Annotated in this window: 138 protein-coding genes and 7 pseudogenes; 80 read left to right on the plus strand and 65 right to left on the minus strand. The window is 47.2% G+C overall.

All coding sequences use genetic code 11. The annotated features are described in order from the left end of the window. The 22 genes and pseudogenes from T491_RS17865 to T491_RS0106080 all read left to right on the plus strand — a co-directional run. Nucleotides 1-202, plus strand: a pseudogene (locus tag T491_RS17865) (IS66 family transposase); the annotation flags it as partial. A gap of 104 nt (nucleotides 203-306) precedes the next feature. Then, a complete protein-coding gene (locus tag T491_RS15795) occupies nucleotides 307-1,317 on the plus strand; it encodes a toll/interleukin-1 receptor domain-containing protein (protein WP_081773262.1) in 1,011 nt (336 codons plus the stop codon). 142 nt (nucleotides 1,318-1,459) lie between these two features. Next, a pseudogene (locus T491_RS17350) lies at nucleotides 1,460-1,883 on the plus strand (UDP-GlcNAc--UDP-phosphate GlcNAc-1-phosphate transferase); the annotation flags it as partial. 120 nt (nucleotides 1,884-2,003) lie between these two features. Then, nucleotides 2,004-2,420 (plus strand): WbuC family cupin fold metalloprotein, encoded by a 417-nt coding sequence (locus tag T491_RS15805; protein WP_036915452.1) that lies wholly within the window; start codon nucleotides 2,004-2,006, stop codon nucleotides 2,418-2,420. Nucleotides 2,421-2,591: 171 nt separating this feature from the next. Beyond that, nucleotides 2,592-2,963, plus strand: a complete 372-nt coding sequence (locus T491_RS0105990) for a four helix bundle protein (protein WP_028903082.1) — start codon at nucleotides 2,592-2,594, stop codon at nucleotides 2,961-2,963. Nucleotides 2,964-3,254: 291 nt separating this feature from the next. Continuing rightward, on the plus strand, nucleotides 3,255-4,001 hold the full coding sequence (locus T491_RS0105995; RefSeq protein ID WP_197018807.1) for a transposase: 747 nt from the start codon (nucleotides 3,255-3,257) through the stop codon (nucleotides 3,999-4,001). 259 nt (nucleotides 4,002-4,260) lie between these two features. After that, a complete protein-coding gene (locus T491_RS0106000; RefSeq protein ID WP_028903084.1) occupies nucleotides 4,261-5,235 on the plus strand; it encodes a hypothetical protein in 975 nt (324 codons plus the stop codon). Beyond that, nucleotides 5,198-5,467: a helicase associated domain-containing protein gene (locus tag T491_RS18245; protein ID WP_369699745.1), complete on the plus strand. Its 270-nt coding sequence runs from the start codon at nucleotides 5,198-5,200 to the stop codon at nucleotides 5,465-5,467. The genes T491_RS0106000 and T491_RS18245 overlap by 38 nt, the downstream gene beginning before the upstream one ends. 213 nt (nucleotides 5,468-5,680) lie before the next feature. Next, the gene (locus T491_RS0106010; protein WP_028903086.1) at nucleotides 5,681-7,975 is read left to right on the plus strand and encodes a sensor histidine kinase; all 2,295 of its coding nucleotides are present in this window, start codon (nucleotides 5,681-5,683) and stop codon (nucleotides 7,973-7,975) included. Nucleotide 7,976: 1 nt separating this feature from the next. Then, entirely contained in the window at nucleotides 7,977-8,609 is a 633-nt protein-coding gene (locus tag T491_RS0106015; protein WP_028903087.1) for a hypothetical protein, read from the plus strand. Nucleotides 8,610-8,616: 7 nt separating this feature from the next. Then, nucleotides 8,617-9,192 carry an HNH endonuclease signature motif containing protein gene (locus T491_RS15810; protein WP_036915454.1) on the plus strand — a complete coding sequence of 192 codons (576 nt, stop codon included), beginning with the start codon at nucleotides 8,617-8,619 and terminating at the stop codon, nucleotides 9,190-9,192. A 102-nt stretch (nucleotides 9,193-9,294) separates the two neighbouring features. Beyond that, entirely contained in the window at nucleotides 9,295-11,055 is a 1,761-nt protein-coding gene (locus T491_RS0106025; RefSeq protein ID WP_231480189.1) for a class I SAM-dependent DNA methyltransferase, read from the plus strand. 444 nt (nucleotides 11,056-11,499) lie between these two features. Next, nucleotides 11,500-12,111 carry a superoxide dismutase gene (locus T491_RS0106030; RefSeq protein WP_304412741.1) on the plus strand — a complete coding sequence of 204 codons (612 nt, stop codon included), beginning with the start codon at nucleotides 11,500-11,502 and terminating at the stop codon, nucleotides 12,109-12,111. A 222-nt stretch (nucleotides 12,112-12,333) separates the two neighbouring features. Beyond that, nucleotides 12,334-13,971 (plus strand): DUF2207 domain-containing protein, encoded by a 1,638-nt coding sequence (locus tag T491_RS0106035; protein WP_028903090.1) that lies wholly within the window; start codon nucleotides 12,334-12,336, stop codon nucleotides 13,969-13,971. Nucleotides 13,972-14,022: 51 nt separating this feature from the next. After that, complete coding sequence (gene miaA, locus T491_RS0106040) at nucleotides 14,023-14,958, plus strand: tRNA (adenosine(37)-N6)-dimethylallyltransferase MiaA (RefSeq protein WP_051522998.1); 936 nt, start codon at nucleotides 14,023-14,025, stop codon at nucleotides 14,956-14,958. A gap of 23 nt (nucleotides 14,959-14,981) precedes the next feature. Continuing rightward, nucleotides 14,982-15,920 carry a diacylglycerol kinase family protein gene (locus tag T491_RS0106045; RefSeq protein ID WP_028903092.1) on the plus strand — a complete coding sequence of 313 codons (939 nt, stop codon included), beginning with the start codon at nucleotides 14,982-14,984 and terminating at the stop codon, nucleotides 15,918-15,920. A 152-nt stretch (nucleotides 15,921-16,072) separates the two neighbouring features. Next, nucleotides 16,073-18,022, plus strand: a complete 1,950-nt coding sequence (locus T491_RS0106050) for a glycogen debranching enzyme N-terminal domain-containing protein (protein WP_028903093.1) — start codon at nucleotides 16,073-16,075, stop codon at nucleotides 18,020-18,022. 12 nt (nucleotides 18,023-18,034) lie between these two features. Then, a complete protein-coding gene (locus T491_RS0106055; protein ID WP_028903094.1) occupies nucleotides 18,035-19,306 on the plus strand; it encodes a glycosyltransferase family 4 protein in 1,272 nt (423 codons plus the stop codon). A 35-nt stretch (nucleotides 19,307-19,341) separates the two neighbouring features. Next, nucleotides 19,342-20,751: a glycoside hydrolase family 57 protein gene (locus T491_RS0106060; RefSeq protein WP_028903095.1), complete on the plus strand. Its 1,410-nt coding sequence runs from the start codon at nucleotides 19,342-19,344 to the stop codon at nucleotides 20,749-20,751. 96 nt (nucleotides 20,752-20,847) lie between these two features. Continuing rightward, entirely contained in the window at nucleotides 20,848-21,954 is a 1,107-nt protein-coding gene (locus tag T491_RS0106070; RefSeq protein WP_197018808.1) for a cache domain-containing protein, read from the plus strand. Continuing rightward, nucleotides 21,911-22,663 (plus strand): exodeoxyribonuclease III, encoded by a 753-nt coding sequence (locus tag T491_RS0106075; protein ID WP_028903098.1) that lies wholly within the window; start codon nucleotides 21,911-21,913, stop codon nucleotides 22,661-22,663. Before T491_RS0106070 ends, T491_RS0106075 begins: the two co-directional genes overlap by 44 nt. A gap of 152 nt (nucleotides 22,664-22,815) precedes the next feature. Beyond that, nucleotides 22,816-24,513, plus strand: coding sequence for a SulP family inorganic anion transporter (locus T491_RS0106080; protein WP_028903099.1), 1,698 nt, complete (start codon nucleotides 22,816-22,818; stop codon nucleotides 24,511-24,513). A 16-nt stretch (nucleotides 24,514-24,529) separates the two neighbouring features. Here the strand turns inward: T491_RS0106080 and T491_RS0106085 are convergent, their stop codons facing one another. Genes T491_RS0106085 through T491_RS0106095 form a run of 3 tightly spaced genes read right to left on the minus strand, consistent with a single transcriptional unit; the run spans nucleotide 24,530 to nucleotide 26,606 of the window. Beyond that, complete coding sequence (locus T491_RS0106085) at nucleotides 24,530-25,177, minus strand: MBL fold metallo-hydrolase (RefSeq protein WP_028903100.1); 648 nt, start codon at nucleotides 25,175-25,177, stop codon at nucleotides 24,530-24,532. Further along, nucleotides 25,174-25,800: a 16S rRNA (guanine(527)-N(7))-methyltransferase RsmG gene (gene rsmG, locus T491_RS0106090; RefSeq protein ID WP_028903101.1), complete on the minus strand. Its 627-nt coding sequence runs from the start codon at nucleotides 25,798-25,800 to the stop codon at nucleotides 25,174-25,176. The genes T491_RS0106085 and rsmG overlap by 4 nt, the downstream gene beginning before the upstream one ends. Then, complete coding sequence (locus T491_RS0106095; RefSeq protein ID WP_081773265.1) at nucleotides 25,797-26,606, minus strand: RsiV family protein; 810 nt, start codon at nucleotides 26,604-26,606, stop codon at nucleotides 25,797-25,799. The genes rsmG and T491_RS0106095 overlap by 4 nt, the downstream gene beginning before the upstream one ends. A gap of 106 nt (nucleotides 26,607-26,712) precedes the next feature. Between T491_RS0106095 and T491_RS0106100 the strand changes: the two genes are divergently transcribed. Together T491_RS0106100 and T491_RS15815 are read left to right on the plus strand one after the other, a co-directional pair. Then, entirely contained in the window at nucleotides 26,713-27,888 is a 1,176-nt protein-coding gene (locus T491_RS0106100) for an MFS transporter (protein WP_028903103.1), read from the plus strand. Between the two features lie 4 nt (nucleotides 27,889-27,892). Beyond that, nucleotides 27,893-28,675 (plus strand): ion transporter, encoded by a 783-nt coding sequence (locus T491_RS15815; protein WP_036915457.1) that lies wholly within the window; start codon nucleotides 27,893-27,895, stop codon nucleotides 28,673-28,675. Here the strand turns inward: T491_RS15815 and T491_RS0106110 are convergent. The 10 genes from T491_RS0106110 to T491_RS0106155 all read right to left on the minus strand — a co-directional run bounded on the left by T491_RS0106110 (nucleotide 28,658) and on the right by T491_RS0106155 (nucleotide 45,901). Further along, nucleotides 28,658-31,291, minus strand: a complete 2,634-nt coding sequence (locus T491_RS0106110) for a PD-(D/E)XK nuclease family protein (protein WP_028903104.1) — start codon at nucleotides 31,289-31,291, stop codon at nucleotides 28,658-28,660. The genes T491_RS15815 and T491_RS0106110 overlap by 18 nt on opposite strands. Then, complete coding sequence (locus T491_RS0106115) at nucleotides 31,288-34,509, minus strand: exodeoxyribonuclease V subunit beta (RefSeq protein ID WP_028903105.1); 3,222 nt, start codon at nucleotides 34,507-34,509, stop codon at nucleotides 31,288-31,290. Before T491_RS0106115 ends, T491_RS0106110 begins: the two co-directional genes overlap by 4 nt. Beyond that, nucleotides 34,503-36,536, minus strand: coding sequence for a DUF5686 family protein (locus tag T491_RS0106120; RefSeq protein ID WP_036915460.1), 2,034 nt, complete (start codon nucleotides 36,534-36,536; stop codon nucleotides 34,503-34,505). Before T491_RS0106120 ends, T491_RS0106115 begins: the two co-directional genes overlap by 7 nt. 15 nt (nucleotides 36,537-36,551) lie before the next feature. Continuing rightward, complete coding sequence (gene uvrA, locus T491_RS0106125) at nucleotides 36,552-39,347, minus strand: excinuclease ABC subunit UvrA (protein WP_028903107.1); 2,796 nt, start codon at nucleotides 39,345-39,347, stop codon at nucleotides 36,552-36,554. Nucleotides 39,348-39,353: 6 nt separating this feature from the next. After that, nucleotides 39,354-40,793 (minus strand): tagaturonate reductase, encoded by a 1,440-nt coding sequence (locus tag T491_RS0106130; RefSeq protein ID WP_028903108.1) that lies wholly within the window; start codon nucleotides 40,791-40,793, stop codon nucleotides 39,354-39,356. Nucleotides 40,794-40,905: 112 nt separating this feature from the next. Continuing rightward, nucleotides 40,906-41,499, minus strand: coding sequence for a response regulator transcription factor (locus tag T491_RS0106135; protein ID WP_369699746.1), 594 nt, complete (start codon nucleotides 41,497-41,499; stop codon nucleotides 40,906-40,908). After that, on the minus strand, nucleotides 41,496-42,653 hold the full coding sequence (locus tag T491_RS0106140; RefSeq protein ID WP_028903110.1) for a sodium ion-translocating decarboxylase subunit beta: 1,158 nt from the start codon (nucleotides 42,651-42,653) through the stop codon (nucleotides 41,496-41,498). Before T491_RS0106140 ends, T491_RS0106135 begins: the two co-directional genes overlap by 4 nt. Before the next feature lie 31 nt (nucleotides 42,654-42,684). After that, complete coding sequence (locus T491_RS0106145; protein ID WP_028903111.1) at nucleotides 42,685-43,137, minus strand: biotin/lipoyl-containing protein; 453 nt, start codon at nucleotides 43,135-43,137, stop codon at nucleotides 42,685-42,687. A gap of 5 nt (nucleotides 43,138-43,142) precedes the next feature. Then, nucleotides 43,143-44,168 carry an OadG family protein gene (locus T491_RS0106150; RefSeq protein ID WP_028903112.1) on the minus strand — a complete coding sequence of 342 codons (1,026 nt, stop codon included), beginning with the start codon at nucleotides 44,166-44,168 and terminating at the stop codon, nucleotides 43,143-43,145. Nucleotides 44,169-44,209: 41 nt separating this feature from the next. Beyond that, entirely contained in the window at nucleotides 44,210-45,901 is a 1,692-nt protein-coding gene (locus T491_RS0106155) for a putative transporter (protein ID WP_028903113.1), read from the minus strand. A gap of 226 nt (nucleotides 45,902-46,127) precedes the next feature. Here T491_RS0106155 and mutA point away from each other — a divergent pair, with 226 nt between their 5' ends. The 3 genes from mutA to T491_RS0106170 are packed head-to-tail and all read left to right on the plus strand — an operon-like array spanning nucleotide 46,128 to nucleotide 51,222. Continuing rightward, nucleotides 46,128-47,990 carry a methylmalonyl-CoA mutase small subunit gene (mutA, locus tag T491_RS0106160; RefSeq protein WP_028903114.1) on the plus strand — a complete coding sequence of 621 codons (1,863 nt, stop codon included), beginning with the start codon at nucleotides 46,128-46,130 and terminating at the stop codon, nucleotides 47,988-47,990. A gap of 19 nt (nucleotides 47,991-48,009) precedes the next feature. Continuing rightward, nucleotides 48,010-50,175, plus strand: a complete 2,166-nt coding sequence (gene scpA, locus T491_RS0106165) for a methylmalonyl-CoA mutase (protein ID WP_028903115.1) — start codon at nucleotides 48,010-48,012, stop codon at nucleotides 50,173-50,175. Beyond that, complete coding sequence (locus T491_RS0106170) at nucleotides 50,176-51,222, plus strand: NAD(P)/FAD-dependent oxidoreductase (RefSeq protein ID WP_081773266.1); 1,047 nt, start codon at nucleotides 50,176-50,178, stop codon at nucleotides 51,220-51,222. 62 nt (nucleotides 51,223-51,284) lie between these two features. On the opposite strand, the gene T491_RS0106175 is transcribed toward T491_RS0106170, so the two are convergent. The 9 genes from T491_RS0106175 to T491_RS0106215 form a co-directional block, all read right to left on the minus strand. After that, nucleotides 51,285-51,518, minus strand: coding sequence for a hypothetical protein (locus tag T491_RS0106175; protein ID WP_155950052.1), 234 nt, complete (start codon nucleotides 51,516-51,518; stop codon nucleotides 51,285-51,287). Between the two features lie 213 nt (nucleotides 51,519-51,731). Further along, nucleotides 51,732-52,532 (minus strand): polysaccharide biosynthesis/export family protein, encoded by an 801-nt coding sequence (locus T491_RS0106180; RefSeq protein WP_028903118.1) that lies wholly within the window; start codon nucleotides 52,530-52,532, stop codon nucleotides 51,732-51,734. 33 nt (nucleotides 52,533-52,565) lie between these two features. Continuing rightward, nucleotides 52,566-52,970 carry a BT0820 family HAD-type phosphatase gene (locus tag T491_RS0106185; RefSeq protein ID WP_028903119.1) on the minus strand — a complete coding sequence of 135 codons (405 nt, stop codon included), beginning with the start codon at nucleotides 52,968-52,970 and terminating at the stop codon, nucleotides 52,566-52,568. Beyond that, nucleotides 52,967-55,522: a polysaccharide biosynthesis tyrosine autokinase gene (locus tag T491_RS0106190; RefSeq protein ID WP_028903120.1), complete on the minus strand. Its 2,556-nt coding sequence runs from the start codon at nucleotides 55,520-55,522 to the stop codon at nucleotides 52,967-52,969. Before T491_RS0106190 ends, T491_RS0106185 begins: the two co-directional genes overlap by 4 nt. 234 nt (nucleotides 55,523-55,756) lie before the next feature. Next, nucleotides 55,757-58,060 carry a BT4734/BF3469 family protein gene (locus T491_RS16965; protein WP_051523000.1) on the minus strand — a complete coding sequence of 768 codons (2,304 nt, stop codon included), beginning with the start codon at nucleotides 58,058-58,060 and terminating at the stop codon, nucleotides 55,757-55,759. A 165-nt stretch (nucleotides 58,061-58,225) separates the two neighbouring features. Further along, nucleotides 58,226-58,915 carry a hypothetical protein gene (locus T491_RS0106200; protein WP_155950053.1) on the minus strand — a complete coding sequence of 230 codons (690 nt, stop codon included), beginning with the start codon at nucleotides 58,913-58,915 and terminating at the stop codon, nucleotides 58,226-58,228. 38 nt (nucleotides 58,916-58,953) lie between these two features. Next, nucleotides 58,954-59,610 (minus strand): hypothetical protein, encoded by a 657-nt coding sequence (locus tag T491_RS0106205; RefSeq protein WP_028903122.1) that lies wholly within the window; start codon nucleotides 59,608-59,610, stop codon nucleotides 58,954-58,956. 704 nt (nucleotides 59,611-60,314) lie between these two features. Then, the gene (locus T491_RS0106210) at nucleotides 60,315-60,656 is read right to left on the minus strand and encodes a HigA family addiction module antitoxin (RefSeq protein WP_028903123.1); all 342 of its coding nucleotides are present in this window, start codon (nucleotides 60,654-60,656) and stop codon (nucleotides 60,315-60,317) included. 7 nt (nucleotides 60,657-60,663) lie between these two features. Further along, nucleotides 60,664-60,981 (minus strand): type II toxin-antitoxin system RelE/ParE family toxin, encoded by a 318-nt coding sequence (locus tag T491_RS0106215; protein ID WP_028903124.1) that lies wholly within the window; start codon nucleotides 60,979-60,981, stop codon nucleotides 60,664-60,666. 311 nt (nucleotides 60,982-61,292) lie between these two features. Between T491_RS0106215 and T491_RS0106220 the strand changes: the two genes are divergently transcribed. Then, nucleotides 61,293-62,426: an SH3 domain-containing protein gene (locus tag T491_RS0106220; protein WP_028903125.1), complete on the plus strand. Its 1,134-nt coding sequence runs from the start codon at nucleotides 61,293-61,295 to the stop codon at nucleotides 62,424-62,426. A gap of 49 nt (nucleotides 62,427-62,475) precedes the next feature. Continuing rightward, on the plus strand, nucleotides 62,476-64,527 hold the full coding sequence (locus tag T491_RS0106225) for a hypothetical protein (RefSeq protein WP_028903126.1): 2,052 nt from the start codon (nucleotides 62,476-62,478) through the stop codon (nucleotides 64,525-64,527). 125 nt (nucleotides 64,528-64,652) lie between these two features. On the opposite strand, the gene T491_RS0106230 is transcribed toward T491_RS0106225, so the two are convergent. Further along, a complete protein-coding gene (locus T491_RS0106230) occupies nucleotides 64,653-65,423 on the minus strand; it encodes a hypothetical protein (protein WP_028903127.1) in 771 nt (256 codons plus the stop codon). A 164-nt stretch (nucleotides 65,424-65,587) separates the two neighbouring features. Here T491_RS0106230 and T491_RS18200 point away from each other — a divergent pair, with 164 nt between their 5' ends. Then, complete coding sequence (locus T491_RS18200) at nucleotides 65,588-66,634, plus strand: NAD(P)/FAD-dependent oxidoreductase (protein WP_028903128.1); 1,047 nt, start codon at nucleotides 65,588-65,590, stop codon at nucleotides 66,632-66,634. A gap of 92 nt (nucleotides 66,635-66,726) precedes the next feature. Here the strand turns inward: T491_RS18200 and pgk are convergent, their stop codons facing one another. Together pgk and radA are read right to left on the minus strand one after the other, a co-directional pair. Beyond that, a complete protein-coding gene (pgk, locus tag T491_RS0106240) occupies nucleotides 66,727-67,998 on the minus strand; it encodes a phosphoglycerate kinase (protein WP_028903129.1) in 1,272 nt (423 codons plus the stop codon). Nucleotides 67,999-68,147: 149 nt separating this feature from the next. Then, entirely contained in the window at nucleotides 68,148-69,530 is a 1,383-nt protein-coding gene (gene radA, locus T491_RS0106245) for a DNA repair protein RadA (protein ID WP_028903130.1), read from the minus strand. A 75-nt stretch (nucleotides 69,531-69,605) separates the two neighbouring features. On the opposite strand from radA, the gene T491_RS0106250 reads away from it, so the two are divergent. Continuing rightward, nucleotides 69,606-70,523, plus strand: a complete 918-nt coding sequence (locus tag T491_RS0106250) for an ABC transporter substrate-binding protein (RefSeq protein ID WP_036915464.1) — start codon at nucleotides 69,606-69,608, stop codon at nucleotides 70,521-70,523. A gap of 78 nt (nucleotides 70,524-70,601) precedes the next feature. Further along, complete coding sequence (locus T491_RS0106255) at nucleotides 70,602-72,713, plus strand: tetratricopeptide repeat protein (protein WP_197018809.1); 2,112 nt, start codon at nucleotides 70,602-70,604, stop codon at nucleotides 72,711-72,713. Here T491_RS0106255 and T491_RS16970 read toward each other — a convergent pair. From T491_RS16970 to T491_RS0106285, 6 genes are all read right to left on the minus strand, one after another. Continuing rightward, nucleotides 72,667-73,812 (minus strand): acyltransferase family protein, encoded by a 1,146-nt coding sequence (locus T491_RS16970; protein WP_051523001.1) that lies wholly within the window; start codon nucleotides 73,810-73,812, stop codon nucleotides 72,667-72,669. The two genes, T491_RS0106255 and T491_RS16970, sit on opposite strands and share 47 nt — an antisense overlap. 8 nt (nucleotides 73,813-73,820) lie before the next feature. Next, on the minus strand, nucleotides 73,821-75,056 hold the full coding sequence (locus tag T491_RS0106265) for a phosphatidylserine/phosphatidylglycerophosphate/cardiolipin synthase family protein (protein WP_028903133.1): 1,236 nt from the start codon (nucleotides 75,054-75,056) through the stop codon (nucleotides 73,821-73,823). Further along, a complete protein-coding gene (locus T491_RS0106270; RefSeq protein ID WP_081773267.1) occupies nucleotides 75,053-78,835 on the minus strand; it encodes a two-component regulator propeller domain-containing protein in 3,783 nt (1,260 codons plus the stop codon). Before T491_RS0106270 ends, T491_RS0106265 begins: the two co-directional genes overlap by 4 nt. Beyond that, nucleotides 78,832-79,782, minus strand: a complete 951-nt coding sequence (locus T491_RS0106275; RefSeq protein ID WP_028903135.1) for an SIS domain-containing protein — start codon at nucleotides 79,780-79,782, stop codon at nucleotides 78,832-78,834. The genes T491_RS0106270 and T491_RS0106275 overlap by 4 nt, the downstream gene beginning before the upstream one ends. A 4-nt stretch (nucleotides 79,783-79,786) precedes the next feature. Then, the gene (gene kdsA, locus T491_RS0106280) at nucleotides 79,787-80,548 is read right to left on the minus strand and encodes a 3-deoxy-8-phosphooctulonate synthase (protein ID WP_255327031.1); all 762 of its coding nucleotides are present in this window, start codon (nucleotides 80,546-80,548) and stop codon (nucleotides 79,787-79,789) included. 74 nt (nucleotides 80,549-80,622) lie between these two features. Then, the gene (locus T491_RS0106285) at nucleotides 80,623-82,956 is read right to left on the minus strand and encodes a mechanosensitive ion channel domain-containing protein (RefSeq protein ID WP_081773268.1); all 2,334 of its coding nucleotides are present in this window, start codon (nucleotides 82,954-82,956) and stop codon (nucleotides 80,623-80,625) included. Between the two features lie 117 nt (nucleotides 82,957-83,073). Between T491_RS0106285 and T491_RS0106290 the strand changes: the two genes are divergently transcribed. Next, nucleotides 83,074-83,916 (plus strand): hypothetical protein, encoded by an 843-nt coding sequence (locus tag T491_RS0106290; protein WP_028903138.1) that lies wholly within the window; start codon nucleotides 83,074-83,076, stop codon nucleotides 83,914-83,916. On the opposite strand, the gene T491_RS0106295 is transcribed toward T491_RS0106290, so the two are convergent. Next, nucleotides 83,913-84,887 carry a hypothetical protein gene (locus T491_RS0106295; RefSeq protein WP_028903139.1) on the minus strand — a complete coding sequence of 325 codons (975 nt, stop codon included), beginning with the start codon at nucleotides 84,885-84,887 and terminating at the stop codon, nucleotides 83,913-83,915. The genes T491_RS0106290 and T491_RS0106295 overlap by 4 nt on opposite strands. Before the next feature lie 357 nt (nucleotides 84,888-85,244). Here T491_RS0106295 and T491_RS18250 point away from each other — a divergent pair, with 357 nt between their 5' ends. The 21 genes from T491_RS18250 to T491_RS0106400 all read left to right on the plus strand — a co-directional run bounded on the left by T491_RS18250 (nucleotide 85,245) and on the right by T491_RS0106400 (nucleotide 111,430). Then, nucleotides 85,245-87,524 (plus strand): glycosyl hydrolase, encoded by a 2,280-nt coding sequence (locus T491_RS18250; RefSeq protein ID WP_197018810.1) that lies wholly within the window; start codon nucleotides 85,245-85,247, stop codon nucleotides 87,522-87,524. Nucleotides 87,525-87,574: 50 nt separating this feature from the next. After that, nucleotides 87,575-88,744, plus strand: a complete 1,170-nt coding sequence (locus tag T491_RS0106305; protein ID WP_028903140.1) for a glycoside hydrolase family 130 protein — start codon at nucleotides 87,575-87,577, stop codon at nucleotides 88,742-88,744. 6 nt (nucleotides 88,745-88,750) lie between these two features. After that, complete coding sequence (locus T491_RS0106310; RefSeq protein WP_028903141.1) at nucleotides 88,751-90,094, plus strand: MFS transporter; 1,344 nt, start codon at nucleotides 88,751-88,753, stop codon at nucleotides 90,092-90,094. Further along, the gene (locus T491_RS0106315) at nucleotides 90,091-91,368 is read left to right on the plus strand and encodes an AGE family epimerase/isomerase (protein WP_028903142.1); all 1,278 of its coding nucleotides are present in this window, start codon (nucleotides 90,091-90,093) and stop codon (nucleotides 91,366-91,368) included. The genes T491_RS0106310 and T491_RS0106315 overlap by 4 nt, the downstream gene beginning before the upstream one ends. Nucleotides 91,369-91,426: 58 nt before the next feature. Next, nucleotides 91,427-92,941, plus strand: a complete 1,515-nt coding sequence (locus T491_RS0106320) for an alkaline phosphatase family protein (RefSeq protein ID WP_028903143.1) — start codon at nucleotides 91,427-91,429, stop codon at nucleotides 92,939-92,941. A 54-nt stretch (nucleotides 92,942-92,995) separates the two neighbouring features. After that, complete coding sequence (locus tag T491_RS0106325) at nucleotides 92,996-93,346, plus strand: NADH-quinone oxidoreductase subunit A (protein WP_028903144.1); 351 nt, start codon at nucleotides 92,996-92,998, stop codon at nucleotides 93,344-93,346. Beyond that, on the plus strand, nucleotides 93,337-94,050 hold the full coding sequence (locus T491_RS0106330; protein ID WP_028903145.1) for an NADH-quinone oxidoreductase subunit B: 714 nt from the start codon (nucleotides 93,337-93,339) through the stop codon (nucleotides 94,048-94,050). The genes T491_RS0106325 and T491_RS0106330 overlap by 10 nt, the downstream gene beginning before the upstream one ends. Then, complete coding sequence (locus T491_RS0106335; protein WP_028903146.1) at nucleotides 94,047-95,660, plus strand: NADH-quinone oxidoreductase subunit C; 1,614 nt, start codon at nucleotides 94,047-94,049, stop codon at nucleotides 95,658-95,660. The genes T491_RS0106330 and T491_RS0106335 overlap by 4 nt, the downstream gene beginning before the upstream one ends. Before the next feature lie 39 nt (nucleotides 95,661-95,699). Continuing rightward, nucleotides 95,700-96,788, plus strand: coding sequence for an NADH-quinone oxidoreductase subunit NuoH (gene nuoH, locus T491_RS0106340; protein ID WP_028903147.1), 1,089 nt, complete (start codon nucleotides 95,700-95,702; stop codon nucleotides 96,786-96,788). Nucleotides 96,789-96,797: 9 nt separating this feature from the next. Next, entirely contained in the window at nucleotides 96,798-97,343 is a 546-nt protein-coding gene (locus T491_RS0106345; RefSeq protein WP_028903148.1) for a 4Fe-4S dicluster domain-containing protein, read from the plus strand. 6 nt (nucleotides 97,344-97,349) lie between these two features. Further along, the gene (locus T491_RS0106350; protein WP_028903149.1) at nucleotides 97,350-97,865 is read left to right on the plus strand and encodes an NADH-quinone oxidoreductase subunit J; all 516 of its coding nucleotides are present in this window, start codon (nucleotides 97,350-97,352) and stop codon (nucleotides 97,863-97,865) included. After that, on the plus strand, nucleotides 97,862-98,170 hold the full coding sequence (gene nuoK / locus T491_RS0106355; protein ID WP_028903150.1) for an NADH-quinone oxidoreductase subunit NuoK: 309 nt from the start codon (nucleotides 97,862-97,864) through the stop codon (nucleotides 98,168-98,170). The genes T491_RS0106350 and nuoK overlap by 4 nt, the downstream gene beginning before the upstream one ends. Before the next feature lie 37 nt (nucleotides 98,171-98,207). Continuing rightward, nucleotides 98,208-100,196, plus strand: a complete 1,989-nt coding sequence (gene nuoL, locus T491_RS0106360) for an NADH-quinone oxidoreductase subunit L (RefSeq protein ID WP_197018811.1) — start codon at nucleotides 98,208-98,210, stop codon at nucleotides 100,194-100,196. A 4-nt stretch (nucleotides 100,197-100,200) separates the two neighbouring features. Continuing rightward, nucleotides 100,201-101,721, plus strand: a complete 1,521-nt coding sequence (locus tag T491_RS0106365) for a NuoM family protein (protein ID WP_028903152.1) — start codon at nucleotides 100,201-100,203, stop codon at nucleotides 101,719-101,721. A gap of 20 nt (nucleotides 101,722-101,741) precedes the next feature. Continuing rightward, nucleotides 101,742-103,181 carry an NADH-quinone oxidoreductase subunit N gene (locus T491_RS0106370; protein ID WP_028903153.1) on the plus strand — a complete coding sequence of 480 codons (1,440 nt, stop codon included), beginning with the start codon at nucleotides 101,742-101,744 and terminating at the stop codon, nucleotides 103,179-103,181. 262 nt (nucleotides 103,182-103,443) lie between these two features. After that, nucleotides 103,444-103,986: an outer membrane beta-barrel protein gene (locus tag T491_RS0106375; RefSeq protein WP_028903154.1), complete on the plus strand. Its 543-nt coding sequence runs from the start codon at nucleotides 103,444-103,446 to the stop codon at nucleotides 103,984-103,986. A gap of 150 nt (nucleotides 103,987-104,136) precedes the next feature. Beyond that, entirely contained in the window at nucleotides 104,137-105,594 is a 1,458-nt protein-coding gene (locus tag T491_RS0106380; RefSeq protein WP_028903155.1) for a methyl-accepting chemotaxis protein, read from the plus strand. Further along, nucleotides 105,591-107,522, plus strand: coding sequence for an ATP-binding protein (locus T491_RS0106385; RefSeq protein WP_081773269.1), 1,932 nt, complete (start codon nucleotides 105,591-105,593; stop codon nucleotides 107,520-107,522). The genes T491_RS0106380 and T491_RS0106385 overlap by 4 nt, the downstream gene beginning before the upstream one ends. A gap of 81 nt (nucleotides 107,523-107,603) precedes the next feature. Beyond that, nucleotides 107,604-108,971 (plus strand): PTS galactitol transporter subunit IIC, encoded by a 1,368-nt coding sequence (locus T491_RS0106390; RefSeq protein WP_028903157.1) that lies wholly within the window; start codon nucleotides 107,604-107,606, stop codon nucleotides 108,969-108,971. 12 nt (nucleotides 108,972-108,983) lie between these two features. Continuing rightward, entirely contained in the window at nucleotides 108,984-109,970 is a 987-nt protein-coding gene (gene kduI / locus T491_RS0106395; RefSeq protein WP_028903158.1) for a 5-dehydro-4-deoxy-D-glucuronate isomerase, read from the plus strand. 2 nt (nucleotides 109,971-109,972) lie between these two features. Continuing rightward, nucleotides 109,973-111,430 carry an MFS transporter gene (locus T491_RS0106400; protein WP_028903159.1) on the plus strand — a complete coding sequence of 486 codons (1,458 nt, stop codon included), beginning with the start codon at nucleotides 109,973-109,975 and terminating at the stop codon, nucleotides 111,428-111,430. A gap of 61 nt (nucleotides 111,431-111,491) precedes the next feature. Here T491_RS0106400 and T491_RS0106405 read toward each other — a convergent pair whose 3' ends face one another. After that, the gene (locus tag T491_RS0106405) at nucleotides 111,492-112,256 is read right to left on the minus strand and encodes a nitroreductase family protein (protein WP_028903160.1); all 765 of its coding nucleotides are present in this window, start codon (nucleotides 112,254-112,256) and stop codon (nucleotides 111,492-111,494) included. A 304-nt stretch (nucleotides 112,257-112,560) separates the two neighbouring features. Here T491_RS0106405 and T491_RS0106410 point away from each other — a divergent pair. From T491_RS0106410 to dnaA, 5 genes and pseudogenes are all read left to right on the plus strand, one after another. Then, nucleotides 112,561-113,004: pseudogene (locus T491_RS0106410) on the plus strand (ribonucleoside-triphosphate reductase); the annotation flags it as partial. A 47-nt stretch (nucleotides 113,005-113,051) separates the two neighbouring features. Further along, complete coding sequence (folB, locus tag T491_RS0106415) at nucleotides 113,052-113,423, plus strand: dihydroneopterin aldolase (RefSeq protein WP_028903162.1); 372 nt, start codon at nucleotides 113,052-113,054, stop codon at nucleotides 113,421-113,423. A 20-nt stretch (nucleotides 113,424-113,443) separates the two neighbouring features. Then, a complete protein-coding gene (locus tag T491_RS0106420) occupies nucleotides 113,444-114,673 on the plus strand; it encodes an N-acetylmuramoyl-L-alanine amidase (RefSeq protein WP_028903163.1) in 1,230 nt (409 codons plus the stop codon). A 15-nt stretch (nucleotides 114,674-114,688) separates the two neighbouring features. Then, the gene (locus T491_RS0106425) at nucleotides 114,689-115,591 is read left to right on the plus strand and encodes an MlaD family protein (protein ID WP_028903164.1); all 903 of its coding nucleotides are present in this window, start codon (nucleotides 114,689-114,691) and stop codon (nucleotides 115,589-115,591) included. Nucleotides 115,592-115,912: 321 nt separating this feature from the next. Then, entirely contained in the window at nucleotides 115,913-117,334 is a 1,422-nt protein-coding gene (gene dnaA, locus T491_RS0106430; RefSeq protein ID WP_028903165.1) for a chromosomal replication initiator protein DnaA, read from the plus strand. Between the two features lie 97 nt (nucleotides 117,335-117,431). Here the strand turns inward: dnaA and T491_RS0106435 are convergent, their stop codons facing one another. After that, the gene (locus T491_RS0106435) at nucleotides 117,432-119,486 is read right to left on the minus strand and encodes a TonB-dependent receptor (RefSeq protein WP_028903166.1); all 2,055 of its coding nucleotides are present in this window, start codon (nucleotides 119,484-119,486) and stop codon (nucleotides 117,432-117,434) included. A gap of 188 nt (nucleotides 119,487-119,674) precedes the next feature. Here T491_RS0106435 and T491_RS0106440 point away from each other — a divergent pair, with 188 nt between their 5' ends. Next, nucleotides 119,675-121,003, plus strand: coding sequence for an inositol-3-phosphate synthase (locus tag T491_RS0106440; RefSeq protein ID WP_028903167.1), 1,329 nt, complete (start codon nucleotides 119,675-119,677; stop codon nucleotides 121,001-121,003). Nucleotides 121,004-121,108: 105 nt separating this feature from the next. On the opposite strand, the gene T491_RS17640 is transcribed toward T491_RS0106440, so the two are convergent. Then, nucleotides 121,109-121,210, minus strand: coding sequence for a smalltalk protein (locus tag T491_RS17640; protein WP_155950054.1), 102 nt, complete (start codon nucleotides 121,208-121,210; stop codon nucleotides 121,109-121,111). Between the two features lie 59 nt (nucleotides 121,211-121,269). Beyond that, complete coding sequence (locus tag T491_RS0106450; protein WP_028903168.1) at nucleotides 121,270-121,815, minus strand: HU family DNA-binding protein; 546 nt, start codon at nucleotides 121,813-121,815, stop codon at nucleotides 121,270-121,272. 466 nt (nucleotides 121,816-122,281) lie between these two features. On the opposite strand from T491_RS0106450, the pseudogene eno reads away from it, so the two are divergent. After that, nucleotides 122,282-123,124, plus strand: a pseudogene (eno, locus tag T491_RS15840) (phosphopyruvate hydratase); the annotation flags it as partial. A gap of 100 nt (nucleotides 123,125-123,224) precedes the next feature. On the opposite strand, the pseudogene T491_RS18045 reads toward eno, so the two are convergent. The 3 genes and pseudogenes from T491_RS18045 to T491_RS0106465 form a co-directional block, all read right to left on the minus strand. Continuing rightward, a pseudogene (locus T491_RS18045) lies at nucleotides 123,225-123,371 on the minus strand (death-on-curing protein); the annotation flags it as partial. Nucleotides 123,372-123,438: 67 nt separating this feature from the next. Continuing rightward, nucleotides 123,439-124,875, minus strand: a complete 1,437-nt coding sequence (locus tag T491_RS0106460; protein WP_028903169.1) for a DKNYY domain-containing protein — start codon at nucleotides 124,873-124,875, stop codon at nucleotides 123,439-123,441. Between the two features lie 4 nt (nucleotides 124,876-124,879). Further along, complete coding sequence (locus T491_RS0106465) at nucleotides 124,880-125,740, minus strand: hypothetical protein (RefSeq protein ID WP_028903170.1); 861 nt, start codon at nucleotides 125,738-125,740, stop codon at nucleotides 124,880-124,882. Between the two features lie 301 nt (nucleotides 125,741-126,041). Between T491_RS0106465 and T491_RS0106470 the strand changes: the two genes are divergently transcribed. The 13 genes from T491_RS0106470 (at nucleotide 126,042) to T491_RS0106535 (ending at nucleotide 137,532) form a co-directional block, all read left to right on the plus strand. Continuing rightward, complete coding sequence (locus T491_RS0106470) at nucleotides 126,042-126,518, plus strand: GNAT family N-acetyltransferase (RefSeq protein ID WP_036915474.1); 477 nt, start codon at nucleotides 126,042-126,044, stop codon at nucleotides 126,516-126,518. An 85-nt stretch (nucleotides 126,519-126,603) separates the two neighbouring features. Next, complete coding sequence (locus tag T491_RS0106475) at nucleotides 126,604-127,275, plus strand: lipocalin-like domain-containing protein (RefSeq protein ID WP_197018812.1); 672 nt, start codon at nucleotides 126,604-126,606, stop codon at nucleotides 127,273-127,275. 264 nt (nucleotides 127,276-127,539) lie between these two features. Then, on the plus strand, nucleotides 127,540-127,698 hold the full coding sequence (locus T491_RS0106480) for a hypothetical protein (protein WP_155950055.1): 159 nt from the start codon (nucleotides 127,540-127,542) through the stop codon (nucleotides 127,696-127,698). Nucleotides 127,699-128,089: 391 nt separating this feature from the next. Next, nucleotides 128,090-128,686, plus strand: a complete 597-nt coding sequence (locus tag T491_RS15845; RefSeq protein ID WP_231480190.1) for a leucine-rich repeat domain-containing protein — start codon at nucleotides 128,090-128,092, stop codon at nucleotides 128,684-128,686. Between the two features lie 352 nt (nucleotides 128,687-129,038). Then, complete coding sequence (locus T491_RS0106490) at nucleotides 129,039-130,007, plus strand: helix-turn-helix domain-containing protein (RefSeq protein ID WP_028903174.1); 969 nt, start codon at nucleotides 129,039-129,041, stop codon at nucleotides 130,005-130,007. A gap of 194 nt (nucleotides 130,008-130,201) precedes the next feature. Further along, nucleotides 130,202-131,362 carry a site-specific integrase gene (locus tag T491_RS0106495; protein ID WP_028903175.1) on the plus strand — a complete coding sequence of 387 codons (1,161 nt, stop codon included), beginning with the start codon at nucleotides 130,202-130,204 and terminating at the stop codon, nucleotides 131,360-131,362. A gap of 108 nt (nucleotides 131,363-131,470) precedes the next feature. After that, nucleotides 131,471-132,244 carry a hypothetical protein gene (locus T491_RS0106500; protein ID WP_028903176.1) on the plus strand — a complete coding sequence of 258 codons (774 nt, stop codon included), beginning with the start codon at nucleotides 131,471-131,473 and terminating at the stop codon, nucleotides 132,242-132,244. 308 nt (nucleotides 132,245-132,552) lie between these two features. Beyond that, nucleotides 132,553-132,930, plus strand: coding sequence for an excisionase family DNA-binding protein (locus T491_RS0106505; RefSeq protein ID WP_028903177.1), 378 nt, complete (start codon nucleotides 132,553-132,555; stop codon nucleotides 132,928-132,930). 326 nt (nucleotides 132,931-133,256) lie between these two features. After that, the gene (locus T491_RS0106515) at nucleotides 133,257-133,904 is read left to right on the plus strand and encodes a ParA family protein (RefSeq protein WP_036915477.1); all 648 of its coding nucleotides are present in this window, start codon (nucleotides 133,257-133,259) and stop codon (nucleotides 133,902-133,904) included. A gap of 6 nt (nucleotides 133,905-133,910) precedes the next feature. Further along, complete coding sequence (locus tag T491_RS15850) at nucleotides 133,911-134,237, plus strand: hypothetical protein (protein ID WP_051523004.1); 327 nt, start codon at nucleotides 133,911-133,913, stop codon at nucleotides 134,235-134,237. 219 nt (nucleotides 134,238-134,456) lie between these two features. After that, nucleotides 134,457-135,182, plus strand: a complete 726-nt coding sequence (locus tag T491_RS0106525; RefSeq protein WP_155950056.1) for a hypothetical protein — start codon at nucleotides 134,457-134,459, stop codon at nucleotides 135,180-135,182. A gap of 3 nt (nucleotides 135,183-135,185) precedes the next feature. Further along, a complete protein-coding gene (locus T491_RS0106530) occupies nucleotides 135,186-136,718 on the plus strand; it encodes a relaxase/mobilization nuclease domain-containing protein (protein WP_028903181.1) in 1,533 nt (510 codons plus the stop codon). Nucleotides 136,719-136,731: 13 nt separating this feature from the next. Further along, complete coding sequence (locus tag T491_RS0106535; protein WP_028903182.1) at nucleotides 136,732-137,532, plus strand: hypothetical protein; 801 nt, start codon at nucleotides 136,732-136,734, stop codon at nucleotides 137,530-137,532. Nucleotides 137,533-137,602: 70 nt separating this feature from the next. Here T491_RS0106535 and T491_RS0106540 read toward each other — a convergent pair whose 3' ends face one another. The 26 genes and pseudogenes from T491_RS0106540 to T491_RS0106670 all read right to left on the minus strand — a co-directional run bounded on the left by T491_RS0106540 (nucleotide 137,603) and on the right by T491_RS0106670 (nucleotide 165,066). Continuing rightward, nucleotides 137,603-139,039 carry an ATP-binding protein gene (locus T491_RS0106540; RefSeq protein ID WP_051523005.1) on the minus strand — a complete coding sequence of 479 codons (1,437 nt, stop codon included), beginning with the start codon at nucleotides 139,037-139,039 and terminating at the stop codon, nucleotides 137,603-137,605. A gap of 736 nt (nucleotides 139,040-139,775) precedes the next feature. Continuing rightward, nucleotides 139,776-140,060, minus strand: a pseudogene (locus T491_RS18050) (protein CapI); the annotation flags it as partial. Nucleotides 140,061-140,285: 225 nt separating this feature from the next. Beyond that, nucleotides 140,286-141,095, minus strand: coding sequence for a polysaccharide biosynthesis/export family protein (locus T491_RS0106550; protein WP_051523006.1), 810 nt, complete (start codon nucleotides 141,093-141,095; stop codon nucleotides 140,286-140,288). Between the two features lie 14 nt (nucleotides 141,096-141,109). Beyond that, nucleotides 141,110-141,556 (minus strand): BT0820 family HAD-type phosphatase, encoded by a 447-nt coding sequence (locus tag T491_RS0106555; protein WP_028903186.1) that lies wholly within the window; start codon nucleotides 141,554-141,556, stop codon nucleotides 141,110-141,112. Next, nucleotides 141,553-144,090: an exopolysaccharide transport family protein gene (locus T491_RS0106560; RefSeq protein WP_197018813.1), complete on the minus strand. Its 2,538-nt coding sequence runs from the start codon at nucleotides 144,088-144,090 to the stop codon at nucleotides 141,553-141,555. The genes T491_RS0106555 and T491_RS0106560 overlap by 4 nt, the downstream gene beginning before the upstream one ends. Before the next feature lie 27 nt (nucleotides 144,091-144,117). Then, nucleotides 144,118-144,591: a glycosyltransferase gene (locus tag T491_RS0106565; protein ID WP_028903188.1), complete on the minus strand. Its 474-nt coding sequence runs from the start codon at nucleotides 144,589-144,591 to the stop codon at nucleotides 144,118-144,120. 25 nt (nucleotides 144,592-144,616) lie between these two features. Beyond that, complete coding sequence (locus tag T491_RS0106570) at nucleotides 144,617-144,943, minus strand: oligosaccharide biosynthesis protein Alg14 (protein WP_231480191.1); 327 nt, start codon at nucleotides 144,941-144,943, stop codon at nucleotides 144,617-144,619. A gap of 135 nt (nucleotides 144,944-145,078) precedes the next feature. Next, nucleotides 145,079-145,795, minus strand: a complete 717-nt coding sequence (locus T491_RS17875; protein ID WP_197018814.1) for a glycosyl hydrolase — start codon at nucleotides 145,793-145,795, stop codon at nucleotides 145,079-145,081. Nucleotides 145,796-146,214: 419 nt separating this feature from the next. Continuing rightward, nucleotides 146,215-147,123 (minus strand): ATP-grasp fold amidoligase family protein, encoded by a 909-nt coding sequence (locus T491_RS0106580; RefSeq protein ID WP_051523007.1) that lies wholly within the window; start codon nucleotides 147,121-147,123, stop codon nucleotides 146,215-146,217. Next, the gene (locus T491_RS0106585) at nucleotides 147,120-148,151 is read right to left on the minus strand and encodes a glycosyltransferase (RefSeq protein WP_028903192.1); all 1,032 of its coding nucleotides are present in this window, start codon (nucleotides 148,149-148,151) and stop codon (nucleotides 147,120-147,122) included. The genes T491_RS0106580 and T491_RS0106585 overlap by 4 nt, the downstream gene beginning before the upstream one ends. Continuing rightward, nucleotides 148,151-149,335, minus strand: coding sequence for a polysaccharide pyruvyl transferase family protein (locus T491_RS0106590; RefSeq protein WP_028903193.1), 1,185 nt, complete (start codon nucleotides 149,333-149,335; stop codon nucleotides 148,151-148,153). Before T491_RS0106590 ends, T491_RS0106585 begins: the two co-directional genes overlap by 1 nt. Then, entirely contained in the window at nucleotides 149,332-150,585 is a 1,254-nt protein-coding gene (locus T491_RS0106595; RefSeq protein ID WP_028903194.1) for a Coenzyme F420 hydrogenase/dehydrogenase, beta subunit C-terminal domain, read from the minus strand. The genes T491_RS0106590 and T491_RS0106595 overlap by 4 nt, the downstream gene beginning before the upstream one ends. Further along, entirely contained in the window at nucleotides 150,582-151,595 is a 1,014-nt protein-coding gene (locus tag T491_RS0106600) for a glycosyltransferase family 2 protein (RefSeq protein WP_028903195.1), read from the minus strand. Before T491_RS0106600 ends, T491_RS0106595 begins: the two co-directional genes overlap by 4 nt. Further along, complete coding sequence (locus tag T491_RS15860; protein WP_051523008.1) at nucleotides 151,582-152,655, minus strand: hypothetical protein; 1,074 nt, start codon at nucleotides 152,653-152,655, stop codon at nucleotides 151,582-151,584. The genes T491_RS0106600 and T491_RS15860 overlap by 14 nt, the downstream gene beginning before the upstream one ends. Next, nucleotides 152,652-153,593, minus strand: a complete 942-nt coding sequence (locus T491_RS15865) for a glycosyltransferase family 2 protein (RefSeq protein WP_081773272.1) — start codon at nucleotides 153,591-153,593, stop codon at nucleotides 152,652-152,654. The genes T491_RS15860 and T491_RS15865 overlap by 4 nt, the downstream gene beginning before the upstream one ends. A gap of 1 nt (nucleotide 153,594) precedes the next feature. Continuing rightward, nucleotides 153,595-154,668 (minus strand): acyltransferase family protein, encoded by a 1,074-nt coding sequence (locus T491_RS16980; RefSeq protein ID WP_197018815.1) that lies wholly within the window; start codon nucleotides 154,666-154,668, stop codon nucleotides 153,595-153,597. A gap of 17 nt (nucleotides 154,669-154,685) precedes the next feature. Further along, nucleotides 154,686-156,080: an O-antigen ligase gene (locus T491_RS0106620; RefSeq protein WP_081773274.1), complete on the minus strand. Its 1,395-nt coding sequence runs from the start codon at nucleotides 156,078-156,080 to the stop codon at nucleotides 154,686-154,688. Nucleotides 156,081-156,115: 35 nt separating this feature from the next. Beyond that, nucleotides 156,116-156,622, minus strand: coding sequence for a DapH/DapD/GlmU-related protein (locus T491_RS0106625; protein WP_231480192.1), 507 nt, complete (start codon nucleotides 156,620-156,622; stop codon nucleotides 156,116-156,118). A gap of 213 nt (nucleotides 156,623-156,835) precedes the next feature. Next, nucleotides 156,836-157,840 carry a glycosyltransferase gene (locus tag T491_RS0106630; RefSeq protein WP_155950058.1) on the minus strand — a complete coding sequence of 335 codons (1,005 nt, stop codon included), beginning with the start codon at nucleotides 157,838-157,840 and terminating at the stop codon, nucleotides 156,836-156,838. Between the two features lie 4 nt (nucleotides 157,841-157,844). After that, nucleotides 157,845-159,281: a lipopolysaccharide biosynthesis protein gene (locus T491_RS0106635; RefSeq protein ID WP_028903199.1), complete on the minus strand. Its 1,437-nt coding sequence runs from the start codon at nucleotides 159,279-159,281 to the stop codon at nucleotides 157,845-157,847. Beyond that, entirely contained in the window at nucleotides 159,282-160,382 is a 1,101-nt protein-coding gene (locus T491_RS0106640) for a DegT/DnrJ/EryC1/StrS aminotransferase family protein (protein WP_197018816.1), read from the minus strand. A gap of 32 nt (nucleotides 160,383-160,414) precedes the next feature. After that, complete coding sequence (locus T491_RS0106645) at nucleotides 160,415-161,134, minus strand: WbqC family protein (RefSeq protein WP_028903201.1); 720 nt, start codon at nucleotides 161,132-161,134, stop codon at nucleotides 160,415-160,417. Between the two features lie 11 nt (nucleotides 161,135-161,145). After that, nucleotides 161,146-162,381, minus strand: a complete 1,236-nt coding sequence (locus T491_RS0106650; RefSeq protein WP_028903202.1) for an acetyl-CoA carboxylase biotin carboxylase subunit family protein — start codon at nucleotides 162,379-162,381, stop codon at nucleotides 161,146-161,148. A 16-nt stretch (nucleotides 162,382-162,397) separates the two neighbouring features. Continuing rightward, a complete protein-coding gene (locus T491_RS0106655; protein ID WP_036915482.1) occupies nucleotides 162,398-163,762 on the minus strand; it encodes an exopolysaccharide biosynthesis polyprenyl glycosylphosphotransferase in 1,365 nt (454 codons plus the stop codon). Next, complete coding sequence (locus tag T491_RS0106660; RefSeq protein WP_028903204.1) at nucleotides 163,759-164,460, minus strand: UpxY family transcription antiterminator; 702 nt, start codon at nucleotides 164,458-164,460, stop codon at nucleotides 163,759-163,761. The genes T491_RS0106655 and T491_RS0106660 overlap by 4 nt, the downstream gene beginning before the upstream one ends. 291 nt (nucleotides 164,461-164,751) lie before the next feature. Then, nucleotides 164,752-165,066, minus strand: coding sequence for an ATP-binding protein (locus tag T491_RS0106670; protein ID WP_028903206.1), 315 nt, complete (start codon nucleotides 165,064-165,066; stop codon nucleotides 164,752-164,754). 328 nt (nucleotides 165,067-165,394) lie between these two features. On the opposite strand from T491_RS0106670, the pseudogene T491_RS0106680 reads away from it, so the two are divergent. The 6 genes and pseudogenes from T491_RS0106680 to T491_RS0106705 all read left to right on the plus strand — a co-directional run. Then, nucleotides 165,395-166,360: pseudogene (locus tag T491_RS0106680) on the plus strand (leucine-rich repeat domain-containing protein); the annotation flags it as partial. Between the two features lie 353 nt (nucleotides 166,361-166,713). Further along, complete coding sequence (locus T491_RS0106685) at nucleotides 166,714-167,616, plus strand: YafY family protein (RefSeq protein ID WP_028903209.1); 903 nt, start codon at nucleotides 166,714-166,716, stop codon at nucleotides 167,614-167,616. Between the two features lie 145 nt (nucleotides 167,617-167,761). Then, nucleotides 167,762-168,061, plus strand: coding sequence for a hypothetical protein (locus T491_RS0106690; RefSeq protein WP_028903210.1), 300 nt, complete (start codon nucleotides 167,762-167,764; stop codon nucleotides 168,059-168,061). A 10-nt stretch (nucleotides 168,062-168,071) separates the two neighbouring features. Then, on the plus strand, nucleotides 168,072-168,464 hold the full coding sequence (locus tag T491_RS0106695; RefSeq protein WP_028903211.1) for a hypothetical protein: 393 nt from the start codon (nucleotides 168,072-168,074) through the stop codon (nucleotides 168,462-168,464). A gap of 145 nt (nucleotides 168,465-168,609) precedes the next feature. Then, nucleotides 168,610-168,894 (plus strand): hypothetical protein, encoded by a 285-nt coding sequence (locus T491_RS0106700; protein WP_028903212.1) that lies wholly within the window; start codon nucleotides 168,610-168,612, stop codon nucleotides 168,892-168,894. Nucleotides 168,895-168,985: 91 nt separating this feature from the next. Next, nucleotides 168,986-169,204 (plus strand): Bro-N domain-containing protein (locus T491_RS0106705; protein WP_028903213.1); only part of this gene is annotated, 219 nt, incomplete at its 3' end.

Genomic DNA, 169,204 nt, shown 5'->3' on the forward strand with positions numbered 1-169,204 from the left:
GACTGTAGAGCGCAAAAACTCGCTGACTTTTGGTAGCCATGCTGGTGCTAAAGTGTCAGTCATCTACCACACGTTTATCGAGACGTGTAAGATGTGTGGCGTATCAACGCTGGAGTATTTTAAGGAATTCTTCAAGGCAATCATGCAAGGAAGAACAGATTATGAGAACATGTTACCGATGAACATCGGTATTAAAAAATAATAAAGTTTAATACGATTTAGACGCTTCAGGTAGCGATAGCTGCCCTAAAAGGCTGTTTTTAAGCTTGGACGTCAAAATTGACAGTTTACATTTATTAGAATAATATGGGCTATTTTTCTTCCTATATACCTACAGTACGTACATTGTTTGAGGACTTTGATGCAGAGTTGTCAAAGTACCTCGTAGATGCAAACATAGATGAAGTCTGGCTGAGCCATGATAATTGGAATGGTGGGATTGACACGTACAATATCGTATTGACAGTTCCGACAGACCTGTTTAAGTCGCTGAGAAGAAAGAACGTCATAGAACAGGCAGAAGCAGAGTTAGACAAATGCTATGCGGATGCCATGCGAGGCGAAGGTGAATCTCTGCAAATTGCAAGTGTGGTAATCAGACCAACAACTGCAGATGTTTCGCAACTTGGCAATAACTATAACGATAGGATGTGGAAGCCTGGTTACTTCCGTCTTTTTATCAGCCATTTGTCTGAATGCAAGGAATCTGCTTCAAACCTGAAAGAGTGTTTGCAGAATTTCGGAATAGATGGTTTTGTGGCACATGAGGATATAACACCATCCAAAGAATGGGAACAGGAAATAGAGGCTGCACTATTTTCGCTTGATGCGTTATGTGCAATTGTTGTTCCTGGCTTTGAGAAGAGTAATTGGTGTGATCAAGAAGTTGGTATTGCATTAGGAAGAAAAAAGATGGTGTTCTCTATCAAGAAAGGCAAAGATCCATATGGCTTTTTTGGTAAATACCAAGCTTTGCCTAGCCAAAGAAATGCTAATGATATGGCTCAGGAACTGACAAAGGCGATTTGTGTAAACGAGTTTACGAGAGGCGAATACTTTACCAAACTGGTGAACTTGGTTCTGAATGCTTCGTCTGATACTATTGCTCTAAAGTTCATACAAGTATTGTTTGAGGCAGAACATTTGGATAAACAATATGTAAGTTTGTTGCATGATAATTTCGCAAACAACCAGACTATAATGAAGGAGAATGTGTTGGAGGCGGTTAATCCTTTGTTCCAGAAATATGGGGTAAGCGCATTGCAGTTAGTGATTCCGTCCAATAATCAGGACGATAATATAGATTTACCGTTTTAACAGCGATGGCGAATCTATATCGGATTGACGCCAATTTTAAGGATGTAATGTGTCTGCAAGGTTCTTCCTTACGTCCCGCTGGTGGCAAGCGAGCAGAACTCGAGCGGCATCCGTATGAGTAGAATTCAAGAAATAGTTGATTATGATTTGGACATATATAATAATTGTAGTGCTGCTATTGGCGGCTGAACTTATTTATTTCCGCATTGCGGATAAGTGTAATATTATTGATAAGCCGAATAAAAGGAGTTCGCACTCGACAATCTCTCAGTTGAGAGTTTAGGGTTGAATGTTGATAGTCAGTTGATGAGTTATGTGTTGATGGGGTTGATAATAGTAGCTGCACTCATCGTATATGTTGGTGGTATGAATATCATCAACTTTATGGATGGTATCAACGGCATCACGGCGGGCTATGCTCTGGCGATATCATCGGCGTGCTCGTGTTCTGTATCTTTAACTTCCGCCCGAAAGGGAAAGCGAAGTGCTTTGCAGGGGATGTGGGGAGCATAGGAATAGCTTTTATCATGCTTTTCGCTCTTGGAAAGCTGATAGTGCAGACGGAAGTTGAAACAGTATGGAGGTTTTCGGTTACCGTAAGCTAATTGCTTACCAAAAGGGTAAAGAGGTTGTAACTGATTCAACTGACTTTAAACAATAAACTATCCACTATACACTTTACAAAAATGACGATTAACCAAGAATTACTGGAAAGGCTGTTTGAAGAGGCGAAGGGGAATCCTCGGCTGAGGACAAACCTGGACCTGAGGACATCGGCAGAGGATGGCTCGCAGCGTATGCTGAATGCGATGCTGCCAGGAACGGAAGTGGCTATCCACAGGCATCCGATGAGTAATGAGAACGTGATCCTCATTAAGGGTAGACTGGATGAGGTGCTGTATGAGGAGGTGACTCTGGCGGATGGCAAGGTGACGCTGAAGGAGGCGGAGCGCATCCATCTGTGCCCAGAGGATGGCGCCTACGGCTGCCAGGTGCCGAAAGGTGTGTGGCATACGGTGGAGGTGCTGGAGCCATCGGTGATATACGAAGGGAAGGATAAGAAATACGGGGAAGATGGGAGCGAGGTGTTCGAACCAAGGTGAAATGGAATTCTATCAGTTAATAGATAAAAGATAATAGATAAAAGATAATAGTTGATTTTTCTAGTTAACAGATAAGAGATAATGGTCGATTTTTCTAGTTAATAGATAATAGATAAAAGATAATAGTCGATTTTTTAGTTAATAGATAATAGATAAAAGATAATAGTTGTTATGGCGCGGGAAAGTATCGTAGGGGAGAAAAGCTTGGCATTTGCAAAGAGAATTGCAAAATGCTATCGATACCTGAATGATAAGAAGAAAGAGGCGGTAATGTCGAAACAGATCCTGCGATGTGGAACTAGTATCGGAGCAAATGTGCGAGAAGGACTGTATGCTCAAAGCCGTAAGGACTTTATCAGCAAACTGAATATTGCACTGAAAGAGGCTGGTGAGACGGACTATTGGCTGGATGTGATACATTCTGCTGGCTACTTTACCGATGATGAGTACAACTCGCTGAAGGTTGATAACGATGAACTGCTGAAACTGCTGACGGCGATAATAAAGAAAACCAAAGAGAACGGAGAGAGAGATAATAGATGATAATTTAGTTAAGAGATGATAGATGATAATTTAGTTAAGAGATAATAGATGATAGATAATAGTTGGAGGTGAAGAGGTGTGTGCGAGGAGCCCATGCCTCTTTGTGGTTATGATAAGAACACGGGATAGGAGAGAGGGGACAAGCAGAGTGATGACATAGGAAGAAAAATGAAAGACGTGGGAACGGGGGGACTGGTACCTGTTTCACGGATAATAGGAGTCAGCAATAATCAATAGTTGAGAATGCCAAGGCGAGCGAGACAAACATCAGGCACTGGTATATATCATGTGATGATGCGTGGTATAAATCACCAGAATATTTTTGAAGAGCAGGAGGACTATTATCAGTTTCTCAAAACATTGGATTTGATGGGTCAGTCGTACGAGCCTGATGGTACTCCATCGGGGAGAAACTATACTCTGTATGCTTATTGTCTGATGTCAAATCATATCCATCTTCTCATTCGTGAACGCGAGGACACCATTGGGATGGCAATAAAAAGAATAGCGTCTTCATATGCTTACTATTATAATCACAAGTATTCTAGAGATGGTCATCTGTTCCGCGAGCGGTTTAAGAGTGAGCCAGTGAACGATATGGCGTATTTCGTTACGCTTTTGAGATATATACATCAAAATCCTGTAAAGGCAGGGATGGTAGAGGCTGTTAAGGATTATGAATTCTGCAGTTGGAGTGAATATATGGACAAAAGCGGAACACTGTTCCCACTATGTGATACTTGTACTATCTTGAATAGAATACCATACAAAGAGCTGAATGAACTTGTGAATGCCCCCCTTTCTGATGATGTAGCTTGCCTTGACGTAGAAGATGTTTCGAAAGGACGTCCTTCAGATGATCAGGTGATGTCGCTGATAAAAGAAAAGACAGGTGCGACGAATAGCAGTGCTTTTCAGCAATTACCTGCAGAAATTAAAAAATCTGTATTGATTGAGTTGAAGAATAGCCGTGCTTCACTGCGCCAACTAGAAAGATTGACTGGAATCGGAAAAAGTATGATATATCGATTAAAATGAAACAGGAACCTGTCCCGGTGGTTCTTGAAATCATTGTATCGTTTGTTGCTGCAATATAAAGATAAAGACCTTCGAGACCTTGATTTGCAGGTCATTCATGCCGGGCACTCTTTGCTTGTTATATCCGAACTTCTGAGCACAACAGAGTTAAATAATGAGAATATTGGATACTGGCTTAATAATAGTAACCTGACTAGGTTAAATTATTTGGAGTTTTAGTATTTAGGCTATAATAATCTTGCCAATTATATTTTGTGTGATGAAAGCACTATATTCCAGAAAAGAATTAAGAAACAACCCTTTCGATGGCGGAGAACTACAAGTACCTTTGCAGAGATATTTGCATAAATTCCTAAATGAAAGGAGTAAAATTGGCAGGATGAAGCACCATGAGAGAGATTTTCTCTTTGAAGCGATGCTTTGCATATATGATACAGGAGGAGGAAAAGCATTTGATTTGTTTTATATTCCAGAAGCAGAAGAATTTCTCTTCTACTGGATTATTTTAATGCATGCAAATATTACGATGGTATTTGAAGGTAAAATTCCAGTGGAAAATGGGCGATTCCTTACTAAAAGTGAGATTAAAAGGAATAAAAATTTCTTTTTTAGATATTTACAAGTGTGGAGGAGCCAGATAGCTTCAGGTGAAGGAATATATCTTTCAATCATAAAACCAGAAATAAAAAGAAAGCTCCAAGATTGGAAGAACTATGCGATCCTTAAGAAAATATCTCCTTATGCATTAAAGAAAAAGGAAATCTATATCTATGCATGTTTCTTTGATATTTATTACAATGTGAAACTGTATTTTGATGAGTTGCCGCATCCATATATAGTGCAAAAAATAAGTGGTTTTGATGTTGTGTTTAATGTTTACTCTTATATCCACATTTATAGTCGCCATTATATTCCAAACATGAATTATGATATTGGATTGTCAACTAACCCGGAATTGCCAGGTGTTGATGTCGAAGAACTGCCACGTTCCATATTGGCATTAATAGAAAAGAAGAGTAAACAGATACCTTTAACACAAGAAACAGAGTATTGTTTGTTTAACTATAACGGCGATAAGTTCATATTATGGTTGAAATATAAACTTCTCAATGAAACAAAAGGTTATGGTTTTGAAGTGAGATCTTTTTATAAATGTATAGCAGAGTGTGATTTGGCAAAATTTGATAATTGTGAAAATGACGCAGGACGAACGGTGGTTGGTGAGATACAATGAAGTGAAGGAGTTCATTGAACGTGAGCACCGGAATCCTTCCAAATATAGACTAGAAGAACATGATCACTTAAATTGGCTTAAGGCTAATCGTAAAGCGATGAATGCAGGGAAGATGAAGCCGGAGAGGGTGGAGAAGTTGACAATTGTCGACTTTCGTCACGACTCGACAATGATTAAGCGAGCTTATCATTGTGCTCGCTGCTCCGAAAGTTTAGAAAACTTCTGGAAATGACGGAACAGTATAGACGGAAGAACCAATATGAATAAAGGGCTGATTTCAGGAATGAGGTCAGCCCTGTTTCGTAAAGAGCAGGAAAAATGGTAGGTGGAAAGGGTATATTTGGGATGAATTGGGCGAAGTCGTGCTAAAAAAGAATAATAATTTTGAAGAAACGCAATTAAATTGACTGGAAATGGTTATTTTTGCAAATTAAAAAAATGTAGTATGAAGATACCATTTTCTGTTTCGGCGCGTACAGCGATGCTTATAGGATCTGAGAATTTCTCAAATCCAGAGGGCGCTATAGTGGAACTGGTGAAAAATGCATACGATGCAGATTCTCATTATTGCTATATATTATTCGGCGAAGATGAGCAGAATAATCGTACCCTTTATATTTTGGATTGGGGTACTGGGATGGACGATCAAATTATCGAAGCTTGTTGGATGCGAATAGGAACAGACGATAAGCTTTATAACGCTAAGACAGAAAGTGGTAGGGTAAAGTCTGGCGCAAAGGGTATAGGTCGATTTGCCTTAAATAGATTGGGGAACAAGGCCGAAATGCTGACTTTTACAAAAGACGGCCATGGATATGATTGGAAAGTAAACTGGTCTGATTTCGACAGAGCTGGGACAAGTGTCTCAGAAATCACAGCTGATATTGATAGTATTTCATTAGCAGTTGGCCGTCAATTCCTTTCAAATATTGAAAATAAGTTTGGAATTACTTTGCCGAAATTTGAGTCAGGAACATTGCTTAGCGTAACAGAGTTGAATGACGAGTGGGATGACGAACAATTGGCACACCTCTATTCCTCACTACAAGACCTTGTCCCGCCTTTTAACATCCCCGTATTTGATATTTACCAATATGTGCAAGGATATGAAGGGTTCGGTCGCATTGAACTTGCTGAATATGATGATTATGACTATTATGTTTCTGCAGTATATGATGGGGAGGATAACCTGAAAGTGAAGGTGCAGAGGAATGAACTTGACGTAGAACGTTTGCGAAATGACTATGTAGGTTTGTTCCAAAGGGAAGACATGAGAGAATTCCCATATCGTCTGTCAGAATTTGAGGCCGGCGGTTATGAACTTTCTCTTTCCATGTCAAAACTGAAGGTTGATAATCCTGTAAGATTGGCTAACCACTTAGCCGAACTTGGCGCATTTCGTTTCAATTTCTTCTTTGTAAAGAGCACAAAGTCAGATGGAAAGGGAGAAGGTGACGAAGTGAAGTATCCATACCGTTTGTTTTCACCATATAGTAGAAGGGAGTGGCTGAAGCGTAACGTCGGTGTCAAAATATATAGAGACAAGTTCCGTGTAAGACCGTATGGAGAAAACGGTGATGACTGGTTGCATTTGGGTGATCGTTATTCAGCGAACCCAATAGGTGCCGGACAGCGCAAAGGTAATTATCATATCAGACAGAACCAAATAGTTGGTGCTGTCGAAATATCACGATTGAACAATATCTACTTGCAAGACAAATCTGGCCGAGAAGGACTTCAAGAAAATGTTGTAGTGGAACTGTTCAAGGATGTACTTCTTGGAATAATTAGCTTGATGGAGAAAGACCGCAACACGGTGATGTATAACCTGTCGCAGTTGTATGATACTCTCCATCCGAAAGGTACAGCAAAAGCTGCAGCCGAAGAGGCCATCAAAAAAGGGAAGATAGATGAGGAGTCATACAACAAGATTCGTACTGGTTATCTTGTTCTGAAACAGGAAGTAGAAGACAAAGAAAGTGAAATACGATTGCTTAGAAATCTTGCTAGTACGGGATTGGTGATAACGTCGTTTGCCCATGAACTGAAGAATATTGCTATTCTTTCAGACTCCCGCTCTGAGGATTTGCGTTGCGCTGTGGAAAATATAATGAGTGAAGAGGATGTCTCGAAATTGGGCTTAAGTGAATATGATAATCCATATAGTCTGATTAGAGACCTACGCGATCAAGACCAGAATATAAGAAGCTGGTTGAATTTCTCCATAAATTCGATAAATAGAGACAAGAGAACACGTAAGGTTTTTGGTATGGATGAGTATTTTGAACACTTCCAGTCTACTTGGCATGCCGTTTTAGATGAATTGAACATAGATTTGGAAATCTCGGGTTTTACACCTGAGATGAAGGTGAGGGCATTCGTAATAGATCTTGACACCATCTTTAATAATCTTCTTTCGAATTCGATTTACGCTATTAAAGAGAGCAAAAAAACCGAGAATCGATTGATTAGCATTAAGGGCGGAGTTGAGGATGGAGATATCATCGTTTTGTTCGAAGATTCCGGAATAGGACTTGCTGAAGAATATAAAGGACACCCCAATGACATATTCAACGCTTTTGAGTCGTCGAAATATGATCAAGACGGTAATAAAATAGGAACAGGTCTTGGCTTGTACATTACAAAAGCAACATTGTCAGAATATAAAGGCAGTGCCATTTCTGTGATGATGCCCCGTACAGTAGGCTTTGGTCTGTGCATAAAATTAAAAATGTATTAATATGATAAGATTAGGCTATTTAGACGAGAATAAGGGTAATAGAAATACCTTTAATCGCATCTTCAAAAAGGATTTTGAAGTCGTTATGCTTGACGACTTTGCAAAGGTTTTTACCTTGGATCTTCTTTTGGAAGAAATTGACAGACAAGGCATACAGGCTTTGGCTGTTGATTATAAGCTTGCAGAAAAAGGTGATGTTAAGTATGATGGAAATCAGGTGCTCGAAGTTATCAACGAACGCAAACGATATTTCCCTGTTTTTATGATGACATCATATGTTGATGCTGCTATCCAAAAAGTCAATAATGCTTTTCTTGTGAATGACAAGGACGGTTTGAACGACCCTAAGACGGTGGAGTTGTTGAAAAACCAAATCAAAGGTTCTGTTGAGTCGTATCATAGGATCGTACGCGATTTGGAGCAAAGAACAAAAGAGCTTGAATCAAAACAGGATACGGTAGAGGGACTGTCAGAAGATGAGGAAAAAGAGTTACTTAATTTGCATGTGGAGTTGAGTAAAATTGACCCCGCGGCAAATCCCTTGTCGCCTGACAAGATGCAGACGGAGGCTGTGAAAGACCTGCGTAGCATTGTGTCACTGTCAGAAGAGATTCTAAAATCTTTGAATAAATAGGAGTGGTATGAAGTTGAGAGAAATAATACCAAGCCGAACTGGTGCGGTTGCGCATCAAAATGATTATCATGCCTATCGTGATCAGCTAAAGACTGATTTCAATTGTCGGTGTGGTTATTGTGATGATAGGGATGTTCCTCGTGCTTATAGTTTTGAGATTGACCACTTTGTTCCTCAGACTGTAGATGGCACAAAGTTGACAGAGTATTCTAATTTGGTCTATGCATGCAAATCGTGTAATAATGCCAAAAGCAACAAATGGCCCACGGGGGATAAAACAAGACCCAATGATGGGAAAGTGGGATGGATAGATCCTTGCTCTCAGGATTATGATGCTCAATTTGAAAGAGGGGGAGATGGTAAGATTCATCCGGTGACTGAGTTAGGAAACTGGATGTATGAAAACCTGAAACTATGGAAAAAACAGCATGAAATTTTATGGAACTGCGAGCGATTGGAGTCAAACATAGAAAAACTGGAGGCTTCATTTGACAGGAGTCCTATTCCAGAAGATAAAAAGGATGCACTGATTGCTTTGTATAGGAAATACCGAAACATTATTAATTCGTTTTATAGAGTTTGATATATGCCGTCGGTAACGCTGTATTATATTATGCGCAATGTTCCTGCAGATGAACGAACAGTCAATAGGCTGTTCGTATCTGCTTATATAGATAGCAACAGGATGACGCTTCCAAAGTCAGCATTCCTTTCTCAGTACTGTATTAAAAAGGGAGATGCTGATTATAAGGTGTTTCAGAAAGTGCGTGAACATATCAAAGATGAATATGGCTCGAGGATACCATTGGAAATCCTAGTGAAGTTGTTTGAGTTCGTTATATCGCCAGCAGACAGAATTGTAACAGGTGCGGTATATACACCGAAGAATGTTCGTAGGGCTATATTGCAGAAGGTATTAGGTGATAAAATTGAAGAAGAGCTCAGGAATATAAGAATTGCGGATATATCATGTGGATGTGGTGGCTTCTTGATGGATGCTGCACTATGGATTCATGAGAAAACCGGAAAAACGTATGCTGATATTTATAAGGATAATATATGGGGCATAGATATCCAGAACTATTCTGTTGAGAGAACACAGATTCTACTGAGTTTATTGGCCCTCTCTGCTGGTGAGGATGATTTTTTTGATTACAATCTTTTGTGTAGAGATACACTGGATTTTGCATGCGAAGACTGGGATGCTAGATATTCAGGCTTTGATGTTGTGGTAGGTAACCCACCGTATGTATGTTCTAGAAACTTATCAGAAGAGTCTCATTCAAAGTTAAGTTCTTATGAAGTTTGCTCTTCTGGGCATCCTGACCTCTATATACCATTCTTCCAGATTGCTATCGAAATGTTGAATGATGCTGGGCGTCTGGGATATATAACTATGAATACTTTCTTGAGGTCTGTTAATGGCAGAGCGGTGAGGAACTATTTCTCTCGGAACAGGTATTCGATAAGTATAGTGGATTTCCGCGGATATCAGGTGTTTGATTCGAAGAACACTTATACGTGTTTGTTCTATTTAGACAAACATCATACTGCGGAGAATATTCATTATGCGATAAATGAAGAGGGTAATTTAACTGATGATGTTCACTACACTGCGGTGCCATTTGCAGCGTTGGATGATGAGAAAGGGTGGACGTTGAATAACTTTGATGAAACAATGGCTATTGAAGCGGTTGGTATACAAATCAAGGATTATTGTCCCTCCCGACATGGTATTGCAACATTGAGTAATGATACATATATATTTAAGCCCGTTGCTGAAAACGAAAGGTTCTATACTCTTGAGAGTGATGGGGTGAGATATTCTATTGAACGAGGAATCTGCCGAGATATAGTTAACCCAAACAAACTTAACTCAATAGATGATTTAAACTCTCTGTATGAAAAGGTGATTTATCCTTATCATGTTGAGGATGGACGCGCAGTTATTTATACTCCTGGTGAGATGAGAAATCTTTTTCCTAGGGCATACGCTTATTTACGGGCGAAGAAACCGATTTTATTGAAACGAGATAAAGGTGACACCTGCGATTACCCACAATGGTATGCTTATGGTAGAACTCAATCGTTGGTAATGCCTAGTTTTAAGCTGTTCTTCCCTAAGTTTGCGAACAAGTCCTTGCAGTGTGCAATTTGTGATGATGCTGATTTGTTGTTGTACAACGGACTTGCTTTTATTAATACAGAGGAGAGAAAGTTGTTGGTACTCAAAGCTATCATTGAAAGTGAATTATTTTGGAATTATATACAAGCAAATGGCAAGCCTTATTCTTCTGGCTATTATTCATTGAGTGGCGTGGATATAAAACACTTTGGAATACCCGAGTTTACGTTAGAGGAAGAGGATGAACTTTTGGGCATGAATGATAAGGCCGATATTGAAAGATGGTTGAGGAGAAAGTATGGACTAGCAGGAAAAGGATAATTATTAGAAAAAACTATGGAATGGTAGCTTTCTTGATAAGGAAATCTGCGAGGACTGGACGACAACGAGTTAGAGGGTGAATCAAGGAATTGACCGCCCTTTTGCTCGTTTTTGATGAAAAAGCGGAAGGAATGTGTGATGAATCAATGGAAGTAGGAGAAAAATACGGGAAAGATGGATGAGGGTGTAGCACCCTCATTTCCGCATTTCTTTCTGAAACCACTCTTCTTCAGGGAACCAGCCCCAGAAGCACTTTCCATCACCACCAAGATCCCATTGGCATGTAATCTCGTATTGGCGCCTAGGAAGTTTCTCAAAATGTTGGTTGTGCATCAACACATGCTCTCGTCGGCGGAGATAGACTCTTTTGGATATGAAAAATGGTTAAAAAGGTTGTAACGTTACAACCATTTGGAAAGTTTTCGTATATTTGCCCAGGAAAAGATGTTTAATCTAAAAACAGGAAATGATATGGGAATGTTCGAATTGATGGCGCTACCGTATGCATTAGATGCATTGGAGCCGGTGATAAGTAAGCAGACGCTGGAGTTTCATCATGGGAAGCATCTGGCAGGGTATGTGAATAACCTCAACGGGCTGCTTCCTGGGAGTGGGTTCGAGGAGGCTTCATTAGAGGAGATTGTATGCAAGGCCTCTGATGGCATGCTGAATAATGCCGGGCAGATATTGAACCACAATCTGTACTTTGGACAATTTGGTGCGCCTAAGGCCGACAATGCGCCTACGGGAAAGTTGGGAGAGGCCATTGTGCGCGATTTCGGGGCGTTCGAGGCGTTCAAGGAGGCGTTCCAGAAAGGAGGGGCAACGCTCTTTGGCTCAGGCTGGGTGTGGCTGTCGGCCGATAAGGATGGCAAGCTGGTGATTACGCAAGAGACGAATGCGGCCAATCCCATTCAGAAGGGTTTGAAGCCGCTGTTGACCTTCGATGTGTGGGAGCATGCGTACTATCTGGACTATCAGAATCGTCGTCCCGACCATTTGGCTGCACTCTGGCAGATAGTGGATTGGGAGGTGATTGAAAAGCGTTACGAATAGCCGTGAAGGACTATCCCGATAGGATGACGCCAGAGCAGGCGCATGCGTTTCGCGATGTCGTAATTACCAGAAAAAGATAACCGCTAACTAAGTAGAAGTACTTGGCTGGCGGTTTTTGGTATGGATTCCGCGGATAAACGGGGCGTTTTTGCACTTTTTTCGAAAAAAAAGCATCGCTTCCGCGTTGTCCGTGCCGATTTTTTACTAACTTTGCACACTGGAATGAAGCCTAAACTGATAATTTTGGTATTACTGCTCACGGCCATTGACTTGTTGGCCCGTCCGCAGTTGCACGACCTGGATATTCGGGTGGTGCTCTATAAGAATGGTGATGCCCTGATTACAGAAACCCGTAAGATGACCATCGACAGCGAGGGTACGGAGTGCTATATCGGGCTGAAGAATATGGGGCAGAGCGTGATCAAGGACCTGACAGTGACTGACGAGACGGGGACCCCATTTGTGAACACGGACTGGGACGTGAACCAGAGTCGCAACTGGAAACAGTATAAGTGCGGCATCGTGCCCACCAAGCATGGCTTTGAGCTGTGCTGGGGACTGGGCGAAGAGGGCGAACGCACGTACACCACCACTTATATCATGACGGGACTGGTGCGCGGCTATCCGGATGCCTGTGCCTTGCGACACGTGTTTCTCGACACGACGGTATCGCCTAAACCGGAGCATGCCCGTGTGGCGATTACTACTGCCGACAGCACGATGGTGATCCGTGAGGACTCGTGTGGCATCTGGGGCTTCAGGTTCGAGGGCGAGCTGTGGTTTGAGAATGGCTTTATACTGGCTGAGACCACTAAGCCCATGAACAGCGAGGCGGGCCTGTTTCTGATGGCACAATTCCCCAAAAGCATGTTTGAGCCTACTATCTGGGAGGAGGAGACCTTTGAGCAGAAGAAAGGCGAGGCTTTTGAGGGCAGCGACTATGTGGACAGCGACGACGAGGATATGAGCCCCTTTGAGTGGTTCCTGTTTATACTGCTTTACGGCGGCGCAGCCCTGTTGGTTGTGGGCGGTTTGGTGTGGCGCATATACCGTGTGTGGCATGCCAAACATGTGCTTAACAAGAACCTGCTGTGGTATCGCGACGTGCCGCTGGACGGCAATCTGCAGGAGGCTAACAAGATACTGAACGCCTATAAGTACTTCAATGCGGATTACAACAACCTGATGTCGGCCTGTATCCTGAAACTTATCAGCATGGGTATCATCACCATCGAAACACATCCTAACAGGAAAGGGAAGATGGAACCGAACTTTGTGATGCACGACTATGAGGCTATAGACAAGCAACCTGTGCTGATGCGTCAGCTGTACAAGATGTTCAAGGATGCGGCTGGCAGCGATAGGGTGCTGGAGCCATGGGAGCTGAAACAGTATATGAAGAGCAGGACACACCAGAGCGCTATCGACCAGTTTGTCACCACCCTGCACGCCAAGAAGGATCTGTCGAAGTATCCTCCCACGGATAAGGGCGTGAACGAGGTGTTCGGTCTGCGTAAGTTCCTGAAGGAGTTTACGCTGCTGGATGAGCGCGAACTGAAGGAGGTGACACTGTGGAAGGACTATATGATCTATGCCACGCTATTCGGTATCGCCGATAAGGTGATCAAAGAGATGAGGGAGGTGAACCCGGCCTACTTTGATATGGACCGTGTGGCTGCTCAGATGGCCGACGATATGACGCTGCCCATCATCTACTCGACGCTGCAACGCAGCACCTCGAGTGCGGTGGCTGCCAAGGCGGCGCGCGAGCATCGTGCCAGCGGCGGTGGCGGACACTCGTCGTGGGGTGGCGGCGGAGGCGGATTCTCGGGCTTCGGCGGCGGAGGCGGCGTGAGATAACGCTGTGCCTGCAGACAAAATGATTAGAGATTGATTAGAGATATAGAACTGATGAAACGAATGATCACGATATTAGGACCAACGGCCTCGGGCAAGACGCCTGTGGCGGCCCACCTGGCGGCTGCCATCGGGGGCGAGGTGATATCGGCCGACTCGCGCCAGGTGTATCGTAGGATGGATATCGGAACGGGTAAGGACCTGGCCGATTTTACATTGAACATGGACCATGGAACATGGCATATTCCCTACCACCTGATAGATATCTGCGAGCCGGGTACGAAATACAACCTGTTTCAATACCAACAGGACTTCTATGATGCCTACCAGGACATACAGAGTAGGGGAGCAGTGCCCATTCTGTGTGGTGGTACGGGCCTGTATATCGAGGCGGTGCTGAAGGGCTATAAACTGTCGCCCGTGCCGCAGAACCAGGCGCTGCGCGACAGCTTAGAGGGCAAGACCCTGCCTGAGCTCACGCAGATGCTGGAGGAACTGAAGGCCAGGACAGGCTCGAACATGCACAACAAGACAGATGTGGACTCGTGCCAGCGTGCCATACGCGCCATTGAGATCGAGACGTATAACCTGGAGAACCCCGTGCCGCGCAGGGAACTGCCGCCAGTGGATTCGCTCATCATCGGCATCGATATCGACCGCGAACTGAGGCGCGAGAAAATTACCCGCCGACTGAAGGCACGATTAGACGAGGGAATGGTGGACGAGGTGCGACATCTGCTCGACGAAGGCATTGCGCCTGAAGACCTGATTTACTATGGATTGGAGTATAAATTCCTGACAGAATATATTACAGGGCAGCTCTCGTTCGACGAGATGTACAGCAGGCTGGAAATTGCCATCCACCAGTTTGCCAAACGGCAGATGACGTGGTTCCGTGGCATGGAGCGACGTGGATTTACCATCCACTGGATTGATGCCACCCTCCCCATGGAGGCAAAGATAGATGAAATCCTAAAGTTCAAAGTTTAAAGTTCAAAGTTCAATAAATAACTATGGCAGTAGAAACAACAAGATGGGGCATATTGTATTGCCCAAAGACCGGCTTACTCTTCAACTCGCGCAAGCGTTGGGAGAGAATCCAGAAGGCGCTCGACGAGCGTCATGTGCTCTACGACTTTGTGCAGAGCGAAACGGTTGAAAGTGTGGAACGACTGGTGAAGATGATGATTCAGAACGGCTACAAGACCATTGTCATTGTGGGCGGCGACTCGGCACTCAACGATGCGGTGAACTGCCTGATGATGGAGGAGAAGGCTGTGCGCGACGAGATAGCCATCGGCGTGATACCCAACGGTCTGCTTAACGACTTCGCCAAGTTCTGGGATTTCGATGATGACAAGATAGAGCAGACCATCGACTGGTTGATGCAGCGCCGCGTGCGCAAGATCGACCTGGGCTGCATACGCTATACCAACAAGCTGGGTGCCAAGTGCCATCGCTATTTCCTGAATTGTATTAATATCGGACTGACTGCCGACATTATGAATCTGCGCCGTCAGACCCGTCGGTTGTTCGGCTCGCACACCCTCTCTTTCCTGGTGTCGGTGTTCGTCATGCTGTTCCACCGCATGGAGTACAAGATGAAGCTGAAGATAAACAGCGACGTGATTGAACGCAAGGTGATGACCGTGTGCATAGGCTCGGGGCCTGGCTATGGCCAAACGCCTAATGCTGTGCCATATAACGGCATGCTCGACGTGAGTGTGGTGTACCATCCCGAGGTGGTGCAACTCATCGAGGGACTGTGGCTGCTGGTGACAGGCCGCTTCCTGAACCACCGCAGCGTGCATCCCTATCGTACCAAGGAGGTGGAGGTGACTTATGCCAAGAAAGCCATCGTGGGCATCGACGGGCGTATGATGAAAACACCAGTGGGATCCTACCGGATTACCGTGGAACAAGAAGTTGTAAATTTCTTGATACCAAATTAAGAGATTGGGTGCGCAAACAGTGTGCGCCCTTTTTCTTTAAGTATCAATAATTGTTAAATGTGGTTTTGATTCCTTTGTTCTATGCATAAAAATGCCTACCTTTGGAAAATCAAACTTGAATATTCACTAATAAATACCTTTAGACAGGAACTATGAGCTATCTACGTTTAGAAAAAGCTGTGATGACTAACCTGCAGGAAAGTCTGGTCCGTGAGTTCCTCCGAACCAACCGTTCGGGCGCCTACAGCAGCTCTACACTGGTAGACTGTAACACGCGCAAATACCATGGACTGCTGGTGGTGCCTGTGCCTGAGCTCGACGATGAGAACCACGTGCTCTTATCATCGCTCGACTGCACGGTGATCCAGCATGGCGCTGAGTTCAACCTCGGCCTGCACAAGTATCAAGGCAACAATTTCAGTCCAAACGGACACAAGTACATCCGTGAGTTCGATGCCACCAAGGTGCCTACTACTACTTATCGTGTCGGCGGCGTGATCCTGAAGAAGGAGGTGATCTTCCAGCACTACGAGGATCGTATCCTGATACGCTACACGCTGGTTGATGCCCACTCGGCCACCACCCTGCGTTTCCGACCCTTCCTGGCGTTCCGCAGCGTGCGACAGTTTACCCATGAGAACGCCACCGCCAGTCGAGAGTACAGCACCGTTGATAACGGTATCAAAACCTGTATGTATGCCGGCTACCCCGATCTGTACATGCAGTTCTCAAAGAAAAATGAATTCGTTTTCCAGCCCGACTGGTATCGTGGCGTAGAGTATCCTAAGGAGCAGGAGCGTGGCTACGCTTCGAACGAGGACCTCTACGTGCCTGGCTATTTCGACATGCCTATCAAGAAGGGCGAGAGCATCATCTTCTCGGGATCGACTTCGGCCATCAAGCCATCGGCCATGAAGAAACTGTTCGACGACGAGGTGAACGACCGTGTGCCACGCGATAATTTCTACCATTGCTTAGTGACTGCCGCACACCAGTTCCACCGCAAGGAGAAAAACCACGACCGCTATCTGCTGGCTGGCTATCCTTGGTTCAAGTGCCGTGCCCGCGATACATTCATCGCCCTGCCGGGACTGACCCTCGCTATCGGCGAGACCGACTATTTCGAGAAGGTGATGAAAACCGCTGAGCGCGACCTGCGCGCCTTTATGGATGAGAAGCCTCTCAGTGGCAAGATCTACGAGATGGAACAGCCCGATGTGCCCCTGTGGGCCGTATGGGCCATGCAGCAATACGCCAAGGAGGTGGGCCGTGACAAGTGCTTTGAGATGTACGGCAAGCTGCTGCACAAGATTATCAAGTACATTCTGGATGGCAAGCATCCCAACCTGCGCCTGGATGACAATGGCTTGCTCTACTCGAACGGAAAGGATAAGGCTGTGACCTGGATGAACTCTACTGCCAACGGCAGGCCCGTGGTGCCTCGCTCCGGCTATATCGTAGAGTTTAATGCCCTGTGGTACAACGCCCTGAAGTTCTGCGCACTGATGGCCAGCGAGAAGGGCGATACGGCAGGTGCCGAGAAGATTGAGGCGCTGGCTGCCAAGGTGAAGGAATCGTTTATTGAGACTTTCGTCAACGAGTACGGCTATCTGCTCGACTACGTGGATGGCACGATGATGGACTGGAGTGTTCGCCCCAACATGATATTCGCTGTGGCGCTCGACTACTCGCCACTGAACCAGCAGCAGATGAAAAGCGTGGTTGATATCTGTACGCGCGAGCTGCTCACACCGAAGGGACTCCGCTCGCTGTCGCCTAAGAGCGGCGGCTATAACCCCATCTATGTGGGGCCGCAGACGCAGCGCGACTATGCCTACCACCAGGGCACTGCATGGCCTTGGCTGGGCGGATTCTACCTGGAGGCCTGTCTGAGGCTATACAAGCGTTCGCGCCTGAGTTTCGTGGAGCGACAGATGGTGGGCTATGAGGACGAGATGGACTATCATGCCATCGGCACCATCTCTGAGCTGTTCGACGGTAACCCGCCATTCCATGGACGTGGCGCCATGTCGTTTGCCATGAACGTGGCCGAGATTCTCCGCACGCTCAAGTTGATGGAAAAATATTCATATCAAAAGTAAGGAGGAAACGCTATGAAAGTATTAATGTTTGGATGGGAGTATCCTCCTCATGTATTCGGTGGATTGGCCACCGCTAACTATGGTATTTCGGAGGGCCTGAAGGCTCAGGGCGATATCGAGACGGTGCTGTGCCTGCCTCACCCCTTCGGCGATGAGAGCCAGCACGCCTGCCGTATCGTTGCCATGAACGCTGTGCCCATTGCCTATCGCGACGTCAGCTGGGACTATGTGAAGCAGCGCGTGGGCCATATTATGGACCCCGACTACTATTTCAAGTTGCGCGACCATATCTACGCCGACTTTAATTATATGAATGTGAATGATCTGGGTGCTATGGAGTTTGCTGGAGGTTATCCTGGCAACCTGCACGAGGAGATCAATAACTACTCGATCATTGCCGGACAGGTGGCACGTGCCGAGGAGTTCGATATCATTCACGCACACGACTGGCTTACCTTCCCTGCTGGTATACATGCCAAGCAGGTGAGTGGCAAACCTCTCTGTATCCATGTACATGCTACCGACTTCGACCGCTCGCGTGGTAAGGTGAATCCTACTGTGTACAGCATCGAGAAGAACGGTATGGACTGGGCCGACTGCATTATGTGTGTATCCGAGCTGACCCGTCAGACGGTTATCAACCAGTATCATCAGGACCCACGCAAGTGCTTCACCGTTCACAATGCTGTGTACCCCTTGCCTCAGGAGTATCAGGATATTCCACGTGCCGACCATACGGGCAAGGAGAAGGTGGTTACCTTCTTAGGACGTATCACCATGCAGAAGGGACCCGAGTACTTTGTTGAGGCCGCTAACATGGTGCTGCACCGTACGCGCAACGTGCGTTTCTGTATGGCTGGCTCGGGTGATATGATGGACGCTATGATCCAGCTGGCTGCCGAGCGTGGTATTGCCGATAGATTCCACTTCCCTGGCTTTATGCGCGGCAAGCAGGTGTACGAGTGCCTGAAGAACTCTGATGTGTATGTCATGCCTTCTGTCAGTGAACCCTTTGGCATCTCGCCGCTCGAGGCCATGCAGTGCGGCACGCCTTCGATTATCTCGAAACAGTCGGGGTGCGCTGAGATATTGGATAACTGTATCAAGGTTGACTACTGGGACATCCACGCACTGGCTGATGCCATCTACTCTATCTGCCACAATGAGTCGCTCTTCAACTACCTCAAGGACGAGGGTAAGAAGGAGGTTGACCAGATTACGTGGGAGAAGGTGGGGGCATGGATCCGTACACTCTATCTCCGTACCCTCGGCTGGGAACAGTAAAAGGTAAAAAAGTAAAAAGGTAAAAAAGTAAAGTTATGAAAACAATTTGTTTATATTTCGAGATACATCAGATCATTCATCTGAAACGTTACCGTTTCTTCGATATCGGCACTGATCATTATTATTACGATGACTACGAGAACGAGCGTAGCATCTGCGATATCGCCGAGCGCTCATATATGCCCGCGCTCAATGCCCTGCACGACATGATCAAGGAGCACGGCAAGTTCTTCAAGGTGGCATTCAGTCTCTCTGGAACAGGTATCGAGCAGTTGGAGATGCATGCTCCACAGGTGCTCGAGAAGCTGCAGGCCATGAACGAGACTGGTTGCGTGGAGTTCCTGGCTGAGCCTTACAGCCACGGCCTGTCGTCGTTGGCCAACCCTGATTCGTTTGCTGTCGATGTGAAGAAGCAATGTGCTAAGATTGAGGAGCTGTTTGGCAAGAAGCCAACCGTGCTGCGTAACTCTTCGCTCATCTATAGCGACGATATCGGTGCCCAGGTGGCTTCGATGGGCTTCAAGGGTATGCTCACCGAGGGGGCCAAACACGTGCTCGGCTGGAAGAGTCCGCACTATGTATATCACTGCAATCTGGCACCAAACCTGAAGCTGTTGCTGCGCGACATCGAACTCTCTGACGATATCTCGCTGCGCTTCAACAACTCGGAGTGGGATGGCTATCCACTCTTTGCCGATGCCTATATCGACCGCATTGCACGTCTGCCTGAAGAGGAGCAGATCATCAATATCTTCATGGAACTCTCGGCTCTGGGTATCGCCCAGCCACTGTCGAGCAATATCCTCGACTTCCTGAAGGCGCTGCCTGCACAGGCTCAGGCCAAGGGTATCATCTTCTCTACACCTACGGAGATATGCAAGGCCTGCAAGAGCGTGAGTCAGCTCGATGTGCCTGACACACTCTCATGGGTGGACGAGGAGCGCGACGTGAGCTGCTGGCTGGGTAACGCCATGCAGCGCGAGGCTTTCAATAAGCTCTACAGCGTGGCCGATCGTCTGCGTATCGCCAACGATCCCCGCATCAATCAGGACTGGGATTATCTGCAGGCCTCGAACAACTTCCGCTTCATGACCACCAAGCCCTCTAACGTAGGACTGGACCGTGGTATCTACAGCGGACCGTTTGATGCCTTCACCAACTATATGAACATCCTGGGCGACTTCATCAACAGAGTAAACGCTCTCTATCCACTCGACATCGATAACGATGAGCTCGAAGGTCTGCTGACTACCATCAAGAATCAGGGCGACGAGATTGAGATGAAGGATAAGGAGATTACCCGATTGAAGGCTAAGATTGAGAAGCTGGAGGGGGGCGAGAAGCCTGCCAAGAAGGCTGCTGCCAAAGCTGCTGCCAAGGCTGAGAAGCCTGCTGCCAAGAAGGCGCCTGCCAAGGCTAAGGCTGCCAAGGCTGAAAAGAAGTAGACAGCGCAGATCTTTATGATCTGTACATCTATAAAGTGCTGGTGCTGCAGGGGGCAGTGCCAGCACTTCGAGAAAAAAAACTAAAGAATGGGCAATATGAAGAAAGAACCGAAATCATTAGCAAGGAAGATTGCCGTCAGACTCTTGGTATGGGGGCTGGTCTTGATGGCTGGGGTGTCGTATCTGATATTCACGAATACATCGCAGAAAATGTCGGCGCTATATTGCGAGACCTATCACCACAAGATGCTGATAAACTATGAATACACGCGACGGGTGCTGTCGGATGTGTATGTGCAGGTTACAAACAATGTGTACTATATAGAACAGACCCTCGACAAGCCCGATGGGCAGGTGGACGTGATGGCACGTATTGTGAGGCAGGGAAACCGTGTGCATAGCTGCGGCATGAACTTTATCAAGGACTACTACCGCAAAAAGGGACATAAGTACTGCCCGTTTGCCTGGCGCAACCCAGAGAACCCAGAGGAGATACTGACTGACGAGAAGGGCGACAAGGACTTTGACTACCTGAACGAACGCTGGTTCAAGAGCGTGATCGAGGGTGATACGGCTGAATGGAGCGAACCCTTCTACGATGGCTACGACAACAAAACTCCACTGGCTGCCTATATGGTGCCCATACACGAGAAGAGTGGCAGACCAGTGGCTGTGCTGGGAGCCGACATATCGCTCGACTGGCTGACAGACAAACTGGCTGAGACTGACAGTTCCTATAATGCCCATAGCGCCTTTTTCAACCAGTGGCTCGACCTGGAGTCGCAGAGTTTCATCATCAACTACGACGGCACGTTTATCACCCATCCTGATGAGCGGCATCTGATGAGAGGCATATTCTACGACTATGTGAAAGGCCATACACCACAGGAGCGTGCCCTGTTGCTGGAAGAAATGAAAGGAGGTCGACTGAGCAGTCTGGAGAGCGACAAACGCTACCTGTTCAAGGGCGAGGACTGCTACCTGTTCTACACACCACTGAAATATACCAACTGGATGATGGTGACGGTGGTGCCATGCGGACTGATTGACATGCAGGTGCTGGCTTACGAACTGAAGATTGTGGCAATGCTGCTGGCGGCTATCCTGCTACTGGTTATAGTGGCGTATGTATATATAAGAATAGAATTAAAGAAGAAATATGAAACTGATAAGCTGGAATGTGAACGGCCTGAGGGCGTGTGAAGGTAAGGGATTCAGTGAGGTGTTCAAAACACTCGACGCAGACTTCTTCTGTCTGCAGGAAACAAAGATGCAGGCAGGGCAGCTGGACCTGGCTTTCGAAGGTTATGAGAGCTACTGGAACTATGCCGACAAGAAAGGCTACAGCGGTACCGCCATCTTTACCAAGCACCATCCGCTGAGTGTGACCTATGGCATCGGCATCGATGAGCACGACCATGAGGGGCGCGTCATCACGCTCGAGATGAACGACTTCTATCTGGTGACCTGCTATACACCCAACTCGCAGGACGGACTGAAACGACTGGACTACCGTATGACATGGGAGGACGACTTCCGTGCCTATCTGAAGGGGCTCGATGCCAAGAAACCCGTCATCCTGTGTGGCGACCTGAACGTGGCCCACGAGGAGATTGACCTGAAGAATCCCAAGACCAACCGCATGAATGCCGGCTTTACTGATCAGGAGCGCGCGCAGTTCTCAAAACTGCTGGGCGAAGGGTTTACTGACAGTTTCCGCTATAAGTATCCTGAACAGGTGACTTATTCGTGGTGGAGCTACCGCTTCCAGGCGCGACAGAAGAACGCTGGCTGGCGTATCGACTATTTTGTGATCAGCGACCGTCTGCGTGAGCGCATGGACGATGCCCGGATACATACCGAAATACTGGGCAGCGATCACTGCCCAGTAGAGTTGACATTGTTTCTTTAGTAACACCATAAACAGGACTTGATATGTGGCAACAAAAATAAGGTTTTTCAGAATACAACCATGCAAAAGTTGCTGAAGATTTATATTTTTTATACCTTTGCAGCCGTTTTTTCATGATAACAAGTTTATTAATAGAGATTAATAGAAGGATGATGACAACATTTGCATTCAAGCCGAAACTTTTGTCGACACTTCGGCACTACAACAAACAACAGTTTACCACCGACCTGCTGGCCGGTATCATCGTAGGTATCGTGGCACTGCCATTGGCCATCGCATTCGGTATCGCATCAGGTGTAACCCCTGAGAAGGGTATCATCACCGCTATCGTAGCCGGACTGATCATCTCGCTGCTGGGTGGATCGAAGGTACAGATAGGTGGACCTACAGGAGCGTTTATCATTATTATCTATGGTATTATCCAGCAGTATGGTTTCGAGGGACTGACCATTGCCACACTGATGGCAGGTGTGTTCCTGATTATGTTTGGAGTGCTGCATCTGGGCACCATCATCAAGTATATCCCATATCCTATTGTAGTAGGTTTTACCAGTGGTATCGCACTCACCATCTTTACCACACAGATCAAGGATCTGTTTGGTCTGACGATGGAGAGCGTGCCCAGCGACTTCATTGAGAAATGGGGGGCCTATATTGGCGACTTCGGCACAATCGACCTGTGGAGTACGGCTGTGGGTATTGGCTCTGTAGCAGTGATTGCTGGCTGGCCAATGATTGCCAAGTACAACAGTGTGCTGAAGAAACTGCCTGGATCGCTGATTGCCATCATCGTGATGACTATAGCTGCACTGCTGCTGAAGCAGTATGCTGGCGTGACGAGTATTGAAACCATTGGCGACAGATTCTCGATTTCGAACCAGTTGCCTGATGCAGAGATGCCCGCCTTGTCGTGGGACGTGATTAAGGGCCTGGTGTCGCCAGCCATTACCATCGCCATCTTGGGTGCTATAGAATCTTTGCTTTCAGCCACAGTAGCCGATGGTGTGATTGGCGATCGCCACGACTCTAATACAGAATTGATTGCACAGGGTGTGGCCAATCTGGCCAGTCCTATATTTGGCGGTATCCCCGCTACAGGTGCTATCGCGCGTACCATGACCAATATCAACAATGGTGGTCGTACACCTGTGGCTGGTATTGTGCATGCTGCCGTGCTGCTGCTCATATTCCTCTTCCTCATGCCGCTCGCCAAGTACATCCCTATGGCTTGTCTGGCTGGTGTGCTGGTTATCGTAAGCTACAATATGAGTGGATGGCGCTCGTTTGCCTCAATCATGAAGAACCCCAAGAGCGATGTGATTGTGCTCTGTGTGACCTTCCTCTTGACGGTCATCTTCGACCTCACCATCGCTATCGAGGTGGGACTGATCTGCGCTTGCTTGCTGTTCATGCGTCGTATGGCTGAGACTACCGATGTGAAGGTAATCAGCGACGAGATTGACCCAGAAGAGGAAGAGAGCGACTTCCAGATGGGTAATCTGGAGCACCTGACCATCCCTGAGGGCGTAGAGGTGTATGAGATCAACGGTCCTTACTTCTTCGGTGCTGGTAACAAGTTCGAAGACCTGATGAGTACCATGGGGCACCAGCGTCCTAAGGTGCGTATCATCCGTATGCGTAAGGTGCCTTTCGTGGATTCTACAGGTATCCACAACCTGACCAACCTCTGTGCCATGAGCCAGAACGAGGGTATCCAGGTTGTCCTGTCGGGTGTGAACCCAACAGTACAGGCTGTACTCCATAAGGCAGGATTGGATAAGATGTTAGGCGAGGAAAATATTTGCTCGCACATCAATATCGCATTAGAAAGAGCAAAAGAGTTGGTTTAAACACCAACTCTTTTTTTTATGCGTTCATATAAGGATTATACTGTTTCTCGTCGCCGATATTGGATTGCGGCCCATGACCAGTATAGACTCTGGTATCGGCAGGCAGGGCAGCAAGAACAGACTGCAGACTGTGCATGATATCGGCATAGCTGCCACGTTCGAAATCGGTGCGGCCTATGCTCATGCGGAACAATGTATCGCCTGTAAACACACTTTTTTCCTCGGCACAATAGAAACTCACGCCGCCTGGGGTGTGGCCTGGGGTGCGTAGCACCTGTAACTGGTGGGTACCGAAACAGATGACCTCATCCTGTCTGAAGTAACGGGCTGGCGCTGGATAGCTACGCTTGAGACGGATACCTGCCATCGCTTCGAACTGACCTGGAATATCGCTGATGAGCCATTCGTCATCGGCTGAAATCTCTGGCTGAAGACCATACTGCTGATAGATGGTGTCGATGCCGAAGTTATGGTCGAAGTGACCATGGGTACACAACAGATGGACAGGTTTGAGCCCCTCGTTGTTGATATAGTTGACCAGGGCCTGGCGCTCTTCCTCATAGTAGGCGCCACAATCAATGACAACACACTCGTGTGTATCGTCGCTCACCACATAGGTGTTTTCCTGAAGGAGATTGAAACAGAACGACTTGACGGTGATCATAGTGGCAGATAGATAATGTATTTCTCCTTAAACCACTCCTCACTGAAGAACTGTGAGATGTCCGTAGTCTCTACGATGCGCTGGAAAGGTTTCAATTCTGCTTCCAGATGACCGCCCTTCAGACAGATGACACCATTGGGCAGTGCGTTCTGTTGGGTTTTAGAGACGTTCTTACGCATGAGCTTGACCAGATCGGATAGGGGCATCACAGCACGTGAGACAATGAAATCGTACTTGTCCTTCTCGTCCTCACCACGTAGATGGGTTGGGGCGCAGTTTTTCAGGCCGATGGCATTGCATACCTCCTGTGCCACACGAATCTTCTTGCCTGTGCCGTCGATAAGTTTGAACTGGCACTCAGGGAAGAGTATGGATAAGGGTACACCAGGGAAGCCGCCGCCTGTTCCAAAATCGAGGATGCGCGTGCCTGGACGGAAGTTTACAATCTTGGCAATAGCCAATGAGTGGAGCACGTGGTGCTCGTAGAAGTGGTCGATATCCTTGCGCGAGATCACGTTGATCTTGCTGTTCCAATCGCGATAGAGTTCGCCTAAGGCGGCAAACTGTTTCAGCTGTTCGTCACTCAGATGGGGGAAGTATCTGTAGATAATCTCTGCGTTCATTGTAGTGTCTTGATAAATGATGTCTTGATGAATTTCTGCATCTGGGCATAGGTGAGTACCAACTCGATGGTGCCCAGCTCGAGTGAGGCAATCTCTGAGGGATTGAAGATGAAGGTGATGGTATTGTCGCTCACAATCATATTCTCGGGCACGTACATGTCGACAGTGGTCAGATAGCCTTTCTCCTTCAGCTGGCTCAGGTCGTTGACCTCTGCTTTCTGCATAAGGGCTTCAAGTAGCAGGCGTGGCAACTGGGTCTCGTAGCCTGCCACGAAGATATCCTTTGGAAGAATCTCTTCGCCAGTGGCTGAGTAGAAGTTGAAAGGCACAAGTTGGTGAATGCTGTTGGCATGCCCCTCGCTGTAGTCGATGGTAGCCAGATAGGCTAATGTGCGGCGTGAGGTTTGTTCGGCTGTGGCATTGATGATGTAGTGGAACTCATACCACGAGCGTTTAGTGGTATCGGCGCGATCCTCGTTATAGAGTGGCAGCATGTGCTGCTTGTATGACAGGGTATAGGCATCAGTATACTGATTCATAGCAGCCTGCATGCTGATGCCGTCCTGATTAAACAGACGGTACACGATGGTGCTATTAATCTTTTCGCCTACCTTACCACTCTCCTTGGTTGCGCAATCCATCTTCAGACTCACACTGCACAGCGGTGAGAGTTCCTCGTTAGAGAGTTTGACGCTCTTTTCCGCCTCCAGGCGTTCGAATGTGAGCTTGCCGTCGTTCTCGTTGCTACAACTACAGAGAACCATCAGTAAAAGCAGAAAAAACGTCCATTTTATTCGATAAGACATGTTGTTTTACTTATTTTTTGCGCAAAAATACACTAAAAATACGAAAATAACAAATTTCTCGCAGAAAATTACTAATTTTGCACCCGAAATAGTTTCAAATCGTAAAATGAATTCTCAGAACACGCCCGTACACATCAGGTTGTGGCATAAGGATTTCTGGCTGATGGCAATTGCCAACTTCCTATTGGCTATGACCATCTATATGCTGGTGCCTACCATGCCGCAATGGCTGCTGGAAGAACAGCAGTTCTCGCCACAGGATGCTGGCATCGCCATGGGAGCATTCGGCGTAGGACTTTTCGCACTTGGCGCATTCATATCGTATATGGTTCAGCACTATCGTAGAAATCAGGTGTGCATCATTGCGGTAATGGTCGAAGCTCTTTTAATAGCTACCTTGTATTATCTTGATGGGCTGCATATGCATGTAACTTCGCCTGTAGTCATCTTTGTGCAGCGATTTGCCTGGGGGGCAGTCTTCGGATTGGCACAGATGGTGCTGACAAGTACACTCATCATTGATACCTGTGAGTCGTTCCAACGCACGGAGGCTAACCACTCGGCAGCCTGGTTCTCGCGTTTCGCCTTGTCGATGGGACCAATGGCAGGACTGCTGTTCTGGCGCATTGGTGGTTTCCACCTCGTAGTGACAGCCGCCATGGTGTGCGCTGTGGCTGTGATGGTGTTGGTATTGTTGGTGAACTTCCCTTTCCGTGCGCCTCAAGATGATATCCCAACGATGAGTTTAGACCGTTTCTTCCTGCCTCACGGATTCCCCCTGTTTGTCAATCTGCAGTTGGTGACTCTGGCCATAGGCCTGATCTTTTCTGTAGTGCTTTCAGAGCATTTCTACTCTACAATGATGATGGGTTTTGTGCTCGCAATCCTATCGCAGCGCTTCGTTTTCAAGGATGCAGAGTTGAAGAGTGAGGTGGTGACTGGCTTGATTCTGATAGGTGCTGCGCTGCTCATGATGATTACGCGCGACCTGCCTATTGTGATGGTGGCAGCTCCTCTGTTCATAGGCATGGGTATCGGACTGATAGGTTCAAGATTCTTGTTGTTTTTTATCAAGTTGAGTCGACACTGTCAGCGAGGCACTTCGCAGAGTACCTTCCTGCTTGGGTGGGAGAGTGGTATAGCATGGGGCGTGGGTATTGGCATAGCCTTGTTTCATGGCGATACCATCACAGCACTGATAGTAGCGTTGGTATTGGTAGTGCTGGCACTGGGCATGTACCATTTTACACATAGCTGGTTTACTAACAACAAAAACAGATAATACTATGGAGACAAATTGGAGAAAAATTGTGTACGATATCGTGAAGACACCCAGGCTGAGTACACAGGCACGGATCTATAGCTTTGTGATGCTGATGGCTATCGTGATTGGTGTGTTTCCACTCATGTTCAGACACTATAACAAGTGGTTCTGGTGGATGGATCTGATCTCCAGTCTCCTCTTTATCATCGATTATGTCCTGAGATGGGCTACTGCAGACTTTGAGTCGAAATACAAGGATTGGCGTGCGTATGTGGTGTATCCGTTTACGCCTATGGCTATTATTGACCTGTTGTCAATCCTGCCTGTCTTCAATATGATATCACCTACGTTCAAGGTTGTGCGTGTGTCGAGACTGCTGAAACTGTTGCGTATCTTTAAGGTGGTGCGTTACTTCGAACCGCTGATGCTTATTGTAGCCGTGGTGCGCAAACAGGGGAAAATATTGTGGACAGTAGCTTCGTTGGCTCTGTTCTATATTTTCATTACGGCTCTCATTATGTTTAATGCTGAGGATATCATTAATCCCATGACAGGGCAACCATTGTTTAGAAATTTCTTCGACGCCTTCTATTGGGCAGCATGTACGCTGACTACCGTGGGCTATGGCGACCTGTATCCTATCTCGAATACAGGACGTGTTATCAGTATCCTTTCGTCGATTGTGGGTATTGCCATCATCGCGCTGCCTTCTGGTATCATTACCGCTGGCTATATGGATGAGCTGAAACTGCGTAAGGAGCTGAAAGAACGTGAAGAGAATGCACCCTTAGCCTCGGCAGAGTGAGGCATAAGGGCATGACTCGCAACGATGACGATCATCGGTAGGACAGAAGGATATCTGTGGATTGAACATCTCGTCCAACTGACGCTTGAACAACGCGATGAATGCATCTGCATACGTCGCTATATCTGTGACCGTTTCTTTTCCGAGTTTTAAAGTGGGATCATAGTCCTCACTACCTGCATGCTGGATGAACAATAGGCAGGGTGACACTGGCTGCGCCGTATTAGAGCGTATGATATGAGCATATAAGAAGGCCTGTAAGAAGTAGTCGCTATGATCCTTGATGGCTTCCTGAGAGAAGATGGCCTCTACGTCAGGCATGGCCTTCAGGTGGCGCGCACCTGTCTTGTAGTCGATAACACGGATACGTTCCTCACCCGTCTCAGGATCGGTAATGCTGTCTAAACGGTCAATAATACCGCCTATCTTCCAACCTCCAATATGGATGTCGACCCACTTTTCGAGACCCAGTATGCGGAAGGGGGTCAAACGACGATCGGCCTCCACCAGCTGGCGCAGGTACTTGATGATTACCTCACGATTGATGAGTTGCAGACCATCGAGTGGAGGCAATGGACGCGAGGGATCGTTGATTTTGAAGAACTCCTGCTTGATAGCCTCGTCGACAGTGCGCTCAATGGTGACAGCCTCTTTTAGCAGATCATCGAGCATCATCGAGGTTATTGTGGTCGATGTCATGTTCTGGTACAGTAGCTGGGCGGCCTTATGGAAGATGTTACCAAACAGGCGATTGTCTATCAGATCGTCCTCTGTGGTATCAGGTTCAATCAGTTCACATACATAGTGGTAAAAGAAGCGTAGCTGACAACGCAGATAGGTGTTGATGGCCGTAGGACTGATACCGCCACGCTTAGGCTCGAAGCGTTTCTGCATCTGCAACATGACCTCTGGTGTCTTCTCAATAACCTTGGGGGCGTGAAGCTGAGGTGTCTGACCTGCCTTTAACGATTGATACGAAATAGGAATCTTGTTCTCAACCATCAGCTGCAGCATAAAGCGCGACATCTCGGCTGTTTTACCATCGCTGGTGGCATTGTTATACAGGATAGTAACATCTTTTGCACGTTGTAAAAGACGATGGAAATAATGCTCGTAGATAGATACCTTGTAATCGATAGTGGTCAAGCCGTAGGCTTTACGCAAGGCGTAGGGGATAAACGATGTGTCGTTAACGCCACGTGGCATGTTACCCTCGTTGCACGAAAGCAGAAGCACATGGTCGAAGTCGAGGTTTCGCGTTTCGAGCACACCCATCACCTGGATACCTTCGGCAGGTTCGCCATGGAAGGGGATAGAGGTGGTTGATATCAGCTGTACAATCAGGCGTTGTAGCGTAATTACATCAACCTGAAGATCGCCACTATCCACCAGTCCACTTAATCTATTAAGCAAGGTGTACATACGGAAGAGGCTCTCTGTATCGAGTGGGGAGTCGATGATAGGACTCTTGGAGGTTGCGATGGTTTGTGTGAGACTGATGAGCCAATGCAGTAAGGGCTGGATATCGGTATAGCGCTGACTGGCAAAATCGTTGGGCATCAGTGTGGCGTAAGGATGACGCTTGATGCTCTCAACCCATCTACGCGCAAAGGTCTGCTTGCGCAACGAATAACCATGCACCTGCATATTGATGAGCGTATTAATGAGCGAGGCTATCGACGTCTGTCCAAGTGGATAACCTGTGGTGATATTGATTTTGTCAACATTCTCAGGCAGACAATGGATAACCGTTTGCAGCAAGCCCTCGTTGCAAAGCACAATGGCTGTTTTGCGACCATCGTTTATGCGATCGGCGTCCAACCATTCGCTGATGTAGCGTGCCTGGATATTCTCGGTAGGAGCCGAAATCAGGTTGATATGGCATGGTGGTACCTCAGCTGTATCCTGATAGAAAATGGCCTTACCCTGCTTCTCTAATCGGCTGAAGAGTGTTTGCTCTACTTGCTGCAACAGGTTGAAACCAATAAACACATAGGTGTCGTATTCAAATTCCAACGTCTCGTCCGTTGCCACCTGGCGATAGAGGGCACCCTCGTAGGCCAGTTGCTGTTCGGCCAGTTTTTGGTTGAATTGGTGATAGATATCGCCAATATGGCTCCACAGGTGCAAGAATCGCTCCTTGAGCTCTGAGTTGTGCTCTTCTGAAAAATTACTGAAAAAGCGCTTAATCATCTCACGCTGTTCTGGGGTGAGATACGAGGTGTCGTCGAGTTCGTGGATATCGCGCAGGTTGGCCAATACCTTATCGGCAGGCGCCATATTCTTATCAAGATCGTCGAAGTCGGAAAGCAACAGCTGTCCCCAACCATAGAAATGGTCGAGCGTCTCGTCGATACCTGTACAGGCTGTGAACACACGGTGCAGTTCGCATACCAGCAGGATAGGGTCGGCTACCTGCAGTTTAGAGTGCGAGCGGAACAAATCGCTGATGGTAATATAAGCAGGGCTCCACAGGGGCTTCTGCGCCAAGCGTGCCAAGTGCTCGTTAAGGAACAACGATGCACGCTTGTTAGGGAACACCACAGCTACTCGTGATAGATTGGTGCCATATCTGGAAAGCAGGTCTTCTGCTACATGTTCAAGGAAACTTTTCATACTTCTTCAATCTTATTACTGTAAACATACCACAGGTAGCCTTTGATGTTCTGATGCCCCATCGACTGCAAAAGGTCCATATAACGGCGCACCTGGGCATGATAATCAGGGTTAGGGTGGCCGAACTTAAAGTCGACCACAATCCACTCGTTGCCATCAGTCATCACACGGTCGGGGCGATGCTCCTTAACCTCGCCATCTTCAACAGAGAGAATGGTACACTCGTTAAAGAGCGTCCAGCGGGACGAGAACCACGAGGCTACACGTGGGTCGGCCAGACGTTTACGCAGCATGGTGGTAATCTTATTGGCTGTCATCTCCTCGTCGTACAGAATACCCTCGAACTGCAAACGCTGCAGAGCTTCTGGAATATCCTTCTCAGTCTGGATAGTGGAGAATATTTCGTGCAATACGCTACCAGCTTGGATGTAACGATGCTGCTGATCCAGCTCGTCGCCCTCGATAAAGTCGCGACTGCGATTACTCTGACGGAAGTTCACCTTACTTTCGAAGTTACGGATGGCCACATGCACAGCCTCTGATTTCTGTAGGAAGGGGTTCTGGCTGGGAGCTGTTTCTTCCTGCGCTGTCGGACCAATAGAGAACGAGCCCATAGAGAATACAATCGTAGCGTCATTGTTCTCCATACCCTCCAACTGGGCATCAGGCATATCGCCAGCCACTAAAGGCAGACAGAGCTCAATCAAAGCCGAACGTGAGGTCTTAGCACCACGTTTGCCAATTACAAACAGACTCTTGGCAGCACGGGTAAAGGCCACATACAGCAGGTTCAGGTTATCAACCATGTTCTGCAGGTGTTCGTGCAGGTAGTCGCCTTCGTAGATGGTGCCTATCATTGCCTTCTGACTATAGTCGATAGGTACGATGGGCAGGTCGTTGAAAGGTGCCTCGTCAGGCTGGCACCAGATGATGTTATCAGTTGTTTTTTCCAAGGGCCAGTCGCAGAAGGGGATAATCACATGATCGAACTCCAATCCTTTTGATTTGTGGATGGAGATCAGACGGATACCGTTGGTTTCATCGCTTTGGATAGTCTTCTTGCAAAGCGACTCTTCCCACTCTGTCAGGAATGCCTGGATATCTGTAGTATTCTCGTTAACGTAGTTGGCCAACTGGTCGTAGAAGGCACACAGGTAGGCGCCCTGACCCTCTAAGCGATGTAACTCGAAGATAGCATATATCTTCTCGGCCAACTCGTAGAGTGGTAAGGTAGATAGCTCATCAAAGTGGGCTATATACGCCTCGGGCAGGTAGGCATCAAGGTCGGCACCTGCTATCATGAACTCGTTATCGCTCAGTTCCTTCCCCTGAACGGTGCAGAGCCAGGTTTTTACAATGGCTGCCTTAGTAAGTTGGTCATCGGGCGTTAGCAAGAGTTGCAGAGCCTGAATCATCAGACATACAGCGCCCGATGCATCTAAACGGAACGCTTCATCGCTCACAATGCTTACTTCAGGCAGATGCTCCAGAAAATACCGGGCAATGATGGGGATATGGAAGTTATAGCGCACCAGGATGGCGATATCCTTCTGACTAACGCCTTGGTCGATGAGCTGACTCACGTTGTCAGTCATGTGAGCCAGCACTTCTTCCTGATACTCTTCGTTAGGAAGCAGTTCGATGGTAATCCTGCCTTCTTGTGGCTTGCTCTCAGGAACTTGCTGCGTTACGTCGGCATAGGCCTTCTTTAGCTGGTCGCGCTCGTCGCAGTTCAACTCCTCGAGTGCTGCATACTCTAAGTTGGCAGCATGGGTAAAGAACTGGTTGTTGAACTCGATGACGTTACGTGTAGAGCGGTAGTTGGTTGAGAGCGATTTTATATCCATGAGCATGGCGTTGAACTGGTGCTCGATACCATTCAGTAAGCGCCAGTCGCCTGAGCGCCATCGATAGATACTCTGTTTTACATCGCCCACAATCAGGTTGCTCCCATCTTCATGACTCATGGTCTCTGAAAGCAGCACCTTGAAGTTCTGCCACTGGATGGTAGAGGTGTCCTGAAACTCATCGATCATCACGTGCTTGAGTTGGGTGCCTATTTTCTCGAAGATGAAAGGTGAGTCGCTGCCATCAATGAGCGAGTGGAGCAACTGCTGGGTATCGCTCAGCAGAAAGCGGTTATCAGTCTCGTTAAGTTCGCGTACCTTTTTCTCAATACTGCTTAGAAGGCGTAGCTGGTTAAGATGGCGTAAGGTGAGGTTGGCTGACTGATAGACTTTCCATTGCTGTTCGCGCGCATCTACTGCATATCTGAGTATTTCACCCAGTGTGCTTTCGGCTAACTGGATAATAATATCCCGCTTGGGATGTGTCTTGGCACACCATTTCTCTGGATTCTCAAGGTGGTTGGCTACGGTAGTGTTGACGATGCTGGGATCGAAATCGCCTCGCCTCAGTTTGTTGAAGAAACTGGCAATGCCGCGTTGTTTGTTCGACAGATCGTCGGGGGTAAGCCCTTCACCTTCGAGCGTGTCGAAAAATGATTCTCCAATCTCCTTCATGTGCTCCTCGGTCGAGTGGCGTAACTCGCGCAGGCAGTTGGTATAGTTCTCAAAGAATCCTTCCTCGCCCATCTTCTGTTCGAGGGTGAGACTCACCTCTTTATAATAGTCCTTAAAGATGTTCTGACCAAACTTTTTAATCTGTGCTATCACGTTCCACGATTTATCATCAGAGATGTTCTCCATGATGTACTTCAGAATCCATTGCAGCATCACATCTGTTGTGGTCAGATCTTCTATCAGCTGATCGACAGCCAACTCTTCTACCTGATAATCGTTCAATCCAATACGTAGGTTGGTGGTCAGGTCGAGTTCGCGAGCCATGTTACGCAGCACGCTTTGGAAGAATGTGTCGATGGTCTCCACACGGAAATAGTTATAGTTGTGAGTCAGATTGTTGAGTGCCAACCCGGCTCGCTCGCTGATAACCTCTGGCTTAAGACCTGTTTTCGCTTGGATATTCTGCAGATAGTTGTCTGACTCAGGCAACTGTTTCCAAATGCCATACAGCTGACTGAGAATACGCATTTTCATCTCTTCTGTAGCCTTGTTGGTGAAGGTCACTGCGAGAATGTTGCGATAGCTCTGCGGATTCTCTACCAGCAGACGGATATACTCTGTAGCGAGCGTGAAAGTCTTACCGCTTCCAGCACTGGCCTTATATACAGTGAGTGATTTCTGTGTTTCGTTTACCATCTTCTGAAAAGTTCAAATTCCACCTCTATGCCAATGCGGTCGAAGTGGGTGTTATGGAAACTGGCAAAGGCACCAACAGAGATATACCTATTGGTAAAACCATAGCCTAATTCGTAATAGGGACGCGAATCCTGAAGCAATACTCCACTCAGGTAAAAGCGCTCTTTCTCAATATATTTTCCCAAGTAGGGAATCCATGTGGCCACCAGCATGGGCGATTCGTACGACACGTTGCCACGCAGATAGTAATCTGACTGGTTGTACACACGACTACGTAGCAGTTGGAAGTTACCACTCCAGTCGTCGTCCCATCCTTCTGGCAGGTTTTCATCGCGGAAGTTCGCATAATCCACAAACAGGTTGTCTTTCTTATTGGTATAGAAACCTGCACCAGCACGCATGTTGAGCAATCGCAAACCAGGAATCTTTTTCTTCCATTGGGCATCAAACTCCCAGCGTTCATATTCTAAATCCGACTTGTTAACACCCTTAACACCTCGTTCGTAGTCGGCCGACAGAACAGGGCCATGATTCAGCCAAGGCGAGAATTTCAGACCGATGCTCGGGGCAAAGCTGCGATATTCTGTTGGCATGTTGTAACACTTCATCAACTCTTTGTTAACAGCTGAACGGCGATGGTATATGAAACCTGTTTCGATATCCAACCAGTCGAACAACATGATATTGTTGATGATGCTGAAATGCTGGTCCTTAAACTTGTCAATATCCGTATTATCGAAGTTGATGGTGTCCTGATGGGCTGCGTTAATCACATCCATCACCGTAGATGTACTGATGCGGTTACCATTACCAAACACGACCTCGGTATATCCGTTACGTTTTGGGTTATACGTCATACGGAGTGGGGCCGTAAAGTAGAATTGATGGTCCTTGAAGGTGTAACCAAACGTGGGGTTGAGCGTTAGATAACGATGGGCCGAAAAGTTGTATTGCGAACGGAAGCGCATCTTATAACGCACACCACGGGCATGACTGTAACTTACGTACATTGGGTTGATGATGGGCGACATGCTGAAGTTGGCTTCCTCCGATTCTGCCTTGATAGGAGTAACCAGGTTCTCACCAATGGTATCCCAGAAAATCTTCTTCCAAAGTCGCTGTTTCTTGGGGAGCGTGTCTTGTACCATCGAGTCATGACGGTTTTTCTGGTCGTAGGCTTCATAGATCAGCCTGTCTGTTTCTGTAAGCGGTATGGGACGAACCTCGTCCATCAAATCTCTGCTGTCCTGTTTCCCGGCAGAATCGGGTAGCGACTTTTCGCAGTTATAGTTGGCATCGAACAGGGCAGAAATCCTGTTCCCCATGAATCGGAAAGTGGCTACTGTAGTACATTTGGCTGGCATGATGGAGCGCCCGCCTTCTTCGCCTTGTGTAATCTCTGTGCGGAAGGTAAGCATATCATACTCGCCATTCAGTAGCGTGCGGATAATGCGTCCTGTATTGGTGTCAACAATGGCATAACCATTCAGCAACTGCGTGTTGTAAATCTTCGGACGGAACTCCAGACGGGTGGTGCCGTCGTGTTGCTGCTTCTGGGTAAAACGGTAATACCTGCGATTGCATTTATTGAAGGGTGAGAGCATGTGCCCATTGTACAGGTCGATATCGTAGATGTTGGGCGTCATGTAGTCGAGCAGGGTAGGTAGTGCCTTGCGGTTACGACGGATGGTGCCTGACAGCAACTGGTTGGAGATGTTGTAATCGTGCGCATTCTTGAATAATACCTTGCTGTACGACTCACGGATATAATCCCTCTCGTCCTTAGCCATCACATACATAGAGGGGATGAGCCACAATACGGCATTGCGTTTGTCCACATGGTAGCGGAACTTGGCGTACACCTGATCCTCAAGACTGTCGATGGCTTCAGTGTTGGCCTGCTGGTAATTATAGATACGATTCAAGATATTCAGCGAATCACGTTTGTTGCTCGCTGAAACACTCATGACCATACTCGTAAGTATGGCGGCCAGTAGTGTTTTGGTGAATAGTTGATCGTATCTCAAAGTTGTTATTCTTTTTTATTCCAGTTTCTCTTTCAGGTATTTTCCTGTCAGACTCTCTTTGCATGCCACCACTTGTTCGGGCGTTCCGGCTATCACTAAGTTACCACCCTTATCGCCACCATCTGGTCCTAAGTCTATCACGTGGTCGGCACATTTAATGACCTCCATGTTGTGCTCAATTATCAGGATGGTGTGTCCGCGGGCTATCAGGGCGTCGAAAGCTTTCAACAAGCGCTGTATATCGTGGAAATGCAGACCTGTGGTTGGCTCGTCGAAGATAAAGAGCGTGGGCTCCTGTTTCTCCTGTCCGATGAAGTAGGCCAGTTTTACACGCTGGTTCTCACCACCTGAGAGTGACGATGAGTTCTGTCCCAGTTTGATGTATCCTAAGCCAACGTCTTCAAGCGTCTTCAGACGTTTAACGATAGTAGTTTCGCCATGCTCTTGGAAGAAGGATATGGCTTCTGATATGGTCATATTCAGAACATCATCGACGTTCTTGCCGTGATAGTTCACATCAAGAATCTCTTTCTTGAAGCGGTGACCATGACATGCTTCGCACTCCAGTACCAGATCGGCCATGAATTGCATCTCGACGGTAATGGTGCCAGCGCCCTTACACTCCTCGCAGCGCCCGCCATCAGCATTGAACGAGAAGTACTGTGAGGTGAATCCCATCTGTTTGGAGAGTGGTTGCGCAGAATAGAGCTCACGGATGGCATCGTAGGCCTTGACATATGTAGCTGGGTTAGAACGGCTGCTCTTACCAATTGGGTTCTGGTCAACAAACTCGATGTGCTTAATAGCATCAACGTCACCTTGCAACCCCATGAATTCACCAGGTGCATCACATGCATCACCGAGACGACGTCGCAAAGCTGGGTAGAGGATGCCTTTTATCAGACTTGATTTTCCTGAACCAGATACGCCCGTCACTACTGTCATCACATTTAGTGGAATCTTGACATCGATACCCTTCAGGTTGTTCAATCGAGCGCCCTTGATAGCAATGAATCTGTTCCATGGACGTCGAGACGTTGGTACAGGTATCTCTTCCTCGTGTAGCAGATATTTGACAGTATAGCTCTTGGGCCATTTTTTTAAAGAGGCTTTGTTTACCTCTTTTGCATCACCATCAAATACAACCTCTCCTCCCAGACGTCCTGCATCAGGACCAATATCTATCAGGTGGTCGGCAGCGCGCATAATATCTTCATCGTGCTCAACTACTACCACCGTATTACCTAACGATTGCAGTTCCTTCAGCACGTGAATCAAGCGGTCGGTATCCCTGGAGTGCAAGCCAATACTGGGCTCGTCGAGGATATATAACGAGCCAACCAGCGAACTACCCAGCGATGTACAGAGGTTGATACGCTGACTCTCACCACCTGAGAGCGAGTTCGACAAACGGTTGAGGGTAAGATACCCCAGACCCACATCGAGCAGGAACTGCAGACGACTCCTGATTTCTATTAGCAGACGCTTACCAATTTCGGCATCGTGCTGGTCGAGTTCCAAGCGCTCAAACCACTCCTTTACCTTTACCACAGGCATTTGTACCAGGTCGGTAATGCTGCGTCCGCCAATCTTCACGTAGTCGGCTTCGGGCTTTAAGCGTGTGCCATGACACTTTGGACAAGTGGTCTTGCCACGATAGCGTGCCAGCATCACACGGTATTGTATTTTGTACTGATTCTCCTGAACCATCTCGAAGAAGGCATCGATACATGGACGCTCCTTCTTGCCTTTATCTGAGGGCAGTCCGTGCCAGAGCCAGTCCTTCTGTTTCTGAGTCAGGTTCATGTATGGCTCAAAGATGGGAAAATCGTCCTTGGCCGCATGGCGACAGAACCAGTCGAGCCACTCTTTCATTTTCTCGCCATGCCAACAAACCACACAACCATCGTAAACAGATAGGGTGGTGTTGGGGATGACTAATTTCTCGTCGATGCCAACAATACGTCCAAAGCCCTGACACTCAGGACAGGCACCTGCTGGTGAATTGAACGAGAACATTTGGTCGGTAGGCTCTTCAAAGGTCATACCATCAGCCTCGAACTTCATTGAGAAATCGTAGAAGATGGTTGGTGGGAATAGCAAGCGTAACTCACCATGGCCTTCGTAGAAAGCAGTCTCGGCAGAGTCGACCAAACGGGCAATCACATCCTTGGTGTCGTCTACGCTCATGCGATCGATGACCAGATAGATATTCTCATCGTCGAACTTGCCTGCTGCCAGATAATCATCTATGCGCTGGAAATCATTGTTGACGTAGATGCGGGCATAACCTTCTAACTGGTAGGTCTTGAGTTGTTGCTCCATAGAGCGCCCCTCGTGCAGATGGATGGGGGCCATCACTACGAATCGAGTACCTTTCGAGAACTCCAGCATTTTTTGTACAACATCCTCGGTAGAGTGTTTCTTCACCTCGCAGCCACTGATGGGCGAATAGGTGTGACCTATGCGGGCAAACAGCAGGCGTAGATATTCGTAAATCTCTGTGCTGGTGCCCACAGTGCTTCGTGGATTCCTTGATATCACTTTCTGCTCGATGGCAATGGCAGGCGGTATGCCGCGAATGAAATCACACTCAGGTTTGTTCATTCTTCCAAGGAACTGTCGGGCATAGCTCGACAAACTCTCTACATAACGGCGTTGGCCCTCGGCATACAATGTGTCGAAGGCCAAAGATGATTTGCCGGAGCCACTGACTCCGGCAATCACAACAAATTGGTTTCGGGGAATCTTAACATCAATATTCTTAAGGTTATTGACGCGTGCCCCTTTTATCTCTATTGAATCACTCATTCATTATTAAAGAATACTCTTGACGGCCTCGAGCATGCCTACGCTCTTAATGAGGTCGAGATCCTGCTTCACCATAGCGTTCAGACCTGGAATCTTGTTCAGATCCTCCTGCCAGATGAACTCGGCGCCCAGCACACCATCGGTAACCTTCTGTGTGTCGCCTGTTGCCCAGAGCTCCTTCAGCAGGTCCATAATCTTCTGGTCGTCGTTTGGTACAATCTCAACACCATCCTCGCGCTTACCACCCTTATAGTAGGTGATGATAGCAGCCAGACCGAATACCAATCCCTTAGGCAGCTCGCCCTTGCGCTCCAGGAATGTCTTTACGCCGGGCAGGTCGCGAGCCTGGAACTTGGGGAATGAGTTCAGCATGATGCTGGTTACCTGGTGGTCAACATATGGATTGTCGAAACGCTCCAATACGTCGCCAGCAAACTTCTCGAGCTCGTCCATAGGCAGGTCGAGTGTCTGCATCAGCTCTTCAAACTGAACTTTATGGATATATTTGCCAATCACCTCGTGGTTGCAGGCATCGCGTACGATGTTAACACCACTCAGGAAAGCAACAGGGCTCAATACGGTGTGAGGACCATTTAACAGGGTTACCTTACGCTTGTGGTATGGTTCTTCTGATGGAACGAAAAGAACATGCAGGCCAGCCTTGTCTGCTGGGAACTCCTTCTCTACTTCCTTTGGAGCTTCGATGACCCACAGGTGGAAGTTCTCTGCCTGTACAACCAGATTGTCGCGATATGAAATCTTTTCTTGGATCTCGGCAATCTCCTTACGTGGGAATCCTGGTACGATACGGTCAACGAGGGTAGCATATACGCCGCAAGCCTCCTCGAACCATTTCTTGAAGTCATCGCCAAGGTTCCACAGTTCGATATATTTGTAAATACAATCTTTCAAAACGTGACCGTTCAGGAAAATCAACTCGCATGGGAAGATAATCAGTCCCTTGGTCTTATCGCCATTGAAAGTCTGATAACGGCGATACAACAACTGAACCAGTTTTCCAGGATAGCTGCTTGCTGGTGCATCCTCGAGCTTACATGAAGGATCGAATGCGATACCTGCCTCTGTAGTGTTAGAGATGACGAAACGAATCTCGGGCTGATCGGCCAGTGCCATGAAAGCGGCATTCTGGGTGTATGGGTTCAAGGCACGACTAATCACATCAATACGCTCCAGAGTGTTGACGGGCTTTCCGTTCTCACGTCCCTGCAGGTTTACATGGTATAGACAGTCCTGAGCGTTCAACCAGTCTACCATGCCTTTCTCGATAGGCTGTACGACTACTACTGAACCATTGAAGTCGGTCTTCTGGTCCATATTCCAGATAATCCAATCTACAAATGCACGGAGGAAGTTACCTTCGCCAAACTGAATAACCTTTTCAGGCATAACGCTCTTGGGAGCAAACTGTTTGTTTAGTGGTTTCATTTCTAAATATTGTTTTAATTGTTATTATTTGCGAGTGCAAAGATAGACGAATTTTGTTAAACTTCCAAATTATTACTCACTAAATCCTTAAAAAACCACGAAAACCTTTGCGCTAGATTTTGTTGATATCTACATACCCATGCATCACGGCATAGATGGTCAGAGCTGATACGCTTTTCAGCCCTAACTTATCCATGATATTTCTTCGATGGGTAATAACAGTTGCCAGTCCGATATTCAGTTTGTCCGCAATTTCTTTGTTGATATATCCTTGTACAATCAACGACATCACTTCTATCTCACGATCCGAAAGAATCTTCTGACTCAAGATAGCTGGCATAGGTGGCAGATTCTCTCCCTTTCCATGGGCATGTTGTTCCAGCATCAGAAGCGAGCGAACCAACTCTGATTCTGGTACGTTGATACATAGGCAATGGAAATCAGACAGTTGTGACATAGTATCGAGCGAAAGGGTCAGCACGATGGTCTTGCGTTTACGTTCATCAAAGAACTGTTTGTTCTCCAATACAACAGGCATAGCTGTAAAATAGTGGAAATAACTATCGGGCTCGTTAGCCTCTAACTCAGAAATTGATCCGAAAGTGTCAACTGTCATGATAGGCATGACATTCTGCAGAATAGCCTTCAACCCCAATGCCGAGAGGGTATTGGGGTCGATGATTGCTATCTTGGGTCTATTCATCATGATAAGAATCCTAATAATGCGCCTGCTGCTACAGCCGATCCGATGACACCAGCTACGTTTGGTCCCATAGCGTGCATCAGCAGGAAGTTATGACGGTCATATTCCAGACCGAGATTGTTTGATATACGTGCTGCCATTGGTACGGCACTAACGCCCGCATTACCAATGAGCGGGTTGAGCTTCTTACCCTCAGGCAGGAAGAGATTCATCAGCTTGACGAAGCATACACCTGATGCGGTGGCAATCATAAATGCCATGGCACCTAAGGCAAAAATCTTGATGGTGTTGAAGGTGAGGAACTCGCTGGCCTGTGTAGAACAACCAACGGTTAAGCCTAACAGCATTACAACGATGTCGTTGAGTGCAGCACCAGCAGTCTTTGCCAGACGGGTGGTCTTGCCGCTTTCCTTCAACAGGTTACCAAAGAAGAGCATACCCAGCAGGGGCAGGCCCGATGGTACAATAAAGGTAGTGAGCAGCAGGCCGATGATGGGGAACAGAATGCGCTCTGTCTGCGATACCTCGCGACCAGGTTTCATCTTGATGACGCGCTCCTTCTTAGTGGTGAGCAGACGCATGATGAACGGTTGAATCACAGGTACCAGTGCCATGTAGCTATAGGCACAAACAGCAATAGCTCCCATTAGGTTGGGCGACAGCTTTGAACTGAGGAAAATAGCTGTAGGACCATCGGCACCACCGATAATGGCTATACCTGCAGCCTGTGAAGGTTCGAATCCCATAGCCAATGCAACCATATAGGCTCCAAAAATGCCAAACTGGGCAGAAGCACCAATGAGCATCAGCTTTGGATTGGCCAGCAGAGCCGTAAAGTCGGTCATAGCTCCAATACCCAAAAAGATGAGTGGTGGATACCAGCCTTGTCGCACACCTTGGTAGAAAATGTTCAGTACGGAGTTGTCCTCGTAGAGGCCTATTTCCAAGCCAGCATCTGCGCGGAAGGGGATGTTCCCCAGAATGATGCCCAGTCCGATGGGGACGAGTAGCAGTGGCTCAAAGTCTTTTTTGATGGCAAGCCAGATAAAGAAGGCTCCAACGGCAATCATGATCAGGTTCCCGACCGTTGCATTGGCAAATGCTGTATAGGTCAGGAACTCATGAAAGTTCTGTATGATAAACTGTCCTAAATCCATAACTATTCATTATTCGCTAATCACTTTTTTATTATCCAATAGTCATAAGGACAGAGCCTTCCATCACGCTCTCACCAGATTTGACGGTGATAGCGGTAACGGTACCTGCAAATTCGCTCTCGATGTTGTTCTGCATCTTCATTGCTTCGAGCACAAGAACCACATCGCCTTGCTTCACAGTATCGCCTACGTTTACCTTCAGGTCGATAATGGTTCCTGGCAGTGGTGCCTTAATGGCCGAACCTGTACCAGCTGCCATAGGTTTGGCGGCTGCAGGAGCTGCGGCTGGTGCTACAGCTGGACGGGCTACCGTCTTGGGAGCTTCCACGTGCACCTTTTTTAGTGTACTTGTGGGGTTGATGGGCTGCTTCAACTCTACGTCGAAACGCACACCGTTCACTACCACTTTGGCTACGTTGCCTTCTACTTCTTCTATCTCAACGTCGTAATCAACGCCTTGTACTTTATACTGATATTTATTCATATTGTTCAATGGATTTCTGGGGTTGTTGGGATTTTAGGTGCATTATGCTTGGTTGGAATTACCGGTCTTGAGAAGTGGGTCATCTGACTACCTTCGTCCGACCATCCTGTATCGCGGGTCTTGATAGTGATGATGCCGCTTTCTACATCGTGCACGTCTTCTTGATATTGTTTGAGTGCCATTGAGATGACAGCGATATAGACCTCCTTATCGATACCCTTTGTTTTCAGACCGTCCTGAAGAATGTTACCTGTGGCGTGAGCCAGGTCGTGGGTAACCTCAACGGTCTTGGTGATTGGTTTGATAGGTTGGGTATGAGCCACTTTCTTGGCCATCTCGAGGTTGCGCATGATAAGGCCGAATACCCAGAAGAAAATGAATAATACAGCCAGACAGAAAAAAACGATACCCATGGCCAGAAGGGTTATTCCAAAACCATGCGGATCCTCGCGCTTTAGTTTGGCATCTTTTGTTTCATCCGTTTTGATGAAATTTTCGATACCAGGGGTTACATTCTCGGCTGATTTGACTACCCATGTACTGGTGGTCTGACGAGCGTAACTCTGGTCAGCGGCCAAAGCGGGGATGCTAACCGAATCGATAAGTTCTGTGGCATTGCCATTGAAAAATCCCAGCCAGAGAGGCTCTGACATTGGAACGTTGAGAGATAGATGCAACTTACTCTGTGCAGGGTTTGAGTTGCAAAAGAAGATCAGATGCTGGCGCCCGCCGATTTGCGTACGTGTATCACCACTTGGGATGACGCTCATACGTTTGATACGTTCAGGGACGCTCATTTTGGGATCGAGTACGGAACGATCAGTAGTAAAATACATGCCACGCACGTTGTAGGTGGTGAACGAGGTGTTCTCCAACTCAATCCATGCGTGGCACTGTCCGTAATCATCCTGAATGCTGGCGGTATTGTTGGTCAGCACCTCGTTGATGCGAATGTTCTTGGCTCCTTGTGCCATCATCGCTGTGGTGCCAGCCAGCAATAGTCCGCTGAGCAGGATTTTGGTTCTTTTCATTTTGTTGGTAATTATTATATAAGTTTCAATTGTCTACTCCGTTAGCCACAGAAGAACAATACCACGATCTGCGCAGTAAAGATTCTGAGGAACATCGCCAGCGGATAAACCGTTGAGTATCCCAATGCAGGAGCTTCCTTTGAGCAGATGCTGTTGGCATAAGCCAGTGCGGGGGGATCGGTATAGGTACCAGCTATCATACCTGCCAGGGTGAAGTAGTTAAATCCAAACTTCCAGCGTGCGATAGGTCCTACGATGAGGATAGGAATGATGGTGATGAGGAAACCTGTGAGAACATAGAGCAGACCATCGCCCTGAACTACTGTCTCGAAGAATCCTGCGCCAGCTTTGATACCTACTGATGCCAAGAAGAGTACCAAGCCAATCTCACGTAACATCATGTTGGCAGATGTAGTGGTATAGGTTACCAGATGTATCTTATAGCCGTAACGGCCAATCAGGATAGCGATGATGAGCGGTCCACCAGCCAGACCAAGCTTAACAGGTACAGGCATGCCTGGGATGGCCAATGGGAACATACCGAAGATCAGTCCAATGAAAATACCTACGAAGATGGTGGCGATGTTTGGTGCGTCCAAACGACGGATAGAGTTACCCATCTTGCCTGCCACGTTGTCGACAGCATCCTCAGGACCAACAACCATGATACGGTCGCCTACCTGCAATGGCAGTGTGGGAGAGGCGAAGATGTCCATACCGTGACGGGTTACACGAGTGACGTTTACACCATAAACGCTTGAGAAGTGGAGTGATGCCAATGTCTTACCATTTACCTTGGGGTTGGTAATCACGATACGCTTTGATACCATAGGCTGGTCCTGCTGCTCAAAGTCGATGTCAAGCTTAGGACCGATAAAGGCGGTGATAGCCTCCTGGTCAGCCTCGGCACAAACAATCAGCATCTGGTCGCCCAGGTGGAAGATGGTGTCGCGGTTAGGGATGAACAGTTCTCCCTCATGTACCAGTCGAGATACCACAAAATCGCGGTTCAAGAAGTCATGAACCTGTAAGATGGTCTTGCCTTCCAGATATTTGTTGGTCACCTCGAGGTGCATCTTATAAGGCTTCTTATTGGCGTTGGTCTCGTCGAGCGCTTCCAACTGCTTCTCCTCTTGGTCCAGCTTTACCTTGCATATATATCTTACCAGAATAACAGCGCCGATGATGCCGAGAACACCCAAAGGGTAGGCACAGGCATAGGCTGATGCTATCTGTGGTGCATTGCTCCCGAATACGGTAGAGAGAGCTTCGTTGGCGGCACCAAGTCCAGGTGTGTTAGTCACGGCACCATAGAGCGTACCAACCATCATAGGCAGATTGGTCACGTTGTTGGTGTCGAAGAAGATGTAGTAACAAGCGAACATCACGAGGATATTCAGCAGGATGGCTGTGGCAGCCATGGCATTGAGCTTGATTCCCTGTGTACCAAAACTCTCAAAGAAACCAGGACCTACCTGCAATCCGATCATGAACACGAAGAGAATCAGTCCGAAGTCCTGTACGAATGTTAGAATGGGGGTTGGAGCAGTGAATCCGATGTGTCCGGCCAGAATGCCAGCAAACAATACAAAGGTTACTCCGAGTGAGACACCAAAAAACTTAATTTTTCCTAAATAGACACCAATCGCTATCACAATAGCGTAGAGTAACGCGATATGCGCTACTGAGTCTGTCGTTGTAAAAAGGTCACTTAACCACTGAAATGATTCCATAAATAAATCTTAATAATACCTATTCTATAAAAAGTCTCAAATTTCGACTGCAAAGGTACTTAAAAAATGCTCATCTTTAGCATTTTTGTGCATCTATTTTTGGATAAATAGTGATTTTTTATTTCTTTCACACTTCAAAATGCTGTTTTGCATAAAAAAGTTGTAACTTTGTCAGCTGATAATAGCAACTTAAAACAACTTATATAATAATAAACGTATCAAATCTATGGCAAACAAAGAAAAACTCTTTACCGAGTTCACAGCGCCGACCAAACAGGAATGGCTCGACAAGATTGAGGTCGACCTGAAAGGTGCCGACTTCCAGAAGCGCTTGGTATGGAGAACAAACGAAGGTTTTAACGTACAGCCCTTCTATCGTCGCGAAGACTTGGCGAATCTGAAGACACCAGACGCTTTGCCTGGTGAGTTCCCTTATGTTCGTGGTAACAAGAAGGACTCCAACGAGTGGTATGTCCGTCAGAATATCGAGGCCAGCGACCCCAAGGCTGCTAATGCAAAGGCACTCGATATCCTGAACAAGGGTATCGACTCTTTGGGTTTCAAGATTCCTGGCAATATGGTGTCGATGGATACTGTTGAGACACTGCTCGATGGTATCTATTGCGAGTGCATCGAGGTAAACTTCTCTACCTGTCAGCGTCATTCGCTTGAACTGGCAGAGATTCTGAAGGCCTATTGGCAGAAGAAGGGCTACGACAAGGATAAGATTGTGGGCTCTATAGAATGGGATCCCATGAAGAAGATGGTTCTCAAGGGTAAGGATGTTTCGCCTGTTCTGGCATTCGGACCTAAATTAGCCGAGTCGCTCAAGGAGTATCCGAACTTCCGTGGTATCGTGGTTCATAGTGATGCCCTCAATAATGCTGGCGCCTACATCGTTCAGGAGTTGGGCTATGCGTTGGCTTGGGGTAATGAGTATCTGCAGCAGCTTACTGATGCAGGTGTTGATACTGATACAGCTGCAAAGAGCATCAAGTTCAATATGGGTGTAAGCGAGAACTATTTCATGGAGATTGCCAAGTTCCGTGCAGCCCGTTTGCTGTGGGCTCAGATTGTGAAGCAGTACGAGCCCAAGTGCGACTGCGCTTGCAAGATGATTATCAACGCTACCACCTCTACTTATAATCAGACGCTGTTCGACAGCTATGTCAACCTGTTGCGTTCGCAGACCGAGGCTATGAGTGCTGCCTTAGGTAGTGTTCACTCGATGGTGGTAACGCCATTCGATGCACCTTACGAGGAGGCAACCGATTTCTCTGAGCGTATTGCTCGCAACCAGCAGTTGCTGATTAAGGAGGAGAGCCACTTCGATCGTATTGTCGACCCATCAGCAGGCTCATATTATATTGAGCATCTGACAGATGCTTTGGCTACAGAGGCTTGGAAGATATTCCTGAAAGTAGAAGAGGAGGGAGGCTTCCTCGCAGCTATCAAGGCAGGAACTATTCAGGACGATATCAATGCTACCAATGTGAAGCGTCATGGCGATGCTGCCAAGCGTAAGGAGTTCCTGCTGGGTACTAACCAGTTCCCTAACTTCACAGAGAAGAGTGAGGGCAAACGTGCCTATAAGCATAACTGTGGTTGTGGTGGTGTGCACCATCATGGTGAGGAGAGCGTGCCTTTTAAGGCTATCGATAGTACTCGTCTGGCTGCCGATTTCGAAGACCTCCGCATCCATACAGAGGAGAAGAAAGTTCCTACTGCATTCATGCTGACCATTGGTAATCTGGCCATGCGTCAGGCTCGTGCACAGTTCTCGTGCAACTTCCTGGCTTGCGCAGGTTATAAGGTGATTGATAACCTGGGCTTCAAGACCGTTGAAGAGGGTGTTGATGCTGCTTTGGAGGCTAAGGCCGATATCGTGGTTATCTGCTCGAGCGACGATGAGTATGCCGAGTACGCTATCCCTGCCTTTAAGTACCTCGATGGTCGCGCCATGTTCGTGGTTGCTGGTGCGCCTGCTTGCATGGAAGACCTGAAGGCCGCTGGCATCGAGAACTTTGTTCACGTGAAGTGCAACGTGCTTGAGACTTTGAAAGAATATAATCAGAAACTTGGTATTTAAAGAATAGGAGACTTGAATTATGCGTAAACAGTTTAAAGATATTGATATCTATGCAGGCATCAAGGCTCAGGATGGTGCCAAGTGGATTAAAGATAATGGTATTGAGGCCAACTGGAAAACCCCAGAGCACATCGAGGTTCGTCCAGTTTATACAAAGGAAGACCTTGAAGGTATGGAACACCTCGACTTTACAGCTGGTATCCCTCCCTATCTGCGTGGTCCGTATTCGATGATGTATCCCTTCAAGCCTTGGACTATCCGTCAGTATGCCGGATTCTCTACTGCTGAGGAGTCGAATGCCTTCTATCGCCGTAATCTGGCTTCGGGTCAGAAAGGTCTTTCTGTAGCCTTCGATTTGCCTACACACCGTGGTTACGACCCCGATAACGCTCGTGTAGTGGGCGATGTGGGTAAGGCTGGCGTATCTATCTGTAACGAGGAGAACATGAAGGTGCTCTTCAGTGGTATCCCCTTGAACAAGATGTCCGTTTCAATGACCATGAATGGTGCAGTGCTGCCTATCCTGGCATTCTACATCGTAGCCGGTCTGGAGCAGGGCGCTCAGTTAGAGGAGATGGCTGGTACCATCCAGAACGATATCCTGAAGGAGTTCATGGTGCGTAACACCTATATCTATCCCCCTGCATTCTCAATGAAGATTATCGCTGATATCTTCGAGTATACCTCGCAGAAGATGCCTAAGTTCAACTCTATTTCTATCTCGGGTTATCACATGCAGGAGGCTGGAGCTACAGCTGATATCGAGCTGGCTTACACCTTGGCCGATGGTATGGACTACTTGCGTACGGGTGTGAATGCCGGTATCGATGTGGATGCTTTTGCACCTCGACTCTCGTTCTTCTGGGCTATCGGTATGAACCATTTCATGGAGATTGCCAAGATGCGTGCAGGCCGTCTGTTGTGGGCTAAGATTGTGAAGAGCTTCGGCGCCAAGAATCCTAAGTCGCTGGCGCTGCGTACCCACTCGCAGACCTCTGGTTGGTCGCTCACCGAGCAGGATCCATTCAATAACGTAGGTCGTACCTGTATCGAGGCAATGGCTGCTGTGCTGGGTCACACCCAGTCGCTGCATACCAATGCGCTTGATGAGGCTATCGCTCTGCCTACCGACTTCTCGGCTCGTATCGCTCGTAACACCCAGATCTATATTCAGAACGAAACTAAGGTGTGCAAGCAGATTGACCCATGGGCTGGTTCTTACTATGTTGAGACCCTGACCAATGAGCTGGTTCACAAGGCTTGGGAGCATATTCAGGAGATTGAGAAGCTGGGCGGTATGGCTAAGGCCATCGAGACCGGTCTGCCTAAGATGCGTATCGAGGAGGCTGCAGCCCGTACTCAGGCTCGTATCGATAGTGGTGTACAGACCATCGTTGGTACCAACAAGTACCGTTTGGAGCACGAGGATCCTATCGATATCCTTGAGGTGGATAACACCGCTGTACGCAAGCAGCAGGAGGAGAGCTTGGCTCAGGTTCGCTCTACGCGCGATGAGGCCGCTTGTCAGGCTGCACTCAAGGCTATCACTGAGTGTGTACGCGACTTCAAGGAAGGTCGCAAGAGCGAGAACAACCTGCTCGATCTGGCTGTAAAGGCTGCTCAGCTGCGTTGTACTCTGGGTGAGATTTCGGATGCCTGCGAAGAGATCGTAGGTCGTTATAAGGCTGTAATCAGAACAATTTCAGGCGTGTATAGTTCAGAATCAAAGAACGATAAGGACTTCGAGGAGGCCAAGCGCCTTACCGATGAGTTCGCTGAGAAGGAAGGTCGCCGTCCACGTATCTTCGTTGCCAAGATGGGTCAGGATGGTCACGACCGTGGTGCAAAGGTAGTGGCAACAGGTTATGCCGACTGTGGCTTCGACGTGGATATGGGACCGCTGTTCCAGACACCAGAAGAGGCTGCGCGTCAGGCTGTTGAGAACGATGTGCATATTGTAGGTGCTTCGTCGCTCGCTGCTGGTCATAAGACGCTGATTCCACAGCTCATTGAGGAACTGAAGAAGCTGGGTCGCGAGGATATCATGGTTACCGCTGGTGGTGTGATTCCTGCTCAGGACTACGACTTCCTCTACAAGGCTGGCGTGGCTTGTATCTTTGGTCCTGGCACCCCGATTCCTTATTCGGCTATCCAGATGATGAAGATCCTACTTGATAAAGAATAAATGAAGAAAGTTGAAGTATTGATTATTGGAGCCGGCCCGGCCGGCTCCGTTTGTGCGAATTTACTCTTGAAGGCTGGTGTTGACTGTCTGCTCATCGACCATTGTACTTTCCCACGTGATAAGATCTGTGGAGGTGGTCTGACATCCAAGACGTGGCATCTTCTTGAGCGTCTCATTCCTGGGGTTCCTTACGAGTATAACCCCGTGTCACACATCCGGCTCAATGTCGACAACCAAGCCCGTTGCGAGTTTGACATTGACGAGCCCATCCGTATCGTACAGCGTAAGTATTTCGATCATGCGTTGCTTAAGCACTATCAGGATCATGGTGGTGAGTTCATTCAGGGCGCACCTGACAAGATAGAAGAGCGCGATGGCCAGATTTTTGTTACGTTGAAGGATGGAATGCAGATAGCATGTCACTATCTGGTAGGTGCCGACGGCACGAATAGTTTTGTGCGCCGTTATTTGAAGCCTGATACTGACCGTGGTATTCTTGCGATGGAGCAATATGTAGAGAAGAGTGGTGATAACAGCATCGACGTTACGCTCTCGCAAAGCTACTGCATTGGCGGCTATTTCTATCGTTTCCCTAATAAGGAATACGATATTGTAGGGTTCGGCGATGCAGCTACAACGCCAGCCAAGTTCCGTAAGGTGATGAACGATAATGGTGTTCCTGAAGGTAAGGCTCGTGGTGCTTTTATCTACCTGTCGAATGACTATCCACTTCACGATCATATTATCTTGATAGGTGATGCGGGTGGATTTGCCAATCGCTCTACTTGTGAAGGACTCTATGACGCCATGAGAACGGCTGAGAATGCTGCTAAAGCTATCACGCAGAATATTCCCTTCCGTCAGGTGAATGCAGGTATCTTCCGCAAGATGCGTAAGGAGATGTGGGTTACTAAGGTGTTCTTCAGTGGCTTTGGTTTTGCTATAGTGAAATGGCTGTGCCATCATCCAGGTGCCGTCAAGTGGATTTTTGATACTAAGATGAGGCGTGAAACATGGCTCAAGAAAAAGGATGATTCTGCACGATAAGGCACAAAAAGTAAACCCCGCTGTTTAGCGGGGTTTTTCTTTGCATCTCTTACATGAATGAGTCAGTCGCATTCGTCAATCTTATACGCTTTGTTATCCTCCTTCAAGTAGATCTGCAGATCGCTGAAGTAACCAGTTTTCTGGATTTCTGCCAGTTCCATCTGCGCGTCTTCTTCCTGCAGATATTCTTTGGCGCTGGCCAGAAGGCTTGTAAACTCGAGTTTCTTCTTGTCTGTGTCCAGAACAGATATCCACTCATCCTTCGAACGGTCTCCGATAACAAATCCTTTACTCATAGCTGTTACATTTATATATTCGATTCGTAGTTTGTCGTATGGTCTTCCTTGCTTCTCTCTCTTGTTATCAGTTGCAAAGATACGCACTTTCCGCCAACAATGTATCGTCACCCCTCGAAAATCTTATGTAAACGTTTGAGTAAACGGGCTAAAAAAGAAGGTGCTAAGCATGAATTTGCCTGCACCTTCGATATGAGATAATGAAAAATGGTCTTATTTCAGGATGTTGTACAGCAGCGAGGTCAGTGAGATCAGAATGCTGGTTGCGCTGAACCAGAGGGTGGTCATGCTACCTACACTCGAGTTCTGTGCCTTCACCTTGTTAGGCTCTACATATACTACATCGTTCTGCTGCAGATAGTAGTAGGGCGAGTTAACGATGTTGGCGTCGTTCAGGTTCAGGGTGTGCATTTCCTTTTTGCCGTCGGCATTCTTACGAATCAGCTTCACCTTGTCGCGCACACCATAGATGGTGAGGTCGCCTGCCTGAGCCAGAGCCTCGAGGATGGTGATCTCCTCGCGCGATACCATGAATGTACCAGGGCGAGCCACTTCGCCAAGTACTGAGATAGAGTAGCTCGACATCTGTACGGTAACCACTGGGTTTTCGTTTTCTGAGAGATATGGACGAATCTTGTCTTCAATCATCCTTTCGCACTGGCGCTTGGTCAGTCCTACCACCTTCAGGGCTCCGATTATGGGGAATTTGATGTAACCCTCATTGTCTACGAGATAGGGCATTACGGTACCACCACCACCAGAATTAAGGTTACGTCCCTGGGTATAGGCGTTCTGCATGATCAGGTTGAATGCACTCGATACTTCTGGATCGGTGGTGTTGACGGTGATGGTCAACTGATCCTTAGGCATAATCTTGGCATCGTAAAGACGTCGCGACTGACTGAAGTCAATGCTGTCGCTATTCTTGAAATAGGCCACATTCTTAGTGCTGCCACACGATGACATGATAGTGGCAACTGCCAAAACAACAAAAAGATAATAAAACTTCTTCATATCTCTATTTTTTTTATTTTTACTTTGTATGGTTTAAAACTGCCACCAGTGCTTTTTGGGCTTGCGGAGGCGTTCTTCTTTGGGGTTGGGGCCCGTCTTGTGGGTAATCATCTGATAGATGTCGCCCCAGTCGGGCAGCCCGCCAATGTTACGGTCGTCAATAAACAGGTCGGCTTTCAGCTTTCGTGAGAACACGGGGTTGTTGTCGAAGGTCTCCTCTGGATAGTCGCGATTCACGGCATAGAATTCTACGCCTCGCTCGCGGCACCAGGCTAACGCATCGTCCAGCAGTTTACCCTCGCGGCAAGTCCACAGAATCAGCTGGTGACGCTCCTTGATAAGCATTTTCAGCGTATCGGTAGCAAAATCACGCTCATCGCCAATCTCAGGATACTTGTTTTCAACGATGGTGCCGTCAAAGTCTACTGCTATTGTCATTTCTTGATGCTATCGTCGTCCTTATTACCATAGCGTGAGTCGGCATAGTTTCCATAAGCGCCATAGCGTCCGTAGCCACCGTAACCGTATTTGCCATAGCTGCCATAGCCGTAGCGGCCATATTTACCATACTTACCGTAGGTGCCATAGCCGTAGTAGTAGCCGTACTTCTTCTTCGACATATCTACACCGTTCAGTACTACGCATGGATTAGGCAGCTTCTGCTCGTGAGCCAGGCTGTTCACGATACCGACATCGGTCTTAGCTGTATAGTCGGCACGGGTTACGTAGCAGCATACGTTAGCAAACTTAGCCACCTGGAGTGTATCAGTTACCAAGCCCACAGGTGCTGTATCGAGGATGACATAGTCGTACTTCTCTTTCAGGATGTCGAGTGTATCTTTCAGGTTCTCGCGAGCCAGCAACTCGGTTGGGTTGGGGGGGATAGGACCAGCCAACAGCAGGTCGAGGTTGTCGTTAACGCCCGATTTCACTACCTGATCGTTAATCTTATCCAGTGTTACCTTATCGGCAGCCAACAACTTCGAAACACCAACTTTGCGCTCACTCTGGATATCGAACAGCTTACCCAGGGCAGGTTTACGGATATCAAGTCCGCAAAGGATTACCTTCTTGCCCAGCAATGCGAACGATACAGCCAGGTTGGCTGCGAGGAAGGTCTTACCTTCACCACTGGTCGATGATGTGAAGAGAATGGTGTTCTCGTGCTCTTTGAGCATGAACTGGATATTTGTACGCAGCGAACGGAATACCTCGTCCATCTGAGTGTTCTTGTTTTCGTGAACCACAATACCAGCGGCGGTCTTGGCGCTTTCGCTGGCCACAGGCACATCGGCAATGATAGGCAGCTTGGTGAGCTTCTCCAGGTCGTCGTGACCTTCCAGTTTGTATTTGAACATCTGGATAACGAACAGGATACCGAGTGGTAATGCCAGACCCAGGATGAATGCTGCCATCATGATGATAGACTTCTTAGGCTTAACCTGTCCTAGCGACTGAGGATCGTCAATCAGCTTACCCTTATCGGCTGTGGCAGCCAGTGAGATGCTGTTCTCCTCACGCTTCTGGAGCAGCATCAGATACAGACCAGAGCGAACCTCCTGCTGACGTCCGATTTCTGTGAGTACGCGCTCCTGCTCAGGTGTGCTTCCCAAGCGGCCCTGATACTTGGCATACTCGTTCTGAATGCCTCGGCGCTGGATATCGGCAGTACGGCGTGCCTGAAGCAGCGCTGTACGGATAGACCCCTGCAACTCGTCGAGTGTAGAGGTGAGTATGATTACCTGTGGAGCCTGATCGCTGGCCACCTTCAGCAGGCGGTTACGTTCCTGAACGGTCTTGTTGTAGCTCGAGATGAGTGATGTTGAAGCACCATCGGTCATACCTACGTTCGATGGGATAATCTTATACTGATTGGATGGATTGTCCACAAATTCGCGCAGATAGTCGAGCAGCTGGATCTGCGAGTTAGCCTCGGCCAGCTTGGTGCTGTACTGGGTTGACATCTGGAGCGACTGCGAAGCATCCATCTGCAGGTTGGTAACAGTATTCTGCTTCTTATACTTCTCGAGTGATCCCTCGGTGTGTCCGAGTTCTTCGTTGATTTTCTTGATACGGTCGTTGATGAATTCCTCAGTCTTCAGCGCTACTTCGTTCTTATCGGCATTAGCCTGACGGTTGTAGCTTACAACCAGTGCGCGGAGGAAGTCGAGACCTCTGCGTACATTGGCGTCGTTGAAGGTGAGCTGGGCGATAGAAGTCTGCTTCGAGGTAGCAGCTACTGAGAGGTTGCCCAGATAGCCTGCTGCCACCTGCATAGGAGGCATGATCACTACTCTATAGTCGGGTATTTTACCATCGGCAGGGGCAGTGTATTTAGGATTCTTCTTGAACGACAGGGTACCATAGTCAGTGCGATAGGTAGCAGGGAGTTGCTTGGGCTCGAAGGTGAAGTTTGATACTACCACACCGTTTTTCAGCAGGGCTCCCTCAATTTTGATGCCCTCGTCGTTTGAAGATATGCGCATATCGATGCTGCGGCTCTCTTCGAGCAGTACTTTATCCATGTTGTCGAGGCTTGTCTCATCGATATCCACGATGCCAGGCTGGGTGCCATATACAATCTGCTCTTTGACCAGACCCTTACTGTAATAATTGGCATAGAGTTTGAGGTCTTTCACGGCATCACGCACCAAGATGCGCGACTGCAGGATCTCCATCTCGTTCTCAAAACCCGACGAGTTGGACATAAAACCAAAATCCTGCATGTTGGCCAGCAGGTCGCCACCACGTCGGCTCTGTTGTTTGTCGTCCTTGATCAGCATCTTTGCTGATACGGAATAGACGGGGCTTGTGTACTTAAGATAGACATAAGCGCCGACAAGGAACACAACGAGTGATACTGCAAACCACTTCCAGTTAAGGATGAAAAGTGTATAGAGATTCTGGAAATTGAACCATGATTCTCCCTCTACTTCGTTAGTTGATAAATCTTCGATTTCAGCTAAACTTAATTTCTTTTCTTCTGACATATTTGTTAATAATAATAATTCTTATAGTCACACCTTTCCTCGTCGAAATTCGCGAGTCCGATGTTTATTCGGTACAAAATTAGTGTTTTTTTTTTAATCGGATGCATTTTTTTACGGAAAAATGAAAAATAAGTGTGTTTTTTGGTTTTATGTCATGAGATTGCGGTGGTGTACTGCCTTTGCAGCAATCCCAGCACCCCTGATAAACTGGGATACTGGGATTTGGGATACTGCTCAGGCTACCGGCTTGGGATAGACTTCGAAGTAGTGGGCGGTTTTGTGGTAGATGCCCGTCAGAGGGTCCTGTTCGATGAACTTGCGAGTCTCGCCTGTCCACAGCATCTTCCTGGGGTTGGTGTTCTCGCTGCCTAAGCGTTCCAACAGCCGCTGTGCATCGTCGAATGTGAACTCGTCGGGCAGATACTGCAGACGGTTGCCAGGGCCGCGATGCGAACTAACCTTCTCGCCTGCCATCTGCTTGCGGATGCTGTCGCCATAGTAGGTCATCTTCACCCACATGTCGTACTTGAACGACCACATGGCAAACTCCTCGATTTCCTTGCTCCACTTGCCTTCGGCTATGTAGAGCACCATGGCGCGCAACCAGGCGAGCACTACAGCACGGTGGCTGGTGTCGAAGTAGGCCTCGTCGCCCGAGAGGCGATAAGTGTCGATGGACTCCTGATGGATGCGCTGAATCAGGTCCTGCGCCTTTTTCAGGTCGTAGTTGCCCTGAGCTGCCACCAAGCGGTCGATATACACCTTGAGTCTGGCCATGAATCGGGCGTCGTAGAATCCGTGCTTGGGGATGGCTTCGTCATCGATAGGCATGATGGTAGCAAACGACATGCGGTTGAATGAACCATCGGCGAGGAAGGGAGCATAGAAATCCTGCGCACGAACGATGGTGCTCGATGAGTTGAAGTTGTAGTGCAAGCGGAATCGTGCTGTCACCGATTTCTCGCCTACGCGCTCCTGTCCGTACCAGGCGTTATCGAAGGCGCACTGGATGATGTTTCGCAGGCGTCGCTTCTGCTTGGATGCATCCAGCTGGTCGAAAAGCTCGATTTCATCGAGTTGTGAGTAGATGAAGTGGCCATCGGCATCCTTGCCCTTCTGCGCCAAGGCGGCAGGGGTGATATCCGTCAGCAGGGTCTGCACTATCAGGTCGTCAGGGCGATCGGGTGCCTGCTGGTTGGTGCCCTTCTTGGCGCATTCGTCCTTGTAGTCCTGTTCGCGTTGGCGATTGATTTCATCGCGCTCCAGGATGTCCCTCATGATGCAGTCGCACACACGGCTCACGCACGACTTACCTGAGGCTGTCTTGGCCATCGTGTGGTGCATGAATGTGGCCTCGTGGTAGGTGTTGTCGGCATAGAGGAAGTGTACATCGTAGAGATGGGAGCCGAGTGCAGGGAATGCGCTGAGGGCGATGGCTGGGTGCAGATGCTCGGGCTCCTTGCTGCACAGCAGCTTGATGAGCTTAGGCATCTTTTCGGGCATTGCGGGGGGCAGGCATCCCAGCTGTTGACTCGTCAGCTTCTTAGGTGCGCTCTGCTCTTGCTGGGCCTGCTTGAAGAGGGTGCGCAGGCTCATGGGCATGGGGGCGTTAACCTTGGTGTACTTGTCGTAGAAGTCGGCCACCAGTCGCTGGCAGTCTGCCTCCTTCGAGTAGTTGGGCATGCGGGTGGCCAGTACATCCATCATGGCCTGCTGACTCATTAAGCGGCTAATGCCAACGGTTAGTATGGCTACAAGCGATATGTGCCAGTTGTGCACGCCTACCACGTCGATGTCGTCGGGCTTCAAGCCTGCCTCTTTCATTGCCAGGTCGAAGATGCGCAGGTTGCGCTGGTGTTCGGGCGAATCCTGTAGGATAGCAGGCGAGGGGAGTAGCACTGTGGCGGTTGCTGTGGGCATTGCCTCGTTTGGGGTCTGTGCTCCCGTTTTCACAGCTTCGGCTTTCACCTCTCGCTCCTTCAGCAGCTCCTCCTCATCTAAATATAATATGTACGCGCGAGGTACGAGATACGAGCAGCGGGCATAGTCCTTCACCGAGCCGTCGTAGTTCTCGTCGCCCAACTGCTCCGACATCCACTTCTGTGCCTGTGCCAGCGTCATGCCGGCAGGCATCTCGAATATCAGTCGCAGCCCTTCGGTCGAGGGTGTCACATGGGCCATCACAATGCCCAGTTCGCTTATCCGGTCCTCTATCATTGTGTGATAGTAACCACGGGGATTCTCAATGTGGTCGATGTCGTACATCGAGAGTCCAGAGGGAATGGCTTCGGCATTCTTGCGTTCACCGTTCTTAAAGATGGCGTGAGGAGTCAGCACAGGCAGGTGCTTCTTCATCGCCGTCTTGTAGTCGTCAAACTCGGTGCGGGTAGCCTGGCCAGCCTTTACTGCCTCCAGCTTGCGGGCAATCTGTCCGCACACGTTCATTACCTCTGCTGAATCAATGGCTGAGTTCAGCAGTTCAACTGAGCAAGGCACTACCTTGCTGAAGTTGTTCTTTCCAAATCCTAATCTGCTCATACGCTCAAAAAAATTAATGTTTCTGAGCACAAAGTTACAAAATAAATATATGGGAGAAAAGTTTTTTCCGCCCTATTCAGAGGCCTTTCTGGGCCAGCCGAATAAGGAGCTGAAAAGTAGCCGAATGAGCCGAATGGATTTAGAATTCCTGCCGAATGAAAATGATTATCTGTTGCTTAAAAGTGCTGCAAAAGCCCTATAAAAATCCCTCACCAAGGCCTGCATGTGCTGGATGGTTTTCCATGTGTTTTTGTATTGTCGGGTCCATTCGCTATGTGCCCAAACCTGCATAGGGGGTAGTTTGCCATCGGCCACAGCCCATAGCTTGTATTCGTAGGATAGCATGTCGCAGTAAGGTTTCAGTCGGCGGTTGCCAGGCAGGTCGTTGCGCACATTCTTCAGCAATCCAGGGAACAGTGCGTCGATATCCGTAAACATATCCACGAATCCGCCTGTCTTTTCGTGTTCCTTCTTGTAGTATCGCCAGGCAGCGTAGATGCAGAACCACTCCTTCTTGCCGTTAGTGTTAATCTTGGCTATGCACTCGCGCAGCACCTCCTTGAATTCTGCAGCGTCGGCATCGGTCACTTGGTGGAAGAACTTGAACTCAGGTGTTTCTGGTGTTTCTATAATAGTAAGCGGCAGCTTCTTCTGTTGCTGCAAGTCGTTATCGGGCTGTGGGTTCATTAATTTGAAATGCTCTCTAACTTCCCATTCGGCTTGCTTTGCTGCATCGAGCGCATGATGCTCTATCCCCCAATCCTTTATACACATCATGATTGGGAGTGCATCTCTAAACGTGGGCAACTGCTTACAGTAACCCACCAGATATTGCAAGTCTATCTGGCTATTCATCGTTATCCTTCGCGCGCGCTCGTACCTATAATTATGTACTAGAGATGAGGATTGTTGTTTAGCTCATCTATCAGATACTTAACCTCGGGCTGTCTATTTTGGAAGGTGATATCGAATTTGCGATCCTTAAACGCTTGGTAATACTCACTACGCATCTCGCGGATATAATTTAGCAATGCCTTATCGCTCTCCATTTCTCTGGCATCGAAACAAAACGATAGCGCACTGCTCTCGGCCCACCAGCCACTTTCTGCCTTTCCCATCGATATTGGAACTACGATGTGATCTTCATCTTCGTCGGTATCAAGTCCGTCGGCATCTTTCTTCTTAGGCCAATCGATGGTAAGCCCAAGATGGTGCAAACGCCAAATGATAAATTCTGGGCGCTCATTGAATATCTTATGGTTGAACATGCTCAGATTACTGTGGATGATTGAATGCAGCTCGTGCATTGACAGTGGCGAGGTCAATATCTCGCAGTCTTCGAGTTCTAATTTCTCATACACCACGCCGGCATAGTTGTTTTCGCCATAATCCACCACAGGGTGACTTATGGTTTTGATGGTTTCCTCGCCCGTTTTGCGGTCTACTACGGTGTGTATCTCAATCAGCGTAGCCACGTGGCGCGCCAATACACCTTTCATATTAAGTACTGGATACGGTTGATCCAGTTTCATCAGATGAGTTTGTATCATTTTTTAGTTTCTTATTTTCTGGGTGCAAAGATAGTGCAAATCGAACGAAAAACCAAATTTATTTGAGTTTTTCTGAGATGCAGCCTATCTTCGAGCGAAGCTCAGAGATAGTGCAAAATTTCGATTTAGCCAACAAGATGAGAATTTATTTTTATTCCTGCGCGTGAGAAATTTGTCTTCGCGTCGAGCTCGGGGTGAGATGTCGTCTGTCCCAGTATCCCAGTGTCCCAGTTTTTTTTCAGCCACCTAACCCCTTATAAACCTTTTATAAATGTTAATATATGTATATTTATATAAAGATATGTGTATTTCTAAGAGGCAAGGTGCGTTTGGAAAACTGGGATACTGGGATATGTGACGATTTTTATGCGTAAACACTCGAATAGATAGTACGTCACTTTCAGGTGGATTACCGTAATCTTTCAGGTGAGGAAAAATATTCTTTCCCACGAGGAACTTACGGCTCTCTTTTCTTTACAAAATCGCCCATTTTTACCACATCCTGCCATCATCGCCCAATTTCTCACCACCCCAAAATCGCCCCAAAATCGTAGCCAAATCAGTTCAAAACTTACCAAACTCATCCATAAAAGCACAGATTTTACCAAATCTAACCAAATCTGAAGACATTGATTTTAACATCCGTTTACAATCACCTCATCCCAAATCCCAGTATCCCAGTTATTTAGGGGCAGGGGTGCAAGCTAGAATATTGCTGCTATCTTACGAATTTTCTCTAGACGCGACATGAACGATTTGTCCTGCTTCATCTTCTGCATGTTGTATTCCGCCTGCAGACCAAGCCAGATGTTGGCATCAGTACCAAGAGCAGCTTCTAATAATAGGGCATACTCAGTAGTAACAGGACGCTTGCCATTAAGAATCTCGTTAAACACAGTATATGATACACCCATCTGCTGGGCTAAATCTTTCTGAGTAAGGCCTCGCGCCACAATCTCATCCTTAATCATCTCACCAGGATGAATCAACATCGATGAAGCCATGTTGTTAGCAATCTTTTCTGCTGAAAAACTATTCTTAGCCATGCCTTATTTATTTATAGTGATTTGACAATTCCATTATATTACATATCGTTACTACGGGCTCATCGTCAGTTTCCTCCAGTGTGAATTCTATTCGATACTGATCGTTTGCCTTGATTGAGAAACGCCCCTCTTTATCGCCATGCAAGGCTTCGAAATGAAGAGACTTAAAGGGAAACAAATCCTCTTTCCGCTTAGCCTGTATCAGATATTTTATTCCCTTCTGATATCCTCTTACTATCTGTGGCTGAAACCGGAGTTTTTTAACCCCAGTCTCACCCATAGTATAGAGCTTCTCCAGATATTCCTCGTTGAATGTTACTACCATTACGGTTACTATTTTGGGTGCAAAGATAATACAAATATTTGAAATTCGCAAAAAGTCGAATTGGTTTTTTTGTTTTTAATCACATTTTTCTTTTAAAACATTTGGTGGTTACGTAAAATATGCTTATTTTTGTAGCCAAACTCCAAGCGATAGGAGAGTCATATTGACGGGAAGTGTTTTCTGATGCATTGTCTAAAAAATTAAACTAGACTAGTAAAGAATAGTTGCCCCACTTTTTTAGTCTTTATGTATAACCAATAACTTTAAAATCGTCTTGTGATAGGGCAATAGCGAGACACAAAAACTATTAAATGAAGAGGTTTATTCTATTGGCGATTCTATTCGTGATGGCTAGTCTTTTGGCTTTTGCTCTATCTTATTCATTTGACTATAAAGCAAAAGTAGTGAATGTTTCTTCTTCTTTAAATATACGTGAAAGAGGAAACACAAAATCTGCAGTTGTGGGGAAATTGCAGAATGGAGATGTTGTAAGTTGCAGTCAACCAGTTGATGAGATTAAAAGCAGGAATACATGGGTGATGATTCAGTATGGCTCGGTTACGGGATATGTAAAAGCATCATACCTTGAAAAATATATTGATTCTCCAGTGTCTGAATCTTATGTTGCCCAAACGGAATCTAATGGATTCTTAAAAAAATCACATTATTATATTTTGCTTGGTTTTTCTATACTCATATTTATATTGTCTGCTCAGAATGACCATAGTATACAGGTGGTGTTGACAATGTTAGCAAGTTTGATAATAATTGCTGTATTAGTGCTGACTTATGAACCGGGACGAGAATTGCAAGTATTTGATGATGGAGGTGCCTATTGGGGCAGAAGGTTAATAAATATGATTATTGTAGGAGTAACTATGTGCGCCTTGGTTATTGGATATTTATCAACTTGTTATGGGCTGGCTGATATGTCAACCGATTCGTATGAAGATTACAATCGTGTGAGTGTTAGCTTTTTCCTATGGCTTAGTCCTCTTGCCTTTGTGTGCCTTTACTTTCCAATTGCTCTGATTGTTGTGTTACCGCTTGCACTGTGGAAATTTGGGCTGAACTGCAAACTGATGTGGCCAAAAGTACATATACCAATCATCATTCTTATTTTAGGTGTGCTAACATGTTTGTTGTTGGTGAAATTGTTCGTATCCATATTGACTCAGCTTATTATTGGTATCGTATTCGGATTCCTTATCATGGGATTCTTGAAGGGCTCTGCAAGTTCCTTGTCCTCACGTTCATATTCAGGCGATTCTAATGATTCTTGTGAAAGTGTTGATCGGGATGAACAATGGGATAAGGAAATCGTAGATGAGCACGGATATGTAAGAAAACTTAAGGATGAGGGATTTGGTCGCATGAAGGATGATGAAGGTAATTATTGGAGAACCAAAGGAACATTTACATCTGAAGTAGAACGAGAGGAATAAAGATATAGATAAAGAAATAATATATGCAAACTTAAACTGTTTATTTGTTATGGAAACAAACATTCAACTATTGTCAGAATGGAAAAGTAGTACTCGAAAGATTTTCTGGAGTACAATTCTTCTATTCTTTGCTGGTATTATTAGCACAATTTATGACTATGTTTCGTATGCTGTTACTATATTCTCAATGGTATCAGGTATGGCATCAAGTGCACTTGGATCATTAGGAGGTGGTTCTCCAATCAATATGACGGATCTCGTGGCCTGGGGACTATCATCAAAAGGCCTTGTTATTATTGGCTACATCTTGTATATTTGGGGACTAACTTCATTTGCTTCTATACAGCGATTGGAAGAAACTTCGACGCAAGTTCGTAAAATTAGAACTGCAGGTATCATTTTGGCTATAGTTGTCCTGATTGACATGGTGTTTGGAGTATTAGGATCAATACCTGTTTTAGGTTGGTTCTTCCGTTTATTTGTCTTTATAATGACATTGTATTGCTATTATAAGATGAAAAACGCTGCGGGAAAGCTGATGGTTGCTGAAGATTTTAATGATAGGGCCAAACGCGGTTCGAGAAACCTGCGCTTTGCAGCTGTTTGCGAGATTAGGTTAATGTGGTTGCCATTGTGGGCTGCTATATTTTTCATAGTAATTAGCCTTGTTCCAATGATGATGGCATCAAATCCATCAGTGAGTGGGGCAATGAAACTAATAGGCTTATATGCCATAGTCACACTTATCATATTTGGTGTCTTTTATGTATGCTTTATGTTCTGTGCTTTCTGGTGGCCAATCATGGGATGGTATAGAGTAATGACGGGAGGCCCTGCGGATCCTGATGAGCATCAGCAAGAAACACAACAAGAACCTATAGCAGAAGAATCTGTTGCAGATGAGCCTATATCAGAACCTTTCCAAGAACCAAAGGCAGAGAATACCCCTGAGGTTGAAGTACCTGTCGTTGAGCAGCAGCAAACAGCAAATCAAGCTAAAGATACTATTGTTAAAACAGCAGACATAGCTCCTGTTCCAAAAGCGAATAGTAATTCATTGAAATATATCATAGGTGGGGTTGTCTGTGCTGTTTTAGTAGTTGCGGGCGGTTGGTTTGTCTATGACAAACACTTTGGATCTGTTTTAGATAAACTGGATTTTTCTACTCCTCAAACAAGTATTCGCGTAAGTGTCTCTGAAGCCTATTTATATACAGAACCTGACGAGAACTCCCCTGTTGCTAAAACAAAAGATGGAGATGACTGGATAGTAAAAGAAGGATATATATACTCAGTCATAGAGGACTGTGGAGAATGGTATAAAATAGTCCCTGGCTATGTCGAGTACAAAGAATTCTATATTAAGAAAGCTGATTGTAGCGAATCTTCAAGTACTCCTATCCAAGACACGAATGCCAATTATTTAACAATTGATAATTCCATTATAGGTAGTTCTTATATCGTGCATCGTTCTGTGGAAAAAGAGTTGGTGTTAGAACATGTTATTTCACCAGATGGTGAAGAAAAACTTTATTTGGGAACAGTTTATAATGGTTTCTATGTTTATAATTATTCTGCTAATATTGACAAAGACTATTGGTCTGAATACAGAAAGACAATTACGACAGACAATGGTAGTGTAAGTATGATAGATTTTAATCAAATTCCCGAAAAACATCTTACAGATCCATTTGAAGAGAAGATCAGAAAACATGAGAGATGTTTTTTTGTACTAGAAGATGGCCACCTTGAAATATTTCGATACCGTAAAATTAATATTAATACGATTAATTCTTTCAATAATGCTGACCATCCATTTCTGGACGGAAATATTGCTGGGAAATACGATTTCGTAATGTTCTTGGATGTCTTTGGAGATAGGGTTGAAGGACGATATAGAGTGTTACAAAATCGGGATGGTTTTGTAAGCCTTTCTGGCTCAATTTCAATGGGTAGAGTTGAGGTTTACGAATACACCAAAGACGGTTTGCAGACAGGCTACTATTTCTCTGGAACTTTGACTGACAAAGGTTTCTCTGGCAAATATTTGTCTACAGAGAGTAAAAAATTAAAAATGTCATTTACCTCCAAGGTGGAATAGCTATTAGAATTAATCTTAGGTCTGAGAAAGTCAATAATAAAAACTAAAAGGTGTCGAGTATTAATCGCTCGGCACCTTTTTTATCATCCCAAATCCCAGTATCCCAGTTTGCTACGGGTGGGGCATTACCATGCAGGAGTGGGCTCGTCGGGTGCGAGGGCCGCTCCAAGGACTACCAGACCGGCTGCTGCGGTAAAGCCCAGGGCTTCGCGAAGAACGGCGCCATCTGACTTGCCACTGCGGAAGGCGAAACAGGGATGGGGGAAAAGGCGTGGGTTAACCAACTTGCCATGCTTATCTACCCACATGTTCGAATCTACCTTGATTGATTCTACATAGTCGGATACCTTTACTCTGGGTTCGGCATCGCCATCATAGGTAAAGCGGTATTCGATGTCGGCTGCCAGCGCCAATGGAGTGGTGCGGCGTGTGTAGCGGCGCTTGTCGCCCTTGTGGAACTTCTTGTTGGTGTCGAGAAACCTTCCCTTACTGGTGTTGCCCCAGCTCTTTGGCGCGCCCACATAGATCATCTGTGGGTTGAGCAATAGCGGCAGTTGCTCCCAGGCATAGATAGTGTTGACGCCATGAGGCGCTATCGACACCCAATGCTCTTCGGCTTCGAAGGGCGGAATGCGAGGGTCGTTGAGCGATGTGGATGCGCCGTTTACCCAAACAAACGAGCGACGGCGGTCGATATACATCACCCGGTCGGTAAGGTTTTCAACCTCAAGCAGGGCTGTGCCATCGATGGTGAGTACTATCTGCAGGCGGATATCCTGGTTGCGATACATCTGACTGCCTTCGCTGCCCATCGTGCAGTAGACGCCTACCTGACTGGCTGAGGCGCTGAGCACCCCAAACAATACTAATATGGATGTGAGTGTACGTTTGAACATTGTGATTTGAATTTTGTTGGTGCAAAGGTATCAATAGTATGACACATAAAAAAGGGGATTCGCCTATCGGTTGATAGGAATTTCCCTATTGTGTTCGAAAAACGAAGAATCTTTACTGCAAAAAAGTTTGGTTATTTCGAGTATTATTTCTACCTTTGCACGCAATGGATAAAATGAGAACATATGATGTGCTGATAGTTGGTGCAGGACCAGCGGGATCAGTGTGTGCGAGCCTGTTGAAACGGGCTGGCTTGGAGTGCTTGTTGATTGACCATGCCTCGTTCCCTCGCGACAAAATCTGTGGTGGTGGACTGACACCTAAGGCGTGGCAAACGCTTGGGCGCCTGTTTCCTGACTTCAAGTATGAGTATATGCCGATTACTAACTTCGGGCTGATTATCGACGGTGAGCATTGCGGCTATCTCAGATTGGACGACATGCAGCGCATGATACGTATCGTTCGCCGAAAGGACTTTGACCACCTGCTCCTGCAGCAGTATCTTGCAGCTGGTGGCGCTTTCGAGCAGGGCGCATTTGCCGATTTCAGCGAGGATGCCGCACGGAAGGATTATCCCGTAGTGGTTACGCTGCGCTCGGGCGAGCAGATTGCCTGCCGCTATCTGGTGGGTGCCGATGGCGCTACCAGTCAGGTGCGTAAGCGCATTGCTCCGCACAGCTCCAACGGATTCTTGTTCTATGAACAGTATCACGATCGAGCTGCCGATGTGGAGCCTATGATTACGCTCAGCCTCTCAAACAGCTACAGTCACGGCTATTTCTATGTGTTCCCCAACAAGACCCACGATGTGATAGGCTTCGGCGATGCACATACCAGCAAGGACAGCTTTAAGCGTGTGCTGAAGGAGCTGGACTATCCGTATCTCACTGACAGACCTCTGCGTGGTGCTTTCATCCCCCGTGCCTCGGTAGTATCGCCTTCGCCTCGTGTGATCCTGATCGGCGATGCAGGCGGATTCACCAACCGTGTGTCGTACGAAGGACTGTATTATGCGATAGCTACAGCCGAAAATGCCAGTCGCGCTATCATCGAGGGCAGGGACTTCCTCGAAGTAAACAGGAAAATCTTCCGCAAGAAACGCAAGGAGGATATTCTCGACAAGATTGTTTACAGCAGGTTCGGTCTGTCGGTCATCAAGCGGATTGCGCACTTCCCCAGGTTCTTCGCCGCCTGCTATAACTTCTACGTATAGGAAATCACATTCCCGACAGTATATAAAAAGCGAAATCTCCTATCAAGCGATAGGAGATTTCTTTTGCAAAAACAATTAACGAGGGCTCGTTATTACTCGCCCTTGATAGCAGCTACGCCTGGGAGAACCTTACCCTCAATGGCCTCGAGCAGAGCGCCACCACCAGTTGAGATGTAAGATACCTGATCGGCCAGACCGAACTTGTTAACACATGCTACAGAGTCACCACCACCAATCAGTGAGAAAGCACCGTTCTTGGTAGCCTCAGCGATAGCGTCGCCGATGGCACGTGAACCAGCGGTGAAAGCGTCGCACTCGAATACACCGGCAGGACCGTTCCACAGGATGGTCTTAGCACCCTTGATAGCCTCGGCGAATGCCTTCTGGCTCTCTGGACCAGCGTCAACACCCTCGAAACCAGCAGGTACGTTGTTGGCAGGGCAGGTGATGATCTCTGCACCTTCCTTAACGCTCATAGTACCGAAGTCGAGACCGTTAGTAGCTGTGCAGTCAGAACCCAGAACGAGCTCTACGCCGTTCTTCTTAGCCAGCTCCTCAACACCCAGGGCTACATCCAGCTTGTCGAGCTCAACGATAGAATCGCCGATCTCACCGTTGTGAGCCTTAGCGAAGGTATAGGTCATACCACCGCAGAGGATGAGCTTATCAACCTTACCCAGCAGGTTCTCGATGATACCGATCTTAGAAGATACCTTTGAACCACCCATGATGGCAACGAAAGGACGCTTGATGTTGCTCAGTACATTGTCAACAGCCTGAACCTCCTTCTCCATCAGCAGACCCAGCATCTTGTTGTCAGCGTCGAAGTAATCAGCGATAACAGCAGTAGAAGCGTGCTTACGGTGAGCTGTACCGAAGGCATCCATTACGTAGCAGTCAGCGTAGCTGGCCAGAGTCTTGGCAAACTCCTTCTGGCTGGCCTTCATAGCCTTCTTGGCCTCGTCGTACTCAGGAGTACCCTTCTCTACACCTACGGGCTTACCCTCTTCCTCAGGATAGTAACGCAGGTTCTCGAGCAGCAGAGCCTCACCCATCTTCAGAGCCTTAGCAGCATCAGCAGCCTTAGCGCAGTCGGCAGCGAAAGCAACGGGAACACCCAGTGCCTTCTCAACAGCCTCGCGAATCTGACCCAGAGACAGCTTGGGGTTTACCTTACCTTTGGGCTTACCCATGTGGCTCATGATGATAGTAGCACCACCATCATTCAGAATCTTCTTCAGGGTAGGCAGGGCACCGCGGATACGGGTGTCGTCTGTGATCTTACCATTCTCATCGAGGGGTACGTTGAAGTCTACACGTACGATTGCCTTCTTACCGGCAAAGTTGAATTCGTTGATAGTCATAATTCTATAATATTAAAAATGTAATAAACTTCATTTTAAAATGCGACTGCAAAGATACTAAAATTCATTGAACATTGACCATTGGACATTGAATATTTAAATCTTTTTTGCGTATAATTATTGATAATGTAAGGCTGAGTTTACAATTATCAGCCAAACAAAGCACGCAGGGCCTCTTCGACCTTTCTGACGGGGTGCAAACGGATTGAATATTTATTCTTATCGAAGCCCTGAAGGTTGTATTTGGGGATGATCATATCGGTAAATCCTAACTTCTCAGCCTCGGCAATACGCTGCTCGATGCGGTTGATGGGGCGCACCTCGCCACTCAGTCCTACCTCGCCAGCCATACACCACCCCGACTCGATAGGTGTGTCCACATTCGATGAGAGTACGGCGGCAATCACACTCAGGTCCATTGCCAAATCAGTTACACGCAGCCCGCCAGCGATATTCACAAACACATCCTTCTGTGCCAGCTTAAAACCCACGCGCTTTTCGAGTACAGCCAGCAGCATGTTCAGTCGGCGTTGGTCAAAGCCTGTAGCTGAGCGCTGAGGGGTGCCATAGGCGGCTGTTGAAACAAGCGCCTGAGTCTCGACTAAGAACGGCCGGATACCCTCGATGGCCGACGTGATGGCAATGCCCGAAAGGCCGTCGCGATCCTGCGTCAACAAGAGTTCTGAAGGGTTGGACACCTGTCGCAAACCGTTCTGTAGCATCTCGTAGATACCTAATTCGGCCGTAGAGCCAAAGCGGTTCTTGATGCTGCGCAGTATGCGGTACATATAATGCTGGTCGCCCTCGAACTGGATGACCGTATCCACGATATGCTCCAGGATTTTAGGACCGGCCAAGGTACCCTCTTTGGTGATATGACCAATCAGGATAACAGGCACACCGCTGGTCTTGGCAAAACGGAGTAGGGCAGAGGCGCACTCGCGCACCTGGGCGATAGAGCCTGCACTCGACTCCACATCCTCGGTAGAGATGGTTTGTATCGAGTCGATCACGATCATTTCGGGCTGTACCTCCTTGATATGATCAAAGATGGTTTCGAGCGAATTCTCAGTCAGGAGCATGAAATTCTCATTTTCGCCACCTAATCGTTCTGCGCGCATCTTCAATTGGTGGGCACTCTCCTCACCACTCACGTAGAGAATCTTCTTTTCAGGCATGTTCAGCATCGTCTGTAGCGAGAGGGTGGATTTGCCGATACCAGGCTCGCCACCCAGCAACACGATACTGCCAGGAACCAGTCCGCCGCCAAGCACACGGTTCAGCTCGGCATCGTGCATATCGATACGGGGGTCGTCCTTCGAACTGATATCGCGCAGGCGCAACACCTTGTTATGTCGCAAACTATGACCAGCAGTAGCTGCAGCCGTAGTGGCTGCCTGCTGTTTGGTGTCGGCAGCTATCTTGATCTCCTTGAAAGTATTCCACTGTCCGCAAGCGGGACATTTGCCAATCCACTTCGGCGATTCCTGGCCGCAGTTGGAACATACGTATGCTGTTTTGTCTTTTGCCATAATGGCAGCAAAGTTACAAATAATAATTAAAATAAGATGTTATTTTTCAAAAAATAACTATCTTTGCAGGCGATTATGAAGAAATTATTGTTAGGAATCATAGCTCTTCTGGTGTTCGTAGGCTGCGGACAATCGTACGAAGAGACCAAGCGCCTGACTCGTCAGCAGCGTTTGAAACTGTGGCGTGAGGATTCGGCTGCATTCAAGGTGGCCGTGATGCCCACATTGGATTGCCTGCCTGTATTCGTGGCCAAAGAGCGCCAGATGTTTGATACGGCCGTAGATATCCGCCTGAAGCGATTCAATGCCCAGATAGATATTGACACAGCCCTGATCCGAGGCCGTGCCGAGGCTGCTATCACCGATCTGGTAAGAGCCGAGAAGATGATGAAAGAAGGTACACCCCTGCGTTATATTGCTGCCACCAATGCCTACTGGCTCATGATCAGCCAGCGCCAGCTCCGTATCACCAACTTCAAGCATCTCGATGATAAGATGCTGGCTATGACACGTTACTCGGTTACCGACCTGCTGGGCGATATGGCTGTGGATAGTGCCAAACTGGCTTCAGAACGCGTGTTCCGTATCCAGATTAACGATGTGAACATACGCCTGAAAATGCTGGAGAACAACGAGATGGACGCCATGCTGCTGACAGAACCTCAGGCTTCGCAGGCCTTGCTGAAGAAGCACTATGTGATGCTCGATACGCGCAAGCTGGACATGCAGATGGGGGCACTCGTGTGCCGTACCAAGAATATGGACGATAAGGCACGCCAGCATCAGATGGAGGTGTTTATGAAGGGCTACAAGCAGGCTTGCGACTCAATCAACCACTTTGGCGTGGCCCACTACAAGCAGATACTCAAAAAATACTATAAACTGAACGATCAAGCCATCCAAGCGCTGCCCGATTCGCTGAAATTCACCTATCAGGCAACAAGACAAAAAGACATAGACTGCGCTAAGCGTTGGCTTGATAAAAAGAAGTAGCATATGTTTCAAGACGGCACACTAGACAATGTTTATGATCATCTTGCAGAGAAAAACCTGCAGGGTGCTGTCAACCAAATGGAAGAATATTTGGCTCTGCATCCGCATCAGATAAACTCCGACCGTTTGTATGCCATCAAAGCCGACTATCAGATGATGATCGACTACTGGCGAAAAGGCTTTAAGGACCCACAGCTGCCACAGCTATACCAAAAGCTGCTGCATCGCATGTATGTGCTTTATGCCAATATAATAACCAATGCACGCGTACTGAATTCACCCATACTGTCATCGCTCATGATGAAAGCACGACTGAGTACTCGCGACTGGTCGATTCAGGTCATACGTGAGCAGCTCGAGTCGTTTGTATCTGATGTCGCCATGCTTGGGTTGGAACCGCAGCATACCGTTCAGGAGCACAGAAAGCAGGTTTACCTGCAGCATAACCAGTTGATATGTGAATTCTTCGCCCATATCATGACTGCCGACCTGTGGACAGACGGACAAGGCGAGGCCATGAAGCAGTTGCTCCTATCGCCCACTATCGACTCTGCCGACCAGCAACTCATTATCAGTGCTATGATGCTGGCTACTATGAGCTGTTTCGATATCGTGAAATACCGTACAATGGTGCAGGTATATCTGAACGCAACAGATGAGTATGTGCGCCAGCGCGCATTGGTGGGATGGGTGTTCTCCATCGATCTTGAATTGGCGAATAAACTCTATCCTGAGGCTAACCAACTGGTTAAGCAGGTACTCACATCGGCCAACAATGTGAAAGAGCTGGTAGAATTGCAAAAGCAGTTATTCTACTGCAAGAGTGCTGAGGAAGACCGCGACACTATCCAGAATGAGATTATGCCCGACCTGCTGAAGGGGCAGAACATTCAGAATATGCGGGCCGAATTCATGGAGCAGGATGAGGATAGCGTACTCAACGACATCCTGAACCCTGATGCCGAAGAAGAGAAACTGGAGAAGATGGAGGCTGGATTCCACAGGATGATTGATATGCAGAAGCAGGGAAGCGACATCTATTTCGGCGGATTCTCGCAGATGAAGCGATTCTCTTTCTTCAACGAAATAGCCAACTGGTTCGTACCGTATTATATTGACCATCCAGGCATCGCAAAGGCGAAGGATAAATTCGCCGATGTTGAGTTCCTGAAGGTGATTCTGGAGCGTGGCCCTTTCTGTAATAGCGATAAATACTCGTTTATGCTGGCCTTTGATAGTGTACTCAACCAGATACCTGAACATATGCGTGGCATGCTCGACAAAGGTGAGGCTGCTATCGTGCAGAAACTGGATGCGGCTGAAATGAATACTCCTACCTATATCCGTCGCATCTATCTGCAGGACTTGTACCGATTCTTCCGTCTGCATCCTGCTCGTGGCGAATTCGATGATATCTTTGCCGACGATGCATGCTACAGTTGCTTGTTCCTGAAGCAGCCTGTATACAAAGATACTGCTATCTGCGATTATTATAAAGATGTGGCTACCTTCCTCGCTAAGCGCAATCGTTACGACGAAGCTGCATTCTTGTTGAAGGGGCTGAAAGATGAGAATAAACGCGACTATGACTATTATATGCTGATGGCTTGTTTGGATGAACGACCAGAGGAAAACTATCAGCGGGCATTAACGCTGAAGCCCAAGGATGAGCGGGCCTTGATGGGGTTGGCCAGGACATTGTTTAAGAATTACAAGTTTGAGAAGGCTCTCGATGCTTATAATCAGCTGTTGGAGTTGAGTCCTGATAAACTGTCGTACCTGATTCACAAAGCCGTATGTCTCACCAATCTGCATCTTTATGCTGAGGCAGAGCAGATACTGTTCAAACTTAATTATGAGGATCCTGACAACCTGAATGTGGCTCGTGTGCTGGCATGGGCGCTCACGGGTAACGGAAAATACGAACCAGCCGGACGATTGTTCGAACAGCTGGTGGATGGAGAGCAACCATCGGCTAACGACTTCGTTAACTATGGCTTCTATCTGTGGCTGACGGGTAAGTTAGACGAGGCTGCCAGCTGTTTCCGCTCCAGCGTGGACTATGCCGAGGATATTGAAGATGAACAGGATTACTTTCACCAGATTATCTTCAACGAGCATTCTTTGCTACATGCGAAAGGTATTACTGACGAGGAGATGCAGATGATGGTCGACATGATTTGCGCTTGAGCTTCCACTGCTCTATCAGCCAGGTGACAAGTAATGGGATACCTACACCAGCAATGGTGTAAGGTATCCAGAACAAATCTTCTTTCGAGTGTTCGTGAATCACCATGTGGCAGCCTATCTGTTGTATGTCCAGACCATAGTACCATATCTTAATCAGACTCACCACCTTATACGAAATAATGTGGAAAATGAAGATGTTGAGCGTGTGGTCGCCAGTATAAATCAGGAACCGCTTCAGCCAGTTCTCCTTCTTGTCGAGCAAGGTGCTGATGTTGTATGTCATCAGGAATCCTAACAGGGCTGGGATGGGTAGCGAGAGGAAATGGGTATAGTCTGAACGCCAGTTCATATTGGCTTCGAGATAATGCGAGAATAGATAGACGGTGATGCCAAACAGTACGGTTGTCCATACGATGGCATAGTATCTCTTCATGAGTGCTTGATAGCTATCCGCATATTGGCGGAAGATGAATCCACAGCCAAAGAAGAAACAACCCATCATATCGCGATAGCCGCCCTGAACCAAGGTGATAACCCTGATTCCCTCGTAGGTTTTCCAGCCGCAGAGCAACAGCAGAATTACACAGATCATGTAAGGGATATATTGCTTCCAACGGGATGACTTGATGGTGCTATCCAGCACCTTATATATAATAAGGTATAGGATACTGGCAACGAACAATCCACGGAAGAACCAGAAAGCGCCGCATAGGAAGGCATCGTAGCCGCCCATTGCCGTGAAGATATTCCAGAAGTTCTGCTGCATCTGATGCCAGCTGTAGGGATGGGTCACGCCGCCCATCTCGTTGCCGTAGGTCTCGTTCAGAATGCCAATCTTGAACATCAGGTTGTGAATCAGCAGGAAGAACACACTCCACTTGACAAATGGCAGATAGAGCCCCTTCACACGTTTCTTCAGGAATGTTGCCTCGTTGTGAAGATACTTCAACGAGAAAAAGTAGCCGGCTGTGATGAAGAACAACGGCATGTGGAACTCGAAGATAAACGACTGGAGTGCTCCTGGAGCCTCTGCATGACCTATCACCATCAGGATAATGGCGATACCTTTACAGATGGATATCACGGTGTTTCTGTTCATCGGCAATCTTACATAAATGGGGTAAACAACTGGGCAAACCAACCACGGAACTTCTGCCAGCCTGTGCGGAATTTGTTCCACTCTTCCGGGGTTAGCAGCACGCTCTTATGAGTGTCGCGAATAAACATATCCTGCAGTTCCTGAGTCACCCGTTTGTTGATAATCAGTGCATTCACCTCGTAATCATATCGCAGACTGCGAGCATCAAGATTGGTACTGCCAACGGTACAGAAACGTCCATCAACCATCATGATTTTAGAGTGATGGAAGCCTGACTGGTAGAGCCAGATGTTGGCACCTTTCTTCATCAGTTTGTGAACATTATAGTACACGGCATCGGGTGTCAGAGGAATATCGCTCTTGGCCGATACCAGTATATCTACTTTGACACCACGCTTGATGGCACGATGAATAGCTTTCTTGACTGAAGGGGTGAGGGTGAAGTAGGGGTTGATAATCTGGATGGAATCCTGCGCATCGTCCAAGGCATTGATATAGAACTGGCGCATGATCTTGTTGGTCTTGTTGGGTTCGCGATTGGCGATTCCCACTAGCATGTTGCCGTGCTCCTTGCCTTGAAAGTATTTGGCATCCTGCAGTTGCTCCTTGGTCACTTTCTGCCAGATACGGGCAAAGATTTCCTGCAGCTCGTTGACCACAGGACCCTCTATGCGACAATGCATATCGCGCCATTCGCCCACCTGATCTGTACCCACAATGTAGTAGTCGGCCACGTTCATACCACCCGTGTAGGCTATATGCCCGTCTATCACCACAATCTTGCGGTGGTCGCGAGGCCAGATGTGATTGACCCAGGGAAAACGTACAGGGTCGTACTCGTGGATATCTATACTGTCTGCACGCAGACTCTTGAGGTGGTGCTTCTTTAGTGGCTGATTGTTGGAGTCGTTGCCAAAACCATCAAACAGGGCTCTTACCTCAACACCCTCCTTGCGCTTTTCGCGTAAAATGTCAAATAACAACGAGGCTATCGAGTCGTTGCGGAAGTTGAAGTACTCCAGATGCACACTGCTCTTGGCGTTGCGGATATCCTCAAAAAGCAGGTTGAATTTGTCCTTACCCGACATAATGAGCTTGACATCATTATGCTGGTAGAAGGTTACTCCCACCTCTTTCATCTGACTCACTATCAGCGAGTCACTCGTCTGAGCTTGTCCTATTAGAGAAATCAGCAGGAATAGTATGGTAACTATTCCTGTCTGACAATGCTTTCTTATGATCATTTACGATGTTTCAGTCTATATTCGAGTGGCGTCATGCCGAATTTTTCCTTGAAGATGTTGATGAAGTTCTCGGCAGTCATGAATCCAATGTTGGATGCCAACTCACTCATATTAATATTCGTACGTTTCAACAGAATACAAGCGTGTTTCAGTCGCATGTCTCTCACGAGTTCAGCTGGGGTCTTGTTGGTCAGACTGCGTACACGATGGAAGAATGGTACACGTCCCATACCCATCGCGTTAGCCATCTCTTCCAGACTAATCTGTCCGCGACTCATATTCTGCAGTACATATTGCTCTATATTTTTCAGCAGCTGGCGGTCCATAGCATCAACCATCGAGAAATCGGCACCACCGCCTTCGTCCTCGTCGTCGGCACCCTTGATGCCTTCTGGCAGATTGCTGGTTACCGCCTGGTTGCGTGGATTCTTCACAACAGCAGTGTCGACCTTGTTCATAGGGTCATCGGCACTAACCTCAGCCAAAGCGGTTGGGCTTATCTCGCCTGCATCCATGGTCTCTGTTGCTGTGGTCATACTACTGCTCTGACCTTCGAGCTTACGTGTCTCTGCACCTTCAATCAGGTTGTTGTCCATCTGTACGGCACCCAGACCCAAAACCTTGTTGAATCGCATGGTAGCTTCCTGCATATTGAAAGGCTTAGCCAGATAGTCGTCTGCACTCAGAGTGATATTCTTTGAACGCATATCTTGTGGCGTCAGCACGGTATCTGTCATCAGGATAAACTTCATGTTCTGAGTCACGTAGTTGGTCTTCAACTGGTTACACAGATCACTACCTGTCATGCCGTACATGTCCTGCTTACAAACTACCAGGTCGCATTTCATCTGCTCTAAGTCTTCGGCAGCTTTCTCAATATCGTTATAAACGTGGAAATTATAGACAAACTTCAGTCGGGCTGCGGCAAACTCCAGGAACTGTTCGTTATCATCAATCATGATGACTGTAAACTTGGTAGTAGGTGAGTCCATTGCAGCACGCGAACGTGTGGTTTCTGATGTCAGAACCTCACTGGCAATCTCTGGCAGTTCAATCTCTCCCTTGCTGTTGATGGTCAGGCGATCCTGAACATTATTCTTTGCTCTCTCTTCTGGATGTTCCAGATTCATTTGCATATCGGCTACGCGAGTGATAATCTGCAGCATCTGTGAGTGGAGGGCATTCAATTGCTCTTTCTCTTCGAGCGACTTTTCTTTTTCAGAGAGGTTGCCTATGATAGATGTCATGCGAGCCATAGGTTGGCGCAAGTCGTCGCTGGCAGCTTTGATCTCCTCGCGTTGCAAGTGCAACTCTCTGATGACGGCCTCTTTTCTGTGCTTGATGGCTTTCAGTTGATTCAAACCGATACGCCAGAAATAGATAATCACTACCAATACGATGATGTAGGCAGTTATCATCCACCAAGATAGCAGGAAATGGCGTTCTACATTAATCTCCAATACGCGCTCCTGATTACTAACTGCACCTTCAGCATTGATGGCCTTGACGTGCAGGATGTAATTGCCGGCTTTCAGATTGTTGAATGTTACACCATGAGTCAAAGCATCGCCATTACGCCAATCCTCGTCGCGACCTTCCATCCAGTACATGAACTGCAGACGCTCACTCTGATTGTAGTTACCTGCGGCAAATTTAATGGTGAAGGTGTTCTGACTATGACTGAGCTCGATACGGCTGGTCTCGTTTAGAGCCTGCGATAGAATCACTTTGCCGTGATACTCATGGCCGGTTATCACTTCTTCTTCACCAATAAACATCTGTGTCAACATGACGCGAGGAAGTTCTTCTTTCTCGGCGCCATCTCTGTGCAGTACCCAGTTTACACCATACAGACCACCCAGTAGAACCTCGCCGTCCTGCTTGGTTAGGATTGAGCCTGTATTAAATTCGTTGCTCTGCAAGCCGTCGGCAGTGCTGTAGTTATACAGTCCATAGTTGTTACTGCTTTCTTCGTGATTACGCTGGATCACAATTCGACTTACCCCTCGGCTGGTAGTTACCCATATACAGTGGTTCTTGTCTTCGGCTATACCACAGATGTTATTATTACAGAGCCCTTGTTTTTCTGTCAGATAGTCCAGCTCGTCGGTCTCCAGATTCAAAATGTTCAGACCTTCGCGTGTTCCTACCCAGATAAGTCCGCGAGAGTCCTGGAAAATCTGTGTGATATAGTTGTTCGTGAAACTCTTAACATTGGTACTATTACCTGTATATACCTTCTTTTCTGTTGTCGATAGGTTCAAGATAATCAGACCTTCGCTGGTACCAATCAACAGGTTGTTGGCATTGGCATCTTTCTTGTAGAACAAGCATGTAATGCTATTGGTGCTCAGCTTTCCGTTCTCGCGTGTGTATGACGAGAATGAATTCATTCTTGGGTTGTAAACCTGAAGTCCGCCGTTGGTGGCTATCCATAGGTTACCGATTTTGTCTGTAGTCAGTGCGTTAATGTGGTCGTCAATAATGGTGCGAACACTATCTCTCGCTACAGAATAGATGGTTGATACACCATCCTTGATGCGGGTCAGTCCATTGCGCTTAGAGCCAATCCATATACTACCATCAGGTGTGTTGCCCATGCATGATACCTTCAGGCTGGCCAGCTGACCGCTAAACCCAATCACACCTTTGTCGCTCGTACCATACCAAATGGATCCGTCGGAATGCTGAGCCATAGCTGTCACATCGCCCAAAAGATTAGACCCGAATCGGTAGATATATTTGCCGGTATAGGCCACGCCCGATTTCTCGGTTCCAACCCAAAGAAGACCAGTGTCGTCCATATAGACGCTCTGTATGCTGACATTATCAGAAATCAGCTGTTTCTCATTGATGTTTCGTGGCTGGACTGACTGTATTTCGTGAGTGTTTGGATCCATTCTGAGCAGTCCTAACTGGTCGCTACCAATCCAGATGCTACCATTATTTCCTGCCATACCGTTAATGTTACGATCAACGCCCAAACCTGTAACGCCCAGTCTTTCGCTGATGGTGTAGTCCCATGTGCCTTTTTTCTTGTCCCACATAACCAGAGTGCCCTGTCCGTATAGCCAGACGTTACCATTACTATCGGCATAGGCACGCAAAGATTTGGTTTTGTGGTTCTTCAGTGTTGCAGGACCCTCTGCTACCCAAATGGTATTTTGTTGGTGCATCACGTCGCTGCAGGCTATCTTTCCATCGTCGTAGACTATCAGGGCGCCATCGTTGCATTCGCTGATTGAGCAGACTACGCCTTGTGGAACGCCTTTGGAGTCGTCTGTATATCCGAATTCGTATAATAGTTGTTGCTGCTGATTATAGCATACTACTCCCTTATTTGGGATGGCTCCCCACAGATTCTTATGCTTGTCGACATATACCACTGATGGAATAGTTTCTATACCCATACGTGCGAAAGCTTGTTTCATGTCGCGCTCAAAGCTCTCCGTTTGTGGATGATAGATACAATAACCTTGGGCCGTTTCTATCAGCAGATTGCCATCAAGTGTCTCTTGAATGGAGTTGATATAGCTATCGCTCAACGAACTACCGTTCTGCGAGTCACTCTGGAAGTTGCGGAAAGTGTAGCCGTCGAATCGGTACAATCCTGCGGGCGTACCAAACCACATATAGCCACGCGAGTCTTTTAGTATGCAGTTTACCTGGCTGGATGTCAGGCCGTCTCGTGCTTCCAGCGTCTTAAACAGATAGTCGGCCACCACTCCTAATGGAATAAGTAGCAACAAAACGATCAGTATTTTCTTTATAGCTCTCATATCATACAAGAATAATGGTCAACTACGCCCAACAGATGATCCTCACCGTCGGTTACCAGTACTGAATGTACTTTAAATTTATTCATGATTCGTTGAATCTCTGTAATTTTCGTCTCAGGTTTTACCATCTTAGGTGTACGTGTCATAATATCACTGACAGTACGGTCAAAGAATTCTGCCTGCCATTTCTCCATGGCACGGCGGATATCACCATCGGTAATAAGCCCTGTAATCTTATCGTCAACCATGGCTATACCCAGCCCCAACTTACCCTTGCTGACCAGAATGATGGCTTCGCCAAGATGCATTTCCGGTGGGAGTATAGGCATATCTTCTGTACGCATAACATCCTGAGCGGTGGTCAGCAGTCGTTTACCTAATTCGCCCCCCGGATGGAACTGGGCAAAATCGCGTGGCTGGAAGTTGCGTTTCTCCATCAGTGCAATGGCCAGAGCATCACCTACAGTAAGTTGGGCGGTGGTGCTGCTGGTTGGAGCCAAATTCAGGGGACATGCCTCTTTCTCTACTTGCACATTGAGGTGGTAGGTTGAGTATTTTGCCAATAGTGATTTGGGGTTGCCGCTCATCCCGATGATGGGAATTTGCATGTGCAATACCATGGGGATGAAGCGCAGCAGTTCATCGGTTTGTCCTGAGTTTGATATAGCCAATACAACGTCGTCCTGCGTCATGACTCCCAAGTCGCCATGAAATACGTCAAGCGGATTGGTAAAGAACGAAGGAGTGCCAGTACTTGATAGGGTGGCTGCAATCTTGGCACCAATGTGGCCGCTTTTGCCCACTCCAGTAACAATTACCTTTCCTTTGCAGTGCAGTATTAAATCTACTGCCTTGTCAAAGTTCTCGTCAAGTTGCGGAATCAGTCCTAATACTGCTTCTGCCTCGTCCTTAATACATTGTATAGCTATTTCTCTTGTAGTTTTCATTATATTATGCTAATAGTTTCTTCACAAGCTCCTCCAGCTTATCGAGTTCCAACATGTTTGCTGCGTCACTCAATCCGTGATCTGGGTCGGGATGCACTTCAAAGAAGTAGCCTGTAGCGCCGAATGCTTTGGCTGCCAAAGCCATCTGTGGGACAAATCGGCGGTCGCCCCCCGTTTTACCATTGCTGCCACCAGGGCGCTGCACACTGTGGGTACAATCCATAATAACGGTTGGCACAATCTCCAACATATCAGGGATGTTGCGGAAATCAACAACCAAATTGTTGTACCCCATCATGTTGCCACGTTCTGTCAGCCATACTTCCTTGGCGCCGGCATCTTTAGCTTTCTGAACAGGATAAATCATATCCTTGCCCGAGAGAAATTGGGCCTTCTTGATGTTTACAATGCGCCCTGTTTTTGCGGCGGCTATTATCAGATCTGTCTGTCTGCACAAGAATGCTGGTATCTGGATGATGTCGCACACCTCACCGACAGGCTCAGCCTGACAACTCTCGTGTATGTCTGTCAGTATGCGAAGACCATATTTTGATTTTATATCAGACAGCATCTGTAGTCCGCGGTCAATGCCTGGTCCACGGAACGAGGTGATGGAAGTACGGTTGGCCTTGTCGAATGAAGCTTTGAAGATGATATTAATTCCCAGTTGCTTGTTAATCTCAACCAACTTCTTGGCCACTGTGTCGAGAAGTTCTGCCGACTCAATGACGCATGGCCCTGCTATGATGTTTGTCATGTTGCTCATATTAATGCTGCAAAAATACGTATTTTATTCAAATCCGCCAAATTATTTGCTTAAATTCTTTATTTTTTCAATGTTTATTGATTCACTATGTGAATATCCCTCTGTGGGAATGGAATGTTGATATTGTTCTGGTTCAACGTATCGTAGATACATTTCAGAACCTCGCTGATGACATACGAACGCTTAGGTGCTTCAGCCCAAACAAACATCTTGAAGTTAATACTGGAATCGGCCATCTCTGCTACTACGCACTTTGCACGTTTCTCTTGGTCAATAAACTCATTATGCATGTCGTTGACAGCGTCTTCTACCATGGTGGTAACTTCTTTGAGATTTGAACCGTATGCAACGCCAAAGGGAACCACAGCCAAAACATAGCCGTGGTTGCGCGTTAGGTTCTTGTAGTTCTTTGCAAAGAGCTGAGCGTTCTGAAATGTGATAACTTCACCTTGCATGGATTCAATTACCGTTGATGTGTAGCTAATAGAAACAACCTTACCCATGGTGCCGTCAACATCAATCCAATCGCCAACTTTTATACGCCCAGCCATGAGTGAGGCGCCGTAATAGATATTCTCAATGATGTCCTTTGAGGCAAAACCGATACCGGTTGACAGACCTCCTGAGATAGCCAGAAGCCAAGCTAAGCTGATGTTGAGTAGTGACAATGAAAACATGAGCCACATACCCCAAACCAGAACCTGAATCACGTTGCGCCCCATAACCTCGCGGCTGGCTGCAGTTGATGGATCGCTTATTTCATAGTGTATTCTGAGGAAAGCTAATATTGTCTTGGATATATAGCGGAATAAGAACCACATAGTAATGACCATAGTAAGTTTTGCCATGGAAAGTTTCAGGTTCTCCAGATCTATTACGTTGTATACGAATATCTTCATACACATATCGGTCAGATTGAACACCTTGGCTGCCCAATATATACTCAGCAGGACAGAATGTACCCCCATGACGGGTATGATGACTTTTTCTACAAGATAATATGCCCATGTCTTGGTGATGGGCTTCTGAGTCAGGCGCTTCCGCTTGGCATAGATTTCCAGATATCGGCTGATACAGTTGATGGTTAGGATGCAAGTTAACTGCATGATCCACCAGATTATGAGTTGTACGGCAAATAATGTGTAACCAATAAGCGAGCAGATTACTGATGTGACGAAAACAATCAGTGAAACGTAGGTGTAGAAAATATCACTACGGGGAATGTTCTGATTATGACGACGAATCACACCCCACTGCCAGAAGGCACTCAGAAATAAGATTGGTGGTAATGCTAAATTGACTAATTCGTTTGGTATCAGAATGATACGACAACCGATAACGATGAATCCTACGGCTATTAATGGGGCATAGATGCGGAAGGCACTCTTAATCTGTTCTCCTTTTACGCGGAGTAGTAGTGATATGAGAATGACACCTAGCAGCCATGCGTATTCAACTAGCAGATTGGACGCCATAATCAGGAAGTTCTGACTTGTGGTGCTGATGACTAATCCTTGAATAATTGCAAAAGTAACGGTTGTCGTGGCCAGGATGATACACGTTCGTTTCTTTAGGAATTCTTCAGTTTTTAATCTGTTGGGGAGGATAAACTTGAAGAAAAGGAGATTGAGTATAATGGCTACGACTACATAAAATATAATTCCAAGGAACATGCCGAAAATCCATTGTGGACTCCATTGTGAATTAACATTGGATTGGAAGCTGTATTTCTTCTGCAGGTTGTCCGATAGTTGTTGCCAGCGACGGCTCATATTTTTCAGTAGAGTGGGGTAACTGTCTCCACCATTGATAAAAATGCTTTGTTGGATGTCATTATAGCGTTTCTGTGCGTAGTCGTTCAATTCGCTTAAACGATTCTCTGCTTTGGTGTAAAGGTATATGTTGCGGCGTAGTGTACTTGCGTTTTCTTCCAGCTTTCCACGAATGCTCTGAGCCAACAGTAAGCATGAGTCGCGGTTTTGTGCACCATATTTCGTCATGATGCGTTCAGGGATGCCTTGCAAGTGGTTTATCAAACTGTCATATCTAACGATTTCGTTTTCTGTTTTTGATAGAAAACTAGTAAATGGTAGCTGTTGACGATGAAAGTCGCGATACTGCTGCGTGGCTTCATGGCAGGCGTAGGTCAGGTCAAACACGTTGTCTTGTTGCTGTGAATAAAGCATTAATGCATTTTGGTCGGCTCGCTTCATAGTTGACATCAGTTGCAGGATCAGGCGCTTAGTTCGGTCTTTGCGTGCAGACGATCTACGATCCAACTCGTTATTGTACTGCTTTAACTCTGTGCGTAATATGCCCAGCGTTTGTTCCAAATCCTTTTCTTTAAGTACAGCTCCAGCCTCTATGATGCTTAGGGCGAAAATGCATAATAACAGTAATCGTTTCATATTCAATGCAATGTTCGTTTTACATTTTGCAAAATTACATTTTTTTTCTCGTTTTTCTGCATTTTCTCCTTTTTTTTTGCTACTTTTGCGCCAAAATCACTTAAAATTGCGTGTGTTATGATACTTATTGCTGATAGTGGTAGCACTAAAACCGATTGGATATGTCTTAATCCAGATAATATATCCACCCCGATAGAAGCTCATACGATAGGGCTTAATCCTTTTCATGTGGCAGATGACCATATTCGAAATGTTCTTAATAATGATCTGATGCCTCAATTGGGTGATGTGTCTGTTGATGCTGTGTATTTTTATGGTAGTGGGGTTCGTCCTGAGGTTGAAGGCCGTGTGGAAAATCTGTTGCGTGAATCCTTTGTTGACTCCCAGGTGGTAGAGGCTCATAGTGACCTGTTGGGTGCGGCACGTGCCTTGTGTGGTCGTAGTGAGGGGATCGCTTGTATTCTCGGAACGGGGGCTAACTCGTGCGTGTATAATGGTAAAGAAATTGTTCATAATACGCCTGCTTTGGGGTATATCCTAGGTGATGAAGGTAGTGGTGCAGTATTGGGTAAGCATCTTTTACACGATATCTATACAGGTGTACTCGACTACCAAATACGTGTGTTGTTTGAACGTGAAATGGGATTTGGCTTGTCCGAAATTATCAATAGGGTCTATCGAGAGCCTCAGGCTAATCGTTTTTTGGCGTCATTATCTGAATTTATTTATCGGCACATGGATTATGAGGCCATCCGTCAGTTAGTGTACAATGCATTTAATGATTTTGTTAATTATCATCTTTCACGTTATGCGCGTCGTGACCTGACCGTTTCTTTCGTGGGTAGTATTGCTTGGTATTATCAAGAACAACTCAACCTGATACTCCAGATGCAGGGGTATCAGGTTGGCGTTATATTGAAGAGTCCCTTAGATGGACTTGTAAATTATCATCAGATCTAGTTGATGCCTAAACGCTCTACTTCAAAATCTGCTGCAGAGAACCATTGTGACTTGCAGGCTTTACCACTGAATTTTTGGTCAGTAGTTACACCATAAATAAGTGTGTCGTGTTCCTTGATTTCGACGGTGACAACAACTTTGCTCCAGCCGAATCCGTTACCCATGTTGACGTCTCTTTCTGCTGAGCCCTCAGGGGCGTTTTCCCAGATTTCACCTTCGGTATTGCCGTAATGGGGAATCTCAACAAACTTCAGGACGCTATTACTGGTTGTTTTGGCGAAAATATAACAACCGGGACCTTCGGCACGTGCGCTGCAGATGATGCGATATGTGCCGGCTTCAACTGGTTGACTCTTCTCTGCTTGATACAATTGCTGTCCGTTGGGGTTCCATGCATCCAAGTATGCAACGTCCTGGTCGCCAGTGTAATATTCTCCTTTGCGAACGTAATTGTCAAAACAATTCTCGTGTTTAGTCAGCGACCATCCGTTCTTGCTAAGGTAACTTTTGCTTAGCTCATCCATTTGAATACCCATATAGGAGTTGCGGTCTTCCTGTTTAGCCTCTAATGCATGTTTACTTTCTTTTAATACCGTTTTTGTGGTGGGTATCAATACGCATAGCGATATGCCGAAAACAGCGCCAGTGACAATAAGTTCAATTTTGCCCATGGCTTTGACTCTATTACAAGTGGTGCGGAATAGTACGTGCATCAGTGCGTAAGTAGCGGCCAGTAAAGTAGTTATAAGTGTTACAACGTAGGTGGTCAGTATGCCTGGATTGTTGGTTTCCAACCCGTCTAGCCCGAATCTCTTAAGGGGAAAGGGAAGCTCCATGGTTTCTGGCGCCATTCTGGATCCAATAATCTCCCATGCCAGCATAATCATTGGTATGGCTGCAAATACACCAAATGCTATTGCAATGCCAGCTAAAACTTTTGTACAAATGTAAATAAGATCTTTTTTTCCCATATTTAAAATATAATATGGGGACAAAATTACATATTTATTGTGAATATGTGCCTATGAATTTGGTTGAATTCCCTTGAAATTACATTTTTTTAACAATGTTCGACTTTTTGTTTTTTGTAATATGCCAATTTTGTTGTGTTGTCTTGGTTGGTTTACTTTCTCTATCATTAGTTGTTTATTATTTCTAACTAATATGTGTATTTTACAACTTTTTTTTGGATAAGTGAATTACTTTGTCGGGAAAATGGTGGAAAAGTGTAATGATTGAGCAAAAAAAAGTATAGCAGTTTGAGAAAGTTGTAGTAACTTTGCAGCGGTAAACTTAAAATTGAATAAAACGACAATCGGTAATTAAAAATGAAAAGGCTACTTGCTTTCTTTTTCTGTGTTGGGGCGGTACTGATGCTGCAGGCGCAGATTCGTGGAAATAGTGTGGTGGTGACCGTGGTGCCCGACCATACTGACTGGCGATACAATACAGACGAAAAAGTGCATTTTACTATAGAAGTGCGCCAGGAGGGAACATTACTTAAAAACGTTGCTATAGATTATGCGATGGGGCCTGAGATGTATCAGAACATCCGCAAAAGCGTGACCCTGAAGGACGGAACCCTGAAGCTGCAAGGCACGATGACGAAACCAGGATTCTATCGTTTGGATGTAACGGCCCATGTGAACGGACAGGATTACCATGGGGCCTGTGGGGCTGCCTTTAATCCTGAAAAACTGCAACCATCGACCGTGATGCCCGAGGATTTTGAGCAGTACTGGCAAAAATCGATCACAGAAGCCCGAAAAACCGACCTGAACCCCACCAAGCGTTTGTTGCTTGAGCGTTGTACCAAGGATGTGAACGTGTACGAAGTAAGCTTTAACAACGAGCGCTGGGGCTCACGTACCTATGGAATTTTATGCGTGCCCGTGCGCGAGGGCAAATATCCCGCTTTGTTGCGTGTGCCAGGCGCTGGCGTGCGTCCCTATGGTGGCGATGTATATTCGGCCTCTCAGGGTGTCATCACGCTTGAGATTGGTATCCACGGCATCCCCGTGACGATGGAGCAGGGTGTGTACGACAATCTGGGCAATGGCGCGTTGCAGGGTTACTGGGAGTTCAATATGGACAACCGCGACAAGCATTACTATCACCATGTGATCATGGGCTGTATCCGTGCGATGGACTATATCGAGCAGTATACCCCCTGGAACGGTGAGAAGGCTGGTGTGACAGGATCGAGTCAGGGTGGATTCCTGACCCTGGTGAGTGCCGGGCTGGATAAACGCATGACCTGCTATGCCCCTGTGCATGCGGCTCTTTGCGATCATACCAACTCGCTGAAAGGGACTGCCTGCGGATGGCCTCATTACTTCTACTGGAACAAAGGCAAGGGGCAGGAGAAGCAAATTGAAACATCGCGCTATTATGATGGCGTGAACTTTGCGCGACTGATTGATGGCAAGCAGAAGGGCTGGTTCTCGTTCGGCTATGACGACGATGTGGTGCCGCCAACAAGTGCGTGGGCTACCTATAATATCGTAAAGGGACCTAAGGAAATCAAACCTTATCAGGCTACCTGGCACTTCTGGCATCAGGAGCAGTGGGACACCTGGGAGGCTTGGTTGCTGAAGGAATTGAAATCGACCACCGCCACCGAGCTGGCCGACAGACTGCAGACCTTGCAGCAGAAAGGCTATATGGCAGGACACCAGGATGACCCGTTCTACGGTATTGGTTGGGCTTACGAGGATGGTAAGAGCGATGTGAAACTAACCGTGGGTGATTACCCGGCTGTGATGGGCTTTGAGTTGGGTGGCATAGAGATGGGTGACGAGAAGAATCTGGATAGTGTACCCTTTACCCGCATACACGATGAGTTGCTGGCCCATGTGAAGCGTGGGGGTGTGGTGACCATCAGTTGGCACCCTCGTAACCCGCTGACAGGTGGCACGGCCTGGGATGTGACCAGTAATAAGGTTGTGAAAAGTATTCTGCCAGGAGGTGTGATGGCAGACAAGTTCAAGTTGTGGATGATGCGTGTGGCCGACTTTATCGAGAGTCTGAAGGATGAAGCAGGACAGCCTGTGCCTATCATCTTCCGCCCCTGGCACGAGAATAATGGCTCGTGGTTCTGGTGGGGCCAGAAACTATGTACCGACAGCGAGTTCAAGGCGTTGTGGAACCTGCTGCAGGATTATATGAACGCGCGTGGGTTCAGTAACCTGTTGTGGAGCTACTCGCCTAACTTGGATGGTGGTTGGACATTGGAGCGTTTTATGCAGCGCTACCCTGGCAACGATCGTGTGACGCTGATAGGTGAGGACGCCTATCAGTGGGGCACTGAGCAGGATTTTATCAAAGCCGTCAACAACGACCTGACCTTCCTGGCTAAGTTTGCAAAAGATAATGGCAAACTTTTGGCCATGACCGAGTGTGGCTTTAAGAATATTCCTGATGCTACATGGTTCGGTAGGGTGCTGAAGCCCCAGATGGATAAGTATCCTATCTGCTATTTCCTGCTATGGCGCAACTACGAAAATGAGTGGTTCGGTCCTGTGCCCAACACGCCTTGTGGCGATGATTATCGCAAAGCATTTAAGAATGCCAAGAACGTGATGTTCTTAGGAGAATGTGATAATTAAAAATGTAAGAATGCAAAAATGCTAAATGATAAAAATTGAAAAATTAAGATATGATCGAATTTGAACAGAAGGTGGCAGCTCTGAGAAAACATCATGAGGAGCTACTGGCCCAGAAAAACGAGCCCCTGGAGTGGGGAAATGGAATTTACGAGAAGTACAAAAATCCTGTGTTAACAGCTGAGCATGTGCCCTTGGAGTGGAAGTACGACTTCAGTGAGCAGGACAACCCGTACCTGATGCAACGTATTATGTGTAATGCCACGCTGAACGCTGGTGCCATTAAGTGGCAGGGTAAGTACTGCTTGGTGGCGCGTGTTGAGGGTGCTGACCGCAAGAGTTACTTTGCTGTGGCAGAGAGTCCCAATGGTATTGATAACTTCCGTTTCTGGGAGGAACCCATCACCATGCCAGATGATGTGGTGCCTGCCACCAATATTTACGATATGCGTCTGACCCAGCATGAGGATGGTTGGATATATGGCGTGTTTTGTGCTGAGCGTCATGACGACTCGCAGCCAGGTGAGCTGAGTGCTGCTACAGCTACTGCAGGTATCGCCCGTACCAAGGATCTGAAAACCTGGTACCGCCTGCCCGATCTGAATACCAAGAGTCAGCAGCGTAACGTGGTGCTGCATCCCGAGTTTGTAAACGGGAAATACGCCTTCTATACTCGTCCGCAGGATGGTTTTATCGACACTGGTAGCGGTGGTGGGATTGGCTGGGCGCTGGTGGATGACATCGCCCACGCTGAAATTAAGGACGAGACGATTATCTACGAGCGCAAATACCACACGATTACCGAGGTGAAGAATGGTGAGGGACCACACCCTATTAAGACGCCTAAGGGCTGGCTACACTTGGCGCATGGTGTGCGTGCCACGGCTGACGGACTGCGCTACGTGCTGTATATGTATATGACGGCTTTGGACGATCCCACGAAAGTGATTGCACGTCCGGGTGGCTACTTCCTGGTGCCTGAGGGTAACGAGTATTATGGTGATGTGATGAATGTTGCTTTTTCCAACGGCTGGATTGCTGATGAGGATGGAAAGGTGTTTATCTACTATGCCTCGGCCGATACCCGCATGCACGTGGCTACATCGACAATCGATAAGCTCATAGATTACTGTATGAACACCCCAGAGGATGGTTACTACACTGCCGCTAGTGTGGAGACTATCAAGAAACTGATTGCAAAGAACAAAAAATGTAAATTGTAAATTATCATGGCTAGTTTAAAAGAAAAAATAGGTTACGCTTTAGGCGATGCGGCGGCTGGTGGTATTACATGGAAAATTATGTCGATTGCCTTCCCGCTGTTTTTTACAAATGTGTTTGGACTGACATTTGCTGATGCGGCAACGCTGATGCTGATTGCACGTATGTTTGATGTGGTGACCGACCCGCTGATGGGTTCGCTCGCTGACCGTACACAGAGCAAATGGGGTACTTATCGTCCCTGGCTGATATTCGGGGCCATCCCCTTCGGACTTGTGTTTGCTCTGCTGTTGTATACACCCGACTTCGGATTGACAGGTAAGCGCATCTGGGCTTATAGTCTGTATCTGCTGATGATGGCCCTGTACACCGCTGTGAACGTGCCTTACGGCTCGCTGCTGGGTGTGATGACCGATGACGACAACGAGAAGAACCAGTTCTCGAGTTTCCGTATGGTAGGTGCCTATGCGATGGGCTTTATCACCCTCCTGTCGTTCCCTTACCTGCAGCGACTGGTGGGTGGTACCGAGCAGCACCAGTATGCAGTACTGGGTGCCTTCTTTGGTGTGATAGCTGCTGCCGGCACCTTGGCTTGCGGCTTCCTGACCAAGGAGCGCCTGAAGCCCGTACGTGCCGAGAAATTCGAGTTCAAGCAGTTTGGCGATCTGTTTAAGAACAAGCCCTGGATTATCCTGACACTTATCGGTATTTGTACGAACTTTTTTAATGGTTTCCGCTACGCTGTGGCTGGTTATCTGTTGGAATACTGTCTGCATGGCGATGTGACGGTGAGCGGACTGATTATCAACTACACCGTGTTTATGACCTTTGGTGAGCTGACTTGTATGATTTTCGGTGGTGTATCACCTAAGTTCACTGAGATTATCGGTTCGAAGCGTAAGGCCTTTATGGCAGCTGCCCTGATTTGTGTAGTTTTTTCGGTGGCTTTCTTCTTCGTGCCCATGGACCCCAGCTATATCTGGGTGATGGTGGCCCTGGTGGTGCTTACCTCGATCGGTATCGGCTTGTATTCGCCCCTGCTGTGGAGTATGTATGCCGATGTGGCTGATTATGCAACCGAAAAGAACGGTACCTCGAGCACCGGATTGATCTTCTCATCGGGTACCATGGCCCAGAAGTTCGGTACCGCCATCTCTGGTTCGCTGGTAGCCCTCTTCTTGGGTCTGGCTGGTGCCAGCATGATTACCGACGACATGGGTAACACCATGGTGGACCCTGCCTCGATTACCGACTCGGTGCTCTCGATGGTATGGAGTCTGTTCTCTCTGTTCCCAGCTATTATTGCCGGCCTGATTATTGTACTGACCTGGATTTATCCGATTAAGAAATGATGGGACAAGTAGATATGCTGAAGCGAGAGATGCAGGATGTGGTGGAGAATAACATCCTGCGTTTCTGGCTCGACCAGATGATGGACTATGAGCATGGTGGCTTTTACGGCAGGATGGACGGCAATGGCGAGTTGCATAAGGATGCCGAGAAAGGTGCCATCCTGAATGCCCGCATATTGTGGGCCTTCTCGGCTGCTTTCCGTGTGCTGAAACATTCGGAGTATCTGGAGGCCGCCACCCGCGCCAAGGACTATATCATTGAGCATTTCATTGATCAGGAGTATGGTGGCGTGTACTGGAGCGTGGATTGCGAGGGAAACCCGCTTGACACCAAGAAGCAGTTCTATGCCATCGGCTTTATGATTTACGGACTCTCGGAATATGCCCGTGCTACGGGCGACAGAGAGGCGCTGGACTATGCGTTTGACCTGTACGACTGTATAGAGGAGCACGCCTTTGACAGTGAGCATAACGGCTATATTGAGGCCTGCACGCGCGAGTGGGGCGAGATAGCTGATATGCGTCTGTCGGATCTGGATGCCAACTACCCCAAATCGCAGAACACCCACTTGCACATTATCGAACCATACACAAATCTTCTCAGATGCTTAAAAGAAGTGCAAGCCCAGGAAAGCTGTGATTATGTGCCTGCTCTAGGTGCTGTGCTGCCTGTTGGTATCAGTGTGCCTCAACAGACCATTAGCGAGGTGAAAGGTTCGCTCAGAAATCTGGTAGATATTTTTACAGATAAGATTCTGAATAAGGAGACCAACCACCTGGACCTGTTCTTCGGGATGGACTGGACGCGAGGGGCCGGACACCTGGAGAGCTATGGGCACGATATCGAGTGCTCGTGGCTGTTGCATGAGGCCGCTCTGGTACTGGGTGATGCCAACGTACTGGCCAAGGTAGAGCCTATTGTACAGTCAGTTGCAGAGGCTTCGGCCAAGGGCTTGCGTCCTGATGGTGCACTGATACATGAGGCCAATCTGGATACAGGGCACGTGGATGACGACCTGCACTGGTGGGTACAGGCCGAGAACGTGGTGGGCTGGTATAATATCTGGCAGCATTTCGGTGATGAAGAGGCTTTTAATCGTGCTGAAAAATGCTGGCATTATATCAAGAAACAGCTGATAGACTTTGAACATGGCGAGTGGTACTGGAGCAGGCATGCTAACGGACTGTTGAACACCACCGACGATAAAGCGGGTTTCTGGAAGTGCCCGTATCACAACACGCGCATGTGTTTGGAAATCATCGAGCGCTCGTAAAAAAATCCGCCAGAGAATTTGGAACTTTGGCGGATTTTTCGTACCTTTGCAACCAATTATGAGAAGATTGATACTATTCGTTGCAATAGCGTTGTGCTATATCGTTGATAGTCAAGCACAAACGCAGTTTAACGAGCGTCCTAAGCTCGTGATAGGAATCGTAGTCGATCAGATGCGTTGGGATTATCTAGGCAGATATTACAATCAGTATCAGGAGGACGGACTGAAGCGCCTCATAAACCAAGGATACTCGTGTAATAACTGCCTTATTAATTATCTGCCCACCGTAACTGCCATCGGACATACCAGCGCTTATACAGGTACAACTCCCGCTTTTCATGGTATTTGCGGTAACGCCTTTTACAAGAATGGCGTGAAAATTAGCAGTTGCGAGGATCACGACGTGACGACCGTGGGCAGCAACAAGAAAGATGCTTCGTCGCCCGTAAACCTGTTGGCCACCACCATTGGCGACCAGCTGCGATTGCATACCGACTTTAAGTCGAAGGTGATTGGCGTGAGCTACAAGGACCGTGCAGCCATTCTGCCAGCCGGACGTAGTGCCAGTGCTGCCTACTGGATTGATACCAAAGCCGGTCAGTTTGTCAGTAGTACCTGGTATATGCAGGAACTGCCACAGTGGGCCAAGGATTACAACGCCCAGCTGAAAAAAAACAAGGAGCTGCAGAAGGTGGGTAAGAACGTAGGACTGTATCCATTGTGTGGTCATATCACTGCTGATATGGCCATTGCTGCTTTAAAAGGCGAACAGCTTGGTAAGGGTGAAGAGACGGATATGCTGTGTATCAGCTTCTCGCAGACAGATGTCATCGGTCATGAGTATAGCACCCGTGGTGAACATACCGACGAGGCCTATCTGGAACTGGATAAGGACATTGCCAAACTGCTGAAGGCTTTCGACGAGCAGGTGGGTGAGGATAACTACCTGGTGTTTCTGACTGCCGACCATGGTGCTGCGCATAACCATCAGTTTATGCAGGACCATAAGCTGAATGGAGGTCCCTTTAAGTGGGACGAGGAATATGTGGTGAATGCGGCTAACCGACTGGGTGTCAGATTCGGTCTGACCAAGAATGTGATTAAGGACTGTCTGGATTACCGCCTGGTACTGGACAAGGACGCAATACGTGAGCAGGGTGTTGATGAACAGAAGCTTCGCGATGGTATCGTAGAGGAGCTGCTGAATACCCCACATGTGGCTTTTGCCTGCGACTTTAAGAAGGCAGCCACAGCACCTATCCCCGCCTTTCTGAAGGAGCGCGTGCTGAAGGGCTATCACCACGACCGTTCGGGTGATATCATCTTCATGCTGGAGCCCGGCTGGTACGGCTTTAACAGCAAATACTCGTCGCCCATCGGTACCACCCATGGCGAGTGGAACCCCTACGATGCCCACATCCCCCTGCTGTTCTACGGCTGGAAGGTGAAGCACGGCGAAACCAGCCGAGAGGTACACATTACCGACATTGCGCCCACCGTTTGTCACAAGCTGCACATACAGCAGCCAAACGCCTGTGTGGGTGAGCCAATCACAGAGGTGATGGGTGAGTAACTACTTGATAATGGAATAATTAAAACATTAATAAATAATTATAGTTAGCTTTTTATGAACTTTACTTTGTTAATTACCGTCTTGGTGACGGCTATTACATTGGTGGTAGCGGCTTACGTGATGGCCAAGCTGTTGGGACCAAGGTCCTACGCAAAGGTCAAAGGTGAGCCGTATGAGAGCGGTATTCCTACCCGCGGCAGCTCATGGTTGCCTGTTTCGGTAGGTTTCTATCTCTTTGCCATCTTGTTCCTCATGTTCGATGTGGAAACGGTGTTTCTGTATCCATGGGCTGTGGTAGTGAAGGAGTTCGGTTCGATGGCATTGCTTAGCATCGGCTTCTTCTTAGTAGTTCTGGTATTAGGCTTGGCTTATGCCTGGCGGAAAGGAGACTTGGAATGGAAGTAAGAAAGCCCCACATCAAGAGCATTCCTTACGAGGAGTGGAACGACAACGAGTCGTTGGAGAAGATTATCGACGAGCTGCATGAGGGTGGTGTGAACGTGGTTACAGGTTCGTTGGACCAGTTGATTAACTGGGGACGTAGTAACTCACTGTGGTCGCTCACCTTTGCTACATCGTGCTGTGGTATTGAGTTTATGGCTTGTGGTTGCTCACGTTACGACTTTGCCCGATTTGGTTTCGAGGTAACACGTAACACACCACGACAGGCTGACCTGATTATGTGTGCAGGTACCATCACCCACAAGATGGCCCCAGCCCTGAAACGCTTGTACGACCAGATGGCTGAGCCAAAGTATGTGATTGCTGTTGGTGGATGCGCCATCAGCGGTGGACCTTTCAAGTCGAGCTACCATGTGGTTAAGGGTATCGAGGAGATTGTGCCCGTGGATGTGTTTATCCCTGGCTGCCCCCCACGTCCCGAGGCCATTATGTATGGTATGATGCAGCTGCAGCGTAAGGTGAAGGTAGAGAAATTCTTTGGAGGTGCTAACCACAAGCAGACCGCTGAGGAGCGCGAACTGGGCGTATCGAACGAGGAGTTGACATTCCGTAACAACCTGGGCGATCATCGCCGCGAGCCAATCGTGGTAACTGCTGTACCCGAGGATTTTGTTAAGGAGTTAAAGAAAGAGGAGGACAAGGCATGAAATTAGAATTTTTGAGTTTTGATTTTGACAAGTTCGCCTCAGAGATGCTGAACTTGAAGAGCAAGAAAGGTTTCGACTATCTTGTGACTATCGTAGGCGAGGATTTCGGTGCTGAAGAGGGGCTGGGTTGTGTGTACATTTTGGAGAACACCAACACCCATGAGCGTTGCTCAGTTAAGCAGCTTGCTAGAACTAAGGTTTGTGGTGATGGCATGTCATCGAATGGCACAGGCGAGACTGATGGTCAACTGATTCCATACATACCTACTGTATCAAATATCTGGAAGGTAGCTGAGTTGCTGGAGCGCGAGGTTTACGATTTCTTTGGCATCGTATTCCTGGGACATAAGGATATGCGTCGCTTGTTCCTGCGTACCGACTTTAAGGGTCACCCCTTCCGTAAGGACTGGGAGTTTAACGATAAGTACACCCTTGAGGACGATGTAGAGCCTAACTACGGACTGGAGTACTATCTGGATAAGGATGGTAACCTGCAGTGCAAGCAGAATAAGTTGTTTGAGGCTGACGACTATGTGATTAACATCGGTCCTCAGCACCCTGCTACCCATGGTGTGCTGCGTTTGCAGACTGTGTTGGACGGTGAGACCGTAAAACGTATCTATCCTCACTTTGGTTATATCCATCGTGGTATCGAGAAGATGTGGGAGGGTATGACCTATCCTCAGACACTGGCGCTGACCGACCGACTGAACTACCTGGGTGCCATGCAGCATCGTCATGCACTGGTAGGTGTGATTGAAGAGGCCATGGAGGTTGAGCTGACCGACCGTATCAAGTATATCCGTACCATTATGGATGAGTTGCAGCGTTTGGACAGTCACCTGCTGTACACTTCGTGTGTGGCTCAGGACTTGGGTGCACTCACTGCCTTCCTGTACGGTATGCGCGATCGTGAGCATGTACTGAACTGTATGGAGGAGACCACCGGTGGACGTCTGATTCAGAACTATTATAGAATAGGTGGACTGCAGGACGATATCGATCCTAATTTTGTATCAAACGTAAAGGCACTGGTGAAGTATCTGCGACCCATGATCAAAGAGTATATGGATGTGTTTGGTGATAACGTGATTACCCACAACCGACTGGAGAAGTGCGGACCAATGAGTCTGGAGGACTGTATCTCGTATGCAGTAACCGGTCCTGCTGGACGTGCTTCGGGTTGGAAGAGCGATGTGCGTAAGAATCACCCATACGATATGTACGACAAGGTAGAGTGGGAGCAGTGCACACTGACTGGTTGCGACTCTATGGACCGCTACCTGGTTCACATCAACGAGATGTACCAGAGCTTGAACATTATCGAGCAGCTCATCGACAATATTCCTGAGGGCGACTTCTACGTGAAGCAGAAGCCTATCATCAAAGTGCCCGAGGGCCAGTGGTACTACTCGGTTGAGGGTGTAGCTGGTGAGTTTGGTGTTTATCTCGACTCTCGTGGCGACAAGAGTCCATACCGCATGAAGATGCGCCCAATGGGACTTTCGCTGGTAGGTGCTTTCGACCCCATGCTGCGTGGTCAGAAGATTGCCGACCTGATTGCCACCTGTGCTGCCATTGACGTTGTAATTCCTGATATCGACCGATAGTCGAAATGTAATAATGTAAAAATGTAAAAAGTAAAGATTATGTTTGACTTTTCTATATTTACAACATGGTTCGACGCTCTCCTGCGCGATACACTCGGCTTGGGAGATTTCTGGTCGATATTGATTGAATGCGTGCTGGTTGGCGCAGGTATCCTGGCTGGATATGCGCTGATTGCCATGCTGATGATTATGATGGAGCGCTGGGTATGCGCTTATTTCCAGTGCCGACTGGGACCTACCCGTGTAGGTTTCCATGGTACCCTGCAGATTTTTGCCGATGTACTGAAGATGCTCGTGAAGGAGATCTTCTTCGTGGATCGTGCCGATAAGCTGCTGTATGCTGTAGCTCCACTGCTGGTAATCATTGCTTCGGTAGGTACATTCAGCTTCCTGCCTTGGAACAATGGTGCCCATGTGCTTGACTTTAATGTAGGAATCTTCCTGGTAACAGCCATCTCATCGATTGGTGTGGTAGGTATCTTCCTGGCTGGTTGGGGTTCGAACAACAAGTACTCGGTGGTTTCGGCCATGCGTGCTGCTGTTCAGATGATCTCGTATGAGATGTCGCTCTGCCTCTGCCTGATTACTGCTGTGATCCTGACAGGTACCATGCAGATGAGTGGTATCGTGGAGGCTCAGACAGGTGCCTTTAAGTGGTTAATTTTCCAGGGGCATATCCCTGCTATCATCGCCTTTGTGGTGTTCCTGATTGCAGGTAATGCCGAGGCTAACCGTGGCCCGTTTGATATGGCTGAGGCTGAGAGTGAGTTGACTGCCGGTCACCACACTGAGTACTCGGGTATGGGCTTTGGTTTCTTCTACCTGGCTGAGTTCCTGAACCTGTTTATCATCGCAGGACTGGCTTCGGCTGTATTCCTGGGTGGTTGGGCGCCTATCAACATTGGTGTGGATGCCTTTGATACAGTGATGAACTATATCCCTGGTATCGTATGGTTCTTTGGCAAGACCCTGCTGGTGGTATGGTTGCTGATGTGGGTGAAGTGGACTTTCCCACGTCTGCGTATCGACCAGATCCTGAAGCTGGAGTGGAAGTACTTGATGCCTCTGGGACTTATCAACCTGGTAATTATGACTGTTGTTGTGGCCCTGGGCCTATATATTAAATAAGGTATAGCAATGGAAGATAACAAAACATATTTCGGAGAAATCGGACACGGCCTGAAGACTTTGGCTACAGGTATGAAGATTACTTGGAAGGAGTATTTCAAGGATTTCTTCACCAATAAGTCGACAGAGCAGTATCCCGAAAACCGCAAGACTACACTGCACGTATCAAAGCGTCACCGTGGTCGCTTGACCTTTAAGCGCAACGAGGATGGCAGCTACAAGTGTACTGCTTGCACATTGTGCGAAAAGGCCTGTCCTAACGGAACCATCAAGATTACTGCCCACATGGCCGAGGATCCTGAGACAGGTAAGAAAAAGAAGGTGCTGGATGATTACGCGTACGACCTGGGCGACTGTATGTTCTGCCAGTTGTGTACCAATGCCTGCAACTTCGACGCCATCGAGTTTACAAACGACTTTGAGAACGCTGTGTTCGACCGTTCTCGTCTGGTACTGCACCTGAACGAGGAGGTTTACGCTGGTGGCTCGCTGCCCAATCTGATTGAGGGTGGTGCCGAATGGCTGGTCGGTAAGTTTAACACTAAAACCAAGTAACGCATTATGGGTAATACAGTTATGTTTATCATTCTCGCGGTATTCATCATTGCTTCGGCACTGATGTGTGTGACCACGACGAAGATTATGCGAGCCGCAACATTCATGTTGTTTGTGCTCTTTGGTGTAGCAGGCATCTATTTCCTGCTGGATTACACCTTCCTTGGAGCCGCTCAGATTAGCGTATATGCCGGTGGCGTTACGATGATCTATGTGTTTGCCATCCAGTTGGTAAGCAAGCGTACCCTTCAGGGTTTGGAGGAGCGAGTTAAGAGTAGCAAGATGATTACTGGCGCCCTGGCTGCTTTGGCCGGACTGGTGGTAGTAGGCCTGATTCTGCTTAAGACTGGTTTCTATACACAGGAGATTGCCGGCGTAGAGGTACCTATGAAGAAAATCGGTACTGCTCTCGTTGGTTCGGGTAAATATCAGTATGTACTGCCTTTCGAGTTCATCTCAGTATTCCTGCTGGCATGTATCATCGGTGGCTTGGTTGTAGCAAGAAAGGAGGATAAAGCATGATTCCAGTAGAATGTTATTTCGCACTGAGTGCCCTGTTGTTCTTTATCGGTGTATATGGTTTCACCACGCGTCGCAACCTGATTGCCATGCTCATCTCGGTTGAGCTGGTACTCAACGCCGTTGATATCAACTTTGCCGCCATCAACCGTTTGCTTTATCCAAACGGTATGGAGGGCATGTTCATGACACTCTTCGTGATTGGTGTAGCTGCTGCCGAGAGTGCAGTTGCCATCGCCATTATCATCAACGTGTATCGCAAGTTCAAGAGCGACAGCGTTGAGGCTATCAAGAATATGAAACGATAAGTAGTAATTGAAAATTGATAATTGAAAATTGATAATTATGTTTAGTTACACAATATTTATCATGCTTCTGCCGCTGCTGTCGTTCATTGTTCTTGGACTGGCTGGCATGAAGATGCAACATAAGGTGGCCGGACTGATCGGTACCTGCTCATTGGGAATGGTTACGATACTCTCTTATATCACCGCTTTCCAGTACTTCTTCGGACTGGACCGTGTGAATGGTGTTTATCAGACCTTTGTTCCGTATAACTTCACCTGGTTGCCTCTGGGTAACCTGCATTTTGACCTCGGTATCCTGTTGGATCCTATCAGTGTGATGATGCTGATTGTGATCTCGACTGTATCACTGATGGTTCATATCTACTCATTTGGCTATATGCATGGCGAGAAGGGATTCCAGCGTTACTACGCATTCCTCTCACTGTTTACGATGTCGATGCTGGGTCTGGTACTGGCCACCAACATCTTCCAGATGTACATGTTCTGGGAGTTGGTAGGTGTCAGCTCATACCTGCTCATCGGCTTCTATTATCCTTTGAAGCCCGCTATCGCTGCCTCAAAGAAGGCATTCATCGTGACCCGCTTTGCCGATATGTTCTTCCTGGTAGGTATCCTGACATTCGGTTACTTTGTTGATTCGTTCAGCTTTAACTTTGCTGGCGACATCGTGATGGGCCAGGGTACCACACCTTTCATCGAGGGTAACCTGGCTAAGGCTGTGGCTGCCGGTGGTTTCATCATTCCTACTGCACTGGTACTGATGTTTATCGGTGGTGCCGGTAAGAGTGCTATGTTCCCACTGCACATCTGGCTGCCCGATGCCATGGAGGGCCCTACACCTGTATCGGCTCTGATTCACGCTGCTACCATGGTTGTAGCTGGTGTGTTCCAGATCGCACGTATGTTCCCCTTGTGGATTGAGTACGCCCCACAGGCTATGAGCATTGTGGTTTGGGTGGGTGTGATCACCGCTTTCTATGCAGCTGCTGTGGCTTGTGCTCAGAGCGATATCAAGCGTGTGCTGGCCTTCTCGACCATCTCGCAGATTGCCTTCATGATGGTGGCTCTGGGTGTATCACTGCCCGGACATCATGGTGCTATCCTCGACAACCACGCTCAGCTGGGTTATATGGCTGGTATGTTCCACCTGTTTACCCATGCCATGTTCAAGGCTTGCTTGTTCCTGGGTGCCGGATGTATCATCCACGCTGTGCACAGCAACGAGATGGCTTTGATGGGTGGCTTGCGCAAGTATATGCCTATCACACATATCACCTTCCTGATTTCATGTCTGGCTATCGCTGGTATCCCCTTCTTCTCGGGCTTCAGCTCAAAGGATGAGATTATCACTGCCTGCATGGAGTACAGTCCGGTGGTAGGTTGGATTATGACAGGCATCGCTGCCATGACAGCCTTCTACATGTTCCGTTTGTACTACGGTATCTTCTGGGGTACTGAGAATAAGGAGGCTCACGAGCACCATACACCACACGAGGCTCCGCTCACCATGACCATCCCTTTGATTGTGTTGACAGTGATCACCGTTGGTGTGGGTGTTTACACTACTATTGCAGGTTTTGCTGAGTGGGGCGGTTCGTTCGGTAGCTTCGTAAGTGCTGCTGGTACCGATTACACCATCCACTTCAACATGCAGATTGCTGCTACCTCTACTGTGATTGCGATCCTGAGCATCTGTCTGGCCACCTATATCTATAAAGGTGAGCAGCAGCCTATTGCCGACCGTCTGTATGCAACCTTCCCCAAGCTGCATCGTGCAGCCTACAAGCGTTTCTATCAAGACGAGATCTGGCAGTATGTTACACATCGCATCATCTTCCGTCTGGTATCTACACCTATTGCCTGGTTCGACCGTCACGTAGTGGATGGTACCTTTAACTTCCTGGCATGGGGTGCTAACGAGGCTGGTGAGAGTATCCGTAGCTGGCAGAGTGGCGATGTTCGTCAGTACGCCGTATGGTTTATCACGGGTTCTGTGGCCCTGACATTAATCCTTTTATGCATCTAAAGATATGAGTATATTAAGTATTTTCGTAATAATTCCAGCCCTGATGCTGGTGGGCCTCTGGCTGGCCAAGAACGTTAATCAGGTGCGTGGTGTGATGGTAACGGGAGCTTCGTGTTTGTTGGCCCTCTCTGTTTGGTTAACCATCTACTTTATTCAGGAGCGTGCAGCAGGTAACACAGCCGAGATGCTGCTTACCTATAGCACGCCTTGGTTCAAGCCTTTGCATATCGCTTACAGCGTTGGTGTCGACGGTATCTCTGTGGTTATGCTGTTGCTTTCAAGCATCATCGTGTTTACCGGTACCTTTGCCTCATGGCAGCTGAAGCCACTGACTAAGGAGTACTTCCTGTGGTTCACCTTGCTATCTACAGGTGTGTATGGCTTCTTTATCTCTACCGACCTGTTTACTATGTTTATGTTCTACGAGGTGGCTCTGATTCCTATGTACCTGCTGATTGGTGTATGGGGTTCTGGTCGCAAGGAGTACTCGGCTATGAAGCTTACCCTGATGCTGATGGGAGGCTCGGCCCTGTTGATCCTTGGCTTGCTGGGTATCTACTACTTCAACGGTATCTACAGCGGTAACTACACCTTCGAGTTGACTACGATTGCAGCCAACCACTGCATTCCTGGTCATATCCAGAACATCTTCTTCCCCTTCATCTTCATCGGATTCGGTGTATTGGGTGCGCTGTTCCCATTCCACACATGGAGTCCCGATGGTCACGCTTCAGCCCCTACAGCCGTATCAATGCTGCACGCTGGTGTACTGATGAAGTTGGGAGGTTACGGCTGCTTCCGTGTAGCCATGTATCTGTTGCCTGAGGCTGCTCAGGATCTCTCGTGGATCTTCCTCATCCTCACCACTATCTCGGTGGTTTATGGTGCACTCTCTGCCTGTGTACAGACCGACCTGAAGTATATCAATGCTTACTCATCGGTTTCGCACTGCGGACTGGTACTGTTTGCCCTGCTCATGATGAGTCAGACTGCTGTGACTGGTGCTGTGCTGCAGATGCTCTCACACGGTCTGATGACAGCCTTGTTCTTCGCCCTCATCGGTATGATCTACGGTCGTACACATACCCGTGACATCCGCGAGCTGGCAGGTCTGATGAAGATTATGCCTTTCCTGGCTGTTGGCTATGTCATCGCCGGTCTGGCTAACCTCGGTTTGCCTGGTTTCTCTGGCTTCATTGCCGAGATGACCATCTTCGTAGGTTCGTTTGGTGCTCACCCACTCAGTGGCGACCCCAACACCTCGTTCCGCATGGTGGCTACCATCATCGCTTGTATGTCGATTGTTGTAACAGCTGTTTACATCCTGCGTGTGGTTGGTAAGATTCTGTATGGCGAGGTAGAGAACAAGCACTTCCTCGAGCTCACCGATGCTACATGGGATGAGCGCGTTGCTGTTATCTGCCTGATTTTCTGTGTGGCCGGTCTGGGTTCGTTCCCATTCTGGGTAAGCGATATGATTTCGCCTGCAGCAGGTACAATCTTGGAGTCAATTGGTGTAATGTAAAGTAAGGAGGTAGAAAAGATATGAATTATTCTGATTTCTTACAGATGACGCCAGAGGTATTTCTGGTTATAACGTTGATCATCGCGTTCTTTGCTGACTTCTGTCTGTTTAAGAGCGAGTCGAAAACAAATATCCTTGGTTCTGCTTTGGCAGGTCCACTGGTTATCGTGCTGGGTACATGTGTCTTAGCTGCTTCAAACCATCCAGAGCCCATCAGTGCTTTTGGTGGACTGTATGTAGTCACACCAGCCATCAATGTGATGAAGGCGATCCTTACCTTCGGTACATTGGTCGTAGTTATTATGGCCCAGAAGTGGGTTGAGAGCCAGAAGCGCCTTGCTGGCGAGTTCTACATGCTTATCATCAGCACCCTGCTGGGTATGTTCATGATGATGTCGTCAGGCTCGTTCCTGCTGTTCTTCTTAGGCTTGGAGATGGCTTCAGTGCCCCTTGCCTGTATGGTGGCTTTCGATCGTCATCGCAAGGAGAGTGCCGAGGGAGCTGCCAAGTACATCCTGGTAGCTACCTTCTCAAGCGGTGTGATGCTGTTTGGTATCTCATTCATCTACGCTGCTACAGGCACCTTGTACTTCGACGATGTTTGTGCTACAGTGTCTAACTCGCCCCTGTGCATCATGGGTCTGGTATTCTTCTTCAGTGGTCTGGGCTTCAAGATTTCGTTGGTGCCTTTCCACTTCTGGACTGCCGACACCTATCAGGGTGCGCCTACACCAGTTACCGGTTACCTGAGCGTTATCTCTAAGGGTGCTGCTGCTATCACACTGTGCACCATCCTGATGAAGGCATTTGCTCCTATGGTTGAGTACTGGGACTACATGCTGTATATCGTCATCGTGCTCTCAATCACCGTGGCTAATCTGTTTGCCATCCGTCAGAACGAGTTGAAGCGCTTCATGGCCTTCAGCTCAATCTCTCAGGCCGGTTATATCATGCTGGCAGTAGTTGGCAATGGTCAGCTGGGTGTGGCCGCACTGACTTACTATGTGCTGGTTTACATCGTAGCTAACATGGCTGTATTCACCGTGATTAACGTGGTTGAGCAGAATAATGGTGGCCGTACCGATATGGCTGCCTACAACGGGTTCTATCAGACTAATCCCAAGCTGAGCTTCCTGATGACGCTGGCTCTGTTCTCGTTGGCTGGTATTCCTCCATTCGCAGGTATGTTTTCTAAGTTCTTCGTGTTTATGGCTGGTGTGCAGAATGGCGAGCCTATGGCCTACGGCGTAGTGTTCATTGCCCTCGTTAACACCGTAGTATCACTTTACTACTATCTGCTCATTGTGAAGGCCATGTACATCACTAAGACCGACAATCCTCTGCCTGCATTCCAGAGCGATGGGGCCACTAAGCTGGCTCTTGGCATCTGCACAGCAGGTATTGCCCTGTTCGGCGTAGCAAGCTGCGTTTACGAGTGGATTGCTGCCGCTGGTATCTAATCTTGAGTTTTTACTAAAATTCATAGAATTCCAGTAACTCGCAAGAGTTGCTGGAATTTGCTTTTTTTGAAAAAGTTACAACGAATGTCCGATTTTTGACGATTTAATGACTTTAATCAAGGATTTGGTTAAAAACTGTAAATTTCGAAAACTTATTAAATGCCTTTGGGTTTTTCTGCTTATCTTTGCACCGCATTTAGGATAATGGCAGGCGGTCTGTTAAGGACCAAATGTCGATGTTTAACAAAAAAAGAATTGAATTATGAAAAAGATTTTAATGACTATCGCAGCTGCTTTCGTTGCAACTGCCATGAGTGCTCAGGTTTATGTAGGTGGTAGCTTTGGTATCAACGCTTGGAATAGCCAGAAGAATGCTGGTGACAAGAGTGAGACTACTTTCAAGATTTTGCCTGAAATCGGTTACAACATCAACGATGCTTGGGCTGTAGGTACTGTTATCGGTTACGAGAGTGATAAGTGGGCTGGTGTAGAAGGTGTGAGTGAGAATGCTTTCACTATCGCTCCTTATGCTCGTTACACTTTCGCTAAGTGTGGTAAGGTTAATTTCTTTGTTGACGGTGGCTTTGGTTTCACGTCTGCTTCTAAGGCTGATTGGACAGCGTTCAATGTAGGTTTGAAGCCAGGTCTGGCAGTTGCACTTTCAGAGAAGGTTAGCTTTGTATCTCACTTCGGCTTCTTGGGTTATAATGTGCTCAATCCAGAAGGCGAGAAGAACAACACCAGCAAGTTTGGTTTAGACCTCGATGGTAACAACCTCACCTTTGGTCTCTATTTCAACCTTTAAATAAAGACAAAGAAAGTACTTTGTTAAATAAAAATGAAGGAGCCTGCGCTTGAGTCGCAGGCTCCCTTTTTTGCGTGTCAGCAAAAAAAAGTGTAAAATATTTGGTCATTCGTAATTTTTTTGTATATTTGCAGCAGAATGATGTAACGAATGAAACCTAAGAAAGTACTATATATATTACTCAGTTCGTTCTCTGCTAAACTTAGTATGTGGTTGGGAATGTTTGTTGCCATGTTGTTCTTGGCAACCTTCTCGCTGATGTTCTATTATGCGCGGGAGGCTGTGAGAGAGGAGTCGTTAGGAAAGGCTGAGGATGTACTTGATAAGTTTGAGATAACCATTGGAAACACACTCCACGAGAAGGAAGTCATCGCCAAACAGGCACACTGGACTATAGAACAATGTCTTGATGATCCACGCGAGGTGGAGCATCACGTACTTCATGTTTTGGATAATATGCCTGATATTATTGGTGTAGCTGCAGCATTCGAACCTGGCACTTATCCTGATCAGCAAGGCGATTTTATGATATATTATCACAGAAATCGTGGCAAAATCGTGAAGAGCAATCAGTTTGCTGGTGAATCATATATGCACCAGCCTTGGTATGATGAAACCAAACAAAAGGATAGCGACTATTGGTCGGACCCTAAGGAAGACTATCGTACGGATGGCGAGCCGATTATCAGCTACGCTATTCCATTGAAGATGAAGGGGAAGACAGTAGGTGTGTTTGCCATCGATATATCACTCTATTGGTTGACAAGGGCGGTAGATTCGAAACGTCCTAGTTCAACGATGTACGGTTCGATGGTGACGAAGAATGGTGCATTTATCATTCACCCAGATACCACGTTGCTGAAACCTCGTGCTATGTTTAGGATGATGGATATGTTTCCTGAAAACCAATACAGCTATCTGGTCTATAAAATGCTGGGTGGCGAGAGAGGTCATGCACTGATTGATTTTAGGGGTAATACAAGTTTTGTGGTGTATAAGCCCTATGGAGATACGGAGTGGGCAATTAATATTGTATGCCCGGAAGAGGAGATTATGGGGCATTACAACCATTTGATTTCGCTGATGGGAGTCATTGTGTTCGTAGCAATTCTAACGATTGTAGCCTTCTGTTTCTTCTTTATCCACCGTCAACTAAACCCGTTGCGTGTGCTTGAAAGATCGGCCAAACGTATGAAACGCGGTCATTATAATTCCATTGTTGCACAGAGTTGGCGAAAGGACGAGGTGGGAAGCCTGACTAACAGTTTTGCTGCGATGCAACTTTCAATTAAGAAGCATTTGTCTCAGATAGATCAGCAGAAAGAGCAATTGAACCAGCAGAATAAAGCCTTGAATGAGGCTAATGATCATATTATGGAGGCAGAACGAATAAAGATAGCCTTCTTACAGAATATGACCGACCAGATGAACGAGCCGGTGATGGAGATCTCTAAGATTGTGAATACTCTGGCCGCGCATCATCAGGAGATGGAGCATGAGCAGATTGTCGAGATGTCAAACCAGATGGATGCCACCTCGCGTATCATCACCAATCTGCTTGAAAGAGTGCTCGAAGTGTCAACGCAAAAACAGGAGGAAAAGTCATGAATACACTTATCAGGCGTATAAATCGGGACCTCTCGTTGAAGTTGAGTTTGGGCATCATGTTGTTCTTAATCGTGGTGTTTTTCCTCTCTCTGGGTGTACTTTTCATGCGCTCCCGTCAGCTGGTGAGACAGGAGGCGATAGCTCGTGCCGAATTGGAGCTTGACAATATGACACAACGTGTTGACGGACTGATGAATGAGGTAGAAGCCTCTACCTATGCGGCTCAGTGGCATCTGTTGGAATTCATTCAGCCCGATTCGCTTTTGAGCTACGTACGCCGTATTGTAACGATGAATCCCAATTTCGATGGATGTTCTATTGCCACCGTTCCTGATTATTTCCCTCAAAAAGGTCGCTATTTCTCTGTTTATGCCTATCATAAGGGCGATACGGTGGTAGCTAAGGTAGAGGATCCTTACGACTATTTTGACAAGTCGTGGTATAAAACTCCTGCCACATTAGGCAAAGACTGTTGGGTAGAGGCCTATTCTGAATACATTGATGGAACGGTATCACAATCGTATTCCGATATGATTGTTTCGTATTGCGTACCTTTGTATACCAATCAGAAAATGGTGGGTGTGATTTCTACCGACCTGTCGATGCCTTGGTTGTCGAGTGTGATATCTGAGTTCAAGCCTTATGCTCATTCGTATAGCATCATGCTGGGTGCAGATGGGCAGTACTTTATTCATCCCGACTCAACCAAGGTGTTGCGTCATTCTATTTTCTCTGATGCCGATGTGAATACGCAACAGGATATCATCGCTTTAGGCCATGAGATGATAGCTGGCAAGAAAGGTATCCTCAATGTGAAGATCGATGGTCAGCGTTGTGTGGTACTGTACCAACCTCTGAAACGAGCTGCTTGGAGCATTGCTTTAGTTGTATACGAAAGTGATATTCTTGCAGGCTATACCAAGCTGATTTATATCTTGATTCCGTTATTGGTGTTCGGGCTTTTAGTGATTTTGGCTTTCTGTCTGAACGTAATGACTCACATGGTGAGACCGCTGAGGCAGTTGACCGAGCAACTGAGCTATATCACCCATGGCCATTATAATGAGCCAATAGATTTCAGTCATCGTAGGGATGTAATCGGGCGTTTGCAGAATAATTTTGCCGAGATGCAACTTGCGTTGTATTATCATATAACGAACCTGCAACGTGTGAATGAGGAAACCGAAGAGATGAACCGTGAACTGAAAGAGGCCAGCAATCTTGCTCGTGAGGCTGATGAAAGGAAAAACGAGTTCTTGTTGGATATTGCTCACCAGATTCGTACACCGTTGAATATCATCAATGGTTTTACACAAGTGCTGCGCGACGATTACGAGTCGATACCACCAGAGGAAATTCAGGATATCATTGAGACGATGCAGAATAATGCGATTAGCATCAGCCGAATGACCAATATGCTGATGGTGGCGGCCAATTCAGAAAAGGGTGTGAAAATCAAGACCAACGAACGTGTGAATATCCATGATATGGTAGAGGAAATCGCTCAGATTTATGCCTCGCACCCTCCGCACACCGTTGATTTGATTACTGATGTCAGAGTACTTGATACTTTTACCGTTAAGACCAATCGGGATTTCCTGATGAAGGCCATCAATGAGCTGCTTTTCAACGCCAAGAAGTTCACGACCGAGGGCTATGTAAAGTTGGAGGTGATTGTGAGCGGCATTAAGTTGGCGTTTGTCATTGAAGATACAGGTCCTGGCATCAGCGAGTCAGATCGTGAAAAGATTTTCCTGAGTTTTTCTAAGCTCGACGTTTTCGGTGAGGGGTTAGGACTTGGCTTGCCAGTATGCCGGCGGATGGTCCGGATGTTGGGAGGTGATCTGAAACTTGACAGTGAATACGTTAAAGGCTCACGATTCTTCATTGTGATACCTAATGACGAGGGTGGAGGAGCTTTACGTTAACGTTTGAGTAAAAAAAACGCAAACATTGTAGATTGGTTCGGCAAAAATGTGTATCTTTGCACCAAAATTTACTAAAAACAAATGGAGCAAGTATTCAGTTACATTATCAGCCTGGGCGCATCGGTAATGATGCCTATTCTTTTTACCATTATTGGTCTTTGTATTGGGCTGAAGTTCGGGAAGTCTTTAAAATCAGGACTTTATGTTGGTGTTGGTTTCGTAGGTCTGGGCATTGTGACCGCCCTGCTGACCAATAATTTTGGTGATCCCTTGTCAGAAATTTCAAGGTTGTATCATCTTCAGTTAGGCGTGTTCGACATGGGATGGCCAGCTGCCGCAGCTGTGGCTTACAATACAGCTGTGGGGGCACTGATTATCCCCATCTGTCTGGGTGTGAACTTCCTCATGCTCATCACCAAAACCACCCGCACCGTTAATATCGACCTGTGGAACTACTGGCATTTTGCCTTTATCGGTGCCGTTGCCTATTTCGTGATGGATCAGAGTCTGGCATGGGGCTATTTCGCCGCTATCGTCTGCTACATCAACACACTGGTAATGGCCGACCTTACAGCGCCTAAGTTCCAGGGCTATTACGAGGGTATGGAAGGTATTTCTATCCCACAGCCTTTTGTGCAGAGTTTCACCCCGTTTGCCATGCTCATCAATAAGGGCTTGGATATGATTCCTGGTTTCTCGAAGCTGGATATCGATGCCGAGGGCTTGAAGAAGAAGTTTGGTGTGCTGGGCGAGCCTCTGGTATTGGGTGTTATCGTAGGTGCGCTGATTGGTGCGCTGGCTCAGTTGGATATTAAGAAGATCCTGTTCCTGGGTGTTACCATGGGTGCTGTGATGGAGCTTATCCCACGTATCACCAAGCTGTTTATCGATGGCTTGATGCCTATCTCTGAGAAGACTCAGGAGGTGGTGAAGAAGAAGTTCAATGGTAAGAAAGTATATATTGGTATGTCGCCTGCTTTGGTGATAGGCCATCCCACTACGCTGGTAGTATCGCTGCTGTTGATACCTGTAACCTTGGGCTTGGCTGTTATCCTGCCAGGTAACGAGTTCCTGCCATTGGCCTCGTTGGCTGGTATGTTTTATGTGTTTGTGATGGTGCTGCCTTACACCAAGGGTAATGTGGTTAAGACGTTTATCGTAGGTTTGGTGGCTTTGGCCATCGGCCTGTGGTTTGTAACCGATATGGCACCGGCTTTCACTCAGGCCGCCCACACCGTGTTTGAGCAGACTGGCGATAGCGCCGCCAAGATTCCTGAGGGCTTCGAGGCAGGTGCGCTCGACTTTGCCTCAAGCCTGTTTGGCTGGACCATCTACAAGTGCGTCAATAATCTGCAGTGGATTGGTATGGGTGTGCTTACCCTCTTTACTGCAGCCATGATGTGGTTCAATCGTCAACGCATTGTGAAGGATGAGAAAAGTAATCAATAATAACATAAAACAATGAAGAAAACAATTTTTACACTGATGCTTATGGGAAATCTTGCAACGGCCTTCGGCCAGCAGAACATGACGTTCCAGACAGCTTGTCACCCTGCCGATGTTAAACACTATGACACGCAGACTCTGCGCGACCGTTTTGTGATGGAGAAGGTGATGGCGCCCAATGAGATTAACCTCACTTATTCGTACTACGATCGCTTTATCTTTGGTGGCGCTATGCCTGTAACCAAGGATTTGAAGTTGGAGACTCATCCTCAGTTGCGTGCCGACTATTTTATGCGTAATCGTGAGTTGGGCATCATCAATACTGGTGGCGATGGCGTTGTTATCGTCGATGGTCAGGAGTATCCACTTGGCTATAGCGAGGCACTCTATGTGGGTCGTGGCTGGCTTGGTAAGGATAAGAAAGGTAATGATATTGATACCAATAAGGAGGTGATTTTCCGTTCGAAAGATCCTAAGAATCCCGCCAAGTTCTATCTGAACAGTGCCACTGCTCATCAGCACTATAAGACCCAGTGGGTTACACTGGATGGCCGTAAGAATGGCAAGGTCAAGAGCCTGAAGGCAGTGATTGTAGGTACCAAGGAGAAACCTCTGGGCACCAAGGCCGAGAGCAACCAGCGTACTATCAACCAGCTGATAGTAAATACCGCCCTTGAAGAGGGCCCCTGCCAGTTGCAGATGGGACTGACCCAGTTGCAGGAGGGTAGTGTGTGGAACACCATGCCACCTCATACCCATGGTCGTCGTATCGAGGCTTACTACTATTTCAATCTGCCAGAGGGGCAGCAGGTAAGCCATGTGATGGGCGAGCCTCAGGAAACCCGTGTGGTATGGCTCAAGAACGAGCAGGCCATCATGAGTCCGGAGTGGAGCATCCACTGTGCTTCTGCCACCTATTACTATACCTTTATCTGGGGTATGGCAGGCGAGAACTTGAACTATAACGATAAGGACAATATTGAAGTTAAAGACCTGAGATAATTATGACACCAGTACAGACTACAAAAATGTCCAACTTCCGTTGGGTTATCTGTGCGCTGCTGTTCCTGGCAACCACAGTGAACTATATGGACCGTCAGGTTCTCTCGTTAACTTGGAAGGATTTTATTGCAGTAGATTTCCATTGGACCGATGCCGACTATGGTAAGATTACGGGTTTGTTCTCGTTGTTCTATGCCATTGCCAATCTGTTCTCAGGTAAGTTCATCGACTGGATGGGCACCAAGAAGGGCTATCTGATAGCCATCTTCGTGTGGAGTACAGGTGCAGTTATGCACGCTGGTTGCGGATGGGTAGCTATGAATATCGAGGGCTATGACAGCATTGAGGCCCTGCGTGCCGTTCAGGCTGGTAGTGATGCTGCGGTAGCTATAGCCACCATCTCTGTCTGGTTATTCCTCTCTTGCCGTATGATCCTGGCTGTGGGCGAGGCTGGTAACTTCCCTGCTGCCATCAAGGCCACTGCCGAGTACTTCCCCAAGAAGGACCGTGCATTCTCTACCTCTATCTTTAACAGTGGTGCATCGGTAGGTGCCTTGGCTGCTCCTGCCACTATTCCCCTCTTGGCACGTGCCTGGGGATGGGAGATGGCTTTCATCATCATTGGTGTACTGGGTTATGTATGGATGGGCTTGTGGATGTGGCTGTACGAGAAGCCACGCAGCAACAAGTTCGTTAACCAGGCCGAGCTGAACTACATTGAGCAGGATAACGACCTGTCGGAGGTTCAGAATCGTGAGACTGTAAAGGAAGATAAAGCCATTCCATTCCTCAAGTGCTTTACTTATCGCCAAACATGGGCATTCCTTGTTGGTAAGCTCATGACCGATGGTGTTTGGTGGTTCTTCCTGTTCTGGGCGCCTGCTTACTTCAGCGACCAGTACGGCTATACCTCTGATTCGGCTATGGGTATTGCGCTCATCTTTACGCTCTACCTCATTGTAACCGTTCTCTCTATCGGTGGTGGTTATCTGCCTACCTATTTTGTTGACAAGAAGGGCATGAACCCCTATCTGGGTCGTATGCGCGCCATGCTGATATTTGCTTGTTTCCCAGTATTAGGCTTGTTGGCTCAGCCTCTTGGTGCTTATAGCGCTTGGTGGCCAGCTATCCTGATCGGTCTGCTGGGTGCAGGTCATCAGGCTTGGAGTGCCAACCTGTTCTCAACCATCGGCGACATGTTCCCCAAGAGTACCATCGGTACCATCGTTGGTCTGGGTACCATGACTGGTGGTTTCGGTTCGATGGCCATCAACATGGGTTCGGGTGAGTTCTTTACCTGGGCAGCCAATCAGGGTACCGCCTTCCAGTTCTTCGGTTTCGAAGGTAAGCCTGCTGCCTACATGGTTGTATTCTGTATCTGTGCTGTAGCCTACCTGATAGGTTGGTGCATCATGAAGGCACTGGTACCAAAGTACAAGCCCATTACGCTCGAAGACTAATAAGCATGTCATCATAAAAAGAAATGAGGGCGCCTCGGTGTGAGGGCCCTCGTTTTTTTATTTAGAACAGCTCGAAGCGTCGGGCATAGGGGAAGAACCCTTGGCGGATGAGGGCCTCGAAGAGTGTCTGCGACATCGCCTCGTTGTCTTTGCGGGTGTAGCGGATATCGGTGAAAATCTGGGCGAGTGTTTCCTTGTTGTTGATACGTACAAAGTTCTGGTTCTCTTCCAGGTTCTCCTTATAATTATAATAGGTGTCGATATCAGCAGCCAGATAATCCTGATACGTTTCCTGATGCACAAAACTCTCCAGCGGCAGACGGTCGGATAGTGCGGGCTCTTCGGCTGGCCATCCCACGGTGAGGGTAGCCACAGGCATCACCAGCTTTGGTAACTTCAGCACGTCGATAATCTGCTGAGGCTGATAAACGGTGGTGCCGAGATAGCAGTAGCCCAAGCCTTCCTCGTCCATCAGGTTGCAGAGCGTCTGCGTATAGAGCAGGGCATCGGTGGCGGCATTGATATACGAGAGGAAGTTGTCGTAGCCGGGTTCTGCGTTGCGGCATTTTGCCCAGAAGCTGGTACGGTTGAAATCAGCGCAGATGGTCAGCACCACAGGCGCCTCTTTCACCATGGGTTGGTTGAAATGGGCGGGTGCGAGCCTGGCTTTCATGTCGGCAGAGCGCGTTACAATGACACTGTAGAGCTGCAGATTTCCCATGGTCTGGGTGCGTGCAGCCTCGTTCATCAGCCGGTTCAGCAATTCCTCGCTCACGTCCTGCGAGGTGTATTTTCTAATGGTGCGTCGTGTCAATAAATTCTTCATATCTCTTAATTTTGCTTATAAAAATCTGATATTTAGTAAGTTTTGGATGCAAAAATACAAATATTTCCTCATTTATTATTAACTTTGCACACAAAAATATAAAGATATGGAAGAAAACTTGCGTAGTGAACTCATTCATCGTATAGCTCGCGAATTGACATCTGTGGGCAGGCGATCCGATAGCACGCTTAGCGAAGAGCGTGTCAATGCTATTTTGGATCAGTGCCTTCAGAAGATAGCTCCTGATGATGCGGAGTTGTTGGTCAACCTCTCTATGCAGGCTATCGATGTGTTCACGCACGAACGTCGTCCCGATGTGACCGAAGTTCGCCCACAGGAGCTCGAATGTGATGTAGTACGATTCCAGAATAACCGTGAAAAGTGGGTGGCTCTGGTAGGTTTGCTTGATGGCTATCCTTATGAGATATTCACGGGCTTGGCCGATGACGAAGAAGGTATTGTGCTCCCCAAGAATGTGGTGAAGGGAAAGATTATCAAACAGCTCAATCCCGACGGAACCAAGCGCTACGACTTCCAATTCGAGAATAAGCGTGGCTACAAGACCACCGTGGAGGGGCTCTCTGAGAAGTTCAACCCCGAGTATTGGAACTATGCCAAGCTCATCTCGGGCGTGTTGCGCTATCGTATGCCTATTGAGCACGTCATCAAGCTGGTGGCATCGTTGTCATTGAAGGACGAGAGTATCAATACCTGGAAGACGGGTGTTGAGCGTGCCTTGAAGAAGTATGCTCCCGGCAATCATGACGATTTGGAACAAGACGTTGTTGATGAGGCATGAGACTGGCATCGGCATATATCTATCTGAATCAGGCGCGTTTCTATGCCTTCCATGGGGTGCTGCCTCAGGAGAATCGGGTAGGCGGCGAGTTCTTTGTCGACCTTCGTGTGGGCTATCCCATTGCTGAGGCTATGGAGAGTGACGAGGTGGCTGATACCCTGAACTATGCCGAGTTGTATGCCTTGGTGGAAACAGAGATGGCTAAGCCGTCGCGCCTGTTGGAGCATGTGGCAGGCCGTATAGCAGATGCTATCCAGCAGCGTTTCCCGCAGGTATCGTCTATCGATTTGAAAAAAAAAAAGAAAAACCCGCCGATGGGTGCCGATTGCGAAGGCGCAGGCGTGGAAATACACTATCTGAGTGAATAGTGAAGAATTAGAATTGAATAGTGAAGAGGATTAAATATATATTTGGAATATTGATGCTGTGTGGGGCTTTGGTGGCTCATGCAGGAAATACTAATCAGTTTACGCTCGTGGTCGATGCCGGACATGGTGGCCACGATACTGGTGCTGTGGGTGCTATCTCCAAGGAGAAGAATCTCACCCTGAAGTTTGCTTTGGCTTTTGGTCGCTTGGTCGAGCAGAACTGCCCTGACGTCAAGGTGGTCTATACCCGTAAGACTGATAAGTTTGTTGAGTTGTACCGCCGTGCCGATATTGCCAATCAGAACAAGGCCGACTTGTTTATCTCGATTCATATCAACGCCTTGCCCAAGGGTAGGGTGGCACGCGGATTCCAGACCTACACTCTGGGAACCAGCAAGCGTACTGGCAAGCAGACGGGTGTGCTGCAGAATCTGGAAGTGGCCAAGCGCGAAAACTCGGTGATCTTCATGGAGAAGGACTACAAGCAGACCTACCATGGCTATGACCCCAATTCGCCCGAGAGTGATATCATGTTCGAGTTCATTCAGGACAAGAATATGGAGAACAGCGTTGAGCTGGCGAAATATATGCAGAAGTATGTGTGCCAGGCCACAGGCCGCCAGGATATGGGTGCCCAGCAGGATAATCTGGCCGTACTGCGCCTCTCGTCGATGCCTGGAGCGCTGTTGGAGTTAGGCTTTATTTCGACCCGCGACGAAGAGGACTTCATGAACTCTGCCAGCGCCGAGAGTCTGTATGCCCGTGGCATGTTCAATGCCTTCCTGAATTACCGTAAGCGTCATGGCGGCAATATCACCATACCTTATATGAAGATGGACGACCCAGTGCCCGAAGCTCCTGTGGCTGAGGCTAAGGTCGAACCGATAGAGGTCAAGACGGTGGCAGAGCCCGCCCCCGAGGTGGTGGCTCCCCAGCCCGTGCCGGCTCAGACACAGCCTGCCGTGAGCGCCGCTCCAACCGATGCACCGATATTCAAGGTGCAGATTCTGTCGAGCTCATCGCGACTCAAGGCCACTGATGCCCGTTTCAAGGGCCTGGAGCATGTCGATTTCTATCAGGATGGCGGTGTGTATAAGTACACCGTAGGTGCATCTGCCAATTACAACGAGATTTATCGTTTGCGTAAGGAGGTGGCCACCAAGATTCCTGAGGCTTTCATTGTGGCCTTCAAGGGAGGTCAGCGTGTAGATGTGAATGCTGCCATTCGTGAGTTTAAATCAAAGAAATAATAAAGAGATAAGAATATGAAGAAGTTTTCGAAAGAAATTCGGATTGCCCTTGTGGCTGTAGCAGGAGTACTGGTACTCTATTTCGGTTTGCAGTTCTTAAAGGGAATGACGCTGTTTTCTACCGACAACCGATATTTCGTGAAGTTCCAGGATGTGAGCGGACTCTCCGTAGCCAGTCCTATTTATGCTAACGGCTATCGTGTGGGAGTGGTCGAGGGCATTGATTTCAAATACGATCATACAGGTGAGATAGTGGCCACTATTGGCGTGAATCCCCAGTTGAATGTGCCCCGGGGCAGTCGTGCAGAGATTGCTACCGACCTGATGGGCAATGTCAAGGTGATGCTCGTCTTAGGCGATGCTTCCAGTGGTATGGTGGCTCCTGGCGATACCATCAGTGGTGGTCAGCAGGTAGGCGCCATGGGAAAGGCTGCCGACATGATTCCCGCCATCCAGCAGATGCTGCCCAAGCTCGATTCCATTCTGGCCAGTGTCAATACGCTCCTGGCCGATCCTGCTATTGCCAACTCGTTGCACAATGTTGACCAGATTACATCCGATCTGACACGTACCTCGCGCGACCTGAGTCAGCTTACTGCAGCGCTGAACCAGCAGATGCCGCAGATGCTGAAGAATGCCGATGGTGTACTGGCCAATACCAATCAGATCACCAAGGAGATCAACGACCTCGATCTGGCTGCCACCATGTCGAGTGTGAACACCACTCTGAAGAATGTTGAGCAGATGACTGCCAAGCTGAATAGCAAGGAGGGTACGCTGGGCTTGCTGATGCGCGACCCTGGTCTGTACAATAATCTTAATGCCACAATGATGCATGCCGACTCGTTGATGATCGACCTGAAGGCCCATCCAAAACGCTATGTACACTTCTCGGTTTTCGGCAAGAAAGATAAGTAATATAGATTTTGTCTAAATAACAATATAAGGCCGTTGGTACTTTTTTTAGTGCCTCGGCCTTGTTTTTAAAAGGTGTTTATTTACGTAACTACCTGATAATCAGAGAAGATTATATCTGCAAGAGGGCGTAGAGAGCAATGAAAGTGTGAAACACCGTAACTATCACAGTTATAAGTAGTTACAAAAAGTGTACACACGAAAGGGGATTCCCCCGATTTGCAAGTTCCGAAAAATTGTACTACCTTTGCACCACAGTTATCAACTCTACAAGCCTAAGTCTTGTATCAGTGAACATTTTAAAAAAAGAATTTTTATCGCCAAATGAATAGTAATCATCAGGCGCTCTGGGACGACTGCCTACGTTTAATCCGGGCTAATGTAACTGAGCAGCAATTTAAAACGTGGTTTGCACCGATTGTCTTCGAGTCTTACTCTGAGGCAACCAATAAGGTATTGGTGCAAGTTCCAAGTATGTACGTGTACGAGTACTTGGAGCAATACTACGTATCTCTGATGGGTAAGGTACTATCGCGAGTGTTTGGCGCCAATGTCGGACTGAGTTACCGTGTAGTAGAGGTAAAGGCTCAGGAGGGCAAGGGTCATGATGTGACTACCGATGTGGATAGTGACGGCCCTCGTCTTGAGACCGCTCCTATGCGCCAGCACCTCAACAAGTCGCCTCGTGTGCTTGATGTGCCTCGTCAGCAGCAGCTCAATCCGCAACTTGACAACAAGAAGAGCTTCAACAATTACATTGAGGGCGTTTCAAACAAACTGCCCCGTACTGTTGGTCTCTCTATTGCCGAGCATCCAGGAAAATCTACTTTCAACCCTTTCTATATTTATGGCCCTTCAGGTTGCGGTAAGACTCACTTGATCAATGCCATCGGATTGAAGTGCGCTGAGACCTATCCCAACAAGCGTGTGCTCTACGTGAGTGCCCGATTGTTCCAGGTTCAGTTTACTGATTCGGTTCGTCAGAATACCACAAACGATTTCATTAACTTCTATCAGAGCATCGACGTGCTGATTGTCGATGATATTCAGGAGTGGATGAATTCGCCGAAAACGCTCGATACCTTCTTCCACATCTTTAATCACTTGTTCCGTACTGGCAAACAGATTATTCTGGCCAGCGACCGTCCTCCAGTTGACCTTCAGGGTATGAAAGACCGCCTGCTGACGCGTTTTGCCTGCGGACTGATAGCCGAGCTCGAGAAGCCCAATGTGCAGTTGTGTGTCGATATCCTAAACGCCAAATGCCGTCGTGATGGTCTGAAGATACCTGCTGATGTCATAGAGTTTATCGCTCAGACCGCCAACGGCAGTGTGCGTGACCTCGAGGGTGTGGTTAACTCGCTGATGGCTTATTCGATAGTTTATAATTCGAACATCGATATGAAGCTGGCCGAGCGTGTCATCAAGCGTGCGGTGAAGGTGGACAACCATCCGCTGACCATCGACGATATCCTTGAGAAGGTTTGTAACCACTATGGTGTGAGCCAGCAGAATGTGTTCAGCAAGAGCCGCAAGCGCGACTATGTGCAGGTGCGCCAGATATCGATGTATCTCGCCCAGAAGCACACCAAGATGCCGGCATCGCGTATTGGTCAGCTCATTGGCGGCCGCGATCACTCTACGGTGATTCACAGTTGCAACACGGTGGAGAAGCGACTCAAGATCGACAAGGCTTTTGTGGCTGAGTTGACCAGTATCGAGACATCGTTCAAACTCAAGAAATGATTGTCCGGCTCAAGAAATGATTGTCCGACTCAGGCAGTCATTGTCCGAACCCAAAAGATAAGAGGCCCGCTGAAAAGCGAGCCTCGTTTTTTTTTGCCTATAGATTCAGGTTGAATCCGGCTATCAGCCATCTGCCAGGCTGGGTCACCCGTCCCAGGTCGGCATACTGCTTATCCAGCAGGTTGTTGGCCTCTACATATATTCTCCATTGCGGTTGTTGCCATGCCAGTCGGGCGTCGACCAGGGCGTAGGGCTGGTAGTTGTGCGCGTGGCCGTCGAAGTCGGTGTACTGCCCCACGCGGTCCTGCCACCTCATGTTGAGTCCTAATGTCAGCCTGTCGGTCAGGGGCAGCTGTGCGTTGGCGGTGAACTTGTGGCGCAGGTACTCGAGTGCGTATTGCGACACGATGTCCGGCTCGCGCTCTTTGTCCTGGTTGATGTAGCTGTAGCTGACATTGAGCGTTGAACGCTTGATTTTGAACTGCAGGGCTATTTCAGCGCCGATGCTGTTCAGCTTGGTGTGGTTCACGCTCTGCCACACGGCTTCGTCGCCCATCGAGGTGTCCATGATCCAGTCGATCATGTTGCGTCCGTGGTGATACCAAATCGTTAATTGACTATTGACTATTGACCATTGACCATTGACGCCGACTTCTACGGCCGTCATTTCTTCGGGCTGCAGATGCGGGTCGGCCTTGTAGCCTTGCAGTTTGTAATACATCTCGGTGAATGATGGCATGCGTAGCGAGGTGTTGCATGCCGCATGGAGCCGCCACGTGGGGGTGGGGCGGTAGCTGATGTCGATGCCCGGGTAGACGGTCATGTGCTTGTTGCTCCACGTGTTTTTTACGGCCACCAGTCCGGCTGAGATGGTGAACTGCTCCAGCAGGATGTTATGCTCCAGATAGGCGCTGATGTTGGTGCGGTTCAGTCCCAGCGTGTAGTCGCGATCGGTGCCATTGATGTGGTGGGGCTTGCTGAGCGGTTCGCCCAGGTTGCCGCTCACCAGGTCCTCGTTGCGCAGCTCGGCGCCCAGGGCTGTTCGCCCGGCTTGCCAGTCGAAATAGGCGTTCAGGCTGACGCCGTACACGTCGGTACGGTTGTAGTTGAACTTCATCTTCTCCGGTTCGCCCCGATAGCCTTCGTAGCGGTCGCGGTTCTGGTTCCAGTAGATGGTGGGTGCGAAGTGCAGGCTTCCGCGCTTGGTTTCGCCCTGGATGGCAGAGTAGAGCTTGGTGGTGTGCTCGTACTGGTTGTCGGCCTGCCATTTGGGTGTGGCGTAGGCGATGCCCTCTCCCCAGCCTTTGTCGGCGATGCCCAGGTGCCAGTTCAGCCGCACGTCGTCGTCGTCGTACTGTCCCTGATAGAAGGCTTTCGAGCCGCTGAAGTCGGTGTTGAGCGTGCCTGCCTTGGCGCGGCTGTAGCCATCGCTTCGGCTGTAGCCAGCGTTCAGCTGGTTGTTCCATCTGCCTTGCTTCAGATTGGTTCTGCCGCTCACCTTGGCGTAGCCGTAGCTACCGGCTTCCATGGTTACGCTGGTGCTTGATTGCTGGGCTGGTCGCGTCACGATGTTGATGGCGCCTACCAGACTCGACGAACCGTAGATTCTGCCTGCCGGTCCCTCGATCACCTCGATGCGCACTACCTCGCTCAGGTCGATGGGCAAGTCCATGGCGTTGTGGCCCGTCTGCGGGTCACAGATGTTGATGCCGTTCAGTAGCAGGATTACCTGGTCTTGCGTGCCTCCCCGGATGGAGATGTCGGTTTGTGCGCCAAGGGGGCTCCTTTGGCGTACGTCAACGCCGATGGCGTATTTCAGCAGGTCGTTAATACTTTGTACGGGCGCCTGCGCAATCTGCTGGCGATCCAGTACAGTTACCATTCTCGCAGCCTGACTCTTGGTCAGTGGCGCCCTCGATCCCGTCACGCTGACTTCGTCGAGCATCATCTCGCGTGCCGTGTTTGTCGAGGCGGAGTCGGTCACCACGGGATGCGTGCTGACGCTTTCGGCCGAGGCATAGGTGAGTGTGGCTACAGAGAGCACACTGCACACCACCTCGCGGCCCAGACAGCTGAAGAGCGAGTAGCCTTTGTTTCCGAAATGACGGAACACCAGGCGCTGGCGCTTCATGTTGAATGTTTGTTTGTACATTGTGTTAAATAACTATTAAAATGTTGTGCATTATTGCAAAACGGCTGCAAAGGTATACATTTTCCGGCAAATTTCATACATTTTAATGAAAACTATGTTTATTTTTATGGTTTCCTTTGTTTTTTCCGATTATTATTTGCACCTTTGTACCCAACTTATTAGATTTTTATTTCAACCAAACTAAGGAAATGAACAAAACAAATGTAAAGCCAGCCCAGGGGAAACTGGGTATTCTGGTAGTAGGTTGCGGAGCTGTTTCTACAACCTTCATGACAGGTGTGCTGATGGTTCGCAAGGGCCTTGCCAAACCTGTGGGTTCGATGACCCAGTACGACAAGATGCGTGTGGGCCGCGGTGCCGACGCCAAGTATCTGCATTATGCCGATATCGTGCCACTGGCCAAGTTGGACGATATCGTGTTCGGCTGCTGGGATGTGTATCCCCAGAACGCCTATCAGGCAGCGATGTATGCCGAGGTGCTGAAGGAGAAGGATATCGAGCCCGTGCGCGATGAACTCGAGCAGATAGTGCCCATGAAGGCCGCCTTCGACAAAAACTATGCTAAGCGCCTGGACGGCGACAATGTGAAGACGGGGCTCACCCGTTGGCAGATGGTGGAAGCCCTGCGCGAGGACATCCGCCAGTTCAAGGCCCAGAAGGGTTGCGACCGCGTGGTGGTGCTCTGGGCAGCCTCTACCGAGATATACGTGCCTGTGGACGAGTCCGTACACTACCAGCTGAGCGATCTCGAGGCCGCGATGAAGGCCGACGACCGCGAGCACATCGCTCCCTCGATGTGCTATGCCTACGCCGCACTCACAGAGGGTGCGCCATTCATCATGGGTGCGCCTAACACCACCGTTGACATCCCAGCCATGTGGCAGCTGGCCGAGCAGACCAGGATGCCTATCGCGGGTAAGGATTTCAAGACGGGGCAGACGCTCGTCAAGTCGGGCTTCGCTCCCATCATCGGCACCCGTTGCCTGGGCTTGAGCGGTTGGTTCTCAACCAACATCCTGGGTAACCGCGACGGACTGGTGCTCGACGAGCCTGCCAACTTCCGTACCAAGGAGGTGTCGAAGCTCTCAACCCTCGAGACCATCCTGAAGCCTGATGTGCAGCCCGACCTCTACGGTCATGGCAACGACGAGGACACCCAGTACTATCACAAGGTGCGTATCAACTACTATCCCCCGCGTAATGACAACAAGGAGGGATGGGACAATATCGATATTTTCGGTTGGATGGGCTATCCCATGCAGATCAAGATCAACTTCCTGTGCCGCGACTCCATCCTGGCGGCTCCGCTGTGTCTCGATCTGTGTCTGCTGAGCGATCTGGCTGCCCGTGCTGGTCGCTATGGCACTCAGCGCTTCCTGAGCTTCTTCCTCAAGTCGCCCATGCACGACTATACTCAGGGCGAGGAGGCTGTCAACAACCTTTATCAACAGTACACCATGCTGAAGAATGCTATCCGCGAGATGGGTGGCTACGAGGCTGATGAAGAACTGGATTAAGTTAGTTTTCTAACTTAGAATTTGGTTTTTATTTAGTTAAGAGGGGGCTGTCTGCGTGAGCAAACAGTCCCCTCGATTTTTTTTGCGCTCTTGTGCGCGTGTGTGTCAATACCCCATGCACGAGGTGGTGCCCAGTGCAGTCAGGATTGCTGTTGCGATGGAGGCAATCATCTGCACGATAAACTTGATGGTTTCTTTCTTACTCATAACTTTGAACTTTGAACTTTGAACTTTCTTTAAAGCGCTGGGGCTTTCGCCCCTAAGCGCTAATCCTCGCTGCTTCCGTCGGGATTGGGCTCGCCGCCGCCGGTGTTGCCGCCGGTGTTGCCGCCCTGGTTGTCGCCGTTGGTGTTCTCGTTGTCGGGCTCCTCCACGGTGCCTGGGTCGTTGCTGGTCACGCGCTTCACCTCCTGGCCGTTGCGGTCGTAGCAGGTAATCTGGATGGCGGTGTCGGCCAGCTCGTCCTTCAACTCAACTGCGGGGGTGAAGATGATGCGGCGACTGGTAATCAGTCCGGTCTTCACGTCGTTCACGTTGGCCACGCTCTTGGCGCGCAGTCCGAATCGCATGGTGCCCAGTCCTGGCAGTGCCACGCTGTGGCCCTCTGTTGCCCACGCCTTGATCACCTCGCCGGCAGCGTCCCAGCAGGCCTGCATGATACCCTTGCTCACGCCGCTGCGCATGGCTGCCTCCTTGATCACCTTCTCCTGCGAGAGCGAGGTGTAGAGTTCGGGCATCATGATGTAGCGATAGGTGCCCTCATACTTGCCGATCTTCTGCAACTTCTCCTGTGCTTTAACTTTCAATGCCATAATGCTGATTTTTTTTGGTTTGTAATAATAATTCTGAAATGCGATTTTTTATCGCCTGTGTCTCGATGCTGAGCCGGATTTGCTGCCACATGTGGGCGTATTTCTTAGTGCACGTGGGAAATAGTCCTGCCGCGTGCGGCGGTCGTCTGTCTCAATCATTTCAACGTTGCAAAGGTACGATATTTTGATTGCGGTCTGCGAATCTTTGTGCGCTAAAAATCCATCTCACCTACAGTATGTTCAGTCAATAGTCAATAGCGGTCAATAGTCAATAAGCCCCGAACACACCGAATTATATTATAGTAGTACATATATAATATATTATATATTACTACTATTTCTCTTTCCCCATTCCCGTCACCCTTAATGACTAATGACTACTGACTGTTAATGACTGAAAAAGAGCTACGCAGGTGTGTCTCACGTGTGATACCTACTTCTGATTAACCGGCTTTTGTAGGTTTTCGCGGGTGCATCGACTGGCGAGAACGAGGCGCTGGAGCAGCGCGCCATCGACTATAAGATGCTGGCCCTCGACGGCACTCCCACCAAGTCGAAACTGGGAGCCAACGCCATCCTGGGCGTATCGCTGGCTTGCGCCCAGGCTGCTGCTAAGGCGCTGAATATACCTCTTTATAGATATATTGGCGGCTGCAACGCCTACACGCTGCCCGTGCCTATGATGAACATCGTGAACGGTGGTGCCCACTCGGCTGCGCCTATCGCCTTCCAGGAGTTCATGATCCGTCCGGTAGGTGCCAGCAATGAGCGCGAGGCCATCCGCATGGGTGCCGAGGTGTTCCACAATCTGGCCAAGCTGCTGAAGGCACGCGGACTCTCTACAGCCGTGGGCGATGAGGGTGGTTATGCCCCTGACTTCGACGGCATCGAGGATGCACTCGACGAGAACGACTGGGACAACTGGGTAAAATTGACCGAGAAGATCGGCGACCGCTGCCAGTTGGTAGGCGACGACCTGTTTGTGACCAACACCAAGTTCCTGGAGAAGGGCATCAAGATGGGCGCTGCCAACTCGATACTGATTAAAGTGAACCAGATTGGTTCGTTGACAGAGACCTTGGAGGCTATTGAAATGGCTCATCGACACGGCTATACCACAGTGACTTCTCACCGTTCGGGTGAAACAGAGGACACCACGATTGCCGACATCGCAGTAGCCACAAACTCTGGACAAATCAAGACTGGTTCGCTTTCTCGTACCGACCGTATGGCCAAGTACAACCAGCTGATACGTATCGAGGAGGAGCTGGGCAGCACAGCTGCTTACGGCTACCAGCGACTGAAGTAGAATTCATTAACTTTTTGAGTAAATCATTTATAATAAAACAACTTTTTGAAAAATGCAGATAAGCTGTGAAGCTTGTCTGCATTATTTTTTTTTCTGCACGGGTACAGTCGAACAACATACCCATCGCCTTCTGGGTACACCACACAGTTTTGTCTTTATAGTACACCTCTACGCCCTGTTCCTTTCCTTCTATCTGAAAGATGAGAAACTCAGCCGTACTGTTTCTTATTTCTCTACGTTTTGCCATTTATTGATATAACGTTTTTGTTCAATTGTTCCGTTTTACTACTTCTAAACAAAAGAAGGAGGGTCAATCATTCGCTGTCAACTCGACATTTGCCTTGACGAAGTTTTTCGAGACGCGGATTGGGCCTCCCCTGATAATAACGGTTCTTGTCGAAGGCAAATGAAATGGAGTCAACATAATCATAGCCACAAATGAAGGAGGCGACATCTACTCCATGCATTAATGAATCACGATAATATACGCGATTGCCGTCATAGGAGTAATCGAAATCTTTATTATTGTTTGACACATAATCCTTTGACACATAGTGTATCGGAAAGACCTTGAATGTCTGCGGTTTGGCCTCAGACAAAAGGCGGTTTTCATAGTAAACCCGGTTTTTGTCTGCATACCAGTCGCGATAACGTTCTACCCTGTGGATAGTCGAAAAGTCTGTGCCAACGGGCATTGCCATCAGCTCAGGATTATATACCGTCTTACCATCGGTATGGAATGTCTCATACAGGCCGTTGCCCATATTCCTGTGCTTCAAAGCATCGAGGTTTCGTATTGTTGTTCCACAATCTTGATAATAGACGCGATTTTTATCTTGTCCATAGTCATTTCCACCATCCAGCACGACAAAAGTCTTTGGGTCAGCCCCTTCTACTACCTTATTCTTGTAATACACATATTTAGCATCAGCTGCATAGAAATCATTCAAGACCCTGAACGTGCGGAAATCTCCTATAGGCACAATGTCTTTTCCTATTTCGGCTTCAAGTCCAATATAATAGACATTCTGACGATCCACAGCCCAACTGCCATCTATCCGCTTGAAACTGCCCATATCTGCAACGTGAAGAGGATTGTTCTGGTTATAATAATCGTGGTCATCATGAGCAAGATCGATAGAAATATCAAGAGAGTTGTTTTTCTCTGGTGCTACAAAAGTCTGTGGATTTGCGCCTTCGATTTTATTCTCTCTATACCAGACATACCGACTATCAGCAGAATATTCTTCGCTTAAAGCGCGGAAAGTTTTTGGATCCGCATCTTCCAGAATCTCATTACAATAATATACATGATTGATGTCTTTGGCGAATGATTCGTTTATGCGTTTGAATGTCGCTGAATCATACCCTTCAGGTTTCCTTGCTGCATATTCGCTTGAGGCTAATTCCACAAACGAGAAGAATATAATAATAGGTATCAGAGGGCATAGATAGAAAAGCCAGGTTGCACCTAGACGTTTTGACAATCGGAACCATAATCCTATTAATGGCAACAGATATAGGGGATAAAGCCAAATGGTCAGCACCATACCCCAACGGCTGATTTCGTCAACAGTCGTACGGATAGGAGCATCGAAGAAGAATAAAGACCCGAAGAACAATAACGGCCACAACGTGAGCGATAGGATCATAAGCCAGAAAAATGTTTTCTGAAGACCTGTAGGCTGCTCTCCCAATATGCGAGCAGCTAATCCTTTTGGTTTGGAACTATCTGTCATTTCTCGCTCCATACATTCATTTATTTACCTCATTCAGTGATTGGTATTTATCTTTATCAGGAAAACCTCTCAGATCATAATAGTCTCCATAGGACTCAAATACAACGCTATCATTATATAGAATAAACTGATGCAATCTTAAGATTTCATTCCTTTCTTTTTCCGTCAAAGGACAATCGTAGAGAGCAAATTGATATATGTTGCTTCCAAACCACCTGAACTGCAATTCGCTTTTGGCTGTCATCCAGCGAGAAATCGGATTCTTTTTTATGTCAATTCCAATAATGCCAGCTTTGTGCATCTTCTCTTGAATCACTGTCATCTCTTGCATCGATAAACCTGCTGTATGTAGAATCATATCGAACTCTTCTTGATTCTTGATGCAGGTACATGTCTTGCGCTCGCTATTGTTCGCTATAGACAACACCTGTAACTCATTATCCCTATATTGAAGGACTATCGAACAACTGTCATCCAACGAACTTCGTACATATCTGACTAAATCATACATGTCGTCTTGATGATTCTTGTAATGCTCCTCCATCATGGCAGCATCACATGGCTCTGGTTTTGGAAGTATAATGTAGAAAACAAACCATAGGACTACATTTAAGAGATGGAGCGAGAGAACAACCTTCTTGTATATAGAAAGAGGAGGAATAGAACAACGTAGAAAAGAAGCGAAGACAATTAAAAGCAGCGGTAAGGATATAAACCACAACCATGCCATGGCACCAATGTTAGTCATTAGCATTCCTATCATTTCGGCGCTATCATGACTGCTCAGCCCCATGGATACAATACCAGCGGTAATAGAGAGTATGAACAAAAACTCTATCACCCGGTAAGAATATCGAAGGAGTGATTTAATTTTCATTTCTGCTTCAATTGGAGTTTCGTGTGCAAATTTAGTATTTTATTCTTGAAGTAACAAACAATTTGGCATTTATGTGCAAAAATAGTTCAGATGCAGCACTAGGGGATAGCTTAATACCCCCTGCTTGCAGGGAGTGCCACAATTGTGGTAGCTTAATCCCACCCTTCGGATTAATGCCACAATAGGGGTAGCACAAGGATTTCCATATCTGTGTTAAAAACCAAGAACTATTTTTCGACGGTGTACCATTCGAATATATTGATGTACCTTTGCCCGCAGATTCACAAAACAAAATTTGACTATGGAGGTTATATCAATAGAACGCAGTACCTACGAGCCACAGTACAAACAGGACTTTATCCAGTTGAACAAGCAATGGATAGAGACTTATTTCAGACTGAAACAGTCTGATTTGGACACCTTTGCGCATATTGACGACTGCATTATTGGGCGCGGTGGGCAGATATTCCTGGCTGTTGATGACAGTGAACAGGTGGTAGGTTGCTGTGCACTAAAACCGCATCCAGAATCAGACATCTATGAATTAGCTAAGATGGCCGTATCACCTGAGGCACAAGGCAGAGGTATAGGCTATGCCCTGGGAGAGGCATTACTCAAATATGCGCGCCAACACGACATCAAACGTATCTTCCTTGAAGGCAACACACAGTTGAAAGCTTCCATCTCCTTGTATCGCAAACTGGGATTCAAGGAAATTCCACTGAAGGGCAAAGCCTATGAACGTTGCGACATCCTGATGGAGCTCAATTTAACGTAAAGAAATGCAGATAAGCTATGAAGCTTGTCTGCATTGTATTTTTTTCTGCACGGATGCTTGCAAAAATCGCCGGAAAGTATTATCTTTGCAGAGAAAAATCTTAAATAGGATGAAAAAGAATATTTTAAGGGTAGCCGTTCTCGGTTTTGCCATGTTGCTTACAGGCAACGCACAGGCCCAGATTAATTTGGGCAATGTTTTGGGAAAAGTGGTTAAATCAGCTTCGTCCGACAGTTCATCATCGGGCAACGATCTGATTTCCAGTCTCACCACCGTTTTCTCAAGTAACAAACAGGCCACGTCGAAGAACATTGTCGGTACGTGGGTGTATGCAGAGCCCGCCATCGTGCTCGAGTCGGACAATATCCTCACGAGTGCCGCCTACAAGCTGGCCGCCGGCAAGGTGGAAAGCAAGCTGCAGAGCTATCTCACGCAGTGTGGTTTCACGCCCGGCACGTTCACCATCACGTTCAATGAAGACGGCACGTTCACCGAGACCCTGAAGGGCAAGACCATGAGTGGCCAGTGGACAGTGGTCGATTCGAAGCTTCAGCTCACCATCGCCACTGTTCAGGCGCTGTCGATCACTACCCAGCTGAGCGGTAAGAACATGCAGTTTGTGACCGATGCTACGAAGTTGCTGACCATGTTCCAATCGTTAGGCTCCAACTCCACCAACAGCAGCATCAAGACGATCTCCTCGTTGCTGAAGACCGCCAAGGGCATGCAAGCCGGCATCACCCTGAAAAAGCAGTGATTCCCTCGACTATAGCAGTGGTAGTCGCAAAATTTGCGACTTAATCAAGGATCGGTTCTATTGATTGAAAAATAATCGGTAGAACCGATTCTTCATTGTTTTTCGGACTTTTTTCTTAGAAAAAAGCTAAAAACTATTCTGTTTATGAAATCTTTTCGTATCTTTGCAAAAGAAATAAATAACAGATCAGATATGACACAGTTAGTTATAACTCTTAAAGACCAGTCCTATCTCCCTAATATCAGACGAATTCTAAAGTCGCTGGTGGGAGTTGAAAAGGTTACTACGGCAAAATCTGCCTGTAAGTCAGCAGAGCGCCGTCGTCGTCTTTCGCGCTATGAGCAGTCTTTGCTCGATGCCAAAGAAGGACGGGTTAACTCATATGAGAACAGTGAGGAGTTCTTTAAGAAGATGGGAATCTGATGTATAAGATTAATACTACTGGCTGCTGATATGGAAACAGTATGATAACGTTTTGGAATTGTTGATGCTCAATACGGGCACTCATTCTGACTTGTTTAAGAAATAATAGTATTCGTTGAACCGTATTTATAATGTAATTGCCTATGGACTGAGAGAATTTGAATAAAAATATACGTTGAAGCGTCCGCTGAATCTTGTTCTTTCGAAATCGCCAAATTTCACAATAGCATACAAGAGTAAGTTGACGGTTCGCGCCTGATGGCGTGAGCCTTTACTCGTTTAGGTGTGCGATGGTGTTTGGCGATACCAGAAAGAACGTAAGCGAAGTAATTGCTCACGTTTTCTTTTTGTGTTCATTCAAACAATATGTATAACTAAAAACTATATGATTATGAAGAAACAACTACTATTACTTTTTTTGATGTTGCTACCATTGTTGGCATGTGCCCACGATATTGAAGTTAAGAACGCTGATGGCGTTACCATTTATTACAACTACATTAATGATGGTAAGGAATTGGCGGTTACTTATTGTCCTTCTCAATATCAAGGCAATGTCGCTATACCTGAGGAAGTAACCTACATGAACAGGACGCGCAAGGTGACGAGCATTGGAATTGAAGCGTTCGCTAATTGCTATGGCCTTACCTCCGTCACCATCCCCAATAGTGTGACGAGCATTGGAGAGAGAGCGTTCCAGTATTGCAAAGGCCTTACCTCCATCACTATCCCCAATAGTGTGACGAGCATTGGAGGTGGAGCGTTCTATAATTGCTATGGCCTTACCTCCGTCACCATCCCCAATAGTGTGACGAGCATTGGAGCTGAAGCGTTCTATTATTGCTATGGCCTTACCTCCATCACCATCCCCAATAGCGTGACGAGCATTGGAGATAGAGCGTTCTATAATTGCAAAGGCCTTACCTCCGTCACCATCCCCAATAGCGTGACGAGCATTGGAGATTGTGCGTTCTGGGATTGTATCTAAACGGGTATAAACAACCAGGAATATCTAATACTAACTATTTGTAAAACACTCATTTTCAATTACTTTTGATTTTTAACACTTGATGGCTGGAATTTGGTAGTAACCGAATTTCAGTATATTTTTGCAACGTATTTCTACCGCGAGGAATTTACGAGGCCTGAAAATCGTCATTCTGTGGACTCAGTTGACAATGGGTTACGACGGGGTGCAAATGGTGACAAAACAGGACGGACGGATTCGGAGAGAGTTACGAAGCGGACAGAGTTGACAAATGGCGACAATGGTGCATGAAGGTTGACTCAACGGTAGGGAAAAAGAAAATGTACGTTGAACCATCAAAAGTGACAAGAAAATGAAGCAAGTTAGAAAGTGCAAGTATTGTGGGAAGGAGTTCGTGGCAAGGAACGGAATGCAGAAATATTGCTGCGAGGAGTGTCAGACGAAAGCGAAGGAAGCCAGAAAGAAGCGGCAGCTGGGTTTTATGAATGCCGTGGAGCCTGTCATTGGGTTGCAGAATCAGGAGTATCTGACGTTTGCCAAGGCAGCGATACTGATGGGGTGTTCGCGGCAGTACGTTTACAAGTTAGTGAACGAGGGGAAACTTGCGGCATCGAGAATCAGCAGCAGGATGGCGTTTATCAGAAAGGCTGATATTGAGAAGATGCTGGCAGGGAATCCGTATCACAGAGTGCTGCCAACGAGTAGATCCAAGAAGGCATCTATGCCAACATCGAGGAAGGAAGTATCAGAAGCCAAGAAATGCAAATTTGATTCTAATGAAACGGAGGTGCTTGATTACATTTCTGGCGAGGAGGTCATGCGCATCTATAAGGTCAAGAAATCGTGGCTCTATACTTCCGCCAAACGGAACCAAGTGCCAGTATGTAGGATTGCTGGGATGAACTACTACAGCCGCAAGCACATGGACACATTGTTTGGCAAGTCGGCTGAAGTGGAGGCCGTTAATGAGTGGTTGACGATGGAGGGGACTCAGGAACTCTACGGCATGAGTGCTGCGTCTGTCCGTTCCAACGCCTATCGCCATCATATTCCGACAAAGCGTGAATATGGCCAGACCTATTACTCAAAAGACCATTTTGAGCAGTTGAGACGCACCGACATCGTGAATGATGACAGCTACTACACAGCCAAGGAGGCTGCTGAGAAATATGGGATGAGCACTGCCAATGTCAGCATCATCGCCAAGAAGAATAGCATCGTCACGGTCAAGGTGGGCGTGAAGAATCTGATACCAAAAGTGGACTTCGACAGGGTAATGGCTGAAAGACTGGCCCAATTTGGCAGCTACTCCCTTGTATGAATAACCAAGTAAATCCACGGATTATAAACAATCAGAATGGGCATTATCATGGTCAGCACCTCACCAACCAACATTATCTGTCAATTATTGACGCATTATGCGTAATAATGTTGATAATCGGGGAATAATGAGGTAATTTTGACACCGTGAAGAAACGCTTCACCAAGAATATTCATTAAAATATAATAAGGTATATGAGTAACATTTGCAAGACCGTGACACTCCGAACACGGAAAATCAAAAACGGAGAACAACTGTCGTTCTATCTGGACTACTATCCGGGTTATCGCGACGAGTCAACAATGAAGGTAATGCGACATGAGTCGCTGGGCATCTACATCTATGCCAAGCCGAAGAACCAGCGCGAGAAGGACTACAACGACCGCATGCGCGAGAAGGCCGAGGCATTACGTTGTAGAAGGTACGAGAGCATCGTCAACGAGCGCTACGACTTCTTCGACAAGGAGAAGATGAAGGGCAGCTTCCTCGACTACTTCAAGGATAAGGCGTACAAGAAGAACACAAAGTGGGAGAACGTCTATCTCCATTTCAAGCAGTTCTGCAATGGCAAGTGCCGCTTCGATGAGATTAATGTTGACCTGTGCAACAAGTTCAAGGAGTACCTAATGACCGCTCACCAGCTCAAGCACACAGAGTACACCTTACACATCAACAGCATCGCAGGCTACTGGTCAACCTTCCGTGCCGTGCTTCATACCGCCTACCGTGAACACAAGATTGTCGAGAATCCCAACGGCTTCTTGGAGCGCATCGACACCATCCCCACGGAAAAGGAGCATCTGTCACGTCAGGAACTTGTCAATCTTGCCAACACCCCCTGTTCCTCTGAGGTGCTGAAGAAGGCCTTCCTCTTTTCTTGTCTGACAGGCTTACGCAAGAGCGACATCAAGCAGCTGACCTGGAACAAGATCCAGCCCTACGGTGACGGTGGCATGTACGTCACACTACGTATGCAGAAGACGAAGGAACTGGTGAACAACCCCATCAGCAACGAGGCTCTGGAACTGATAGGCTTTAATGATGGCGATGAGAACCGCAAACCGACAGACAAGGTCTTTGTCGGCTTCAATGACAGCCTCACCCAGGCCCCACTGAAGAACTGGCTGAAGGAGGCTGGCATAACCAAACATATAACCTATCATTGCAGCCGCCATACTCTCGGTTCGCTACAGGTTGAGGCTGGCACCAGCGTCTATACCGTCCAGCACATTCTTGGCCACAAGAACGTCGCCACGACCCAGATCTATGCCGCGATGGCCGACGAGTCGAAGCGAGAATCAGTTGACAAAATTACGCTGAAATCCGCGAAAATAGCCCAAATGAAGGCCGTATGAGTCGTAAAATTGTTAAAATACGACTTTTTATTTTCACATGACAGCTATGTCAAGGAAAAAATGTACTTTTGCGTCGAATAAATAAATAACGATTAAAAATTATAAGTAATGAACAGAAAATTTAAAAAACTGGAGATTAGTGACATAGCCATATTAGTGGCTATTAGTGTGTTAGTTCTTATTGTGTCGTATATGTTGGCCGCCCAACTATACGACAAGAGTCATCTCATTCCTTACGGTGTTCTTGTTGTGCTGTTTTTTCTTTTGCTGGAATCCGGTGTCGTATGCTGTTACTCCTTCCTGGACAAGCTGAGTAGCGTCTTTACTAAGAAACAGCAGAAAGATCCCTCTGTGATGATTTCGGATGTCAAACAGGATGAACAGGAGAGGGAGTCGGGAATCTACAGGCAGAGCGAAACGGACAGCATCGCAGAAGCCGAGGAGTTCAAGCTCAAGAGGCAGAATGTTATACATGACTACATCTTCTGGGCTATGGCTCCCATTTTGGAAGAGGAGGAGATGGCTGCGCTATGGTTGGAGTATAAAGAATGGCTTGAACGTCCTCTTTACAAGCCTAAAGGTCGTAACTGGAAATGGAAGGCCGGTAAGGATGTAAGGAATCTTGATGCTCGTCATTTGACATGGAACATTGCTAGGAGAATGGGCTTAGGGGTAGACAAACATTGTGCCTATACCACAGAACTATGCGGAAAGTTCATCAACAATTTGTTTCCAGATCTGTGTAAAAACACTGATTGGTTTACATTGTCAAAGTCCTTAACCGCAGACCCGGAGAAAGGTTATATCAAAATAGACAAACCTGACTCAAAAACTTCAATAGCCTTCCATTATCCTGTTCCATCGGAAAAGGAGGAAGAATAAGCCAAAGCCACGAGAAGCTTTAACGACAACACCGCAGTGCCAACCTATTTGGATTAGTGCTGCGGTGTTCTCGTTGTTTATATCCTGCCGTCATGGTAGCAAGTACCAACCATCCATAACAGCCAGAACACAGATTGCACACAGCTAATAGATATGCTAACTACCATTATTACCAGTACATTTTCAGTCCTATCTGCTACTAACCGCATTATACTATCATTACTGATGCATTATTCCTGATAATCTTGATAAGCGGATGATAATGTCGTTTCTTTGCAGCCGAGACACAAAAGTCTCAGCGTGTAAATATGCTTAATGATAAATTATCATTCGACGACCTTCCACAGGTCGTTGCCGAGCTTCGGGATGAAGTCATCGGCATGAAGGTACTGCTGTCTGACCTTCAGAAAGGACAAACACAGCAAAAGATACAGCGCGTGCGTCGCACGATGAATGTTGAAGAGGCGGCTGACTATCTCCGTATGCCCTTGAACACCCTCTACATGAAGTTGCAGAAAGGTGAAGTGCCAGGATCGAAGCCTGGCAAGCGTTGGGTCTTGTTCAATGACGAACTCGACAAGTGGCTGGAGGTGAAACGCAAGAATGCTGTACCCCTGACCACAGAGGAAGAGAACGATGCCATCCTTTCGTCCCATCGTCGTAAACCCAACAAGCGTGACTGGTAACATGTCTAAAATGACTGAGTATATAATGTATAGGGTGTATCAGTTGTATGCACTGAAGACACTGGCTACAATGTCCACAACGTATCTGGTTGCAGCATTGGCTACAGTGTATATGTATACAATGTTTACTCTGGCTACAGTATATACAACGATTACAATGTCTGCAATGTGTATGTTGTCTGCAATGAAAACAATGTATACAGAGTATTCAACGAATACAGTATATACAAGAAATACATTGTCAATAGCGTACAAACTGTATTCAGGATATACAGAGTTTACAAGGTCTATAAGGTAATAAATAACATATTAAATTTGATTTAGCTATGAATAAGATTATTTTATTTACGAACATTAAGGGAGGCGTAGGAAAGACCTCCTGTTGTGCGCTCTTTGCGCAGTATCTGTGTGAGAATGGTTATCCCGTGAAGGTCCTGGATGCAGACATTCAGGCATCGTTGTCCCGTCACAGGGAGAGGGAGCTGGCTGTCAACCCGGATGCGGCTATTCCTTGGGAAGTGAGTACTGTTGATACGACAGACCGCCAGAGCCTGCAGTCCTCCATCGAGGAAGCAATGCAGTTCGACGGTGTTGTCCTCTTCGACATGCCGGGTACGCTCAATGCCGCCAACCTCGACCTGCTGTACAAGGCAGCAGACCTTGCCGTGGTGCCTATCTCCTACGACTTCGACACCATTGATGCTACGGGCATCTTCATCAAGGTCATCAAGGGGGTCAAGAATATTAGGCTCGTGTTCCTGCCCAACCGGATCAACTCTACCGAGAACCGTGCTGACGAGATGAAACAGCGTGAAGAGACGGTAAAAATTCTTGGCAGAATCGGAAGGGTAACGCCGAGGATCAAGCAGAGTGTCGTCATCAAGCGATACTCAACCGTTTCCCCTCTTGACAAGTATCAGAAGGCTGCGGTTGAACATGCCTTTGACGCTATTGTAGAACAAATAAAACAGTAAACGAGTATGAGTGAGCAGGTGTTTCCCTTAGACGGTTTCAATACCCTTGAAAGTGATGTCAGAAGCATCACCCAGCAGACCAGGCCAAAGGAGCAGAAGAAACCACAGGAAGAACAACGGTCCGAAAAGACCAGTGTCATCAAGAGAGCCTGGCAGCACTTCACGGTCATCTTAGCCGTTGAGATTGTGGTCAAGATAAAAGCCATCGCCCGAATTGAGGGCTTCTCCATCCGCGACGTGGTGGAGAAGTTCCTCAGAGACGGAATTGCCCGTTATGAGCAGAAGCATGGCGTAGTCACTAACCGTAAGAAGAGCATCGATGACATTCTGTAATGACGAGCTACGATGTACGACATTGCCGATGCTCGGGAGATCTCTCCGGGTATCAGAAACGTCAGTCAGTATCGAAACATGCGTGCAGATATGCCAGTTGGAGTTTCGTGCTACCAAAATCGCTATGGCTCTTTTGGCAGACGAACCGAACTGGCAATGCTCGCAGGCTCTCATTGGGGGAGGCGTTCGCTGGCTCACACCTTTTATAAATATATGCTTATGACAATAGACAGAAACGTATCGATGATATTCCAAGGCTCGCAGCTCATAGAGAAGACGAGGCCTGAGAAGGGCTTCTTCATCAAGTCGAAGAAGCGATACCTGTCGCCCAAGGACGGCAGGGAACACAGCAAGTTCTCATGGGAACCCGTAACGGTCGGTGACCTATGGGTGGATGAGACTGACAGGAAATGCCAGATGCACTTTGTCGTCTATCGGAGTAGCGGCAGCATCGAACAGGTTGACCAGCCTATCAGCCGACAGAGTTACACGTTGTTTGGCAGTTACAAGCTGGATGCCCATCGCGTGGACCTGATCGACAAGGTGCTGCGTAAGAATCGGACGGGACTGCGCATCCGCAAGTGGACTGCCACAGAGATGCTGCACCTGAAAGTGACGAAAAGACTGATGGATGAACTTCTCAGGAATGCGGAAAAATGCGGACAGAATCTTTCGCAGTATTGTACGACGCTCCTGAGCGGCAAGCATCCCCGTGCAGCGTTCACCGAAGAAGAACTAGACTTGCTCAGGAACCTGAAGAAGTCACGTGGCGACGTACTACTCCAGTTCAATGCAATGGTGGCAGAGTTTGCACATAAGCCGGACGAAGAACGTTTCAGAGCTGTCATCCACGGCAAGAGTTTTGACTGGTGGCGCAATCACCTTATTACTGCCCTGGAGTTCTTCGACAGGATGAGGGACAGGACGTTAAACATGGGAGGTTAGCGTATGGTCATCAAGATGGACACGATAGACGGGGCGCATGCCGCCAACGCTATCAACTATGTGCTCGACAAGGAGAAGGCAAGGAAGGAGGACAAGCCCGTCTTCCTCGCCGCCAACAATATCGAACTGAATCCGATGACGGGTAAGCCGTACTCGCCCGTGGAGGTGCTGATGGACATGCAGCTGCTGCAGGCGGCATCCAGACACAGGGCAGAAAAGCCGTTCTGGCGCATCGAGCTGTGCCCTCCTCCAGAGGTCTGCCAGAACTGGACGATGGCACAATGGGACAGATTCTGCAAGGACTGTGTTCAGGTGCTGGACGTTACCGACTATAAGCGGGAGGCAGTGAAGGACAAGGACGGCAAGACTGTTATCGACAAGAGGACAGGACAGCCCAAGGTGAAAGTGAGCGGCAGGCACACACAATTGGCAAACAGCCAGTATGTAGCCACTATACACTTTGACACCGGCAAGCCGCATGTACACATTGTGGCCAACCGCCTGACGATGGACGGCGAGATGCAGGACACGCACAAATGCAAGGAACGGGCGAAGACGGCGGCTGACATCATCGCAGAGAAATACGAGTGGACGAAGGCCGAGGAGAGGGACAACAAGCGGATGGAGCGGATTCACGATGCTGCAATAAAGGTGCTGAAGGGAATGGACGCGTGGGACATCGAGACGTACTTTGCTGGGATGCGCAGGAACGGGTTCGAAGTGGAGCCGACATACGACTCGAGGGGCGTTTGCCGTGGCTACTCCGTCGGCGAGAAGTTGTACGACCTCGACGGCAACTACTCCAGTACCGTGATGTACAAGGCTTCGGCCAGAGGTTTCGGGCATGGGCGCGACCTGACGGTTTCCAAGCTGTTCGGCACTTGGCAGAAGCTACATCCTGAGAAGGAAGAGGCGCGGAGGGAGAGCTATCGCTGGCGGCAGAATCGGCAGAACGAGGCGATTCCGCAGAGACCGTCGAGGACGTCGCAGTCGGATGATGACGATGCATATCTGCGACTATTGAGGATTAAGGAGGCGGCAGAGAGGAAGAACGCAGAGAAACCAGCGGTTCCGACGCCCGTGAAGCAGACGGAGCCTGCTCCTCGTAAGTCCACAGAGGCCGAGAGTGACCGTCGGACAGCCGTCTGGCTTGCGCTGAATGCCATCAAGCGCTTTGTGAAGAGTCCGTTCAAGACGGAGTTTAGCCCGCTTGATAGGGAGGACATCCTGCCAGAAGGCATCGTTGCAAAAGCTATTGATATGGGTGAGCACGAAGGCTCTTCGTTCAGCGAGGAAAACCTGAAGAGTGCTGCAATGGAATTGCTTGATCAGTTTGAATGCAGTGCCGAGCGTGCAGGTGATGCAGCCGAAGTGATGCTTGACGTCGTTGCTAACCTTGCCTTGCCGGAAACGCAGCCGTCCCTTGGTGGTGGCCAGAGCAATAACGACCTGCCGAAGAAGAAGGACGAGGAATGGTACTGGTGGAAGAAGAACGGATTCATCAGACAACAGAATAATAGAGGACGAAAGAGATAACTTCTTTATGAAAATGAAAAATAAATACGACAGCATGCTTCCCTCTGGCGATAGTCAGATGCAGGGAGGCAACAGTGAGACTGGGGGACGGCAGGAAAGCCCCCGTAAGCAGGAGAAGCCGCATACCATCCTGCAAGTTGTTAACAAGCTGAAGGCTCTTTTTCATAGCGGTCATAAACGTGCAAAGCTCTATGACCAGAAGGAGTTTGAGCGTGGCGTAAAGGCCGTGCTGAAAGGTAAGTTCCTTGTGAAGTCAACCAATGAGGCCATTGAAATGTTCAAAGAGCAGCAGGCACTTCTGGACAACGTTCCCCTCGATGCAATGAGGAACAACAGTAACAAGCTCCTCAATCAGGACATGGACGTCGTGCCGTTGGAAGAGATGAACCAGACTGCGGAGGATATTCTTCATCAGGTGGCCGGGAACATCTATGATTCCAGCCTCATGAAGCGTTACGTCAACGATCTGGACAAGGCTGAGCGTGAGAAGTGCACACTCTCTGAGATTGACAAGTCTAAGGTGGAAGGTGCAGACAAAGCTTGCAATTACATTGAGGCCAAAGCTGAGGAGCATCTCATCGGCCTGACCTCGCGCATGGAGTGGTTCCCCGTTGCTTATCATCTGGCAGACAAGGTGGCTCTGGTTGTCTTTCCAGTCCTTGGCTATTACACAGGCAAGTACCATCTGAACGACACCATGACGTTCCTTTGGGCAATGGCCTTTATGCCGATCTTTGTCTTGTCGGCCATCTGGGGAATCAATGAACTGACGGCGTACTTGGAACGCAGAAAGAAGAAGCAAAAGTTACACTAATAGACCATCAATGTCTATATCCTCTGAAAAGAAACGAGGGGCAAAACAAGCCTCTCGTTTCTTCCTAGCGCTACTTGAACAAGTCTTTCAGCGTTACCACATTTTGGAAAATACTACTATATTGATTGTTAGCAAGTCCGTATGTGGTAACAAGCACAGGATGAATCGCCTGACGGATTCCATTGGTTGTTCGGAATGCTCGTACCCTACGCTCAATATCTTCATGATCCTTCTTCTTCATGACATAGTCACCATCATAGAATTTCATCTCGCAGATATTGATGACCTTATCAGCTCGTTTGATGATCAAGTCTATCTGTGCCTTTTCCTCTGCTGACTGTGGAGTCGTCCATGAATAAACCTTGGTGCTGATGACTGCTATGCCCAAAGCCTGTTCTATCTGTTTGTGGTGGTTCAGACAGAGTTGTTCAAAGGCTAACCCTGCCCAAGTGTCGTGCTGACGGGTGCCAATCTGGAATTGCCAAAAGGGTTTGTCCGTCTTGCCGTTATTCTTGATAAACTTATAATAGAATAGGGAGAAAGGGTCTGTCAGTTGGTAGATGCTCATCTTTGATTTGTTGCCATAGCCCCTATAACATCGAATGAAATCACAATTTATGAGGTCTTGCAATATCGTTGTGAAATGACCATTACTTTCAAGTTTCGTTGCTTTTAGGATTTCATCGCGAGTTAAACCCTTGTTCTTTGTACTTAAGGCTTGGACAACTTTGATATAATTGTCCGACTTCTTAAACAAGGAGGTGTACAAGGCATTAAACTCGTCGTCAAGCCTCCCCTTGTCAGCAAAGAACATCTCGTCAACATTTTGGGAAAGACTGGCACCACGCCTAACGTTCTTCAGGTAGAAAGGGATTCCGCCCATTATCATATAGCATTCGGCAATATCCTTATCAGCCATAATGATGTCGCGACTCTTGAGATATTCCTTGCATTCTGCCAATGTGAACGGACGGATATATATCCTTTGTGTTACGCGGTTATGCAGTCCACCCCTGTTCTTCAGAATCTTCTTGGTGATCCATGATGTAGCCGAGCCACAAACAATTAGGATGATCTCGTTTTGTGTGACAGCCCAGTCGTTCCAGAAATGCTCCAAGGCAGAAACAAGGTTGCTCCCTCTGGAATCCATCCAAGGCAGTTCGTCAATGAAGACCACGCGCTTTCCCTTGACATGAACCTGCTCCAAAAGCGTACGAAGCATGTTAAAGGCCTCATACCATGTACGAGGTTTCTTGTATTTGGTGCCACCGCCATACCTATTGAGGGAAACTGCGAAGTTTGCCAATTGTTCGCGCTTGCTTTTCTTGGCAAGTCCTGTCAATTTGAACGCATAGTTGTCGCTGAAGAAAGTATTGACAAGAAACGTCTTGCCGACACGTCTTCTGCCATAGACGACCACAAACTCTGCTTCCTTTGATTGTACGATGGACTCCAGATGTTTTTTTTCCGCATCACGTCCTATCAATATGTCCTGCTTCTGCTCCATACCTGTGATTATTTGTTTGGTGCAAAAGTAACAAGAATTTTTGAATCAGCAAAAGAAAATACATACTTTCGGGCCAAAAGTCTAATTTTTCTTTTGATTTGGCCCTAAAGTCTGCAAAATATTGATGTTTTGATAAGAAATTAGAGCTATAATCTTATGATATATCACTAAAAAATGCATACTTTCGGGCCAAATGCAGGTATTTTTATGAGATTTAGCCCCAAAGTCTGCAAAAACTGCTGAGAAAGATAGTAATTAACGGCTATACTATAATCGTTGAACGGCCTTGCGGCACTTCTGTTTCCACCGTGTTGCCTCTTTTCTCTGCCTCTTCCCGCATGATGCTGTAGGCGCAACCGCGTCAATGAATCAATATGTTTCATTCAATCTTTTTACCTATTATCAAAAAAACGGGTGCAAAGATAAGAAAAATAATTGAGAATTCTCCATACTGCCATCCAAAAACGTTAACACCATGACTTTTGTAATCTCTTTGTCTTGGATATAATGAGCAAGAGCCGAGACCGCTTCTTCGCAGCCCCAGCTCTCGCTATTCATTATAAAATTATATCCAATCGTTATTTGTTAGGATATCCAGTCTCACCCGCATAGGCATTTATCAATAATGTTCGATACCAAAGAGAATGGAATTCTGTGGTCGTATCCATATGACATGATTCTATGAGGGCTATTATTGTAATCAAACGAAGAACAGTGCTTGGTAATCAGCCAATCTTCAACAATAATACTCCTTATACCACTTTGCAAACTTCCTTAGTCCTTCACGGAGTTTTATCTTTGGAGTAAATCCAAAGTCGTGCTCTAAGGCTGTTGCATTCACATACATCGTGGTCATATCGTCAGGCTGCATAGGAACCAACTTTTTGTGAGTCTCGAAGTTAAAATCAGCTGGTAGGACTCCTACCCTGACCAGTTCCTCTTGCAGGGCCTGTACGAAGTCCAGTAGGTTCTCCGGCTAACCACTACCTATATTATATATAGCTTATGGAGGAATAGGAAGAAGACAAGGACTATTTCAAATTATCTTCATAATAGTCCTATAAAAAGACATACGTCAGGATGACAAGAAGAATCATTACCACTGAAAGGGCGAATAGAATTATCTTCATCCATTTGTCAGCACTGCGTCGGAAGGCTATCGAAGAGAGGCTCTGCCGCTTGAAGCGAGAGCCATAGTCTTCTTTATGATGATGGTGATGGTGCGAATGTTTATCAGACATACTCATTATTTTAAGATGTTAAACAATAATGATGCCACAGCAACCAGTATGCTTGTTGATGTAAGCCATAGTGTGGTAGTCTGTCCCACGCTGGAGTTGCGGGCTTTCACCTTGTTGGGCTCTACGTAAACGATGTCGTTCTGCTGGAGGTAGTAGCAGGGTGAGTTGATGATGTTGGCATCGTTGAGGTTCATGGTGTAGATGCGTTTTTTTCCATCGGCATTCTCACGGATGAGTTTCAAGCGGTCACGGACACCGTAGATAGTGAGGTCGCCAGCCTGTGCCAGTGCTTCGAAGATGTTGATTTTCTCATTGTTCACGGTGAACATGCCGGGACGTGCCACCTCGCCCAATACGGATATTTTATAGTTTGCCATGCGTACTGTCACCACGGGGTCTTCCTTGCCATTCAAGTAGCGTATGATACGGTCGTGGATGAGTTTCTCACATTCTGCCTTCGACAGTCCTCCGACTTTCAGCGTACCCAGTACAGGAAAGGATATGGTTCCATCGTTGCTCACCAAGTAGGTTTGCAAAACACGGTTGGAATTCACTGACTGGCTACCTGTCAAAGAGTTTCCCAACGTTGGAGATATCACCAGGTTGAAGGGAGCTGAAATTTCAGGATTTACTGTGTTTACTGTAATTGTCAGTACATCTTTGGGCATGATATGTGCCTCATAGAGAAATGCCGAGCTGTCGGCAACAAATGCTTCGCTGTTCTGTATGTATGCTACATTCTTTGGCGAAGCACAGGCAGCGAGCAGCAGGATTGCAATAGCAGCAATCACGTAGGTTGTTACATTCTTTGTCATACTTTCTATCGTTTTTAGTGAATATTCAAAAATCGTTTCCACCATGGACGATGGTGACGGCGGGTAGCGTAAGAATCATTGCCGGAAGCGGTCTCACTTATCAGCTGGTACCAGCCAGTACCGTGGGTTATCATCGAATATATCGTTCCCCAATCCGGCAGCCCCCCTATGTTCCGGTCATCAATGAAGATGTCAACTTTAATTTTTCTGCTGTAGTGTTCATTCCCACTCTCGGTCTCTTCCGGATAGTCGCGGTTGATGGCGTAGAACTCGATACCACGCTCGCGGCACCATTCAATGGCATCGTCCAGAAGTTTTCCCTCGCGCACGCTCCACAATATAAGCCGATGATGGTCGGCAATCAGCATGCGCAGGGTTTGCACGGCGAAGGGCTTTTCTTCGCCTATTTCGGGATAGCGGTGCTCCACTATCGTTCCGTCAAAGTCTACTGCTATTGTCATTTCTTGATGGAGTTATCGTCTTTCAGGCCATAATGACTGTCGGCATACATACCATAATGACCATAATTACCATATTTTCCGTAGTTGCCATAGCGTCCGTATTTGCCGTAAACGCCATAGCCGTAGTAGTAGCCGTACTTGCGGCGCGACATGTCAATACCGTTGATGGCAATGCTTGCGTTTGGCAGTTTTCCTTCGGCTGCCAGTTGGTTGAGCTGGCCGAAACTTGACTTGGGTGTGTAGTCGGCACGGCAAACCAGCACACAGCAGTCGGCATGTTCCGCAATCTGCAGCGTATCAGTGACAAGCCCTACGGGTGCTGTGTCGAAGATGACATAGTCGTATTGTTGCTCCAACAGGCTTATCACCTGCTGAAACGTTTTGCGTGCCAGCAGCTCGGAGGGGTTAGGCGGTATAGGTCCTGACAGTAGCAGGTGCAGGTTGTCGCTGACACCAGACTTGACAATCTGCTTCTGTACATCCTCGAGCGTGACCTGCTCCTTAGTAAGCAATGTGGTGATACCGAGGTTCCTGTCAGCAATGCCAAACAACCGCCCCAGTGCAGGCTTACGTATATCAAGTCCGCAAAGCACCACCCTCTGCCCCAGCAGGGCAAAACTCATGGCCAGGTTGGCGGCACAGAAAGTCTTTCCCTCTCCTGAGATGCTGGATGAGAAGAGAATTTTCTTCTCGTGCTCCTTCAGCAGGAATTTCACGTTGGTTCGCAAGGAGCGAAAAATCTCGTCCATCTGAGTATTCTTGTTTTCATGCACCACAATGCCTGCCGATGACTTCACGTTGTCGCTGGCCATCGGTATGTCGGCAATAATGGGCAGTTTGGTAAGACTCTGCACATCATCGTGCCCCTCAATACGGTAGCGGAGCAGACCGATGAGCCAAATAATGGACAAAGGCAAGGCAAACGCCAACAGCAGGGCACTAAGGAACACCATAGTCTTTTTGGGTTTCTCCTTTCCTTCGTTGAGAGGTTCGTCAATGAGCCGTCCCTTGTCGGCAGTGGCTGCGAGCGAGATACTGTTCTCCTCGCGCTTCTGTAGGAGCAGCAGCAGGATGCCCGACTGCACCTCCTGATGGCGGCCAATCTGTGTGAGCACCTGCTCCTGTGCCGGCGCACCAGCCACCTGGCTTTGGTACTTTAGATATTGCTCCATAACACCCTGCCGGGCGATGTCGGCAGAATGACGTGCCTGCAACAATGCGGTCGAGATGCCGGCAGCCATATCGTCGATAGTTGCAGTGAGTGTCTGCACCTGAGGCGCCTCCTCATTGGCAACGGTCAGCAGGCGATTGCGTTTGAGCACGGTCTGGTTGTAGTCGCTGATGAGCTGTGTGGTGGCTCCGTCGGTGAGTCCTACGTTGGAAGGTATCACCTGATACTTGTTGCGAGGGTCGCCGACATAATCGCGCAGATAGTCGATAAGTCGGATCTGGGCATCGGTTTCCGACAAGCGAGCAGAAAACTGGTTGCTCAACTGTACGGCCTGTGCGGCATCCATTGAAAGGCCGGTCATGGAATGGCGGCGTTTATAGTCGGCGAGTTCATCTTCGGTAAGTCCTAACTCTTCGTTGATTTTCTTCACGCGCTCGTTGATAAACTCCTCGGTGCGCAGTGCCACCTCGTTTTTGTCGGCATTGGCCCTGCGGTTATAGCATACGGCCAACCGGCGCAGGAAGTCCATGCCACGTTGCGGGTTCTTGTCGGTAAGGGTCACCATGGCAATATCGGTACGTTTGCTGGTGGGTTCCACTGTCATGGCCGACAGACAGTTGGTAGCCACCAGCATTGGTGGCAGAATAGTGACAATATAGGTTTCGCCTGTCTGCATCTGAAAACGTTGAGAGGCAGTCAGCGTCAGCGTGCCGAGGGCAGTGTTGACAGATGCAGGTAGTGAGTCTATGTTCTCCTGAAAGGGTTGGCTACGGCTGTCCTTCTCGTTTCCAGATTGATATGTAGCACCTTCCACAAAGTAGCCGTCTTTTTTGCGCGTTATTTCCATTCGAATGCTGGATTTCTCGCCCCATTCCATATAATCCTTGTCAAGACTGTCAAGCACAACCGGATCCATTTCAACGTTGAGAGCCTGTTTACGGTAAACGATTTTGTCCATAACATGCCCCTTGATGCGGAATTCGGCATTCAGATGCAGTTCACGTACCACATCGCGCATCAGAATGCGCGACTGCATGACCTCTACTTCATTGTCAATCCCCGAGGAGTTGGTCACAAATCCCAAGTCAATCATATTAGTGAGCAACTGCGAAGCATTGCTGTTCTGTTTCCGCTCGTCTTTTATCAACATGCGGGCCGACAGCTTGTAGGTTGGCTCAGTGTATCGCAGATACAGAATGGCTCCACTCACGAAGATAATAAATGAGAAGAGGAAGTACTGCCAGTTGAGCACCAAAAGGGAAAAAACTTTCTGGAAGCTAAAATCAGCTCTTTTTCTCTCGTCGCCTATAAGGTCTTTCAGGTCGTCGAGGTCTTCCAAATCAAATTCTACTTTGTCTGACATAATTTTATTATTTTATTTTATAATTGTTTACACGTTGAAGTCGATAAAGTCTTTCAAGGATTTGACGAGGCTTTCCGATGCAAACTCGCCTATTTTTTTCAGTGGACGGAGGTCCATGTGGAGCAGTTCGCGAAGCTCCTTCTCATTGGTAGCCACGTATGCATATTTATTCTCTTTTATCATTTGTGCCGTGGCATTCTGATGGTCGTTGCGGTGTTCACCTAAGGATGCTATGCGTGGAAAGATGACCAACGACTTAGAGTTGCGTAGAGCAGACAGAATAGTCCCCATGCCAGCATGGGCTACAATCAATCTTGCCTGGGCAAACACCTTTTCAAATTCATCGGGTTCAATGAAATCAATGAGTTTAAAGTGTTTAGGTTTGTATTTACCCCTAAGGGCCTGAGCATAGATCTCTTCGTCAAGCTCAGGTGCGATGCGGTCGAGCATCTCGATGAGCCGGTCGAAAGGAATCTGTGTGCCAATAGTAACGAATATCATAAGGGTATGAGAAAGTGGTTAGTGATTATCCAAAGATGTTTCCGGAATAATGGATTTTGGCTGTAGCCAAATGTTGCCACTGCGTATAGACTCTGGAGACGAATAAAGCTGCAATCCTTCCGCTTAGGGACAGGCGGTTGACGTTGGCGATGCTGTCTATCCAAATGGTCTTTCTGCGTAGCAGCCATCCAGCAAACACACAGATCAGTCCCGGAGCGGCTCCAGTGGTGATGATTGCATCGGGCTTTTCCTTTCTGATGATATTCAACTGCCTGAAGAATGCCGGTATCAGTTTCCAAGCATCGGAACGGCTGAAATCGGTTGTCTGACAGAACTTCTGCCCTTCTACCATTGTGGCACATTTCGGATGAGTCGAGACATATACCATTTCATAATGTCCTTCCATCGGCCGTGCTATTCTGAGCAACTGTATCCAGTGTCCGCCTATCGAGGCTACTGCAAGTACTTTTTTCATGATTATATCCCTTTATTTAGCAATAATATTCTTTTGATTGACAAAGGATCTTAAGTCTGTTGAATCATTAAAATTTTTCAGGCTCCAAATCTGTACGATACCTAAACGAACATCCTTGGCTGTTAGCATACGATTCAGGTGATCCGTATAATAGTTGGGAATCTTTCGCTTGTTGTTGTTTGTTTCAAACAACCCTGTTGCCAAATGTCTTTTTTCTGCTATTCTACAAACCATCTTAGCCCTGTTTACCGCAGCAGTCCAGTCCTCCTTAGATTGACCAATTGCATAATCATCAAAACCTATGATATCCACATAATCATCACCCGGATACCGTTCCATGTATTCCTCTTCGCCATTTACGTAACGATCTGAACAGTAGGCCCAAAGAATTTGAGCATTTGGGGCATATTTCTTAACAGTCTGTTCGGTCAATATGAAGAAACGCTTGTAATCATCTGCCGACACATATTTGGCACCCCACCACATCCAACCGTCTTCCCATTCGTGCCAAAGACGGAAGATAAATGGGATGGGTTGTTCGTTGTCATCAACAAATTCATTGATGATGTCGGCAACTTCCTTGCAACGGTCCTCAAACCATTCCCGAGGCGTATTGTAACCCTTGGCGTTGTCCTTGCGCGACACATTCCCCAAGCCACATGCCTCACCGCTATGCTCCAGTATTTCCTTGATGACATAGCGATGTTCGGCGGGATAATCTGGGTTCATTTTGTTGTTAGTGTATCGAAACCCTGCTGTCGTCGAGAATTCCGACGGAACGTATGGGTTCTCCAAATGCCACGAGAAACAGGCTATGGCCCGATGCTCGCGCCAAGAGTCCCGGACTGTTTTTATTAAGTTCTCTCGTGTATTACGAACCTCTTTGGGCTTTTGCCAAGTGCCACTGGCATAGTAGAAGTCCACACCATAAATCAGTGGCTGACATCGAAGTACTTGTCCGTATGTCGAGTTGAGACTTCCGTCCTTCCTTGGGTTATAAAAATTAAATTGGCTGTAGTAGGTTTGCCCATTATTGGCAGCCCGTATCAGTTCTTTTTTCACCGAAGCAGCGTCATGCCAGTTTTGTGCAAAAGAGCCCACTGGTACCATCAAGCAAAATAAGACAAGCCAAATGATAGGATACGTTTTCATTTTTTTTCTATTGGCAATACTGTAAATTGACCGAGTTTGTCTAAGAACGCTTGTGTGAAATGATTCATATATCCTCCGCTTGATGTCAGGGTTAGTTCTCCAACATAAACATGTCCGTTGACATCATACAAATCTACCCGCATCTGAGGATGTCCTTTGGAAAGAATTGACGCAATACGTAACATAGTGTCAAGTGATGCAGGTTTGGGCATAAGCTTCTGTTCTGGCACATAATGGGAGGAATAGCGAAGGTACTCTGGGTGAGCATTCCAATTGCGGTCATACACGCCAATCTCACAATAATACTTATTATGCCGGTTACTGTAACACACAATACATTCCGGTTTGCCATTGAAGCTCCATATCTTGTAATCTACAAGTGATTGTGATTTGTTGGGCTGTGTACTTCCGTCAAGCAGTTCTTCGGCAATAATACATGGTTTGATTTGTTTATAGTGCTCTTCGCCTGTAAGTATGCCGTAGGGTGCCTGAAGAGTCTTTCTAAAATACTGAAGTGTTTTTTCTTTATCCAACTTCTTCTTGTCGGGACACACTAGGACATCGCCACTGCCGTTGTTGCATTTCATGACAAACTGCTGAGGCAATTGGTCCCAATCTATCTCATCCACCGTGTCCCACTTGCCTATGAGCGGGATAAGGCAATCGTCAAGACCGCAATCCTTTACATGTTCTCTGACGCGATACTTGTCTGCCAACAACGGCCACGAGGTCGTGTCGCCATAGAACTTCATCCAGTTGATCTTTTCGTTGATGTCTTTGGGATGCTCAAAGTTGGGCCACCAGTGCAACTTGTAGAAGAACTTCAGTCTTGCCACACGAATGGGTGTCAAGATGTGCAGCCTGACAAGAAAGCTGACGAAGAAAAGAATCATTGTTTTGCTCATAATATTTCGATTTTCTTCAAAAGACCTTCCGTAACAATTCTGCTTACATCATATTTCTTTGCTTCTATTTGACAATACTGTTTCATCTTCCAGATATCGTATTGGCCATCAATGCAATCTTTCATTTTATACGCCAATGCCTTCGCATCATGAACGGGAATGAACAGTCCTGTTTCCCCTTTTTTCACAAACTGGCTGTTATGTGCCCAATCAGTAATTATCATTGGTAGCCCTGACACAAAGGCATCTATAAATATACCCGCAAACCCTTCCCCTTTCCAATAAGTCGGAAATAGCAGCATATCGTATGTGGCTAACCTGTCATATCCTTTCTTTTGCCGCATGTCAAGGAAATTCTGGTGTTTTACGTTTGGCAATTTGGATAGTCCTTCCTCAAAAGTCGTTTTGTAATCATCTGCTACCTTGCCATAAAAATCAACTACATATTGTTTCTGTAATCCCCACTCATTCAAGAGTTTTGCTGCTGCTAAAATTTCATTACATCCTTTTTCTGCCATGATTCGTGAAAGGAAAACGAAACGCAGGACGTTTTGGGGGGCACTTATTTGGGGAAGGTAATCGATGCGCTTGAAATTCGGAACATGAATAACCCCTTTTACATCGCAATCTTCCAATTGTCGAAGCATTAAAGGACTTTCAACGAGCGTATGTTTAGCATAACCGATAACGTCTGCGTTGAATACACCATTCTTCACTTTGTCACCTAAGGTTCCGCCAATAACCCAATGGACAACATTACGATGGATTTTCAATTTCTTGAACCATTTCAATACACCATAAATATTCGATGCAGAAGTAGAAAAAACGATAGTGGCATGAGACTGAATGATTACAGCCCATAATGCCTGCAGATATACCCATGGGTGCTTACGTTTTTCGTAGAAGTCCAAGACCGTCACCTTGCAGTACTTTTTCAGTTCTGCAATGATGTACTGGTTCTTAGTGGTCTCACCGTCCACGGGCGCTTTGCCCTGATTCACCCAACCGACAAAGAGAACTTGCTTCATTACTTTAATGCTGTTTTCAAGAATTTTAAACTATCTAATCTGAGTTTTTCAAGATTGTTATCTACCATACGCCAATCTATCGGTTCTTTAATCTTTAAAATGTCATCTTTAAATATATGGCTCTTATTGATTCCTAAAATCTCAAACAAGGAATCAATTCTTGAGTTCCTATTTGAACGTACTTGATGACTGGTACGATAAAAAGTCATGAATGGCCTATGAAACAACGTAGAGAACACCGTACAATGGAAAGAGTCCGTACATACATATTGTGCCTTACTGATATATCGGACAAAATCATTGGGATCAACAGCGTATGGAGCTTCATCGCCTATCGTTTCGTCTATCTCGCGATATTGCTCCATGTGTCTGATGGTGATCATTGGCAGGCCTGTCTCATCCTTCAATCTCTGTGTCTGAATACGTGCTTCTTTGTTGGGCGAAATCAAATAACAAAAGATATATGGAGTCCCTTTTGTTCTTGCAACATTCTGAGCCGTTGATTCCGATATGTTTTCAGCAATTTCCTTTTCCCATTCTTCTCGAGTGAGTAATAGTGTGGGGTCGGCTACTACTAATGCCTGCTGATGACTTAAACTATCCACAATTTCTTTTCCGCGTTGCTCTCTGACGCTGATTTTATAGAACCTGTCAAGATAATGACCTGTGGCCTTTTGCTGGAAATCAGGAATATGACTTACACCGAAACTACTGGCATAAGACACCTTTCTCACAGAATCTTTCACAAACAACAAATTAAAGAACTTGTTGGGTAATGACAACGGTGTCCAAACCTGGTCAGAACCGACAACCACGGTATCATAATTTAAAGAACCTTCAGACAATGCCTTAAAACCTGTGTAGCGATGGAAATAAGGAATCAGTTTCTTGCTTTTATAAGCATCTACTGCTTGGGTACGCAATGTGAGCCCTTGTATATACCCAGGATGACGATATGCTCTTTTACCCCATGCTTTCCGTTTCAGCACTTTTATTTCGCCAGCACGTATAGCATTGATAACGTATTTAATCTTATCAATCAGTGAGAGCTGCTTGATGTATTCTATAATCTCTACATCATAGCCCAATTCCTGAATCTTCCGAACCAAAGCGTAGCCTTGAAGCGAAGTTCCATAGTTGTTGTGACCCTTGGAATATGCTATAACACAACCTATCTTCATCATGCCTTTCTTTTCTTTATCATGTATTTTATCAGAAACCACAGATTACGATGATGTCCCACTTGGTATTGCAGGTTTAGATTTATCAAATAGAATAGAGACTTTACAAATCCTATTTTGGAATACGGTTTTACATCGTATTGGGGGACTGCCATTCCCATTCGTTTGCACCAATAGACCAAGGATGCATATTTTGTTTTCTTTACCCTGGCCATTTTCTGAGAAGCCACTAATGTCGCCTCGTTTAGTTCTTCCATGACAATAGCACCATCCCTCATGGCTTGTTGTAACAAATCATTCATTTGAGGGGTTCGTACTATCAGAGAATTGATTCCTATAGTATCGTCAGAATAAGGCTTTATATGTATATCTCCAAATGAGATGTCAGCCAACTCTGCAGAGTGGTCGATACAGAAATGACAACGACGAGGTATAAAAATGCTTCGAAGCGGATGAAAATAACTTTGGTATCTTTCTTTATATACCTCATTGCTACATTTGACCACTAAAGACCCTAAACATCCCTCGTCACGATAGGAGAAATAACGGATATCCTCTTGATTGATATGTCTTTGTTGAAGGATATAATCAGTCAGATGAAATGTCCGGCCAGATGAACAATACAGCCCCCAATATGCAAATACATGTTCACGGAATTTCTTGTCCTTTTCTTCAATTTTCCTGAATCCGTGCAAATGACAAGGCAACCCTATAATGACATATTTCCCTTCGGCCTCTCTTATTTGCTTCCTGATGCCCTGCATAGATACTGGACAATACTTGGAGCTTCGGGCAGAAATCAACTCGTCAGTATTACGCGCAATAAAAACCTCCGGCGTCAGATGGTCGATTGAAGAGAACCGTGTTACGACAGCTCCATCAATCATCTTTTTCTCGAGCAGATAAACCAACAGACCTGTAACCAGTCCCCCGGAAGCAGAATGATATCTGATATCCTCATTTGTACAATGACCGGTATAAAGTTGTACATAGCGACCGAGATACTCATTACACGTAACATGACCGTTCGTTAGAGAGTCCTGCCTTGATGATAATTTTAAAAGGTCAACACCTAACCCAGGACATATATCTGAACATCGTCCACAGTTACTGCCGATGCAAAGGGACTCATCGACGCTCGGACGGTATTCTCCTTGGCGAATATCTATAGTTATAGCACCTTGTGGACAAATGTCTTCACATAAGCCACAACCTAAGCACAGATGGTGTCTTGTCGTATAACTGATGTTCATTTGTTCAAATACCGTTTAACAAACATAATCATAATCAGAAATATCCTCAGCGTCTCATATTTTCTCCTACAAAGCAGGCTCCTGACAGTTTTCATATAAAAAGTCTGAGGATTAGCCGTTAGAAAGATATGCTGAATCGTTGGATTCTCAACGACGGGCTTCATGTCCCAACCATGTGCAGCAAACTGCTGCAAGTTGGCATAAATACGTACTCTAAAAAAGAAATCACACAATTCTTGTTCAGGGAAAGGCATATTCCATGACTGATAAAGACGCTGATAGTCATTGTAGAACCATTCAATCGTTTTATAATAATCCTGTCCTGTCTTACCCGGCGCACGCTTTGCCATTATTCTATAGTTATAACCACTATACGAAATGAGCCTTAATGATTGAATATTGGCATAATACCTGTAATTGAAAGCAACATCCTGCGACCTGCGTAAAGGAGGGAACTCAACACCAGAATTCCTTATGATTGACATTTTATATAACTTTTGCGTAGGAGAACCCACAACTTCAGAAGTTAACATTCTAATATATGATTGGCGAATTTCCTTTTGCCCATGAATAGTTTCTTCTTTGAAATGACGAGGAATAACTTTCAAGACTTTTTCGTTATTGTCACACAAGACACGGGTTCTCCTTGTAGCTACCAAATCATAATCTCCATCCTTCTGAGCCTCATACAGTTTCTCCAACAGCTCCGGCTCTATCCAGTCATCGGGATCCACAAACATGACGAACTCTCCCTGACAGTGTGCCAACCCATTGTTTCGGGCAGGACCACTGCCGGCATTCTCTTGCCAATAGACGGAGAAGCGACTGTCTGTCTTACAGAAGTCTTGGGCAATCTCGTACGAACCATCAGTGGCTCCATCAATGATGATGATGACCTCAATGTTATGGTAGGTCTGAGCCGCAACGCTTTCCAGGCATTGCCGCAAATACTGCACTACGTTGTAGGTAGGCAGCACCACGCTGATTAAAGGTTCCCTATTCGGTTTCATGTTTCCTGTATAATGCCTGTTGATAATACTTTAACAATGATGCTGCAATACGCTCAGATGACCAGTGCTCTGTGGCGTAAGTTTTGTTCTCACCCCCTTTTGAAGTGGCTTCCAATGCGTTTTGTAATGCACTTACAGCACTTCTCATATCATATGGGTCAAAGGCGAAATTGCCTGTATCGCATAGTATAGGTCCTACGTTGCCTACATCTGGCCCAACCACCACTTTGCCAGCATGGAAGGCCATCGGCAGACTACCTGAGTTCAGAATGTCAAGCCGCTGGATCAGCACCACATCGGCAGCGCAGAAATAGCACTGCATCAGATCATCGGGAATCGCTTCATTACAGAATCGAATGCCTTTCAACTTGTAGCGTATGGTGTGATACAGACGGGTGATGAGTTTTTTCGGATTCCATGTATGCAATGTCTCACGATAGAAGCCTGGCATCAGGAAAAGAACTGAACGGCCTAAAGTCTGTTGCATCTCAAGCACGAAGTCACGTTCCCGCTCATTACGAAACTTTCCAAAACTTAGCACTATTCTCTCGTTTTCAGGGATATTTAAACGATTCCTGGCCTCTTCACGGGTAATGGAAAAGCTATAGACATCGTCATAAATATGATGTGGTATCACGACATGACGGGCATTTGGATATTTGGATTTTAATTGTTCACAACTGTAATTACCTAAATGATGGATGTAGTCGGCATTATTATAAATCAGTTCATAAAGGTGTAACAGGTTCTCGTTCTTATTCGTATGCGGCTTTAAGTTATGGCAAGTATAGAAAAGTTTCTTTCCGTGTTCCTTGAGCAATATAAGGCGCTGATTCACACGTTTCAGTTCTTCATCTGTCACCTGATGACCGAACAAGCCAAAAAGTCCTTCTGGCCACTGGAAATGTATGATGTCGTAACCCAAAACCTCATCTGTCCAAAGCAACTTAAGGCCATAAGCCACCTCGCACCCCTGCTTCTGCAGGGCATTGCCAAGCGAAGACACGAAATGGTTGATGGTTCGCTCAGAAGGTTCCTTGACTACAAAATAGACTTTCATAATAGAGGTTTTATAAAATGATATAGTTTGCGATGAAGATGAACTAATAAGAATACTTTTAATCTTTCATGCTTATGACCATGTGTCTGAAAGAAGACAGAGAATGCTTTTTTGCGACATTTCTGTCCAACACGTGCCTTGTATTGTTGCATTTTGCTGATAAAAAGAGCACGGTTTACTTCCCATATATCTTTCTCGTTACTAAAATAGTTATATGACCAATTCAGGAACTCACATTCAGACTTCAGCTTGCGCTCTGCTATCTGTCTGGATTTGTCCGGAGTAATGTTCTGACTGCTTCTACGCCATAGGACATGGGCACCAGGAATCTTAAACATTCCTTTCTTCCCACAGAAGATGCACCATGTGGCCACATCGCTTCCCCAGGCGAGGTCAAAGTTCTTGAAACCACCTGCCTGGTCATATATTCTGCGAGAAAAGACATTTTCTACCACGTAACTGCGATATTTCCCAGAAGACTTCCCCTTGTAATAGTCGTATGCACTAAGAACTTGTGAATAAGCTGGAAGCTGCTTGGTCACCTTGCCCTCGTCATTGATTTCATTCACATCGAAGTGATAGAGGTCGTATGCACCTTTTGTTTCATCAATCGTTCTCAATAACAGTTCCACGCAGTTCGGTTCCATCACATCATCGTCTGAGAACAACCAGATATAAGGCTCGTTTTTACTCATGGCAATGCACCGTTCCCATTGAGCCACAAGATCTTTACCGCCCAGATTTCTGTCGAAGCGCAGATATACCAACTCTATCTTGTCACGATATTGGTCAACAATATCACCTATCGGTTCAGGACTGCAATCATCACCTATATACAAGGTAAAATCCTTGCATGTCTGGGCCGCAATAGACTCAAGCGCAGCTGGCAGGAATTTTGCCTTATAGGCAGGAATGATGATGGCAAGTCGGTGTGTCATATTATCTGGTGTGTACTTTATCAAAAGTGTTATTTATCAATCTGTCCTTGAACAGATGATAATAAAAAGTCCAAATCACAGGTATGGCTACGCCTACAATTAGATAGGCTATCCACCATCCTTGTCTGGCATATTCTTCTATCACAGGAAACTCTGAGAGTCGCTTTATGGGAAGATGGTATATCGCAATAAGCATTAACGACACTAATTTCATGGACAGGAAATGCCAAGTAAGCACCTCTATGGTATGGTCGCCTATGAATATAATGCACTTCACAGACTTATTTTCCGCCTTTCGTGACAGGCGTTGGCTAAAACACAGTAGGGTGAGAATAGCCAATATGGCAGTGAATGCGTGTGGAAAAATCTTCCAGTAGTCATAATTATGCATGGTTGTAAACCATAATTGAGTTCCTGCTACAACCAATATAACTGCTAAACACCAAATCCACGGGCGTTGGTGAAAGTCCATTTGGTGTTTCTTGTAAAGATAGCCTATATAGAGGAAAAAGGCAGCATAAAATTCTCGTGTGCCTATATTGAAATAATAAAGTTTCCAATCGAGTGTTGACAATAGAACGGACAATGCCAGCAACAGAAGTGCTCCCCATGCTTTACTTTTCAGTACCTTCAGTGCAATATAGAAAATGAAAGAACCCACAAATAAGAGCTTCATGAACCAATACGCACCCAATAACTGTTCATGCCCTTGCATTTTAGTGGCAATAGAAATGGCTTTTCTCACAAAGTCAGAACTCGTATAGAAGACGGATGTCTTTCCCCCATAGCCATATTCATCGCTATAGATATGCAGATGATAGAAAACATTATGTAAAAGCAGGAACAGAAGCGACCATTTCAGGTAAGGCCAATATATTCCCGTAAAACGCTTCTTTATAAAGGCAAGGGCATCGTCTAAATATTTGTCTTTAAAACAATATCCGCTCATAAAAAAAAACAAAGACAATACGTATATGGCGATGCAACGGACGATGAAATCTATACATATTGAGTGAGCCATTACCACTAAGGCAATGGAAATACCTTTTGCTATAGATACGCTTTTATCTCTCATGATGATTTTTCTTTCGATTATCTGCTGAGTGCTTTCAATATCACAATAAGTTGTTGTCTGCGAGTCAGTTTCTTTCGTTTCATGATTATCCGTAATACGGCTATCAGCATGAGCCTTCGCTTCTTGGATTCTATCATCTTCATAGTCATGCCAAGCAGAAGCATTGTAGGATAAACAGAACCTAACTCTCCTGTACCTATTGAGTAAACCAGATACAAAGTAAGGGTGGAAGCTCCCAGACCAGTTATAGCCTTTCTCTTTGTACGATTCCTCCAAAAATAGAAGAAGATGATTGAATAAAAAGTCGCCCATAAAATGAGACCGATGATTCCCTGCTCAAGCAGATATTGTAAGATAACACTTTCTACACCATAGAGACCACTGACTGACTCTTTATCCTCAGCGTATGAATGCGCCCAATATCCCTTTCCCAACCCTAACCATTCATTTCCTTCTGTGTGGATAAGAACAGAGACGTATTGCATCATTCGCATTTGGATAGAGCTACCACCTGTTTCACTGTCTTCAACGAAGACATCGGTTACCTTGTTAACTTTATCTTCTACCGCAGGAATGGTAGCATAGGACATAATCATAAGAATCATTGCAATCATACCATACATCACATTTCGGTTCATTTGGAAAACCCACATGCTGTAGCAGGCTATGGAAAATATGGCACTCACCCATACAGTGCGGCATCCACAAATCAATATTCCGAATGAACAACATGCAAGTGCTATGGCAAATGCTATCTTTCCTTCTAACCCCCGATACCATCCATGCAAATGAAGTATTAATAATGCCGTACATATATAACCATAGTCAAATGCGGACTTAAACATTGACTGTACTCTGAAACGACTACTTTCCGTATATACATCACCAAGCGAGACATCTTCCATTACCATACTTGTCTTGCCTTCTGTCAAGGCATTGACAAATATGGCATTCTTTTGTATATAATTGAGCGCACCAAAGGCGGTAAGCACAATCAGACAATACAGTGAAACTTGCAATACAGGCTTTAGTGACTTTTCATTCTTGACAGCCCAGAAGGCGTATGCAAGGGCAAAATACTTGAACAGAAGTTCCGACTGTATGATTCCTTTTATTCCTTCGTATTGGCTGGTCAGCGCAGCCAACAACGCTGAGATAGTGACAATCAGAAGCGGTATCCAGAGATATGGAACATGTCGTAACCTGTTGAAATGTTGTGGCAGACTTTTCCATTCTGATAGCAGGAAAGCCACTTGCAGTAAGAGGTTCGCCTTGAGTAAAGGAATACCGGGTACGTACACCAGTGTCAACGTCATAGCTCCCATGACGAGCAGAGCTGCTTTCCATTCTCGTTTAACAAAGAACATCAAGCCGCAACACACTAGGGTAACTATAATAGCAACAAACTTCATTGTACTTTCTTCAATATGTCGGTCATTACAACATTTTAATACAGTCTCTGCGATCTTCCTTTAAACTCATATCTTAAGTCGCGTGGACGCTCATTGACTTTTTTTGCTGGAATACCAGCAACTACAGCGTATGGCTCCACGTCCTTTGTGACGACACAACCGGCGCAGAGCACAGTTCCTACGCCGATGGTGACACCATTCAGTATCATAGCACGAGCACCGATATATACCCTGTCACCGATGACCACGGGGCTGCTGTCCAAGGCTGGCGCTCTGAAAAAAGGGTCACGGATGTCGTGGCCTCCAGGATGGATTGTTACATCCGAGGCAATATTAACATTCTCACCAATAGTTAGTCCCCGACGTGCATCGAGCAATGTATTGTCGCCGATAATAGTACCGGAGCCAATCTTTAGGCGATGTATACCACGTATCTCTGTGCGGAAATGGAATACCACATGTTTGCCAATCTCAGCACCGAGAGCCTTATATATAAACCTACGTATATGATGAGATGGAACTAAAGCGACTTGGAACAGCATATATCTTTGCCAACCTTTTCTAAAGATTTTCTCCCAGTATTGGTACGGCTTGTCAAAAACTCTATACACCAGCGGAGCATTTTGTTCCTTCCCCCATTTCTTGAGAATTTGTCCGTGAATAACCTGAAAGGGAAAAACCGCGATGATTAGTATCCACTTCAAGTAAAGTAGTGATACCAATATGATGAGAATAATAATGGTTGTTTTCATATTTCAACTTTTCATTTTTTCAACTTTTAACTTTACAAAGGCTACCGGCAGCAATAAGTACGAAAGAGGACAGGCTCTAAGTACATCCTTTTTAAGTTGATGGTCTTTCTTTTTCAATGCCCTCATGAGGATAAGTGTCGTGAGATGAATGCGTTGACCTAACGACAATGGTTTGCACTGCCCATTCATCACCAATCCGGCATAGTAGCGGTAAATATCCTGAATCCAGCGTAGACCTTTCTGCAGATTTGATCTTACCATTCCGCTCTCAAGCGATCGATAACAAGCTGTTTGTTCCGGCAACCAGATGAAATTGCCCATCAGGGCGGCACTCATGGTAAGGGTGAAATCCAGCTTTACAGGGCAATTCGCGTATGATTCGGACTCCCAGACTTTATAGCGGTACATGCTTGTGAGCACCATGATGTAGTTGCCGTAACGGAGCAGCGTAGGCAGATTGTCACCGGAATGGGAACGGCCAGGATAATCTTTTATAAATGGTCTGCTTATCGGATTCCCTTCACCATCAATGGCCTGAAAGTTGGTATAGACTAATGTAGCCTGGGGATTGGCGTCTAAGGCATCCGCCTGCTTTTGCAGTTTATGCGCGTCGGTCCAATAGTCGTCACCCTCACATAGGGCGACATAGTCTATCTCATCTGTCAATTCCCGATAATATTTCAGTCTTGGTTTCTTGATGCTGTAGTGATTGTATTTCAGCAGATAAACCGCAAAGTAGCAGTTTTTGTTCTCCTGATGGCGAGCCAGCGTCAGGTGGTAGTCATCGGTTTCCTTTGTCCACTCTGTGTTAAAGTGGTCGTTCAGGTATTGTTTGATGACCTCTGGCTCCCCGTCCGTGCTGGCATCGTCCATGATGAGACAGACGAACGGAAAGCTCGTCTGCTGCATGCAAAAGCCATCCATGGTATCCTTGATATAGAATGCCTGGTTGTAAGTGTTGCACCACACAGACACCTTAAAGTGACTTATAGTTTGAACTTGTGCCATTATACTATTTTCTTTTTTTCAGAATATCTATAATCTCTTTATATTCGTTCATCTTGAACAACTTGCAGAAAGTGAAAAACACTGCGGCTCCTACAGTAATCTGCATTGGAAGTACAATCCAGTAGCTCAGTGGAAGATATTTCAAGAACCATACAGACAAGGCTATGGCTATAGCCAAAGCGTAGGAGGGGGCAATATCACGCAACTGCATCCAAGAACTATACCCCAGCATCCGGCCTGAGTAGTAGGAATTGAGGAAATAGCCTATGATGCCAACAAATATGTTTACCCAAAGCATAGGTATGATGCCCACAAAAGCCCCGACAAACAGAGGTGCCAAGCTGATGATTCTCTTGATGATGTCAAGTCCGAGGAAGAGGTCGCTCCGTCCCTGAACCTTCAGCATGTTCAGGTTGATGGCATGGAGGGGGTAAAGACTGGAACTGATGCAGATAAAAGGCAGGTAAGTTGACGCCTCGTGCCATTTGGGTCCTATCATGCAGTAGATGAGAGGTTCGCTGACGGCTCCCAGGAAGAACAGAGTGACAGCGGTGATAAACATACTGGTGCGGATGATGCGGCGATAGGCCGAGAACATGCGTTCTTTATCGTCTTGAATACTGCTTAGCACAGGGTAGGTAACTCGATCCATTACCGATGTCAAGTTCCGCGAGAATAGCCGTGCATAATGTTGGGCACGGGTATATTGCCCCAAGGTGGCTGGATTATAGAACTTGCCCACTACCACCTGATACAATTCTTTCCACACACCATCCAAAAGAGCAGTCAACATTAGCTTCCAGCCAAAGCCAAACAGTTCGTGGAAACTCTCGGTAGAGAAGCGCAAACGCGGCAGCCACCTATTATATATATATAATTGTAGCGTGCGCAGTGCATGGGACATCAGTTGCTGGGCCACCAGTGCCCACACGCCAAACCCCATCACGGCCATGCTGATACCCGCCATGCCGCTGACAGTGGATGATACAAGCGTGATTTTGGTCTGCGTCTTGAAGTCTATACGTTTAGTAAGGCGCGTCTGCTGAACCATAGCAAATGCCCCAATGATAAGTCCTAAAGAAGATACTCGTATCAATAGGGTTAATTCTTCACGATTGAAGAAATCGGCAATCAGCGGCGCACAGGGAAACGTCAAAGCATAAAGCAGCAGGCTCATACTGAGATTGCAGATGAAAGCCGTGTTGTAATCATCGTCGGTTACATCTTTCTTGCGTATGAGTGCGTTGCTGAAGCCTCCATTGACGAGGGCAGTACAGATGACGGTGAAAATGCCGGTAAGTCCCAACAGGCCATAGTCGTCAGGTGACAGCAGTCGGGCAAGTATGATGCCAATGCCAAACTGTATGCCATATTGGGCTGCATTGTCCAAAGCTGACCATCCCAGCCCTTTTACCGTCTTATTTTTCAGCGATTCTCCCACTTACTTAAGAATTATATCACATATCCTATCTACATCCTCAACAGTTAAGTCTGCATACATAGGAAGTGCAAGAACTGTATCAGAAGCATGTTTTGCCACAGGCATTTCTATTCCTTGAAACATGGATTGATAACATTCCAATTCTGGTATAATAGGATAAAAATACTTTCTTGCAAAGATGTTTTGTTTTGACAGCTTTTCCTGTATTTCATTTCTATTATACTTGTAGCCATCAAAGAAAACGCTATAATATGCATAGTTGCGTGTCACACCTTTTTGGGGAGCAATCATGTGAATACCCTTTATTCCTGACAGTCTCTCGTCATATCTGTCAGCTGCAATTTTACGTTTGGCAACCTCTTCATCGAAATGACGAAGATTACACACACCCATAGCGGCTTCATACTCATTCATTCGTGCATTAGTACTGACATACTGTACGTGTTCAGGTCCGTTGAAGCCAAAATTAATCAGACTTTCCAGTTTTTCATGTACTGAAGGATCCCTAAAAACCGTTATTCCACCTTCGATGGTATGAAAAACCTTCGTGGCATGGCAACTGAACATGGCAATATCACCAAAATTTGCCGCATCCACACCATCTTTTGTGACACCAAAAGCGTGTGCTGCATCATAAATCACTTTTAGTCCATGCTTATCTGCTATCTTTTGAATACTTTCTACATCACATAAGACTCCATAGACATGCGTTGCAACTATTGCGACCGTTTTCTCATTAATATTTTTTTCAATCAGGCTGACATCAATCGTATAATCAACATCATTGACATCACAAAAAACCGGGATTAATCCGTTTCGAACAATACTATGAGTGGTTGAACAGTGTGTGTATGGAGTCGTAATAACCTCTGAGCCTTTCGGAAACTGCATAGCGTCAATGGCAACTTCGAGTGCAACATGACCGTTAGCAAAAAGAGAAAGATAATCCACCTTCATTCTTTCCTTGAGCTTCTCTTCAAATTCTTTGTGAATGACTCCACGATTTGACAACCAACGATTGTCCCACAGAATTTTGATTTTCTCAACATACTCCTCCCATGAGGGCATGGAAGAACGTGTTACATTTATTCTATTTTCCACATTCATTTTCTTTTTATTACATTATATATTTATTATACGAAATGATAAAGGTCCAGCATATCGTGCAATTCTTCGCGCGAACAATACATCATCGCGTCGATGATGCTCAGGTCGGGAACAAACTCCTCGCAGCGTTGCTTGTAGCGGATGTCCTCGTTGCGAACCAGAAAATCAAGGTTGACTCCCATCTCGCGGAAAGCTTCCTTGGTGTAGTAGATATTTCCATTGATAGAGCTGGTAAAGGTGGAATGACCGAAGTGCTCGCAAATGCGGCGAATAAGTTCCGGGGCCGTGCAATCCCCACGGGGGGTCACATCAGATAGCAAGATGATTTCTGTCTTGATGCCCAAATACCCGGCCACAGCCTTTAACTGCTTGAAAAGATAGCGAGCCAGGTTGGGTTCTTCGTCCATCAGGATAGGCTTGATGACTTCCATCGCCTCGTTGTAGTAGGGTGCCTTGCTGTAGTAGAACTTCAGCACCCTGCACAGATATTCAGCCTGTTTACGACTGACTACCCGTTTTGTCTCGCAGATGTGGCGATTGCCGTTGGCGTGACTGATTTCGATGCCGAAATAGTGTGGCTGGTCTTTTTCGCCTAGAATGCGGTTGCGGTTAATCCAATGGTGTTTGATATAGTGGACGTTGTCGGCAACAACATACAAATCGACGGCATGAATGAGCTGCCAATAGCCAATGTACGGAAAGAAGTATGGCTGCATGATGGCGATACGATCTTTTTTGTCAATCATAAAACATCAATTTAGAAGTGTGGAAAATTTATGAGCAGTGAGCGACCATTGTCATCCTCCACTTCAATGAGACTGAGAATGGAGCTGATATGCTGCTGTAATTCCTGCTGACTATCGGCTCGCACAAAGATGCGGCAAAGCACTTGCAGGAAGATACCAGAGTACAGCATGGTGTCACCTTCATGGTAATACTGGAAGAGGCTATATACGTAGGGCAACAGCCTCACGTCATCTATTCCCCTGATGGTATGGATATGACCGTTTCTCAAACCAATGCAGATAGTGGCATAGTAACCTTGAAGAGGTTTTGCAAGCGATGAGAAATCCTCGCCAAACTGTCCTGTCAATGCATGTTGCATATAACAGGCAACAAGATCGATGCCCTTGTCCTCGTGAACCACACGGAAATCCATACCACCGCTGAGGCGGTAGGCATTGTCCATGATATAAGGCACGCCATTGCTGATGATGCCCTGGAACATACAGGAACCGTTGCTCACACCGAGGTCATCGAAAAGGCGCGACATGGGCTGGTATAACGTGCTGATGATGTCGGCCTCAGGCGAAGGGTAAAGGTCGAGAAAAGGCTGGCGAGGTGACTGACCAATTGCCGGGTAGAACACACGACCCTTTGTATATGGGAAATACGACTTACCGTTCTGCCGCCATATCTCAAACTGAAAATAGGGGCCTTCGAGGAATTTTTCACAAAGGTATTCGCCCACGGTGGAGTTCTTGATGGCTTTGTCGATGGCCTCTTTCATCTCGGCGCGGTTGCGGCATACGGTGATGCCGAAGGAGCCGCCATTATCCACGGGCTTCACGATAACGGGGAAAGGAATGTCTTCATCCTCCAAGCGGAAGGCGGGGATGGCTGGCATACCATAGCGGATGCAAGCCTCCTTGAAATGCTGCTTGTTCATTAGCACGTCCCATTGATGGGGCGTGGCAATGTAGTGGAAGCCTGTTTTCGCCATCCAGCCCACCGACTTCCTGATTACCATTTCGCCAGAGCAGGACAGCAAGGCATCGATGTGCTTCTCCTTGAAGAACGGCAGCATCACAGTCTCGTCAGTGCAGTCCAGATAATACTGTTCGGCAGAAACCTGATGCATCGGAGCCTCCGGCACATTGCCTACCGACACAAGCACGATGCCGTGCCTCCGAGCGTAGGCAGTCACCTCGTCCACCACATTGTTGGCCCCGAAAACGGCAAGTCTCTTCCCCTTTAACTTTTCACTCTTCATTGTTCACTCCTCACTCTCAATACGCTTTCCCGTCTCGCATAAACATTAGTTTAACCGTCATCCAGAGGATGCGCAGGTCGAGCCATAGGCTCCAGTGCTGCATATACCAGATGTCGCGCTCTACACGACCTTCCATCTGCCACAACTCACGGGTCTCACCACGAAAACCTGTTACCTGCGCCCAACCGGTGATGCCGGGCTTGACGAAGTGACGCACCATGTACTTGTCTATCAGCTTGTCGTATTGCTCTGTGTGGGCCAGCATGTGTGGTCGGGGACCCACGATGCTCATGTCGCCGCGCAACACGTTCCAGAACTGGGGCAGCTCGTCAATGTTGGTCTTACGCATGAAATCACCGAACGGGAACTTGCGCGGGTCATCCTTCGTGGCCTGCTGGCTGTCGGCGGTGTTGTTGACGTGCATAGAGCGGAATTTCCAGCACCAGAACTCGCGCCCGTCGAGCCCCGTGCGCCGCTGGCGGAAGAATACAGGTCCAGGACTCTGACACTTGATGATGACAGCAATGAAGGGCAGCAACAAGACTGTGGGTACCAGAAAAATGACAGACAACAGGATGTCGGTCAGACGCTTCAACAGTCTGTTCAGCGGGTCTTCCAGTGGACTGGAGTAGGTGCCCATCACTTCCAAGTCGTCCATCTGCACAGGTTGCATGTTGAGTTTTTCTTCTGCCGTAGTCACATAGTAGAATTTTATCATCCGGTGCCGGCACAGACTTGCTGTCCGCTCTATGAGCTGGCGCTCCCTTCGTGGCACACACAGATAGACCTCATCGCCCAGGCGCAGGTCCTCGGGGTGACCCAGCAACGCGAGAAATTCGGCGGTGGAGGCATAACTGCTACGCAACTTATAGCCGTAGGATGGGATGCTGAGAATACGCTGGTGCAGTCGCTGCAGCTCCTCGTCGGACCCGACGAAAGTGACTGTACGCGTGTTGAAGCCCTGCCTGCGGAGTCGCTTCAGCGCCTCGCGTTCAACGAAACGCAGCAGCATGATGACTGTCCAGAGAGCCAGTCCCAAGAAGAACAGCTGCCATCCTATGCGATACAGGAACCGGACGGAACGCAACAGCAGGTATGACAGCAAGACCTGTGTTGCCACTAATAGGGTGCCTCGCCGCAGGATGTCGCCAGCCCCCACCATCCGCTGATGAATGATAGATGAGAACCAATACTCCGCCAGCACCATGCTCATGGTGCATATTCCCCAGAACAGGCGATACTTGTCGTCAGTCCATTCCTCAGCGTCGGGAATAAAGTCTGCCACTATAGGCAGCAGCAGCCACAGTGCCACAAAATCAAACGCAATGACTGTCCACTTGATGAGGCAATTGGTCTGGTTGTGATTTTCAATACCCTTCATTTTACTCTCAGAAAAGCTGTTGGTATATAGGCTGTCGAGACAAGTCCGACATCAGTCAAAGAGATAACCACACGCTGCTGGCCCGACACGCGGGCAACCCGCCCCTCGACTCCCTTGAACATGCCATCGATGACCATGACCGTCTCACCGCCCTTGAAATGGCACTGCGACTCGGTGACAAACTTCAGATGCTCACTCTGGTTGCAGGTGGCAATGATGAAGTTCTCCATTTCCTTATCGGAAATGGTTAGCGGTGGGTTCTTATGGTTCTCGTCTAACCTAAAATGGTTATAATAATAGGATAGAAAGGAAGTGGGGGGGGTATTTTTGATATACTCACTGGCCTTGGCATCAGTGGTATATACGAACAGAAGGTTCGGGATCAACGTCTCCAGAACCTTCTTTTGTTTACCGTTTACCGTCTTGTAGGCATAACGCTTGGCAATGTACGCATACGTGCCGTCGGCTACAATATAGTCAAAGGCCTTGTCCTCCCTGCCGTAAGAGGCACGGAACACATACCAACTTTTGTCTGGTGTAGGTACATATTTCACCGACACCCCTGTTTGTGAGCTTTTGGCTTCGGGGATGGTATCAGGGGCTAATCGACCTTCGGTCGCTTCGATACCTCGAAGAACCCTGACACTCGGAGGATTGGCCTGGCCTCGTCCAGTTTCCACATTAGACAATGTGCTCATATCGGACCTTTTTTGCATTTCATCGGCTGAGCTATCGCTCGTTCATCGGTTCGATGCCATTTTCCGCTTTCCACCTCTGGCGGAATCGCCTTGCGGCTTTTCCGATGCAGCCCGCCTCGTTCGACTCCGTCCGAAGACTTCGCCTCTCTCAGCACGGCGTGAGCTGTTTTGTTTTCAAATAGTCGCTTAAAACGACAGTCATCCAACAGAGAATGTCAGAAAATCGTTACAAAGGTAGCAAAAAAAGTCAAATAAAAGCAAAAAACTTTCAATTTCCGTCGATTTTAACAATTATTTGGCTGGAAGATTGCTCAAATGTTCCTCCAGCGCATCAAAGGCATCAAACCAGTCGGCATACTTTGGTACAGTCTTTAAACCTGCATACTGTTTCATGGCTTTCCCAAAGTTACGTAGTTGAACCCTTTGCGTGGAACGATGCGAGCCCACGAAACTGAAATCATAATTCATCTTGAAATACTGATCTATGAGGAAGGTCTTTCCCACGCGCCTTCTTCCATAAACGATAACAAATTCCGAACGGTCTGACTCCATGCAGTCCCGTAGCATAGAGCACTCTCGGTCTCTCGCAATAAGCTTCTGTTCCATATTGATGATCTTCTATTTTCTGGCAAATACAAACAATTATTGAGAATACTCCATTGTTCGACATATTTTTGCCCCAAAACATAAAAAATTATTCATTATTGGGGCAAAATGGAGTTAAAAAATGAAGTCTGGGAGTGACATATCGATGAAGCCAGATGCTGATATGGTTATGAGAAAACTTGCACAAAACCCCTCTTTTTGTGGTTTGCAAAAATTAAATTCGTTAAATCTTCATCCTTTTTGTCCTTCACAGAATCCGCGTCGACATTTTTCTACTGTTTAACACACAAGTCGTTGATATAAAACGACTTGCAAATTCCAGTATTGCAAAGGCCTTACCTCCGTCACCATCGGCAATAGTGTGACGAGCATTGGAGAGTATGCGTTCTCTAGTTGCTCTGGCCTTACCTCCGTCACCATCCCCAATAGCGTGACGAGCATTGGAGCTGAAGCGTTCCGGTATTGCTCTGGCCTTACCTCCGTCACCATCCCCAATAGCGTGACGAGCATTGGAAGGGCTGCGTTCGCTAATTGCTCTGGCCTTACCTCCGTCACCATAGGCAGTGGTGTGACGAGCATTGGATATGGTGCGTTCGACGGAGTCGATATTCCAACTGTCATTTCTTTGATAGAGAATCCGTTTACGATAACAGGAAAGACATCGAGTTCTAGAACTTTCTCTCAAAACACATTCCTTAACGCAACGCTATATGTTCCGAAGGGTACTATAGATAAGTATAAGGCAACTGATGGTTGGAAAGACTTCCTGTTTATTGAAGAAGGAACGGGCGGTGGTGACACACCCGAAACGCAGAAGTGCGAGAAGCCTACCATCAGCTATCTGAACGGAAAGTTGACTTTCACCAGTGAGACGGAGGGAGCTGTCTGCCAATACTCCATAACCGATACGGACATCAAGGCTGGAAGCGGAAATGAGGTGCAGCTGGGTGTGACCTATATCATCAGCGTCTATGCCGCTAAGGCGGGCTATGAAAACTCTGAAACGGCAACGGCTACGCTCTGCTGGATAGACCAACAGCCCAAGACGGAAGGCATCACCAATGGCATAGCTAACATCCCTGCTCAGGCCGTGCTGATTCAGAGTGAAGGAGGTAGCATCAAGGTGCAAGGTGTAGATGAAGGCACGCAGGTCAATGTGTATGGCATCAATGGCACTCAGGCTGGTTCGGCTATCAGTCAGAGTGGTGCAGCAACTATCAATACAAACCTGCAACCTGGCTCCATCGCCATCGTAAAGATTGGCCAGAAGTCAGTCAAGGTCGTGATTAAGTGAGAATAGAGCTAAGCTTGCTTAAGCTATATCGAACGTGAGCGAGCTCGAGCAAAGCTCAAGGTCGTGATGAAATAGTTTTTATTATCACTTAGGAGCATCCCTGCCCGTTTCTATTTCGAGCAGGGATGCTTTGTTATTTAAAAGCGGTGAACTGGTTAAGGATTCAGTTACCGAGAAAAACTCGGCAACTGCCTCTGATGGGAAGAACTGATTTGGTTTTTAATTTCTGAACATTGCAAGTATTTGGCGAAAAAATTTGTGCGATAATCGCGCGGATTGTTTGGCGGTTTCGCTTATTTGTTGTACTTTTGCCAACCGAAGATTGAATGATAAACTGATTATTTAAAAAACCTATGAAACCAGCGCAGATTTTCCATCAGTACATCTGGATCATCCATACGCTTAGCAGATACGGAGAGCTGACGTTTGAGGAGCTGAGCCAGAAGTGGTGCGACGATAGGGTGGTCGAGGGTAACCCGTTGGCGCGATCGTCGTTCAACCGCCATCGCGATGCCATCGCCGACATGTTCGGCATCGACATCCGCTGCACACCGAATACTTTCCGCTACTATATCGCCAACCCCAACAGACTGGGCGACGACAGTCTGGAGCGCTGGATGTTCTCAACGCTGGCGGTGCATGGCGTGCTGAGCGACAGCATGTCGATCAAGGACCGCGTGGTGCTTGAGAGCGTGCCTGCCGGCGTAGAGTTCCTGGCCACCATCATACAGGCCATCAAGTCGGGCAGGAAGATACTGATGCGCTATCAGCGCTTCGGTGCCGATAGCTACGACAAGGTGGTTGAGCCCTATGCCATCAAGCTGTTCCGCCAGCGATGGTACCTGCTGTCGTTCACCGGTCGCCACTACGCCATCTACGCGCTCGACCGCATGCAGGATATGCAGCTGACCGACGAGAGTTTCCTGCTGCCCGAGGGATTCAGCGCGCAGGACTATTTCGGTGAGTACTACGGCGTGATGACTACCGACGAGCCGCTGACCCACTTGGTGGTGAGGGCGCACAGCTGGGCGCCCAACTACCTGCGCACACTGCCGCTGCACCACTCGCAGCGCGAACTGCAGTCGGGCACACTGCCATCGGGCGCTGCCTACACCGACTTCTCGTTCGATATCCGTCCTACGGTCGATTTCCTGGGCGAGCTGCTGTCGCACGGCGATGGCATCGAGGTGCTTGGGCCCGAGGACGTGCGCCTGAAAATGATGGAAATGATAGATAATGCCCGAAAATGGTACTAACAACCGTTAAATCCGTATCAGAATACTTAATTTTGGTTAAAGAAGGGGGGTGTCCCGACTTATGGGACAGCCTCTTTTTTATTTTGCAGCCAGAATCAAATTCATAAATAACAAACTTAATATTAAAACCCAAAAGTAAACTGGTATGGAAACAAATTTGGAAGAACTTAAAGACTGGCAGGATGGCGCCCGGCGAATGCTTTCTCGCGAAATCGACAGGCTGAAAGAGGAACTGGAGCACAAGGTCAACCTGATGCGGCTGATGGAGGTTACTGACGAACTTCTCTCAGAAATCGACCGCCTTAACAGCGAACTCAGCGAAGTGAGGAGCAATGGCCCGGCTGCCGTGAGTATTATTATCGAGGAGCCGAAGGTGGTGAACGTTGCGGGCAACTACAACGACATCCACGACAACTCCTGTGTTGGTATTAACGTTAAGCAATAGTTTTACTGATATGGCAGGAAATACGATCTATGTGCAGGGTTCGTACGTGGATATCCACGACAACCAGACGGTAAACCTATCGGTGGACAAAGCGCAGTTGCGCATCGGCGACAACCAGCTGGCGCCCATGGAGAGTGATGTGCCCGACGTGTTGGCTGATAGTGAGTTGTGGCACAAGGTGCAGCAGGCAGGTTGGGTGGACGACGTCGGTCAGCCCACTGTGTCGCGCCCCGAGGCTGCGATGATAGCCGACATGCTGGCCGAAAGGCTGGGCATTGCTAATAAATGGAAGTTTTTTGAGCAGTTGTGGCATCGTAACAACATGCGTGGCGACTATAATACCGCTCTCGACCAACGGAAGACGTTGAAATTCCAAGAACGACTTAAAACTGTTTTGGGCTGATAATCAGCTGCTTGTATCAATTAGTACCCCCTACGCGTACCCCCTGCGTAGGGGGTTTTTGTGTTTTATTCGCCGTACCTTTGCCACCGCAAGCAAGTTGCGATGGCGAGTGCCCCGTAGTTCTTTGACTTATTGATACACAACAATGGAAACAAAAATCTTAAGAGTAGTGCGCCAGGGCGAGGCCTTCGGCGTACAGTCGGCTAAGGCCGAGGGTGGATCAATCCAGAAGTGCAACATCGTGTTGCGCGAGATGGGTGGTTCGAAGTTCGAAAACGAGTATGTGTGCGCCATGCTGGGCAATCTGGCGGCGTGCAGGTTCTACGAAGGCGATGTGGTAGCAGCCACACTTCGTTTCTCTACCCACGAATATCAGGGGCAAGTGTTCCAAGAAATCCTTGCCACGGATATCGTAAAGCTTAATAAATAATGTATAACCCATGAGTTGGAGCCGAGGAGGATTTTCTCGAGTAAATGGCCAAGGAATCCGAAACTTCTTCTCGCTTAAACAACTCAGAATTATGAAAACAGAAATACAGGTATTTACTAGTGAAATTTTCGGCGAGATTCGTACTTGCCAGGTTAATAACCAAATCATGTTTGTGGCAAAGGACGTAGCCACAGCATTGGGGTATGCAAATACCCCGAAAGCTATTCGTGACCATATTGATGACGACGATAAGCTGACCGAACGATTCGTTCTGTCAGGTCAAGCTCGAAGCGTCATCATCATCAACGAG

The organism is Prevotella sp. P6B4, assembly GCF_000619985.1.
Classification (GTDB): Bacteria; Bacteroidota; Bacteroidia; order Bacteroidales; family Bacteroidaceae; genus Prevotella.

Excerpts from the sequence above, each read along its gene's own strand:
- folB (WP_028903162.1), top strand. The coding sequence starts at position 113,052 with ATGAGACTGGCATCGGCATATATCTATCTGAATCAGGCGCGTTTCTAT.
- T491_RS0106440 (WP_028903167.1), top strand. The coding sequence starts at position 119,675 with ATGAACAAAACAAATGTAAAGCCAGCCCAGGGGAAACTGGGTATTCTG.
- T491_RS0106515 (WP_036915477.1), top strand. The coding sequence starts at position 133,257 with ATGAATAAGATTATTTTATTTACGAACATTAAGGGAGGCGTAGGAAAG.
- nuoH (WP_028903147.1), top strand. The coding sequence starts at position 95,700 with ATGTTTGACTTTTCTATATTTACAACATGGTTCGACGCTCTCCTGCGC.
- T491_RS0106685 (WP_028903209.1), top strand. The coding sequence starts at position 166,714 with ATGAAACCAGCGCAGATTTTCCATCAGTACATCTGGATCATCCATACG.
- T491_RS0106035 (WP_028903090.1), top strand. The coding sequence starts at position 12,334 with ATGAAGCCTAAACTGATAATTTTGGTATTACTGCTCACGGCCATTGAC.
- T491_RS0106540 (WP_051523005.1), bottom strand. The coding sequence starts at position 139,039 with ATGGAGCAGAAGCAGGACATATTGATAGGACGTGATGCGGAAAAAAAA.
- uvrA (WP_028903107.1), bottom strand. The coding sequence starts at position 39,347 with ATGAGTGATTCAATAGAGATAAAAGGGGCACGCGTCAATAACCTTAAG.
- T491_RS0106550 (WP_051523006.1), bottom strand. The coding sequence starts at position 141,095 with ATGACAAAGAATGTAACAACCTACGTGATTGCTGCTATTGCAATCCTG.
- T491_RS0106495 (WP_028903175.1), top strand. The coding sequence starts at position 130,202 with ATGAGTAACATTTGCAAGACCGTGACACTCCGAACACGGAAAATCAAA.
- T491_RS0106370 (WP_028903153.1), top strand. The coding sequence starts at position 101,742 with ATGAATTATTCTGATTTCTTACAGATGACGCCAGAGGTATTTCTGGTT.
- T491_RS0106205 (WP_028903122.1), bottom strand. The coding sequence starts at position 59,610 with ATGATACAAACTCATCTGATGAAACTGGATCAACCGTATCCAGTACTT.
- T491_RS0106405 (WP_028903160.1), bottom strand. The coding sequence starts at position 112,256 with ATGAAGAATTTATTGACACGACGCACCATTAGAAAATACACCTCGCAG.
- T491_RS0105995 (WP_197018807.1), top strand. The coding sequence starts at position 3,255 with ATGATGCGTGGTATAAATCACCAGAATATTTTTGAAGAGCAGGAGGAC.
- T491_RS0106215 (WP_028903124.1), bottom strand. The coding sequence starts at position 60,981 with ATGGTAGTAACATTCAACGAGGAATATCTGGAGAAGCTCTATACTATG.
- kduI (WP_028903158.1), top strand. The coding sequence starts at position 108,984 with ATGAAGAAAACAATTTTTACACTGATGCTTATGGGAAATCTTGCAACG.
- T491_RS16970 (WP_051523001.1), bottom strand. The coding sequence starts at position 73,812 with ATGAACAGAAACACCGTGATATCCATCTGTAAAGGTATCGCCATTATC.
- T491_RS0106305 (WP_028903140.1), top strand. The coding sequence starts at position 87,575 with ATGATCGAATTTGAACAGAAGGTGGCAGCTCTGAGAAAACATCATGAG.
- T491_RS0106140 (WP_028903110.1), bottom strand. The coding sequence starts at position 42,653 with ATGGATTTAGGACAGTTTATCATACAGAACTTTCATGAGTTCCTGACC.
- T491_RS0106025 (WP_231480189.1), top strand. The coding sequence starts at position 9,295 with ATGACGCTTCCAAAGTCAGCATTCCTTTCTCAGTACTGTATTAAAAAG.
- T491_RS0106100 (WP_028903103.1), top strand. The coding sequence starts at position 26,713 with ATGAATTCTCAGAACACGCCCGTACACATCAGGTTGTGGCATAAGGAT.
- T491_RS0106465 (WP_028903170.1), bottom strand. The coding sequence starts at position 125,740 with ATGAAAATTAAATCACTCCTTCGATATTCTTACCGGGTGATAGAGTTT.
- T491_RS0106220 (WP_028903125.1), top strand. The coding sequence starts at position 61,293 with ATGAAGAGGTTTATTCTATTGGCGATTCTATTCGTGATGGCTAGTCTT.
- scpA (WP_028903115.1), top strand. The coding sequence starts at position 48,010 with ATGCGTAAACAGTTTAAAGATATTGATATCTATGCAGGCATCAAGGCT.
- T491_RS0106505 (WP_028903177.1), top strand. The coding sequence starts at position 132,553 with ATGCTTAATGATAAATTATCATTCGACGACCTTCCACAGGTCGTTGCC.
- T491_RS16965 (WP_051523000.1), bottom strand. The coding sequence starts at position 58,060 with ATGAGCAGATTAGGATTTGGAAAGAACAACTTCAGCAAGGTAGTGCCT.
- T491_RS0106620 (WP_081773274.1), bottom strand. The coding sequence starts at position 156,080 with ATGAAGTTTGTTGCTATTATAGTTACCCTAGTGTGTTGCGGCTTGATG.
- rsmG (WP_028903101.1), bottom strand. The coding sequence starts at position 25,800 with ATGAACGCAGAGATTATCTACAGATACTTCCCCCATCTGAGTGACGAA.
- T491_RS15845 (WP_231480190.1), top strand. The coding sequence starts at position 128,090 with ATGAAGAAACAACTACTATTACTTTTTTTGATGTTGCTACCATTGTTG.
- T491_RS15805 (WP_036915452.1), top strand. The coding sequence starts at position 2,004 with ATGACGATTAACCAAGAATTACTGGAAAGGCTGTTTGAAGAGGCGAAG.
- T491_RS0106250 (WP_036915464.1), top strand. The coding sequence starts at position 69,606 with ATGAAGAAATTATTGTTAGGAATCATAGCTCTTCTGGTGTTCGTAGGC.
- T491_RS0106210 (WP_028903123.1), bottom strand. The coding sequence starts at position 60,656 with ATGGCTAAGAATAGTTTTTCAGCAGAAAAGATTGCTAACAACATGGCT.
- T491_RS0106595 (WP_028903194.1), bottom strand. The coding sequence starts at position 150,585 with ATGAACATCAGTTATACGACAAGACACCATCTGTGCTTAGGTTGTGGC.
- T491_RS0106015 (WP_028903087.1), top strand. The coding sequence starts at position 7,977 with ATGATAAGATTAGGCTATTTAGACGAGAATAAGGGTAATAGAAATACC.
- T491_RS0106270 (WP_081773267.1), bottom strand. The coding sequence starts at position 78,835 with ATGAGAGCTATAAAGAAAATACTGATCGTTTTGTTGCTACTTATTCCA.
- T491_RS0106350 (WP_028903149.1), top strand. The coding sequence starts at position 97,350 with ATGGGTAATACAGTTATGTTTATCATTCTCGCGGTATTCATCATTGCT.
- T491_RS0106690 (WP_028903210.1), top strand. The coding sequence starts at position 167,762 with ATGGAAACAAATTTGGAAGAACTTAAAGACTGGCAGGATGGCGCCCGG.
- T491_RS0106175 (WP_155950052.1), bottom strand. The coding sequence starts at position 51,518 with ATGAGTAAAGGATTTGTTATCGGAGACCGTTCGAAGGATGAGTGGATA.
- T491_RS0106085 (WP_028903100.1), bottom strand. The coding sequence starts at position 25,177 with ATGATCACCGTCAAGTCGTTCTGTTTCAATCTCCTTCAGGAAAACACC.
- T491_RS0106500 (WP_028903176.1), top strand. The coding sequence starts at position 131,471 with ATGAACAGAAAATTTAAAAAACTGGAGATTAGTGACATAGCCATATTA.
- T491_RS0106255 (WP_197018809.1), top strand. The coding sequence starts at position 70,602 with ATGGAAGAATATTTGGCTCTGCATCCGCATCAGATAAACTCCGACCGT.
- T491_RS0106170 (WP_081773266.1), top strand. The coding sequence starts at position 50,176 with ATGAAGAAAGTTGAAGTATTGATTATTGGAGCCGGCCCGGCCGGCTCC.
- pgk (WP_028903129.1), bottom strand. The coding sequence starts at position 67,998 with ATGACTATCAACGAATTCAACTTTGCCGGTAAGAAGGCAATCGTACGT.
- T491_RS0106365 (WP_028903152.1), top strand. The coding sequence starts at position 100,201 with ATGAGTATATTAAGTATTTTCGTAATAATTCCAGCCCTGATGCTGGTG.
- T491_RS0106145 (WP_028903111.1), bottom strand. The coding sequence starts at position 43,137 with ATGAATAAATATCAGTATAAAGTACAAGGCGTTGATTACGACGTTGAG.
- T491_RS0106460 (WP_028903169.1), bottom strand. The coding sequence starts at position 124,875 with ATGGAGCGAGAAATGACAGATAGTTCCAAACCAAAAGGATTAGCTGCT.
- T491_RS0106310 (WP_028903141.1), top strand. The coding sequence starts at position 88,751 with ATGGCTAGTTTAAAAGAAAAAATAGGTTACGCTTTAGGCGATGCGGCG.
- T491_RS0106385 (WP_081773269.1), top strand. The coding sequence starts at position 105,591 with ATGAATACACTTATCAGGCGTATAAATCGGGACCTCTCGTTGAAGTTG.
- T491_RS0106285 (WP_081773268.1), bottom strand. The coding sequence starts at position 82,956 with ATGAAACGATTACTGTTATTATGCATTTTCGCCCTAAGCATCATAGAG.
- T491_RS0106155 (WP_028903113.1), bottom strand. The coding sequence starts at position 45,901 with ATGGAATCATTTCAGTGGTTAAGTGACCTTTTTACAACGACAGACTCA.
- nuoK (WP_028903150.1), top strand. The coding sequence starts at position 97,862 with ATGATTCCAGTAGAATGTTATTTCGCACTGAGTGCCCTGTTGTTCTTT.
- miaA (WP_051522998.1), top strand. The coding sequence starts at position 14,023 with ATGAAACGAATGATCACGATATTAGGACCAACGGCCTCGGGCAAGACG.
- T491_RS0106075 (WP_028903098.1), top strand. The coding sequence starts at position 21,911 with ATGAAACTGATAAGCTGGAATGTGAACGGCCTGAGGGCGTGTGAAGGT.
- T491_RS0106335 (WP_028903146.1), top strand. The coding sequence starts at position 94,047 with ATGAAATTAGAATTTTTGAGTTTTGATTTTGACAAGTTCGCCTCAGAG.
- T491_RS0105990 (WP_028903082.1), top strand. The coding sequence starts at position 2,592 with ATGGCGCGGGAAAGTATCGTAGGGGAGAAAAGCTTGGCATTTGCAAAG.
- T491_RS0106700 (WP_028903212.1), top strand. The coding sequence starts at position 168,610 with ATGGAAACAAAAATCTTAAGAGTAGTGCGCCAGGGCGAGGCCTTCGGC.
- T491_RS0106330 (WP_028903145.1), top strand. The coding sequence starts at position 93,337 with ATGGAAGTAAGAAAGCCCCACATCAAGAGCATTCCTTACGAGGAGTGG.
- T491_RS0106400 (WP_028903159.1), top strand. The coding sequence starts at position 109,973 with ATGACACCAGTACAGACTACAAAAATGTCCAACTTCCGTTGGGTTATC.
- T491_RS0106050 (WP_028903093.1), top strand. The coding sequence starts at position 16,073 with ATGAGCTATCTACGTTTAGAAAAAGCTGTGATGACTAACCTGCAGGAA.
- T491_RS0106660 (WP_028903204.1), bottom strand. The coding sequence starts at position 164,460 with ATGAGCACATTGTCTAATGTGGAAACTGGACGAGGCCAGGCCAATCCT.
- T491_RS0106055 (WP_028903094.1), top strand. The coding sequence starts at position 18,035 with ATGAAAGTATTAATGTTTGGATGGGAGTATCCTCCTCATGTATTCGGT.
- T491_RS0106490 (WP_028903174.1), top strand. The coding sequence starts at position 129,039 with ATGAAGCAAGTTAGAAAGTGCAAGTATTGTGGGAAGGAGTTCGTGGCA.
- T491_RS0106565 (WP_028903188.1), bottom strand. The coding sequence starts at position 144,591 with ATGATATTCGTTACTATTGGCACACAGATTCCTTTCGACCGGCTCATC.
- T491_RS0106390 (WP_028903157.1), top strand. The coding sequence starts at position 107,604 with ATGGAGCAAGTATTCAGTTACATTATCAGCCTGGGCGCATCGGTAATG.
- T491_RS0106225 (WP_028903126.1), top strand. The coding sequence starts at position 62,476 with ATGGAAACAAACATTCAACTATTGTCAGAATGGAAAAGTAGTACTCGA.
- T491_RS0106450 (WP_028903168.1), bottom strand. The coding sequence starts at position 121,815 with ATGGCATTGAAAGTTAAAGCACAGGAGAAGTTGCAGAAGATCGGCAAG.
- T491_RS0106470 (WP_036915474.1), top strand. The coding sequence starts at position 126,042 with ATGGAGGTTATATCAATAGAACGCAGTACCTACGAGCCACAGTACAAA.
- T491_RS18250 (WP_197018810.1), top strand. The coding sequence starts at position 85,245 with ATGAAAAGGCTACTTGCTTTCTTTTTCTGTGTTGGGGCGGTACTGATG.
- T491_RS0106190 (WP_028903120.1), bottom strand. The coding sequence starts at position 55,522 with ATGTCAGAAGAAAAGAAATTAAGTTTAGCTGAAATCGAAGATTTATCA.
- T491_RS0106380 (WP_028903155.1), top strand. The coding sequence starts at position 104,137 with ATGAAACCTAAGAAAGTACTATATATATTACTCAGTTCGTTCTCTGCT.
- T491_RS0106180 (WP_028903118.1), bottom strand. The coding sequence starts at position 52,532 with ATGAAGAAGTTTTATTATCTTTTTGTTGTTTTGGCAGTTGCCACTATC.
- T491_RS15865 (WP_081773272.1), bottom strand. The coding sequence starts at position 153,593 with ATGACACACCGACTTGCCATCATCATTCCTGCCTATAAGGCAAAATTC.
- T491_RS0106315 (WP_028903142.1), top strand. The coding sequence starts at position 90,091 with ATGATGGGACAAGTAGATATGCTGAAGCGAGAGATGCAGGATGTGGTG.
- T491_RS0106435 (WP_028903166.1), bottom strand. The coding sequence starts at position 119,486 with ATGTACAAACAAACATTCAACATGAAGCGCCAGCGCCTGGTGTTCCGT.
- T491_RS15860 (WP_051523008.1), bottom strand. The coding sequence starts at position 152,655 with ATGAAAGTCTATTTTGTAGTCAAGGAACCTTCTGAGCGAACCATCAAC.
- T491_RS0106230 (WP_028903127.1), bottom strand. The coding sequence starts at position 65,423 with ATGTTCAAACGTACACTCACATCCATATTAGTATTGTTTGGGGTGCTC.
- T491_RS0106650 (WP_028903202.1), bottom strand. The coding sequence starts at position 162,381 with ATGAAGAGTGAAAAGTTAAAGGGGAAGAGACTTGCCGTTTTCGGGGCC.
- T491_RS0106130 (WP_028903108.1), bottom strand. The coding sequence starts at position 40,793 with ATGAAACCACTAAACAAACAGTTTGCTCCCAAGAGCGTTATGCCTGAA.
- T491_RS0106325 (WP_028903144.1), top strand. The coding sequence starts at position 92,996 with ATGAACTTTACTTTGTTAATTACCGTCTTGGTGACGGCTATTACATTG.
- T491_RS16980 (WP_197018815.1), bottom strand. The coding sequence starts at position 154,668 with ATGAGAGATAAAAGCGTATCTATAGCAAAAGGTATTTCCATTGCCTTA.
- T491_RS17875 (WP_197018814.1), bottom strand. The coding sequence starts at position 145,795 with ATGAACCCAGATTATCCCGCCGAACATCGCTATGTCATCAAGGAAATA.
- T491_RS0106590 (WP_028903193.1), bottom strand. The coding sequence starts at position 149,335 with ATGATGAAGATAGGTTGTGTTATAGCATATTCCAAGGGTCACAACAAC.
- T491_RS0106000 (WP_028903084.1), top strand. The coding sequence starts at position 4,261 with ATGAAAGCACTATATTCCAGAAAAGAATTAAGAAACAACCCTTTCGAT.
- T491_RS0106645 (WP_028903201.1), bottom strand. The coding sequence starts at position 161,134 with ATGATTGACAAAAAAGATCGTATCGCCATCATGCAGCCATACTTCTTT.
- T491_RS0106425 (WP_028903164.1), top strand. The coding sequence starts at position 114,689 with ATGAAGAAGTTTTCGAAAGAAATTCGGATTGCCCTTGTGGCTGTAGCA.
- dnaA (WP_028903165.1), top strand. The coding sequence starts at position 115,913 with ATGAATAGTAATCATCAGGCGCTCTGGGACGACTGCCTACGTTTAATC.
- kdsA (WP_255327031.1), bottom strand. The coding sequence starts at position 80,548 with ATGAGCAACATGACAAACATCATAGCAGGGCCATGCGTCATTGAGTCG.
- T491_RS0106295 (WP_028903139.1), bottom strand. The coding sequence starts at position 84,887 with ATGGGAAAAAAAGATCTTATTTACATTTGTACAAAAGTTTTAGCTGGC.
- T491_RS0106525 (WP_155950056.1), top strand. The coding sequence starts at position 134,457 with ATGACAATAGACAGAAACGTATCGATGATATTCCAAGGCTCGCAGCTC.
- T491_RS0106045 (WP_028903092.1), top strand. The coding sequence starts at position 14,982 with ATGGCAGTAGAAACAACAAGATGGGGCATATTGTATTGCCCAAAGACC.
- T491_RS0106695 (WP_028903211.1), top strand. The coding sequence starts at position 168,072 with ATGGCAGGAAATACGATCTATGTGCAGGGTTCGTACGTGGATATCCAC.
- T491_RS0106290 (WP_028903138.1), top strand. The coding sequence starts at position 83,074 with ATGATACTTATTGCTGATAGTGGTAGCACTAAAACCGATTGGATATGT.
- T491_RS0106275 (WP_028903135.1), bottom strand. The coding sequence starts at position 79,782 with ATGAAAACTACAAGAGAAATAGCTATACAATGTATTAAGGACGAGGCA.
- T491_RS17640 (WP_155950054.1), bottom strand. The coding sequence starts at position 121,210 with ATGAGTAAGAAAGAAACCATCAAGTTTATCGTGCAGATGATTGCCTCC.
- T491_RS0106530 (WP_028903181.1), top strand. The coding sequence starts at position 135,186 with ATGGTCATCAAGATGGACACGATAGACGGGGCGCATGCCGCCAACGCT.
- T491_RS0106655 (WP_036915482.1), bottom strand. The coding sequence starts at position 163,762 with ATGAAGGGTATTGAAAATCACAACCAGACCAATTGCCTCATCAAGTGG.
- T491_RS0106010 (WP_028903086.1), top strand. The coding sequence starts at position 5,681 with ATGAAGATACCATTTTCTGTTTCGGCGCGTACAGCGATGCTTATAGGA.
- T491_RS15850 (WP_051523004.1), top strand. The coding sequence starts at position 133,911 with ATGAGTGAGCAGGTGTTTCCCTTAGACGGTTTCAATACCCTTGAAAGT.
- T491_RS0106095 (WP_081773265.1), bottom strand. The coding sequence starts at position 26,606 with ATGTCTTATCGAATAAAATGGACGTTTTTTCTGCTTTTACTGATGGTT.
- T491_RS0106555 (WP_028903186.1), bottom strand. The coding sequence starts at position 141,556 with ATGACAATAGCAGTAGACTTTGACGGAACGATAGTGGAGCACCGCTAT.
- T491_RS0106070 (WP_197018808.1), top strand. The coding sequence starts at position 20,848 with ATGAAGAAAGAACCGAAATCATTAGCAAGGAAGATTGCCGTCAGACTC.
- T491_RS15810 (WP_036915454.1), top strand. The coding sequence starts at position 8,617 with ATGAAGTTGAGAGAAATAATACCAAGCCGAACTGGTGCGGTTGCGCAT.
- mutA (WP_028903114.1), top strand. The coding sequence starts at position 46,128 with ATGGCAAACAAAGAAAAACTCTTTACCGAGTTCACAGCGCCGACCAAA.
- T491_RS0106135 (WP_369699746.1), bottom strand. The coding sequence starts at position 41,499 with ATGATGAATAGACCCAAGATAGCAATCATCGACCCCAATACCCTCTCG.
- T491_RS15795 (WP_081773262.1), top strand. The coding sequence starts at position 307 with ATGGGCTATTTTTCTTCCTATATACCTACAGTACGTACATTGTTTGAG.
- T491_RS0106185 (WP_028903119.1), bottom strand. The coding sequence starts at position 52,970 with ATGACAATAGCAGTAGACTTTGACGGCACCATCGTTGAAAACAAGTAT.
- T491_RS0106630 (WP_155950058.1), bottom strand. The coding sequence starts at position 157,840 with ATGGCACAAGTTCAAACTATAAGTCACTTTAAGGTGTCTGTGTGGTGC.
- T491_RS0106115 (WP_028903105.1), bottom strand. The coding sequence starts at position 34,509 with ATGGTAAACGAAACACAGAAATCACTCACTGTATATAAGGCCAGTGCT.
- T491_RS0106080 (WP_028903099.1), top strand. The coding sequence starts at position 22,816 with ATGACAACATTTGCATTCAAGCCGAAACTTTTGTCGACACTTCGGCAC.
- T491_RS0106150 (WP_028903112.1), bottom strand. The coding sequence starts at position 44,168 with ATGAAAAGAACCAAAATCCTGCTCAGCGGACTATTGCTGGCTGGCACC.
- T491_RS0106030 (WP_304412741.1), top strand. The coding sequence starts at position 11,500 with ATGTTTAATCTAAAAACAGGAAATGATATGGGAATGTTCGAATTGATG.
- T491_RS0106585 (WP_028903192.1), bottom strand. The coding sequence starts at position 148,151 with ATGAAGCAAGTTCTCTTTGTCGGTTGGGTGAATCAGGGCAAAGCGCCC.
- T491_RS0106320 (WP_028903143.1), top strand. The coding sequence starts at position 91,427 with ATGAGAAGATTGATACTATTCGTTGCAATAGCGTTGTGCTATATCGTT.
- T491_RS0106600 (WP_028903195.1), bottom strand. The coding sequence starts at position 151,595 with ATGAAACCGAATAGGGAACCTTTAATCAGCGTGGTGCTGCCTACCTAC.
- T491_RS0106535 (WP_028903182.1), top strand. The coding sequence starts at position 136,732 with ATGAAAAATAAATACGACAGCATGCTTCCCTCTGGCGATAGTCAGATG.
- T491_RS0106110 (WP_028903104.1), bottom strand. The coding sequence starts at position 31,291 with ATGAAAAGTTTCCTTGAACATGTAGCAGAAGACCTGCTTTCCAGATAT.
- radA (WP_028903130.1), bottom strand. The coding sequence starts at position 69,530 with ATGGCAAAAGACAAAACAGCATACGTATGTTCCAACTGCGGCCAGGAA.
- T491_RS0106560 (WP_197018813.1), bottom strand. The coding sequence starts at position 144,090 with ATGTCAGACAAAGTAGAATTTGATTTGGAAGACCTCGACGACCTGAAA.
- T491_RS18245 (WP_369699745.1), top strand. The coding sequence starts at position 5,198 with ATGACGCAGGACGAACGGTGGTTGGTGAGATACAATGAAGTGAAGGAG.
- T491_RS0106345 (WP_028903148.1), top strand. The coding sequence starts at position 96,798 with ATGGAAGATAACAAAACATATTTCGGAGAAATCGGACACGGCCTGAAG.
- T491_RS0106670 (WP_028903206.1), bottom strand. The coding sequence starts at position 165,066 with ATGGAACAGAAGCTTATTGCGAGAGACCGAGAGTGCTCTATGCTACGG.
- T491_RS18200 (WP_028903128.1), top strand. The coding sequence starts at position 65,588 with ATGGATAAAATGAGAACATATGATGTGCTGATAGTTGGTGCAGGACCA.
- T491_RS0106265 (WP_028903133.1), bottom strand. The coding sequence starts at position 75,056 with ATGATCATAAGAAAGCATTGTCAGACAGGAATAGTTACCATACTATTC.
- T491_RS0106375 (WP_028903154.1), top strand. The coding sequence starts at position 103,444 with ATGAAAAAGATTTTAATGACTATCGCAGCTGCTTTCGTTGCAACTGCC.
- nuoL (WP_197018811.1), top strand. The coding sequence starts at position 98,208 with ATGTTTAGTTACACAATATTTATCATGCTTCTGCCGCTGCTGTCGTTC.
- T491_RS0106580 (WP_051523007.1), bottom strand. The coding sequence starts at position 147,123 with ATGAGCAAAACAATGATTCTTTTCTTCGTCAGCTTTCTTGTCAGGCTG.
- T491_RS0106060 (WP_028903095.1), top strand. The coding sequence starts at position 19,342 with ATGAAAACAATTTGTTTATATTTCGAGATACATCAGATCATTCATCTG.
- T491_RS15815 (WP_036915457.1), top strand. The coding sequence starts at position 27,893 with ATGGAGACAAATTGGAGAAAAATTGTGTACGATATCGTGAAGACACCC.
- T491_RS0106625 (WP_231480192.1), bottom strand. The coding sequence starts at position 156,622 with ATGCTGTTCCAAGTCGCTTTAGTTCCATCTCATCATATACGTAGGTTT.
- T491_RS0106570 (WP_231480191.1), bottom strand. The coding sequence starts at position 144,943 with ATGGTAGAAGGGCAGAAGTTCTGTCAGACAACCGATTTCAGCCGTTCC.
- T491_RS0106200 (WP_155950053.1), bottom strand. The coding sequence starts at position 58,915 with ATGAATAGCCAGATAGACTTGCAATATCTGGTGGGTTACTGTAAGCAG.